Origin of the sequence: Bacteroides muris (ex Afrizal et al. 2022) (genome assembly GCF_004793475.1) — a bacterium.
In the GTDB taxonomy this organism is placed as follows: Bacteria; Bacteroidota; Bacteroidia; order Bacteroidales; family Bacteroidaceae; genus Bacteroides; species Bacteroides muris.
The window spans coordinates 1-228,256 of record NZ_SRYZ01000002.1 but is presented as its reverse complement, the minus strand read 5'-3'; the positions used below and the strand labels follow the sequence as shown (position 1 = coordinate 228,256).

187 protein-coding genes, 4 tRNA genes and 3 pseudogenes are annotated in these 228,256 nt (G+C 47.6%); 106 read left to right on the top strand and 88 right to left on the bottom strand.

Going from position 1 to position 228,256, the window contains the following annotated elements:
• The coding region (locus E5355_RS20205; RefSeq protein ID WP_136008977.1) for an IS66 family transposase at positions 1-365 on the top strand (365 nt) is incomplete at its 5' end.
• Between the two features lie 43 nt (positions 366-408).
• On the opposite strand, the pseudogene E5355_RS19620 reads toward E5355_RS20205, so the two are convergent.
• Positions 409-543 (bottom strand): annotated as a pseudogene (locus tag E5355_RS19620) (AraC family transcriptional regulator); the annotation flags it as partial.
• Positions 544-938: 395 nt separating this feature from the next.
• Here E5355_RS19620 and argR point away from each other — a divergent pair.
• Genes argR through E5355_RS02050 form a run of 5 tightly spaced genes read left to right on the top strand, consistent with a single transcriptional unit; the run spans position 939 to position 5,322 of the window.
• Positions 939-1,412 (top strand): arginine repressor, encoded by a 474-nt coding sequence (gene argR, locus E5355_RS02070; protein WP_136008975.1) that lies wholly within the window; start codon positions 939-941, stop codon positions 1,410-1,412.
• A gap of 35 nt (positions 1,413-1,447) precedes the next feature.
• Positions 1,448-2,005, top strand: coding sequence for a GNAT family N-acetyltransferase (locus E5355_RS02065; RefSeq protein ID WP_005825115.1), 558 nt, complete (start codon positions 1,448-1,450; stop codon positions 2,003-2,005).
• Positions 2,006-2,018: 13 nt separating this feature from the next.
• Complete coding sequence (locus E5355_RS02060) at positions 2,019-3,230, top strand: argininosuccinate synthase (protein WP_136008974.1); 1,212 nt, start codon at positions 2,019-2,021, stop codon at positions 3,228-3,230.
• Positions 3,227-4,195, top strand: coding sequence for an N-acetyl-gamma-glutamyl-phosphate reductase (gene argC / locus E5355_RS02055; protein ID WP_136008973.1), 969 nt, complete (start codon positions 3,227-3,229; stop codon positions 4,193-4,195). Before E5355_RS02060 ends, argC begins: the two co-directional genes overlap by 4 nt.
• Positions 4,196-4,200: 5 nt before the next feature.
• A complete protein-coding gene (locus E5355_RS02050; RefSeq protein ID WP_136008972.1) occupies positions 4,201-5,322 on the top strand; it encodes an aspartate aminotransferase family protein in 1,122 nt (373 codons plus the stop codon).
• Positions 5,323-5,416: 94 nt separating this feature from the next.
• Here the strand turns inward: E5355_RS02050 and E5355_RS20100 are convergent, their stop codons facing one another.
• Both E5355_RS20100 and E5355_RS02045 read right to left on the bottom strand, forming a co-directional pair.
• Positions 5,417-5,551 (bottom strand): hypothetical protein, encoded by a 135-nt coding sequence (locus tag E5355_RS20100; protein WP_256371982.1) that lies wholly within the window; start codon positions 5,549-5,551, stop codon positions 5,417-5,419.
• Positions 5,552-5,566: 15 nt separating this feature from the next.
• Complete coding sequence (locus E5355_RS02045) at positions 5,567-6,007, bottom strand: DUF6078 family protein (protein ID WP_136008971.1); 441 nt, start codon at positions 6,005-6,007, stop codon at positions 5,567-5,569.
• A 140-nt stretch (positions 6,008-6,147) separates the two neighbouring features.
• Here E5355_RS02045 and proC point away from each other — a divergent pair, with 140 nt between their 5' ends.
• The 4 genes from proC (at position 6,148) to E5355_RS02025 (ending at position 10,617) form a co-directional block, all read left to right on the top strand.
• Positions 6,148-6,921 carry a pyrroline-5-carboxylate reductase gene (gene proC / locus E5355_RS02040; protein ID WP_136008970.1) on the top strand — a complete coding sequence of 258 codons (774 nt, stop codon included), beginning with the start codon at positions 6,148-6,150 and terminating at the stop codon, positions 6,919-6,921.
• A 25-nt stretch (positions 6,922-6,946) separates the two neighbouring features.
• A complete protein-coding gene (locus tag E5355_RS02035; RefSeq protein WP_136008969.1) occupies positions 6,947-7,501 on the top strand; it encodes a helix-turn-helix domain-containing protein in 555 nt (184 codons plus the stop codon).
• Between the two features lie 7 nt (positions 7,502-7,508).
• Positions 7,509-9,164 (top strand): AMP-binding protein, encoded by a 1,656-nt coding sequence (locus E5355_RS02030; RefSeq protein ID WP_136008968.1) that lies wholly within the window; start codon positions 7,509-7,511, stop codon positions 9,162-9,164.
• A 202-nt stretch (positions 9,165-9,366) separates the two neighbouring features.
• Entirely contained in the window at positions 9,367-10,617 is a 1,251-nt protein-coding gene (locus E5355_RS02025) for an acyloxyacyl hydrolase (protein WP_136008967.1), read from the top strand.
• A 357-nt stretch (positions 10,618-10,974) separates the two neighbouring features.
• Here the strand turns inward: E5355_RS02025 and E5355_RS02015 are convergent.
• The 7 genes from E5355_RS02015 to prmC all read right to left on the bottom strand — a co-directional run bounded on the left by E5355_RS02015 (position 10,975) and on the right by prmC (position 15,160).
• Positions 10,975-11,058, bottom strand: a tRNA-Leu gene (locus E5355_RS02015).
• Positions 11,059-11,080: 22 nt separating this feature from the next.
• Positions 11,081-11,153: transfer RNA gene (locus tag E5355_RS02010), tRNA-Gly, on the bottom strand.
• Positions 11,154-11,255: 102 nt separating this feature from the next.
• Positions 11,256-12,596, bottom strand: a complete 1,341-nt coding sequence (argH, locus tag E5355_RS02005) for an argininosuccinate lyase (protein ID WP_136008966.1) — start codon at positions 12,594-12,596, stop codon at positions 11,256-11,258.
• A 28-nt stretch (positions 12,597-12,624) separates the two neighbouring features.
• Positions 12,625-13,035: an SRPBCC family protein gene (locus E5355_RS02000; RefSeq protein ID WP_136008965.1), complete on the bottom strand. Its 411-nt coding sequence runs from the start codon at positions 13,033-13,035 to the stop codon at positions 12,625-12,627.
• A 94-nt stretch (positions 13,036-13,129) separates the two neighbouring features.
• On the bottom strand, positions 13,130-13,768 hold the full coding sequence (gene pyrE, locus E5355_RS01995; RefSeq protein ID WP_136008964.1) for an orotate phosphoribosyltransferase: 639 nt from the start codon (positions 13,766-13,768) through the stop codon (positions 13,130-13,132).
• 82 nt (positions 13,769-13,850) lie between these two features.
• A complete protein-coding gene (locus E5355_RS01990) occupies positions 13,851-14,327 on the bottom strand; it encodes a regulatory protein RecX (protein ID WP_136008963.1) in 477 nt (158 codons plus the stop codon).
• Entirely contained in the window at positions 14,318-15,160 is an 843-nt protein-coding gene (gene prmC / locus E5355_RS01985; RefSeq protein ID WP_136008962.1) for a peptide chain release factor N(5)-glutamine methyltransferase, read from the bottom strand. Before prmC ends, E5355_RS01990 begins: the two co-directional genes overlap by 10 nt.
• Positions 15,161-15,234: 74 nt before the next feature.
• Here prmC and ribD point away from each other — a divergent pair, with 74 nt between their 5' ends.
• The 11 genes from ribD to E5355_RS01930 all read left to right on the top strand — a co-directional run bounded on the left by ribD (position 15,235) and on the right by E5355_RS01930 (position 27,375).
• Complete coding sequence (ribD, locus tag E5355_RS01980) at positions 15,235-16,287, top strand: bifunctional diaminohydroxyphosphoribosylaminopyrimidine deaminase/5-amino-6-(5-phosphoribosylamino)uracil reductase RibD (protein ID WP_136008961.1); 1,053 nt, start codon at positions 15,235-15,237, stop codon at positions 16,285-16,287.
• A 375-nt stretch (positions 16,288-16,662) separates the two neighbouring features.
• Positions 16,663-18,027, top strand: a complete 1,365-nt coding sequence (locus E5355_RS01975; protein ID WP_136008960.1) for a DUF6242 domain-containing protein — start codon at positions 16,663-16,665, stop codon at positions 18,025-18,027.
• Positions 18,028-18,032: 5 nt separating this feature from the next.
• Positions 18,033-18,767: an isoprenyl transferase gene (locus E5355_RS01970; RefSeq protein WP_136008984.1), complete on the top strand. Its 735-nt coding sequence runs from the start codon at positions 18,033-18,035 to the stop codon at positions 18,765-18,767.
• Between the two features lie 53 nt (positions 18,768-18,820).
• Positions 18,821-21,460, top strand: a complete 2,640-nt coding sequence (bamA, locus tag E5355_RS01965) for an outer membrane protein assembly factor BamA (protein WP_136008959.1) — start codon at positions 18,821-18,823, stop codon at positions 21,458-21,460.
• A gap of 41 nt (positions 21,461-21,501) precedes the next feature.
• A complete protein-coding gene (locus tag E5355_RS01960; protein WP_136008958.1) occupies positions 21,502-22,017 on the top strand; it encodes an OmpH family outer membrane protein in 516 nt (171 codons plus the stop codon).
• Between the two features lie 126 nt (positions 22,018-22,143).
• Entirely contained in the window at positions 22,144-22,650 is a 507-nt protein-coding gene (locus E5355_RS01955) for an OmpH family outer membrane protein (RefSeq protein ID WP_136008957.1), read from the top strand.
• Positions 22,651-22,759: 109 nt separating this feature from the next.
• Positions 22,760-23,599, top strand: coding sequence for a glutamate racemase (murI, locus tag E5355_RS01950; protein ID WP_136008956.1), 840 nt, complete (start codon positions 22,760-22,762; stop codon positions 23,597-23,599).
• A 75-nt stretch (positions 23,600-23,674) separates the two neighbouring features.
• On the top strand, positions 23,675-23,914 hold the full coding sequence (locus E5355_RS01945) for a DUF2007-related protein (RefSeq protein ID WP_136008955.1): 240 nt from the start codon (positions 23,675-23,677) through the stop codon (positions 23,912-23,914).
• Positions 23,904-25,058 (top strand): glutamate 5-kinase, encoded by a 1,155-nt coding sequence (proB, locus tag E5355_RS01940; RefSeq protein WP_136008954.1) that lies wholly within the window; start codon positions 23,904-23,906, stop codon positions 25,056-25,058. The genes E5355_RS01945 and proB overlap by 11 nt, the downstream gene beginning before the upstream one ends.
• Positions 25,059-25,129: 71 nt before the next feature.
• Positions 25,130-26,377 (top strand): glutamate-5-semialdehyde dehydrogenase, encoded by a 1,248-nt coding sequence (locus E5355_RS01935; RefSeq protein ID WP_136008953.1) that lies wholly within the window; start codon positions 25,130-25,132, stop codon positions 26,375-26,377.
• A gap of 44 nt (positions 26,378-26,421) precedes the next feature.
• Positions 26,422-27,375, top strand: coding sequence for an acetylornithine carbamoyltransferase (locus E5355_RS01930; RefSeq protein WP_136008952.1), 954 nt, complete (start codon positions 26,422-26,424; stop codon positions 27,373-27,375).
• 176 nt (positions 27,376-27,551) lie between these two features.
• On the opposite strand, the gene E5355_RS01925 is transcribed toward E5355_RS01930, so the two are convergent.
• The 7 genes from E5355_RS01925 to rpmH form a co-directional block, all read right to left on the bottom strand.
• Entirely contained in the window at positions 27,552-27,938 is a 387-nt protein-coding gene (locus E5355_RS01925) for a rhodanese-like domain-containing protein (protein WP_136008951.1), read from the bottom strand.
• Positions 27,939-27,951: 13 nt separating this feature from the next.
• Positions 27,952-28,620, bottom strand: a complete 669-nt coding sequence (locus E5355_RS01920) for a hypothetical protein (RefSeq protein WP_136008950.1) — start codon at positions 28,618-28,620, stop codon at positions 27,952-27,954.
• Positions 28,621-28,624: 4 nt separating this feature from the next.
• Entirely contained in the window at positions 28,625-29,782 is a 1,158-nt protein-coding gene (locus E5355_RS01915; RefSeq protein WP_136008949.1) for an acyltransferase, read from the bottom strand.
• Between the two features lie 5 nt (positions 29,783-29,787).
• Complete coding sequence (locus E5355_RS01910) at positions 29,788-30,768, bottom strand: D-alanine--D-alanine ligase (RefSeq protein ID WP_136008948.1); 981 nt, start codon at positions 30,766-30,768, stop codon at positions 29,788-29,790.
• Complete coding sequence (locus tag E5355_RS01905; RefSeq protein WP_136008983.1) at positions 30,765-31,835, bottom strand: RluA family pseudouridine synthase; 1,071 nt, start codon at positions 31,833-31,835, stop codon at positions 30,765-30,767. Before E5355_RS01905 ends, E5355_RS01910 begins: the two co-directional genes overlap by 4 nt.
• Positions 31,836-31,888: 53 nt before the next feature.
• A complete protein-coding gene (locus tag E5355_RS01900; RefSeq protein ID WP_136008947.1) occupies positions 31,889-32,536 on the bottom strand; it encodes a PASTA domain-containing protein in 648 nt (215 codons plus the stop codon).
• 613 nt (positions 32,537-33,149) lie between these two features.
• Entirely contained in the window at positions 33,150-33,311 is a 162-nt protein-coding gene (gene rpmH, locus E5355_RS01895) for a 50S ribosomal protein L34 (RefSeq protein WP_004292199.1), read from the bottom strand.
• Positions 33,312-33,503: 192 nt separating this feature from the next.
• On the opposite strand from rpmH, the gene efp reads away from it, so the two are divergent.
• The 7 genes from efp to E5355_RS01860 all read left to right on the top strand — a co-directional run bounded on the left by efp (position 33,504) and on the right by E5355_RS01860 (position 39,937).
• A complete protein-coding gene (gene efp, locus E5355_RS01890) occupies positions 33,504-34,070 on the top strand; it encodes an elongation factor P (protein WP_136008946.1) in 567 nt (188 codons plus the stop codon).
• A 143-nt stretch (positions 34,071-34,213) separates the two neighbouring features.
• The gene (locus E5355_RS01885; RefSeq protein ID WP_136008945.1) at positions 34,214-35,203 is read left to right on the top strand and encodes a glycosyltransferase; all 990 of its coding nucleotides are present in this window, start codon (positions 34,214-34,216) and stop codon (positions 35,201-35,203) included.
• A 65-nt stretch (positions 35,204-35,268) separates the two neighbouring features.
• On the top strand, positions 35,269-35,955 hold the full coding sequence (gene radC / locus E5355_RS01880; protein ID WP_136008944.1) for a RadC family protein: 687 nt from the start codon (positions 35,269-35,271) through the stop codon (positions 35,953-35,955).
• A 671-nt stretch (positions 35,956-36,626) separates the two neighbouring features.
• Positions 36,627-36,938, top strand: coding sequence for a metal-sulfur cluster assembly factor (locus E5355_RS01875; RefSeq protein WP_136008943.1), 312 nt, complete (start codon positions 36,627-36,629; stop codon positions 36,936-36,938).
• Positions 36,939-36,962: 24 nt separating this feature from the next.
• On the top strand, positions 36,963-37,727 hold the full coding sequence (locus tag E5355_RS01870; RefSeq protein ID WP_136008942.1) for a UDP-2,3-diacylglucosamine diphosphatase: 765 nt from the start codon (positions 36,963-36,965) through the stop codon (positions 37,725-37,727).
• A gap of 41 nt (positions 37,728-37,768) precedes the next feature.
• Positions 37,769-39,625: a ChbG/HpnK family deacetylase gene (locus tag E5355_RS01865; protein WP_136008941.1), complete on the top strand. Its 1,857-nt coding sequence runs from the start codon at positions 37,769-37,771 to the stop codon at positions 39,623-39,625.
• A 99-nt stretch (positions 39,626-39,724) separates the two neighbouring features.
• Entirely contained in the window at positions 39,725-39,937 is a 213-nt protein-coding gene (locus E5355_RS01860) for a hypothetical protein (RefSeq protein ID WP_008662841.1), read from the top strand.
• 105 nt (positions 39,938-40,042) lie between these two features.
• Here the strand turns inward: E5355_RS01860 and E5355_RS01855 are convergent, their stop codons facing one another.
• The 3 genes from E5355_RS01855 to pta all read right to left on the bottom strand — a co-directional run bounded on the left by E5355_RS01855 (position 40,043) and on the right by pta (position 43,861).
• Complete coding sequence (locus tag E5355_RS01855) at positions 40,043-41,443, bottom strand: alkaline phosphatase (RefSeq protein WP_136008940.1); 1,401 nt, start codon at positions 41,441-41,443, stop codon at positions 40,043-40,045.
• 180 nt (positions 41,444-41,623) lie between these two features.
• Positions 41,624-42,820 carry an acetate/propionate family kinase gene (locus E5355_RS01850; protein ID WP_136008939.1) on the bottom strand — a complete coding sequence of 399 codons (1,197 nt, stop codon included), beginning with the start codon at positions 42,818-42,820 and terminating at the stop codon, positions 41,624-41,626.
• Between the two features lie 21 nt (positions 42,821-42,841).
• Positions 42,842-43,861, bottom strand: coding sequence for a phosphate acetyltransferase (pta, locus tag E5355_RS01845; RefSeq protein ID WP_136008938.1), 1,020 nt, complete (start codon positions 43,859-43,861; stop codon positions 42,842-42,844).
• A 314-nt stretch (positions 43,862-44,175) separates the two neighbouring features.
• On the opposite strand from pta, the gene E5355_RS01840 reads away from it, so the two are divergent.
• From E5355_RS01840 to E5355_RS01825, 4 genes are read left to right on the top strand one after another with little or no spacing between them, the layout of a single operon-like run.
• Positions 44,176-44,514 (top strand): CidA/LrgA family protein, encoded by a 339-nt coding sequence (locus E5355_RS01840; RefSeq protein WP_117600260.1) that lies wholly within the window; start codon positions 44,176-44,178, stop codon positions 44,512-44,514.
• A complete protein-coding gene (locus tag E5355_RS01835) occupies positions 44,511-45,206 on the top strand; it encodes an LrgB family protein (RefSeq protein ID WP_136008937.1) in 696 nt (231 codons plus the stop codon). Before E5355_RS01840 ends, E5355_RS01835 begins: the two co-directional genes overlap by 4 nt.
• Before the next feature lie 52 nt (positions 45,207-45,258).
• On the top strand, positions 45,259-46,173 hold the full coding sequence (locus tag E5355_RS01830; protein ID WP_136008936.1) for a DUF2156 domain-containing protein: 915 nt from the start codon (positions 45,259-45,261) through the stop codon (positions 46,171-46,173).
• Positions 46,174-46,208: 35 nt separating this feature from the next.
• Positions 46,209-47,225 carry a GNAT family N-acetyltransferase gene (locus E5355_RS01825; RefSeq protein WP_136008935.1) on the top strand — a complete coding sequence of 339 codons (1,017 nt, stop codon included), beginning with the start codon at positions 46,209-46,211 and terminating at the stop codon, positions 47,223-47,225.
• A gap of 2 nt (positions 47,226-47,227) precedes the next feature.
• On the opposite strand, the gene E5355_RS01820 is transcribed toward E5355_RS01825, so the two are convergent.
• The 4 genes from E5355_RS01820 to folP form a co-directional block, all read right to left on the bottom strand.
• The gene (locus E5355_RS01820) at positions 47,228-48,547 is read right to left on the bottom strand and encodes a TldD/PmbA family protein (RefSeq protein ID WP_136008934.1); all 1,320 of its coding nucleotides are present in this window, start codon (positions 48,545-48,547) and stop codon (positions 47,228-47,230) included.
• Between the two features lie 88 nt (positions 48,548-48,635).
• Positions 48,636-50,174, bottom strand: coding sequence for a TldD/PmbA family protein (locus E5355_RS01815; RefSeq protein WP_136008933.1), 1,539 nt, complete (start codon positions 50,172-50,174; stop codon positions 48,636-48,638).
• An 82-nt stretch (positions 50,175-50,256) separates the two neighbouring features.
• Positions 50,257-51,021, bottom strand: a complete 765-nt coding sequence (gene cdaA, locus E5355_RS01810; protein ID WP_136008932.1) for a diadenylate cyclase CdaA — start codon at positions 51,019-51,021, stop codon at positions 50,257-50,259.
• A gap of 18 nt (positions 51,022-51,039) precedes the next feature.
• Positions 51,040-51,891, bottom strand: coding sequence for a dihydropteroate synthase (folP, locus tag E5355_RS01805; protein WP_136008931.1), 852 nt, complete (start codon positions 51,889-51,891; stop codon positions 51,040-51,042).
• Positions 51,892-52,064: 173 nt separating this feature from the next.
• Between folP and E5355_RS01800 the strand changes: the two genes are divergently transcribed.
• Complete coding sequence (locus E5355_RS01800; protein ID WP_136008930.1) at positions 52,065-53,363, top strand: UDP-N-acetylmuramoyl-tripeptide--D-alanyl-D-alanine ligase; 1,299 nt, start codon at positions 52,065-52,067, stop codon at positions 53,361-53,363.
• A 2-nt stretch (positions 53,364-53,365) separates the two neighbouring features.
• On the opposite strand, the gene E5355_RS01795 is transcribed toward E5355_RS01800, so the two are convergent.
• A complete protein-coding gene (locus E5355_RS01795; RefSeq protein WP_136008929.1) occupies positions 53,366-53,749 on the bottom strand; it encodes a VanZ family protein in 384 nt (127 codons plus the stop codon).
• Positions 53,750-53,852: 103 nt separating this feature from the next.
• Here E5355_RS01795 and E5355_RS01790 point away from each other — a divergent pair, with 103 nt between their 5' ends.
• Together E5355_RS01790 and E5355_RS01785 are read left to right on the top strand one after the other, a co-directional pair.
• Complete coding sequence (locus tag E5355_RS01790; RefSeq protein WP_136008928.1) at positions 53,853-55,220, top strand: sodium-dependent transporter; 1,368 nt, start codon at positions 53,853-53,855, stop codon at positions 55,218-55,220.
• Between the two features lie 6 nt (positions 55,221-55,226).
• Positions 55,227-56,177: a helix-hairpin-helix domain-containing protein gene (locus E5355_RS01785; RefSeq protein ID WP_136008927.1), complete on the top strand. Its 951-nt coding sequence runs from the start codon at positions 55,227-55,229 to the stop codon at positions 56,175-56,177.
• Positions 56,178-56,439: 262 nt separating this feature from the next.
• Here E5355_RS01785 and E5355_RS01780 read toward each other — a convergent pair whose 3' ends face one another.
• Genes E5355_RS01780 through E5355_RS01770 form a run of 3 tightly spaced genes read right to left on the bottom strand, consistent with a single transcriptional unit; the run spans position 56,440 to position 59,952 of the window.
• On the bottom strand, positions 56,440-57,099 hold the full coding sequence (locus E5355_RS01780; protein ID WP_136008926.1) for an ABC transporter ATP-binding protein: 660 nt from the start codon (positions 57,097-57,099) through the stop codon (positions 56,440-56,442).
• An 11-nt stretch (positions 57,100-57,110) separates the two neighbouring features.
• Complete coding sequence (locus E5355_RS01775) at positions 57,111-57,821, bottom strand: tRNA threonylcarbamoyladenosine dehydratase (RefSeq protein ID WP_136008925.1); 711 nt, start codon at positions 57,819-57,821, stop codon at positions 57,111-57,113.
• Between the two features lies 1 nt (position 57,822).
• Entirely contained in the window at positions 57,823-59,952 is a 2,130-nt protein-coding gene (locus E5355_RS01770; RefSeq protein ID WP_136008924.1) for a cation:proton antiporter, read from the bottom strand.
• 154 nt (positions 59,953-60,106) lie between these two features.
• Between E5355_RS01770 and E5355_RS01765 the strand changes: the two genes are divergently transcribed.
• Positions 60,107-61,114: an aspartate-semialdehyde dehydrogenase gene (locus E5355_RS01765; RefSeq protein ID WP_136008923.1), complete on the top strand. Its 1,008-nt coding sequence runs from the start codon at positions 60,107-60,109 to the stop codon at positions 61,112-61,114.
• A gap of 77 nt (positions 61,115-61,191) precedes the next feature.
• On the opposite strand, the gene E5355_RS01760 is transcribed toward E5355_RS01765, so the two are convergent.
• From E5355_RS01760 to E5355_RS01750, 3 genes are all read right to left on the bottom strand, one after another.
• Positions 61,192-63,090 carry a RagB/SusD family nutrient uptake outer membrane protein gene (locus E5355_RS01760; protein ID WP_136008922.1) on the bottom strand — a complete coding sequence of 633 codons (1,899 nt, stop codon included), beginning with the start codon at positions 63,088-63,090 and terminating at the stop codon, positions 61,192-61,194.
• A gap of 19 nt (positions 63,091-63,109) precedes the next feature.
• Positions 63,110-66,451: a SusC/RagA family TonB-linked outer membrane protein gene (locus tag E5355_RS01755; RefSeq protein ID WP_136008921.1), complete on the bottom strand. Its 3,342-nt coding sequence runs from the start codon at positions 66,449-66,451 to the stop codon at positions 63,110-63,112.
• Positions 66,452-66,863: 412 nt separating this feature from the next.
• A complete protein-coding gene (locus E5355_RS01750; RefSeq protein ID WP_136008920.1) occupies positions 66,864-67,712 on the bottom strand; it encodes a hypothetical protein in 849 nt (282 codons plus the stop codon).
• A gap of 403 nt (positions 67,713-68,115) precedes the next feature.
• Between E5355_RS01750 and E5355_RS01745 the strand changes: the two genes are divergently transcribed.
• From E5355_RS01745 to E5355_RS01725, 5 genes are all read left to right on the top strand, one after another.
• On the top strand, positions 68,116-71,511 hold the full coding sequence (locus tag E5355_RS01745; protein ID WP_016272490.1) for a SusC/RagA family TonB-linked outer membrane protein: 3,396 nt from the start codon (positions 68,116-68,118) through the stop codon (positions 71,509-71,511).
• A gap of 22 nt (positions 71,512-71,533) precedes the next feature.
• Positions 71,534-73,219: a RagB/SusD family nutrient uptake outer membrane protein gene (locus E5355_RS01740; RefSeq protein WP_005824940.1), complete on the top strand. Its 1,686-nt coding sequence runs from the start codon at positions 71,534-71,536 to the stop codon at positions 73,217-73,219.
• 208 nt (positions 73,220-73,427) lie between these two features.
• Positions 73,428-74,981 carry a hypothetical protein gene (locus E5355_RS01735; RefSeq protein WP_136008919.1) on the top strand — a complete coding sequence of 518 codons (1,554 nt, stop codon included), beginning with the start codon at positions 73,428-73,430 and terminating at the stop codon, positions 74,979-74,981.
• 90 nt (positions 74,982-75,071) lie between these two features.
• Positions 75,072-75,395 carry an HI0074 family nucleotidyltransferase substrate-binding subunit gene (locus tag E5355_RS01730; RefSeq protein ID WP_136008918.1) on the top strand — a complete coding sequence of 108 codons (324 nt, stop codon included), beginning with the start codon at positions 75,072-75,074 and terminating at the stop codon, positions 75,393-75,395.
• Positions 75,396-75,398: 3 nt separating this feature from the next.
• A complete protein-coding gene (locus E5355_RS01725) occupies positions 75,399-75,707 on the top strand; it encodes a nucleotidyltransferase domain-containing protein (protein ID WP_136008917.1) in 309 nt (102 codons plus the stop codon).
• 148 nt (positions 75,708-75,855) lie between these two features.
• Here E5355_RS01725 and E5355_RS01720 read toward each other — a convergent pair whose 3' ends face one another.
• Positions 75,856-76,479, bottom strand: a complete 624-nt coding sequence (locus E5355_RS01720) for an HU family DNA-binding protein (RefSeq protein WP_136008916.1) — start codon at positions 76,477-76,479, stop codon at positions 75,856-75,858.
• A gap of 371 nt (positions 76,480-76,850) precedes the next feature.
• Here E5355_RS01720 and E5355_RS01715 point away from each other — a divergent pair, with 371 nt between their 5' ends.
• The 15 genes from E5355_RS01715 to E5355_RS01640 all read left to right on the top strand — a co-directional run bounded on the left by E5355_RS01715 (position 76,851) and on the right by E5355_RS01640 (position 101,728).
• Complete coding sequence (locus E5355_RS01715) at positions 76,851-78,944, top strand: BT4734/BF3469 family protein (protein ID WP_136008915.1); 2,094 nt, start codon at positions 76,851-76,853, stop codon at positions 78,942-78,944.
• A gap of 381 nt (positions 78,945-79,325) precedes the next feature.
• The gene (locus tag E5355_RS01705; RefSeq protein ID WP_136008914.1) at positions 79,326-80,492 is read left to right on the top strand and encodes an exo-beta-N-acetylmuramidase NamZ domain-containing protein; all 1,167 of its coding nucleotides are present in this window, start codon (positions 79,326-79,328) and stop codon (positions 80,490-80,492) included.
• Positions 80,493-80,645: 153 nt separating this feature from the next.
• The gene (locus E5355_RS01700; protein WP_136008913.1) at positions 80,646-82,100 is read left to right on the top strand and encodes a sodium:solute symporter; all 1,455 of its coding nucleotides are present in this window, start codon (positions 80,646-80,648) and stop codon (positions 82,098-82,100) included.
• A gap of 15 nt (positions 82,101-82,115) precedes the next feature.
• Positions 82,116-85,223, top strand: coding sequence for a xanthan lyase (locus E5355_RS01695; RefSeq protein ID WP_136008912.1), 3,108 nt, complete (start codon positions 82,116-82,118; stop codon positions 85,221-85,223).
• 19 nt (positions 85,224-85,242) lie between these two features.
• Positions 85,243-87,102 (top strand): PQQ-binding-like beta-propeller repeat protein, encoded by a 1,860-nt coding sequence (locus E5355_RS01690; RefSeq protein WP_136008911.1) that lies wholly within the window; start codon positions 85,243-85,245, stop codon positions 87,100-87,102.
• Between the two features lie 24 nt (positions 87,103-87,126).
• Complete coding sequence (locus tag E5355_RS01685) at positions 87,127-88,599, top strand: glycosyltransferase family 2 protein (protein ID WP_136008910.1); 1,473 nt, start codon at positions 87,127-87,129, stop codon at positions 88,597-88,599.
• A gap of 100 nt (positions 88,600-88,699) precedes the next feature.
• On the top strand, positions 88,700-89,632 hold the full coding sequence (locus E5355_RS01680; protein WP_136008909.1) for a DUF4922 domain-containing protein: 933 nt from the start codon (positions 88,700-88,702) through the stop codon (positions 89,630-89,632).
• A 41-nt stretch (positions 89,633-89,673) separates the two neighbouring features.
• Complete coding sequence (locus E5355_RS01675; protein ID WP_136008908.1) at positions 89,674-90,993, top strand: SpoIID/LytB domain-containing protein; 1,320 nt, start codon at positions 89,674-89,676, stop codon at positions 90,991-90,993.
• A 27-nt stretch (positions 90,994-91,020) separates the two neighbouring features.
• Complete coding sequence (locus E5355_RS01670; RefSeq protein WP_136008907.1) at positions 91,021-92,343, top strand: MFS transporter; 1,323 nt, start codon at positions 91,021-91,023, stop codon at positions 92,341-92,343.
• A gap of 34 nt (positions 92,344-92,377) precedes the next feature.
• Positions 92,378-93,619 carry an exo-beta-N-acetylmuramidase NamZ domain-containing protein gene (locus tag E5355_RS01665; protein ID WP_136008906.1) on the top strand — a complete coding sequence of 414 codons (1,242 nt, stop codon included), beginning with the start codon at positions 92,378-92,380 and terminating at the stop codon, positions 93,617-93,619.
• A 176-nt stretch (positions 93,620-93,795) separates the two neighbouring features.
• The gene (locus tag E5355_RS01660; protein WP_136008905.1) at positions 93,796-96,771 is read left to right on the top strand and encodes an FAD-binding and (Fe-S)-binding domain-containing protein; all 2,976 of its coding nucleotides are present in this window, start codon (positions 93,796-93,798) and stop codon (positions 96,769-96,771) included.
• 33 nt (positions 96,772-96,804) lie between these two features.
• Positions 96,805-97,989, top strand: coding sequence for an acyltransferase family protein (locus tag E5355_RS01655; protein WP_136008904.1), 1,185 nt, complete (start codon positions 96,805-96,807; stop codon positions 97,987-97,989).
• 66 nt (positions 97,990-98,055) lie between these two features.
• Positions 98,056-98,895 (top strand): BadF/BadG/BcrA/BcrD ATPase family protein, encoded by an 840-nt coding sequence (locus E5355_RS01650; protein ID WP_136008903.1) that lies wholly within the window; start codon positions 98,056-98,058, stop codon positions 98,893-98,895.
• A gap of 45 nt (positions 98,896-98,940) precedes the next feature.
• Positions 98,941-99,777 carry an N-acetylmuramic acid 6-phosphate etherase gene (gene murQ, locus E5355_RS01645; RefSeq protein ID WP_136008902.1) on the top strand — a complete coding sequence of 279 codons (837 nt, stop codon included), beginning with the start codon at positions 98,941-98,943 and terminating at the stop codon, positions 99,775-99,777.
• A 94-nt stretch (positions 99,778-99,871) separates the two neighbouring features.
• Positions 99,872-101,728 (top strand): serine hydrolase, encoded by a 1,857-nt coding sequence (locus E5355_RS01640; RefSeq protein ID WP_136008901.1) that lies wholly within the window; start codon positions 99,872-99,874, stop codon positions 101,726-101,728.
• Between the two features lie 72 nt (positions 101,729-101,800).
• Here the strand turns inward: E5355_RS01640 and E5355_RS01635 are convergent, their stop codons facing one another.
• Positions 101,801-102,433: an FKBP-type peptidyl-prolyl cis-trans isomerase gene (locus E5355_RS01635; RefSeq protein WP_136008900.1), complete on the bottom strand. Its 633-nt coding sequence runs from the start codon at positions 102,431-102,433 to the stop codon at positions 101,801-101,803.
• Positions 102,434-102,500: 67 nt separating this feature from the next.
• Positions 102,501-104,042: a glycine--tRNA ligase gene (locus E5355_RS01630; RefSeq protein ID WP_136008899.1), complete on the bottom strand. Its 1,542-nt coding sequence runs from the start codon at positions 104,040-104,042 to the stop codon at positions 102,501-102,503.
• A 596-nt stretch (positions 104,043-104,638) separates the two neighbouring features.
• Between E5355_RS01630 and E5355_RS01625 the strand changes: the two genes are divergently transcribed.
• The 6 genes and pseudogenes from E5355_RS01625 to E5355_RS01600 form a co-directional block, all read left to right on the top strand.
• Complete coding sequence (locus E5355_RS01625; RefSeq protein ID WP_246866868.1) at positions 104,639-104,854, top strand: hypothetical protein; 216 nt, start codon at positions 104,639-104,641, stop codon at positions 104,852-104,854.
• Positions 104,855-104,997: 143 nt separating this feature from the next.
• On the top strand, positions 104,998-107,679 hold the full coding sequence (locus tag E5355_RS01620; RefSeq protein ID WP_136008898.1) for a DNA gyrase/topoisomerase IV subunit A: 2,682 nt from the start codon (positions 104,998-105,000) through the stop codon (positions 107,677-107,679).
• 13 nt (positions 107,680-107,692) lie between these two features.
• Complete coding sequence (locus E5355_RS01615; RefSeq protein WP_136008897.1) at positions 107,693-108,547, top strand: DUF3316 domain-containing protein; 855 nt, start codon at positions 107,693-107,695, stop codon at positions 108,545-108,547.
• A gap of 36 nt (positions 108,548-108,583) precedes the next feature.
• On the top strand, positions 108,584-109,600 hold the full coding sequence (locus E5355_RS01610; RefSeq protein ID WP_136008896.1) for a S41 family peptidase: 1,017 nt from the start codon (positions 108,584-108,586) through the stop codon (positions 109,598-109,600).
• 75 nt (positions 109,601-109,675) lie between these two features.
• Positions 109,676-109,757 (top strand) — tRNA-Leu (locus E5355_RS01605).
• Positions 109,758-109,852: 95 nt separating this feature from the next.
• Positions 109,853-110,119 (top strand): annotated as a pseudogene (locus tag E5355_RS01600) (IS4 family transposase); the annotation flags it as partial.
• A 267-nt stretch (positions 110,120-110,386) separates the two neighbouring features.
• Here E5355_RS01600 and E5355_RS01595 read toward each other — a convergent pair.
• From E5355_RS01595 to E5355_RS01565, 7 genes are all read right to left on the bottom strand, one after another.
• Positions 110,387-112,900 (bottom strand): TonB-dependent receptor domain-containing protein, encoded by a 2,514-nt coding sequence (locus E5355_RS01595; protein ID WP_136008895.1) that lies wholly within the window; start codon positions 112,898-112,900, stop codon positions 110,387-110,389.
• A 149-nt stretch (positions 112,901-113,049) separates the two neighbouring features.
• The gene (locus E5355_RS01590) at positions 113,050-114,345 is read right to left on the bottom strand and encodes an MgtC/SapB family protein (protein ID WP_136008894.1); all 1,296 of its coding nucleotides are present in this window, start codon (positions 114,343-114,345) and stop codon (positions 113,050-113,052) included.
• 34 nt (positions 114,346-114,379) lie between these two features.
• Positions 114,380-114,847, bottom strand: a complete 468-nt coding sequence (locus E5355_RS01585) for a CYTH domain-containing protein (protein WP_136008893.1) — start codon at positions 114,845-114,847, stop codon at positions 114,380-114,382.
• A gap of 19 nt (positions 114,848-114,866) precedes the next feature.
• Positions 114,867-115,001, bottom strand: coding sequence for a hypothetical protein (locus E5355_RS20095; protein WP_255260446.1), 135 nt, complete (start codon positions 114,999-115,001; stop codon positions 114,867-114,869).
• Between the two features lie 1,012 nt (positions 115,002-116,013).
• Entirely contained in the window at positions 116,014-117,129 is a 1,116-nt protein-coding gene (prfB, locus tag E5355_RS01575; protein ID WP_136008892.1) for a peptide chain release factor 2, read from the bottom strand.
• A gap of 213 nt (positions 117,130-117,342) precedes the next feature.
• A complete protein-coding gene (locus tag E5355_RS01570) occupies positions 117,343-117,888 on the bottom strand; it encodes a carboxypeptidase-like regulatory domain-containing protein (RefSeq protein ID WP_256371983.1) in 546 nt (181 codons plus the stop codon).
• Between the two features lie 288 nt (positions 117,889-118,176).
• Positions 118,177-119,982 (bottom strand): AMP-dependent synthetase/ligase, encoded by a 1,806-nt coding sequence (locus E5355_RS01565; RefSeq protein WP_136008891.1) that lies wholly within the window; start codon positions 119,980-119,982, stop codon positions 118,177-118,179.
• A 142-nt stretch (positions 119,983-120,124) separates the two neighbouring features.
• On the opposite strand from E5355_RS01565, the gene E5355_RS01560 reads away from it, so the two are divergent.
• Positions 120,125-121,195, top strand: coding sequence for a M20 family metallo-hydrolase (locus E5355_RS01560; protein ID WP_136008890.1), 1,071 nt, complete (start codon positions 120,125-120,127; stop codon positions 121,193-121,195).
• A gap of 109 nt (positions 121,196-121,304) precedes the next feature.
• On the opposite strand, the gene E5355_RS01555 is transcribed toward E5355_RS01560, so the two are convergent.
• The 4 genes from E5355_RS01555 to dut form a co-directional block, all read right to left on the bottom strand.
• Positions 121,305-122,606: a murein hydrolase activator EnvC family protein gene (locus tag E5355_RS01555; protein WP_136008889.1), complete on the bottom strand. Its 1,302-nt coding sequence runs from the start codon at positions 122,604-122,606 to the stop codon at positions 121,305-121,307.
• 42 nt (positions 122,607-122,648) lie between these two features.
• The gene (locus tag E5355_RS01550; protein ID WP_136008888.1) at positions 122,649-123,242 is read right to left on the bottom strand and encodes a DUF4292 domain-containing protein; all 594 of its coding nucleotides are present in this window, start codon (positions 123,240-123,242) and stop codon (positions 122,649-122,651) included.
• A complete protein-coding gene (locus E5355_RS01545; protein WP_136008887.1) occupies positions 123,217-125,070 on the bottom strand; it encodes a tetratricopeptide repeat protein in 1,854 nt (617 codons plus the stop codon). The genes E5355_RS01550 and E5355_RS01545 overlap by 26 nt, the downstream gene beginning before the upstream one ends.
• A 143-nt stretch (positions 125,071-125,213) precedes the next feature.
• Positions 125,214-125,648, bottom strand: a complete 435-nt coding sequence (gene dut, locus E5355_RS01540) for a dUTP diphosphatase (RefSeq protein WP_136008982.1) — start codon at positions 125,646-125,648, stop codon at positions 125,214-125,216.
• 305 nt (positions 125,649-125,953) lie between these two features.
• Between dut and E5355_RS01535 the strand changes: the two genes are divergently transcribed.
• Positions 125,954-127,282 (top strand): deoxyguanosinetriphosphate triphosphohydrolase, encoded by a 1,329-nt coding sequence (locus tag E5355_RS01535; RefSeq protein ID WP_136008886.1) that lies wholly within the window; start codon positions 125,954-125,956, stop codon positions 127,280-127,282.
• A gap of 18 nt (positions 127,283-127,300) precedes the next feature.
• Here E5355_RS01535 and E5355_RS01530 read toward each other — a convergent pair whose 3' ends face one another.
• From E5355_RS01530 to E5355_RS01510, 5 genes are all read right to left on the bottom strand, one after another.
• Positions 127,301-127,843, bottom strand: a complete 543-nt coding sequence (locus E5355_RS01530) for a hypothetical protein (RefSeq protein WP_136008885.1) — start codon at positions 127,841-127,843, stop codon at positions 127,301-127,303.
• Positions 127,840-128,958, bottom strand: a complete 1,119-nt coding sequence (locus E5355_RS01525; protein WP_136008884.1) for a 6-bladed beta-propeller — start codon at positions 128,956-128,958, stop codon at positions 127,840-127,842. Before E5355_RS01525 ends, E5355_RS01530 begins: the two co-directional genes overlap by 4 nt.
• Positions 128,959-129,037: 79 nt before the next feature.
• Entirely contained in the window at positions 129,038-129,313 is a 276-nt protein-coding gene (locus E5355_RS01520; RefSeq protein ID WP_136008883.1) for a hypothetical protein, read from the bottom strand.
• Between the two features lie 411 nt (positions 129,314-129,724).
• Positions 129,725-130,702 carry a GNAT family N-acetyltransferase gene (locus tag E5355_RS01515; RefSeq protein WP_136008882.1) on the bottom strand — a complete coding sequence of 326 codons (978 nt, stop codon included), beginning with the start codon at positions 130,700-130,702 and terminating at the stop codon, positions 129,725-129,727.
• A 44-nt stretch (positions 130,703-130,746) separates the two neighbouring features.
• On the bottom strand, positions 130,747-131,565 hold the full coding sequence (locus tag E5355_RS01510) for a 1-acyl-sn-glycerol-3-phosphate acyltransferase (protein WP_136008881.1): 819 nt from the start codon (positions 131,563-131,565) through the stop codon (positions 130,747-130,749).
• A gap of 561 nt (positions 131,566-132,126) precedes the next feature.
• On the opposite strand from E5355_RS01510, the gene E5355_RS01505 reads away from it, so the two are divergent.
• Positions 132,127-132,630 carry an RNA polymerase sigma factor gene (locus E5355_RS01505; protein WP_136008880.1) on the top strand — a complete coding sequence of 168 codons (504 nt, stop codon included), beginning with the start codon at positions 132,127-132,129 and terminating at the stop codon, positions 132,628-132,630.
• Positions 132,631-132,761: 131 nt separating this feature from the next.
• On the opposite strand, the gene E5355_RS19300 is transcribed toward E5355_RS01505, so the two are convergent.
• Positions 132,762-132,911 (bottom strand): hypothetical protein, encoded by a 150-nt coding sequence (locus tag E5355_RS19300; protein ID WP_168354254.1) that lies wholly within the window; start codon positions 132,909-132,911, stop codon positions 132,762-132,764.
• Positions 132,912-133,103: 192 nt separating this feature from the next.
• Here E5355_RS19300 and mraZ point away from each other — a divergent pair, with 192 nt between their 5' ends.
• From mraZ to E5355_RS01435, 14 genes are all read left to right on the top strand, one after another.
• On the top strand, positions 133,104-133,580 hold the full coding sequence (mraZ, locus tag E5355_RS01500; protein ID WP_136008879.1) for a division/cell wall cluster transcriptional repressor MraZ: 477 nt from the start codon (positions 133,104-133,106) through the stop codon (positions 133,578-133,580).
• Positions 133,581-133,590: 10 nt separating this feature from the next.
• The gene (rsmH, locus tag E5355_RS01495; protein WP_136008981.1) at positions 133,591-134,514 is read left to right on the top strand and encodes a 16S rRNA (cytosine(1402)-N(4))-methyltransferase RsmH; all 924 of its coding nucleotides are present in this window, start codon (positions 133,591-133,593) and stop codon (positions 134,512-134,514) included.
• A 6-nt stretch (positions 134,515-134,520) separates the two neighbouring features.
• Entirely contained in the window at positions 134,521-134,871 is a 351-nt protein-coding gene (locus tag E5355_RS01490; protein ID WP_136008878.1) for an FtsL-like putative cell division protein, read from the top strand.
• A gap of 86 nt (positions 134,872-134,957) precedes the next feature.
• Positions 134,958-137,096: a penicillin-binding protein gene (locus E5355_RS01485; RefSeq protein WP_136008877.1), complete on the top strand. Its 2,139-nt coding sequence runs from the start codon at positions 134,958-134,960 to the stop codon at positions 137,094-137,096.
• Positions 137,097-137,141: 45 nt separating this feature from the next.
• Positions 137,142-138,590 carry a UDP-N-acetylmuramoyl-L-alanyl-D-glutamate--2,6-diaminopimelate ligase gene (locus E5355_RS01480; protein WP_136008876.1) on the top strand — a complete coding sequence of 483 codons (1,449 nt, stop codon included), beginning with the start codon at positions 137,142-137,144 and terminating at the stop codon, positions 138,588-138,590.
• Positions 138,591-138,686: 96 nt separating this feature from the next.
• A complete protein-coding gene (gene mraY, locus E5355_RS01475; protein WP_136008875.1) occupies positions 138,687-139,955 on the top strand; it encodes a phospho-N-acetylmuramoyl-pentapeptide-transferase in 1,269 nt (422 codons plus the stop codon).
• Between the two features lie 52 nt (positions 139,956-140,007).
• Positions 140,008-141,342 (top strand): UDP-N-acetylmuramoyl-L-alanine--D-glutamate ligase, encoded by a 1,335-nt coding sequence (murD, locus tag E5355_RS01470; protein WP_136008874.1) that lies wholly within the window; start codon positions 140,008-140,010, stop codon positions 141,340-141,342.
• A gap of 68 nt (positions 141,343-141,410) precedes the next feature.
• Complete coding sequence (locus E5355_RS01465) at positions 141,411-142,736, top strand: FtsW/RodA/SpoVE family cell cycle protein (protein ID WP_136008873.1); 1,326 nt, start codon at positions 141,411-141,413, stop codon at positions 142,734-142,736.
• A 100-nt stretch (positions 142,737-142,836) separates the two neighbouring features.
• Positions 142,837-144,057, top strand: a complete 1,221-nt coding sequence (gene murG, locus E5355_RS01460; protein ID WP_136008872.1) for an undecaprenyldiphospho-muramoylpentapeptide beta-N-acetylglucosaminyltransferase — start codon at positions 142,837-142,839, stop codon at positions 144,055-144,057.
• Positions 144,057-145,442: a UDP-N-acetylmuramate--L-alanine ligase gene (gene murC / locus E5355_RS01455; RefSeq protein ID WP_136008871.1), complete on the top strand. Its 1,386-nt coding sequence runs from the start codon at positions 144,057-144,059 to the stop codon at positions 145,440-145,442. Before murG ends, murC begins: the two co-directional genes overlap by 1 nt.
• Positions 145,435-146,175, top strand: coding sequence for a cell division protein FtsQ/DivIB (locus E5355_RS01450; RefSeq protein WP_136008870.1), 741 nt, complete (start codon positions 145,435-145,437; stop codon positions 146,173-146,175). The genes murC and E5355_RS01450 overlap by 8 nt, the downstream gene beginning before the upstream one ends.
• A 120-nt stretch (positions 146,176-146,295) precedes the next feature.
• A complete protein-coding gene (ftsA, locus tag E5355_RS01445) occupies positions 146,296-147,744 on the top strand; it encodes a cell division protein FtsA (RefSeq protein ID WP_136008869.1) in 1,449 nt (482 codons plus the stop codon).
• 33 nt (positions 147,745-147,777) lie between these two features.
• A complete protein-coding gene (ftsZ, locus tag E5355_RS01440; RefSeq protein WP_136008868.1) occupies positions 147,778-149,091 on the top strand; it encodes a cell division protein FtsZ in 1,314 nt (437 codons plus the stop codon).
• Positions 149,092-149,160: 69 nt separating this feature from the next.
• A complete protein-coding gene (locus tag E5355_RS01435; RefSeq protein ID WP_005830410.1) occupies positions 149,161-149,610 on the top strand; it encodes a GatB/YqeY domain-containing protein in 450 nt (149 codons plus the stop codon).
• Positions 149,611-149,923: 313 nt separating this feature from the next.
• Here E5355_RS01435 and recO read toward each other — a convergent pair whose 3' ends face one another.
• Entirely contained in the window at positions 149,924-150,652 is a 729-nt protein-coding gene (gene recO / locus E5355_RS01430; RefSeq protein ID WP_136008867.1) for a DNA repair protein RecO, read from the bottom strand.
• 287 nt (positions 150,653-150,939) lie between these two features.
• Here recO and E5355_RS01425 point away from each other — a divergent pair.
• The 3 genes from E5355_RS01425 to gyrB all read left to right on the top strand — a co-directional run bounded on the left by E5355_RS01425 (position 150,940) and on the right by gyrB (position 153,782).
• Positions 150,940-151,011: transfer RNA gene (locus E5355_RS01425), tRNA-Glu, on the top strand.
• A 38-nt stretch (positions 151,012-151,049) separates the two neighbouring features.
• Complete coding sequence (rpsT, locus tag E5355_RS01420) at positions 151,050-151,304, top strand: 30S ribosomal protein S20 (RefSeq protein WP_005830420.1); 255 nt, start codon at positions 151,050-151,052, stop codon at positions 151,302-151,304.
• Between the two features lie 516 nt (positions 151,305-151,820).
• Positions 151,821-153,782: a DNA topoisomerase (ATP-hydrolyzing) subunit B gene (gyrB, locus tag E5355_RS01415; protein WP_136008866.1), complete on the top strand. Its 1,962-nt coding sequence runs from the start codon at positions 151,821-151,823 to the stop codon at positions 153,780-153,782.
• 170 nt (positions 153,783-153,952) lie between these two features.
• Here gyrB and E5355_RS01410 read toward each other — a convergent pair whose 3' ends face one another.
• The 6 genes from E5355_RS01410 to E5355_RS01385 form a co-directional block, all read right to left on the bottom strand.
• The gene (locus E5355_RS01410; protein ID WP_136008865.1) at positions 153,953-154,534 is read right to left on the bottom strand and encodes a DUF3109 family protein; all 582 of its coding nucleotides are present in this window, start codon (positions 154,532-154,534) and stop codon (positions 153,953-153,955) included.
• A 111-nt stretch (positions 154,535-154,645) separates the two neighbouring features.
• Positions 154,646-156,160, bottom strand: a complete 1,515-nt coding sequence (gene gpmI / locus E5355_RS01405; protein WP_136008864.1) for a 2,3-bisphosphoglycerate-independent phosphoglycerate mutase — start codon at positions 156,158-156,160, stop codon at positions 154,646-154,648.
• A gap of 238 nt (positions 156,161-156,398) precedes the next feature.
• Positions 156,399-157,931 (bottom strand): arylsulfatase, encoded by a 1,533-nt coding sequence (locus E5355_RS01400; RefSeq protein WP_136008863.1) that lies wholly within the window; start codon positions 157,929-157,931, stop codon positions 156,399-156,401.
• 113 nt (positions 157,932-158,044) lie between these two features.
• On the bottom strand, positions 158,045-159,547 hold the full coding sequence (locus E5355_RS01395; protein WP_136008862.1) for a RagB/SusD family nutrient uptake outer membrane protein: 1,503 nt from the start codon (positions 159,545-159,547) through the stop codon (positions 158,045-158,047).
• 36 nt (positions 159,548-159,583) lie between these two features.
• A complete protein-coding gene (locus E5355_RS01390; protein ID WP_136008861.1) occupies positions 159,584-159,892 on the bottom strand; it encodes a carboxypeptidase-like regulatory domain-containing protein in 309 nt (102 codons plus the stop codon).
• A gap of 389 nt (positions 159,893-160,281) precedes the next feature.
• Positions 160,282-160,884, bottom strand: coding sequence for a ribonuclease HII (locus E5355_RS01385; RefSeq protein ID WP_136008860.1), 603 nt, complete (start codon positions 160,882-160,884; stop codon positions 160,282-160,284).
• A 159-nt stretch (positions 160,885-161,043) separates the two neighbouring features.
• On the opposite strand from E5355_RS01385, the gene E5355_RS19295 reads away from it, so the two are divergent.
• From E5355_RS19295 to E5355_RS01375, 3 genes are all read left to right on the top strand, one after another.
• Positions 161,044-161,184: a hypothetical protein gene (locus tag E5355_RS19295; protein ID WP_168354253.1), complete on the top strand. Its 141-nt coding sequence runs from the start codon at positions 161,044-161,046 to the stop codon at positions 161,182-161,184.
• A gap of 165 nt (positions 161,185-161,349) precedes the next feature.
• Entirely contained in the window at positions 161,350-161,628 is a 279-nt protein-coding gene (locus tag E5355_RS01380) for a LysO family transporter (RefSeq protein ID WP_136008859.1), read from the top strand.
• The gene (locus E5355_RS01375; protein WP_136008858.1) at positions 161,625-162,227 is read left to right on the top strand and encodes a lysine exporter LysO family protein; all 603 of its coding nucleotides are present in this window, start codon (positions 161,625-161,627) and stop codon (positions 162,225-162,227) included. Before E5355_RS01380 ends, E5355_RS01375 begins: the two co-directional genes overlap by 4 nt.
• A 137-nt stretch (positions 162,228-162,364) precedes the next feature.
• Here E5355_RS01375 and buk read toward each other — a convergent pair whose 3' ends face one another.
• Positions 162,365-163,447 (bottom strand): butyrate kinase, encoded by a 1,083-nt coding sequence (buk, locus tag E5355_RS01370; protein WP_136008857.1) that lies wholly within the window; start codon positions 163,445-163,447, stop codon positions 162,365-162,367.
• Between the two features lie 71 nt (positions 163,448-163,518).
• Positions 163,519-164,433, bottom strand: a complete 915-nt coding sequence (locus tag E5355_RS01365) for a phosphate acyltransferase (RefSeq protein ID WP_136008856.1) — start codon at positions 164,431-164,433, stop codon at positions 163,519-163,521.
• Between the two features lie 229 nt (positions 164,434-164,662).
• Between E5355_RS01365 and E5355_RS01360 the strand changes: the two genes are divergently transcribed.
• From E5355_RS01360 to E5355_RS01350, 3 genes are read left to right on the top strand one after another with little or no spacing between them, the layout of a single operon-like run.
• Entirely contained in the window at positions 164,663-165,601 is a 939-nt protein-coding gene (locus tag E5355_RS01360) for a S66 peptidase family protein (protein WP_136008855.1), read from the top strand.
• Positions 165,598-166,611, top strand: a complete 1,014-nt coding sequence (locus tag E5355_RS01355; RefSeq protein ID WP_136008854.1) for a M20 family metallopeptidase — start codon at positions 165,598-165,600, stop codon at positions 166,609-166,611. The genes E5355_RS01360 and E5355_RS01355 overlap by 4 nt, the downstream gene beginning before the upstream one ends.
• 45 nt (positions 166,612-166,656) lie before the next feature.
• Positions 166,657-167,079, top strand: a complete 423-nt coding sequence (locus E5355_RS01350) for a SufE family protein (RefSeq protein WP_034523308.1) — start codon at positions 166,657-166,659, stop codon at positions 167,077-167,079.
• A 240-nt stretch (positions 167,080-167,319) separates the two neighbouring features.
• Here the strand turns inward: E5355_RS01350 and E5355_RS01345 are convergent, their stop codons facing one another.
• From E5355_RS01345 to E5355_RS01325, 5 genes are read right to left on the bottom strand one after another with little or no spacing between them, the layout of a single operon-like run.
• Positions 167,320-167,523 (bottom strand): helix-turn-helix domain-containing protein, encoded by a 204-nt coding sequence (locus E5355_RS01345; RefSeq protein ID WP_005830522.1) that lies wholly within the window; start codon positions 167,521-167,523, stop codon positions 167,320-167,322.
• An 18-nt stretch (positions 167,524-167,541) separates the two neighbouring features.
• On the bottom strand, positions 167,542-167,760 hold the full coding sequence (locus E5355_RS01340) for a hypothetical protein (protein WP_005830523.1): 219 nt from the start codon (positions 167,758-167,760) through the stop codon (positions 167,542-167,544).
• Between the two features lie 20 nt (positions 167,761-167,780).
• Positions 167,781-168,245 carry a DUF2975 domain-containing protein gene (locus E5355_RS01335; protein ID WP_034532751.1) on the bottom strand — a complete coding sequence of 155 codons (465 nt, stop codon included), beginning with the start codon at positions 168,243-168,245 and terminating at the stop codon, positions 167,781-167,783.
• 26 nt (positions 168,246-168,271) lie between these two features.
• The gene (locus E5355_RS01330; RefSeq protein WP_136008853.1) at positions 168,272-168,937 is read right to left on the bottom strand and encodes a DUF2975 domain-containing protein; all 666 of its coding nucleotides are present in this window, start codon (positions 168,935-168,937) and stop codon (positions 168,272-168,274) included.
• On the bottom strand, positions 168,934-169,728 hold the full coding sequence (locus E5355_RS01325) for a CPBP family intramembrane glutamic endopeptidase (RefSeq protein ID WP_136008852.1): 795 nt from the start codon (positions 169,726-169,728) through the stop codon (positions 168,934-168,936). Before E5355_RS01325 ends, E5355_RS01330 begins: the two co-directional genes overlap by 4 nt.
• Before the next feature lie 446 nt (positions 169,729-170,174).
• Here E5355_RS01325 and E5355_RS20280 point away from each other — a divergent pair, with 446 nt between their 5' ends.
• Positions 170,175-170,465, top strand: a complete 291-nt coding sequence (locus E5355_RS20280; protein WP_370868435.1) for an NVEALA domain-containing protein — start codon at positions 170,175-170,177, stop codon at positions 170,463-170,465.
• Positions 170,466-170,477: 12 nt separating this feature from the next.
• Entirely contained in the window at positions 170,478-171,464 is a 987-nt protein-coding gene (locus E5355_RS01315) for a hypothetical protein (protein WP_136008850.1), read from the top strand.
• On the opposite strand, the gene E5355_RS01310 is transcribed toward E5355_RS01315, so the two are convergent.
• Genes E5355_RS01310 through E5355_RS01300 form a run of 3 tightly spaced genes read right to left on the bottom strand, consistent with a single transcriptional unit; the run spans position 171,461 to position 175,697 of the window.
• Positions 171,461-172,405 carry a bifunctional riboflavin kinase/FAD synthetase gene (locus E5355_RS01310; RefSeq protein ID WP_136008980.1) on the bottom strand — a complete coding sequence of 315 codons (945 nt, stop codon included), beginning with the start codon at positions 172,403-172,405 and terminating at the stop codon, positions 171,461-171,463. The two genes, E5355_RS01315 and E5355_RS01310, sit on opposite strands and share 4 nt — an antisense overlap.
• Entirely contained in the window at positions 172,389-173,009 is a 621-nt protein-coding gene (locus E5355_RS01305; protein WP_136008849.1) for an HAD family hydrolase, read from the bottom strand. Before E5355_RS01305 ends, E5355_RS01310 begins: the two co-directional genes overlap by 17 nt.
• A gap of 3 nt (positions 173,010-173,012) precedes the next feature.
• Complete coding sequence (locus tag E5355_RS01300) at positions 173,013-175,697, bottom strand: calcium-translocating P-type ATPase, PMCA-type (protein ID WP_136008848.1); 2,685 nt, start codon at positions 175,695-175,697, stop codon at positions 173,013-173,015.
• A gap of 177 nt (positions 175,698-175,874) precedes the next feature.
• On the opposite strand from E5355_RS01300, the gene rd reads away from it, so the two are divergent.
• Positions 175,875-176,036 carry a rubredoxin gene (gene rd / locus E5355_RS01295; protein WP_136008847.1) on the top strand — a complete coding sequence of 54 codons (162 nt, stop codon included), beginning with the start codon at positions 175,875-175,877 and terminating at the stop codon, positions 176,034-176,036.
• Here the strand turns inward: rd and E5355_RS01290 are convergent.
• A complete protein-coding gene (locus tag E5355_RS01290) occupies positions 176,033-177,730 on the bottom strand; it encodes a Na/Pi cotransporter family protein (protein WP_136008846.1) in 1,698 nt (565 codons plus the stop codon). The genes rd and E5355_RS01290 overlap by 4 nt on opposite strands.
• Positions 177,731-177,812: 82 nt before the next feature.
• On the opposite strand from E5355_RS01290, the gene E5355_RS01285 reads away from it, so the two are divergent.
• The 9 genes from E5355_RS01285 to E5355_RS01245 all read left to right on the top strand — a co-directional run bounded on the left by E5355_RS01285 (position 177,813) and on the right by E5355_RS01245 (position 192,554).
• Entirely contained in the window at positions 177,813-179,486 is a 1,674-nt protein-coding gene (locus E5355_RS01285; protein WP_136008845.1) for a nucleoside kinase, read from the top strand.
• Positions 179,487-179,529: 43 nt separating this feature from the next.
• Positions 179,530-181,035 (top strand): sensor histidine kinase, encoded by a 1,506-nt coding sequence (locus E5355_RS01280; protein ID WP_136008844.1) that lies wholly within the window; start codon positions 179,530-179,532, stop codon positions 181,033-181,035.
• A 371-nt stretch (positions 181,036-181,406) separates the two neighbouring features.
• Positions 181,407-183,155, top strand: coding sequence for a hypothetical protein (locus E5355_RS01275; RefSeq protein WP_136008843.1), 1,749 nt, complete (start codon positions 181,407-181,409; stop codon positions 183,153-183,155).
• A 126-nt stretch (positions 183,156-183,281) separates the two neighbouring features.
• Positions 183,282-183,683 (top strand): DUF3244 domain-containing protein, encoded by a 402-nt coding sequence (locus E5355_RS01270; RefSeq protein WP_016272097.1) that lies wholly within the window; start codon positions 183,282-183,284, stop codon positions 183,681-183,683.
• Positions 183,684-183,754: 71 nt separating this feature from the next.
• Entirely contained in the window at positions 183,755-183,955 is a 201-nt protein-coding gene (locus tag E5355_RS01265) for a TIGR04149 family rSAM-modified RiPP (protein ID WP_136008842.1), read from the top strand.
• A 91-nt stretch (positions 183,956-184,046) separates the two neighbouring features.
• Entirely contained in the window at positions 184,047-185,528 is a 1,482-nt protein-coding gene (locus E5355_RS01260; RefSeq protein ID WP_136008841.1) for a TlpA family protein disulfide reductase, read from the top strand.
• Between the two features lie 9 nt (positions 185,529-185,537).
• A complete protein-coding gene (locus E5355_RS01255; RefSeq protein ID WP_016272094.1) occupies positions 185,538-187,139 on the top strand; it encodes a vitamin K epoxide reductase family protein in 1,602 nt (533 codons plus the stop codon).
• A gap of 4 nt (positions 187,140-187,143) precedes the next feature.
• The gene (locus E5355_RS01250) at positions 187,144-188,904 is read left to right on the top strand and encodes a peptidase domain-containing ABC transporter (protein WP_246866866.1); all 1,761 of its coding nucleotides are present in this window, start codon (positions 187,144-187,146) and stop codon (positions 188,902-188,904) included.
• Positions 188,905-189,281: 377 nt separating this feature from the next.
• The gene (locus tag E5355_RS01245) at positions 189,282-192,554 is read left to right on the top strand and encodes a glycoside hydrolase family 2 TIM barrel-domain containing protein (protein WP_246866865.1); all 3,273 of its coding nucleotides are present in this window, start codon (positions 189,282-189,284) and stop codon (positions 192,552-192,554) included.
• 118 nt (positions 192,555-192,672) lie between these two features.
• On the opposite strand, the gene E5355_RS01240 is transcribed toward E5355_RS01245, so the two are convergent.
• Positions 192,673-193,842: a DUF418 domain-containing protein gene (locus tag E5355_RS01240; RefSeq protein WP_136008839.1), complete on the bottom strand. Its 1,170-nt coding sequence runs from the start codon at positions 193,840-193,842 to the stop codon at positions 192,673-192,675.
• Between the two features lie 72 nt (positions 193,843-193,914).
• Positions 193,915-195,288: an aminopeptidase P family protein gene (locus E5355_RS01235; RefSeq protein ID WP_136008838.1), complete on the bottom strand. Its 1,374-nt coding sequence runs from the start codon at positions 195,286-195,288 to the stop codon at positions 193,915-193,917.
• Between the two features lie 178 nt (positions 195,289-195,466).
• On the opposite strand from E5355_RS01235, the gene rpoN reads away from it, so the two are divergent.
• From rpoN to E5355_RS01205, 6 genes are all read left to right on the top strand, one after another.
• Positions 195,467-196,957, top strand: a complete 1,491-nt coding sequence (rpoN, locus tag E5355_RS01230) for an RNA polymerase factor sigma-54 (protein ID WP_136008837.1) — start codon at positions 195,467-195,469, stop codon at positions 196,955-196,957.
• A 74-nt stretch (positions 196,958-197,031) separates the two neighbouring features.
• Entirely contained in the window at positions 197,032-197,694 is a 663-nt protein-coding gene (locus tag E5355_RS01225) for a hypothetical protein (protein WP_136008836.1), read from the top strand.
• Between the two features lie 50 nt (positions 197,695-197,744).
• Positions 197,745-198,125 (top strand): glycine cleavage system protein GcvH, encoded by a 381-nt coding sequence (gcvH, locus tag E5355_RS01220; protein WP_136008835.1) that lies wholly within the window; start codon positions 197,745-197,747, stop codon positions 198,123-198,125.
• Between the two features lie 21 nt (positions 198,126-198,146).
• Complete coding sequence (gene purE / locus E5355_RS01215; protein ID WP_136008834.1) at positions 198,147-198,656, top strand: 5-(carboxyamino)imidazole ribonucleotide mutase; 510 nt, start codon at positions 198,147-198,149, stop codon at positions 198,654-198,656.
• A 70-nt stretch (positions 198,657-198,726) separates the two neighbouring features.
• Positions 198,727-200,592, top strand: a complete 1,866-nt coding sequence (locus E5355_RS01210) for a 4-hydroxy-3-methylbut-2-en-1-yl diphosphate synthase (protein WP_136008833.1) — start codon at positions 198,727-198,729, stop codon at positions 200,590-200,592.
• A 10-nt stretch (positions 200,593-200,602) separates the two neighbouring features.
• Complete coding sequence (locus E5355_RS01205; RefSeq protein WP_136008832.1) at positions 200,603-201,517, top strand: glutaminase; 915 nt, start codon at positions 200,603-200,605, stop codon at positions 201,515-201,517.
• A gap of 4 nt (positions 201,518-201,521) precedes the next feature.
• Here E5355_RS01205 and E5355_RS01200 read toward each other — a convergent pair whose 3' ends face one another.
• From E5355_RS01200 to E5355_RS01120, 17 genes and pseudogenes are all read right to left on the bottom strand, one after another.
• The gene (locus E5355_RS01200; RefSeq protein WP_136008831.1) at positions 201,522-202,523 is read right to left on the bottom strand and encodes a metallophosphoesterase; all 1,002 of its coding nucleotides are present in this window, start codon (positions 202,521-202,523) and stop codon (positions 201,522-201,524) included.
• Positions 202,520-203,263 carry a prolyl oligopeptidase family serine peptidase gene (locus E5355_RS01195; protein WP_370281962.1) on the bottom strand — a complete coding sequence of 248 codons (744 nt, stop codon included), beginning with the start codon at positions 203,261-203,263 and terminating at the stop codon, positions 202,520-202,522. Before E5355_RS01195 ends, E5355_RS01200 begins: the two co-directional genes overlap by 4 nt.
• A 47-nt stretch (positions 203,264-203,310) precedes the next feature.
• On the bottom strand, positions 203,311-203,565 hold the full coding sequence (locus E5355_RS01190) for a hypothetical protein (protein WP_246866864.1): 255 nt from the start codon (positions 203,563-203,565) through the stop codon (positions 203,311-203,313).
• 19 nt (positions 203,566-203,584) lie between these two features.
• Positions 203,585-205,321 (bottom strand): family 43 glycosylhydrolase, encoded by a 1,737-nt coding sequence (locus E5355_RS01185; RefSeq protein WP_136008829.1) that lies wholly within the window; start codon positions 205,319-205,321, stop codon positions 203,585-203,587.
• Between the two features lie 94 nt (positions 205,322-205,415).
• A complete protein-coding gene (locus E5355_RS01180; RefSeq protein WP_136008828.1) occupies positions 205,416-207,149 on the bottom strand; it encodes a family 43 glycosylhydrolase in 1,734 nt (577 codons plus the stop codon).
• A gap of 56 nt (positions 207,150-207,205) precedes the next feature.
• Positions 207,206-208,771 (bottom strand): sulfatase, encoded by a 1,566-nt coding sequence (locus E5355_RS01175; RefSeq protein ID WP_136008979.1) that lies wholly within the window; start codon positions 208,769-208,771, stop codon positions 207,206-207,208.
• A gap of 33 nt (positions 208,772-208,804) precedes the next feature.
• Positions 208,805-211,075 carry a glycoside hydrolase family 3 N-terminal domain-containing protein gene (locus E5355_RS01170; protein ID WP_136008827.1) on the bottom strand — a complete coding sequence of 757 codons (2,271 nt, stop codon included), beginning with the start codon at positions 211,073-211,075 and terminating at the stop codon, positions 208,805-208,807.
• A gap of 11 nt (positions 211,076-211,086) precedes the next feature.
• Positions 211,087-211,938 (bottom strand): endonuclease/exonuclease/phosphatase family protein, encoded by an 852-nt coding sequence (locus E5355_RS01165; RefSeq protein WP_136008826.1) that lies wholly within the window; start codon positions 211,936-211,938, stop codon positions 211,087-211,089.
• A 62-nt stretch (positions 211,939-212,000) separates the two neighbouring features.
• Entirely contained in the window at positions 212,001-213,332 is a 1,332-nt protein-coding gene (locus E5355_RS01160) for a glucoamylase family protein (RefSeq protein WP_136008825.1), read from the bottom strand.
• Between the two features lie 68 nt (positions 213,333-213,400).
• A complete protein-coding gene (locus tag E5355_RS01155) occupies positions 213,401-214,909 on the bottom strand; it encodes a RagB/SusD family nutrient uptake outer membrane protein (protein WP_246866863.1) in 1,509 nt (502 codons plus the stop codon).
• A 25-nt stretch (positions 214,910-214,934) separates the two neighbouring features.
• Positions 214,935-217,940, bottom strand: coding sequence for a SusC/RagA family TonB-linked outer membrane protein (locus E5355_RS01150; protein WP_136008823.1), 3,006 nt, complete (start codon positions 217,938-217,940; stop codon positions 214,935-214,937).
• A gap of 173 nt (positions 217,941-218,113) precedes the next feature.
• Complete coding sequence (locus E5355_RS01145; RefSeq protein WP_229068109.1) at positions 218,114-219,265, bottom strand: glycoside hydrolase family 172 protein; 1,152 nt, start codon at positions 219,263-219,265, stop codon at positions 218,114-218,116.
• An 18-nt stretch (positions 219,266-219,283) separates the two neighbouring features.
• Positions 219,284-220,480 (bottom strand): glycoside hydrolase family 172 protein, encoded by a 1,197-nt coding sequence (locus tag E5355_RS01140; protein WP_098031783.1) that lies wholly within the window; start codon positions 220,478-220,480, stop codon positions 219,284-219,286.
• Between the two features lie 35 nt (positions 220,481-220,515).
• Positions 220,516-222,081, bottom strand: a complete 1,566-nt coding sequence (locus tag E5355_RS01135) for a sulfatase family protein (protein WP_136008822.1) — start codon at positions 222,079-222,081, stop codon at positions 220,516-220,518.
• 47 nt (positions 222,082-222,128) lie between these two features.
• Positions 222,129-224,780 carry a glycoside hydrolase family 2 TIM barrel-domain containing protein gene (locus E5355_RS01130; protein WP_136008821.1) on the bottom strand — a complete coding sequence of 884 codons (2,652 nt, stop codon included), beginning with the start codon at positions 224,778-224,780 and terminating at the stop codon, positions 222,129-222,131.
• 152 nt (positions 224,781-224,932) lie between these two features.
• A complete protein-coding gene (gene bglX, locus E5355_RS01125; protein WP_136008820.1) occupies positions 224,933-227,224 on the bottom strand; it encodes a beta-glucosidase BglX in 2,292 nt (763 codons plus the stop codon).
• Positions 227,225-227,391: 167 nt separating this feature from the next.
• Positions 227,392-228,198 (bottom strand): annotated as a pseudogene (locus E5355_RS01120) (hypothetical protein); the annotation flags it as partial.
• Positions 228,199-228,256 lie beyond the last annotated feature (58 nt).

Here is a 228,256-nt window from a genome sequence, read left to right as displayed (position 1 = left end):
TGCGGGAAGCCATCCATCTGAGGAATCAAAAAACTTATGAGGTAATCCCTAAAGATAGTTGGCTGACGAGGCTTGATGAGTTGCTCAAAAAGAACCTTGACAATATGCGCAATGAGTTCAATGAGATGAAAAGGGGGATAATCAGATGTCGAGATTACATATTCAACTTCCTTGAGAATCCGGCAATACCATCCGACAACAACGGCTCCGAACGCGGAATCCGGAAACTCAAAGTCAAGCAGAAAATATCCGGATGCTTCCGATCTGATACCGGTGCCGATGCCTTCCACGCTTTACATTCTATCGCTGACACGGCCTGGAAAAACGGACAATCCCCTCTTAAAGCTATATTGGCGCTCGTCTAAACTGACGGGCTAATTCTTCGTATCCTTTGTTCTCGCTGAATAGTTACCATTCCTCCTCTCCTCCGGTTTCCCGACCATAAGAGAAATGCTCGGTAGACTTATAGTCGAGCATAAAAGAGATTTCTTTCACCGATAAAGAAGTACCCACCAGCAATTGCTTAGCTTTACGCATTTCCAAACCATTCAAAGTAAAAGTTCCCAAAATTGTGCGCCCACTGGTAGCCCCCAAGTCGACCCCCAAAAAGCATTGTTTCATGATAATTTGTTTTAGTTGCTATTCAACGATACAAAAATAGGGGATTATCCCCCTACTTCTTGTACAGTTTTTGATTGAAAGGGTGTCAGATTTGACATTTGCATATCTATCCCATATTATATCAATACTTATCAAAGGTATACAGAAACTCTCCCAATAACGTAAAAGAACAGACAAACAAGGCTGCAACAAAGAGAACAAGAACAGTATATACAATATACCCGATGTATAAAAAGAATAAAAAAACTCTTGTTTTTGCATATTCTTTCCGAAATAATCCCTAATTTTGCGCTACTCTTAGAATAATTATACAGAAAATGAAGAAAAAAGCCAATCGGTTAGACGCCATCAAGATGATTATCTCAAGCAAAGACGTCAGTTCTCAGGAAGAACTGTTGCAAGCCTTGAGCAAGGAAGGCTTTGAACTGACACAAGCCACCTTGTCACGCGACTTGAAACAGCTGAAAGTAGCGAAAGCAGCAAACATGAACGGCAAATACGTATATGTGCTGCCCAACAACATCATGTATAAACGTTCGAACGATCAAAGTGCAAGTGAAATGTTGATGACAAGCGGATTCGTTTCACTTCAATTTTCAGGCAATATTGCCGTCATCCGTACCCGGCCCGGGTATGCCAGCAGCATGGCCTACGACATCGACAACCGGGAGTGTCCCGCCATTCTGGGTACCATTGCCGGAGATGACACCATCATGCTGGTGGTGCACGAAGCAGCGTCACATGACGAAGTACGCAGCTTCCTAGCGCAAATCATCCCGAACATTAAATGACAGATAACAACAAAAAACAAGAAATTAAATAAGAAATGGATTCGAAACAAATTGATGTGATGGTGGCTGACGCCTCACATGAAGTTTACGTGGACAAGATTTTGGATACCATCCGGGAAGCTGCCAAGGTACGCGGAACAGGCATCGCAGAACGCACGCACGAATACGTAGCTACTAAAATGAAAGAAGGAAAGGCCATCATAGCCTTGTGTGGAGACGATTTTGCCGGTTTCACCTACATAGAGAGCTGGGGCAACAAGCAATATGTAGCAACCTCCGGTTTGATAGTACACCCCAAATACCGGGGACTGGGACTGGCAAAACGTATCAAGACCGCTTCTTTCCGCCTGGCACGCCTACGCTGGCCTAATGCTAAAGTTTTCAGTCTCACCAGCGGAGCTGCCGTCATGAAAATGAATACCGAGCTGGGATATGTGCCCGTCACCTTCAACGAACTGACCGATGACGAATCGTTCTGGAAAGGTTGCGAAGGCTGTATAAACCATGATATATTGGTAGCTAAGAACCGTAAATTCTGCATTTGCACAGCAATGCTTTACGACCCGAAGCTGCACGAAGAGGATAAAATATAAAAATACTAAGGATATGGAAAAGAAGAAAAAAGTAGTAGTCGCATTCAGCGGCGGTTTGGATACCTCATTTACGGTAATGTACCTTGCCAAAGAAAAAGGGTACGAAGTATATGCAGCTTGCGCCAATACGGGTGGCTTCAGTGCTGAGCAGTTGAAGACAAATGAAGAGAATGCCTACAAACTGGGCGCCAAAGAATACGTCACCCTCGACGTGACGCAGGAGTACTACGAGAAAAGCTTGAAATACATGGTATTCGGCAATGTTTTGCGTAATGGTACCTATCCTATCTCTGTTAGTTCCGAACGTATCTTCCAGGCATTGGCCATCGCACGCTATGCCAACGAAATCGGCGCGGATGCCATCGCCCACGGTTCTACAGGTGCGGGTAACGACCAGATTCGTTTCGACATGACTTTCCTCGTCATGGCTCCGGGCGTGGAAATCATCACGCTGACACGCGACATGGCACTGAGCCGTCAGGAAGAGATTGATTATCTGAACAAACACGGCTTTGCCGCCGACTTCACCAAACTAAAATATTCCTATAACGTAGGTTTGTGGGGCACTTCCATTTGTGGTGGCGAGATTCTGGATTCCGCGCAAGGATTGCCTGAAAGCGCTTATCTGAAACACTGCACCAAAGAGGGCAGCGAGCAGTTGCGCCTCACTTTTGAAAAAGGTGAGCTGAAAGCTGTGAACGACGAAACGTTCGACGACCCCATAAAAGCCATCCAGAAGGTGGAAGAGATTGGTGCGGCATACGGCATTGGTCGCGACATGCACGTAGGCGATACGATTATCGGTATCAAAGGTCGCGTAGGTTTCGAAGCTGCCGCACCTATGCTGATTATCGGTGCACACAGGTTTCTGGAGAAATATACCTTGAGCAAATGGCAGCAATACTGGAAAGACCAGGTAGCCAACTGGTACGGCATGTTCCTGCACGAAAGCCAATATCTGGAACCGGTAATGCGTGACATCGAAGCCATGCTGGAATCCTCGCAACGTAACGTGAACGGTACGGCTATCCTCGAACTTCACCCGCTCTGCTTCTCTACCGTAGGTGTAGAAAGCAAAGACGACCTTGTGAAAAACAAGTTCGGCGAATATGGCGAGATGCAGAAAGGATGGACGGCAGAAGATGCCAAAGGTTTCATCAAAGTAACCTCTACGGCACTGCGCGCTTATTATTCAAATCATAAAGACGAGAAGGAGGGCATATGATTAAAGTAGGAATCATCGGCGGAGCCGGATATACGGCAGGCGAACTGATACGTTTGCTGCTCAACCATCCGGAAGCGGAAATCGTTTTCATAAACAGCTCAAGCAACGCCGGCAACAAAATTACCGACGTACACGAAGGCTTGTACGGCGAAACAGACTTAGTATTCACCGACGAACTGCCGTTGGATGAGATTGATGTACTCTTCTTCTGCACCGCACACGGCGACACGAAGAAATTCCTCGAAAGCCACAACGTGCCCGAGGAACTGAGAATCATCGACCTCTCCATGGACTACCGCATAGCCTCTCCCGAACATGATTTCATCTACGGCCTACCGGAGCTGAACCGCCGTGCCACCTGCAAAGCGAAGCACGTAGCCAATCCGGGCTGCTTTGCCACCTGCATACAGCTGGGTTTGCTGCCGCTTGCCAAACATCTGATGCTGAGCGATGTTATCATGGTGAATGCCATTACCGGAAGTACCGGTGCAGGCGTGAAACCGGGTGCCACAAGCCACTTCAGTTGGCGCAACAACAACATGAGCGTCTACAAAGCTTTCGAGCACCAGCATGTGCCCGAAATCAAGCAATCGCTCAAACAGCTGCAGAACAGTTTCGATGCGGATATTGACTTCATCCCCTACCGTGGCGACTTCCCGCGCGGTATCTTCACCACAATAGTGGTGAAGACCAAAGTGGCCCTGGAAGAAATCGTCCGCATGTATGAAGAATACTACGCCAAAGATTCCTTTACACACATCGTGGAGAAGAATATTGACCTGAAGCAAGTGGTAAACACCAACAAGTGCCTCATCCATCTGGAGAAGCATGGCGACAAACTACTTATCATTTCCTGCATCGACAACCTTCTGAAAGGTGCCAGCGGACAAGCTGTCCATAACATGAATTTAATGTTTAACCTGGAAGAGACCGTAGGATTACGGTTGAAACCTTCTGCATTCTAAAAAAAATGAATTTATTCGATGTATATCCCCTCTTTGACATCAACATCGTCAAAGGAAAAGGCTGCCATGTATGGGACGAGAACGGTACCGAATACCTCGACCTCTACGGTGGCCATGCAGTCATCTCAATCGGACATGCACATCCACATTATGTAGAGATGGTGAGCAACCAAGTTGCTACGTTAGGATTCTACTCAAACTCAGTAATTAACAAGCTGCAACAGCAAGTGGCAGAGCGCCTGGGAAAGGCCTGCGGCTATGACGACTACTCGCTGTTCCTCATCAACAGCGGTGCCGAGGCCAATGAAAACGCCTTGAAGCTCGCCTCCTTCCACAATGGCCGCACCCGTGTGATATCCTTCTCGAAAGCATTCCACGGACGTACCTCACTGGCAGTGGAAGCGACGAACAATCCTAAAATCATCGCTCCCATCAATAACTGCGGACACGTCACCTATCTCCCGCTGAACGACACCGAAGCCATGAAGGCCGAATTGTCCAAAGGAGATGTCTGTGCGGTGATCATCGAAGGCATACAAGGCGTAGGAGGCATCCAGTTGCCGACAGACGAATTCATGCAGGCTCTCCGCCAGACCTGTACGGAACACAACACGGTCTTGATTCTTGATGAAATCCAAAGCGGATACGGACGCAGCGGCAAGTTCTTCGCCCATCAATACAACGGCATCAAAGCCGACATCATCACCGTGGCCAAAGGCATCGGCAACGGTTTCCCGATGGCAGGTGTACTCATCAGTCCAATGTTTACACCAGTCTACGGGCAACTTGGAACCACTTTCGGTGGAAACCACCTGGCTTGCAGTGCCGCTCTTGCTGTGCTGGACGTCATAGAACAAGAAAATCTGATAGAAAATGCAGCACAAGTCGGTGACTTCCTGATGACAGAACTGAGAAAGTTCCCGCAAATCAAGGACGTTCGCGGACGAGGACTGATGATAGGACTGGAATTTGAAGCCCCCATCAAAGAACTGCGTACAAAATTGCTGAAAGAGCAGCATGTATTCACCGGCGTAAGCGGCACGAACGTACTCCGCCTGCTGCCTCCTCTTTGCCTCGGCATGGACGAAGCAAGGGAATTCCTGGAACGTTTCAAAAAAGTACTTTAAAATTCCGGCTCTTTCATTCCGGAAGTCAGAAAGAGTTGTCGGTCTTTAACTCCTTCTGACTCCCGGAATGCCCTTCTCTCATCGCTCCGGGTCTTTAGCCTCCCATACCCAGCCCATTTCCCACTACGACTGAAAGCGTTTCCCTTTCTATGGGAAACGCTTTCAGTCGTAGTGGGAAATGGGTTCCACCCCGGACAAAAATGGTGGAACCGATAACCCGTTCATACATAACGAAGTAACAGAATCAGGCTTTCCAATCGTAATTTTCCGTATAGCGGTCGTAAAGGGGAGCCGTCTCCACGCCTTCACGAAGGAAGAGCGCCGCTATCTTCTCCTGCTCTTCCACGGAAAGAGGGCGCTCTTGATGCAGGATGCGGTAGTAAGTAGGCTTGGAAAAGGAGTGGCGGACACGGGTCATCAGGCCCCGCGCAATGCCATAGGGCACTTCGTTGCACAAGCGGGACACGCCCCACGCCAGACGTATCTTGTCCGCCGGACGAAAATGCCTGCAACGGGTGTCGCCCATGGGATAGGCCGCAGGATTGAGACAGGTGACAAACTCCACCCCGGCGGGTGCATGAACCGCCGCCAGCCTGCGCAGGCAATGCTTGCCGTACGGACAGGCCTCATTAAAGCAATGGGCATATTTCGGGGGCACAAGGCCGTAATCAAACCCGTTATCCATAAACGTTTCTTTTATTATTAGGAAGACAAATATAGCCATAATCTTCCATTCGGCTTTACTTTTTGCCATAAACTTGTCACATTCAGTGATAAAATACATATCTTTGCCCTTCGAAAAGTATTCAGAATAAAACCATCGACATGAAAGCAGCCATCATCGGAGCCGGAAACATGGGCAGTGCCATCGCACGCGGCATGGCAAAGGGAAGTATCGTGCCCGCCACAAGCATCACCGTATCGAACCCCTCACAAGGCAAACTGGACAGGCTGAAAGCCGCATTTCCCGCCCTGCAAGTGACCCGCGACAATCGCGCGGCCGCCAAAGGCGCCGACATGGTGATTCTGGCCGTGAAGCCCTGGCTGATAGAACCGGTCGTCAAGGAGCTGGGCATAGAGGCGGACACCCTGGTGGTGTCCGTAGCGGCAGGCATCTCCTGCGGGCAATTGGCGGGCTACACCGGGAACCTCGGCCAGCCCGTATTCCGCCTCATCCCCAACACCGCCATCAGCGAAATGCAGAGCATGACCCTCATCACCGGAAACAACACCACCGACGAACAGCGCAAACTGATGCTGGACATCTTCTGCGAAATGGGAATGGCCCTATGGCTGCCCGAAGAAAAAATGGCAGCCGCCACAGCCATGACCTCCTGTGGCATCGCCTACGCGCTAAAGTACATCCAGGCAGCCATGCAGGCCGGCATCGAGCTGGGCATCTACCCCAAAGACGGCATGCGCATGGTAGCACAGTCCCTGAAGGGAGCAGCCGAGCTGATTCTGAACAATGACACGCACCCCAGCATCGAGATAGACAAGGTCTGCACCCCCGGAGGAATCACCATCAAGGGAATCAACGAACTGGAGCACGAAGGTTTCACCTCTACCGTGATAAAAGCGATAAAAGCAAGCAAATGAAAACCCATTTAAAACAAATATAATTATGGACGAACAGATCAGACAAATAGCCGAACGCCTGCGCGGACTGCGCGACGTATTGGAACTGACTGCCGACGATATCGCCCGCGACTGCGACATCTCCGCAGAAGAGTACCGCCTTGCCGAAACCGGAGAATTCGACATCTCCGTCAGCATGCTGCAGAAGATAGCACGGCACTACGGCATATCACTGGACGCACTGATGTTCGGGCAAGAGCCCAAAATGAATTCCTACTTCCTGACACGTGCCGAAAAAGGAACCAGTATAGAACGTACCAAGGCATATAAATACCAATCGCTGGCAGCCGGTTTCATCAGCCGCACGGCAGACCCGTTCATCGTGACCGTAGAACCTAAACCGGACAGCGAGCCGATACATTACAACAGCCATGCCGGTCAGGAATTCAACCTCGTACTGGAAGGCCGTATGATGGTCAGCATCGACGGCAAAGACTTAATCTTAAACGAAGGAGACAGTCTATACTTCAACTCCAAACTGCCACACGGCATGAAGGCGCTTGACGGAAAGACTGTAAAATTCCTGGCAGTAATCATGTAATAAAGTTATGGTAGAAAGATTTTTATCTCAAACATCCTTCACCTCACAGGAGGACTTCATCAAGAACCTGAAGATAAACGTACCGGAGAATTTCAACTTCGGCTACGACGTAGTGGATGCCTGGGCAGCCGAGCAGCCCGACAAACCCGCACTGTTGTGGACCAATGACCAAGGCGAATGCCGGCAGTTCACCTTTGCCGACATGAAACGGTACACAGACATGACGGCTTCCTATTTCCAAAGCCTCGGCATCAGCCGTGGAGACATGGTGATGCTGATACTGAAACGCCGTTACGAATTCTGGTTCAGCATTGTGGCACTGCACAAACTCGGTGCAGTGGTGATCCCCGCCACCCACCTGCTGACGAAGAAAGACATCGTATACCGTTGCAACGCCGCAGACATCAAAATGATAGTCTGCGCCGGCGAAAGCATCATCACCGACCATATCACGGCAGCCATGCCGGACTCTCCTACCGTGAAACATCTGGTAAGCGTCGGACCGGAAGTTGCCGAAGGATTCGAAGACTTCCACAAAGGTATCGAGGCCGCCGCTCCTTTCGTGAAACCGGAACATCCGAACACGAACGACGACATCTCCCTGATGTACTTCACCAGCGGTACTACCGGAGAACCCAAGATGGTGGCGCACGACTTCACCTATCCGTTGGGACATATCGTCACCGGCAGCTTCTGGCACAACCTGAAAGAGAGCAGCCTACACCTCACCATTGCCGACACCGGTTGGGGAAAAGCTGTGTGGGGAAAGCTATACGGGCAATGGATTGCCGGCGCCAACGTATTTGTATACGACCACGAGAAATTCACTCCCGCAGCCATACTGGAGAAGATACAAGATTATCACGTCACGTCGCTTTGTGCGCCGCCCACCATCTTCCGATTCCTCATTCACGAAGACCTTACTAAGTACGACTTATCCAGCCTGGAATACTGCACCATCGCCGGAGAAGCATTGAACCCCGCCGTATTTGATACCTTCAAGAAGTTGACGGGCATCAAGCTGATGGAGGGCTTCGGACAGACCGAAACGACCCTTACCGTTGCCACCATGCCGTGGATGGAACCGAAACCCGGCAGCATGGGATTGCCAAATCCGCAATACGACGTAGACCTGATAGACAACGACGGCCGTTCTGTGGAAGCCGGTGAGCAGGGACAGATTGTAATCCGTACCGGCAAAGGCAAACCGCTGGGATTGTTTAAGGAATACTACCGCGATGCCAACCGCACCCACGAGGCATGGAACAACGGCATTTACTACACGGGAGACGTAGCCTGGAAAGACGAAGACGGCTACCTCTGGTTCGTGGGCCGCGCCGACGACGTCATCAAAAGTAGCGGCTACCGCATCGGCCCGTTCGAAGTGGAAAGTGCATTAATGACCCACCCAGCCGTAGTGGAATGTGCCATTACCGGTGTGCCCGATGAAATCCGCGGCCAAGTGGTAAAAGCTACGATTGTGTTGGCAAAAGAGTACAAGGCACGCGCCGGAGAAGAGCTTGCCAAGGAGTTGCAGAACTACGTGAAGAAAGTGACGGCTCCCTACAAATATCCGCGTGTCATCGAGTTCGTCGATGAACTCCCCAAAACCATCAGCGGGAAAATCCGCCGTGTGGAAATCCGGGAAAACGACCAGCAATAATACTCATCACCCAGCACCTGAATCATAAGACAACATCCGGGTGAATAAATAAGGAGGGGGGCAAAATTGAAATTTCCGTTTTGACCCTCTCTTTCTACAAATAGTTGTCTCATTATGAATGCCAAAAGGACAAAAAAACTATATTTGCACGAAATTAAACTTCGCTTGAAACATTTATAAACAAGAAAGACCGACACGGCATATGAAAAACAGAATGCAAATATGGAAAATACTGGTTTTCTTAGGAGCGGTACTTTTCTTGTCTGATGCAATATACGCCCAACAATGGACATCCGATAACCATTCGGAATATAAACGGGATACACTCCCTTTCTCACAGCGCTTCATCCATAGATTAGGCGTAGAAGGGCGTGCTGGCTATATTTTTCAGACCAACCCTTTTTTGGAGTACTCCAACCACCAATATAAAGCCATGAAAAACACCTATGCCGGCCATCTGGAATACTCCTTCCAGTTCCGTCCCCACACCGTTGCCGACCAGGCTTATATAGGAGCCTATCAAGGAATTGGAGTCGGCTATTTCAACTTCGGCAATCCGGAAGAGCTGGGCAACCCACTGGCAGTCTATCTGTTTCAAGGGGGACGCATCGCCCGATTCAGCCCCCGCATATCCTTGAACTACGAATGGAACTTCGGCGCATCTTTCGGCTGGAAACCCTACGACGGCCAAGACAACCCGGAGAATCAGATTATCGGCTCGAAAGTGAATGCTTATCTCAATGTGAACCTTTACTTAAAGTGGGCGCTCTCCCCCAAATTCGACCTGATGATAGGAGCTACCGGAAGCCACTTTTCCAACGGAAATACCCAATATCCCAACTCCGGTCTGAACACGGTGGACTGCAAAGTGGGGCTAGCATACAACCTTAACCGCAGAGCAGATGAACTCGCCCAATCATGGCAACGCCCTATTGTTCCTCCATTCCCCCGCCACGTCAGCTACGACCTGACTTTGTTCGGCTCCTGGCGAAAGAAAGCAGTGGCCCATGAGGGCAGTAGTGGCCAGGTACCCGCACCCGGCACTTACAACGTGGTCGGTTTCAGCTTTGCACCCATGTACAACTTCGGCTATAAATTCCGCGCCGGTGTGGCTCTGGACGGCGTATACGACCACAGCGCGAACATGAAGGAATCGTACGATGAAGAGAACGGCTTCCATACTCCGCCCGCCAAGAAGCAGATGGCATTGGGCTTATCCGCCCGCGGAGAACTTGTCATGCCCTACTTCACGGTAGGTATCGGTCTGGGGGCCAACATTCTGCACGGTGGTGGTGACATGAAGTCTTTCTATCAGATTCTTGCCCTGAAAATAGACGTAACACGCAATTCGTATCTCCATATAGGATATAACCTCCGGGAATTTCATGAGCCCAATTATCTGATGTTGGGCATCGGCTATCGGTTCAACAACAAACGCCCCAAGCTGTTCTGAACAATAAAGAGGAAGCTATTCATATAAATTCTTTCTTTCATCGGTAAGCACATGCCAATAAGGAAAAACAAAGTGTTCTCCACAATAAGAACAACTTGTTCCATTAAGGAAAACACTTTGTCCGCTACGGTTTATAAATATTTATCCACTCCATTTGCACAGCGTACCGTCTTCCGTTCATCCAGCATTCTCATATACTGCAAATTCTTAGCTTTATTGTACAATAAAATAGAAAAGCTTGGATACGGATATTTCAGAACCGTAACAAATTCTTTCTTCTAAAGCACTCATATCCAACGAATAACAGAGATAAAAGAAAAGGGACGAACCGTGGAAAACACGATTCGTCCCTTAGAGTACTCGAAGCGGGACTTGAACCCGCACAGCCGCAATGGCCAAAGGATTTTAAGTCCTTCGTGTCTACCATTCCACCATTCGAGCATCCTAAAAAAGGGAAAAAGAGAGCGGAAAACGAGACTCGAACTCGCGACCCTAACCTTGGCAAGGTTATGCTCTACCAACTGAGCTATTTCCGCATTTGGATAACGGGTGCAAAGATAAACAGTTTTCCCGTTTCTGCCAAATTTTTTTTTATAAAAGTACAGTACTCGAACCGGGACTTGAAGCCGTAGAACCTTTTACCTGCCCAGCAACTCTTTCTCTGCAGCTTGCATGGTAGCAAAATCGAAGCCCTCTACCACTTTCTGCATCAAGGCAGAGATATCATCGTTGCAAAGGTTTCCTATACTGCCTTCATGGGTATGGTGTACTTCTTTGCTATGCGAAAAGTTCCCGGCTTCAATATCCAGTCCCACCTTCTTGTAGGCATCGCGAAAAGGCATCCCTTCACGTGCCAAACGGTTGACTTCCTCCACACTGAAAATAAGCAGATACTTGTCATCATCAAGAATATGCTCGTTTACATTGATTTCATTCATAATGTAAGTTGTCATCTGCAGACAGTCTTTCAGTTCCTGAAAAGCAGGCAGAAAGACCTCTTTGATAATCTGCAAGTCACGGAAATAGCCGGAAGGAAGATTGTTGGCTATCATCATAATCTGCTGGGGAAGGGACTGCAATTTGTTGCACTTGGCACGCGTCAACTCAAAGACGTCCGGGTTCTTCTTGTGAGGCATGATGCTGGAACCGGTAGTGCAATCATCCGGCAGCTTCACAAAACCGAAGTTCTGACTGTTGAACATACATGCGTCAAAAGCCAATTTCGATATGGTTCCGGCCACACTGGCAAGGGCAAAAGCTACATTACGCTCCATCTTGCCACGCCCCATCTGGGCATACACTACGTTGTAGTTGAGGGAATCAAATCCCAAAAGACGGGTAGTCATCGTACGGTTCAGCGGGAATGAGGAACCGTATCCCGCAGCAGACCCCAAAGGATTGCGGTTGCACATCTTGAAAGCAGCCTGAAGGAACATCATATCGTCCACCAGGCTCTCGGCGTATGCCCCAAACCAAAGTCCGAAAGAAGACGGCATGGCTATCTGCAAGTGTGTATAGCCCGGCATCAGTACATCCTTGTAGCGTTCGCTCTGCATAACCAGCACATGGAACAATTGTTCCACAGCTTCCGCCACCTCCTTTATCTCTGTACGGGTAAAGAGCTTCAAATCGAGCAACACCTGGTCGTTACGCGAACGTCCGCTGTGTATTTTCTTACCTATATCACCCAAGTTACGCGTCAGCATAAGTTCCACTTGCGAGTGAACGTCTTCCACTCCCTCTTCTATCACAAATTCTCCGCGCTCGGCCATTGCATAGATTTCCTTCAATTCGGCCAGCAATTGCCGCAGTTCTTCTTTCGTCAACAAACCAATGCTTTCAAGCATCGTGATGTGCGCCATGGAACCCAACACATCGTGCTTTGCCAAATAAAGGTCCATTTCACGGTCACGGCCTACCGTGAAGCGTTCGATATCTTTATTTACCTGAATGGATTTTTCCCAAAGTTTCTGAGCCACGTTGTTTCTAATGATTAATAGTTAATAATTAATATTGTATCATCGCCAACATATCTGCCATTTTCTCCAGTCCTTCCTGCAAAGGCTTTTGTACCATAGTCTTCATAAACGGGTTTATATCCATGCCGATGGTAAGCTTCATTTTGCATTCAGTTTCGGTAACGGGTACAATCTGTATCCACAGATTGAAGGGCAACGGTGAAGTGGTTGTTGCAAACTTGATACACTTGCAAGGTTCCTTTTCCACAATTTGTAACGTAATCTTTCCTACAGGAGCCACTTCTATCGTTATGCTTTCTGCATCAAAACTAAAACTCTTCACATTGTTTTCAGGCAAACGGTCTTTCACTTTCTCCAGATTGCTCAGGTCGGAAAGCTTTTCATAAACAGCTTCTTGTGAAGCCGGTACAACTTTCACTCCACTCTCAAATTTCGTCATAATCAGTCGTATTCAAAAAGAAAAAAAGAACTATCCGGACAGAATCTATCCGAATGGCTCTTTTATCCATATCAATATTTTTACAAATAAGTTCTTATTTTCCAGATTCCCAATGTGCAGGGTCTTTACGCCATTCATTCAGAGTCTCCACATCTCCTTCCTCGATATAGCCCGTACGCAGTGCCACTTCCAGTACAGCCTCGTAATTGGTCAGTGTCACCAAAGGTACTTTGGCATCCTTAAATGCCTTTTCAGCAACTGGGAAACCATAAGTATAGGCAGCCACCATACCGATGACCTCACATCCGTCACGACGGATAGCTTCTACAGCCTTTAAGCTACTTCCACCCGTCGAAATCAAATCTTCCACGACTACCACCTTCATACCGGGACGAAGTTCACCTTCAATCAAATTCTCCAGTCCATGGTCTTTCGGAGTGGAGCGTACATATACAAATGGCAGGCTCAATGCATCGGCCACCAAGGCACCTTGCGGAATAGCTCCTGTTGCCACACCGGCAATGGCATCCACCTGTCCGAAACGTTCCAAAATCAGACGCGTAATTTCAATCTTCACGAAATTACGGAGAGAAGGATAAGAAAGGGTTTTGCGGTTATCACAATAAAACGGAGACTTCCATCCGGATGCCCAAGTAAACGGGTTAGCCGGTTGTAGCTTAATCGCTTTTATCTTCAGCAACTTCTCTGCAAACAATCTTTCTAAAGTTTTCATAGCAAAACTAATCTATATATGATAAATATGGCGCAAAAATACGGAAACAGAATGAGAATTAAAAAGAGAAAGCCGATAATTTTCATTCGGAGTAGTCATTTTCCCCTGAAACCTCTATGCAACGACATATATCCTTCACTTCGAACCCCCTGCTCAAGGCAAAACGCATCAATTTACCATTCAGTTCATACTCATTTTCGGCACGGACGCTTTTACGCTTTGCCGCCAGCAGCTTCTGCAGAACAGAGTGGTATTCTTCTTCATCAATCTCGTTCAAATAGGGCCAATAGACAGACGAAGATATCTTTTTCAACTGGAGCGCCTGCCTTATCTTCATCTTGCCCCATTTGGCAAAACGGTATTTGTCGTTGATGAAAGCACGACAGAAGCGCTCTTCATCAATGTACTTTTCTTGCTCCAAACGATTGATGATACGGTCTATGGCATCATAGGCAATGCCCCAGCGTTGCAGTTTTTCTGCAATCTCCGCCCGGCAATGCTCGGCAGTGGAGCAATATGCCGCCACTCTGTTCAAAGCTTCTGTTTCAGTTATTTCCATCGTTCTGCAATTACGTACCGGTCGTTGCCGGAGATATCTTTTCGGATACGGACATTCGCATAGCCTTGCTTGCGAAGCATCGAAGCGACAGCCTCTCCAAATGCCCGGTTGATTTCAAAATAGAGTTGGCCGCCGGCCGTCAGCATTCTCCGTCCCAGTTCACCTATACACCGATAGAAACGGAGCGGGTCGCTGTCCGGAACAAATAAAGCCTCCGAAGGTTCCCAGTTCAAGACATTAGGCTCCATGTCCCGCTTTTCTGTTTCCGTAACATAAGGTGGATTACTGACGATTACATCAAAACAGTCATCCTCAGCAGGTTGATACGTCAGGACATCACGCTGTACAAATTGTACGGAAGCCTGCAGCAAACAGTTATTACCGTCGGCTATGGCAAGAGCTTCTCCGGAAATATCCCAAGCGGTTACTTCCGCCTCCGGCAACTCCTTAGACAAAGTGACGGCAATGCACCCGCTTCCGGTACCAATGTCGAGAATACGGGAAGCCGGAGCGATTTCCTTCAACATCGCCTCCACCAGTTCTTCCGTTTCGGGACGGGGAATAAGTACCCCCGACGCCACCTGAAAAGTACGTCCCAGGAAACGGGCAGCACCCTGCACATACTGTATGGGCTCAAAATTGCACAGACGGGAAAGAATGCTTTCCAATTCCCTTTCATTGTTTGGAGATAAAATCATATCTTTGCCCAGGTAATAGTCAATATTACTCTGACCAAACATTTCACAGCAGACAATACGAGAAAGGTTGGCCGCCTCCCGGGGAGGATAGCACTCCTGCAAAGCGCTGCGGATATGTGAAACGGTTACATTCATTCGGAGTCCGGTTTTATTCGGGCTGCAAAAGTAATCATTAATTTTGATTATTCAACCAAAAGATAAGCAAGGACATGAATTCAGAAGAAGAGAAATACATGCTGCGGTGCATCCAACTGGCACGAAACGGGCAATGCAATGCAGCGCCCAACCCGATGGTAGGAGCAGTAATAGTATGTGACGGGAAAATCATAGGCGAAGGATACCATGTGCGCTGCGGAGAAGCTCACGCCGAGGTCAACGCCATCCGTTCCGTGAAAGACACATCCCTACTGAGGCGGTCCACCATTTACGTCAGCCTGGAACCGTGTTCGCACTATGGCAAAACTCCTCCTTGTGCAGACCTCATCATCGAAAAGCAGATTCCACGCATCGTTATCGGGTGCGGAGATCCTTTCTCCAAGGTTGCGGGCCGAGGCATACAGAAACTGAAGGATGCCGGACGTGAAGTTATTGTCGGAGTGCTGGAAGCAGAATGTCGGCAGCTCATCCGCAGGTTCATCACCTTCCATACTTTGCGACGCCCCTACATCACCTTGAAATGGGCGGAATCTTCAGACAGATACATCGATTACTCCCGCACGGACGGCAAACCAATCATTCTCTCCAGCCCGCTGACCTCAATGATGGTGCACAAAAAACGGACAGAGCACAGTGCCATATTAGTAGGTACCCGTACGGCTGAACTGGACAATCCCGGCCTGAATGTCCGCCATTGGCATGGTCATTCACCGGTACGTATCGTGCTGGACCAGCAACAAAAGCTATCCCCCAACCTTCACCTATTTGACGGTAGCGTGCCGACCCTCGTTTTTACAGAAGCCCCGCACGCTCCGCTACCGAATACAGAGTATCTGCCGGTCAGCGACTACCGGCAGAACATACTCCCCGAAATCATGGAAACGCTGTATACACGCGGATTACAATCCCTTTTGGTAGAGGGTGGCAGCCAAACGCTCCAATCCTTCATTGATGCCGGACTGTGGGACGAAATCTTTGTAGAAGAAGCCCCGTGCCTCCTACGCTCCGGAGTCAAAGCACCCAAAGTCAGCGACAGACATCCTTTTATGAAAGAACATTTCTTTAATAGAGATTTTCGCCATTATACGGCCGTAAACAAAATCTAGAAGCGTGCTTCAATCCTGTTCAGTATTATCCCAAAGATTCCAAGAACGGATTGGCACACACTTTCCAAACAGTCTGCCATCAGCTTTGCGCCGCCCTCTTTCCGCGTCTGTTCCGTATCATCATAGTGTACGGGGGCGGGCAAGGAAAAATGAGGCTACGAGGCCTTGAATGGAATCGTCCCTTCAGACCGGCACATTATGTGCCACATGTTTTTCAAACATCGTAAAAAATCATCAACAGCCTCATTCCAGGACTTTTCTATCGGGAAAAACAATCTTATTATCTATAATTTTATATAAAACTTCTACGTAAAGCTGTTTATAGAAAAAAATGTTCCTATTTTTGCAACTTGTAAATAAACACTAACTTTCAAAATGAGAATAAAGTTTCTATCAGTAATTGCGAGTTTTCTTATTGTGTCATTTGCTCTAAGTTCATGCCTTGACTCTGACGACAATTATGAATTCAGCTCCGATGCTACTATACATGCTTTTGGTATTGATACCATACATGGCAAACATTACAAATTTACAATTGACCAGCTTAAAAGACTCATCTATAACAGGGATTCCTTGCCCGTAGGTTCGGATACCATCATCGACCGTATTTTAATTGATACTATGGACGTTACCGGTTGGATAACTTCAGGCTCGCCTACCGACACGGTATTTGTCATGTCGGACTCCGTAGATTTAAGACCCGCCATGAACAACGATGCCGGCATGCTATTCAAAGCACATGCCGCCGATGGCATTACAATCCGAGAATATAAACTGAAAATTAATGTACATCTGCAAGACCCGGACTCACTCGTCTGGACAGACATGCAGAAAAGAGGGAATGTATTCTCCAATACCATCAATTTAGGCCAGCAAAAAGCGGTTGTACTGGGTGACGAACTGTTTGTCTACACTTCCAACACTACCGCTTACAAGACATCAACTGCGCCCGATAAATACAACTGGAGTGAGATTAATGTCAGCAACCTCCCCTCAGATGTAAAGCTGACATCTGCCGTAGAGTATAACGATGCACTCTATATGGTGACGAAAAGCAAAAAAGTATTCAGCTCCACTGATGGCGCCGCTTGGACAGAAGTCACCACATTGGGAGACAATGTCATAGTCCTCATCAATGGTTTCTCTGACCGGCTTTCGGGCATTGTGGAAATCAACGGAAAGCAATATTTCAATATATGTAAAGACGGAAAGAATTGGGAAGCGGAAAACACGGCTGACAACCTTATCCTTGAGGAAGTACCGGCAGGATTCCCTACCGAAAACATATCCACAACCCAGACCCGAACCGGCAATGGTGTAGAGAAGGTGATTCTGGTAGGAATGCCGCCGGTCAGTGAAAAAGAGACAATACCCTGGTTCTCATTGGACGGCAAAGGTTGGGCTAGTTTGGACAACACAATGTACGACACATATTGTCCCAGCATAGTGAACCCCGCCATCATGTTCTATGGCGGTATGCTCTATTGTTTTGGAGGAGAACTTGACGCCATCTACAGCTCCATCACGGGCATTGCGTGGAGCCAGACAGAAACCAAATTCCTGCTACCTCAGGAATTCAAAGGTAAAGGAGCGTATTCCATCATAGTGGAACCGACGAAAGACAAGACAGTGGCCCCGGCAGACAAACGGGACTTCATCTGGGTAATATTCGGCGGTAACGGAACCAAGAATGAGGTATGGCGCGGACGTCTTAACAGATTGGGCTTCGAAATACAATAATAATGATGTCATACAAGGAAGAAATCGATCTAAACCGGATACCACAGCATGTGGCGATTATCATGGACGGTAACGGACGGTGGGCCAAGCAGCGTGGACACGAACGTAGCTATGGACATCAGGCCGGTGCGGAAACTGTGCATATCATTGCAGAGGAAGCCGCTAAATTAGGAGTCAGATACCTTACTTTATATACGTTCTCTACCGAGAACTGGAATCGTCCGTCGGACGAGGTAGCCGCCCTGATGGGACTGCTCTTCGACTCCATAGAGGAAGAGACGTTCATGAAGAACAATATCAGCTTCCGAGTAATAGGAGATATTGAAAAACTGCCTGCCAACGTACAGCAACGGCTCATCACTTGTGTGGCACACACCTCCCACAACACGGGAATGTGTCTAGTGCTGGCATTGAGTTACTCTTCCCGTTGGGAAATAACGGAAGCTGCCCGACAAATGGCCGGTCTGGTACAGAAAGGTGAGTTAAAGCCCGAGCAAATTGACAGTGAACTCATATCCCGCCATCTGACAACCAGCTTCATGCCCGACCCCGACTTGCTGATACGCACCGGAGGCGAACTCCGCCTCAGCAACTACATGCTATGGCAATGCGCTTATTCGGAACTCTATTTCTGTGATACTTACTGGCCCGACTTCCGCGAAGAAGAACTACGTAAAGCCATATGCGACTATCAGAAACGCGAACGCAGGTTCGGCAAGACCAGCGAGCAAATCAATTAATCAACGGACACCCAATATAGTAAATAGTAAATTGTAAAATAGTAAATAAAAAGATGCACTATCGTATTTTCTCCATACTCGTAACGTTTGTCTGCCTTTTCGGCTGCACTCTGACAACAGCAGCACAGGACATAAACAACACCGATGAAGCCGAAAAGCCGGTTATACTCTATTCGGGAACCCCCAAGAAGTATGAAATAGCCGACATTAAGGTTGAAGGAGCCCAAAACTATGAGGATTATGTAATTGTCGGATTGTCCGGACTGTCCAAAGGGCAGACCATCACCGTGCCGGGTGATGAAATTACACAAGCTTGTAAGCGCTACTGGCGCCATGGTCTGTTCTCGGACGTGGAAATCACAGCAGACAAAATTGAGGGTGACAAAATCTGGCTGACCATTCGTCTGACGATGCGTCCGCGTGTTTCCGACATCCGCTACAACGGTGTGAAAAAGTCGGAGCGTGAAGATTTGGAAAGCAGAATCGGTATGATAAAGGGTGGGCAGATTACACCTAATCTGGTAGACCGTGCCAAGACCCTGATAAAACGATACTTTGACGACAAGGGCTTCAAGAATGCAGATGTAATCATCACTCAACGGGATGATCCGGAAAAGAAAAATGAAGTGATTGTCAACATCGACATCGACAAAAAAGAGAAAGTGAAAGTACATCAAATCACCATCACAGGCAACGAGGTTCTCGCAACCAAGAAGCTGAAGCGTGTAATGAAGAAAACAAACGAAAAGGGCAAACTGATCAATCTGTTCCGCACCAAGAAATTCATTGAGGACAACTACGAAGCGGACAAACAGTTAATCATCGATAAATACAACGAACTGGGTTATCGCGACGCCATTATCGTGACAGACAGCATCAAGCCTTATGATGACCGCACGGTGGACATCTTCATGCAGATTGAGGAAGGACAGAAATACTACCTCCGCAATGTAACTTGGGTAGGTAACACACTTTATCCTTCCGAACAACTGAACTTCCTCCTCCAGATGAAGAAGGGCGACGTCTACAACCAAAAGCTGCTTGAAGAACGTACAATGACCGACGACGATGCCATCGGCAACCTCTACTACAACAACGGTTATCTGTTCTACAGCCTCGAACCGGTGGAAGTAAACATCGTGGGCGACTCCATCGACCTAGAAATGCGTATCTACGAAGGCCGCCAGGCTACCATCAACAAAGTCAGCATCAACGGTAACGACCGTTTATATGAAAACGTGGTACGCCGTGAACTCCGTACCCGTCCGGGCGAACTCTTCAGCCGTGAGGACCTGATGCGTTCCATGCGTGAAATCCAGCAGATGGGACACTTCGACCCCGAACAAATCCAACCCGACATCCAACCGAGACCGGAAGACGGCACGGTAGACATCGGTTACGACCTTGTATCCAAAGCCAATGACCAAGTAGAGTTCTCTGCCGGTTGGGGACAAACGGGTATTATCGGTAAGTTAAGTCTGAAGTTCACCAACTTCTCTCTGTCCAACCTGCTACATCCGGGTGAGAACTACCGTGGTATTCTCCCGCAAGGTGACGGTCAGACGTTGACCATCAGCGGCCAGACCAATGCCAAATACTATCAGTCATACAGCGTTTCATTCTATGACCCGTGGTTTGGCGGTAAACGCCCGAACGCGTTCTCCGTATCAGCTTTCTATTCCCGCCAGACCGACATCAGTAGCCGTTATTACAATTCGGCCTACATGAACAGCTATTACAACAGCTTTTATAGCGGTATGTATGGCTACGGTATGTACAACTACGGCAGCTACAATAACTACGAGAATTATTACGACCCGGACAAATCTATCCAGATGTATGGTCTCGCAGTGATGTTCGGTAAGCGTTTGAAATGGCCGGATGACTACTTCCAGTTCACAGCCGAGTTGTCTTATCAACGTTATGTTCTGAGTGACTGGCAGTACTTCCCGGTTACCAACGGTAAGTGTAACAACCTCAGCCTCAACTTGACCTTGTCCCGTAGCTCTATCGACAATCCGATTTATCCACGCCAAGGTTCCGAATTCTCGTTGTCTGCACAAATCACACCGCCTTTCTCTCTGTTTGACGGTACCGATTACAGCAAGTACAGCACCAGCAGTCAGGAAGACATGAACAAGATGCACAAGTGGATTGAATATCACAAGTGGAAATTCAAATCCAAAATCTATATCCCGTTGATGGACCCGATTACCGTTAAACGTACTCCGGTATTGATGGGACGTGTAGAATTCGGTCTGCTGGGACACTACAACAAATACAAAAAATCTCCGTTCGAAACGTTTGACGTAGGTGGTGACGGTATGACCGGCTACTCCAGCTATGCTACAGAAAGTATTGCCCTCCGCGGTTATGAGAACAGTTCATTGACTCCATACCGTTCTGAAGGTTATGCCTATACACGTCTCGGACTGGAATTAAGATATCCTTTGATGCTCGAAACAAGTACCAGTATTTATGCGTTAACGTTTGTAGAAGCCGGTAATGCATGGCATGATGTCAATAAGTTCAATCCGTTCGAATTGAAGCGTTCAGCCGGTGTCGGTGTCCGCATCTTCCTCCCGATGATTGGTATGATGGGTATTGACTGGGCTTACGGTTTCGACAAGATAATGGGTTCCTCGCAATATGGTGGCAGCCAGTTCCACTTCATCTTGGGACAGGAATTCTAAGTAATGGACGATTGATAATTGACAATTAACGCAGTATCGTTATGAAGAAGAGTTTATTGATTCTTTTTACGCTGTTTGCAGTAAGCACAACAGCCAGTGCACAGAAGTTCGCCTTGATTGATATGGAATATATCCTGGAAAATATTCCTGCCTATGAACGTGCCAACGAACAACTGGAACAAGTTTCCAGACAATGGCAGAGTGAAGTTGAAAAGATTTCCGAAGAAGCCAAGACTTTGTACAAGAACTATCAGTCTCAGATTGCTTCCCTTTCTGAAACACAGAGAGGCAAAAAGGAGGAAGAGATTGTCGCTAAAGAAAAATCGGCAGCCGAACTGCGCCGCAAATATTTCGGTCCGGAAGGCGAGCTATATAAGAAACGTGAAAGTCTGATGCAACCTATTCAAGATGAAATATACAATGCTGTAAAGGAAATTGCTACACAGAACGGATATGCAGTAGTTGTAGACCGTGCTTCCGCATCAAGTATCATTTTTGCCTCACCAAGTATTGACGTCAGCAATGAGGTACTTGCAAGACTGGGATATTCAAATTAATTTCATACATTTGTTTCGGAATATAGACTCTTCAGGATTAAAAATAAGCTTGCTTATTTTGTATTGCGTTCAGTTTGCGCTATATTTGCCCCCGATGAATAATCATTCAAATAAATAATAAACATTATGCTTAAAAAAATCGCACTACTCGTAGTTATGTTCGCCCTCCCGCTGGGAGTTATGGCGCAAGCTAAATTCGCCCACATGAATTCTCAGGAAGTAATCGCTGTTATGCCTGAATTTACCAAAGCTCAAGCTGACTTAGACGCCATGTCTAAAAAATATCAGGATGAAATGCAGCGTACCAACGAAGAATTCCAAAAGAAGTATCAGGAATTCCTGGCACAAGCCGACTCTCTGCCGAAAAACATTGCAGAAAGACGCCAGAAAGAGTTGCAGGATATGGCTCAACGTCAAGAACAGTTCCAGCAAGAAGCTTATCAAAGCATGCAGAAAGCACAGCAAGATGCCATGGCTCCCATCTATCAGAAACTGGACGAAGCCATTCAGGCTGTGGGCAAAGCTGAAAGCGTTGTCTACATTTTCGACTTGGCTCGTACCCCGATACCTTTCGTTGGAGCACAGAGCATCGATGTAACCGCCAAAGTTAAAACGCAATTGGGCATTAAATAATAGAATTATTTATAATAGAGCAAGCGCGGATAGTTTTGTCCGCGCTTATTTTTTATACATTACTGAGAAATTTGAATTATCTTTGCATGACACATAGCCTTTAGAACGCATGAAACAAACATTACCTTCTGCAGCCGGTCCCATCGGAATATTCGATTCCGGATATGGTGGACTGACTATCCTAAGCAAGATACGGGAAGCACTTCCCCAATATGATTACATTTATCTGGGCGACAACGCACGTGCGCCTTACGGAACCCGCTCGTTCGAGATTGTCTATGAATTCACTTTACAGGCAGTCACCAAACTATTCGAGATGGGTTGCCACCTCGTCATCCTGGCATGCAATACAGCTTCGGCAAAAGCCCTGCGCAACATACAAATGAATGATTTGCCTCGTCTCGACCCAATGCGCCGTGTGTTGGGAGTAATCCGTCCGACTGTAGAATGTATAGGGAGCATTACCCAAAGCCGCCATGTGGGAGTGCTTGCCACGGCAGGAACCATCAAGTCGGAATCCTATCCGCTGGAAGTGCATAAACTCTTCCCCGACATAAAAGTGAGCGGTGAAGCTTGCCCCCTATGGGTATCACTCGTAGAAAACAATGAGGCACAAGGTGAGGGTAGCGACTACTTCATACGCAAGAACATCAACAACCTGCTAATCAAAGACACGGAAATAGACACCGTCATCCTGGGCTGCACGCACTTCCCGTTGCTGTTGCCTAAGATACAGCAATACATGCCCGACGGCATCACAACCGTCACCCAAGGGGAACTGGTGGCAGACAGCCTGAAAGACTATCTTCACCGCCATCCGGAAATGGACAGAAAATGCACCAAAGGCGGAAGATGCGTCTACCGCACCACAGAATCGGAGGAGAAATTCACTGAATCGGCTTCCACTTTCCTGAATGAATCGATAAGAGTTGAGAGGATTGAACTATAAATCCGTCAGCATTAAACATTAAAACAAAAACATTTGTTATCTTTGTAAGACAAAAACCTCTAAATTCATACCATCATGAAAGAAGAAGACAAAAGCAAACTTGTTGAGGTGTTCACCGGTTCACCGTGGGAAGCAGAACTAGTAAAGAGCTTGCTGGGAAATAGTGATATTGAAGCTGTAACAAAAGACGGAATGGTAGTAAACGTTGTACTGCCTGCCACTGCGGTAGATGTTTCCGTTCTCGTCAATGAGAAAGACTCCGAAGCTGCCATGGAAGTAGTCTGCGAATACGAAAAGAAACACAATGGGGATTGATTTCAATAGAATTGCCATCAAGATAGGCAGCAATGTTTTGACACGTCGTGACGGTACTCTCGACATTACCCGTATGTCCGCTTTGGTAGACCAGATAGCCGAGCTACACAAAGCCGGCATAGAAATAATACTAGTTTCTTCCGGAGCCGTTGCTTCGGGACGTAGCGAAGTGTGCCCCGCCAAGAAGCTGGATAGTGTAGACCAGCGCCAGCTTTTTTCCGCCGTGGGACAAGCCAAGCTCATCAACCGTTACTACGAGCTGTTCCGGGAGCATGGCATTTCCGTAGGACAAGTACTCACAATGAAAGAGAACTTCTCCACCCGCCGCCATTACCTCAACCAAAAAAACTGTATGACCGTAATGTTGGAGAACGGCGTTATTCCCATTGTCAACGAAAACGACACCATTTCTGTAAGCGAACTGATGTTTACCGACAACGACGAGCTGTCCGGTCTGATAGCTTCCATGATGGATGCTCAGGCACTAATCATTCTCAGCAATATAGATGGTATCTACGACGGTTCACCCACCGACCCGGGTTCTCGGGTTATCCGTGAAATAGGACAAGACAAAGACCTCTCCTCCTACATACAAACTTCCAAGTCCAGCTTCGGGCGCGGTGGCATGCTGACCAAAACCAACATTGCCCGTAAAGTGGCAGATGAAGGCATCACAGTTATCATAGCTAACGGGAAGCGGGACAACATCCTCGTGGAAATAATGAAGAATGAAAGATTAAGGATGAAGGATAAAGGATGGGACTGCCCCATCACTCCGGACGACAATCCCTCATCCTTAATCCCTAATCCTTTAAACTATACCCGCTTCATTCCGTCTCCGGAACCGGTATCAAGTATCAAGAAATGGATTGCGCACAGTGAAGGGTTTGCCAAAGGTGAGCTGCACATCAATCATCGTGCCACCGAACTGCTTTTCTCGGACAAAGCAGTAAGCATCCTCCCAGTAGGTATCACTGACATTATAGGTGAGTTCGAGAAGGATGACATCGTACGGATTATCGACTTCAACGGTAAACCCATCGGTGTGGGAAAAGCCAACTGCGACTCCAGTCAGGCGCGGGAAACAATGGGAAAACATGGAAAGAAATCCGTAGTGCACTACGACTACCTATATATAGAATAAACCACAGACGAATATTATCCCACGATATATATTTATACTTGCATATTTATCACCCTATATTCAATGAGGAAATGAACTTAAACAAAACTTTTGTCGCCGTACAAGATGCCAGCCGTAATATGTTAGCATTGAGCGACAAAAAAATCAACCAGATATTACTGTCTGTCGCAGACGCTGCCATAAATAAAACAGACTTCATTCTGAGTGAAAACCAGAAGGATTTGGAGCATATGCCTTCTACCGACCCTAAATACGACCGCCTGAGACTGACAAAAAGCCGTTTGCAGGACATTGCTGCGGATATCCGCAACGTAGCTGCCCTCCCTTCTCCTTTGGGAAAGGTGCTTAAAGAAAGTATATTGCCCAACGGATTGAAGATAAAAAGGGTCAGTGTGCCTTTTGGTGTCATAGGCATTATCTACGAAGCTCGTCCCAACGTCAGTTTCGATGTATTCTCACTCTGCCTTAAAAGCGGAAATGCCTGTATTCTGAAAGGCGGGAGCGATGCAGATTATTCCAACCGTGCCATAATCAGCGTGATACACGAAGTACTGGAACATTTCAATGTAGATACACACATCGTGGAACTGCTTCCTGCCGACAGAGAGGCGACTGCCGAACTACTGCACGCCAACGATTATGTAGATTTGATAATTCCGCGCGGCAGCAGCAGCCTGATAAACTTCGTACGTCAGAATGCCACAGTACCGGTTATAGAGACTGGCGCCGGCGTATGCCATACGCTCTTCGACCGCTATGGCGATATAAGCATAGGTCCATCCATCATTGCCAATGCCAAGACACGCCGCGTCAGTGTATGCAATGCTTTAGATTGCCTGATTATTGAAGCCGACAGCCTGGCCAATTTGCCCGACCTATGCCTGCCGCTGCAATCAAGCAATGTAGAGATATTTGCCGATGAACCTGCCTACCACAGCCTGCTTGGCAAATATCCCGCCGATTTGTTGAGACTCGCCTCTGAAAAGTGCTACGGCAGAGAGTTCCTGGACTACAAGATGGCCATTAAAACCGTGAATTCTTTTCAGGAAGCATTGGCACATATCCGAAAACACGGTTCCAAGCATAGCGAATGCATCATTACGGACGATAAGACACGGGCCGAATGGTTTTGCCGGGAAGTGGACGCCGCTTGTGTGTACGTCAATGCACCGACCTCCTTCACCGACGGCGCACAATTCGGACTTGGTGCCGAAATCGGCATCAGCACCCAAAAGCTACACGCCCGCGGTCCGATGGCCCTGGAAGAAATCACTACATACAAATGGATTGTCGAAGGTTCCGGACAGACCAGACCTTGACAGCTGATATAGCGAAGATATAGATACACTAAAAAGACTGTAATATGAAGAACTTTACTTGTGTGCAGGACATAGGTAACCTAAAGTCTGCACTGAACGAAGCATTCGAGATTAAGAAAGACCGTTTCAAATATGTGGAACTGGGACGTAACAAAACGCTGATGATGATTTTCTTCAACTCCAGCCTGCGTACCCGCCTCAGTACACAGAAGGCCGCATTGAATCTGGGCATGAACGTGATTGTACTGGATATCAACCAAGGAGCCTGGAAACTGGAAACGGAACGTGGCGTCATCATGGACGGTGACAAACCGGAACACTTGCTGGAAGCCATTCCCGTGATGGGCTGCTATTGCGACATCATCGGCGTACGTTCTTTCGCACGTTTCGAAAGCAAGGAAGACGATTACAACGAAGTGATACTGGAGCAGTTCATCAAGCATTCGGGCCGACCGGTATTCTCCATGGAAGCTGCCACACGCCATCCGTTACAGAGTTTTGCCGACTTGATAACCATTGAGGAGTATAAGAAGACGACACGCCCCAAAGTAGTGATGACATGGGCTCCACATCCGCGTCCATTGCCCCAGGCTGTCCCCAACTCCTTTGCCGAATGGATGAATGCAACAGATTATGACTTTGTGATTACGCATCCCGAAGGTTATGAACTCGACCCCAAATTTGTAGGAAATGCCCACGTAGAATATGACCAGATGAAGGCTTTTGAAGGAGCTGATTTTGTCTATGCCAAGAACTGGGCTGCCTATACTGGCGACAACTATGGACAAATATTGAGCAAAGACCGCGCCTGGACAGTAGGCGAGCGCCAGATGGCTGTTACCAACAATGCCTACTTCATGCACTGCCTGCCGGTTCGACGCAACATGATTGTGACAGATGATGTGATAGAAAGTCCGCAGTCCATCGTAATCCCCGAAGCGGCCAATCGGGAGATTTCAGCAACAGTGGTGCTGAAAAGACTACTTGAAGGTATCTAATAATCACTCACAGTTCTTTCACCTAAGGGAGTTAGAAGGAGTTATCGCCCTTCGGGCTCAGGAGTTAAAAACCGATAATTCTGTTAATGTATGGCGATACTATCGCCTCCGGCTCTCTTCCATTCCTTCTAACTCCCTTAAATGAATGAAAGAACCGTGTTTCTGCACAACCGTTATTACCTTTCCACTTCCCTCCCCGCTTCTTCCCAACCGATGAAACCTTTGTCAAGATCATAGATTATATATCCTTTTTTGCTCAGTATGGCGGCGGCCTTTTTACTGCGCTTACCACTGCGACAATATACCGCAATCGGTTTGTCTTTCTGCAGAGTGGAGTCGGCCATCGTTTCAAACGACTCATCCAGCACATTGATATTGATACTGTGGGGCACATGTCCTTCCGAGTATTCGGCAACAGTGCGCACGTCCAGAAGCTGCACCTCCGGATTGGCTATCAATGTGGAAAAGTCATCCACTGAAACAGACTTGAACTGTCCTTCCTTCTGCCCGCAGGAAAATAGGATGGCAAAAACGAGGCAAAGGCCAGCGAACAATGTCTTCATCGAATATTTCATTTTAGTCAGGGTTATAAACAAAATCGTAAGCCTTGATGTCACCAGAATAAGTGTGCACACTAAAATGAACCATAACCTTCCGTATACCCTCTGCCGCATACTGCCTCAAAGGTACGGAAACGTAGGCACGCCTGGTATACGATACCACCTCCTCCTTTGCATCATGATACAGCGTCAGGTATACCTCACTGCACCCGGCAGTGGTATCCACGGTTATTTCATCCTCTACGAAATGAAACTTATGCTCACCATTCTCCTTGACTGTCAATACCATGTTGAGATAGTCAAGTCCCATCCAGATGCCCAGCACATCAGCAGGCTCCGTCTTGACGCCCTCCTCAAACTTGTCGGCTGTCTGGGGAGCAACAGAGAGAACACCGCTCAAAGCATACAGTACCGCACCGGCAGTTCCGTCGGGAGTAACCTCCGAAGCATAATTACTGATGACACGTACCGAGGCGTTCGACTCTATGTTCGTCTTTGTCTTGTCCTCCACTACCGGCAAGGTTTCCCCTTCATCCGTCACAACAGACCGCAGATAGCCGTCAGCCCCCGAAAAGGCAGTCAAGAATTCCAACCTCACGGAAGGATAATGATAATCATCATCGCCACAACCAGCCAACAGACAGGCCAACAAAGGCAAAAGCCACCAATCACAGTACTTCTTCATGTATTCATTCTTTTATAGCCGCCAGATAATTCTTCAACGGGTTGGCATACATCGACAACATCTTTCCACGCAGGAAATCCACATCCTTATCGGGAATGGAAATGCGTTCCAGCTGTTGTTCCATGTAGTCTGTGAAGCGCTGTTTATCCTCGGCAGTGTAATGGTCGGAAAAATCCTCATTCCCCTCGAGAAGGTCGTGCGCCACATAATTATTGGGATACATCCGGTAACTGGCATGAATACGCTTGTCTATCAGCGCAGACATACGTGCAAAGAGTTCGGGCTTCGAAAGCGAACGGTCCATTTTCGCCAATTCGTCATTTATGCAAGCACTCGTCTGGAAATGTACCCGCCCTTTATAGCCGAACAGTCCGGTCTGCATATTCAGCAAATCATCAGCCTTCGTTTTCTTATAGCCTTCAATGTCCCGTTTCAGTTGGAATTCCTGCGCTTTCAGAAAGTCGCAAGGGTCATATTCATAAGAAATGGCAAGCGGAGCTATATTCATCTCCATTAAACGGTCAATGATGTCACCTTCACCGCCTATTGCCAGCATCTTCAGCACACTATCCTGCGTACGGTCGTTGGAGTCCTTGGCACGCCCTTCGCGCTGTGCAATCCAGATGGACTGTTTCTTCTCGCCAATGGTATAGTGCATATAGCGGGACATGCGTGCGGAAGCCTCCAGCATCTGGCGCATGGTCAACGCACGCTGCACGATGAAGGACTTGTTGACACGCACAAATTTCTTAATCCACGGATAAATCAACAGGTTGTCACCAATGGCAATCTCTACCGTATCCATGCCCTGGTCTACCAAGAGAATGGACAAGAAACCGGAGTCAAGAATAATGTCGCGATGGTTGGAAATATAGGTATACGCCACCGACTTGTCAACCGGCAACGCTGTATGCTCCAGAGTCAATCCGTCCGTAGCCTCCTTTGCCAACTTCCACAAAAGTCGATAACAGAAAGTCTTCTGAAACTCCAGTTTGGTTTTACATGCGCGCATTTTCTGCGACCACACTTCAACAGGTACACCAGGCATCACAGTCTCCACTGCCTGCCGGAATGCCTCATCGGCAATCAGCTCCTCATAAACCTGAGGAAGTTCCTCATCATGATAAGGACGGATTTCATCAAATTCTACGCTCGCATTCATAATGATTAATGATTAAACCTATTTTCTATAATATCTGTCATTACATCCTTCATATCCATCCCGGCAGCGCGAACCTGCTGGGGAATGAAGCTGGTGGCAGTCATTCCGGGAGTGGTATTTACCTCCAGCAGATTGATCTTTTCACCTTTGGTAATAATATAGTCCACGCGGATAATGCCGTAGGCCCCGAGTATATCATAAATGGCAGAAGTGAGCGCCTGCACCCTGCGGGTCAAATCGTCCGAGATGCGGGCAGGAGTAATCTCGTCAGACGCACCATTATACTTAGCTTCATAATCGAAGTACTCGTTGTGGCTCACCACCTCCGTAATGGGGAACACTACGGACTTGTCTTTTGTTTTGTAACAGCCGCAGGTAATCTCGGTTCCGTCCATAAAGGCCTCCACCAGTACTTCCTGCGCTTCCGCAAATGCCTTGGCTATGGCAGGTTGTATCTGCTCTTTCGCCGTCACCTTGGTCACGCCGAAACTGGAACCTCCCAAGCTGGGCTTAATGAAGCAAGGCAGACCGATTTTCTCCATCACGTCTTCATCCGTCACCGACTGTCCGCCACGTAGCAGCAACGATTCGGCAATGCGTACGCCGAAACCTTTCAGGTACTGGTTGCAGGCAAACTTATCGTAAGTGAGCGACGCCGCCAGCACTCCGCAACACGAATAAGGGATGTGGAGCATATCGAAATAGCCCTGCAAACGGCCGTCCTCACCCGGAGTCCCGTGGATGGTGATGTAGGCAAAGTCGAATGTCACTTTCGCGCCATCCAGCACGAAGCTGAAGTCGTTACGGTCTACCGGAGCCTTGGTGCCGTCGGGCAGCTGTACATGCCAGTCCAGTCCGCGCATTTCTATAATATATAAGGTATACTTCTCCTTGTCGATGAAGGAGTAAATCCCCTGTGCACTACGCAGGGAGACGTGGAATTCGGAGGTATCTCCTCCAGCTACAATAGCAATCGTGCGTTTCATTCTAATTCTCTGTTACTGATATAGCCTCTCCATTTATCTATCAGCCGGGTCATGTCATCGGGCAATTCCGAAGTGAAGTCCATTTCTTCTCCGGTGACGGGATGTACAAACCCCAGCGTCATGGCATGCAATGCCTGCCGCGGACAAGCGTCGAAGCAGTTGTTTACAAATTGTTTGTATTTGGCGAAGTGGGTTCCTTTCAGGATTTCATGTCCGCCGTAACGTTCGTCATTGAAAAGTATGTGTCCGATGTGCTTCATGTGCACACGGATTTGATGGGTGCGTCCCGTTTCGAGGATACATTCCACCAGAGTGACGTATCCCAGACGCTCGAGTACCCGGTAATGAGTGACGGCATGTTTTCCCTGGTCGTCGGGAAGAACAGTCATCTGCATACGGTCTTTGGGATTACGGCCGATGTTGCCGACAACGGTACCTTCGTCCAGCTCCACATTTCCCCAGACCAGCGCACGGTAGCGGCGCTTTGTTGTCTTGTTGAAAAACTGATTACCGAGATTTGTCTTGGCATCCGGCGTCTTGGCTATCACCAGCAGGCCGGAAGTATCCTTGTCGATACGATGCACCAGTCCCACATGCGGGTCATTGGCATCATAATCGGGATTATCCTTCATGTGCCAAGCTATGGCGTTGACAAGCGTACCATGATAATTGCCATGACCGGGATGCACCACCAGGCCGGCAGGTTTGTTCACTACCATCAGATACTTGTCCTCATATACTATCTCAAGCGGAATATCTTCGGGAATAACCTCATTCTCATAGCGTGGACGGTCCATCATCATGGTAATGACATCCAGCGGCTTCACTTTATAGCTGCTTTTCACAGCCTTGCCGTTGGCCATCACGAAGCCTGCATCGGCAGCCTTCTGAATACGGTTGCGGGAAGCGTTTGTCAGTCGGTCGAACAGATACTTGTCCACACGCATCATCTCCTGCCCCTTGTCCACCACTATACGGAAGTGTTCATAGAGTTGCGCCTCGTCGCCAACCGGCTCTACGTCGTCCAGTTCATCGTTATCTATATCATCCGGCAATTCTTCTATCATCACAGCATTTACAATTTGACGATTTACAATTTACGATTGAAGTCAGATGTTTATCAAAACCAGGACTCATCTGCTGCAGAGTCTTCGGACGACACGGGTTGAGCGGCATCCCCCACAGGCTCCGTTCCCAGAGAGTCGGTCTGCAAGACACCTCCATCTCCTACTATCAGCGTCAGCACCGCGCCGACCGGCACTTTTTCACCGATGGACAGCTGACGGCCCTTATACTTCACGCCATACACCCAGTCCTTCTCGCCCGAAATATACTGTATCTCGGCCAGTTTGAAGCCCGAAGCCAGAATACGCGCTTCCGCTTGCCGCAACGAACTGTTGTCCGCCACATCGGGCACTACGTGCAGGGGAATTTCAATTTTATTGATTGTAAGATAGATGGTACGTCCTTCCTTTACTTTTTGCCCGGCTGCCGGATTATACTCGAGAATGCAGCCGGCAGGAAGAGCCTTGACATAACTGGAATCTGAAACGATGCAGACCAGACCGTGGTTACGGAATATTTTTCCGGCTTCCTCCACTCCCATGCCCTTCACATCGGGCACTATCACAGCCTCGCCGTGGCGGGTATATATATCCAGTCCTTTCAGCACCCCAAACAGCAATCCTACTACCACGATAACCATCGCAAGGATATTTGCCCAAAAGAGCCTGTTCTGCCGGAAAGAGAAAAAATCTTTTATTGTCATAGTGATAATGCATTATTCGGGACAAAGATACGTAAAAAGAATCGTCTGCCTATAGGTTTTACATTTATTTTCTGGATGCAATCAATGCAAACGGCATAGTCCTTTCTATTCATGGCTCTTACCAGAGAATTCCCTCACCGCAGCACTTACCACTACCAGCACAAAAACAATAGCAGCAATCAAAAAACACGTTCCGTGGAAAGATGTCAGAGTACCCCATAATAAACAAGTTCAACCACTTAAACAATTATACGAAACTCCACGAGCACAATATACGTAAAAAAATGCGATAAGCAATTTTTATCAAAAAAACGACACAAGCTACAGATAAGCCGTATTCTCTTATCACATATTCACACAAACATCTGGTAAGCCACGAACGAATTCCCGACAACCCGGAAACATTACGGCAGTCTGATACTCAACTAAAGGAACCAAGGAACAACAGTAAAAGAACAGAAACTATCAATCAAGGAAGCCAGCCCCAAAACACTCACTATCCAGCATATCTACAAGATTCCGGCTGATTCCCGTTTAAGAGCCCCCTATTACACAGGAAGCTGCAAATATCGCTATTTGCAGCTTCCTCATTTCTTTTGGAAAAAGGTGGCAATTATGCCTTTACTCCGTTGTATTCGTCAGAAACAGTCAGTTTCTTTCTGCCTTTAGCACGACGTGCTGCCAATACTCTGCGGCCGTTTGCTGTAGCCATTCTCTCACGGAAACCGTGTTTGTTCTTTCTCTTTCTGTTAGAAGGTTGAAATGTTCTTTTCATTACTGTATCTTGTTTTATGTTATTATTCTCACGAATTCGGGCTGCAAAAATAGGTACTTTTTTCAAATAAACCAAGAGATAACTCATTTTCTCTCAAAAGTTTTTGTGTTTTTTACCGATTTCCATTACTTTTGTACCCGCAAACCAGCACGAGAAGCATATACTAATATAATAATATTAAAGACTATAAGTATGATTAATGCCCAAGACATTAAAATCGGAACTTGCATCCGCATGGACGGCAAGCTGTATTTCTGTATCGACTTCCTGCATGTAAAGCCGGGAAAAGGTAACACCTTCATGCGTACCAAACTGAAAGACGTGGTGAACGGCTACGTTTTGGAACGTCGTTTCAACATCGGTGAGAAACTGGAAGATGTACGTGTAGAGCGTCGTCCCCACCAGTTCCTCTACAAAGAAGGAGATGACTTCCTGTTCATGAACCAGGAAACTTTTGACCAAATTCCTATCGCCCACGACCTGATTAACGGCGTAGACTTCCTGCTCGAAGGTATGGTAGTAGACGTAGTTTCCGATGCCTCTACCGAAACTGTTCTTTATGCCGATATGCCTATCAAGGTTCAGATGAAGATTACATATACCGAACCGGGTCTGAAAGGCGACACCGCAACCAACACCCTGAAGCCCGCTACCGTGGAATCGGGTGCAACGGTTCGCGTTCCCTTGTTCATCAACGAAGGCGAGACTATCGAAATCGACACGCGCGACGGTTCTTACGTAAGCCGAGTAAAAGCATAATCCCTTTTGGAAATTAGGCAAATGTCCTTTTCATATCATCCCCGGTGCCGCTCGGCATCCGGGGATTTTTCTTTCCATTTATTCATCTGCAAAGTTTAAATGATATATCTTTGCGGAGACAACCAAAACATAGAGCCATACCAATGAGATACTCCGTCATCATCCCCGTATACAACCGCCCCGATGAGGTGGACGAACTGCTGCAAAGCTTGACGCGACAAAGTTTCAAGGATTTTGAAGTGATTGTAGTGGAGGACGGCTCCTCCATCCCCTGCAAGCCAGTCATAGAGAAGCATCAGGAACTATTGGACGTGCATTACTATGACAAGCCCAACTCCGGCCCCGGGCAGACCCGCAACTACGGGGCGGAACGAAGCAAGGGCGAATACCTGATAATACTGGATTCAGACTGCATCCTGCCCGAAGGCTATTTCCATGCAGTGGAAAAGGAACTGCAGCATGAAGCCGCCGATGCCTTCGGAGGCCCCGACCGGGCACACGAGTCATTCACAGACATACAGAAAGCCATCAACTACTCCATGACCTCCTTCTTCACCACCGGCGGCATCCGCGGGGGAAAGAAGAAGATGGACAAGTTCTACCCGCGCAGCTTCAACATGGGTGTGCGGCGGGAAGTGTACCAAGCCCTAGGCGGATTCTCGCGGATGCGTTTCGGGGAAGACATCGACTTCAGCATCCGAATCTTCAAGGGAGGACATACATGCCGGCTGTTTCCAGGCGCCTGGGTGTACCACAAGCGCCGGACAGACTTCCGGAAGTTCTTCAAGCAGGTACACAATTCCGGAATTGCCCGCATCAATCTATACAAGAAGTATCCGGAATCACTGAAGCCCGTCCATCTGCTACCTGCCGCATTCACCCTGGGAGTGGCCATATTCCTGCTGGGAACGCCCTTCTGTCCGTACAGTCTGCTGCCCATCGCTCTTTATGCGCTTCTGGTATGCACCGACTCCACTATCCGGAACCGTAGCCTCAGCATCGGGCTCCACTCCGTTGCCGCCTCCTTCATCCAGCTCATCGGATACGGGACAGGGTTCCTGCGCGCCTGGTGGAACCGTTGCATACTTGGCAAAGACGAGTTCGAGGCGTTCAAAAAGAACTTTTACAAGTGACAAGGAGAGATTAGGAATCGGCGAAGACGGACAAATTTGAAAAATCGGAAAAAGAAAGGTAAGGAATGGAGAAACTGAATATCAACCAGTGGGCTGCAGAAGACCGCCCGCGGGAAAAGATGATGCAAAAAGGAGCGGAAGCCTTGAGCGACGCTGAACTGCTAGCCATCCTCATCGGCTCCGGCAATACGGAGGAAAGCGCCGTGGCCCTGATGCAGCGAGTGCTTGCCGCCTGCAACAACGACCTCAGCCAACTGGGCAAATGGGAAGTACGCGACTTTTCCCGCTTCAAAGGCTTCGGCCCCGCCAAGAGCATCACCATCATGGCAGCCTTGGAACTGGGCAAACGCCGCAAACTGCAGGAACGCTCCGAACGTACCACCATCCGCTCCTCTGCCGACATCTACGAGCTGTTCCATCCCCTGCTTTGCGACCTCCCCACCGAAGAGTTCTGGGTGCTGCTCCTGAACCAAGCCGCCAAAGTCATCGACAAAGTACGCATCAGCCGCGGCGGCATCGACCAGACCACCGCCGACGTCCGAACCATTCTACGCGAAGCCCTGCTACAGCGTGCCGTACAAATAGTTCTTATCCACAACCACCCATCGGGGAATCCCTCCCCCAGCCATGCCGACCGCAGCCTTACGGAGCTTGTAAGAAAAGCCGCCCAGACCATGAACATACGCCTGACCGACCACATCATCGTCACGGACGGAAAGTATTACAGCTTTAATGACGAAGGGATTATCTGACCTCAACCCTTTCCGTTTTTCCGTACCATCCCGCCACAGACTACATCGCTTTTTCACCTTTCACATCCTTCATCTTCTTCTCCCGTCTGCCTATCCATCGGGTTTTCCGGTGAAACTTCTCTCCCCCCCTTCACTGCACATGCGGATTTTCAGTTTCCCGCATGCCGGAAACCAAAAAACCGAGAAGCCATTCTACCGCCAACCAAGATGGTTCCACAGCCCCGACATACTTTCGCATTCAGCACATGATATATATTTTTATAAGTGAACAACCCTAGTCGTTCAATCGAACGACCTGAGTTGTTCAATCGAACGACTAGGGTTGTTCAATCAGACGACCCGGGTCGTTCACTTTCAAAGACACTAGTCCGAGGGCAGATGAAGAAGATGGAGACCGCTTCCCCGGCATGCACATGCAGTAAAGAAACAGCCGGATGTCATTCTGTCGGATGCCGACGTTGCGGTGGAAAGATAGTATCGCTATACATCAACAGAACCATCGGCCTTCAATTCCTAAGGCCGAAGGGCGATACCCCCTTCTAACTCCCGAGAACTCCTTTAAATGAAAAAGCCGTGGCCCCGAAGCAATGAAAAGAAGGGCGTTACTTGGCATTTTCAATTAAATTCCATAGCTTTGTTCTTTGAAAACCTACATATAAGACCTTACAAATATGACCAGATTTGAAATAGAAGAGAAAATAGTCTCCATGCTCAAGACCGTATTCGACCCGGAAATACCGGTCAACGTATACGACCTTGGACTGATTTACAAAATAGACGTCTCCGACCTGGGAGAAACAACCATCGACATGACGCTGACTGCCCCCAACTGTCCGGCAGCCGACTTCATCATGGAAGATGTACGCCAGAAAGTGGAATCCATCGACGGGGTGACCTCCGCCACCATCAATCTCGTCTTCGAGCCCGAGTGGGACAAGGACATGATGAGCGAAGAAGCGAAACTGGAGCTGGGATTTCTTTAACTAATTGATAATGGATAGTTGATAATGAAAAATGTATATTTCCTCTCGGATGCTCACTTGGGCTCACGAGCCATCGAACATGGGCGAACCCAAGAACGGCGGCTGGTCAATTTCCTGGACAGCATCAAACACAAGGCATCGGCCGTATATCTGCTGGGAGACATGTTCGACTTCTGGTACGAATTCCGTACCGTAGTGCCCAAAGGCTACACCCGCTTTCTGGGCAAACTGTCCGAACTGACCGACCTGGGAGTGGAAGTCCACTTTTTCACGGGAAACCATGACCTTTGGTGTGGCGACTATCTGACCAAGGAGTGCGGCGTCATTATACACCGCGAACCGCTGACCGCCGAAATCTTCGGGAAAGAGTTCTACCTTGCCCACGGTGACGGGCTAGGCGACCCGGACAAGAAGTTCAAGATGCTGCGCGCCATGTTCCGCAGCCGTACCCTACAGACGCTGTTCTCTGCCCTGCACCCCCGCTGGAGCATGGAGCTGGGACTGAACTGGGCCAAGCACAGCCGCTTGAAACGCATAGACGGGAAAGAACCCGCATACATGGGAGAAAACAACGAATACCTGGTGCTCTACACCAAGGAATACCTGAAAAGCCATCCCAACATCAACTACTTCATCTACGGCCACCGCCACATCGAGCTGGACCTGATGCTGAGCAGTACCGCCCGTATACTCATCCTCGGCGACTGGATAAACTATTTCTCGTATGCCGTCTTTGACGGCGAGAACCTCTTCCTCGAAGATTATGTGGAGGGAGAGACAAAGCTATAATACGTATATTCAAATCGTCGACCATCATACCACTACCACCCATGAAACCTTTAAGACTGAAAAACATGATTGCCGGATGCCTGCTCGCAGCAGGAGCATTGCCGGTATGGGGACAATCCGGCGCCCCGACACTTGTCATCCGCATTGACGATCTCGGTGCCCTGCATTCCGTCAACGAAGCCTGCATCCAGACCTACCGCTCGGGTATTGCCCGCAGCGTGGAAGTGATGCCCGTAGCAGCCTGGTATCCAGAAGCCATCAAGATGCTGAAAGAAAATCCGGGACTGGACGTCGGCCTGCACCTCGTCATCACCAGCGAGTGGGAGAACGTGAAGTGGCGTCCGCTGACCCACTGCCCCAGCCTGACGGACGAGAACGGCTATTTCTACCCGATGATGTTCCCTAACCCCGCCTATCCGGGACAGTCCATCATGGAGCAGAAATGGGACATCAAGGAGATAGAGCAGGAGTTCCGCGCGCAGATAGAGACGACGCTGAAAAGCATTCCGCAACTCAGCCATCTGTCCGGACACATGCTCTCCACCGGTTTCAGCAAGGAAGTGAACGAGCTGGTGCAACGGCTCGCCAAAGAATACAACCTGCCGTCCATCGACCGCATGGACTCCTCTAAGGACTACCGGTTTACCTACATCGGGTACGACGGCCCCAAAAGAACCGCCGAAGAAAAGGAGGCCAGCTTCATCAAGGCATTGGAGAAGTTGCAACCGGGTCAGCGCTACCTTTTCTTAGACCACCCGGCACTGGACAACGATGAAATGAAAACCGTCTTCCACATCGGATATGAGGACGTGGCGCTGGACCGCCAGGGAGTGACCGACCTGCTGACAAGCCCCCGCGTCCGGAAAGCCATTGAAGACAAAGGCATAAAGCTGATTTCCATCAACCAACTGACCAAGGGCCTGCCCCGCGCCGCTGCTGCTCCGAAGCTGGACAAGGCCATGAACAGATATCTGGATGCCGTAAAGAAAGCCGGACAAGACCTGCACAGTATCATGATTGTGCAACACGGCAATGTCATTGCCGAAGAATGGATGGGCGAAGGGAAAGAGGATAAGCCTCACATCCTGAACTCCGTCAGCAAGACATTCACCGCCACCGCCGTGGGACTTGCCGCCTCCGAAGGCAGGCTGAAGCTGACGGACAAGGTCATCTCCTTCTTCCCCGACAAGCTTCCGGCAACCGTCAGCGAAAATCTGGCAGCCATGACCGTACGCGACCTGCTGACCATGAACTGCGGGCACGACACCGACCCCACCGGAACGGTACGCAAAAAGGCGGACGCCGATTGGGTGCAGGAGTTCCTTGCCTTCCCCGTGGAGCACAAGCCCGGTACCTTCTACACCTACAACAGCCTGGGAACCTACATGCTCTCAGCCATCGTACAGAAAGTGACGGGCGAGAAAGTGGTGGATTATCTCTATCCCCGTCTGTTCCGCCCGCTTGGCATCGTCAACGCCCGGTGGCAGGAAAGCCCGCAAGGCATCAATACCGGAGGCTGGGGGTTGTACCTCAAAACGGAAGACCTTGCCAAGATGGGACAACTGTTCCTGCAGAAAGGAAACTGGAACGGACAGCAGATTCTGCCCGAAGAATGGGTAAAGGAGGCATCTGCCTGCCAAGTGCCCTCACTGCCCGCCGGCATGAAACCGGAGATGCTGAAGAAAGCGAAGATGAGCGCCAAGACAAGCGACTGGCTGCAGGGCTACGGCTACCAGATGTGGCGCTGCCGCCACAACGCCTACCGTGCCGATGGTGCCAACGGACAATACATACTGGTGTTGCCGGACAAGGATGCCGTCATTGCCGTCACCGCCAACATCCCCGACATGCAGGCAGAGCTGAATCTAATATGGAAGTACCTGCTGCCCGCGCTATAAAACGTTTATTCTTATAAATGATTACGAAAAAGTGAAGATTACCGGAACTTTTTCCCGGCATGGTTGCAATAACATCATAACATTAAAAACATTAGCGTCATGGATGATATGATTTACAGAAACGACCCGATTGCCGAAGAGAACATAGACCCGCACGGACGTCCGGCAACGGATGAATTCGAGGAATGGAGCGAAGAGGTCTCCGAACGGACAGATACCGGATACAAGGACCAGAAAATAAAATCCGCCAAGGAACGGGAGAAACGTATCCGGGAGATGGATGAAATTATAAAGAAGGACCTTAAGGAATAAATTGACAGCCACCACAGATTACACGGATTCTCACAGATTAGTCTCTTATACTTGATATCAGAGCGTCCAATCTGTGAGAATCCGCGTAACCTGAGTGAATTTATATTATTTGTATCCGCCAGCCTTGGCTATGCGTTTCGGGATTTCCGTGTTGTCCATCTTACCCACGAACAGCTTGGAGCCTGCACCTACTGCGAATACCGGCACATATCCGGCTGTATGGCCGCCGCCGGTCCAGCCTACCATGGCAATCTGGCTCATTACCTTCTTGGCGGCAACGGCCAGGGGCTCAGTCTTGGCATAAAGACTTTCCTCAAACACTACATGCTTGTTCACGAATGATTCTTCGTAAGCATCACGCAGCATCTTCTCCTGCTCCCAGCTCACCGGCAGTTCTTTCCAGAAACCCATCTTTTCTGCCAGGAATTCCTTCATTTCCGGCCAGTTGATAACCTTGCGCATCTTGCGTAAGTCCGTGATGGAACGTGAAAGGATATCCTGAGACTGCTTCTGCTTGGCAAGGGCTTTCAGTTGAAGCTCGTATTTACCGGTACCCAGACCCAGACCGCCGGTTTCATGGTCGGCAGTTACCACAATCAGCGTTTCTTTGGGATGCTTCTTATAGAACTCGTAAGCCACCTTGATGGCGTTGTCCATATCCACCACTTCCTCAAAGACTGTGGCGGGGTCGTTACCGTGACAGGCCCAGTCAATCTTTCCACCTTCCACCATCAGGAAGAAACCCTTATTACTGCCTTTGGTCAGGAAAGCGATGGCACTTTCGGTAATTTCGGCCAGCGTCAAGTCACCTTCCTGGCGGTCGATGGCATAAGGCAGGCAAGAAGGCTCTGCACCTTCTTTCTGGATAAGGATCATCTTATCTGCGTAGGCAGACTTCGCCTTGTATTCGTCAAGGCCTCTTGCAACGGTATAACCGGCTTCTTCAAAGATAGGGAAAATGCTTGGAGCCTCTTTCTTGTCGGCAGTAGTGGTCGGTTTCAAGAAACCGCCGCCTGCATAGAAGTCGAAACCGGCTTTCGGCAAGTCGAGGGCTATTTCGTAATACATGCTACGGTTCGGCTGGTGGGCATAGAATGCAGCGGGAGTAGCATGGTCTACGCTGACGCTGGTAGTTACTCCAACTTTCTTACCGGACTTCTTGGCTCTATCGGCCACACTCTGTAGAACACTTTTGTTATCGTCCATGCCGATGGCACCATTGTAAGTTTTCGCACCGGTAGCCAGGGCTGTTCCGGCAGCAGAAGAGTCGGTCACCGAGTTGGTGGCAGAAAAAGTAGTCGCCATGCTGGCAACCGGGAATGTAGTAAACAGCAAAGGCTTTACACCGATACGCCCTTCTTGTTCGGCCAGATACATCTCCGTACCGTTCACCTGGTTCACACCCATTCCATCACCGATGAAATAAAACACGTACTTCGCCTGCTGGGCATAGGCCATGCCGCTGGTCAGCAGTACAAAGAACAACACATACATTAATCGTTTCATAAGCAGTTCTTATTTAAAGTTATTCGGAAAATTGCCTTTATTGTTTTTAACCAAGTAACAAAGATAAGGATTTTAAAGGATTCGGAAAACATTTCGCCCCTACAAATACATTACATATTTGCAGGGGCGAAACCACATCCGGACTCCGGGAAGCCGGAACCGGGAAATATTACAGCGATATTACTTCTTCAGAATATCCATCGTGTCCGAAGCAATCATCAGCTCCTCGTCAGTGGGGATTACCACTACCTTCACCTTGGAATCATCGGCAGAGATGACCATCTCTTCACCGCGGACATTGTTCTTCTCGGCATCCAGTTTCACACCCATGAATTCCAGACCCTCGCAGGCACCCCAACGGGCACTTGCCTGATTTTCTCCGACACCGCCCGTAAATACGATGATATCCACACCACCCAATGCAGCAGCGTATGCACCGATATATTTCTTGATGCGATAGAAGTACATTTGTTCAGCCAAGATGCCTCTCGGATTACCGGCAGCTACCGCATTTTCCAGGTCACGCATATCACTGGACTCACCAAAAATACCTAACACACCGCTCTTCTTATTCAGCAGATTAGAGATACCGTTAGCATCCAGACCTTCTTTCTCCATGATGAACGATACAGCACCTGCATCAATGTCACCGCTACGGGTACCCATCATTAAACCTTCCAATGGCGTCAATCCCATACTGGTGTCCATGCACTTACCATCTTTGATAGCAGTAATAGAGCCACCGTTACCGATGTGACAAGTGATGATTTTCTTTCCCTCCGGCTGCACGCCAAGGAATTCGCAAACACGTTGCGAAACATAACGGTGGGAAGTTCCGTGGAAACCATAACGGCGTACACCATACTTCTCATAAAGTTCATAAGGAACAGCATACATGTAGGCATGCTTCGGCATAGTCTGGTGGAAAGCTGTATCGAATACACCAATCTGCGGAACATTGGGCAGAATGGCAGCAATTGCATTTACACCTTTCAAGTTGGCAGGATTATGAAGCGGAGCCAAGTCATTGCAAGCAGTAAAAGCAGCCAGCACTTCCGGAGTCAGCCGTACAGACTCGCTGAACTTTTCGCCTCCATGCACCATACGGTGACCCACAGCGTTAATTTCATCCAAAGACTTGATGGCTCCATATTCAGGGCTTGTCAAAGTGTTCAGGATAAATTCCACACCTACGGTATGCTCTGGGATGTCCTTTTCAAGCACTTTCTTCTCGCCACCGGGCAAAGTGAACTTCAGAAAAGAGTCCTTCAAACCAATTTTTTCGATACCACCCTGAGCGATAACTTCTTTCCGGTCCATATCAAACAATTTGTATTTGATGGACGAGCTACCGCAGTTCAATACTAAGATTTTCATATAACCTATCAGATTTTTAAATTATTCAGCAAGTTTTTTGGCAGCAATGGCCTGGTTGGCAGTGATGGCAATCATACGATAGACATCCTCGATGGAGCAACCGCGAGAGAGGTCGTTCACCGGACGGGCGATACCTTGCAGGATGGGACCTACGGCATCGGCATGTCCCAGACGTTGCACCAGCTTGTAGGAAATATTGCCCACCTCAAGGCTGGGAACAACCAGTACATTGGCATGTCCGGCAATGGAAGAACCCGGAGCCTTGCTTGCACCTACTTCCGGCACCAAGGCGGCATCGGCCTGCAATTCGCCATCGATGGCAATGTCAGGAGCCATTTCTTTGGCTATCTTCAAAGCCTCAGTCACTTTGTCCACTACTTCATGCTTGGCAGAGCCCTTGGTAGAGAAACTCAGCATGGCCACTTTGGGGTCGAGACCGGCAACAGCCTGAGCAGTGCGAGCCGTACATACGGCAATCTGTGCCAATTGCGAAGCATCGGGCACCGGAGTCACAGCCACGTCACCCATCACAAGAACACCGTTCTTGCCATACTCGGGAGCATGAGTCAGTAGCAACATAGCACCCGAGACACATGTGATACCGGGAGAGGTCTTGATAATCTGCAAAGCAGGGCGAAGTACATTACCCGTAGTGTTACGTGCACCTGCCAACTGGCCATCAGCATCTCCATTCTTTATAATCAGGCAGCCCAGATAAAGCGGGTCGACAACCAGTTTACGGGCCTCTTCGATGGTCATGCCTTTCTTCTTGCGGAGCTCGCAAAGCAACTGGGCATATTCTTCTTTCTTAGGATGGTCTTCCGGGTCGATAATAGTAGCCTTATTTATGTTTCCCAGCCCCCACTCTTTGGCACAAGCCTCTATCTCGGCAGGGTTTCCAAGGATAATCAAGTCAGCTACTCCGTCAGTCAGGATTTGATTGGCAGCTTTCAATGTACGTTCTTCCGTACCCTCGGGAAGAACAATTCGTTGGCGGTTTGCTTTGGCACGCTCAACAATTTCGTTAATTAATCTTTGCATGATATTTTAATTGTCTATTAAGAATCGGCAGTATGTGCTATTCACACCGCAAAAGTACACAATTTTGCAATATCTACATTGCAAACACCACTCTTTTTACTGCCTAAACCACAATTATTATAATATTTAACATTAGGTACTCCCGGCATTCATGTGTGCGTACACATATCGCTCTACAATAAACAATTACCCGTCCCGCAGGGACAACTCGCCCGACTCTACCAACGACATGAAAAAAATCAGGATACAACGGTAACAAACAATACATAGAATACCTACCTTTGCAGCGTTTTCAACGTATAACAATAGGTATTATGATTCGTCAATGCGCCATCCTCTTCGGATGTTTAGCCCTGGGGGAACTAATAGTTTTCTTAACGGGCATCAAACTGCCTTCCAGCATCATCGGTATGCTGTTGCTCACCCTGTTCTTGAAATTGGGTTGGATTAAACTGCACTGGGTGCAGGGCATGTCCGACTTTCTGGTTGCCAACCTGGGGTTCTTCTTTGTTCCGCCCGGTGTAGCCCTCATGCTTTACTTCGATGTTATCGCCTCCGAGTTCTGGCCGATAGTGACCGCTTCCATAATCAGCACCCTGCTGGTGATTGTAGTCACCGGATGGGTTCATCAACTAACACGTAAAATCAAATGAACTTTTTAGAAAACGAGTTTTTCCTATTGGCCGTCACCTTCGGGATTTTCTTTCTGGCCAAACTTCTGCAGAAAAAGACCGGCATCATGCTGCTAAATCCTATCCTGCTGACAATTGCCATCCTTATTGTCTTCCTGAAGATGACGCATATCAGTTATGAGACCTACAATGAAGGAGGGCGTCTGATAGAATTCTGGCTGAAACCCGCTGTTGTAGCCTTGGGAGTACCCCTATACCTCCAATTGGAAACGATTAAGAAACAGTTGCTCCCCATCATGCTGTCACAACTTGCCGGCTGCATTGTAGGAGTTGTCTCGGTTGTGCTGATAGCTAAACTGATGGGGGCTTCCGACGAAATTATCTACTCTCTGGCACCCAAGTCTGTCACTACACCGATAGCCATGGAAGTAACCAAGTCGCTGGGTGGCATTCCCTCACTCACCGCCGCCGTAGTGGTCTGTGTAGGCTTGCTGGGTGGAATACTGGGCTTCAAGACCATGAAACTGACCCACATTGGCAGCCCTATGGCACAAGGCCTTTCCTTGGGAGCTGCCGCCCATGCGGTAGGAACTTCCACAGCTATGGACATCAGCCGCAAATACGGCGCATTCGCCAGTCTTGGCCTGACCCTGAACGGTATCTTCACAGCATTGTTGACTCCAACTATTCTGCGATTATTAGGGCTACTCTAACAAAATCTTCTTATTTTTGTTATTTATAATCATAACCAACTAAAAATAACGCATGATTGCATTTAAAGATATCGAATTACAAGACAAAGAACTTATCACTTCCTATACACAGAACAGTCCGCGAAGGAATTGCGACCTCTCATTCTCCAACCTATGCAGCTGGCGCTTTCTATACAATACAAAGTTTGCCATCATAGAAGGCTTCCTCTTACTGAAATTCTGGGCAAACGGCAAACCGGTGTACATGATGCCGATAGGCAACGGGAATTTGAAAAAAGTACTAGATGCACTGGTTGAAGACGCACACCGGGAAGGGGAACCTTTCTGCCTGCTGGGGATATGCTCGAGCATGTGCTCGGAACTGGAAGCCTTCATGCCCGGAAAATTCCAATTCACAGCAGACCGGGACTATGCCGACTACCTATATCTGCGTACAGATCTCGCCGCGCTTGCCGGAAAGAAATTCCAGTCCAAACGAAATCATGTCAACAAATTCAAGCGCACCTATAACTACGAATATACCCCCATCACTCCCGACCGCATCCAAGAATGTATGGACTTGGAAACCGAATGGTGCAAGGCCAACAACTGCGACCAGCATGAAGGAACGGGCAACGAACGTCGCGCACTGGTCTACGCCCTCCACAATTTTGAGGAACTGGGACTGACCGGAGGCATCCTGCATGTAGACGGCAAGATTGCCGCCTTCACTTTCGGAATGCCCATCAACCAAGATACTTTTGGGATACATGTGGAAAAGGCCGATACCAGCATAGACGGAGCGTACGCAATGATTAACTATGAATTTGCCAACCATATCTCTGAACAGTATGTCTACCTCAACCGTGAAGAAGATTTGGGTATTGAAGGATTGCGCAAAGCCAAACTTTCGTACCAGCCTGCCATTATTCTGGAAAAATACGTGGCATGCTTGAGAGATGAACCGGTAGAAGCAATCAAGTGGTGAAAGTAAGGGGTAGGGATTAAAAAGACAAGGGGTTGATGACACAAGAAAAGGTAAAGAATTTATGGAAGCTCTGTTTCAATGATAGCGAGGAGTTTACTGAAATGTATTTTCAACTCCGCTATAACAATGATGTCAATATTGCCATCCAGAGCGGTGAAGAAGTGATTGCCGCCCTACAGATGTTGCCTTATCCTATGACGTTCGAAGGAGAAGATATTCATACAGCCTATATATCAGGCGCCTGCACACATCCTGACTACCGTAATCGGGGCGTAATGCAAGAGCTGTTATCGCAAGCCTTTGCACGGATGTTGCACAATAATGCCTCCTTGTCTACCCTGATACCGGCAGAACCGTGGCTGTTCGACTACTATGCTCGGAGCGGTTATGCCCCCGTATTCCGTTATACCGAAGAGACATTCATCGCTTCCGACACACCGGCAGCCGACACGGGCTTTACCCTGGAAATGTCTGCCGAATATACTGAAAAAAAATATGAATATTTCAATCGGAAATTACGGGAGTGCCCTTGCTGCATCCAGCATACGGAGGAGGATTTCCGGGTTATCATTGCCGATTTGCAACTGGAGAAGGGCTCCGTTTGCACTTTGAACAAAGGAGAGAAAATCACAGCTTTGGCCATTACCTATCCTATAAGGAAAGACTACTGGCGCATTGGAGAAATCGTGTCAGATACTCCTGCAACAAAAACCTTACTGCTTCAACTTATCTGCCAAAGCCTGAATCTCCCGTCCGTCCGGGTTCTCACTCCTCCCGCTACCGATGAAAGCCAACTTTTGGGCATGGCACGCATCATCAATGCCAAAACCATGTTGCAAATCTATGCCGCAGCCCATCCGGAACTGAAACTCAACATTCATCTTACCGATGAACAGGTCAGTGCCAATAACGGCTACTACTACCTGAACAATGGTAAATGTATGAATAGTGCCAAGCGTCTGCCGGGCAGCCACTTGGCACTTACAATCGGCGAACTCACCGAAAAGATATTTACAACATCAAGCCCATATATGAGCCTGATGCTGAACTAGCATTACAATCCGCTGAAGTTAACCCCATCGAATACCAGCGAAGGAATCTGCCATGAGCGGTTCGGCTGCGGGTCATTACCCACGGCTGCCAGAGAATTCCACAACGTAATCATATTACCCGTCACATTCATCTCGTTGACGGGCTGTGTCAGCTGTCCGTTTTCAATTAAGAAACCCTCTATACCGTAAGAGAAATCTCCGGTGCTGCTGTTGCTGTTTCCTCCATTGAAACCGGTAACCAAGATTCCTTGCTGCACATCGGCCACCAACCCCTTCAGGTCTTTGTCGCCCGGTGTCAGAATCAGGCGCGAAGGCGAACTGATGGTAGGAGCCACACCCATTTTTTTGGCATTGTAAGTATCAATGAAATAAGTTTTCAATACTCCTCCGTCAAAGATAGCACGCGGCTGTGTGGCCACCCCTTCGTTGTCAAAATAGCGTGAACCGTTTGCACCGATAGCATGCGGCTCGTCACGCAACGTGAAGAGACTGGAAGCCACTTTCGCATCCAGCTTATCCATCAGGAAGGAGTTCTTTTGCTGCAGAGCACTACCGTACAATGCACTTAGCATCGGGCTGAGCAGATTTCCCACATTCATAGGATCAACCACCATTGTATATTTACCCGACTTTGCTTTCTTCTGTCCCAACTTGCGCAATACGCGTTCCAATGCCTTGGCACCGATTCCCGTTTTGGTCAGTTTATCATAGAACAAGGATGAACCATACCAATAATCCTGCGGACGCGCCTCTCCTTCTCCCTTTATGGAAACGCTGGCCGACACAGAGAACCAAGTGCTTTTCGATTCTCCTTCAAAGCCATTGCTTATCAAGCGGTAAGAAGAACTTTCACCGTCGCTGTAGGAAGAATCTACCGAAATAACACGTTCGTCTTTGCCCATCACTTCTCCGGCCGCAACCTTGGCCAGTTCCACTTTGTCATCGGGGTTGAGATTGTAGAGCGTCTTGTCAAAAAGTTGCAAATCGGGTTTTCCCCCTTTATAGTAACGTGCCGGATCGGCCAAGATACGCGACTCATCCACTGCCAGATAACGGGTAGAATCGATACCGTTCTTAATCAGTGTTTCCAATTCTTTTTTGTTCAAGCGATTGGTAGAGAACGAGCCGAAACGTCCGTCCACATAAAGATTCAGTCCCAATCCGTTTTCCGTAGCCTGCTGCAAACGGTCCATCTTGCCGTCACGCAGTTCGAAAGAAGAATTAGAGTTCGTATACAGCACCAGTTTGGCTGCTTGGCAGCCGTTCTTCAAGGCATACTCCATAGCCCATTGTGCCAATTTTTTATTGTCGTCTGTAATCATATCCTTAATTGATAGTGATAGTTGACAGTTGATAGTTGACAATGAAAGAAACATTATCAATCATCAGCTATCAATTCTCCATTAATATTTAACTTTCACCTCCCACAGTCAGTTTGCTGACCAGTGCCGACGGCATACCACAGGTAACGGGACAAGACTGACCATCTTTGCCACACGTCCATGTACCGTTGTCAATCTTATCATTGCTTGCCACCATCGTAATGTCTGCCAATGCCTTCGGACCGTTTCCGATGATGTTGATATCCTTGACAGGTTGCGTCAGTTTGCCGTCTTCAATCAAGTAACCCGATTTAACGAAGAAGGTAAAGTCTCCGGCACCGATTTGTACCTGGCCGTTAGTGAACTGGTCGCAATAGATACCATTCTTCACGGTGGAGATAATGTCTTCCTCTTTCACGTTGCCTGCTTCCATGTAAGTGGCACGCATACGAGGAATAGGAGTATTGCGGAAAGTATCGCGACGTCCGTTTCCGGTAGGAGCCACACCATAGTGCTTGGCACTAATACGGTCATGCAGGTAACTGGTCAGTATTCCCTCTTTCACGATATAGGTCTTTTGTCCTTCCACTCCTTCATCATCAAAGTTTACAGAGCCGCGATTGAAGGCGATGGTACCGTCGTCCACCACATTGATATGTTCGTTGCAAATCTTCTTTCCAAGGAGGTCGCAGAAGATGGAAGTACGTTTCCGGTTGAAATCGGCTTCAAAAGCATGTCCTATGGCTTCGTGCAACAAGATACCCGAACCGCCTGCCCCCATCACGACAGGCATTTCGCCACCTTTGGGTTTCACAGCCTTGAACAAGATAGCAGTCTTATCCACCGCCTCACGTGCAAGAATATCCACGATGTCGTCCGTCAGGAATTCAAACCCCTTACGGTAAGAACGAGCAGCATAACCGTTCTCCATCTTTCCATTTTCTTCCATGATACAGACAGCCGCAAAAGAGACCATCGGGCGATAATCATAGTAGCTCACACCCTCGGAATTGCAGAAAAGCACGTGCGAGGTAGTATCTGAAAGTGATGCCTGCACCTTGCGCACCCGATTATCCAAAGAGAAAATCTTTTCGTTCAGTTTTTCCAGATAGGGGATTTTAGTCTTGATACTTACGTCCTCCCAAGGTTCGGCGACGGCATAGCGGCTTTTGGCAATTGTCTTTTCCGTCAGCCCCACCGGCTTGCCTGCCTTGCCCGAAGAAGCAATACGTGCTGCTGTCCGGGCAGCACGCAACATTTCTTCCAAAGTTACTCCCTCTACGTAAGCATAGCCTGTCTGGTCGCCCGCCAATACGCGCACGCCCATACCGAAGTCTATGTTAGAACCGCATCTGTTTACTTTGCCGTCCATCAGAACCACACTGTTGTTGAATGTGTGTTCAAAATAAAGGTCGGCATAATTACCGCCTTTTTCCAGAGCGGCAACCATCACTTTCTTCAAGTCAGCCTCTGTTACGCCAAAATGAGCCATTGCCGAAGCTACGGCAGACTGATTATCTGCTCCTCCTAAAGCTCCGCGTACTGACGCAGGCATAGCCAACGAGGGTACCGCCAGCGAACCTAACATCGCCAGACTTCCCGTCCGTAAGAAATTTCGTCTATCCATCCTTTTCAGTTATTAGTTATAAGATATTTTTTGTTTTATATCATATGTTATATGACGTAAAAGCAGAAGATTTTGTCACACCTCAGCTTTCCTTTGTTAACAAACTTTCCAATTCCTCAGCATTCAGGCGCAGATAGAATTGTCCTTTGTAAGCCACTGAAATACCTCCGGTTTCCTCCGACACAATGATGGCATGAGCATCAGACACCTGGGAAATTCCCATGGCGGCACGATGCCTCAACCCCAATTCCTTGGGAATGTCCAAATTATGGGAAACAGGCAGGATACATCCCGCCGCCTTGATACGTTTCTTACTGATAACCATCGCTCCATCGTGCAACGGACTGTTCTTAAAGAAAATATTCTCAATCAAGCGCTGGTTTATATCAGCATTGATAATTTCTCCCGTACGCACCACATCATCCAAAGGCAGATTATGCTCAACAACAATCAAGGCACCAACCTTCTGTTTTCCCATACTGATACATGCCATTACCACCGGCATAATATCGTCATGCTCCAACTTCTCTTTCTTATTGCCAGTGAAGAAGCGCACCAGCGCACTGGCATGCTGATGCGAGCCGAGTGTCAGCAGGAAGCGCCGTATCTCGTCCTGAAACAAAATGATAAGCGCCAACACGCCCACACTGACCAGCTTGTCGAAGATGGAGCCAAGCAATTTCATCTCCAACACCTGTGACACCACCAGCCATATCAGGATAAACACCAAGATACCCGTAAACACATTTATAGAGCCGGAGGCTTTCATCAGCTTATACGTATAATATAGCAAGAAAGCCACTAACAGAATATCTATAAAATCTTTTATTCCAAATTCAAAAAACACAGCGAATTGAGTTATAAGTTATGAATTATTTTGCATGGCTTGCACAATCCGTACGGTTTCCACGGCTTCTTTCACGTCGTGTACGCGAAGGATGTCAGCACCTTTCAGCAGACAGATGGTATCGAGCACCGTGGTACCATTCAGCGCCTCCTGAGGAGTAATGTCCAACAAGCGGTATATCATCGATTTACGTGAAACACCTACCAGCAAGGGCAACTCAAAAATGCGGAACTCTTCCAGATGGGACAGCAATTCATAATTATGTTCCATTGTCTTTCCAAAGCCGAAACCGGGGTCCAGAATGATGTCTTTCACACCTAAGTCACGTAATTGCTGCACCTTGCGTGCAAAATACAGGAAAACCTCTTTCAGAAGATTGTCGTAATGAGGATGCTGTTGCATACTTTGCGGAGTACCTTGCATGTGCATCATAATATAAGGTACGTTCAACGCCGCAACGGTATGGAACATATCCGCATCCATCTCACCGGCCGCAATATCATTGATGATGGCAACACCATACTCCTCCACACACATTCTTGCCACATCCGCCCTGAAAGTGTCTACCGACACCACAGCATCCGGCTGTATCTCAAAAAGTATTTTCAAGCCCATACGCAACCGTTCCATCTCCTCCCAAGCAGAGACATTGTCGGCATTGGGACGGGAGGAGTAAGCACCTATGTCAATAATGGCCGCTCCCTCCGAAACTATTTGTTTTACCCGACGTGCAATTTCCACCTCTGTCTGTGTACGGCTACCGGCATAAAAGGAATCAGGAGTAACGTTCAGTACGCCCATGACACGAGACTTGGAGAGGTCTAGCAACGAACCGTTGACATTTATATATTTGGTAGTTGGAATTTCCATAGGCTCTCTATTCTATATAGTACCTGCAAATGTAAACAAAAAAGTGGTTTCAAAATACATAAACTCATAAAACTGATAAGTTTTTTGCTTGTGTCCAAGAAGAGAGAAGATTAAAACTATATCTTTGCACAATGGTTCACTACAAATTACCAGATTGATTTAATTATAAAGTCATGGATATAACAGCTATACATCAAATATTCCTAGCATGCGCCAGTGTCACTACTGACAGCCGTAACTGCCCCCAAGGCTCTTTATTCATTGCGCTGAAAGGCGAGTCGTTCAACGGAAATGCCTTTGCCTCCCGGGCGCTGGAAAGCGGAAGCGCTTATGCCATAGTGGACGAAGAAGCCTATGCCCCCGAAGGCGATACACGATACATCGTGGTGGAAAACAGCTTGAAAACCTTGCAACAACTTGCCAATTACCACCGTCGGCAAATGCGTACCCCTATCATCGGCATTACGGGTACAAACGGAAAGACTACTACCAAGGAGCTGATGTCCACCGTACTTTCGCAAACTCACAACGTGCTCTATACCTTGGGAAATTTGAACAATCACATCGGTGTTCCCCTCACTTTGCTCCGCCTGCGCCCTGAACACGACCTTGCCGTGGTGGAAATGGGTGCCAGCCACCCGGGAGACATCAAGGAGCTGGTAGAGATAGCCGAACCTGACTACGGAATAATTACCAACGTAGGAAAAGCACATCTGGAAGGATTCGGCTCTTTTGAAGGAGTCATCAAAACCAAAGGAGAGATGTACGACTATCTGCGGATGCGGAAAGAAGCTACCATCTTCATCCATAACGACAATCCCTGCTTAAAAAAGATAGCCTACGGACTCCGTCAGATTGCCTACGGCAATGAGGACGGACTGTACATCAACGGACACGTCACCGGCAATTCTCCTTACCTCACCTTCGAGTGGAAAACGGGCAATGAAAGCAAATATCACGAAGTACAAACCCAGCTTATCGGTGAATATAACTTCCCCAATGCTCTGGCAGCTGTCACCATCGGACATTTTTTTGGTGTGGAACCGGAGAAAATAAACAAGGCACTGGCCGGATATACCCCGCAAAACAACCGTTCACAACTAAAAAAAACAGCGGACAACACTCTGATTATCGATGCCTATAATGCCAATCCCACCAGCATGATGGCTTCCATCAGTAACTTCCGGAACATGCAGGCCGAAAACAAAATGCTGATATTAGGAGATATGCGGGAGTTGGGCAAAGACAGTGCCGACGAGCACCAGAAGATTACAGACTATCTGGAAGAATGCGGATTCAAGAACGTAGCTCTTGTAGGGGAATTGTTTGCCGCCACACGCCACTCTTATCAGAGTTATCCCGATGTAACCGCACTCATCGCAGAGCTGCAAAGAGAGAAACCTTGTGGGAAAACAATTCTGATAAAAGGATCGAACGGAATCAAGCTAAGTTCCGTAGTTGAATACTTATAATCCTATTTCATCCTCGGCCTTAAAATGAAATAGCCGACCATTGATGCAAGCACCGCTCCCATGGTATTGGCCGCAAAATCCAGCCAGTCTCCGCCACGGTATGTCGTGCAGTATTCTTGCAGCAACTCCACCATTCCGCTGAACAAAACGGGACAGACAAACGCCCCTGCCCATGCATGCCATAAAGGGGCGTTGTCTCTCCGGTGAGCGCGAAAAAACTCCAGCCACAGCATTCCTGACATACCGAAATACATACAGATATGCACCACCTTGTCTATATTGGGAATCTTGCTTATTTCTGTAGAAGGCGGTTTAAAGAATGAAAGATAAATCACCGTCAGAATAATAAAAAGCGACACCGGATATTTCTTAATATAATATAGCATATACCAAATTATCAACGAACTGTGCGCAAAAGTACAGAACATTTTCTATATTTGCATGTTTTAGGTGGTATTAATAACGAATTGAAAGAAAAATCTACGTTTTATGACAAAAAGTGACAGAGCTAACTTCGGAAGCAAATTAGGCGTCATACTTGCCTCGGCAGGCTCCGCAGTAGGTTTAGGTAACATCTGGCGTTTCCCGTTTGAGACCGGGAATCACGGAGGTGCGGCATTTATCCTTGTATACCTGGTTTGTGTGCTCATTCTCGGCATCCCCATCATGATTGCAGAATTCCTCATCGGCAGGCACTCGCGTGCCAATACGGCAAGGGCTTATCAGAAATTAGCACCCGGCACGCATTGGCGCTGGGTAGGACGTATGGGCGTACTGGCCGGATTCCTTATTCTGGGATATTACTCCGTTGTGGCAGGATGGACGCTTGAGTTTATCGGCGAAGCGGCTACCAACAGTTTTGCCGGGAAGTCGGCAGCCGATTTCATCGCATCCTTCAACAGCTTTGTCAGCAACCCCTGGCGTCCGGTCATCTGGCTGGTGCTATTCCTGCTGGCCACCCATCTCATCATTGTCAAAGGAGTGGAAAAAGGCATTGAAAAATCAGCCAAAATCATGATGCCGATGCTGTTTGTACTATTGATAATCCTTGCCATCTGCTCCATATCCCTGCCCGGTGCAGGAGCAGGCATTGAATTCCTGCTGAAACCGGACTTCAGCAAAGTGGACGGCAATGTGTTCCTTGGAGCTATGGGGCAGGCATTTTTCTCCCTGAGTCTTGGGATGGGATGTCTCTGTACGTATGCTTCCTATTTCCGTAACGATACAAACTTGTCCAAAACGGCACTCAACGTGGCCGCTATCGACACCATGGTAGCCATCCTAGCAGGATTCATCATCTTCCCTGCCGCCTTCTCTGTGGGTATCCAACCGGATGCAGGTCCCAGTCTATTGTTCATCACCCTACCCAATGTCTTTCAGCAAGCATTCGGCAATATTCCCTGGCTGGCAGTCCTGCTATCTCTGATGTTCTATATCCTACTGGCATTGGCAGCACTTACTTCCACTATTTCCCTGCACGAAGTGGTAACCGCCTATCTGCATGAAGAATTCAAGCTTTCACGCAGCAAGGCAGCCAGATACGTAACAGCCGGCTGCATTTTCTTGGGAGTTTTCTGCTCACTGTCTCTCGGCATCGGCAAGAGCTATACCGTATTCGGGCTAAACCTGTTCGATTTGTTCGACTTTGTAACAGCCAAGCTAATGTTGCCGTTAGGCGGTTTCTTCATTTCCATTTTCATAGGATGGCATCTGGACAAAAAAATCGTATGGGAAGAAGTCAGCAACAACGGAACTCTGAAAGTATCCGTCTACAAGCTGCTGATATTCATTCTGAGATACATCGCCCCAACAGGAATTGCACTGATTTTTATCAATGAACTGGGTTTTCTAAAATAAGCTATCATGCAGAATCCTTTTAAAGAATTCCTTTATTTCTCCCGAGGAGAAAGACGCGGAATACTGGTTTTGATTACCGGCATCATTCTCGTCTTTCTCTCCGGGTATATTTATATATACCAAAGAGAAAACCGCCCCCTCTCCGATGAAGCAATCCGGCGGCAGGCCACTGCCATGGCAGAATACGAATCGTTCATCGCATCCATACAAGAAAAGGAACAAAAATGGGACAACAGATTTAATTCTTCTCTCCCAAAGCACCCTCCAACTGTCTCCCTGGCCCGTTTTAATCCCAATACCGCCGACTCCGTCACTTTTTGTCGACTGGGACTGCCCGGATGGATGGTGCGAAACATACTCCGCTACCGTAGCAAAGGGGGGAAGTTCCGTAAGGCGGAAGATTTCCGGAAAATATATGGAATGACAGAAAAACAATATCAGACACTCCTGCCCTATATCCACATCACTCCGGAAGACACAGAAACAAGAACCGCCCGGTTGTACAGCTCTCCTGGAAGCAATGACAGCGCTGCCACTTCCCGAATTGCACCGGAAAAATATCCGGCCGGAACCCTTGTCGACCTGAACCGCGCCGACACCACAGAGCTGAAGAAAATACCAGGCATCGGTAGCGGCATTGCCCGTCTAATCATCAGTTACCGACAACGCCTGGGAGGATTCTACGACATCACACAACTACAAGAAATCCATTTGGACACCAGCCAATTGCAGTCTTGGTTTTCCATCGACACCCGGGCCATCCGCCTCATCAACCTGAACCGTAGTAGCCTAGAGAGGCTACGCAACCATCCTTACATCAACTTCTACCAAGCAAAGGCCATTGTAGAATACCGAAAGAAGAAAGGCAACCTTCATAGTCTGAAACCTTTTGCACTTTACGAGGAATTCTCCGATACCGATTTGGAGAAAATCAGTCACTACGTTTGCTTTGAATAACAGCATCATGCAACATTCTTCAATGTCTGATGTAACCTTTTCACCACTCATTTCGTTTAACAAGCAGAAACGCCTTGAAAGCAGGAAGGTCTACTGCAATAAGGATTAGAACCATCATATCAATATGAAGAAATGAGAACTCCCGCATGTTCCTGGTAAACTTTCCCCGCTACTTCTCGTTCAGCCGTAGTTTCAAGACGGCACAGCGAAAGGTGAACAACAGTGACAATGACTCGGGAGTAATGGGCACAGGGAAATAGGCTCAGACCATTTTATTGATTTCCCCGTCAATCAGATGTATCGTCCGGTCGGTGAGCTGCGCCAGTCCTTCATCATGGGTTACGATAACAAACGTTTGTCCGAAACGGTTACGTAAATCAAAAAAGAGCTGGTGCAGTTCTTCCTTATTATGGGTATCCAAGCTACCGGAAGGTTCATCTGCCAGCACCACTGCCGGATGATTGATGAGAGCACGGGCCACCGCCACACGCTGCTTCTCACCTCCCGACAACTCATTCGGTTTGTGGGAAGCCCGTTCGGCAAGCCCCATGAATTCAAGAATTTCCGCAGCCGCTTCCTTGGCTTCCTGCTGTCCTCTTCCGGCAATAAAGGCCGGTATCATTACATTCTCCAAAGCCGTAAACTCCGGCAGAAGCTGGTGGAACTGGAACACAAAACCGATATGCCGGTTGCGAAATGCAGAAAGTTCCCTCTCCCTCATACGGTTGACTTGTGTGCCGTCAATAACCACCGAACCGCCATCCGGCATATCCAACGTACCCATGATTTGCAGCAAGGTAGTTTTACCTGCTCCACTGGGTCCTACAATACTGGCAATCTCCCCTTTCTCTATCTCCAAGTCAATACCCCGCAACACTTGCAGATTACCGAAACTCTTCGTTATATTCTCTAAATGGATCATAATTAGTAATTTTACAGCCTTTTAATGACATATTCTGCCAAGTAGCAGCCAAACACTGCCGGCAGATAACTTATCGTGCCGCAAGTGGATTTCTTGTTCATCTCATCATCCGTCAGCAACACCGCCTTCAAGTCCGCTTGCTCCGTACTGAAAACTACGGGAAGCTTGCGCTTTATGCCCATCTTTTGCAGACGCTTACGCACAGCCTTGCTCAATCCACAATGATAGGTATCCCATATATCGGCAAAGCGCACTTGCGTAATGTCACTCTTTGCTCCCGCCCCCATGCTGGACACAATCTTGATATGCCGCCTCATGGTTTCCGCTATCAAATGGCATTTTGGAGCAAGCGTATCAATGGCATCCACCACAAAGTCATAAGCCGCTGCATCCAGCAGTTCCGGTATGTTCTCATCTTTCAGGAATATGGGAAACACTTTCAATTCCAGAGCCGGATTAATGTCCCTGAAACGTGATGCCAATATCTCTGCCTTCTTCTGCCCCAAGGTAGAATGCAGAGCCGGCAACTGACGGTTTATGTTCGTAGACTGCACGGTATCAGCATCGACAATCGTCATCCGCCCCACTCCGGCACGGCATATCATCTCGGCCGCATAAGCACCTACACCACCCAGTCCTACGACAAGTACATGCGCTTTACGTAGCCGTTCCATCTTTTCATCTCCCAGCAGGAGTTGCGTTCGTTGTTTCCAATCTTCCATTTCAGCTTTTTTTAAACCACTTATAAAACCATTTGCCGACCTTCTCGTAATGTTGCGACTCATTGTTGCCACGCGGATTTGAGAAGGATACCGCATCCTGCGGTTCACCTAGTTGATCCGGATACAATACAATCAGACTATTATTTGCAAAATATTTACTGATTTGTGCCGGCAACTTCTCGAAGGAGCTGTCATAGGAGATGGAGCCCCGACGGGCACTGATAATCACTAACAGATGGTCAAAATTCACTTGCCCGGTCAATATCAGCAAGTCCCCCCAATCGTCCAGGCGGGAAAAGTCTGTCAATGTCTGTCCATATTTGGCTTTCACCAGCCCTTGAAGATGGGCGGTAGTCTCTTCATTGGCATAAAAATGCACCCGGCAACCCAAAGTACTCCCCAACCGGCAAAAATGTTCCACCCATTTCAGGAATCCCGCCTCATACTCGGCTTTCGGAGGTACCGCCACAATCACCCGCCTGATTGTGTTAATGGGCATCAGGAACTTGGAAACCATCACCTCGCGATGCAAGCCTTTCAGCAGATTCTCCGTCAGCATACCGAAGAAGGAGTCCACGATATTGACTTTACGGTGCAGACCTATAATGACATCGGTCGCTGCATATTCTTTTGCCGCATGGATAATTCCGGAAGCGATATTCAAGTCATAACGTGTAATTTGCCTCAACGGTACATCTGCCGAGGCCGTTATCATGGCAGCCTTTTCCAGATAGCGTTTCCCGCGCAGTTCAGCACTTTCAGAACTGCTATCGTCGTTGATGACATTCAGTGCCAACAGATTATCCCGTTGCTTCGGGTCGCGTATCACCAAAGAAAGATTTATCAAGTCTTCAATCGTATCGGGGTTGGCTATCGGAATCAGAATCTTCTCCGGCTCCACGGAACGACTTGCTTCCAGATGGGCTTCCTCCATGGCAATCTTCCGTGCGGCACGTTCCGTAATAAACGAACTGACGATGCAAGTTACAAGAATCAGCAGAACGGTACCGTTTAATACATCATCATTCAGCAAGCGTTCCCCACCAGGCAGAATGATGTTGTATCCCACCAACACAGCCGCCAGCGTTGCCGCTGCCTGTGCATTGCTCAATCCGTACATCAACTCCCGTTCAATCCCTTCCATCTTATATATTTTCTGCGTCAGCCAGCAGGCAATCCATTTACCAGCCAATGCCACCACAATCATTACAGCCGCTACTTTCAGAGCATCGCCATGACCGAAAATCACGTGCACATCAATCAGCATGCCCACACCTATCAGGAAATAGGGAATAAACAAGGCGTTGCCCACAAACTCCAGATGGTTCATCAGCGGAGAGACATGCGGAATCAGCCGGTTCAATACCAAACCTGCCAGGAAAGCACCCAGGATACCCTCCATCCCCACAAACTCCATCAATCCGGCTCCGAGAAAAACCATGGCAAGCACGAATATGAACTGCATTACGTTGTCATCGTACCTCCGAAAGAACCAACGACCTATGCGTGGAAACAGATATACAATCAAAATACCCAGGAAGATAACCTTTATGACAAGCCATACCCAGAAGAAGCCGTCCGACTCTCCCTTGAACATACCACCCACAACGGCCAGAACCAGCAAAGTGAGTGTATCCGTAACCGCCGTTCCTCCCACCGCAATGCTCACACTACGATGCCGCGACACACCGTAACGAATCACGATGGGATAAGCCACCAGCGTATGCGACGCATACATACTTGCCAGCAGGACAGAGGTCAGCACCCCGTACTTCAACAAAGCTATATTCGTTACCAAACCTATGCCTATGGGCACAATAAAAGCCAAGAGCCCCAAAACAAGAGCTTTGCCCCGGTTCTGTTTGAAGTCTCCCATATTCATTTCCAGACCGGCAAGGAACATGATGTAATACAAGCCTACTTTGCCGAAAAGTTCAAAACTGCTGTCACGCACCAAAATATTGAAACCATGCTCCCCGATGACAAGCCCCGCCAGTATCATTCCGATAATGTGCGGAATACGAAGCTTATTCAACAATATGGGAGCAAACAATATAATGAGGAGTACAAGGAGGAATATCCATGTAGGGTCGGTGATGGGAAGTTTCAAGCTGAAGTCAAACCAGTTCATAGGCTGTAAGTTTTAGGTTTTGCATGCAAAATAACGAAAAACTTTTCACTTTATGCGGTGTTATACAGCATTTTGTTATAAATTTGCGACCAATTCTATCTTTTTAGAGATAGTATTTCACTTTTTTATAAACTTAATTTAAAACAAAAGAAAAATGAAAGTAGCTATTGTTGGAGCAAGCGGAGCCGTGGGACAAGAGTTCCTGCGAGTGCTCGATGAAAGAAATTTCCCGTTGGACGAGTTAGTATTGTTCGGTTCTAAACGCAGTGCCGGAACCAAATATACCTTCCGCGGTAAACAGATCGAGGTGAAACTCTTGCAACACAATGATGACTTCAAAGGGGTTGATATCGCTTTCACTTCCGCAGGCGCAGGCACCTCCAAAGAGTTTGCCGAAACCATTACCAAGTACGGAGCAGTGATGATTGACAATTCCAGCGCTTATCGTATGGATGCCGATGTGCCTTTGGTAGTACCCGAAGTAAATGCTGCTGACGCCAAAGACCGTCCGCGCGGCATCATCGCCAACCCTAACTGTACTACTATCCAAATGGTAGTGGCACTGAAAGCCATCGAACAGCTTTCCCATATAAAGACCGTGCATGTTTCTACCTATCAGGCTGCCAGTGGTGCCGGCGCTGCTGCCATGGACGAGTTGTACGAGCAATACCGCCAGGTATTGGCAGGCGAACCCGTAACCGTTGAGAAATTCGCTTACCAGCTGGCATTCAACCTCATTCCGCAAATCGACGTATTCACCGAAAACGGCTATACCAAAGAGGAAATGAAGATGTACAACGAGACACGCAAGATTATGCACTCTGACGTAAAAGTCAGTGCTACTTGTGTACGTGTTCCTGCCCTCCGTTCCCACTCCGAAAGTATCTGGGTAGAGACCGAGCGCCCCATCTCCATAGAAGAAGCCCGCGAAGCATTTGCCAACGGCGAAGGCTTGATTCTGATGGACAATCCGGCAGAAAAGGAATACCCCATGCCGTTGTTCCTCGCCGGCAAAGACCCGGTTTACGTAGGCCGTATCCGCAAGGACCTCAGCAACGAGAACGGATTGACATTCTGGATTGTAGGTGACCAAATCAAAAAAGGCGCTGCACTGAATGCGGTACAGATTGCAGAATACCTGATTAAGGAAAAGGCACTGTAAGAGAACAATGAATAAAAAATAAGGGATGTCCTCGTTTTGTGAGGACATCCCTTATTTTTATAATCTACTTCATAATATTACCAACCTGGGTTCTGAGTCAACACCTGACCTTTATTCTCATAAATAGTCAACTGTGCAGCCGGTATGGCACGCAAATAGTAGCGTTCCGAATTCAATTCACCAGCCTTGAATATACGAAGTTCTTTTTCACGAAGATAATAAATATACCCTTTTTCAGTTTCTACATTACCGGGATTCTCCGGGTCGAACAGATAGAGCACTCTCTTGCCGGAATCATCTTTTGAAGATATTTCCGGATAATCGGCCATATTGACATAAGCACCCAGGAAAGACATGGTAGGATAACCATTTGCATCTTCTGAGTTTAAGTATTCAAACTTGGCCCAACGACGGAGGTCCTCACCACGACGGCCTTCCATAATCAACTCAATACGACGCTCACGACGGATTTCCCACAAAACCGGATTGACATCAGGGTCACGGGCAGGGTCATTGATAACAACTCCATTCACACTCAAGTTACCGCCATTCAGTTGAACTTTCGGCATTGTCTTGGCTTCAGTATCTCCCCACTTCGTCAGCTGACGGTCACGGAGTTCATTGATAGATTTGTCAAGGTCGCTCTGCGAGAAACCGTTACCCCCCACTTGAGCAATCTCATAACGTGCTTCTACATAGTTCAGCAACACTTCCGCATAGCGGATACACGGAGCATCAGCCGGACTTAATCTACCGGTACAGTAATCCAGACCAGCCACCCACCACTCGTCGTTCAGGAACTTTTTGGTAGGATATCCCGTTGGTGATGTACCTTCGGTATAATTTGTACCCATGGCGCTCATGATACGGAGACTATCGGCAATAGTTTGATACAAACGCGGGTCACGATCTTGAAATGACTTCTGAATACTCGGATCTTCCTTACCTTGATACAGCGGAGACTGACCTATCGGCAAACCGTCACTGCAAAGATAAGTGTTGATTACATCTTGCGTAACACCACCCTGAGTCTGATCTTCCGGGCCATTGTAGGACATCAAAGCATTACACTGCAAACCGCTTGTATATTCACGATACCAGATAACTTCCGGATTGTTAGCCAAATCGTCCGTAGTAAACAAAGCATTATAGGTATTGCCTATTGAATAGATACCAGAGTTCATCACTACCTCCGCACCATTAATGGCTCCTTGCAGTAAATTCTTAATATCACCATCCGCCACTTTCTCTGAAGTAGGACCTACAGTAGTACCGTGATACTTCAGCCATGTGGCATGATACAGCATTTCGCGTGACATATACGCACCAACCACATATTTGTTGACTTGGCGCTTCGTATCATCCGTACGTACATTATCCAATGCATACTGAAAATCCTCTTGTATCTTCTGCGCTACATACAAATAAGAATCACGGTCTTTATAAAGGGCCGGGTCTGCCGGGTCTGTCACCTTATCGTAGTAAGGAACACCGCCATAATACTTTGCCAGCGTACTATAAGCCATTGCACGGAAATAGCGTGCAACACCTTCCCAGTGTTTCTTGGCTTCGTCCGAAATATTCATTCCGGGAATCTTCTCAAGCATGACATTGGCTTTATAAATAACACTATAATTGCCCGACCAAGTTCCTGTCTGGCTATTCCAGTCCGTAGTGGCAGAAGTGGAGAAATAAATATATCCTGAACCGTTTGTATTTGCATTATTCAGATTGATAAAATCATCCGTATAGTCATCTCCAGAGAAATAACCGGCAAAAACAGTATAGTCGGTACCATATCCTGTAAAGTAGGAAGAATAGAAGTCTTGCGCATAAGTACGCAAAGAAGTTTCAGTCTGCCAATAAGTGTCATTGGTCTGCTTGTCCTGCGGGTCTTTATTCAAAAAATCGTCGCAACCGCAGAGCGAGCCCATTGCCAACGCACAAACGATATATAATAAATTTTTCTTTTTCATAACTGCAATTACTATTAGATTATAAACTAAGCTGAATACCGAACGACACTGTCTTCTGGTATGGATAGCTACGGCCAAAGTTACGCTGGTCACTCTTACCACTGGCCGTACGTATTCCTATTTCCGGATCGATAGCAGGTTTCACACCGTCGATGGTGAAAAGGTTTTCACCGGTGAAATAAACACGCAAACCTTGCACCTTGAATTTGCTCAACCAAACCTTAGGAAGAGAATATCCCACAGTAAACGTCTTCAGACGCAGATAAGCCATATTCAGCAAATAGCGGTCATTCACGCTATAGTTACCCGAAGCAGACTGCTTGTAATCCATCGGACGGGGATAGAAAGCATCTGTGTTTTCGGGAGTCCAATAATCCTCAGCACCTTTGTAGAAGGGTTCACCGGTAGTAAAGCCTGGCAATACCTGGTTACCTGCCGCCCAAAGTTTTCTCTTGGCTACCCCCTGGAAGAACATGCTTATATCAAAGCCTTTCCAAGCAGCATCCAAATTCAAACCAAACTGTAAACGCGGCAGGGCGTTACCTATAACACTAAGGTCACCCCTGTCATTTGTATTGGTCTGTTTTACGATTTCACCGTTGTTGTCGAGGTCTTTATAAAGCACATCACCGGGAGCAAATTGATAACCGGCAGGGAATACTTTAGTCTGGTCGGGCAAACCGGCTTTCAAAGAACCGTCAGCATTAAAGTCATCTTCCGTCAGGAAACGGTCGAACTGCAAGCCCCAGATATCTCCCAAAACCATACCTTCTTTATAAGCACTCTTATCCCACCATCCGGTAGCTCCATAAGAAGGAATCTTTGTATTATACGTCCACTTGGTTACTTCAGTCTTGTCATCGGCAACAGAAGCCGTCACGCCAAAGTGCAGACCATTCTTGAAGGTATGGCGATAGTCAATGGCAAGTTCCCATCCTTTGGTCTGAATAGTACCCATATTTTCATATGGAGCGTCAGCACCCAATGTGGCAGGCAGGTTGGCAGTAGTCAAAATATCACTGGTAGTACGGTTATACCAATCAAACGTTACTCCCAACGCATCATTGAAGAAACGGGCATCCAAGCCAAGGTCAAGTGTAGTAACCTTCTCCCAAGTAAGGGTTGAAGACACAATAGTCGGTTTTTGTGTTGACTGTACTTTCTTTCCATCGATAATCCAACTGTCTACAGAAGTGGACAGAGTGGAGATATAACGGTCGGTACCTACATCCTGGTTACCAATCATACCCCAAGAGCCGCGAATCTTCAACGTACTCAGATAAGGCTTCAGTGACTGCATGAACGGTTCTTCAGAAATACGGTAACCGGCAGACATGGATGGGAAGAAACCGAAACGATTCCCAGAGGGGAAACGGGAGGAACCGTCATAACGGCCGTTCAGTTCCAACATATATCGGTCTTTATAAGAATAATTAAGACGTCCGAAGAAGCCTGCTACAGACCACCAAGTATGCGAGGAGCTTGTAGTCTGGTCACCTGTAGCCAGATTCAATTCCGGTTTTGCGGGGTCGAGCAGACCTTTGCGTTGCGCCCAGTAATATTCATATTCGCTCTTTTCAAGGCTGGAACCTGCCATCGCCTTAAAATCATGATCTCCCCAGCGTTTGGCATAAGTTGCCACGAAGTTGGCTGTCAGATTCTCCGTGCGTCCGGTTTCCTGATATACATAATCATAAGTAGCAGCAGATAGATAACTGCCATAAGAATCACGTAATGCCTCAACAGACGGACGGGCAGTGAAGATTTCATAACCACTGGTCAAGCTCGGTGTACCATACTTCTTATAGCGATTTTCCACGCTGCTATAAGCAACATCTATATCCAGTGTTAAATCTTTGATAGGCTTGATAGTTGCACCACCTGTCAAACGCAGATACTCACGTTCTTTTGTGGTAATAGGAGCACTTTTCTGTTCGGTCAAGGCGTTACGGAACTCCTTGCCTTCAAAAGTACCGTAAGGCATCATCGGTTGCCAACGATACAGATAGTACATCGGGTCGTAAAGATCACTGTTATAGTTGAATGGCTTATCGTAGTCAGAACGGGTGAACATGACACCTGTACGGATAGACACATATTTGTTCAATTCAGAGTTCAAAGAGATATTGGCATTGTAACGCTTATAGTTGTCCGAATTGACTTTCATCATACCATCCTGGCTCAGATATCCCAAAGCGATATTGTAATTAGTCTTTCCATTGCCACCGTTGATAGAAAGGCTATGGTTCTGCTGCGGAGCCCAGTCCTTAATGTATTCATCATACCAGTCCCAAGTACGGATAAAGAACATACCGCCATCGCGGAACTCAAAGTCACGACCCAATTCCATCTCACGGCCAAACTGGTCACCATAGCCATATTTGTCCCAGTAATCCTTCATTTTCTGCACATGTGTAGCATCCACACGCATATTACCCACTACGTTATAAAATGCGGTAGACCCCTTAGTCTGATTGATTACACCTTGCAAGTTAATATCAGCCTGCTGCCATCCCGGAAGTTGTTCGGGTGTCTTGGTCGGCGTACGCCATGCAAAGTTATTGGTATATTTTACAGAGAGACGTTCATGTTTACTTCTTGATTTTGTGGTAATCAGCAATACGCCAAATGCACCACGGGCACCGTAAATAGAAGCAGAAGCAGCATCCTTCAATACAGATATACTTTCAATATCGTCCGGATTCACCATAGAAATATCCGTTACTTCCACATTATCTACCAGAATCAACGGTTTGGAGTCACCATTCGGAGAACCGATACTACCACGAATCTTGATAGTAGGCGCACCACCTATCTCACCGGAGTTGGTAGTAATGGTCAATCCCGGCACAGCCCCCTGCAAGGCACGGCCTATATCCGTGATAGGACGGCTATCGATTGTTTTGTTCACATCTACATTAGCCACCGCACCAGTCAGGTTCACCTTTTTCTGTGCACCATAACCTACTACGACAACTTCATCCAACAATTCCGTATCATCTTTCAAAACAACCTTCATTACCGAAGTTGCCTTGACTTCTTGAGTAGTATATCCCACAAATGATACTTGCAGAATAGCACCGGGCTTTACATTTAATTTGGAAACTCCATCCAAATCCGTAATACCACCATTGGTCGTACCTTTCTCAATGACATTGGCACCAATAACAGGTTCACCTTTTGTATCTACCACTGTGACAGTCACAGAGATAGATTGCATCTGTTCTTGTACTCCTTGCGAGTCGCCGGATGCAGTTTGTGTAGCCATCACGTTGCCACTGCCTAAAAACAGAGCACAGATTGCCACCGCCGTAAGGAACTTACCATTAGCAAGTCCTCGTCTTTTACGATCTTCATTCATAAGTGATTGATGATTTTGTTAATTAAACAAGTTTTTCAAAATTAGGGTAAGGGAATCATATGGTTCGGAATAGTGAGACTATTTCCAAAGGTTTCTTTAATCTCTCATAGGCATCTTCTTTATTTAAAGGTTCATAACTTTATATTATCTCTCTTCTTTTCTATTTATTTACCAAGTTCAGACGGAACTTAGTTATATATATGCAAGGCTAAAATCTTGTTAATTACTTAGCTCTATTGGTTGTTTTAAGAGATAAAAAACTCGTTATTAACAAAGGTGAGAAATGATTCATTCATTTCGTCCTAACAAAGGTACATTATTATTTGGTATCAAGAACATTCATTTGCATTTATTTAGATTTATATTTATACATTTGCAAAAAGGAAGTTATATACCTTATCATATATAAAATTTAAGGTTCTTCTATATTTAAAGAATGGAATTCAATCAGGCCATTCATTGGTGTTTCTTCAATGATTTCCAGTTCGATGTCAAATTCACGGGCAACTTCCCGCAAAATGGCCGCGTAGCTGTAAGCCAGTGAGCCCACAAAACGAATAGGATAATTTTTGTAGTCATATTGGCAGACATTACGAGTAAAGAAATTTCTTAGATTACCGGTAATCAGCTCAAATACATAGTCATCATTGGTATAATCTGCCAGAAAATAAGATATGGTAGACAAAAAGCGATTGGGGAACGGGCGGTTATACACAGATTCCATAACCTCATTCGGGCTTATACGGAACTTCTCAAAGAAATCCGCCGTTACATCTTTAGGAGCCAAACCTTTCAGTACATCAGACAAAAACATTTTGCCCAATACAGCGCCACTGCCTTCATCTCCTAAGATATAGCCTCCCGCTTTGACATTCTTTACAATGATTTTCCCGTCATAAAAGCATGAGTTCGAGCCGGTTCCCAAGATACAGGCGATGCCTGCCTCGCATTTGAACAAGCCACGTGCAGCTGCCAGCAAATCACTCTCTACCTGAATTGGAGTTTTGAATTGTGCTACCAATGAAGCTCCCAATATATTTTTCTTTTCATAAGAAGTACATCCGGCACCATAATAATAGACTTGTTCCAATTTCCTTTTGAAAAAATGCTCGGGTAATCCTAACCGCACACTTCGGCTAATCTCTCTTCTCGTTTGAAAGAAAGGATTTAAGCCCTCCGTGAAGGATCGCTGTATCAGACGATTATCTTCAACCAGCGCCCATTCTGTTCTCGTAGAACCACTTTCTGCAATTAGTTTCATAGGTAGTTAGTTTTAGAATTGAATACAAATATATAGCTTTTTTTAATCTTTCCAAGGCTATTTCAAGAAAAAATCATTTTACTGGCCATACATCCCCCTTTTGCTCATATCCTCAATCATCCAACAAAGTATTCCTACTTTTCCAACGCAACCGCGTTTCAGTCAAAACAAGACGATAACAGACTAACAATAAGATACTATCTGACTGAATTCCAAGTTCCGTCTGAACTTAGCAAACAAATAGGAAAACAAGAGATAATATAAAGTTATGAACCTTTAAAAAGAGAAAATGCCTATGGAAAAAGAAACAATCCTGCAAGTTGAATAGTCTCACTATTCGGCCCTTATTACCCTTACCCTAAATTTAAGAAGTATTTAATTAACAACAAATCATCAATCATTTATGAATGAAGATCACAAAAAACGAGGACTAACACATAGCAAACTCCTCACAGCAGTGGCAATCAGCTCACTGTTATTAAGCAGCGGCAACGTGATGGCTGCACAAGCCAATCCTGATAATTCGCTTGGCGTAACAGAACAATTACAAGCTATCACTATCAGCGGTTTAGTTGTCGATGCAGCCGGCGAACCGATTATCGGTGCCAGCGTAGTAGAAAAAGGGACTACCAACGGCGGAATTACCGACTTAGATGGTAAGTTTACATTGACCATAACACCGGGAGCAACACTAAAAATATCATTTGTGGGCTATCAGACACAAGAAGTGAAGGCAGCCAAAACGATGAGAATAACTCTGAAAGAAGATACCGAGATGCTGGATGAAGTAGTAGTAGTAGGCTACGGTGTACAAAAGAAGGCTAACTTGACAGGAGCAGTTTCTACAGTGGACTTAAACAAGACAATGGCAGGTCGTCCACAACAAGATGTAGCCAAAGCATTGCAAGGGGCTGTTCCGGGACTAAGCATTCTCACCACAAGTGGTGCCATCGACGAGACAGCCTCCATGCGTATACGTGGTTTGGGGACATTGAGTAATGGAGAAGTCAGCAATCCACTCATTGTAGTGGACGGCGTTCCGATGGATGACATTTCTTTCCTCGATACGCAAGACATCGAAAATATTTCCGTACTGAAGGACGCTTCCGCTTCCTCCATTTATGGAACGCGCGCCGCTTTCGGTGTGATTCTAATCAATACCAAGAGCGCAAAGCCTAGCGAAAAGGTTACCATCAATTACAGCAACAATTTTGCATGGGATCAAGCTACTTACCTGCCGGACTATCCCGATGTACCCACACAATTAAAGATGGGTATCGAAGCCAGTATGAACGGTGGTGCCGGTATGCCTGAATTGTTCGGTATGTATTTCGACAAATTGTTACCTTACGCCGAAAAGTGGCAGCAACAGAACGGCGGCAAGACCGGCTACCGTCCTATGAACCTCTACCAAAGCGATAGTAACGTGGGTGACTATATCGTATTGGACGGCACTCCTTTTTATTATGCTGACTGGGATGTACAGGACATCTACTTCAACAAAGCTGCTCCTTCCATGAGCCACAATGTTTCTATACAAGGAACATCTGGTAAGACCAATTACTACCTATCTTTCGGCTACAACGAAAAGCAAGGACAGATGAAGATTCACCCGGACGAACTAAAAAAGTACAATGCCTCAGTCAATGTCACCACTAATGTTTACGACTGGCTACAGGTGGGTGCACGCATCAACTATAGTCGTAAGAACTATAAACGCCCGGACACATGGGCCAACACCTACCAATATTTGTGGCGTTGGGGTTCTTATTTCATTCCTTCGGGCACAATCGACGGCTATGACACACGCGTCATGGCCATGCAGAAGCAAGCTGCCGATCGTGAAGTGACAACAGACCTGACCCGTATGAACACCTTCTTGAAAGCTGAAATCGTTAAAGGACTGACCCTTAATGCAGACTTTACATATGCCATTCAGAATATGAACAGCGGTTCGCAGGACAACTCCGTTTACGGCATCAATTGGAGCGGGAAACCGGTACCCTCTTACATCGTCACTAAAGGCAATAGCGGCATCTGGAGAGACTTTTCCAAACAGAACACATGGACGGCCAACGCATACGTAAACTATACCAAAACATTTGCCAAAAAACACAACCTGAATGTAATGGCAGGTGTCAACGCAGAAGAAGAGGAATACAAATATCTGTATGGTACCCGCAATGTGATGTACGATCAAGAGGGATACCCCGAACTGAATATGGCTGGCAAGGATGGACAAGATTTGAGTTGGAATCATACATCCCGCGCTTCTGCCGGTTATTTCGGCCGTATCAATTATGACTACAAAGGCATTTATTTATTGGAACTGAACGGACGTTACGACGGTTCTTCCCGTTTCCCCCATACCGACCAGTGGGCCTTCTTCCCTTCTGCATCCATCGGCTACCGCTTCTCCGAAGAAGCCTACTTCGCCCCACTGAAACATATTGTCAGCAATGGTAAGTTGCGTGCTTCTTTTGGCGAAATCGGCAACGAGGCTGTGGGCGACTACATGTTCGAACAATTAATAAGCCAACGGTTGAACAATAAAAGTACCGGCTATATCTATTGGATTGAAAACAATAATGCCAACGCTAATCTCCTGACCATGTATAACATGCCGGATTTGGTATCAAGTACTTTGACCTGGGAGCGTATCCGCACCCTCAATATAGGTCTTGACCTGGGTCTCTTGAATGACGAACTGACTATAGGTTTCGACTGGTTCCAACGTGAGAATCGTGACATGCTGGCACCGGCACAAGTATTGCCGAACACTCTGGGTGCTTCTGCTCCTTATGAAAATGCCGGTACCTTACGTACACGTGGATGGGAGTTGAACTTGAACTGGCGCCATACCTTCGGCGACTTCGACGTATATGCCAACTTCAACATCGGTGACTCCAAGACTAAAGTAACAAAGTGGGACAATGATTCCAAACTGCTCAGCACCTATTACACCGGTAAAACCTACGGTGACATTTTCGGTTTTGAAACCGACCGTTACTTCGAGGAAAAAGACTTCACCAGCCAAAATGCAGACGGCTCATGGAATTATGCAAACGGCATTGCAAGCCAGGCAGGACTGGAATCCGGTAATTTCCATTACGGCCCGGGAGACGTCAAGTTCAAGGATTTAGACGGCAATGGCAAGATTGACGGTGGAAAAGGCACAGCAGACGACCACGGCGATTTGAAAGTCATCGGAAACTCTATGCCACGCTACGAATACAGCTTCCATTTAGGCGGAGCGTGGAAAGGTATCGACCTTGACCTCTACTTCCAAGGTGTAGGCAAACGTGAGGACTGGACGACTTCTTCCCTAAACCTTCCCGCCATGGTACATGCCGACGTAGCCATCTATTCCCACCAAACAAGCTATAACAAAGTGCTTTGGAATTCAGACTATACCGCCATTACCGGTTATGAGGTAAATCAAGGCAACCGTTATCCACGTCTTTATCGTGGTACAAATAATAGTGGAGGTACCGTATCCGGTATAGCTAACGGCTGCAACAACTACTATCCCCAATCCCGCTATTTGACAGACATGTCCTATCTTCGTCTGAAGAACGTAACTGTGGGATATACCCTTCCGAAAGAGTGGACACGCAAAGCCTACATTGAGAAAGCACGTATCTACTTCAGTGGCAGCAACCTCTTTCTGCTCCACAAAGGGAATGACCTTCCAGTCGACCCCGAAATCAGTACAGGCAATGGACTTACAGCTGGTGGATGGGGACGTATAGCTCCTATTACACGCACATTCTCATTTGGAGTCCAGGTAACATTATAACAACCTCAAAAACTTAAGAACAATGAAGAAATTATTTATATATGGGGTCACAGCGCTGGCGATGTTAACCGGTTGCAACGATTTGCTGGACAAATCCCCCTTGGATACCTTCACGAATACTCCGGCATACTGGAGCAACACCGATAATTTGGATAATCAGTGCAATACTTTTTATAACAACTTTACCGGCTTTGGCAACGGAGCCAGTGGAGGATGGTTCTACTTCAAAACAATAAGCGATGACCAGGTAGATGCAGAAAGCCATAACTGGACTTACACTAACGTGGTCGCATCTTCCACAAACTGGTCAGCCCCTTTCACAGAAATCCGACGCGCCAACTATATCATTGCCGGTGTACAGTCTTCCTCTCTTGATGAAGCAACAAAGGCCCACTATGAAGGTCTTGCACGCATGAACCGTGCGTGGGAATACTATCAGTTGGTCCGTATGTACGGCGATGTTCAATGGATAGACAAAGTTATCGACCCAGCCGACAACGAAGCCCTCTACGGACCACGCACCGACCGGGATGAAGTGATGGACCATGTGCTGGCAGACATCAATTATGCGTGCGAACACATTACCGCAAACAGCAATCGGCAACGTTTCAGCACCGACATGGCATATGCCATGAAAGCAGACATCACCTTATATGAAGGTACATACTGCAAATATCGCACTCAAGCAGAGAATGGCAAAGCCGCTGATGAGAGCCGCGCCAACAAATACTTGCAAGAATGTGTATCAGCCTGCGAATATCTTATGGCCAAAAACTACTCTCTAAGTAACAGTTACAAAGCCAACTATAATTCTGTCAGCCTGGCAAGCAATCCGGAAATGATTTTCTACAAGCCTTATGCACAAAGTTCGTTAAGGCACTCCACCATTGACTACACAATCAATACAAGTGGTACGCACGGCATTTCAAAGGACGCATTCGACAGTTTCCTTTTCCTTGATGGAAAACCGTTGGCAACAACCTCGAAAAACAAGGACGATGCAGCCGTATTGGATGCAGACAAAAATTACTCTATAAGAGAGGTTTTGGCCGTACGCGACAAGCGCCTGTCCGAAATTCTTGACCCGGTACTTTCTTTCAGAGGCCACGCCTACAGCCGTGCCGGTGTAGCAGCCTTCACCACATCGACCGGTTATGGCATCGCCAAGTATGATAACCCCGAAGAATTGAGTGTTAGCGACCGAAACAACATCGGCTACCAATACACCGACTGCCCGCTCTATTGGATTTCAGTTATTTATCTGAACTTTGCAGAAGCCAAAGCCGAAATGGGTTCTCTCACACAAGACGATCTCAACAACTCCATAAACAAGCTTCAGGCTCGTGCCGGCCTGCCGGCTATGACAACTACTCCAGATGCCGATCCTGCCAATAATATGGGAGTAAGCAATCTGATTTGGGAGATACGCCGCTGTCGCCGTTGCGAACTGATTATGGATAACTGGTACCGATATTGGGATTTAATCCGTTGGCACCAGCTCGACAAATTGGATTCAACCAAGTACCCGAACACCATGTTGGGCGCCAACGTAAGCAATGTGCCTGACTGTGAAGAAGCGACCAAGAACGGATATATAGATGCCTCCGATGCACAAATCCGTACTTATGAAGCCAAACATTATTTCTACCCGATTCCAACTACACAGTTGACCCTGAATAAAAACATGAAGCAGAATCCGGGTTGGTAATCAACTAAAAACAGCATATCGCGCTGTACCTCGTTTGGATTTAATTAAAGCGTTCATACATTCCATGTATCTAAATACAAATGTATGGACGCTTTTGTTATTCCCTTTAAAAGGTGTATAGAAACACGAATAGCACCTTCTAAAAGGAACCATAAATCAATATCATATACTTTCCCTTCGTTCATAACATACTAACAAGAAACATATCATGAAAAAGAAGAACATATTTTTCGTACTACTAATCTGCTTCATCAATAGTAGTTGCAACAAAGAAGAACAAACAGACGAGTTACAAGATAAGGATTTCTATTCTGATGTCACAACACGTGCTTCCTACATAAGCGGTACTATTACGGGCGAAATGAGCCCCTATGTTAGTGATGGTTACTACACTTATGATTTAAGTATTCCTATACAAAAACAATCTGTAGGTATAAGAATTTCAGCAGTCGGTGGAGAAGCACGATTCAAAACAAACTACCAAGAACGATTCGAGAGCACATGGGTAACCCAAATTCCAGCAGGAAAAAACCATTTTCCAATAAATGTATTATGGACTAAAGCAGGTAGTAATTCTACCCTGATGGTACGTCCTGAAAAAAGTACAATCGAACTTACCGCAGATCTAAGAAACATCAATGTCAAAATGAAACCTATGCCAATCAATGCCCCTTCAACATTTGAATTGGGAGATACGATAACACTTTGGTGCAATTATTCCATAAACAAAGATACGGGCATAAAGTGGACTTACGATAAAAATCTATTCGCTGAAGTCTCTCAAAGTGCATCTGTCACACAAAGTAGATTCCAAATAAATTTGAAATCAAAGCAAGCCTTCAAGAACAGCGATGTCGGAGTAGAAGTCCATGATTTCTACATAAATTCTATCGGAGCAAAAGAGTATTTCATGGCTCGGAAAAGCAATATCAGTTTTCCCAATATGGGTCCTCAAATAGATGGCTACAGAAATATTGAACAATATAAAGAATACATATATTCCATCAATGACAGCAAGGCACATACATTTTATTGGACCGGGAAGAATATTAAGATAGTAAGTGGTCAGAACAGCTCTACGGTAACAATCGTACCGACACAACCCGGTAACGCAAGTGTCAAAGTGAGCTACAAATATAAAAATCAAACCGATAATTTTACCAATGAGCTACCTTTGAGTGTATCTAAGACATCAATGCAACTGATTGGCCCTGACGTAATCTGTGACAACGGGACATTCAGTATCAAGAATTTTCCCACAAAAGCAACAGTGGATTGGATTGTTGGCAACGATTTATATTCGCAATTAAATCAGGCATCACCTGCTATCACCCTGAATAATTTAGGGACACCCGGAGGCAGTTCCATTTATACGACCTTAACCGCAATAGTACACACAAAGGAATACACTGTTCAGTTTTCCAAACCAATTACTTTCAATGTATCAGGAATACAAGAAAATGACCATGACATTATATATGGCTATCTGTCACAAAGCGGAGGTGAATGCGGATTGAATCCTATTCCTGAAGGTGCGCATGATTTTCATTGGAGTGTTGACTGCGATTGGGAGGTAGACATGCAAGGATATTATTTCACTACTTTCAGCAGTCGGAACAGTCATGAAATTGAACGAGTTTGCGTAACGGTTGATTTCATAAATGCATGTGGAACCAGAACATACATATATAACTATTTCGACATCGGCTCAACAAATTCAGGAACTTATTCCACACCTAAAAACAGCCTTTCTCCAAAATAGCCCCAGACAGCTTTCACGAAAAAGCCCCCATCCATTTGCTCGTTACACAAAAGAAGCTTATATTTGCTTACTTAAAAACAGACAGCTATCATGGTACAGCAAGACATACGATGGATACAGCGTTTTGAATATACCCACGAACTGGCCTGGAAAGTGATGAAGGACTATGCCGAGTATCAGGGGTATACCGACATCCGCGGCTCCCGTGATGCCATACGCAAAGCCCTTGAAATGGGATTGATTGATGACAAGCAATGGATGGAGACTATAGAAGCCCGAAATCTGACATCGCACAATTATGACAACGATGTAGTCTCTGAAATCTATGAAAACATCACAAACTTCTATTTCCCCCTATTCTGCAGATTTGAAGAGAAAATGCAATCCTTGAATACACCATCCTTATTCGATTGAGCTATGTACGGATTGACTGACAATGAACTGGAAAAGCTATGCAATCTCTTCCGGAAACATGAAGAAATAGAGCAGGCTGTTTTGTACGGCTCACGAGCCAAAGGAAATTTCAAGCCTTTTTCCGACATAGACATCACGCTGATGGGAGACAGACTTACGTATAATATTTTAAGCAGCCTTTCCGATGAAATAGACGACCTGCTTTTGCCTTACAGCGTAGACCTTTCCATCTATGGCAAATTAAAGAATGCCGACCTTTTGGAACATATACACCGTATGGGAATACCCATATTCAGCCGCCCATCAAACTAACCTAAATTTTACACATCCACCCTCACCACCCTCACCTTTCGCACGCATCGCCCTATTCATCGGCATTCAAGAGGTGGGTGAGAGCAAATTTAAAAGGTGAGGGCAAAATTTGCCCTCACCACAAGATTTCTTCGTTCAAAATTCTAAGTCACTCATTCCTACCATAATATCCAGGAGCAGGCACATAAATCGGCTGCTGTATTGTCCCTTCATTTTTCAACTTTCCTTCGGTGCGCAACCGACGAATATGCCGCATGGCGGTAGTACGCATCATGCCGCAAACGCTCTGAAAGTCATTCCGTGTCATAAAAGGGCGAGTGGCGAAATAGTTGGTCAGGCGACGGTCTATCTCCTCATCCGACAGTTTCGCCGAATGCTCGTCGGCCTTCAGAGCCTTTACCTTGACGGCACCGATTTCATTTTTCAGCTTCTGGTCGGCACGGAACTTCACGCCTGCCAGCTTCACCTTCGTCAGCTTGCGTTTGGTGGCTGCCACTACCGGCTCGGTGGTGGTGAGCGACACGCGGAAGTAGCCGATGCCGTCGAGATGCACCTGCCTTCCTTCGGCAAGTTCCCTGCCCATGACGTGCGACACAGCATCGAGCACAGCCGTCACATCGGTTTCTGTCAATGAGCAACGTGCCTGGATGTCCCGCCGCAATTCATCGGTAGACCTGCTCCCATTCAGGCGGAGACGGGGATGAAGGATTTTATCTTCCGGAGATTTGTCGTACGAGTCCGGATTCTCGTACCAATCAAACAAAATAGCCATAGTTCAAACTGCATTAAAGGGTTACATTATACGATAAAGCACTGCACGGAACACGTGCGAAGTACGTACGCAGTCTGTTGAAGTACCAAGGTTATATCACAGCCCAGCCCGTGAGCAGAACCGTTCACTGTAGTGAGCTGCTCCGTTCACTAATATGAACAAGAAAGACCACTTTAGTGGACTGTTCATAAACTCTGGTGTAAAAGTAGACAAAACTATGGGGATAAGCAAAGAAACGAACACCTTTTATAAAAGAAACATATAGACATTCCACCTCAAAAAAGAAGCCAATCGGAAAATAATCCTTGAAAAGCTTGTATCCACCCCTTTCCCGGCGTATCTTTACAAGAATATTACATACACGATAAAGAATGAAAATCACACTGATCAGAGAGGAACGCGAAAGCGGAAAAGAGGCCGTCAGCACACAAGAAACGGACATGTTGATGGAAAAGCTGAAAACCGAGAACAAGACCGGATACATTACGGAGCTGCGTAGCATCATCCCGCATTTGAAAGGGACCAACGCCCGATATGAGCATATCGACAGACTGCCGCGTCTCTATCCCGCCGTAGAAATGACCCGCACCAAAGCAGGAGAACACCGGATAAAGACCTACAACGGGCTGGTACTACTGGAAGTAAACAACCTTGCCGGGGCTGCCGAGGCCGAACTGGTGAAACAACAAGCCGCCCTACTGCCGCAAACCTTTGCCGCCTTCTGTGGCTCCAGCGGACGAAGCGCCAAAATATGGGTACGCTTCACCCTGCCCGACGGAGGGCTTCCAAAGAATGAAGACGATATCGCCTTATTCCACGCCCACGCCTACCGCCTGGCAGTGAAGTGCTACCAACCCCTTCTCCCTTTCCCCATCACCCTCCAGGCTCCTTCACTCCTACAAAGCTGCCGGATGACCGTGGACGAACAGCCCTATTATAGCCCCACTGCCGTGGCCTTCTGCCTGGAACAGCCCTGCGCCCTGCCCTCGGAAGACAACTACCGCCAACGGAAACAGCAGGAAAGCAATCCGTTGCTGAGAATGACTCCCGGCTACGAAGTGGCGGACACATGCAACCTGCTCTTCGAGGCCGCCCTCGACCGCGCCTTCCGCGATTTGGACAACTGGCGACGGGGCGACGACCTGCGCCCGTTGCTGTCCCGCCTTGCCGAACATTGCTTCAAAGCCGGCATTCCTGAAGAAGAAGCGGTGCGCCAGACACTGATGCACTACTACCGGGAGGCAGACGAACCCCTTGTACGCCTGACGCTGCACAACCTCTACGGAGAGCTGAAAGGCTTCGGCACCCGCAGCAGCCTGAACAAAGACCAGGAAACGGCTTTCCGGCTGGAGGAGTTCATGAACCGCCGCTACGAGTTCCGCTACAACACCGTGCTGGGCGACCTGGAATACCGGCAGCGCGACTCCATTCATTTCTACTTCAAGCCTGCCGACCAGCGCGTACGCAGCAGCATTGCCATGAATGCGCTGAAAGAGGGGATACGCGTGTGGGACCGCGACATCACCCGCTTCCTGTCTTCGGACTACGTGCCGCTATACAACCCCATCGAAGAATATCTCTATAACACCGGACGCTGGGACGGCAAAGACCGCATCCGCGCATTGGCCGACCTCGTGCCCTGCCACAATCCTCACTGGAGGGAACTGTTCTACCGGTGGTTTCTTGGCATGGTGGCACATTGGCGGGGAATCGACAAACAGCACGGCAACAATACCTCGCCCCTGCTCGTAGGTCCGCAAGGTTACCGCAAAAGTACTTTCTGCCGTATCCTATTGCCACCGGAACTGCGTTTCGGCTACACCGACAGTATCGACTTCAAGAGCAAGCAGGAAGCGGAGCGCAGCCTTGGCCGCTTTTTTCTGATTAACATCGACGAATTCGACCAGATAAACGCCAATCAGCAAGGCTTCTTGAAGCACCTCCTGCAAAAACCGGTTGCCAACCTGCGAAAGCCCTACGGTAGCACTATTCAGGAAATGCGCCGCTATGCCTCCTTCATCGGAACCAGCAACCAGAAAGACCTGCTGACCGACCCGTCGGGAAGTCGCCGTTTCATTTGCATCGAAGTGACCGGCCCTATCCAGACAAACGTCACTATCAATTATCGCCAGCTCTATGCCCAAGCCATGCACGACATCATGAAGGGTGAACGCTACTGGCTGGACGACACTGACGAAGCAATCGTAAAGGAGTACAACCGGGAATTCGAGCGGGTAGACCCATTGGAAGAACTTTTCCTTTGCCATTTCCGTGGCGCGGAGGAGAGCGAAGAAGGCGAATGGCTCACAGCCATGCAGATTTTCAACGACCTGCAACAGAAAACGAGGGATAAGTTGGCCATCAACCGGATAGCAGCTTTCGGGCGCACGCTCCGCAAGCTGGACATCCTCAACAAGAAATCGAACCGGGGAACACTTTATCATCTGGTAAGAATAGAAGAATGAACCGGCACTCCCGCCGATTGTACCAAAGTGAGGGCAAATTTTGCCCTCACTCTTTCTATTTGCCCTCACTCACCGCTCAAACACCGATGAATAAAGGGACAGAAGGGAAAAGTGAGGGCAGTGAGGGCTACATCAAGAAAATCGTATTAGTTTTGTCACTACCCTGACTGTTAAGGCGGCAACACGCTTTCTTCGCAAAAAGACAGTTCCATACAGAGTTTGGCAGGGAGCAGATGCAGTTCAGCCACTATTTAAATAAGGTGAGCCGTCGTTTATTTGCAAATTATGATTGATAATACTAAAAATACTCAAATAAGTGTTTTTGATATTAAAATAAAACGTATCTTTGTTGCAGACAACATCTTCCTTAACAATACTATTATGAAGAAACTGCTGCTTTTAGCCTTTGTGCTATGTAGTTCTTTACTGTGCCGGGCACAAGAAGAACGAGTTATTTTAGGTGATGAACAGACTTCCGAGTATTTTCCAATCCTAAAAGATAAACGGATTGCAATATTCTCCAATCATACAGGAATGATAGGAGACAAGCATCTGCTGGACATCCTGCTGGAAAACAAGTTCAACGTAGTAGCCATTTTCTCCCCTGAACACGGTTTCAGAGGAGATGCCGACGCAGGCGAACACGTGTCCAGCTCGGTAGACAAGAAGACCGGAGTACCTATCCTCTCGCTGTACGACGGGAAATCCGGGAAACCAAGCGAAGCATCCATGCGCAAGTTCGATATCCTTGTGGTAGACATCCAGGATGTAGGCCTGAGATTCTATACTTATTATGCCTCCATGTGCCGGCTGATGGACGCTTGTGCAGAATACAACCGCAAGGTGCTGATACTGGACCGCCCCAATCCGAACGGACACTACGTGGACGGCCCGATACTGGACATGAAATATAAATCCGGTGTAGGTTGGCTGCCGATTCCCGTGGTGCACGGCATGACGCTGGGCGAACTGGGCCTGATGGTAAACGGCGAACGCTGGTTGCCGGCGTCACGCACTTGCGACCTGACCGTCATTCCCTGCAAGAACTATACACACCAGACCCTATACAAACTGCCGATTCCCCCGTCTCCCAATCTGCCGAACATGAAGTCCATCTATCTGTACCCCTCGACCTGCTACTTCGAGGCCACTCCGGTCAGCCTGGGAAGAGGAACCGACCTCCCCTTCCAGGTCTACGGGCATCCCAACATGACGGGCTACAGCTACAGCTTCACCCCGCGCAGTGTTCCCGGAGCCAAGAATCCGCCCCAGCTGGGCAAGCTTTGCCACGGTGTGAACCTGAGCAATATGAGCGACGAGGAAATCCGTAAACGCGGCATCGACCTGAGCTACGTGATAGACGCTTACCGCAATCTGAACATGGACGACCACTTCTTCCGTTCCTTCTTCGAGCTGTTGATAGGCACCGACTACGTGCGCAAAATGATAAAGGAAGGAAAGAGCGCCGAAGAAATCAAGGCAAGATGGAAAGACGACGTGGAGAAATTCAAGGTACAGCGCAAGCCCTATCTGCTCTACGAAGAATAAAGGGATGTACGATTTGACGATTTACGATTTACGATTAAAAAATGAACGTGAATCGGAGGAGAACGTCAGAGCGTACATTAGGATAATCAAAGTCGTACAATATCATCAAGAGAAGTAATTTCAATCGTAAATCATTAAATCGTAAATACCCTTATGACTCCACTTTCTGTAATCATCACCATAGCCGCCTACTTCGCGATACTGTTCACGGTATCCTATATTGCAGGAAGGAAGGCAGACAATGCCGGCTTCTTTGTGGGTAACCGTAAGTCATCCTGGTATGTCGTGGCGTTTGCCATGGTCGGTTCCGCCATTTCGGGTGTGACCTATGTATCCGTACCCGGCATGGTTGCCGCCAGCAACTTCGGCTATCTGCAAATGGTGCTGGGCTTCATTGCCGGACAGCTCATCATAGCCTATCTGCTGGTACCGCTGTTTTACAAAATGAACCTGGTATCCATCTACGAATATCTGGAAAACCGTTTCGGCATCTCTTCCTACCGCACGGGTGCCTGGTTCTTCTTCATCTCCAAAATGCTCGGTGCTGCCGTCCGCCTGTTCCTGGTATGCCTGACGTTGCAACTGCTGGTATTCGAACCTTTCGGACTGCCTTTCCTGCTGAACGTGGCTATCACGGTGGCACTGGTCTGGTTGTACACTTTCCAAGGTGGCGTGAAGTCCCTTATCTGGACAGACTCTCTGAAGACGTTCTGCTTGGTAGTGTCGGTCGTACTCTGCATCTGGTATATCGCTTCCGACCTCAATCTGTCATTTACCGGTATGGTAAGCACCATTGCCGACAGTGACATGTCCCGCATCTTCTTCTTCGACGATGTGAACAGCAAGCAGTACTTTTTCAAGCAGTTCCTCGCCGGTGCCTTCACCATGATTGCCATGACCGGGCTAGACCAGGACATGATGCAGCGCAACCTGAGCTGCAAGAACTTCAAGGACTCGCAGAAGAACATGATTACCAGTGCCATTTCGCAGTTCTTCGTCATCCTGCTCTTCCTGATGCTGGGCGTGCTGCTCTACATCTTTGCCGCCAACCAGCAGATTGCGGTGGAGAAGAGTGACGAACTGTTCCCGCTGATTGCCACCGGCAACTATTTCCCCGCCATCGTGGGCATACTGTTCATCATCGGCCTGATTTCTTCTGCCTATTCGGCCGCAGGCTCGGCACTCACCGCGCTGACCACTTCCTTCACCGTAGACATTCTGGGAACGAAAGGCAAGTCGGAAGAGACGGTCGTGAAGATGCGCAAGAAAGTGCACATCGGCATGGCGGTTGTCATGGGAATCACCATTTTCGTATTCAATCTTCTGAACAACACCAGTGTCATCGACGCTGTATATATTCTGGCAAGCTATACCTACGGTCCTATCCTGGGTCTGTTTGCTTTCGGCATTTTCATGAAACAACAAGTGCGTGACAAGTACATCCCGCTGGTTGCCATCGCCTCCCCGGTTCTCTGCTTCATTCTGCAGAAGAATTCCGAAGCCTGGTTCGGAGGTTATCAATTCAGCTACGAATTGCTGATTTTCAATGCACTGTTCACTTTCATCGGTCTCTGTCTATTGATTAAGAAAGATAAAAAGAACAATTAACTTAATACATCATCTATGAATGTAAGACGTCAGTTTTTACTTAGTCTGCTTGCCGCCTCCCTCTTCCCCCAATTGGGAGGTGCGCAAGGACTTCCGACAAATGTCTGCCAAGCAATCGAGAGATTCTTGGATGCCACTGCACGGAAAGAAATCTCAGTAGGTCGTATCAGCATCGACTCAGTAGTCGTGGAAGGAAATACGCTGCAACTGTTTGCCAACATGAACTGTGCCTATATTCCTTTCCGTGAGGACAATGTGGCCGAAATCTACCAAGGCGTAAGCGCCCTGCTGCCGGCGGAGTTTGCCAAATACAAGCTGCAAATCCGTACCAACAAGCGCAGCATCGAAGAACTGGTTCCCCAAGTCCTGCGTAGTAAAAAAGACAAAAAGACGAAGACATTCAATCCCGTCGCTTCCAAGCCTCTGGTTACCGACGTTTCCGCCCCCTACACCCCCACCAACGGCTTGCAGAACCGGCACATCGCCCTATGGCAAAGCCACGGCTGGTACTACGAACAAAAACTCGACCGCTGGGAATGGCAGCGTGCACGTATCTTCCAGACCGTGGAAGACCTCTACACCCAAAGCTACGTATTGCCTTTCCTCGTGCCGATGCTGGAAAATGCCGGTGCCAACGTGCTGCTTCCCCGCGAACGCGATTGCCAGACGGCAGAAGTCATCGTAGACAATGACGGTTGCCTGACCGGCCGTTCCGTCTATACAGAAAATTCCGGTGACAAGCTCTGGAGTCAGGGAGAAGGACAAGGCTTCGCCCACCTGCGCCCCCAATACATAGACTTTGAGAATCCTTTCAAGGAAGGCACCTACCGCGCCATAGAAACCATCAAGAAAGGAAACGCAAGCACCGCCGAATGGATTCCCGAAATCCCTTCGACCGGACAATACGCCGTATACGTCTCTTACCAAACCTTGCCAAACAGCGCGGACGATGCCCTTTACACCGTCTATCACAAAGGCGGCACCACGCAGTTCAAGGTAAACCAGCAAATGGGAGGCGGCACCTGGATTTACCTCGGCACCTTCGGCTTCAATGCCGGTCGGAACAATGAATGCAAAGTCGTTCTGAGCAACCTTTCCTCCAAAGTAGGAAGAATCATCACTGCCGACGCCGTGAAGATTGGCGGCGGTATGGGGAACATAGCCCGCTGCATCTCCAATGAGGGCGCTACGGAAAACCTGAAAAGCTCCGACAACCGTAACCTGCAAAATACCCATGCAGGCAACATCCAAGACCGTACAACCTCTACATTGTCCACTATCAACTATCAACCATCCAGCTATCCCCGCTTCTGCGAAGCCGCCCGCTACTGGTTGCAATGGGCAGGAATACCGGACAGTGTATATTCAGAAAGCAACGGCAGGAATGACTACACCGACGACTATAAATGCCGCGGCATCTGGGTGAACTACCTTTCCGGAGGTTCTGCCGTGAACCCTACGGAAAAAGGGCTGAACATCCCCGTCAACATGGCCTTTGCCTTCCACTCCGATGCAGGAACCACACTGAACGATTCCATCATCGGAACACTCGGCATCTACTATACCAACGCCTACAATGAGAAATTCGCCAACGGAGCATCACGCTATCTGAGCCACGACCTGACAGACTTGATTCAGTCCAACATCGTGCGCGACGTACGTACCCTCTACGAACCCCAATGGACACGCCGGGGCAAATGGAACCAATCCTACTACGAAGCCCGTGTGCCCCGCGTACCGACCATGCTGCTCGAACTGCTTTCCCATCAGAACTTTGCAGACATGCGCTACGGACTGGACCCGCGTTTCCGTTTCACCGTAAGCCGCGCCATCTACAAAGGCATGCTTCAGTTCCTCTGCTCACAATACCACATGGATTACGTAGTGCAACCGCTACCGGTAGACCACATGGCCCTGCGCATGACCGGTGAAAATGAAGTGGAACTGACCTGGCAACCCGTGGCAGATGCGTTGGAACCGACTGCCGTAGCAGAGAAATACATTGTCTACACCCGCATCGGCGACGGAGATTTCGACAACGGAGTATTGGTGGACGGCAACAGTTACCGAACCACGCTCCCCGCCGGCATGGTGTGCAGCTACAAGGTAACTGCTGTCAACAAGGGCGGTGAAAGTTTCCCTTCCGAAATTCTTTCTGCCGGACGGGCGTTCAATTCCAAAGGTACCGTATTGGTGATAAACGGATTCGACCGTATCAGTGCCCCTGCCGACTTTACGGCCCCCGCCCCCGCCGACACCCGCCTTGCCGGATTTCTGGATGAGCAGGACCACGGAGTCCCCTATATCCGGGACATCAGCTACATTGGCAAGATGAAGGAATATCGCCGTTCCATTCCCTGGATGGACGACGATGCCTCCGGTTTTGGCGACAGCTATGGGAACTACGAAACTCAAGTGATTGCAGGAAATACGTTCGATTATCCTGCCATACATGGCACCGCTATCCTAAAAGCGGGATATTCGTTTGTATCGGTTAGTAATGAAAGTCTTTCCCTTGTAGGAAAGGGAGAGAGGAATACTCCGGTGAATATGAGGGAGTATAGGTATGTGGACTTGATACTTGGGAAGCAATGCCAGACCAAGATGGGACGGGGAGGCGTAAAACCGTTGGAGTTCAAGACTTTCAGCAAACCGATGCAGGAGGCTATTGCGGCTTATTGTAAGCAAGGTGGAAATATCTTTGTTTCGGGCGCTTTTGTAGGAACGGATTTATGGGACAACCGCCTTGCAACCGCCGACGAAGCCGACAAGAAATTTGCGATGGAAGTACTGAAATATAAGTGGCGTGTGGGACAAGCGGCTACAATGGGTAAGGTGAAAAGCGTAGCTTCTCCGTTCCCCGCCCTTTCAGGAAACTATACCTATCACAATGAGCTGAATGCCGATTCGTATGTGGTGGAATCACCGGACGCCATTGAACCGGCAACCAAAGATGCACACACCGTGATGCGGTATTCTGAAAACAACCTGAGTGCCGGTGTGGCCTACCAAGGCGACTACAAGACTTGTGTATTGGGATTCCCTTTTGAATCCATACGTACTGATTCTGAAAGAGAGGCACTCATGAATGCTGTGCTGACATTCTTCAACGACAACAAATAATATCAACCAATCATCATCTATGAACAGAAGACTGTTAATAATCGTCCTGATGGCTTGCCTGCTCCCCCTGGGGATGCAGGCACAGCAAGGGACATTCCGTTTTGCCCAACTGACGGACATTCATCTGACCCCGAACAATCCGAACCCCACTGAGGACCTGCTACGTTCCATCGCACAGATCAATGCCACCGACAGTATCGACTTTGTCCTGGTGACAGGCGACCTGACCGAAGAAGGCGACCGTGCCACCATGGAAAAAGTGAAGTCGTGCCTTGACTTGCTGAGAGTTCCCTACCATGTAGCCCTGGGCAACCATGAAACAAAATGGAGCGACTCCGGCTGCACCGCTTTCGGAGAGATTTTTGGTGGCGAACGCTTCAAGTTCGAGCACAAGGGATTCCTTTTTCTCGGTTTCAACTCCGGTCCGCTGATGCGCATGGCCTACGGGCATGTAGTGCCGCAAGACATCCGTTGGATGACGGAAGAAATGGATAAAAACGGCAAAGACAAACCGGTGATACTTGTCACCCACTACCCACTGATGGAGGGGGATGTGGACAACTGGTATGAGGTGACGGATGCCGTCCGCCCCTACAACGTGCGTCTGTTTATCGGCGGGCATTATCACAGCAACCGGGATTTACGCTATGACGGCATTCCGGGCGTACTGATGCGCAGCAACCTGCGCGACAAAGAAGGGAAACCGGGATACGGCATCTATGAAGTAACCGGGGATTCCATCCGGGTATACACGCAACGTATCGGTGAACCCAAGAAGCAGTGGACAACATTCTCGCTGACCGGACAGTATTACGACCGCAACGGAAAGGCAGAGAAATATCCCGACTTCTCGGTCAACAAAGAATATCCGCAAGTAAAGGAGCAATGGATGGTGCAGACGGGCGCAGGCATTTACTGCTCTCCCGCCGTAGAAAAAGATAAAGTGTTCGTAGGGGACGATATGGGACGGCTGACGGCCTACACCCTGAAAAACGGCAAAAAGCTATGGAGCTTTGAATCCGGCAAGCGCATTGTCGGTACTCCGGCCGTAAGCGAAGGTGTCGTTGTATTCGGATCTGCCGACCGCTGCATCTACGGATTGAACGCCAAAGACGGCAAGCTGCTTTGGACGGTAGAAGTTGCCGAGCCGGTACTCGGAGCCGTGACCATTGCAGACGGCAGAGCCTACATCGGTGCCAGCGACGCCACTTTCCGTGCCATAGACATCCATACGGGAAAAGTAATCTGGGTCTATACCGGCGTGAAGGGCTACATCGAAACCAAGCCGCTGGTGACGGAAGACAAAGTCATCTTCGGCGCATGGGACAATACACTGTATGCCCTGAACAAGGCAGACGGACGTGAACTATGGAAATGGACGGGCGGACTGACCCGCATGCACTTCTCTCCTGCCGCCGTATGGCCGGTGGCCGCCGACGGCAAAGTATTCATTACCGACCCGCAGCGCGCCATGACCGCCATAGACATCCATACGGGCAATACCGTGTGGCGCACCTTTCAGTCCATGGTGCGCGAGACCATCGGACTTTCCGAAGACGGTGAACGTGTCTACAGCAAGACGATGAACGACAGCATTGTTTGCTATGCAGCCCGAGGAGATGCTCCGCGGGAGTTGTGGGCAACCCATGTAGGCTTCGGTTATGAGCATGCCCCCTCCATGCAAGTAGAAAAAGAGGGGATAATGTTTGGCAGTACCAAAGAAGGACTTATCTTCGCACTGGAAGGAAAAACAGGCAAAGTACTGTGGAAACATAAAATAGGGAATTCACTCATCAGTACCGTAGTTCCGTTGAACGGTCACGAAGTTCTGTTCACGGCAACCAGCGGGGAAACGGGACTTCTGAGAATTAAAAATTGAGAATTAAAAATTAAAAGATATATCATGAATAAAATCAGTTGCTTTCTTCCCTACGCAGGAAAAGAACAAGTAGAAAAAACAGTAAACAGCCTACAGGCGACAGGACTTATAGAAGAAATCCGGTTAATCACGACCGATACCACTCTGGAATCGCTCCCGGGCTGCGAAATATTGTTTGTAGACATGCCCTACAGCAGTGCAACCCTCAAAGCTATTGCTAATGCAGCCAAGGGAGAATACACATTGCTTTATACCAAAGAAACCACGCTCGAAATGGGTGTGTTTGCCCTGGAGCGTATGATACATATTCTTGAAGATTCAAATGCCGGCATGGTGTATGCCGACCACTATCAGATTGCAGACGGCAAGCAGACCAACGCTCCGGTGATTGACTACCAGTTCGGTTCATTAAGGGATGATTTCAACTTCGGGTCTGTATTGTTGTTCGACACCAGAAGGCTGAAGCAAGCTGCCGAACGCATGAAGTCCGACTATAAATTTGCCGGCCTTTACGACCTGCGCTTGAAATTGAGCCAACATTCAGACTTAGTACATATCAACGAATACTTATACAGCGAGGTGGAAAACGATACCCGCAAGAGCGGTGAAAAGATTTTCGACTATGTAGACCCTAAAAACCGTGACCGCCAGATTGAGATGGAGCAGGCATGCACCGAACATCTGAAAGAAATCGGGGGATATCTGGCACCGGAATTCAAGAAGATTGAGTTCTCTGCCGGTAACTTCGAGTATGAAGCTTCGGTCATCATTCCGGTACGCAACCGCATCCGTACCATCCGTGACGCCATCAAGTCGGTACTGATGCAGAAGGCAGACTTTAAATATAATCTTATCATCATTGACAACCATTCCACAGACGGCACAACGGAAGCCATCGACGATTTCAAGGACGACGAACGCGTCATCCATATCATCCCCGAACGCAGCGACCTCGGCATCGGCGGTTGCTGGAATATGGGTGTACACCACCCAAAGTGCGGCAAGTTTGCCGTGCAGCTGGACAGCGACGACGTATACAAAGACGAAAACACACTTGCCATCATGGTCCGCGCCTTCTACGAACAGAATTGCGCCATGGTGGTAGGCACCTATATGATGACGGACTTCAACATGAACATGATTGCTCCGGGCATCATCGACCACAAGGAATGGACTCCGGCAAACGGACGCAACAACGCCCTCCGCATCAACGGTCTGGGTGCCCCGCGCGCCTTCTACACTCCGGTGCTGCGCGAAGTGAAAGTACCCAATACCAGCTATGGCGAAGACTATGCGCTGGGACTGAACTTCTCTCGCCAGTACCAGATAGGACGCGTGTACGACGTGGTCTACCTCTGCCGCCGCTGGGACGACAATTCCGATGCGTCGCTGGATATTGTAAAGATGAACGGACACAACCTTTACAAAGACCGTATCCGTACTTGGGAACTCCAGGCACGCATAGAAATGAACAAAAAGAATGAAACAAAGCATTAAATGTCAACAGCTTGCACTCGCGCTTTTCAGGCATTGGTGTTTGACGTGACAGACACCAGTGTTTGACAGAACGCTTATAATCACTAATTTAAAAAATCAAATGAATCAAACGATACACAATCTTCTGACTGAACAACTGGCATCCTGGGAGACGGCACGCAACAACTATGCCGCCCTCTCCGGAGTGCGGGTGAAAGAGCTGAATGTAAACGGCATACCTTATAAGGTACAGTTCAACCCCGCACGCATCGTTTCCTCCGGTGCCAAGGTGGATGCCAAGTCCATCCAGGCACGGAAATGCTTTCTGTGCCCGGCAAACCTGCCATCGGTACAGAAAGGCATCTCGTTTGGTGGACACTACCATATCCTGGTGAATCCGTTCCCCATCTTCCCCCGTCACCTGACGGTACCGGAACTGGCACATACCCCACAACGCATAGCCACCCGCTTCACCGACATGCTGGAGCTGGCCGAGGCGCTGACGGATTACACCATCTTCTACAACGGTCCCAAATGTGGCGCTTCCGCCCCCGACCATGCCCATTTCCAAGCAGGAAACAAAGGCTTCATGCCCATTGAAAAGGACTGGCGCGGACAGACCGCCGGGAAAATAGCCGATTATAGGAAGGCAGTACTGTGGTATCTTGACGATGCCCCCAGAGCCACGCTTGTGATTGAGTCCGCCTCCAAGGAGGATGCGGCAGACCTGTTCGACATCGTTTACCGCTCTCTGGACACGAAACCCGAAGAAGACGAGCCGATGATGAACGTACTGGCCATGTACGAGGCCGACCGTTGGGTGGTCTTTGTCTTCCCGCGCGAGAAGCACCGTCCCGCCTGCTACACCGCCGAGGGAGAAGCCAATCTGCTGAGCAGTCCGGCATCCGTCGACTTGGGAGGTGTCTTTATCACCCCCGTAGAAAAGGATTTCTTGAAAATCACTGCGGAAGATGTGGCACAGATATTAAGTGAGGTATGCCTCTCTGCCACAGACTTCCACAAAATACGGCAGCGTATCAGGGAAAAAATGTGACTTCTGAAATCCAAGAACTCTAATTTTAAAGAAATACCATTATGAAAGAGCCCAAAGTACAAGTAGGCATCCTGTTTGAACCGCAGATAGAATTCGTTTTGCTGAACCCGTATCGCATGGACGGAACGGAAGTCAGCGGCAAGCAGGTAGTGACCTATGACGAAGGAAAGATTCTTTGGAACGGACGCCGGTATGACGAACTGCTGTTCGAACCGCAACACGAGCAGACCGATGCCTTCGAACTATTGGACGTTACCATCGGCATCAATTTCCATTGGGAGCGCAAGGAAGACCAGCGTTTTCCGGGTGCCCTCAAAATCATCGTTGAGAATGGAAAGCTCACCGGCATCAACGTCATCCATGTAGAAGATTATCTGACCAGCGTCATCTCTTCTGAAATGAGTGCCACCGCTTCTCTGGAACTGCTCAAGGCACATGCTGTCATCTCCCGGAGCTGGCTACTGGCACAAATACAGAAGAATAAGGAAATCACCGAAGCCCAAGCCAACTACTCGGCCTTTACGCAGACCGACGAAGAGCTGATTCGCTGGTACGACCGAGAAGACCACACACGTTTCGATGTATGCGCTGACGACCATTGTCAGCGCTACCAAGGCATTACGCGTGCATCCACTGATATTGTGAAACAAGCCATCTCCGCTACCCGCGGCCAAGTGCTGACGTCCGACGGAAAGATTTGCGACGCCCGTTTTTCCAAATGCTGCGGCGGTGCTTTCGAGGAGTTCCAATACTGCTGGGAAGACATCAAATACCCCTATCTCACCCGACAGCAAGACAGCAAAACGCCCACCACGCTACCCGATCTGACGCAGGAAGCCGAAGCGAACCGCTGGATTCGCACCTCCCCCGAAGCATTCTGCAACACCACCGACAAGAAAATCCTCTCGCAGGTACTCAACAACTACGACCAGGAGACTACGGACTTCTATCGCTGGAAGGTGGAATACACCCAGGAAGAACTTTCAGCCCTCATTCTGAAACGTTCGGGCATTGACTACGGACAAATCATCGACCTTATCCCCATAGCCCGTGGAACCAGCGGACGCCTCTGGAAACTGAAAATTGTGGGAACCAAGCGCACGCTCACCATCGGCAAGGAGCTGGAAATTCGCCGTACGCTCTCTACTTCACACCTCTACAGCTCTGCCTTCGTGGTGGACAAGGAGGAGTTGTCTGCCGAAGGCATTCCCGGACGCTTCATCCTCACCGGTGCCGGTTGGGGACATGGCGTGGGGCTTTGCCAGATAGGTGCAGCCGTGATGGGTGAGCAAGGATATAAGTATGACGAAATACTGCTGCACTACTATATAGGTGCAAGCATTGACAAGCTGTATGAATAATCGAATAGAACACAATAAATCAATATCATGAACCATACAAAAAACATATCGCCATGGGCATGGGTACCCACCTTGTACTTTGCACAAGGCATTCCATATTTTATCGTAAACAACATCTCCGTGATGATGTTTACCAAAATGGGCGTACCGAACGGAGAAATGGCCTTGTTTACAAGCCTGCTCTATCTGCCCTGGACTATCAAACCCTTCTGGAGCCCGTTTGTCGACATCATCAAGACCAAAAGATGGTGGACTCTTTCCATGCAGATTCTGATGTCTGTGGCATTCATCCTGCTGACGCTCTCCATTCCACGACCGGACGAGGCTACTATGGCAGCCGGAACAACTCCCATCAGCATGTTCAGCATCACGCTGATGCTGTTCATTATTACGGCTTTTGCCTCTGCCACACACGACATCGCTGCCGACGGCTTCTACATGCTGGCACTGAAACAGAGTGACCAGGCAGCCTTCGTCGGCATCCGAAGTACGTTTTATCGGCTTGCCTCTATCTTCGGACAAGGCGTGCTCGTGGCCATTGCCGGTGCCATCGAACTGAAGACCGAGAACATTCCGCTGTCATGGACCATCACGATGCTGGTTACAGCCGTTCTGTTCAGCCTGGTGACGTTCTATCACCTCTTTGCAGTCCCTAAACCCGCCTCTGACAAGTCTACACTGGCAGCCGATGCCGCCACTGCAGGAGCCATATTCAGGGAATTCGGACGAACATTCGCCACCTACTTCACCAAACCGGGTGCATTGCTGGCCATCGTATTCATGTTGCTGTACCGCCTGCCTGAGGCATTCCTCATCAAAATGTGCATGCCCTTCCTGGTGGCCTCCAAAGAATCGGGAGGCCTGGAACTCTCGACTGCAGAAGTAGGTATCGTATACGGCACCATCGGAGTCATATTCCTCACCCTGGGCGGTATCCTGGGAGGGTTATTCGCGTCACGCATCGGATTGAAGAAATCCATCTGGTGGATGGCAGGATGCATGACTCTGCCATGCCTGACGTTTGTCTATCTTGCCATTGCCCAGCCCGACAATCTGTTTACCATCTCAACCGCCATCGCCATCGAGCAATTTGGCTACGGCTTTGGCTTCACGGCCTACATGCTCTACATGATGTACTTCTCCGAAGGCGAATTCAAAACTTCCCACTATGCCATCTGCACCGCATTCATGGCACTGAGCATGATGATTCCGGGTATGTTTGCGGGGTATATTCAGGAGGCTATCGGATATACCGACTTCTTCTGGTTGGTAATGATATGCTGTTTCGCCACGGTTGTGGTCACCCTCTTTGCAGACAGAAGAATAGACCCGGAATATGGGAAAAAATGATGAATGATGAATGTTTAATTATCAGTGATCAGTGATGAAAAAGATTATTGTAATATCCTTACTCTGCCTCCTCTGCGGAGGTGCGATGCAAGCACAGAAGATAAGAATAAAGACCGGTATCGAGGTACTGAAAGAACAGAATTTCCGATGCCTGGAAGGTAAGCGTGTAGGGTTGATTACCAACCCGACGGGAGTGGACAACCGGATGAAGTCCACCATCGACATACTGCACGAGGCGCCGAACGTAAATCTTGTGGCACTCTACGGCCCCGAACACGGCGTGCGCGGCGATGTGCACGCAGGCGACCATGTGACGGACATCAAAGACGCAACTACCGGACTGCCCGTCTACTCGCTTTATGGAAAGACCCGCAAAGCCACACCGGACATGCTGAAAGACGTGGATGTATTGGTATATGACATCCAAGACATCGGTTGCCGTTCCTTTACCTACATCAGTACCATGGGACTGGCTATGGAAGCCGCCGCCGAAAACGGCAAGGAATTCATCGTGCTAGACCGGCCCAATCCCGTAGGCGGACTGAAAATTGAAGGCAATCTGGTTGAAGATGATTGCATTTCTTTTGTAAGCCAGTTTAAAATTCCGTACCTTTACGCCCTCACTTGCGGTGAGCTGGCACTGATGCTCAATGGCGAGAAGATGTTGAAGGATGGGGAACAATGCAATCTCCACATAGTGGAGATGAAAGGCTGGAAACGCAAGATGGATTATACCCAAACCGGACTGCAATGGGTTCCTTCCTCTCCACACATTCCACATCCACATTCTGCATTCTTCTATCCCGTCAGTGGCATCTTGGGCGAGCTGGGATATATGTCCATTGGTGTGGGCTATACCATTCCGTTCCAGATGTTTGCCGCGCCGTGGGTGGAAGCAGAGAAGCTGGCCGGAAGCCTGAACCGTCTGAACGTACCGGGGGTTATCTTCAGACCGATGTACCTGAAACCGTTCTACAGTGTAGGCAAAGGCGAGTTGCTGCAAGGCGTGCAAGTGCACATTATGGATTTCGGCAAAGCACCGTTGAGCGACCTGCAATTCCTGGTCATGCAGGAAGTCGCCGCCCTCTATCCGGACCGTGCCGTGTTTGACCATGCCGACAAGGGACGTTTCTCGATGTTCGACAAGGTAAGCGGTTCGCGGCAGATACGCGAGCGCTTCTCAAAGCGGAACCGTTGGGAAGATATACGCGACTACTGGTATAAAGATGCCGAAGACTTCCGTAAGTTGTCGAAAAAGTATTATTTATATAAATAAATTTACAGATAAATAAGGAAGGGAAAAGAACCTGATACGAAGACTATTTCAGTCGTATACAGAACCACATTCAGTCGTATACTTAAATATACTCAGTATACGACTGAATGTACCCCCTCGTAAGACACGTTTACAGAGCACTTTGAAGCGAAGTGATGCAATAAAAAAAAGTGAACATGAAAGAGCATAGTTACATGGCTTTCCTGCAGGAAGCAAGCCAAATCATTCCGCAGGAAAGAATTTATACCGACGAACTTCGCCGACTGGCTTGGGGTACGGATGCCGGTTTCTACCGCCTGATTCCCCAGATTGTAATCCGTTCGAAAGACGAGGACGAAGTTTCACAACTGTTGAAACTGGCGAGCCGCCACAAACTGCCCGTCACCTTCCGAGCGGCAGGAACCAGTTTGTCGGGCCAAGCCATTAGTGACTCCATCCTCATCGTAGCCGGCAAGAATTGGGAAAAATACAGCATATCTGCCGACCATGAACAGATAACCCTCCAACCGGGCATCATCGGACAGCGTGTAAACGAGTTGCTGGCCCCCTACGGTCGCAAGTTTGCCCCCGATCCCGCCTCGGTGAAAAGCGCCATGGTGGGCGGCATCGTCATGAACAATGCTTCCGGCATGAATTGCGGCACGCATGCCAACAGCGACAAAGTGCTTGTTTCCGCCCGCATCATCCTGATGGACGGCACCCTGCTGGATACCGGAAATCCCGTCAGCCGCGCTTCCTTCGAAGTGACCCATCGCGACTTCATCCGCCGCATCTGCATACTGCGCGACGAAATACGCGCCAACGAAAAACTGGCCGAACGCATCCGTTACAAATACTCCATCAAAAACGTAACCGGACTCAATCTGCTGCCTTTTGTCCGTTTCGACGACCCGTTCGAAATCATCGCCCACCTCATGGTAGGTTCCGAAGGTACTCTGGCGTTCCTTTCGGAAGTGACGATGAAGACCGAATATGACTATCCCTACAAGGCCAGCGCCATGCTCTACTTCAAGAGCATCAAAGAAGCGAGCCGCGCCGTGGTAGCCATGAAGAAGCTGGTCGACGAAACCGGCGAATGGACAGTAAAAGGGGCTGAAATGCTGGACTACAAGAGCCTTTCCTCCGTCAGCGACCCCGTATTCCTGAAATACAAAGGTGAAGTTGCCTCCTCTGCCCTCCCCGGCGTAGAGCCGGGTGACGAAACCGGACTGACCGCAGTGCTGACCGAAACCAAAGCCCGCACCCCGGAAGAACTACAACAGAACATATCTGCCATCGAAGCATGCCTGCAAGCCTTCACTACTTATATTCCGGTACGCTTCACCGACCGGCCGGAAGAATATTCCAAATACTGGGCCATCCGTTCCGGCATCTTCCCTTCGGTAGGAGGTACCCGCCGGCCGGGAACCACTTGCCTCATCGAGGACATAGCCTTCCACATTGAAGACCTTCCGGAAGCAACGGCAGAGTTGCAACAACTCATAGCCCGCCACGGATATGACGACGCCTGCATCTATGGCCATGCTCTTGAAGGAAACTACCACTTCATCATCAACCAATCCTTCAGTACCCAAGCTGAAGTGCGACGTTACGAAAACTTGATGAATGACATCAAGACCTTGGTAGTAGACAAATATGACGGTTCCCTGAAAGCCGAGCATGGTACGGGTCGGAATATGACTCCCTTCGTCCGCCATGAATGGGGAGATGACGCCTACAAAGTCATGAAAGCCGTCAAAGAGCTGTTTGACCCGCAAGGATTGCTGAACCCCGGTGTCATATTCAATGATGACCCGCAATGCCATATCAAGAACTTCAAGCCGCTGCCCTTATTGATGGAAAATGGAAAAGGAAGAAATGACACAGTATCCCATTCCCAGCTATCCACTATCCACTCTCGGTTAAACAAGTGTATCGAGTGCGGTTTCTGCGAAGTCAACTGTCTCTCCTGCGGCTTTACCCTTTCCTCGCGCCAGCGCATCGTGTTGCAGCGCGAAATATCCCGGTTGAGACAAAGCGGTGAAGACCCGACACGCCTTGCACTGCTCGAAAAGCAATACCGCTATCCCGGCAACCAGACTTGCGCCGGAGACGGCCTCTGCTCCATGTCGTGTCCGATGGGTATCAATACGGGCGACCTTACCCATATAATCCGCCGGGAAGCATTGCCCAAAGGCAGCCTGGGATACAAAGCCGGAGACTTTGCCGCCAATCATTTCGCCGGTGTCAAGAATGCACTGCGTCCCACATTGTCCTTGGCCAACTTCAGCCACTCCCTATTAGGGACAAAGGCCATGAGTAGTATTACCAAAGGCCTGCACAATGCATTAGGCATACCTCTATGGACGCCGGCTATGCCAAAGCCCTTCCAGCCTCTCCCCCTTTATGATAAAGCAAAAGCATCTACTCACCCTCCCTACGGAGAAGGAGGCAAGGAGAGAGAGGCCGTAGTTTATTTCCCCAGCTGCATCAACCAGACCATGGGCCTGGCCAAGAAGTCTCCCGTAGAGCAGCCATTGGTAAATAAAATGGTGTCTTTGTTGCAAAAAGCCGGTTACGAAATCATCTTCCCGAAAGATATGGACAAGCTTTGCTGTGGCACCATTTGGGAAAGCAAAGGGATGCTGGACATCGCCGACCGCAAGACAGCCGAATTGGAGGCCGCACTTTGGGAAGCCAGCGAACAAGGCAAATACCCCATCCTCTGTGACCAAAGCCCTTGTCTGCACCGCATGCGCGAATGTATCAAGAAAATGAAACTGTATGAACCTGCAGAATTCATCTATGTCTTCTTACGTGACAAGCTGATTTTCACACCCATCAATCGCCCCGTAACAGTCCACATCACCTGCTCCATGCGGAAAATGGGACTGGCAGATACCATTATAGCCCTTGCACGCCTCTGTTCCAGCAAAGTCATCGTGCCGGAAGAAGTAGGCTGCTGCGGTTTTGCCGGAGACCGGGGATTCACCTATCCCGAGCTGAACTCGTACGCCCTACGCAAACTCCGTCCGCAAATAGAAGCGTCCGGAGTGAATATAGGCTACTCCAACAGCCGTACTTGTGAAATCGGATTGACAACAAACTCGGGTATCCCCTACGTCTCCATAGCCTATCTGGTAGACGAATGTACAAAGGCAGCTGATAGTTAGGATTAATAATTAACTTAACACACAAATATTACAATGAACAGTACCAAAGTAAGTAAACGCATCCTTGCACTCGACATTCTCCGTGGTATCACCATCGCAGGTATGATTATGGTAAACAACCCCGGTTCGTGGGGACATATCTATGCCCCCTTGCGGCATGCAGAGTGGAACGGCCTGACCCCCACCGACCTCGTCTTTCCCTTCTTCATGTTTATCATGGGAATTTCCACATACATTTCCCTGAAGAAATACAACTTCGAGTTCAGCTATGCCGCCGGTATGAAAATACTGAAACGTACCATCGTCATTTTCCTCATCGGCATGGCCATCGGCTGGTTCTCGCGTTTCTGCTATTATTGGGCTTCAGCTCCGGACGATCTCAGTTTCGGAGAAAAGCTATGGGCTTCCGTCTGGACATTCGAACGTACCCGTATCTTGGGTGTCATGCAACGGCTGGCGCTTTGCTACGGTGCAACCTCCATCATTGCGCTAACCATGAAGCATAAGCATATACCTTATCTGATAGCCGGCCTATTGGCAGGCTACTTCATCCTGTTGATGTGTGGCAACGGTTTCGCCTATGATGAGACGAACATTCTTTCCGTGGTAGACCGTGCCATCCTAACCCCTGCACACATGTACAAGGATAACGGCATAGACCCCGAAGGGCTGTTAAGCACAATCCCTGCCATTGCACACGTGTTGCTGGGCTTCTGTGTAGGACGGCTGATGCTGGATGGCAACAAGTCGGAAGACCGTGCTTCATTTCTCAATTCGCAGCTTATCACCTTGTTTCTGGCAGGTGTCATCCTTACTTTCTCCGGTTTCCTGCTGAGCTACGGTTGTCCTATCAACAAGAAAATATGGTCTCCTACCTACGTACTCGTCACTTGCGGACTGGCATCCAGTTTTCTGGCATTGCTTATCTGGATTATTGATGTGAAAGGCAATAAGAAGTGGAGCATGTTTTTCGAGGCATTCGGTGTGAATCCGCTGTTCATGTATGTATTGGGCGGCGTACTTAGCATACTTTTCGGCAGCATCAGTTTCTCGTGGGGAGACGGCAGCATCAGTGTACACAGATTCTTATATAATATAGTCCTCATGCCCGTTTTCGGTGAAACCGCCGGTTCCCTTGCCTTTGCCCTGCTGTTTATCGCCATTAACTGGTGTATCGGCTACCAGTTGTACAAACGAAAAATATATATCAAAATATAATGATTGAACATCCCCGTTAATCATTGAACATTAAACATCAATCATTGAACATTAAACATTATTTATATGATTCTAATAGCAGACAGTGGCTCTACAAAGACCGATTGGTGTGTTGTAGAGAATGGAGTACTTCTCCAACAGATATTCACGAAAGGGACGAACCCTTTCTTTCAGTCGGAAGAGGAAATCAGTAATGAAATAGCAACAGCGCTATTACCTCAGCTGAAGACAAGCGAACTGGATGCCGTATACTTTTATGGTGCAGGATGCGGATTTCCCGACAAGATAAGTATGGTGCACCGTGCCATTACCAAACACCTCAATGTGAAAAATGAAGTGGAAGTCAATACCGATATGCTGGCTGCCGCACGTGGCCTCTGCGGACATGACTCAGGCATTGCCTGCATCATGGGAACCGGCTCCAACTCATGTTGTTATGACGGGAAAAGCATTGTCACCAATGTATCTCCTCTGGGATTCATCTTGGGAGACGAAGGCAGCGGAGCCTGTTTGGGCAAACTGTTGGTAGGCGATATCTTGAAAAATCAGATGACACCCGAGCTTAAAGAGAAATTCCTCAAACAGTTCGACCTGACACCTGCCGATATCATCGACCGCGTCTACCGTAAACCTTTCCCCAACCGTTTCCTGGCAAGCTTGTCACCATTTCTTGCACAGAACCTGGGCGAACCTTGTGTACGCGCTCTGGTGCTGAACAGCTTTAAGGCATTCCTTAAACGCAACGTCATGCAATATGAAGACTATCAACATCAAAAAGTACATTTCATCGGTTCAGTAGCCTTCTATTACAAGGAAATTCTGGCAGAAGCTGCCCAAGAAATGGGTATCCAACTGGGTGCAATCATCAAGAGCCCCATGGAAGGACTCATCAAATATCACAACTGAAAGTGACAAATCGTAAATAGTAAATCGTCAAATAGCAAATAGACTATGTTCGTAAAAATCTCTGAGCAACCATCGCTCTACAATGACTTGGAAAAAAAATCAGTCCGTGAAATTCTGGAAGACATCAATACCGAAGACCAGAAAGTGGCGCTTGCCGTACAGAAGGCAATCCCTCAGATAGAGAAACTGGTAACCCAGATTGTGCCTCGCATGAAACAAGGCGGACGCATCTTCTACATGGGTGCGGGTACCAGTGGACGTCTTGGCGTACTCGACGCTTCGGAAATTCCACCGACTTTCGGTATGCCCCCCACACTGGTTATCGGCTTGATTGCCGGTGGCGACACTGCATTGAGAAATCCGGTAGAGAATGCCGAAGATGACATTCACCGCGGTTGGGAAGAGCTGACGGAACGCAATATTACAGACAAGGACACTGTCATCGGTATTGCTGCATCCGGCACCACCCCCTACGTAATCGGCGCCATGCACCAGGCACGTGAACACGGCATACTGACCGGCTGTATCACCAGTAACCCGGACTCGCCAATGGCGGCAGAAGCGGATGTAGCCATCGAAATGATTGTAGGACCTGAATATGTGACGGGAAGCTCGCGCATGAAATCGGGAACAGGACAGAAAATGATACTGAATATGATTACTACTTCCGTCATGATACAGTTGGGACGCGTGAAAGGCAACAAGATGGTGAATATGCAGCTCAGTAACAAAAAGCTTGTAGACCGTGGTACCCGTATGATTGTAGAGGAACTCGGACTGGACTATGGCAAAGCCAAGGCACTGCTGCTGATGCACGGTTCGGTGAAGAAGGCAGTGGATGCGTACAGAGCCCCTCGTGCCACTAAAGAGGAAGAAGAATAGTTTCAAGAACAATTAACCCGATTAATTATCCCCTTCCCCTTTCAAGAGTGTGTCAAAACCCCTTTCATAGGGGGGCGGGGCAAATCTTTTTATTATGAAAGCAATCTGTTTTTTTCTCTTTTCTCTTTGTCTGCAAGCTGCCACCGCGCAGCCTTTACAACGCGTAGCCCCCGAACAAGTGGGAATGGACTCCCGCAAGTTGATGTATGCCGACGAAGCGATTGAAACAGCCATCTCCAACAAGGACATTCCCGGTGCCGTACTTGCCGTAGTGCGCAATGGCAAGATGGCCTATCTGAAAGCATACGGCAACAAGCGTGTTTATCCCGATGCGGAGCCTATGACTGTCAATACGATTTTTGATATGGCATCTTGTAGCAAATCCATGTCGACTGCCGTATGCACGATGATTCTGGCAGAACGTGGCAAGCTACGCATGCTAGACCCCGTCAGCCTCTACATACCCCATTTCAAGAATTGGGAAAGCGAAGACGGCAAAGAGAAGAAGGTAATCCGCATTGCCGACCTGATGACACACACTTCCGGACTGCCCCCCTATGCACCGGTAGCCGAGCTAGAAAAGCAATACGGTTCTCCCAATGCCGATGGCCTCATGGAGTATATCGCTACTTGCAAACGTGACTTCAAGCCACAGACAGATTTCCAATACAGCTGCCTCAACTTCATCACTCTGCAACATATCATCGAGACCATAAGCGGTCAGAGCCTGCGTGACTTTGCCCGTGAAAACATATTCGATGTACTCGGCATGGAGCATACCGACTATCTGCCCTGCCGACGTGACAAGAATGGCAAATGGATAAATACAACGGACACAAACTGGACAAGTATCACCGAAGGAGACTGGCACAATGCCATTGCGCCTACCGAAAAACAACCTGACGGGCAAGTCCTCTGCGGACAAGTGCACGACCCGCTGGCCCGTATCATGAACGGAGGCATCAGCGGCAATGCCGGAGTATTCTCCTGTGCCGAAGACATTGCCGTGCTCTGCGCAGCCCTGCAAAACGGAGGTGAATGGAACGGACACCGTATCCTGAGTCCGCTGGGTGTAAAAGCCATGCGTACCGTGCCACGCGCCACTGCCAGCTTGGGACGCACTCTCGGCTGGGACTGCTTTACAGCCTATGCTTCTAATAACGGAGACTTGTTCGGCCCAGGCACCTATAGCCATACCGGATATACGGGTACTTCCATCGTTATCGACCCGGACAATGACACTTCCGTCATATTGCTTATCAATGCCGTGCATCCGGAAGACGGGCATAGTGTGGTTCGTCTGCGTTCGTTGGTTGCCAACGCTGTGGCGGCTTCCATCTGCCCTATTCCGCGTGTTTATACAGACCATTACTACAAACGCTTCCTACAGTTTATGGACGAGCCTGCCATTACAAGCAAGGACATCGTCATGCTTGGCAACAGCCTGACTGAAGGCGGCGGTGATTGGTCGGCACGCCTCGGTAAGAAGAACGTACGCAATCGCGGCATCATCGGTGATGAAGTGATGGGTATTTATGACCGTCTGCACCAGATACTTCCCGGACACCCCGCCAAGCTGTTTCTGCTTATCGGAGTCAACGACATTTCCCACAATCTGACGCCGGACAGCATTGTAAGTATGATTCGCATGACGGTGGAACGCATCCGGAAAGAATCTCCCGACACAAAACTCTACCTGCAAAGCCTGCTTCCTTTCAATGAAAGTTTCGGACGGTACAAAAGTCTGACCGGAAAGACAGATATGGTTCCTGAAGTCAATCTTCGTCTGGAAGCACTTGCCAAAGAAAAAAATATTGCCTATATCAACCTCTTCCCCTTGTTTACAGAGAAGGGAACGAATGTACTGCGCAGCGAACTGACCGGTGACGGGCTGCATTTGAATGAGGATGGATATAAAATCTGGGTAAAGGCCATCAAGAAGAAAATATAGGCTCCTCTATTATAAAAGCATAAAAAAAGTGGCGAAGAAGAATCTTCACCACTTTTTTATTATCCATACCGGCTATTCAACGATGCGCTCCAGCAACAAATCGAACGTCAATGCAGTATATCCACGAATAGTTCCATCATTGCTACCACTGGATCTATAGGCGCTCTGCCACGGTATATACAGCATCCAGCGTTCGCCTACCCGCATTAACTGCAAGGCTGCTGTCCATCCGGAAATTACATCTGCAACACCAAAAGTGGTTGGAGAATCAAAGGCTGTTGGTTTTTTCACCAAATCCAATGGGATATTAGTATCCAAAGCGCTATACCCATCAAAATTTCCGTCAAATTGATCACCCGTTATTAAAGTTCCGTAATAAAAAGCACTGACAGTAGAATGGTATCCCGTGTATAACGGACGTTCCCCTGTTTCATTCCTCACAAGCTTCTTGCAATAGACATACTGGGCACCTCCAGTGGTACTTGCAGCCGTCTGTATGGCATACAGTTTCCCGAGTTCCATAGCATCAGCCTGCTCTGCCGTGGCAACATAGTTCTCACCCGTCAGCCTTTTTATCGAGTCGGCAAATGCCTCATTGCGTTCTCTCCAGTTATCATACTTTCCAGCCTCTTCCACTTCTTCACAAGAGACAAAGGCACCCGCCAGCCACAGCAGGAAAGGCAAAAACAAAAGGGACTTTTTCATTTACTATTTTACTATTTACTATTTACTATTTCAGTTTGTTCACGCAGCGGTCTATTTCGCAACCGCTTTATTGCAGCGTCTTCAGCAGTGATGTGATGCTTACGCGGTCTGCAATGATATTGTTCAGCTCGGAGATAGCCACGCGCTCTTGCTGCATGGTGTCACGGTTACGCAAAGTCACGCAGTTGTCCTCCAAAGTCTGATGATCCACGGTGACACAGTACGGAGTACCAATGGCATCCTGGCGGCGGTAACGCTTACCGATAGAATCTTTCTCATCATACTGGCAATGGAAGTGGAACTTCAGGCTGTCGATAATCTCGCGTGCCTTTTCGGGCAGTCCGTCTTTCTTTACCAACGGCATCACAGCCAGCTTCACCGGAGCCAGGGCAGCGGGAAGTTTCAACACAACGCGCGTTTCGCCGTTCTCCAGCTTCTCTTCACAGTAGGAAGCAGACATGATGCTGAGGAACATACGGTCTACGCCTATCGAGGTCTCGATGACATACGGGGTATAGCTTTCGTTGGTTTCGGGATCGAAATACTTGATGTTCTTGCCTGAGAATTTCTCATGCTGTGACAAGTCGAAATTTGTACGGCTGTGAATACCCTCTACTTCCTTGAAGCCGAAAGGCATCAGGAACTCGATGTCCGTAGCGGCATTGGCGTAGTGGGCCAGTTTGTCGTGGTCGTGATAACGGTAATGGTCGTCGCCGAAGCCCAGCGCCTTGTGCCATTTCAGGCGGGTAGCCTTCCAGGTCTTGAACCAGTCAAGCTCCGTACCCGGCTTTACGAAGAACTGCATTTCCATCTGCTCGAACTCGCGCATGCGGAAGATGAACTGGCGTGCCACGATTTCGTTACGGAAAGCCTTACCTATCTGGGCGATACCGAAAGGAATCTTCATGCGGCCGGTCTTCTGTACATTGAGGTAATTTACGAAGATGCCCTGTGCCGTTTCCGGACGGAGATATATCTTCATGGCACCGTCGGCAGTAGAACCCATTTCCGTAGAGAACATCAGATTGAACTGGCGTACCTCTGTCCAGTTCTTTGTGCCACTGATGGGACAAACGATTTCTTCGTCGAGGATAATCTGACGGAGTTCGTCCAGATTATTATCGTTCAAAGCCTTGGAAAAGCGTTCGTGCAAGGCATCACGCTTGGCCTGGTGTTCCAGCACACGTCCGTTGGTGCTACGGAACTGGGCCTCATCGAAAGCATCGCCAAAACGCTTGGCCGCCTTTGCCACTTCCTTGTTTATCTTGTCATCGTATTTGGCAAGCTGGTCCTCTATCAACACATCGGCACGATAGCGTTTCTTGGAATCGCGGTTGTCAATCAGAGGGTCATTGAAAGCGTCCACGTGTCCGCTGGCTTTCCAGATGGTGGGGTGCATAAAGATAGCCGAGTCGATACCGACAATATTTTCGTGCAGCAGCACCATACTCTGCCACCAGTATTGTTTAATGTTATTCTTGAGTTCCACACCCATCTGACCGTAGTCATATACGGCTCCCAGTCCATCGTAAATATCGCTGGAAGGGAACACAAAACCATATTCCTTACAGTGTGAAACGAGTTTCTTAAAAACGTCTTCTTGTGCCATTTTCTGTTGTATCTAAATTAATTTGAATCTTATTTTCAGCTAAAAAGCGCCACAAAGATAGGGATTTATATCGTAAGTAGGACAAGGAGGGTATTAATTTATCTTATTACCAACAATAGAAACGGCACATATGCCTGTCGGATGAATTGAATCAGGGAATATTTATCCGCCCAATCGGACGATGATTAACGAAACTGGCATGTTGCACGAAGGTCATAACTGCGATTCTGCCAGCCACGCGGGAGAAAGAGCCCCGGCCTAGCGCCCACTCATATTATATTACAAATACGAGTATAATCCGCTTGCATTCACACATCTTCCCATCTCACTCGCTGAACGAACGTGATTCAGTCAGGGACTGAAAGCCTTTCACTCAGGGACTGAATGCCATTCAGTCCCTGACTCATTGTACCCCCTCTCAGAAGGTATCAGGAAGGGGGGTATAGCAAGCCACCCGACCCGCAAGAACCGACAATAAAATTATAGGACATCGTCATCTAAAAGCCGGCATACTTCCCTGATTACTTCCTGCGGACAACCGCACTGCAAGCGGCCTATTCAAAGAAGCCATCCATAGTAAGGCCGCCAACAATCCGGTGCTGCAAAAGAACACAGAGCAAGGCGGCATCGTGACCGGAACCGGGCATTGCATGCTCATCAATATTCGCAACCGGCTCTACTGTGTCTATCATGGACGTACCGAAGCCACCGGCGACGAACGAATGGCATTCATCGACCCCGCAGACATCCAACCGGACGGGAAACTGGTGGTCTGCGGACCGAATACCGGCTCACAGCAAATTGAGCATTGAATGCAGCCAGGCAAACACCGGTGCGTCGAGGCATACTGCTAAAAAACTATCGCACCGGTTTCCTATATATAGAATTAAATTAGTATTTTTGCCTGCAACTGGAAAACCAGCAATATCATAGAATAGACAATTCCCGAACAAATATGAGCGAAGATTTTGAAGCACCGAAAGATGATTTGGACAAAGAACTCCCGACCGGAAGAGAAGAACATTCGGATTACAAACCTGCAGACGCAAAGGATGCCAACGTAAAGCACCAACTGAGCGGCATGTACCAGAATTGGTTTCTGGACTATGCCTCATACGTCATATTGGAACGTGCCGTCCCCCATATCATGGACGGTCTGAAGCCCGTGCAACGGCGTATCCTCCACTCCATGCGCCGCATGGAAGACGGACGCTACAACAAAGTGGCGAACATCGTAGGGCATACCATGCAGTTCCATCCGCATGGCGATGCTTCCATCGGCGATGCGCTGGTGCAGCTGGGACAAAAGGACTTGCTCGTAGATTGCCAAGGAAACTGGGGCAACATTCTGACGGGAGACAGCGCCGCTGCCCCCCGTTATATCGAAGCACGCCTCTCCAAGTTTGCATTGGACGTAGTATTCAATCCCAAAACCACCGAATGGAAACTCTCTTACGACGGACGAAACAAAGAGCCGGTGACACTACCGGTAAAATTTCCACTGCTGCTTGCGCAAGGCGTGGAGGGCATCGCCGTAGGCCTGTCGTCCAAGATATTGCCGCACAACTTCAATGAACTGTGCGACGCTTCCATCAGTTACCTGCACAACGAGGAATTCAAGCTCTACCCCGACTTCCAGACCGGGGGCAGTATCGATGTTTCCAAATACAACGACGGCGAACGCGGCGGTGCGGTACGCGTACGTTCCAAAATAGAGAAGATAGACAACAAGACACTTGCCATCAAGGAAATCCCCTACGGGAAAACGGTGGCCAGCGTATGCGACTCCATCGTAAAGGCCAGCGAGAAAGGAAAAATCAAGATACGTAAGGTAGAGGACCTGACATCCGACAACGTGGAAATACTGGTGCATCTGGCTCCGGGCGTATCGTCGGACAAGACCATCGATGCCCTCTATGCCTTCACCGACTGTGAAGTGAGCATCTCTCCCAACTGCTGCGTCATCGACGAGCAAAAGCCGCACTTCCTCACCGTAAGCGACGTGTTGCGCAAATCAGTCGACAATACGTTGGCACTGCTGCGCCAGGAATTGGAAATCCGCAAGGGCGAAATACTGGAAAGCCTGCACTTCGCTTCGCTCGAAAAGATATTCATCGAAGAACGTATCTACAAGGACAAGGAGTTTGAACAAGCCAAAAACATGGATGCCGCCTGCGAACATATCGATGAGCGCCTGACTCCCTACTACCCGACTTTTATCCGCGAAGTGAGCAAGGAAGACATCCTCCGGCTGATGGAAATAAAGATGGCACGCATCCTCAAGTTCAACTCCGACAAGGCAGAGGAGCTGATAGCACGCATGCGAAAGGACGTAGAGGAGATAGACCGCCATCTGGCAAACATCGTGGAATATACCGTCGACTGGTTCCGTATGCTGAAGGACAAGTACGGCAAAGCCTTCCCCCGCCGCACGGAACTGCGTAACTTCGACACCATCGAAGCAACCAAAGTCATCGAAGCCAACGAAAAACTGTACATCAACCGCGAAGAGGGTTTCATTGGAACTGGATTGAAGAAAGACGAATTCATAGGCAACTGCTCGCCCATAGACGACGTTATCATCTTCTTCCGCGACGGGAAATACATCATCACACCGGTGGCCGACAAGAAATTCGTGGGCAAGAACATACTCTATGCCAACATCTTCAAGAAGAACGACAAACGTACCATCTACAACGTCTGCTACCGCGACGGCAAGGAAGGAACAAGCTATATCAAGCGCTTTGCCGTCACTTCCGTGGTGCGCGACCGCGAATACGATGTGACACAAGGTACCCCCGATTCCCGCATCACCTACTTCACCGCCAATCCCAACGGTGAAGCCGAAATCATCAAGGTGACCCTGAAACCCAATCCCCGCGTACGCCGCATCATCTTCGAGGAGGATTTCAGCGCTATCAATATCAAGGGACGGCAGGCCATGGGCAACATCCTCACGAAACTCCCCGTACACAAAATATCCCTGAAACAGCGCGGCGGCTCCACACTGGGCGGACGGAAAGTGTGGTTCGACCGCGACGTGCTGCGCCTCAACTACGATGGCCGCGGAGAATACCTCGGAGAGTTCCAGAGCGAAGATACCATTCTCGTCGTACAGAACAGCGGAGAGTTCTATGTAACCAACTTCGACCTGAACAACCACTACGACGATGGCATACGCGTATTGGAAAAATACGACCCGAACAAGGTATGGACTGCCGTACTTTACGATGCCGACCAGCAGAACTACCCTTATATCAAGCGTTTCTGCTTCGAGGCAACCGCCCGTAAACAGAACTATCTGGGAGAAAACAAGAACAGCAGCCTTATTCTGCTGACAGACGAATACTACCCGCGTTTAGAAGTCATGTTTGGTGGTCACGACAGTTTCCGGGAACCGATGATAGTGGAAGCCGACGAATTCATCGCCGTGAAAGGCTTCAAGGCAAAAGGCAAGCGACTGACCACCTATACCGTAGAAACCATCAACGAACTGGAGCCTACCCGCCAACCGGAACCCTCGCAGGCAACCGAAGAGCAGGAAGCGGATGAAGAACCGGAAATTCTGGACCCCGACCACGGTAAAAGCGAAGGGGACATACTGGACGAGATGACAGGACAGATGAAACTGTTTTGATGGAGGACCGGATATGTACGTATACAAGATAATAATTTTATGCGGCCTGCTCTTGGGAAGTGCCGGACTGAAAGCACAAGAAGCACGATGCGGCATCGACCGGGAGCTACGGGCTGACTCCACCAACCGCAACCGTATCATCACCCGTGCCACCATGTATGGTGTCGGCCTCACCAACGTGTTCGACACTTATCTTTCGCCTCAGGAGTACAAGGGAATCGATTTCCGTATCTCCCGCGAAAGCATGCGGATGACGCGGCTGATGGGAGGCAACGTCTCTCTGCAAACTTTCTTCCAGGCAGACTTGGGGTACACACACAACAAAGTAGACAACAACAATACATTCTCCGGACTGGCAAACTGGAACTACGGCCTGCACTACAACTTCCCCATCACAAGCAACTTCAAGCTGCTTGCCGGAGGAGTCGGCGACTTCAACGGCGGTTTTGTCTATAATCTGCGCAACGGCAACAACCCCGCCCAAGCACGTGCCTATATCAACCTTGCGGCATCGGGAATGGCCATTTGGAACTTGCGTATCAAGAACCGTCCCATCACATTACGCTATCAGATGAATCTTCCCTTGGCAGGCATCATGTTCATGCCCAACTATGGACAGTCCTATTACGAGATATTTACGTTGGGACATTGGGACGGAGTAGTGAACTTCACCTCCCTGCACAACCAGCCCTCTCTGAGACAAATGCTGACCGCCGACTTTCCGGTGGGGCATGCCCGGATGCGTTTTGCCTACATCTGGGATGCACAGCAGTCCAATGTGAACGAAATAAAGACACATACTTACTCGCACGTATTCATGGTGGGGTTCGTAAAGGAACTCTATCTGTTTCCCAACAAGAGAAAGTAAAAAGTGACAAGATGATAAATGATAAGGATAATGTGCATGAAAAGAAGATATCTCTTAAGAATTTGGAGCATCCTGCTCACGTTGCTGCCCCTATCGAGCGGATGTATTCGTGAGGAAGAGTTCAGCAATACCCCACAAGGCAATTTCGAAGCTTTGTGGAAGATAATAGACGAACAGTACTGCTTCTTGGACTACAAGCAAATAGACTGGGATGCCATCCACGACAAGTACCAGCCGCTCATTACCCCGGGAATGAGCTACGACGGTCTATTTGAAATATTGGGCAACATGCTCGCCGAACTGAAAGACGGACATGTCAACCTGTACTCTTCTTCCAACACGGCACGCTACTGGGACTGGTATCTGGATTATCCTCGTAACTTCAACGAAAGTATCATTGAAAAATACCTGGGAAGAGACTACCGCATTGCCGGAGGCGCCAAATATACCATCTTGGAAGACAACATAGGATATATCTATTACGGTGATTTCTCCAGTGGCATCGGAAACGGCAACCTGGATGAGATTCTGTTATACCTTTCCGCTTGCAACGGCCTGATTATCGACGTGCGCAACAATGGTGGCGGCAACCTGACAAACGCCACCCGAATGGCACAACGCTTCACGAATGAAAAAGTACTGACGGGATATATTCAGCACAAGACCGGCAAAGGCCATAGCGATTTTTCAGATCCGACTCCCATTCATGTGGAACCCTCCAACAGTATCCGCTGGCAAAAAAAAGTAATTGTCCTGACCAACCGTCATTCCTATAGCGCAACCAATGATTTTGTCAATTCCATGCGCTGTTTTCCCAATGTCACCCTGGTTGGCGATAAAACCGGCGGAGGGTCGGGCCTGCCATTCTCTTCGGAACTGCCCAACGGATGGGGAGTGCGATTTTCTGCCAGCCCGCATCTCGATGCCCAAAAGCAGCATATCGAGTTCGGCATCGACCCGGACAAGAAAGTGGATATGAGTAAAGAAGATGAGAACAATGGCTTGGACACCATCATTGAGGAGGCAAGAAAGCTACTGAAAGTAAACCCATAAAAGACTTTATTCTTCAAACTGTTTGCCAAAATGAAAATTTTTCCTACCTTTGCCACCGCTAAATGGAATTACCCCGCGGGTGTGGCGTAATTGGCAGCCGCGCCAGACTTAGGATCTGGTGCCGTGAGGCGTGTAGGTTCGAGTCCTATCACCCGCACAAGTTTACTTTAGAGGATTTTTCTTCGGGGAAATCCTCTTTTTTATTTTCATAACTACTTGAAGCTCTCGCTATTACAGCGAGAGCTTCAAATAGTTAAACAACACCTCAGGATTAAGAAGTTTTGGGGTACATCAGAAAACGCTGTACGCATACAAATCTATTGTGCGATAATCACTTACTGCTTAGTAGCAATAATCCAACGCGATATGAAATTAGAACGCAGCGTCTATGAAGTTCTCTAAATTCTCGGAATCTCTCTGACTGACAAAACACATCTCAGCAACTTGTTCGACAAATCGAATTTCAGAAATGTCAAAAACCGATATGATTCAAGTGAACCGAATTTATTCAATTTTTAACCTTGTCCATTTTTAGTGGACAGTAGTAAAAACCACGAGTTTCGTTGAAACAGGTATCGTTTTGCTCTGAGGGAATATAACTCACAAACACCTAGTTCAATCCGAAAAGACCTTTCAAGCGAACAACCCTATTGCTTGCGACCGCTTCAATAGGCGTAAAAAGAATTCCCCTTCCGGAATTCGCACTTCTTTCTTCTTTATGAAGGAAGGGTGATGCCGGAAGGGGAATTTTTCTTTTATGTCCGAAACAGAGGGCGTACCTGCAATTTACTCTCCGCCGCCCGAATTGCCGCCGCCACCTTTCACATCGTCATTGCTGATGGAACGGGCAGCTTTTTTCACACTGGCCTTCAACTCACCGAGGCGGTAGCTGACACTCATGCCGAACGAGCGGTTGGCATAACGGCTTTTACTGGCAGAATAGAAGTTTTCGCCAAAAGTCGTATTGTCGAAAGTCCTATACTTGGAGAAGAGATTCGAACCGTATACGCTGACTGTCAGACGGTCTTTCAGGAACGAACGATTCACGTTCAAACTGTAGTAAGAATAGCCGCTTCCTTTGCCCTGCAAAGAAATGTAAGGCGTGCTTCCGCCACCATTCAGACTCGCACGCAATTTCCACGGGAAAGTGTGCTGGATTCCTCCGTATATGGAGCCCTGCCAACCGTAATTATGCAATTCCTGTGCCGGACTCTTTATATCTGAATAATTTCCTCGTCCGTTGATATAAATACGCGTCTTCGGAGATGCATTCCAATTGAAGTAAAGACTCATATTCGTATTACGGCTCTTGCCTATATTGGCATAAGTGCTATAAAGAGCACCCTCAGGAGCAAAGTGGTCGCCGAAAGACTCACCCTCCGGACCTATCAGACGGCTCACACGTTCGATTCCATTGTTGTTGAACGAATGGCGCAAGGCCACGTTGATGTTGAACTTGGAAGAGAAACTGCTGTAGCTCAGGTTGAACGCATGGCTCTTCTCGCTCTCCAGTTCAGAGTTACCTTGGCTGATGAACATCGGATTGCGGTCATCGAAGTAAGGATTCAGATACCAGATTCCGGGACGGTAGATACGCATGTCATAACCTCCGCGCAGCGTCTGCGTGGGTCCCAGCTTGATGCCCAAAGAAACAGAAGGCACCACATCGTTGAAATTCACCTTGAAATCCTCTCCCGCCCCTACAAGATATCGTACATCCTGTGCCGTATGCTCATAGCGCACACCGGGCTTGAAAGTGAAATCTTTGTAGCGCAGCGTATACCCGAAGTAAGCTGCCAAGATGTCGTTCAGATGCTTGTAGTGGCTGCTACGGCCCTCGTTGTACTGATACTCTCCGTTGCCATCCTCACTCTTGTCTTCCGAAAAGTCGTTCTCGCTGACATTGTTGCGGATGATATATTTCACGCCCGCTTCCACGGTATGCAGTTTGCCGATAGGAGTCGTATAGTCTGCCTGAAAGGTATGTTCCGTCGTATTGGTTTTGCCGAATGTGTGCGAATTGTAGAGTTGGAAAACCTCAGGCACCTGATAACGGTCCAAGTATCGGTTGTAATAATCACTCTTGTCGGGCTGTGTGTTGATTTTATAGGAAAGCGTGAACATACGGTTCTTGTTCTTCTTGGAAATGCGTTGGTAGTCCACATTTCCACGGATGGAATACCACGATCCGTCACCTTCTGAGAGTGTGCGGTAGCTGTATGCCTTCTCGTCACGCGCCTCGTTCCACATTATGGTATTGCCGTTGGACTCACTGTCGCTGCCTCCCCCATACATGCCTACAGACATGGTGAGAAGCCGCAAAGTATCTATCTCATAACTGGCTTCCAGATTGCCATGCTGGAACTGCCCACTGTTATCCGAGGAGTTGGCAGATTCCAGATACTTCTGTTCGATAGACTGATAATCTTCACGATAGCTCTCCGAATAGCTGGTAGGCTGGCTATTGTAGCTATAGTTGTAGTTGCCCGTCAATGTCAGCTTGCCCTGCTTGATGGTGGCATAGGCGCCGCCACCCATTCCCATATTGCTGACCCGTGCACTGAAAGTAGCGGTATATCCCTCGAAGCCACTGCCCACGGTCACGATGTTGAGGATGCCTCCCACTCCTTCGGCATCGTATTTTGCTCCCGGAGAAGTAATCACTTCTATATATTTGATTGTATTGGCAGGCATACTTTTAAGCACCTCTTTGGGATTGTTGCTCATCATGTTGTTGGGTTTTCCGTTGACGTGTACCTTGAAGCTGCTACTGCCATTTACTTGAATGTTGTCTTCGCCATCCACCGTCACAAGAGGCACTTTGCGAAGCATCTCTATCACGGAGTTCGTCTTGGAGTCGGGATCATCTTCAATGTTATACTCTATCTTGTCCACATCTACTTTCACCAAAGGCTTTTGGGCCACCACTTCCACCTGTCCCAATTCATTGGAGGCATCCACGACATAGAGCGTGCCGAAGTCCACCACTTTCTCTCCTGCCTTCACAGAGAAGTTCTTCACGATAGGAGTACGTCCCACGGAAGTGATGGTTATCACAAAGTTGCCAGTACCGGATACTTTTTCCTGAAACCGACCTTTCATGTCTGTTACCAGCATTTTCAAGGCTCGTGCAGGAGCCTCTTTCTTCACGATTTTAATGGTAGCATAAGGTTCACCTTCCTGAGTAAGCGAGTCGAGCAAAATACCTTTAACCTGGAAAGAAGTATTTGCTGTGTTTTGTGCCAGAGCCAGCCCGGATATCATCAACAGGTATAGCAGCACAGTCCATTTAATTCTCATTACATTTTTTGTTTTAGTGACTATTCTTGTTTATTATCTTGATATTAGACGTTTCTAATTCCGATTTTGTCACAATAGGTTTGGCAAAAATAACCTCTTTCCATACATTTACGAGATTCTCGGAGTTAAAAAAGCAAAAAGACAGCAATTTAGAGAAAATAGAAAAACAGCAACAGAGAGATGTTTGCGGCAATAACACAGCCGATTCCCCTCAATATCCACGGGCGCAAAGGGCTTTTCCCACCGGCAAAGAACAATGCGTAGCACATGTTTACCGCTATATTGCTGACAATAGCCTGCATGGTGCAAGCCGTAATCACCGGCACTGCCACGCTGCCCGTTCCTTGAAGCAGGTTCAGGATGAAAGGAGTGATGTCGCTGAAGCCCGAAACGAAGGAGAGCAGGTTCAGTCCGCCCGTGCCGGCATACACCAACGTATAGTGGGTCAGGATAGTGAACACCACAAACAGTATGGCAAAAATCAGCGCCACCTTAAACTCCAACGGGTTACTGCCCTCCTCTTCTTCCTCAGCCTGCGTGCCGTCGTCCGTCCGTTTCCGCTTGGAATGCAGATAGCATGCCACGGTGGCCGTCACCAGCGACATAATCAGCAGATAGGGATAGACAGCCAGCAACGTGTCCCAACTGAAAATGCCTATCAATATCAGGAAACGTAGGAACATCATGCTGACCGCCAGCAACATAGCTGCCACATATTCGGGAGCATCCTGCGCAGAGGCCTTGCGGCTCTTTCGCGCCAATACGGAAATAGTGGCCGTACTGCTGTACAAGCCTCCCACAATGCCCGAAACCAGAATACCCGATTCACGGAAGACGTAGCGCTTCAACAAATAGGAAAGATAGGAAATGCCCGACACGACCACCGTGGCCAGCCAAATGCTGTAGGGCGTCAGGTTGATGCCGGGAATGAGGTTCTTGTCGGGCAGCATCGGAAGGATAATGCCGCTGATGGCAAGGAACTTGGCAAGCGTTGTCATCTCATCGTTCTTCATGCGCTGGGCCAGTTCCGTGAAGGTGTGCTTCAGCTCGGTGAAGAGCAGGACGGTCACTATGACCATGACGTAGAACCACGACGGCTGCGTGGCCACAATGGGGGCTATGCAATAGGTGATGAGCGCAATAATGATGGTAGTTACTCCGAACACATGGTACTGTGACTGCTTCACGTAATAATTCAGCCCGAGCAACAGTCCCAGCACGGCTCCCCCTCCCATGAACAGACGATAATCCGCAGGGTCGAGCATATAGAGCAGATAGCCCAGAATGCCTATGAAGGTGAAGGTACGGTCGGTGCCGAAAAGCGTAGTCTCCCCTTCGCGCTTCAAGCTGATTTTCCGCTGTGAAAGCCCGATGAGTAAAGAGAATACGGTGACCAGAAGGAAAGTGACCAATTCTCTCGGCAGGTAGTCGTAAAGTTTCTCCATGACGATTAAACAAGTACGGCGTACAATTGGTTTGCTACCATGTGGTGAAAGGGTGCTTCATCAGTTGCGAGTTATAGTAACGGGCGTCTCCCGTCACCTCCCTTCCGACGAAAGCGGGTTTCACGAAAGGCTCGTCCTCCGAGGAGAGTTCCACCTCGGCCACGGTCAGCCCCTCGTTCTCGCCATAGAACTCGTCCACCTCAAAAGTATGCTGTCCGCTACGAACCAGGTAGCGGGTCTTGTCGATGATGCCCGGTTCGCACAGTTTCAGCAGTTCCCGCGCTTCGTCCAATGGGATTTCCTTTTCCCACTCGTAGCGGCTGGTTCCCGATTCGTTGGACGCACCCTTGATGGTGAGGAATCCCCGTCCGTCACGGATGCGCACCCGCACCGTCCGTCCACGCGCACTACTGATGTATCCCTGCACGATGCGGCTCTGTGCATAGGCTTGCGACTTGTATTCTCCCGTTACGAGGAATTTCCGTTCTATCTCCTGCGGCATGTTGTTTCCGATGGTTTTATCAGCCCCAGTAAGAATAGGCCACAAACATGGCGATGACCAGCACAATGGCTATCACTCCCATCGTCAGCATCACTTCCTTGGCCTGCTGCTCTTCCTTCTGGCTGTGCATTGCTTTCTTTTTACTTTTTCCCATGGCGTGTTTTTTAGTTTAAAGTTCAACGATGAACAAAGTAAAGGCAAATTCGGGAAGAATGCAAATGAAAGGGGAAGAATTTTCCGCAATTCTGCACGGCTTTTTCATTCAGAGGAGTTATCGGGAGTTGGAAGGAGTTATCGCCCTTCGGGCTTAGGAGTTAGAAGCCGGTACTCCGGCTGATGGGCTATACTATCGGCCTTTAACTCCCCGCTATGAATAATGCAGGTGTGAAAGCAGGCAAGCGTCCGGGAAAAAGTTTTCGTTTTGTGGAACGCCTTGCCCCGAAAAGCCCCATCGGAGAAAAAAATTGCCGTATCTTTGCAATGTCGTTAAGCTTAATACACAGAACACGAAATTATTCAAATCAAACACATTTAGAATTATGCCAGTACTTTACAAAACTATTCAATCCACGAAAGAGAACAAGGACGGAGCCAAGCTCTTCCATCCGCGCGTTGTACACACCGCCATATAAGAACAAACTTACAGCTAAATCCTGTTTCCATTTACACAAAATTTTGGACAGTGTCATAATTTTGGATTGGGGACTATAATAATGACTTTATTACTTATATGTATATCATGTCTCCTACTATCAAAGTCTTATAAAATAAGAACTGTATCATATTTGATATTATCTATATATTCCATTTTTTCATATTGGGCATGTCTGTTTTATGCTTGTTTACTATAAATATAGAACACCAAGTTTGGTATTATATCTCTATTATTATGATGACGGGAGTAAACGTTTTGATTTCTTTTAGGGGTTTGGGGATTAGTTAGAAGAAATGCCTTCCTTTGCCGTAAAAGGGATTTTGTTCCTATTGTTAACAGATTTGTTCTCTGTTGTAGCGGATGTTCTTCATCCGCTGCTTCCGAACATCAGAACCTCCGGATTCAATAACTGACTGATTAAAGTGTTTCCCATCTTTATTAAGAATGGGGAACTTTAATCAGTCAGTTTATCGGAAATACTCAGTGTAATAGCATTCAGGAGGGGAACATGCTATTCTCCGCTTCCCGCGAATTCCATCAGGTAAGCTTTGATGAAGCCGTCTATCTTTCCGTCCATCACACCGTTCACGTCGCTGGTCTGGAAATTGGTGCGGTGGTCTTTCACGCGGCGGTCGTCGAAGACGTAGCTACGAATCTGGCTACCCCATTCGATTTTCTTCTTGCCGGCTTCCACCTTGGCCTGCTCGGCCATGCGGTGCTGGAGTTCCTTATCGTAGAGCATGGAACGGAGAAGGCGGAGAGCATTCTCGCGGTTCTTAGGCTGGTCGCGTGTTTCGGTATTTTCAATCAGGATTTCTTCTTCCTCACCCGTATAGGGGTCTTTGTACTGATAGCGCAGACGGACACCGGATTCTACCTTGTTGACGTTCTGTCCACCGGCGCCACCGCTTCGGAAGGTATCCCATGACATGCGAGCAGGTTCGATATTCACCTCGATGGTATCATCTACCAAAGGAGTGACAAACACGGATGCAAAAGAAGTCATACGCTTACCCTGGGCATTGTAGGGCGAAACACGCACCAGGCGGTGCACACCGTTCTCACCTTTCAGATAACCATAGGCATAATCACCGGAAATCTCGATGGTACAAGTCTTGATACCTGCCTCGTCTCCTTCCTGAAGGTTGGCAATGGTAGCCTTGTAGCCGTGAGTCTCGGCATAGTGCAGGTACATACGCATCAGCATGCTTGCCCAGTCCTGGCTTTCCGTACCACCGGCACCGGAGTTGATTTTCAGCACACAGTCCATTTGGTCGGCTTCCTCGCGAAGCATGTTCTTGAGCTCGAGGGCTTCGACGGCAGCGATTGCCTTGGCATAGGCATCATCCACTTCCTCCTCAGTCACCAGTTCGTCCTTGTAAAAGTCGAAGGCCAACTGCACTTCATCGGCCAAAGTCTTCACCTCATTGTAGCCGGAAATCCATTGTTGCAGGCCTTTCACCTTCTTCATCTGAGCCTCGGCAGCCTTCTGATTGTCCCAAAAACCGGGAGCTTGGGTGCGAAGCTGCTCTTCTTCCACTTGTATCTTCTTTCCTTCAATGTCCAGATAGCGGTTCAACGCTTCGGTACGTTCTTTGATATCTTTCAGTTGTTCTGCGGTAATCATGAGTCTATTTACGATTTGACAATTTACGATTTGACGATTGAAGTTGGTATTATCAATCCGACTTCGGACGGCAAAGGTATGAAAAAAACGCATAATTTCGCAGCTATCAGTTCAATAAGTCGTGGTATAGAAGATGAATCCGTGCCCAGACCATTCAAAAGACAAGGTACCGAAAAAGCTTTCATTTCTTAGAAAAATCCTTGTCTACCATTGTCACATCCCATCCAGAAACGACATCGCCGTAAAGATAGTTGCCGTACTTTCATCGGTGGAGGAACCGAACGATACACCGTCTATCACATACAACGGCTGGCCACTTCCGCTTACAGAACAGTTACCACGGATAATCTCTGAAGAACCGCCCAAACCGGATGAACTCTTATTGATCTGCACACCTGCCATCTTACAGGCCAACGCGTTCATCATGTTGAGGTCTTTCACGCGTGCCAATTCGTCACCGTTCACCACTTGAGTAGAGCAAGTCAGTGATTTTTCTTTCTTTGCAATACCCAATGCCATTACCACCACTTCATCCAGCAGCTTGGCATCATTCTTTAATATGACTCTTATCGTTCCCGGAGTGATGGGAACTTCTTGTGTTATCATACCTACGAAAGACACTTGCAGTGTCGTGGCACCTGCGGGCGCATCTGTAACAGTGAATTTGCCGTCTAAATCTGTTACGCCTCCGGTAGTGCTTCCTTTTACCAATACGGAAGTTCCGATAATCGGTTCATTGCCTTCAGCTGAAATAACGATACCGGTAATGGGGGAGGAGAGAATTTTGGGCTGCTGGCAGAACCGGTGCTTTATTGCATGGTTTTAAGCAGATTACGGCATCCCCCTTCTCTCCCTCGCCTAAGAGTGAGACTTTCATTATCTACAAGAGAACTCCTCCCCGGCAACGCGACAAAAGATGATTAGTTTCTTGCGTGCAGGGAGGGGAGTTTCTTTCTGTTCAGAAGAAGGAGATAAAAAACAGACCGTCGGCCTGGAATGAAAAAGCTTCATCCCAGGTCGGACGGTTATAAACAAAAAAACAAAGTTCTATTCTTCGTACATCCTATCAATCAGTCCTTTGTAGTTCTTTGCCACAACAGAACGTTTCAGCTTCAGCGTGTTCGTCAGCTCACCGCGTTCCATACTGAATGGTTCGGGCAGAAGCGTGAAACGCTTCACTTGCTCATAATGGGCAAATTGCTGCTGCAAGGTATCGATACGGGCACGGAACAACGCCTGTATCTTGGGATGTTGCAACAACTCATCCATATTGCCGTATGCAATGCCTTTCTCTTTGGCATAATCCTCCACAAAGCCATAAACGGGAACTATCAAAGCTGAAACAAACTTACGCTCATCGGCAATGACAGCAATCTGATCGATGTAGCGGTCTATGGCCAGCTTCGTTTCCAATGCCTGCGGCGAAATGTATTTTCCGTTGGAGGTCTTGAACAAGTCCTTGATGCGTTCCGTCAGATACAGTTGTCCGTCCTTCAGATAACCGGCATCACCCGTGTGAAACCATCCGTCACCGTCAATGGCAGCAGCCGTTGCCTCCGGTTTCTTGTAGTAGCCGGTAGTGATGGTCTTACCACGAAGAAGTATCTCGTTGTTCTCGCCGATCTTCACCTCCACATCGGGCATTACCGTACCTACGGAACCAATCTCATACCCTTCGTTGAGGAAGCAGGATACGGTAGCCATAGACTCCGTCAGGCCATAACCTACCACCATGTTGATGCCTACCGAATGTACGAACTCGCAGATTTCATCGGGCACGGCAGCACCGGCTGTAGGGAAGAAGTTTCCGTTCTCGATGCCTATCGTCCTCTTCAGCAGGGCATAAATGGTCTTTTCGTAGAACTTATACTTCAAATGGAGCATCATAGGCGGTTTTTTGCCTAAACGCAAATAGCCTATGTTGTGCGCCTTGCCCACCTTGATGGCATCCAGCATCATAGCCTTACGCAAGCCGGTTTCCCGGGCAATCTTCTCCTGCACGCCGGCATAGACCTTCTCCCAGAAACGGGGCACACTGCACATCAGCGTGGGACGTATCTCTTTAATAGTAGTCTGGATATCCTGCGGACGCAGATTGACACAGACCTGCACACCCCGGTGGATACAGAGGTAGGTCCATGCTTTCTCGAACACATGCGTCAACGGGAGGAAGTTCATGGAAACATCCCGGTCTGTCATGAAAGGCAGACGGATATCATGGATGCGGAAAGCTTCCCGATAATTGAAATGATGGAGCATGACACCTTTCGGTTCACCGGTAGTGCCGGAAGTATAAAGGATATTGGCGAGGTCGTCGTCCGAAGCGGCTGAGGTACGTTGCCCTACAACGGCATCGTGCGGCAATCCTTCACCCATTGCCATAAATTCATCGAAATAGACGGAAGTCATGTCGCGCGGGTCTTTCACCACAGCACGGTCGAAGATAATGAGCTGCTGCAGGGAGTGGCAGAAGCCGAACACACTGAAAGCGGCATCATACTGAAACTGCTCGCCCACAAACAGATAGCGTATCTGTGCATCGTTGATAATATATTGTGCCTGTGCCGGTGAACTGGTGGCATACAAAGGTATGGTCACCGCCCGGTTGGCAAATGCACCGAAATCGGTAAAGAGACATTCGGGTTTATTCTGCGAGAAGATACCTATGTTCTCTTGTGGCTCTATTCCCAAAGCTACCATGGCATTGGCAGTCTGGCGTACAGTCAGCGAGAACTCCTTCCATGAGACGGGTATCCATTGCGCAGTTTCATAGTCCCTATATTTCAGGGCTATTTTGTCTCCATACTTCTCTGCCTGGCGATGCACCAGAACAGACAAATGATGATAAGTCATAACTTTTGATATTGATAAATACGGCACAAAGGTAGTGGTTTCATTTGAAACTAATTCGATATTAACGGGTAATTATTCAATATGGGTGCTCCTTTCCGTTTTTTATTCGTAAGTTTGCAGCTGGATTATTTATTTACTGAATATGATTTACGATATACCGACTTTAACTTCCGAAGCAACCGGATTGCTCAAATCACTGATAACCATTCCTTCCCTGAGCCGCGACGAGGAGAAAGCGGCGGATTATCTGCAAGACTATATCGAGATGCAAGGCATGGCAACAGGACGTAAAGGCAACAATGTGTGGTGCCTCAGCCCGATGTTTGACCTAAAGAAACCGACCTTGCTGCTGAATTCGCATATCGACACCGTAAAACCCGTCAACGGGTGGCGGAAAGCCCCCTTTACCCCCACGCTGGAAAGTAACGGAAAGCTCTACGGGCTGGGCAGCAATGATGCCGGAGCAAGTGTTGTCAGCCTGCTGCAAGTGTTCCTCACGCTGTGCCGCACCACCCAGGCCTACAATCTGATATATCTTGCCTCGTGCGAGGAAGAAGTTTCGGGCAAAGGTGGAATAGAGTGCGTGCTACCGGAACTGCCCCCCATACAGTTTGCCATTGTAGGCGAGCCGACGGAGATGCAACCTGCCATTGCAGAAAAAGGCTTGATGGTGCTGGATGTAACTGCTACCGGAAAATCGGGACATGCTGCCCGAAACGAAGGGGACAATGCCATATATAAGGTATTGGACGATATTGCCTGGTTTCGTGATTACCATTTCCCCAAAGAATCTTCCCTGCTGGGCCCCGTGAAAATGAGTGTAACTATGGTAAATGCCGGCACACAGCATAACGTCATTCCCGACCGTTGTACTTTTGTCGTAGACATCCGCAGCAACGAGTGTTATACTAATCAAGAGCTATTTGATGAAATACGGAAACACATCACGTGTGAAGCCAAAGCCCGCTCCTTCCGGTTAAGCTCCTCGCACGTAGCCCCGGAGCATCCGGTAGTGCAAAAAGCTATTGCCATGGGGTGTACTCCCTTCGGATCACCCACCTTGTCCGACCAGGCACTGATGCCCTTCCCTTCTCTGAAGATGGGACCGGGAAAAAGCGCCCGTTCACACACTGCCGACGAATTCATCTTTATCAAAGAGATTGAAGAAGCGATAGAGATGTATCTGAAGCTATTGGAAGGGACAAAAATATAAGAGGAAAGGGGTGAGCATTGTCACTTTTTATCCACACTGGGTCTCCATTTATAAACCATTGTTATCAAGCATACTGCAACAGAGGTATCTCAGTATACAATTGAGACTATCATCTGTTCAGCCACGGCTCCGGATTCAGTTTCTCCTTCTCTTTCCTCAATTGGAAGTGCAGCACCGTACGGCCATTGTCGGCCCCATCCGAGAAGATTTGTCCGAGAATCTGTTTGGTAGTCACATCATCACCCTGCTTCACTGAAGCCGATGACAAATTGCAATAAACAGATATATAATCTCCATGGCGGATAAGAACATTGAACAGCCCGTTCAGTTTAAAGACTGCTGCCACCTTGCCGTCGAAGATGGCGCGGGCTTGGGCACCCAGCTTTCCTTGTATATCGATGCCCTTATTGTCCAGCTTGACATTGCGCAAACCTTCCACAGAATACTGGCCGTAATGGCTGGTGATGATATACGCTCCGGTGATGGGCATCGGCAACTTACCGCGATTATTAGTAAAGTTCCCGGACAATTCATGGTCTGCCTTACTCATGGAGTAGGTTTCCAAAGGCTGTGCCTTCGACTTTGCGGGCGTAGAGGCAGTTGCTGGTTTTTCAGTTTTCTCACCAACCTTTTTACGTGCGGCAGCCTCACGGCGCGCTTCTTCTGCCGCACGCTTACGCGCTTTCTCTATCTCTTCCGCTATCAGGCGGTCAATACGTGCATTGAGCTGATTGGCTTCGCGGCGTTGCTTGTTCAGTTCGTTCTGCAATCCCCGCTGTTTCTTTTTCAGGTTGGCTACCAGCAACTTCTGTTCCTTCTCCTGTGCTTCCAGCTTGACTTTTTCCTCTTCACGTTCTTTCAGCAATCCCTCCTTGACAGCCTTCACCTGCTGAAGTTCAGTCTTCTTGCGGTTCACCTGTTCCTGCTTTTTCAACACCTCCTCGCCTTGCAGGCGTTGATAAGTAGCATATTCGCGTACGTAGCGCATGCGGCGGTAGGTCTGCGCCAGGCTCTTGGCAGAGAAGATGAACATGAGCTTCTCTTCAATGGAACGGTTCTTATACAAATATTGAACGGACGATTCATACCTCTGCTTCTTATCCTTCAAATCACGTTGCAAACGGGTCAGTTGGCGCTCCAATGAAGACAACTCGCGCTCTATGGACTCCACATCATTATTGATAGTCAGAATATAACGTTTACGTTCTTCTATCTGTCCGGTTAGTGCAGCAAGGCCTTTCAACTGGCTTCCCACATCCTTTTGGGTGGTTATCAACAGGGTCTCCGACTCCGCTATCTGTTGCTGCAAGGCACCACGCTTGCTTTCCAGTTCCTTAATCAACTTGTTGGACTGGGCAAGGAGCGGAGAAACCGGCAAAAGGAAGAGAAAGAAGAACAGGAGAAGCTTCATAAGTTATGAGGGATTATCCAACAACTGTCAATTATCAACTAATCAAAGGTCCATCAGCATTTCCAGCAGTTCCTCCAGCTCCACCTCTTTATATTTCTGTGAGAGCTGGGTAGGAGTCAGTACAAAAGGCTTATCCGAGAAGTTGGAAAGTTCAATCTTTCCCTTTTCCAGAGAGGGTATACCGAGTTCCTTGCCGGTAAGCACCTTCTTGCCATTGGGCTTGGAAGCGGCATAAAGCAGTTTTTCCAGATGGGCAAAATCTGCCTTCTTGGGCAGTACATTCTTCAGTTCCTTACGTGTTGCACGGACATAACGCTTTCCCATACGATCGACCAGCAGAATCTCATCCGGGGTGACTTCCATACGTGCCACCTCCGTACGAAGTATCGGCATCAGGAAGGAGATCTGCATGCATTCTTTCTTCTTCAGCTTCATCGTACCGTTCACGGTAAGAGTGGCATCTTTATGAGGTACCGTCAGCTGCACTTTGGAGGAAAGGCAGGCCGACTCTCCGGACAGAGCACCCGAGTGGCTCGAAGTCTTGCAACCGGCAAGCCCCACAGCCAGCAACATCAGCAAAGACAAAAGGCGGCATGCCCTTGCTGCATCATTATTGTTCAGTAGGTTTAGTTTCATCTGATATATATTTCTTTTTTTGTATTTTCTGTTTCAACGTATCAGAGCGATTGCCCTTATCCCAGGCTTGCTTCCAATACTTCAAGGCACCTTCGGCATCGCCCGTCATGTAATAAATGTCTCCGCAATGCTCCAAGACCACGTCGCTGCTATCCTTGTCGTTCTTTATCGCCTCGTCTATGTAGAGACGCGCCTCGGCGTAATTGCCTTTGACAAACAATATCCATGCGTATGTATCGAGATAGGTGGAATTGGCAGGTTCGGCTTTCACTGTCTTGTAGCTCATCTCTTCCGCCTTGTCCAAGTCGCGGCGTTCTACGGAAAGGTAATATGCGTAATTGTTCAAGGCACCGATGTTCGAGGGATTGTACACCAAAGCGGAATCATAAGCCGCATACGCTTCTGCATGCAGGTTCTTGCTGTGACAGGCATCACCGATAATGGCATAGAAATCTGATACGACCTCTTTCCTGCTGTCGTCCTTGACGTGCGACAAGGCCTTCTGGCAGACAGCAAGGGCATCATCCGTCCGTTCCGCCTGGTTATAGGCAATGGCCAGATAGAAATAAAACTCCAGCATATCGGGATTGGATTCGACACCGGCTTCACACAAGTTCATTATTTCCTTGTAGTCTTCCTGACGCACAGCCTCACCCAGCAGAGTCATACGCGCTGCCGTATTGGTAGGGTCTATGGCAAGTACCTGGCGCAAAACCGGCCAGGCCTCCTTGTTCATTCCCTTGGAAAGAAGATATTGGGCATACAGCAAGGGCAATTGTGCTTCATCGGGGTCTTGCTCCATGATGCGGTCGAAAAGGGTAATGACACGGGTGCTGTCCTTGCCGGCCTGCTCATTCTGCACGATGAACTGCCGCATCACGTTCAGTTTGGTGTCCGACGCCACTTTCTTGTTCAGCAACAGCGTGTCCAGTTGCTGTTCATGCAGCTCCTTCTGCCCGGTTTCTTCGTAATAAGAAGCCAATGAGTACATGGCCATTGCATTGTCCGGCTCTTCTGCCAGCACCTTCTTGTAAATCTCATAAGCTTCCTGCTTTTTCCCGTTCTGCATATAGACATCCCCCAGCACCACTTGATAGCGCCTGTCGTTGGGATACTCTTCTACCAGACTTTCTATTTCACGGAAGGCGCTCTTGTCGTCCTTCTTTTGCAGATAAATGCGGAACTTCTCCATGCTGAGCTGTTCATTCTTACCCATCCGCTCTTCGAGCTTGTTCAGTATGCCGATAACTTTGTCATACTCCTCCTGCCGGTTATAAATCTCGAGCAGGTTGTACAGCGGCTCCATCTTGTCCGAAAAACGTACCGCCATATCCTCCAGCAAGGTAGAGGCTTTCTCCGTTTCGTTTTGCTGCATATACAGATTGGCCAGTCCCTGGGCATACCAGTAATTGTCGGGAGCATTCTCCACCGCCTTTTCCAACGCGGCCAGCCCCAACGGCACCTGCTTGAGAAACATGTAGTATTGGGCCATCTCATACAAGGCCGATGAAGCGTTCGGATTTATTGCCAGGCAATGCTGCAGGATGTCGAAAGCCGCGTCATAGTCTTTCTGTACTTTCAGGCGGGCTGCTTCGAGAAAGAAGTAGTCGTAACGGCGCTGCTGTTCAGGGGTGAGTTGCGGTGGAAGCTGTTCCGGTTTCCTGCCCGCCGCCTTCTTCTTTTCCTTCTTGGCAGCGGCATGGGATGCGACAACGGGAGCCACACCGGCCGTCATACCGCCAACGATTCCCCCAATCAATGCCCCGCAAGAGGTGAGCCAGGGAAAGGCCGCCAATAGGAGCATGAATATTTTCAGTCTGATTCTCATCTATTTAGCTACAAATTCTTAACTTATAAAATCCCGTTTGACAAGCACTTGTGTCTGACGTGACAGATACAAGCCTTTGTTGCGACAGACACCCGTGTCTGAGCCGACAAGCACAAGTGTCTGTCAAACGAGACAATATCCATTCATTTTTTACCTGTGTGTCCGAAGCCTCCGGCACCACGTTCCGTTTCATCCAGCACTTCCACTTCCTGCCAGACTGCCTGCTCATGACGCGCTATCACCATCTGGGCAATTCTTTCCCCATCTTCAATAACAAAGGTTTCCGCGGAAAGGTTGACGAGAATCACACAGACTTCTCCCCGGTAATCGGCATCGATTGTTCCGGGAGAGTTCAGCACGGTAATCCCTTTCTTGATGGCCAGTCCGCTGCGCGGACGCACCTGCGCCTCATATCCTTCCGGAAGAGCGATGTAAAGGCCCGTAGGCACCAGGCAGCGCTGCATCGAAGCCAGCGAGATAGGTTCATTAAGGTTTGCACGGATATCCATTCCCGCAGACAACTCAGTGGCATAAGCCGGAAGCGGATGCTTTGATTTATTGATGATTTGTACGTTCAGCATGATGTTATTTACGATTTGACGATTTACAATTGGAGCTACTTCTATTCTTACGGTTCGAGTAATTCAAGTTTCGCGATTCACTTGTGTTTCACTACGGTTCTTTCATTCAAAGAAGTTAGGGAGCTAACAGAAGCAACTCAATTGAGTTACCCCCTAATGACTCCTTTAAATGAAAGAGCCGTGGCATTTCACTACAAACTTGGGCGAAAATACGACTTTTTACACAAAATAGTGATACATTTGCAGTTAAATAATAGTAACTTCAATCGTAAACATCAAATCGTCAAATAGTAAATAGCCTCATGATGAATTGGAATACGCTCATATCTGCCAAACGTTTCGGACTGGAAGAGTTCCATCAGGAACGTCGTGAAAACCGCTCGGAGTTCCAACGGGACTATGACCGCCTCGTCTTCTCCGCACCCTTCCGCCGACTACAAAACAAGACACAGGTATTCCCTCTTCCCGGTAGTGTATTCGTTCACAACCGATTGACACACAGCCTGGAAGTATCATGCGTAGGGCGCTCATTAGGCAACGATATATCGAAAGCCCTCATTGCCCGCCACCCGGAACTGCAAGGCAGCTACCTCACCGAAATAGGCTCCATCGTTTCGGCCGCCTGTCTGGCACACGACTTGGGAAATCCCCCTTTCGGACATTCGGGAGAACGAGCCATCTCCACCTTTTTCTCCGAAGGAAAAGGAATGCCCCTGAAAGAACAACTGACACCCGCGCAATGGGAAGACCTTACCCACTTTGAAGGAAATGCAAATGCGTTCCGCCTGCTCACCCACCAGTTCGCGGGAAGGCGGAAAGGAGGGTTCGTACTTACCTACTCCACCCTGGCAAGCATCGTGAAATATCCCTTTTCATCAAGTCTTGCAGGCAAAAAGTCCAAATTCGGCTTCTTCATCACAGAGGAAGAAAGTTTTCGCCGTATAGCAGAAGAACTGGGCATAAAGAAACTGAACGACAACCCGCTAAAGTATGCCCGCCACCCGCTAGTCTATCTGGTGGAAGCCGCCGATGACATCTGCTACCAGATGATGGACATCGAAGATGCCCACAAACTGAAAATCCTGACTACACAGGAGACCAAAGAACTACTTCTCTCCTACTTCTCGGAAGAACGCCAGGCGCACCGGCTGAAAACGATGGAGATAGTGAGCGATACCAATGAACAGATAGCCTATCTGCGTTCCAGCGTCATCGGGCTGCTTATCGGGGAGTGCGTGCAAGCCTTTATCGACAATGAAGAAAAGATTCTGGAAGGAGAATTTGAAGGAAGCCTCATCAACCATATATCCGAAGTGCCCGCCAATGCCTACAAGCATTGTGCAGACATCTCGATGAAGAGGATTTACCGCTCACGCGACGTACTGGACATCGAGCTTGCAGGTTTCCGCATCATCAGCACCCTGCTCGAGCTGATGATAGATGCCGTATGTTCTCCGGAAAAGGCCTATTCGCAACTGCTCATCAACCGCGTATCGGGCCAGTACAATATAAAAGCGCCTGTACTCTACGAAAGAATACAGGCGGTATTGGATTACATCTCCGGAATGACGGATGTATTTGCACTCGACCTTTACAGAAAAATAAACGGGAATAGCTTGCCGGCGGTATAGGAGACTACACCCGACAAGCTAAAACTTTCTATAATGTTCAAATTCATCCATATATAATCGTTCCAAAGACTTATTGCCAACCGGGCTACCAACAAGCAGAACTTCCTTGTTCGCATTCAACAGGAAAGTTCCAAAGGCCTCATCAGAAGGCAATTGGTTCATTTTATTAAAATCTCCGTTTTTATCAATACAAACCGGATAACTGAAATCATCTCCCCTCAAAATCCATATCAATTCTTTCATATTTTTTGGCTGAATATAAAAAAGCAGTGATACCATTCCAGGATATTTCATTTCCAATCTATTCATAAAATCCTTCCATTCCAATGCCCGAAGCCTACACTCGACACAACCAGCAGAATCAATATAATTGACTATCGTATAAGGAAGCTTTGGGAAACAGAACACAGTGTCTCTTCCCATACGAGTAAAAACTCCATCTGTTGGAAATTGAATCTCTTTTCCAATCCAACTTTCCACATCGGCAATTTTGCTTTCTTTTTCAACGTCCCGACAAGAGGTTAAGAGCATCATGCAAAACAACAAACCACAAATTCTCATTCTCTATTCTTAAATTTAAAGAGTAAAAGAACCGGATTGGCATCTTCTGGCAAAGCACGCAACTTTTCCACTTTCTTCGTATCAGAAATTGCATGAAGCACTTTTTCCGCTTTTTTATCTGCCGGATTAAAATAAGAAACAAAAGATTGTTCTGCTATCGCACAAACGCCCATAGCCGGAATGCTTGCCACATCTTTGGAACTCACATAATATTTCATTCCACTTTTCTTATCAATCATACCATAGCTGGCAGGAATTGATTGGAAAACAATAAAGATACAGTCATCAGTCTCATAGCAAGCAGACACATCCGCTATATATTGAAAACTTTTCTGAATCTGTTCTTCCGGATCGCTTTGCGCCCACAATTTCACCTCTTCTTCCGTTGGAATCTTCTTGGAAGAGAAACTGATACAGGAATCAGCCTTACCTTCCTCCAACCGATAAATATACGAATTAAAACGCTCATAATAATACACTTTATCATCTGAACGAAAAATATAATGTTTGGCTCTATAAGGCAATTTATTACCTTCCAGCAAAAGATTGTTCTTCAACACCATAGTCTTTTCTTTTTCCTTACTCCAAACTACCAAATTCTGGCGAGCCTCTCCTTCTTGATAGACAAGCCCCAGATAGACTGAATTTCCTACTACCGCAAAATCAAGGAAATATGCTCCTATCCGATTGACCTCATAATTATTTTCATCACCACTTCTATACATAATGATACTTTGGGTAGCCCAATCCGCCAAATAAATATTTCCTTCCCCGTCAACATCCATATCACACGGTTCGCTATATTCACCAGGTCCTTGCCCTATCTTATGAATGGATTTTAAGAAATTCCCCTGTCTATCGAACAATAGAACCTTTTTCCCTACTTTATCAAAGACATAAAACGTTTTATTGCAATACAACACCTTGTCTATATCAGCAATCAGCGATGCATCGTTCGTCTCCAAAGGAATACATTCCACATCTGTTATTTCCGGCAATAGCTGCAAGGCAGTATCCAAATTCATCGAATAAGCTGTTTGTAAGTCTTTATGTCCCTTATTACCACAAGATAAGCACATAAAAGGTGCTAACATTAAAAAAAGTAGATGCTTCATAAATATACAAATTTAAAAATGAAGGGTATGCCTTAATATCACAAGCAGCATACCCTCTATCTTTTCAACCACAACAAAGTCAATTACGGGGATTAGAAACTATAACATGAACCGTACCTGCATTACAAATCTGCGATGTTCCAGACATACAAGTTGTAATTTCATCAAAAGTCGTCACTGTTTCTGATACTTCAAAATTCACTCGGCGAACAATAGGAGTTCCCGTTTTAGCACTGGCAACAGACAAGCTCTCTATATTTTGCTCAGCAACATTACCTCTTTGTAAAGAATAAACATTTGCTCCTACCAATATTAGCCCAAACAATGCAAACAAAACCTTCATAATGCTTTTCATAATACCTCCTTTTTAAAAGATTAGTAATATAAACATAAACAAAATAAACAAAATAAACAAAATAAACAAAATAAACAAGATATGCAAATATTCAGACTATATTTTAAGATTGGCAATCCCATTACAAGCATTGGGAACACAATAAATAGAACATTCAGGTATAGGCGGATGATGCGCCCAGATTAATCGTCTGAGCCAGCCATTGATATTCATGATGTCTATCTGCTTGTGATAAATCATACTTGAAACCATACGGCACCTCTTTAAAACCTATTGAATCTCATCCCAACAACTTCTTAGGAAAAGTCACTTACCAAAACCGGTCGAGTCTGACTTTAAAACAGGAAAAGCGTAGCAAACGGCCTTTCAGCCGGTTTGCTACGCTTCACACTATTCTCTCTGATATTTCTTTCAAGAAACTACCTTATTCGCTCCCGACGTAAACTTGCACGCCTCCGGTTCGTTCGCTATGAATGACTCGATGTGACGGATACGCTTATCTGCCAGAATCTCGTCCACAGCAATCAAGATGCCCGTTTCCTCCACATCACCGAAACCGTAATTGATGGCTGTACCGAACATGCGCATGGTAGGGCTAAGACTCATATAGGCATTCACCAACGGAGGAATATTGTAACCCACCTTACGGATTTCACAATTCAAAATCTTATAGTCTTCCTTAAAAGATTCTTTACAGAAGAGAGCATCCAATTCATTCTCGTCCGATTCCAGAATCAACGGTTTCATCGGAGTAATCAAATTGTCCTTATCGGCAAAATGCTTCCGAAGGAAATAAAGAATCTTATCACGGCTCTGACGGTGATAGCTGGGATACATGGTCACCTTTCCGAAGAAATATTTCACATTGGGCATGACTACCGTCAGTGCGCCCAAGCCATCCCACAGATTATCCAATGCAAACAGTCCCTTACTGTCGGTACGCGTAGACTGATACTCCAACGTAACAAAAGACCGCCCCAGCTCGATAGTCATAGGAAGATAATCCTTCAGGAACTTGTCCGAGAAGTTGAACATGTGGGCAGTGGCCAGAATAGGAGCTCCCTGCGCGTCGAAACGCACATCCGTACCCAAGATATAACGGTATCCTCCCAAGATTTCTTCGGCTTCCGGATTCCATACAATGAGCTGCTTGTACGGGTTGTCCATGATGTCATATTCGTCAATATCCATTGACTTGCCCGTTCCTCCTCCCGCAGCGCGGAATGCAATCTCGCGCAAACGGCCGATTTCCTTCATGGTATTCGGAGAGTCTTGGGCAGTAATGATATATATCTGGTTATGACTTCTATTAGTCATACGCAGGCGCTTCTCCTCAGTCAACTCCGCTTTCAGCAGTTCCTTGCTTATCGGTGCAATTACATCTTCCATATTTCTTTGTTAGTAGTTCTTCTTTAAATACAAATACAGTCTCTCTACAATTTATATACAATATCCTTCACATATTGCGCCCATCCGGCCGGAGTTTTCGATTTGTCGAAAGTTTGCCAGGGGATAGGTTTCCCTATGGTGATGGTAAATGTCTTATGACGGTTCTTCAGCATTTCATCTGCCAAGTAGAGCATGGCTATATTGAACTTGATGCCCAACATCTTACAAAAATTGGCAAGATTATAAAAGAAGTTGGAGTTCCGCCCCTCGAAGTGGATGGGAACTACATCACGGTGGGCTTCGACACTCTTCACGATAAAGGTCTTTTTCCAATCCAAGTCACGGATGACCCCATTCTGCCTACGCGAACAGAGCCCTGCGGGAAACATGATGAGCTGATTATCCGAAGCAAATCCCGCCTCCACCATCCTCGGGAAGTCCTTGGCCTGCTTTCCCGTCTTGTTAATGGGGATGCAGAGCGGTGCCAGTCCGTGCAGGTTCATCAGCAAGTCGTTGACCATATATTTCACCTTGCCACCATAAAAGGTGCCCAGGACATAACCCAACGCCACTCCGTCCTGCCCACCCAAAGGATGGTTGGATACAAAAGTATAAAGTCCTTCTTTAGGCAGATTCTCCTCCCCCTTTACCACAATATTGGCATCAAGGAACTCCAGACAAGCCTTCAGAAAATCTACACCGACTTTATCTTTCGACTCCCGCAAAAAGACATTCAATTCCTTTTGATGAACGATATGCTTCAAATAAGAAACCACGAACTTGGGGATATACTTAGACTGCTTCGGAGCCTTTTCCCGAAGTATTTTGTCTATGTCAATCAAAAATAAAGAGTCGTCAGCCATTCTTCTTTTGATGAAATGAATGCGCAAAATTAACTTATCTTTTTAATTAATCGCAAAAAAATGACAGAAAACTGCACCCAAAATCTATCAAATAGCACCTAAAAACTATCAATCGACAGTTTCTCCCCCCGAAAGTGTGTTCGAAATCCATCTGCCCGGAATTCAAGATTCCCTTCTCCATCATCGCCTCATCTCTTATATTTCGCGCATAAACTCATTCAAGCCGTTACGCTTCCACGATAATATCATATACAAAATCAGGATAGCTATTCTTGGTCGCACACCGGATTAAGTTCTATTTAAATTCCTTCATAACCAGCCGGCTGCAACTTACCCCCAATACAACAAGAAACCACAACAAACTGATAGATTTCATTTATAGGAATCAAATTGAAAGAAACGCATAAAAACAATGCACTGAAAACTAACTAAAACCACCCGAAAACTGCCAATTGTTAGATTTTAGCTCAAAAGAAGTTTGATTTCCACCTGCCAGAAAGAAGAATCACCCGTAGTTTTGCATCATCAATAAAACGAACGATAATTTTAAAAATATCCATTATGAATAACAGAACATTTACCCAAGACCTGCTCGGAGTTCAAAACGACTTATTACGCTTTGCATACAAATTAACCTCCAACCGCGAAGAGGCCAACGACCTGCTTCAAGAGACATCATTAAAAGCTCTGGACAATGAAGAGAAATATACACCTGATACCAACTTTAAAGGATGGATATATACCATCATGCGCAATATTTTCATCAACAATTACCGCAAAGTGGTACGCGACCAGACGTTTGTAGATACCACAGACAACCTCTATCACCTGAACACGCCACATGACCTCGCACTCGACAGCACAGAGAGCGCCTACGACCTGAAAGAAATGCACCGCATTGTCAATGCCCTGCCACGTGAGTACAAGATTCCTTTCTCCATGCACGTTTCCGGTTTCAAGTATCGTGAAATCGCAGAAAAGCTGGGACTCCCACTTGGAACAGTAAAAAGCCGCATCTTCTTTACCCGCCAGAAACTGCAACAAGAACTGAAAGATTTCAGATAAAAGAGTAGGACCAACAAAGAATTGTTTATCGATTGGCCGAATAAAAAGTAAACACGTTTATCTTGGGCAATCATAAGACACCAATCAAGATACCTAAAGAGAAACATATGCCTACACCGGGGATATCCATGCTATGTGGCTCCGGTGCACAGGTGCGACCCTACGTACAGTCTCAGCCAATGTGCGGTGCGGCAGCATCCAAATGCCCGTGTGACCGCCTTTCCACCCGACACATCTCCTGCCTGCTTACTCAGCCTGATTTTCATCCTGAAAGCCATCATCTCCTCACTGTTTTTTTAGAGAAACCGCACAAATCCCCCACCAGCAAAGCATTTCAAAAGTAGCTTCATTATCAAACGAATAAACTATCAACAAGGTGTTGAAAACTTCTTCTTAAGATTTTAGTCAAAAGATTGTGGGGAATTGTGGGGAAATGCGTACTTTTACCGTCGCTTATTATAATAAGGTAAAAAATGATACAATTCTTAGGCAACATCGAGGCTAAGGCAGATGCAAAAGGAAGAGTTTTCATCCCTGCTACTTTCCGGAAACAGCTGCAGGCCGCTTCTGAAGAAAGACTCGTATTGCGCAAGGACGTGTATCAGGATTGCCTGGTGCTCTACCCGGAAAGTGTATGGTTTGCCACTCAAAACCAACTTCGCCACCGGCTGAATAAATGGAACGCCAAGCAACAAATGATTTTCCGCCAGTTCGTAAGTGACGCGGAAGTCGTGACCCCTGACGGGAACGGACGCATCCTGCTCCCCAAACGTTACCTGCAAATGGCGGGTATACAAAGTGATGTCCGCTTCATTGGCGTGGACAACACTATAGAGATTTGGGCCAAGGAACGTGCCGACCAACCATTCATGACCCCCGACGAGTTCGGCGAGGCTCTTGAAGAACTGTTGGGAGACGAAAATATTTGTTGTGACGAAAACAAGCTATAAACAACAGATGATGAAAGAAGAAATAACATATCATACCCCCGTATTGCTGATGCCAAGCGTAGATGCAATGAACATCCGCCCGGACGGCACGTATGTAGACGTGACGTTTGGCGGAGGAGGGCATTCGCGCGAGATACTGTCACGTCTGGAAGACGGCGGCCGGCTGTTAAGCTTCGACCAGGACGAGGATGCGGAACGCAACATTGTGAACAACCCGCATTTTACATTCGTACGCAGCAACTTCCGCTACCTGCACAACTTCCTACGCTATCACGGCATTGAAAAAGTGGATGCCATACTTGCCGACCTCGGCGTATCTTCCCATCATTTTGATGACAGCGAACGGGGATTCTCCTTCCGTTTCGACGGGGCACTGGATATGCGTATGAACAAGCGTGCCGGCCTGACTGCTGCCGACATTGTAAATACTTGCGAAGAAGGAAAGCTGGCCGATATCTTTTATTTGTATGGCGAGCTGAAAAACAGCCGGAAACTGGCATCTGTCATTGTCAAGGCACGGGCAACGCAGAGAATTGCCACCATCGGTGAATTCTTGGAAATCGTTAAGCCACTCTTCGACCGCGAACGTGAGAAGAAAGAACTGGCAAAGGTATTTCAAGCATTGCGCATTGAAGTAAACCAAGAAATGGAGGCACTGAAGGAAATGCTATATGCAGCAACAAAAGCACTAAAGCCGGGAGGTCGCCTAGTGGTGATAACCTATCACTCCTTGGAAGACCGTATAGTGAAGAATATCATGAAAACCGGCAATGTGGAAGGCAAAGCCGAAAAAGATTTCTTCGGGAATGTGCTGACCCCGTTCCGGCTGGTCAACAACAAAGTAATCGTACCGGACAAGGAAGAGATAGAACGCAATCCGCGTTCGCGAAGTGCCAAACTGAGAATTGCAGAAAAAGTAATGAACAATCAGTGACTAGCAATGGAAAAGAAGCAAGAAGAAAAGAATACGGAGAAGGTGAAAAAACGCACCTCACTGAAGAACATCATCGGAGGCGACATACTGGCCACAGACTTCTTTCGCCGCCAAGCCGGATTGCTGTTCCTTATCATAGTGCTTATCATTATTTACATCAACAACCGTTACGAATGCCAACTGCAGCTGATTGAGATAGACAATCTTAAAAAAGAGCTGATAGACATCAAGTACGACGCCTTGACACGTAGTTCAGAATTGATGGAACGGAGCCGCCAATCGCGCATCGAGGAATATATCGCCACCAAAGAAAGCGATTTGCAGACTTCCACTAATCCGCCGTACTTACTAAAATAATGGAGAATTGAGAATAAAGTAATTTCAATAGTACATCGTAAATCGTTAAATCGTAAATAACATTGGCTGTAAATCAAAAAAACATAATGAACCGTTACTTCTTCGTCGTCCTACTCATAGGGCTGACGGGGATAGCTATTGTCGTGAAAGGCGCCATGATTATGTTTGCCGAGCGACAGTACTGGCACGATGTAGCCGACCGCTTCGTAAAAGAGAATGTAACGGTAAAGCCCAACCGGGGAAATATTCTGTCCTCGGATGGCAAACTGATGGCAAGTTCTCTGCCGGAATACAAAATCTTCATGGATTTTATGTCGAGCGAAAGAGATGAGAAGCGCCGCAAAAAAGACCAACAGCGTAAGGATTCTATCTGGAAAGCCAATTTCGATTCTATCTGTATCGGGCTTCATCAAATTTTTCCGGACATCAGTACTGCCACCTTCAAAAACCATCTGCGCAAGGGGCGGGAAATGAAGAGCCGGAACTACAACATTCTTCCCAACCGCAACCGGCGCATCTCTTACATTCAGTATAAGGAAGCCAAGCGGTTACCCGTATTCAAAATGAACAAATATAAAGGCGGTTTTCACGAACAGACATATAACCAGCGTAAAAAACCATTCGGTTCTTTGGCTGCCCAAACCTTGGGCCGTCTTTATGCCGATACGGCCATGGGAGCCCGCAACGGCATTGAGTTGGCCTTCGATACCCTACTGAAAGGACGGAACGGTATTACCCACCGCCAGAAGGTGATGAACAAATACCTGGACATCGTAGACATTCCCCCGATAGACGGTTGTGACATCATATCCACCCTCGACGTAGGCATGCAGGACATCTGCGAAAAAGCTCTGGTGGACAAGCTGAAGGAAATCAATGCCAACGTCGGAGTAGCCGTACTGATGGAAGTGGCTACCGGAGAAATAAAGGCCATTGTCAACATGATGAAAGCCGGGGACGGCAATTACTATGAAATGAACAGTAATGCCATCAGCGATATGTTGGAACCGGGCTCCACCTTTAAGACAGCCTCCATTATGGTGGCACTGGAAGACGGGAAAATAACCCCGGATACCGAAGTAGACACGGGCAACGGCATTATGAATATGTACGGCAGTAAGATGAGAGATCACAACTGGCGCCGGGGAGGTTACGGAAAGATAGATGTGACACGTATTCTGGAAGTTTCTTCCAATGTGGGTGTCTCCTACCTCATCGACAAGTACTACAAGGATAATCCGCAGAAGTTCGTGGACGGTTTGAAGCGTATGAGCCTCAACCAGCCGCTTCATCTGCAAATACCCGGCGAAGGGAAGCCCAACATCAAAGGACCTAAAGAACGTTATTTTGCCAAAACGACTTTGCCATGGATGAGTATCGGTTACGAGACCCAGATACCTCCCATAAACATACTGACCTTCTACAATGCCATAGCCAACAACGGAACCATGGTACGCCCCAAGTTTGTGAAAGCAGCGGTAAAGGACGGTGAGGTAGTGAAAGAATATCCTACGGAAGTAATCAATTCCAAGATATGTTCCGACCGTACCCTGACACAAATCCGTGAAATCCTTCAGAAAGTGGTGTCACAAGGACTGGCAAAACCTGCCGGCAGCAAACAGTTCTCCGTATCAGGCAAGACGGGTACGGCACAGATTTCACAAGGAGCAGCCGGATATAAAGCGGGACGCGTGAACTATCTGGTAAGTTTCTGCGGCTATTTCCCTTCGGAAGCACCCAAATACAGTTGTATAGTTTCCATCCAGAAGCCCGGGTTGCCGGCTTCGGGCGGCTTGATGGCAGGTAGTGTCTTTGGGAAAATAGCGGAAAGAGTTTATGCCAAAAACCTGCGTTTTGACATACGCAATGCTATAGACAGTACCACCAATGTGATTCCTCCTGTGAAAGCCGGAGAGATGAACGAAGCACTCCTAGTATTGAACGATTTGAAAGTACCCGTTCAGAAACAGTTCTCCGGAGAAAGAAAAAAGGAACAATGGGGGCATACACAAGCTGCCCCGGCAGCAGTCATCCTGCAAGACCGGGAACCGGCCTCAGGCACCGTGCCCAGCGTGGTCGGTATGGGAGCGAAAGATGCTGTCTACCTTTTAGAGAGCAAAGGACTGAAAGTAAGACTAAGCGGAGTGGGACGGGTGAGGAACCAATCCATAGCAAGCGGCAGCCGGATAGTGAAAGGACAGACCATAGCCCTGACTCTACGTTAACATGAGAATAAACAAGATTTGGATATACATTATATATAATAAGGTATGAAATTAAGTGATTTGTTGAAAACAATACAACCGGTTCAGGTTATCGGAAATACAAGCATGGAAATAACAGGAGTGAATATAGACTCCCGCCTGATAGGAACCGGACATCTGTTCATGGCCATGCGTGGTACACAGACCGACGGACATGCCTATATCCCGGCTGCTATCGACAAAGGGGCTGTTGCAGTATTGTGTGAGGAATTGCCGGAAGAGCTCAGAACCGGCATCACCTACATTCAGGTGAAAGACAGTGAAGATGCTGTAGGAAAAGTAGCCACCACTTTCTATGGTGACCCTACATCCAAGATGGAACTTGTCGGTGTGACCGGAACCAATGGAAAAACGACCACCGCTACCTTATTATATAATACTTTCCGCTACTTCGGCTACAAGGTCGGACTGGTTTCCACCGTATGCAATTACATCGACGACCAGCCCGTACCGACCGAACATACCACTCCAGACCCTATCACCCTGAATCGTCTGCTTGGCAAAATGGCCGATTCCGGCTGTAAATACGCCTTCATGGAAGTCAGCTCCCACTCCATTGCCCAGAAGCGCATCAGCGGTCTGAAGTTTGCCGGTGGTGTTTTCACTAATCTGACCCGCGACCACCTAGATTATCATAAGACAGTGGAAAATTACCTCAAGGCCAAGAAGAAATTCTTCGACGAACTGCCAAAAGGAGCTTTCAGCTTGACCAATCTGGATGACAAGAACGGACTTGTGATGACACAAAATAGCCGTTCAAAAATATACACCTACTCCTTGCGTAGTCTCAGCGACTTCAAAGGCAAAATCCTGGAATCCCATTTCGAGGGAATGTTACTTGACTTCAACAACCATGAATTGGCAGTGCGTTTCATCGGAAAGTTCAATGCCTATAACTTATTGGCAGTATTCGGTACCGCCATATTGCTAGGCAAGAAAGAAGAAGATGTACTGGTTGCCCTCAGCACGCTACATCCGGTAACCGGCCGCTTCGACACCATCCGTTCACCGAAAGGCTTCACCGCCATTGTGGACTATGCACATACTCCGGACGCACTGGTCAATGTATTGAACGCCATTCACGGAGTGCTGGAAGGAAAAGGGAAAGTTATTACCGTTGTGGGCGCCGGTGGCAACCGCGACAAGGGAAAGCGCCCCATCATGGCCAAAGAATCTGCCCGTTTGAGCGACCGGGTCATCATCACCTCCGATAACCCGCGCTTTGAAGAGCCGCAGGACATCATCAATGACATGCTGGCAGGTCTGGATAAAGACGACATGCAGAAAACCATCAGCATCACCGACCGCCGCGAAGCCATCAAAACAGCCTGCATGCTGGCACAACCGGGAGACGTAATTCTCGTTGCAGGCAAGGGGCATGAGAATTATCAAGAGATTAAAGGTGTCAAACACCATTTTGACGATAAAGAAATATTAAATGAGATCATGTGCTAATATACCAATGTGCCAATAGCCATGTGGTATTGTAGAAAACCGCATTCCTTATTAATTAGCATATCGGCACATTAAAACAATTAAATAATTAGAATCATGTTATACTACATATTTCAATGGTTAGACAAATATGACTTCCCCGGTGCGGGCATGTTCGGCTATACATCCTTCCGTTCGTTGATGGCAATCATTCTGGCATTGCTCATTTCGAGCATTTGGGGAGACAAGTTCATCAACCTGCTGAAACGCAAGCAAATTACCGAGACGCAACGTGATGCCAACATCGACCCATTCGGTGTGAACAAAGTGGGAGTACCCAGCATGGGCGGTGTCATCATCATTTTTGCCATACTCATTCCTTGCTTGTTACTGGGTAAATTGAGCAATATTTATATGATATTGATGCTGATTACCACAATCTGGTTAGGGTCGCTTGGCTTTGCCGACGACTACATCAAGATATTCAAAAAAGACAAGGAAGGGCTGCACGGCAAGTTCAAAATCATCGGTCAAGTAGGTTTAGGACTTATCGTCGGACTGACTCTTTACCTCAGTCCGCAGGTGGTTATCCGCGAGAACATAGAAATGGAGAAGTCGGACGGACAGATAGAAGTGGTGCATGCCGCCAAAGAAATCAAGGCAACCCAAACCACCATCCCATTCTTCAAAAGCAATAACTTCGATTATGCCGATTTAGTGAGTTTCATGGGTGAACATGCCCAGACAGTAGGTTGGATACTGTTTGTGATTATCACGATTTTCGTAGTTACCGCCGTCAGCAACGGTGCCAATCTGAATGATGGAATGGACGGAATGGCAGCAGGAAACTCCGCCATTATCGGACTGACCTTGGGAATACTCGCCTACGTGTCGAGCCACATTGAATATGCCGGTTACTTGAATATCATGTACATTCCCGGCTCAGAAGAGTTGGTAATCTTTATCTGCGCCTTTATCGGTGCGCTTATCGGCTTCTTGTGGTACAATGCCTATCCGGCCCAAGTATTCATGGGTGATACGGGCAGCCTGACCATTGGAGGAATCATCGCAGTATATGCCATCATTATTCACAAGGAACTGCTGATACCCATCCTTTGCGGTATCTTCCTCGTGGAGAACCTCTCGGTCATCCTGCAACGCTTCTACTACAAGGCAGGCAAGCGGAAAGGCGTGAAGCAACGCCTCTTCAAGCGAACGCCAATACACGACCACTTCCGCACCTCCATGAACCAGATAGAGCCAGGATGCAGCGTGGTATTCACCAAACCAGACAAGTTGTTCCATGAATCCAAAATCACCATCCGCTTCTGGATTGTGACGATTGTATTGGCAGCGATAACGATTATAACATTAAAAATCAGATAATGCGGGGTGCATCCGCACATTTCCCACATTGACATATTAGTATATAAAGATTATGAGTAGAATTGTAGTATTAGGAGCTGGCGAAAGCGGCGCAGGTGCTGCCATACTGGCCAAAGTGAAAGGTTTCGACACGTTCGTCTCCGACATGTCCGCCATCAAAGACAAATACAAGGAACTGCTGGATAAATACGGCATTGCCTGGGAAGAGGAACACCACACAGAAGAGCTGATTCTGAATGCTGACGAAGTAGTGAAAAGCCCCGGTATCCCCAACGACGCTCCGCTCATTATGAAATTAAAGGAAAAAGGTACGCCCGTCATCTCTGAGATAGAGTTTGCGGGACGATACACTAATGCAAAGATGGTCTGTATCACCGGCTCGAACGGAAAGACAACAACCACCTCGCTCATTTATCACATCTTCAAAAGTGCAGGCCTGAACGTCGGCCTCGCCGGCAACATCGGCAACAGTCTGGCTTTGCAGGTGGCCACAGAGCAGCATGATTACTACGTCATTGAGTTGAGTTCCTTCCAGCTGGACAATATGTATAACTTCCGTGCCAACATTGCCGTACTGATGAACATCACTCCGGACCACTTGGACCGCTACGACCACTGCATGCAAAAATATGTGGACGCCAAATTCCGCATCACTCAAAATCAGACACCGGAAGATGCTTTTATCTTCTGGAACGACGACCCCATCATCAAACGCGAACTGGACAAGCATGGCCTTCGCGCCCATCTCTACCCGTTTGCTGCCGTAAAGGAAGACGGGGCCATCGCATACGTGGAAGACGGTGAAGTGGAAATCAACGAACCGATAGCTTTCAACATGGAGCAGGAGGAATTGGCGCTTCACGGTACACACAACCTATACAATTCGTTAGCCGCCGGCATCTCGGCCAATTTAGCCGGCATCCGGAAAGAATATATCCGCAAGGCCTTGTCCGACTTCAAGGGAGTGGAACACCGGCTGGAGAAAGTAGCCACCATACGTGGCGTGAACTTCATCAACGATTCCAAGGCAACGAACGTAAACTCCTGCTGGTATGCCCTGCAAAGCATGGCTGGCAAAACCGTACTTATCCTTGGTGGTAAGGACAAAGGAAACAATTATACGGAAATCGAAGACCTTGTACGCGAAAAGTGTTCCGCCCTGGTATATTTGGGATTGCACAACGAAAAGTTACACGACTTCTTCGACCGCCTGGGATTGCCCGTAGCTGATGTTCAGACCGGCATGAAGGATGCCGTAGAAGCAGCCTTCAAACTGGCAAAGAAAGGTGAAACTGTGTTGCTTAGCCCTTGCTGTGCCTCCTTCGATCTCTTCAAGAGCTATGAGGACCGCGGCGACCAATTCAAAGCATGTGTCAGGGCTCTATAAGTTACGGATGCCGTAACAAGAACGGCAACTTTTAATACTTTAATTATTAATTTTTAATTTGCGAAGCATTGGATTTATTAAAGAGCATATTCAAAGGGGACAAAGTGATTTGGATGATTTTCCTCTTTCTTTGCCTCATCTCCATAATAGAGGTGTTCAGTGCATCGAGCACGCTAGTCTATCAAAGTGGCAACCACTGGGGGCCCATCACGCGCCACACCATCTTCCTAATGATAGGCACCTTGTTCGTGGTGCTGTTCCACAACATCCCCTACAAATGGTTTCAAGGCATTCCTTACTTGCTGTTCATACCTACACTTATTTTCCTAATCATGCTGTTGGTGTGCAACGACCTAAGCATAGCCGGAGTGCTGGTTATCGAAAAGACCAATGATGCAGGACGATGGATAAAATTGCTTGGCATACAGTTCCAGCCATCTGAATTTGCCAAGATGACTGTGATGATAGCCACCGCCTACAACCTTTCAAGGGGACAAACCGAAGAGGGAGCAAATCCCAAAGCCTTCAAATACATCATGGGAATTACCGGTTTGTTCTGTCTGCTCATCTTCCCGGAGAACTTCTCCACTGCAGCGCTACTCTTCGGAGTGGTGTATCTGATGATGTTCATCGGACGCATTGCCGCCAAGAAGATAACGATACTGACAAGCATCCTCTTGGGTATCGCCGTGGCAGGTGTGCTTTTCCTGGAACTGACCAAGGACGTGGACAGCCGTTTCCTACACCGTTTCGACACTTGGCGCACACGCATCGAGAAATTTGTTAGCTCCGAAGAGGTGCCCGCAGCCAAATTCGACATTGACCGCGACGCACAAGTGGGACACGCACGCATAGCCATGGCAACCAGCCACATTCTGGGCAAGGGACCGGGGAACTCCGTTCAACGGGACTTCCTGAGCCAAGCCTACTCCGACTTTATCTTCGCCATCATTGTAGAAGAATTGGGGTTACTTCCCGCTGCCATCGTAGTACTGCTCTACATCATTCTGCTGATAAGGGCGGGACGTATCGCAAAAAAATGCAACCGTACCTTCCCGGCTTTCCTTGTCATAGGCATTGCCTTGCTACTGGTGACACAAGCCATGTTCAATATGATGGTGGCTGTTGGTCTGGCACCCGTTACGGGACAGCCCTTACCGCTTATCAGCCGCGGAGGAACCTCCACCATCATCAACTGTATATATATCGGCATGATACTGAGTGTCAGCCGATATACAGCCAAGCTGGAAGAACAACGGATGCACGATGCACAAGTATCGATGCTGGTGGATGCCGGAAATACAGTCCCCCTGGAGCAACCGGCCGACAGCGAAGCACAGACTGCCGCCGAACCGACGGCAAAGGCACTGAACAATGATACGGAGTTTGAATGACGGCCTCTCCCTCCAACCCCTCTCCCGTAGGGAGAAGAGGAAAGCATGATTTAGTAATGGAGAGTATGCCAATAATACAAAAATAACGAAAAACAAGAATATGAGTAAAGACGTAAACAACTATACCACCCAAAGCAACTCTACCCCCCTCCCTACGGAGAAGAGGTCGAAGGTGAGGCTTATCATCAGCGGCGGCGGCACCGGAGGACATATCTTTCCGGCAATCTCCATCGCTAATGCCATAAAAGAGCTGTGCCCCGACGCCGAAATCCTCTTCGTAGGTGCCGAAGGAAGAATGGAAATGCAGCGTGTTCCGGATGCAGGTTACCGGATTATAGGATTGCCCGTTGCCGGATTCGACCGCAAACATCTGTGGAAGAACTTCTCCGTACTGCTGAAACTGATACGGAGCCAGTGGAAAGCACGGAGCATCATCAAGGAGTTCCGCCCGCAAGTGGCCGTGGGTGTAGGTGGCTATGCCAGTGGTCCTACGCTGAAAACGGCAGGAATAATGGGTATTCCCACTCTGATACAGGAACAGAATTCCTACGCCGGTGTCACCAATAAGTTGCTAGCACAGAAAGCCTGCAAAATTTGTGTAGCCTACGAAGGCATGGAAAAGTTTTTTCCGGCAGAAAAAATAATCATGACTGGTAATCCGGTACGCCAGAACCTGCTCGGACATTCCATCCTGCACGCAGACGCCGTAAAGTACTTCGGACTGAATCCGGAAAGGAAGACTATCCTCATCCTGGGCGGAAGCCTGGGAGCCCGCACCATCAACCAGACACTGACCGCCAGTCTGGACGTTGTCCGTGCCCACCCCGACGTACAATTCATCTGGCAGACGGGCAAAATATACATTGACCAAGTCAGAGAAACCATTACGACCGCCACGGGAGAAGTCGTACGCAATCCGCACATCAGCACCATTCCGAATCTGTACGTAACGGACTTTATCAAGGATATGGCAAACGCCTATGCCGCTGCCGACTTGGTGATTTCACGTGCCGGAGCCGGCTCCATCTCCGAGTTCTGCCTGCTGCACAAACCGGTCATCTTGGTTCCTTCGCCTAATGTAGCCGAAGACCATCAGACCAAGAATGCACTGGCACTGGCGGATAAAGATGCAGCCATCTATGTGAAAGACGTAGAAGCGAAAGACAAACTATTGCCGATAGCTTTAGAGACCATTAGCAATCCCCAAAAGCTGAAAGACTTAAGTGAAAACATTGCCAGGTTGGCATTGCCCAATTCGGCCACTGTCATAGCCAAAGAGGTATTGAAGTTAATTACCAACCCTAATCATCAATTAAAATAATGAATATCGAAACAATCAAATCCGTTTATTTCGTCGGTGCGGGCGGCATCGGTATGAGCGCTCTGATACGCTATTTCCTTTCCAAAGGAAAGCAGGTGGCCGGATATGACCGTACGCCGAGCGACCTGACCGAACGTCTGATTACGGAGGGTGCACAAATACATTACGAGGAAGACATCGACCTTATCCCTACATCGTGCAAAGACAAGACAAGCACGCTGGTAGTCTACACCCCTGCCGTACCGCAAGAACATGCCGAACTGACCTACTTCCGCGAAAATGGTTTCGAGATACATAAACGTTCCCAAGTATTGGGTATCATCACCCGCAGCAGTAAAGGCCTGTGCGTGGCAGGTACACACGGCAAGACCACAACCAGCACCATGGCTGCCCATCTGCTGCACCAGTCGCATGTAGGCTGTACTGCCTTCCTCGGAGGAATTGCCAAGAACTACGGCACTAACCTGTTGCTTTCCCCCACCAGTCCCTATACCGTCATCGAAGCCGACGAGTTCGACCGTTCTTTCCACTGGTTGTCACCCTGGATGAGTGTCATTACTGCCACCGACCCCGACCACCTGGATATATATGGAACCAAAGAAGCCTATCTTGAAAGCTTCCGCCACTACACAACGCTTATCCAGCCAGGCGGTGCTCTGATTCTGCACAAAGGACTGGAGATGCAGCCCGACGTACAGCCGGGGGTAACCACCTACACCTACTCACGCAACGAGGGTGACTTCCATGCCGAAAATATCCGTATCGGAAACGGTGAAATCTTCATCGACTTCGTAGCACCGGACACTCGCATCAACAATATTCAGTTGGGCGTTCCCGTCAGCATCAACATCGAAAACGGTGTGGCAGCCATGGCACTCGCCCACTTGAGCGGCGCCACTGACGAGGAAATCAAGCAGGGTATGGCGAGCTTCCGCGGAGTAGACCGCCGCTTCGACTTCAAACTGAAGAATGACAAGATTGTATTTCTCAGCGACTACGCCCACCACCCGGAGGAAATAGCCCAAAGCGTGAAGTCCGTCCGTGAACTGTATCGGGACAAGAAGATAACCGTCATCTTCCAGCCTCACTTGTACACCCGTACCCGCGACTTCTACCGGGATTTTGCAGACAGCCTCTCCCTATCCGACGAGGTGATTCTGACAGAGATATACCCTGCCCGCGAGCAACCGATTCCCGGCGTGACGAGCCAGTTGATTTACGACAATCTCCACCCCGACATCGAAAAATGCATCTGCAGGAAAGAAGATGTCCTAAGCCTTCTCTCTCAAAAGTACACCGAAGTAGTGGTAGTGCTGGGAGCCGGAGACTTGGATAACTATGTGCCCCAAATCAGCAAACTATTATCAGAGAAGTATCATGATTAAAAGGATTCTACTTTCTATCGTTCTGTTGCTTGTTATTGCCTATCTGGTGGTGGCTGTCACTACCTTAAACCGCAAACCGGCCTCCCAAGTGTGCCATGACATGGAGCTGGTGATAGAGGACACGATATATGCGGGCTTCATCACGAAGAAGGAAGTAGCTACCCTGCTGGAAAAGAAAGGCATCAGCCCCATTGGGAAAGATTTGAAGCGCGTGCGCACCAAGACTTTAGAACGCGAACTCGCCAAACATCCCCTCATCGACCAGGCGGAATGTTACAAAACTCCAAGCGGCAAGCTTTGCATCGAAGTGACCCAGCGCATCCCTATCCTGCGCGTGATGAGCGCCAATGGCGAGAACTACTATCTGGACAACAAAGGCACTGTAATGCCTCCCGATGCAAAGTGCATTGCACACCTTGCCATAGTGACCGGAAACGTAGAAAAGTCGTTTGCCATGAGGGATTTATATAAGTTTGGTGTATTTTTGCAGAAGAATTCTTTTTGGAATGCACAAATTGAACAGATTCATGTGCTGCCGGGCAAAAACATAGAATTAGTGCCACGCGTCGGCGACCATCTCATCTACTTGGGTAAAATGGCCGATTTTGAAAAGAAACTGAAACGTGTAAAAGCATTCTACGAAAGAGGATTAAACCAGGTAGGCTGGAACAAATACTCCCGCATTAACGTTGAATTCGATAATCAGATTATCTGCACGAAAAGAGAGAAGTAATGTAACATTTACAATGTATAAAGTACAATTCAGCCATGCGGCATAATAGTGCAACCCAATTGTACATTGTAAATGGTAAATGGTAAATTGTAAATGAAGATATATAATTAAATAAAAGATATGGCAACAACAGATTTCATCGCCGCTATCGAGTTGAGTTCTTCCAAGATTTCCGGTATCGCAGGAAAGAAGAGCAGTGACGGAAGTATCCAGGTGTTGGCTTATGCACGCGAAGAGGCATCCCCGTTTATACACAAAGGAGCCATCTACAACATTGACAAGGCTGCACAAGCACTGACTTCCATCATCAACAAGCTGGAAGGCCAGCTGAACAACTCCATCGCCAAAGTATATGTAGGCATCGGTGGACAATCATTACGCACGGTGAGGAATGCGGTAAGCCGTATGCTGGAGGAAGAGAGCATCATTTCGCAAGAGCTGGTAGACGAGATTTGCGACGAGAACCGTGATGTACCCCTGACAGACATGAGTGTGCTGGATGTAGCCCCGCAAGAATACAAGATAGACCATACACTGCAGGTGGAACCGGTAGGAGTTACCGGACGGCACATCACGGGTCAGTTCCTCAACATTGTGGCCCGCGCCTCACTGAAAAAGAACCTCGAGCATAGCTTCGAGCAAGCCAAAGTGGAAATTGCCGACGACCTGCTCGTGGCTCCCACTGCGTTGGCCAAAGCCGTGCTGACCGAAAACGAAATGCGTTCGGGCTGCGCACTTGTCGACTTCGGTGCCGACACCACCACCGTGCTGGTCTATAAGAACAATATCCTGCGCTACCTCAGCGTACTGCCGCTGGGCGGAAACAACATTACCCACGACATCACTTCCCTGCAAATGGAGGAGGAAGATGCCGAGAAGCTGAAACTGCAATACGGCGACGCCCTCTACGAGGAGGAAGAAGGCACCGAGACCCCTGCCGTATGTACGTCGGAAGACGGCCGGACTCTCGAAGTGGCCCTGCTGAACAATATCATCGGAGCCCGTGCGGAAGAAATCCTTGCCAACGTATGGAACCAGTTACAACTTTCCGGTTACGAAGACAAACTTTTCTCCGGTGTCGTATTCACCGGTGGAGGAGCCAATCTGAAAAATCTTGAGAAAGCTTTCCATAAAGTGAGCAAGATTGAAAAGGTAAAGACCGCCAAGTTCGTACAGGCCACCGTCCACACACACAGCGACGAGCCCAAGAAGGACGGCATGCACAACACTCTGCTGGGGTTGCTGGCTGCCGGCAACGAGAATTGCTGCCTGCAAGAGGTGAAGCCGGTACAGCAGCAGCCTGCCGCCAACATTCCCCCAAAACCAATCGACATATTCGTGGACGACGAAGCGCTGAAAGAGCAGGAAGCTGCCGCACGAGCCGCCAAGGCACAGCGCGAAAAAGAGGAGAAAGAACGCAAGGAGCGTGATCGCAAGAGAGAGCAGCGCGAAAAGGAAGAAAAGAAGAAGAAAAAGAAAGAAGGCACCAAGTGGTCTTTCGGAAAGGCTTTCGAAAAGACTTTCAGCAAAATCTCCAACGAAATCTTCTCGGACGACGATATGAAGTAACAATGTGATAATGTGCCAGAAAATTAAATTATTATGGAAGATATAGTACAATTCGATTTCCCGACCGATTCGCCGAAAATCATTAAAGTAATCGGTGTAGGCGGAGGTGGCGGAAATGCCGTGAACCATATGTACCGGGAAGGTATACACGACGTGACGTTCGTACTGTGCAACACAGACAACCAAGCGTTAAAGGACTCTCCCGTACCCGTGAAGTTACAGCTTGGAAAAGAAGGCCTAGGAGCCGGAAATCGCCCTGCCCGTGCCCGCAAGGCAGCAGAAGAGAGCATCGAAGACATCAAGAGTATGCTGAACGACGGCACCAAGATGGTATTCATCACTGCCGGAATGGGCGGTGGTACCGGTACAGGTGCCGCACCCATCATTGCACAAACCGCCAAGGAAATGAACATCCTGACCATCGGCATCGTCACCATCCCTTTCCGCTGGGAGGGCGACAAGAAGATAGACCAGGCACTGGATGGCGTAGAGGAAATCAGCAAGCACGTAGACGCCCTGCTGGTCATCAATAATGAAAAGCTGAGCGAGATATACAGCGAGCTGTCCGTAGACGACGCGTTTGACAAGGCCGACGACACCCTTTCGGTAGCAGCCAAGAGCATTGCCGAAATCATCACCCTGCATGGAAAAGTGAATCTCGACTTCAACGACGTGAAAACGGTGCTGAAAGACGGCGGCGTAGCCATCATGAGTACCGGCTACGGCGAAGGTGACAACCGTGTCAGCGAAGCCATCAAGAACGCGCAACACTCGCCGTTGCTGAACAACAACGACATTTTCAACTCCAAGAAGGTGCTCCTCAACATCTCTTACAGTTCACAATACAAGCTGATGATGAGTGAAATGGACGAGGTGAAGGAGTTCATGAACCGTTTCAGCCGCGACTTCGAAACCAAATTCGGTATGGCCATCGACGACAAGCTGGAACAGAAAGTGAAAATCACCCTGCTTGCCACCGGTTTCGGTATCCAGGACATCCACATGAAGGAAATGGACGACCGCATCACCCTGCGCACCGCCGAAGAACAACAACGCCTTGCCGAGCTGGAGGAGGAAGAGGAACAGAGACGCAACCGCCGCGAAGTGTACTACGGCAAGGATGCCAACGCCCGTTCCCAACGCAGCCGCCGTCATCATATCTATCTCTTCAATCCCGAAGACATGGACAACGCCGACATCATCAGCATGGTGGAGAATTCTCCGACCTATCTGCGTGACAAAATCACGCTGACCAACATCAAGATGAAGGCAGAGCAGGAAGGACAGCTCGCCACCGAAGCCGCGCAAGAAGCAGAAGGCGACACGGGGGGAATCATCACCTTCTGATCCTCCCGTTCCCGATATGTAAAACCCTCCTCCTCCCCTTCGGGGGAATAGGAGTAAACTCATAACAATATGGATTTATTTGAAAAAGTCAGCGAAGACATTAAAACAGCCATGAAAGCCAAAGACAAAGTGGCTCTCGAAACATTGAGAAACGTAAAGAAAGTATTCCTCGAAGCCAAAACCGCTCCCGGAGCCAACGATACCCTGAGCGATGCAGATGCCTTGAAGATTATCCAGAAACTGACCAAACAAGGCAAAGACGCTGCTGAAATCTATGTACAGCAAGGTCGTCAGGACTTGGCAGACGACGAGCTGGCACAAGTAAAGGTGCTTGAGACCTATCTGCCCAAGCAGATGAGCGCCGAAGAGCTGGAAGCAGCCTTGAAGGAAATCATAGCCGAAGTCGGCGCCACCAGCGGCAAGGACATGGGCAAGGTGATGGGCGTAGCCAGCAAGAAACTTGCCGGACTGGCCGAAGGCCGCGCCATCTCAGCCAAAGTAAAGGAACTGCTGGGATAAAGAAACACTCTTTACCTATCATATCAGCCGTGCTTCAACAGAGGGACTCAGCACCTAAAATCTGTTGAGACACGGCTTTCTAGATGCCCTCTCCTATCTCCTCATAAGAGATTAGCATATTAACTATCAACACATTACATTTACCCTCCTTTAGCATAGCATGTAAAAGGCGTTACTCCATATTGTAACGGCCTTTACCACATAATGTAACGACCTTTACCACAGTATGTAACAATCTTTACCACAGCATGTAAAACACCTTAATCCGTGGGGCAAACAGAACTAACCTATGGAGTAGTCATAGCGGCAGTGGCTAATCAAAAAGTTCCTTCAATACCTCAAGTGATTTCAATGCCGGGAAATCCGGCAAGTGCAAACGATAATATTCATTCATAATGTTCAGGCACCGGGTACGCTCCAACCTGTTCATGGTGAAAAGATGCATCGTTTCATAATTCATGCGCATCAACTGTGTCAGGCGGGCCGCCTCTTCGGGAGCGATGTAATGGGAATGAAGTTGCGGACGTAAGGGAGTGAAGCAAGCATTCTGCAAATCGAAATAATCGCCTGCATGATAATCCTCCAAGTTGGGATACAAACCGAGAAAACGGGAAAGGCGCATCAGGAAGACCAGATGAAAGTTGGCAAATCCCTCCCTGCATTCATCCAGCCAGATGACGGAATGATACAGATAAGCAAACAACGGACGGTTCTCCGCCTCCTCGCGGACAGCGCGATAAAGGAATTCCGAAAGAAACAAGGCGATGGCAGATTTGTAGGGATCGTACGGAAGCGTAGCGAAAGGATAAAGGGACTTTGCCTCCTTCACCTTATATATAGTAGCATTAGGACGGAAATCGGCTTCAAGTTCCACCAATGCCAGCGGCTGGAAGAGCACCGACTTCACCGCCGCCTTGCGTGAACGGGGTATAGACACCATGAAGGAAGCCCGGCCGGCCACCTCCGTATAGATATCTGCAATGAGAGACGTATCCTTATATTTCAGAGTATGCAGTACAATTCCCTGTGTTTTCTGTAACATTCCCGATTTCTTTATCTGGTTTCAATCCGATAACAAAGCTACAAAAAAAGCCCGAAAGAAGAGATACAAAAGGAAAAGAATAAAAAAATCAGGTAAGGGCTGAAAAAAACAAAAGTCAATATCACGCTGATTTTCAACAGACAAAGCATTCAAGCAACATAAAAGGCAACAAAAAAGACGCATTTTTTCTTGCAAATGTTTTGGTAATTCAAAAATAGTTTCTACCTTTGCAACCGCAAACGAGAGATAAAGACTCTCTGCAAGAGCGGAAACGCTCACTAAAGGATGGCCCGTTCGTCTATCGGTTAGGACGCAAGATTTTCATTCTTGAAAGGGGGGTTCGATTCCCCCACGGGCTACAAATAAAAAATAAACGAATTAAAAAAGATTAGTCGAGATGGCAAATCATAAATCATCACTGAAAAGAATCAGACAAGAAGAAACAAGAAGACTTCACAACAGATATTATGGTAAAACCATGAGAAATGCTGTTCGTAAGCTTCGTGCTACTACAGACAAGGCTGCAGCAACAGCTATGTATCCTGGTATCACAAAACTGTTGGATAAATTGGCTAAGACAAACGTTATCCACAAGAACAAAGCTAATAATCTGAAGTCAAAATTGGCTATCTACATTAACAAGTTGGCTTAAACTGTTTCTACAAAAAATATAAGTAGGTAATGAATATTACCTACTTTTTTTGTTTTATATCTAATGCTATTGACATGAAAAAGAAATTGTTCCCCACAGTTTTGTAGAGCAGCTTATGAAACAAAAGGCGATAATCATACTGCTACTAATGTCAATCGGTAGCTATTGCAATAATCCAATAATCTGCAAGGCAACAAAGGACTGTGCGAGATATTCTCTGCACACCCTAAAGCCATAGAAGATAATTCACTCTACATCAGCATTCCAGTGGAGCAAGCAGCCTATGTGCTTCCCCTGTTGCCAACTGGAAACAAACTTAGATTTTTTTTCGAGAACACTAATGAAAACGACAATCCATACATCATCTCCTACCAGTTGAACACCAAGCTGTTTTCCAACTAACTCCGATACCCCATTCCTCCCAAAACGCTTTTCATTTTTTTAGTCTTCAGGGAAACACCTATCTCATTTTTTTTTTGTAATTTTGAAACTTCAAATAGATAATGTGCATTAAAAATGACTGAAGAACAAATTCACTCCAATAACGGGGAATATTCCGCCAGCAATATCCAAGTGCTGGAAGGCTTAGAAGCAGTGAGAAAACGCCCCGCGATGTATATTGGCGACATTAGTAACAAAGGACTTCACCATCTGGTCTACGAGGTTGTGGACAACTCCATTGACGAAGCACTCGCCGGCTATTGCGATCACATCGAAGTCACCATCAACGAAGACAATTCCATCAGCGTGCAAGACAACGGACGTGGTATCCCGGTGGATTATCACGAGAAAGAAAAGAAATCCGCATTGGAAGTCGTAATGACCGTACTGCATGCCGGAGGCAAGTTCGACAAAGGTTCTTACAAAGTGTCGGGAGGTCTGCACGGCGTAGGTGTATCTTGTGTAAACGCCTTGTCTACACACATGACTACCCAGGTATTCCGCAATGGAAAAATCTATCAGCAGGAATATGCCTGCGGACATCCGCTCTACTCCGTCAAGGAAGTGGGCACAACAGACATTACCGGTACGCGCCAGCAGTTCTGGCCGGACGGCACCATCTTTACGGAAACAGTCTACAACTATGATATCCTTGCCACCCGCATGCGCGAGCTGGCTTACCTGAACGCAGGCATCAAGATTTCACTGACCGACCTCCGCGTAAAGGACGAAGAAGGAAATGCAAAGAAGGAAATTTTCTACTCGGAAGAAGGACTTAAGGAGTTTGTACGCTACGTAGATTCCTCACGTGAGCACTTCATGAACGATGTAATCTACATCAATACCGAGAAACAAGGTATACCGGTGGAAGTAGCCATCATGTACAACACTTCTTATAACGAAAATGTGCACTCTTACGTAAACAACATCAATACCATTGAAGGAGGTACCCACTTGGCCGGTTTCCGCCGTGCACTGACCCGTACATTGAAAAAATACGCCGAAGACAACAAGATGCTGGAAAAAGCCAAGGTAGAGATTGCAGGAGACGACTTCCGTGAAGGATTGACTGCCGTCATCTCCATCAAGGTGGCCGAACCGCAGTTTGAAGGGCAGACCAAGACAAAGCTGGGTAACAACGAAGTAATGGGTGCCGTAGACCAGGCTGTGGGCGAGGCTCTCTCCTACTATCTGGAAGAGCATCCAAAGGAGGCGAAACTGATTGTGGACAAGGTGATATTGGCTGCCCAGGCACGTATCGCCGCACGCAAGGCACGCGAATCCGTACAACGTAAATCGCCAATGTCAGGTGGCGGCATGCCCGGTAAGTTGGCCGACTGTTCCAGCAAAGACCCGGAAGAATGCGAATTGTTTCTCGTTGAGGGTGACTCGGCAGGCGGTTCCGCAAAACAAGGTCGTAACCGTGTGTTCCAGGCTATCCTACCGCTTCGCGGTAAGATTCTGAATGTAGAAAAGGCCATGTGGCACAAGGCATTCGAAAGCGACGAAGTAAACAATATCATCCAAGCACTAGGCATCCGTTTCGGTGTAGACGGTGAAGACAGTAAAGAAGCGAACATTGACAAGTTGCGTTACAAGAAGATTATCATCATGACCGATGCCGACGTCGATGGTTCTCACATCGACACGCTGATTATGACTCTTTTCTTCCGCTACTTCCCGCAAGTCATCCAGCAGGGTTACTTGTACATCGCCACTCCTCCCCTCTACCTTTGCACCAAAGGCAAGGCGAAAGAGTATTGCTGGACAGACCAGCAGCGCCAGAAGTTCATCGACACCTACGGCGGCGGTTCGGAAAACGCAGTACACACCCAGCGCTACAAAGGTTTGGGTGAGATGAACCCGGAACAGTTGTGGGAAACCACCATGAATCCGGACAACCGTATGTTGAAGCAGGTGCATCTTGAAAATGCAGCCGAAGCCGACTACATCTTCTCCATGCTGATGGGCGAAGACGTGGGCCCTCGCCGCGATTTCATCGAAAAAAATGCAACGTATGCAAATATTGACGCTTAATTAATTTAATAACCGACCTCACATCTTACAATGAAAAAGCCCCGGACGGGCAGGATAATCCTGCTGACCGGGGCTTTTCCTTTATCCCTCGTCTCATACCTAGAAAGTCAGGAAATGAGGGGTCGGTCTGAAAGCACAGTGGGTATGTCAAATCGTCTCATACGGGAAAACTACAAGATTCCTTGTTTTTTCATTTCTTCCACTACCAATTCCAGCTCTGCATACCAGTCCTCACCAAACTTACGGATAAGAGGCTCTTTCAGGAACTTGTACACGGGCAGATTTTCCTTTTGCCCCAACAGCATAGCGGCTTTGCAAACATCCCAACGATGATAGTTCACTGCCTTATAGAATCCGTAGTTCCCCACCCTTATCGGATAGAGATGGCAGGATATAGGTTTGTAGAAGTTGGTCCTACCCTCACGGTAAGCCTTTTCGATGGCACAATAACAGCAGCCCTTATCATCATAGCAGGTAAAGACACAATCCTTGTTGTTGACAATGGAAGTCACCAAGTCACCTTCACAATCGGTATAGACCACGCCTTGCTCCTCTATCACGGCGCGGGCTTCGGGAGAAAGCTCGTCCCAAATCAGCGGAAGCACCTCTTCCAGTTTCTCCACCTCGTCCAGCTCTACGGGGGCACCGGCATCACCCTCAATGCAACAAATCCCCTGGCAGGCACCCAAGTCACACAAGAACTTCTCGCGCAAGACATCAAAAGACACTACAACATCACCAATCTGTATCATATTGTTCTATTGAAAAAAGATGCGGATTATTCGGATTGCACAGACTCAACTTTAAGAGCATCCGTGGAATCCGTATAATCCGCATCTAAATATTGTTACGGCCTCGACGGCTTACTTAATCAAATCCTTACCGGTCATTTCGGCCGGCTGCTCCATACCCAAGATGTGCAGGATAGAAGGAGCCACGTCAGCCAATACGCCATTCTCAACCTTGGCGTCCTTGTTTGCAGTGACGTAAACGAAAGGAACAGGGTTCAGAGAGTGGGCAGTGTTAGGCGTACCGTCTTCATTCAAAGCGTGGTCGGCATTACCGTGGTCAGCGATGATGATTACCTCATAATCGTTTGCCTTGGCAGCCTCAACGGTGTCTTTCACACATTCGTCAATGGCTTTCACGGCCTTTTCGATAGCTTCGTAAATACCGGTGTGTCCCACCATATCGCCGTTGGCATAGTTCACCACGATGAAATCGAACTTCCGGGTCTTGATAGCTTCCACCAACTTATCCTTTACTTCGTAAGCGCTCATTTCAGGCTTCAAGTCGTAAGTGGCAACCTTCGGAGACGGAACCAGAATACGCTCTTCGGCATCGTACGGAGTCTCACGGCCACCGTTGAAGAAGAAAGTCACGTGTGCATACTTCTCTGTCTCGGCAATGTGCAGCTGAGTCTTGCCATTGGCAGCAAGGTATTCGCCCAACGTGTTCTGTACATTCTCCTTGTCGAAAAGGATATGTACCCCCTTGAAGCTGGCGTCATACGGAGTCATGCAGTAGAACTGCAAGCCCGGAATGGTATGCATGCCTTGTTCGGACATATCCTGCTGGGTGAGGACAACGGTCAGTTCCTTGGCACGGTCGTTGCGGTAGTTGAAGAAGATAACTACATCGCCTTCCTTGATGGTACCGTCGAAACCACCGTTCACAATCGGCTTGATGAATTCATCCGTAACGCCTTCGTCGTAGGACTCCTGCATAGCCTGGGCCATATCCGTAGCAACCTTGCCTTCACCGTTCACCAGCAGGTCATAAGCCACCTTCACGCGTTCCCAACGCTTGTCGCGGTCCATTGCATAAAAGCGTCCTATAATGGAAGCAATCTTGCCTGCCGACTTCTCGCAGTGGGCCGTCAGCTGTTCTATAAAACCTTTACCGCTCTTCGGGTCGGTGTCGCGGCCATCCATAAAGCAGTGGATGAAAGTATTCTCGATGCCATATTCCTTGGAGATATCGCAGAGTTTGAACAAATGCTCAAAAGAGCTGTGCACGCCACCGTTGCTGGTCAGTCCCATAAAGTGGATATTCTTGCCGTTTTCCTTCGCATATGAGAAAGCAGAAACAATTTCCTTGTTCTTCAGGATGCTGCCATCGGCACAAGCACGGTTAATCTTCACCAAATCCTGGTAAACGATACGTCCGGCACCGATATTGAGATGACCTACTTCAGAATTACCCATCTGTCCGTCGGGCAAACCAACGTTTTCACCGCTTGCTTGAAGCTCGGAGTGCGGATAAGTTGCCAACAGACTGTCCCAATACGGAGTAGGTGTATTGAAAATCACATCATCTTTGCCTTGATCGCCGATGCCCCAGCCATCAAGAATCATTAAAAGGGCTTTCTTACTCATAATATCAATCGAATTTAATTGTATAATCTTTTCACGCGTCGAAAAGGGAAACCCATCTTTACAGGAAACCTTTCTCGCGCTGCAAAGTTACAAAAAACAGCGGTTAAAACGTACTGTTTCAAATGATTTATACTTTTTTGGGCTAGAACAGAGGTTTTGCACTGCCAAACCTCTACTTTACGGTCGCCAAGTAGAGGTTTAGCAGTGCAAAGTGCAAGACGCTTTCAAGAACAGCTTCTCAATCGAAATCAGGTAAGGTAACGAAGAAATACGGATTCGGGGTGTGCTGTGCACGGATAATTTCTTTCATCTGCGCCACGATGTCCGGATGCCCGGCAGCTACGTCATTATCTTCATGGATATCGGTTGCCAGATTATAGAGAAACGGCTTTCCTTTCTTTACCACCATCTTCCAGTCGCCCATGCGGACGCCTATCTGATCGGTCTCGTTGAACTCCCAATAGAGAAAGTCGTGCTTCACCTGATTGTCACGCCCCAGCAACGTAGGAACAAAAGAGATGCCGTCAAAGTAATCAGTCTCTTTTTTCTTTTTGTTACGATATTTCTTGACATAGTCCTTCACTCCCGCCAGTTCGCAGAAGGTCGGCATCAAGTCGTAGAACGCACACTGATGGTCACTGACGCTTCCGGCAACCACCTTGCCCGGCCAACGCACAATGAAAGGCACACGGATACCGCCTTCGTAGCATTGCCGCTTCAGCCCGCGCAGTTTCCCGTCTCGCCCGAAGAACGTGGGATCGGCTCCTCCTTCTTCATGAGGTCCGTTGTCGCTGGTGAAAATCACGATGGTATTCTCATCCAGCCCCTTCTCTTTCAGCTTGGCGAGCACCTCGCCCACATAGTGGTCCAGACGGGTAATCATACCTGCAAACTGTGCATGCGTATGTACGGAAGGGTTGTAGCGCGACCCCTCTTGTCCACCCCATGTCTTATCTACGAAGAACTTCTGCTTGTAACCTTCCAGTATGGAGTCTTCCGGCTGCGCCAGTTCGGCATGCGGCAGCGTGTAAGTAAAGATGCCGAAGAAAGGCTGTTTTCCATCCTGGGCGTCCAGCCACTTTAAAGCCTCCTGATGAATCATGTCGGCAGAATATTGCGGACGCTTGAAGTAGTCTTTCCCATACATGGGGTACTTGATGTTCTCTTCCAAAATGACACGCGTCACCGCCGTATCGCCCGCCGAACGACTGTAACGGTTCAGAAAGTTGGGGTAATAGAGATGTGCCTGAAACTGGCAGATATATCCGTAGTACTCGTCAATGCCCCGCTTGTCGGGGGTAGACACGGAACCTTCATAACCACCCGCCCACTTGCCGAACATGCCCGTGGTATATCCATAGTCCTTCATGATTTCGGGCAAGACGACATGCTCCGGGTCGTAAGGATGCTGTCCCACGAGGGAGAATTCTTGATTTTCACCATAAGCCACTTTCGGCGCATTCCTCCAATACTCCTTGTTGCCGCGCACTTCGCAATGTCCCGAGTGTTGTCCGGTCATGAACGAAGCCCGCGACGGTGCACTGACAGGACTGCCTGCATAGGCCTGCGTAAAGAGCATGCCCTCACTTGCCATCCGGTCCAGATGGGGAGTCCGGATGTATTTCTGCCCATAACAACCCAAGTCGCCATATCCCATGTCATCACACATGATATAGATAATGTTGGGCTTCTCATTCACTTTCTGCGCATAAATCCCTAAGGTAGAAAGCGCCACCCCGCCGGTCAACAACCAAAAACGTTTATTTTCCATTGCATATTCTATTTTAATGTAACAATACAGTTCTTCTTCGCGTAAGCAAAAAGGCCCGCCCTTGAACCTTGATTTGTCAACGACGGACCTTCTTCATTCGGATTGTCAGGCTATTATTTCCATGCTTCCTGCTGTTCCAGATTGTCGTTCAGCAACAATTCATCCGAAGGGATAGGACGCAAGTAATATTTGTCAAGCCATCCCTTGCCTGCCGATACGGGGTCGAGATAGTAGTAAAGGTGGCCGCAATTGCCCATGGCAGCCAATTCCGCATCCGATGCTTCCTTTTTGGTATCGGGATTCAGGATACCGGTACCTCCCGTGGTAGCTTTATTGTTATTGAATGTGCCTGTAACGTTGTCCAGATAAACTCCATAGTGTTGCTTATTGACAAAATAATCGGCTTTCTTCCAACGGCGTACGTCTTCCCAGGAGAAGCTTTCACCCATCAATTCAATCAGACGTTCACGACGGATCTCCCACAATACGGGTTCTACCGACGGGTCACGGTCCGGATCGAAGTCAGAACCGATTTCACTGACGCGCATCAAGCCTACTTCCGCACGGTCGCGCAGCTTGTTGATTGTAAGGTCGGCCACCGACTGGTCAAATTTTCCCAATTCAAACATCACCTCCGCATAGTTGAGCATCACTTCCTCTATTTTGAAAACCGGCTTGTCCGACACCTCCATCGGATGGTTCTGATCCTGCTTGTCCCAAGAAGCATGATGTTTCCATACGAAGTAGCCGCTCTTTCCACGTTGGAAACCACTTCCGGAATATATCAACTGAATGCCTGCAGCGGCAGACTCATTATTCTGGAAATTGCTCGTCTGCACAGTAGGCACATTCCTCAAATAGTTGCCCGCCCAGTTGCTGGAAGGCAGTGCTTTGTGATACGGAGTCAGATGGTAGCCGCTTGCCCAATTCGGAATCCGGTATGTGCCCTCTGCCGCATTATAGATGCCGCGCGGAGCAAATTGGTTGAGGTATTCCATCCAGGAATCAATATTCTGGTTGTTTCCACCGGCAAACGTATTGCCCAATGTCTCTTTATAGATAGGAAGAAACGTTTCCAGTCCCACTTGCTTGGGGGTATTGACAGCATTTACAAAACCGAAATTATTGTTGTAAGTCACAGACACTTTCTCTTCCTTGTTGGGACGCTTCGTGGTGATAAGTACCACACCTGCCGCCGCACGGGCACCGTAAATGGCCGACGATGACGCATCTTTCAATACCGTAACCGACTCAATGTCCTCAGGATTCAGCGTATCAATATCACCGGGAACGTTGTCAATCAAAACCAATGGCGCAAGTCCGGTAGTTCCGTCATTCTTTCCGGAGAAAGTAGCCGTATCGCGAATCTGGATACTCTTTCCTGTTTGTCCGGGTGTATTGCTGCCACTGGTGATGGTCAAACCGGGAATGGCTCCCTGAAGGGCGGCTGCCGTATTAGGCTGCGGACGGCTACCCAACACTTCATCCATTTTCACCGTAGAGACAGAACCGGAAAGATTCGCTTTCTTCTGAGTACCATAACCCACTACGACAACCTCTTCCAGCTGCTTGGAATCTTCCTCCATCACTACCCTTACCAGGTTTCCGTCTGCCACCTTCACAGTAATGGTCTTATATCCTATATATGTAATCTACAATGTAACAGGCAATTGGTCAACCTCCAATGCAAATTCCCCGTCAATATTTGTAATACATCCTATCGTAGTATTGGGTACAACGACAGAAGCGCCAATAACAGTTTCTTGCATTTTGTCCACTACAACACCTTTTACAATATGCTTTCCCGATTGTTGAAGGACATGTGCAACAGGATTCCCTGCCTTGTCCTCATCATGAACATTACCTTTCTGCGTGGGCAAGGCCGCTGAAGCCGCATTTCCCATCAACAAAAAGAGAGCCATCAAAGCAAATGAAGCACAATATTGCCCCGGCTTACTCATTTTTTTCTCATACCTTAGATTTTTTAATTAAACAATCCTCATCCGTTAGAATACAATTTTCCTATTTTTAGCATTAGTTATATATTTATATCATAACGGTGTGCAGATATAGTTAATTATATTAAGTATCTAAGACATGTTCTAATATTTTTTTAATAATCCACATTCCTCTAGCGTCTCTGTCAACATCATCCTCATAGTGATATGTCATTAAAAGCCTTTCAATATCATACTATAAGCCTTTTAATATCACATTATAAGGCTTTCTATCCGATTCTGCCCGCACTGCCTTCCCGACAGATTTATACACGTATCCTGCTTCCCTGCAGCACTGATATGCCGTGATGTGGAGAAGCACATATCTCCAGCTAAAGCTGCCGGAGCCTTATTCAGAAATTCAGCGACAACTGCCCGTCACCCAGCAGATTGAACGTCATACGGTGGTAAGGGGTTGTTCCGTGTTCGGCAATGGCGGCGCGATGCTTCCTGGTGGGATAGCCCTTGTTATGATTCCAGTCATAATACGGATACTCTTCGTGGAGACGATTCATGTAGTCATCACGATAGGTCTTTGCCAAGATGGAAGCCGCAGCGATGGAAAGGTACTTCCCGTCTCCTTTGACTACGGTAGTATGCGGCAAGTCCCGATATTTTTTAAAGCGGTTGCCGTCTATCAGCAGATGTTGCGGACGGACATTCAGTTGGTCAACAGCACGGTGCATAGCAAGAAAGGAGGCATTGAGAATATTGATTTTGTCAATCTCTTCAGGAGAGACGACGCCCACCGCCCATGCCAGAGCCTCTTTCTCAATCACTTCACGCAAGGCATAGCGTTGCTTTTCAGTCAGTTGTTTGGAGTCATTCAGAAGTTCATTCTTAAAATCCTTTGGCAGAATAACTGCGGCGGCATAGACCGCTCCTGCCAGGCAGCCGCGACCGGCCTCATCGCATCCCACCTCAATCAAGTCTTTATTCAAATAAGGTAATAACATATATATCGCTATCTTTGAGGCACAAAGATAAATCTTTTTGGAGGGAAATAAGGCTTCCGGAAAGAATTAATTAAATTTGCAGAAACAAGCCTCCTACTATGCAGCCCAAGCCTCCGCCTTGTCTTCCGAAGACAAACCGAACGCCCCCGTGCAAAAGCCATGATTCTCTACTGTCAGGCCGAACAATGGCCGGGTAACTTCAATCTGTGCCGTTGGGGCAGGCCGGCCGAAGCATCGGGCAAGCGGAGATTTGTAGAAGGAAAGCATAACTGCTTCTCCATTCCGTTGTGGGAAACGTGAATGCCAACCCTGCTCTGAACGGTGTAGTAGAAGAATCGGCAGAATAATTCTTTCTCTCTGCTATAAACGCCCAAGGCAAATGCCGCCTTGTTCACTTTGAAAGCTTTATCTTTGCATAAACAAAAATAGTTTGTACTATCTTTGCCCCTAAAAAACGGCATAGATATGTTTACAATCATCGGACTAATGCTCACGGGAATGCTGCTGGGCTACCTCTTACGGAACCGTAACTTAAAGAAAATCCATCAGATCATCACGCTGTTCATCTGGCTGCTGCTCTTCATCCTCGGCATAGAGGTGGGAAGCAACGAACAGATTATCAAGGGGCTGCACACCATAGGCTACGAAGCCGTGGCACTCACCCTGGGGGGGACTCTGGGAAGTGTCATTGCTGCGTGGGCGCTGTGGAGGGTGTTGTATAAAAGGAAAGGAGGCCAGGCATGAAAGGGAGTCTTATCATAGTGGGGTTCTTCGTGCTGGGCACGCTTTGCGGAGTCAGCCATCTGATACCTTTTGATATTGCCGAGACCAATATCAGTTATTATGCACTGTGTGCACTGATGTTCAGCGTAGGGCTGAGCGTGGGCAACGACCCGCAGACGCTGAAGAACTTCCGCTCGCTCAATCCGCGACTGGTGTTTCTGCCTGTCATGACGATATTGGGCACGCTGGCAGGTTCTGCCGCCGTCAGCCTCATCCTGACGCACCGTTCCGTGACGGATTGCTTGGCCGTGGGCTCGGGCTTTGCCTACTATTCGCTCTCCAGTATCTTCATCACCGAGTATAAGGGAGCCGAACTGGGAACCATCGCCTTGCTGGCCAACATCGGCCGCGAAATACTGACACTGCTTGCCGCACCGCTGCTGGTGCGCTGGTTCGGAAACCTCGCCCCTATCTCTGCCGGAGGAGCCACGACAATGGACACTACGCTGCCCATCATCACACGGACAGCCGGAGAGAAGTTTGTCGTAGTCTCCATCTTCCACGGGTTTGTGGTGGATTTCAGCGTTCCGTTCCTAGTCACACTGTTCTGCTCGATATAGTTTTTTTTGCCCTCTTTTGACAGAGACCGGACTCTGACAAGTCAGACACCAGTCTCCGGCAAGAGCCATTTTTATATCACTAAATCCTGCCAATAATGCAAACTGTTCCGCTAAAAATCACAAAAGCAATATGGCTATCACCGGTAAACTTGTATCGGAAGCTCTCCGCGCAAAGCGCCCAGCGCATTCAGTACCAATGCTTCCAATTCGTCTTCTCCGGGATAGACATGGACGGGAGCAAGGAAAGACACGCGCTCCTGCAACCGCGAAGTGATGTACTCGGAATGTGCCATACCTCCCGTAAGCAGAATGGCGTCCACCTTGCCATAAAGCACAACAGCAGCACCGCCTATCTCCTTGGCAATGCGGTAAATCATGGCATCAAGCACCAAAGCGGCATGGGTGTCTCCCTCAGCGATGCGCCTCTCTATGGCGGGAATGTCGGTAGTACCCAAATGGGCGGCAAGTCCCGCCTTGCCGGAAATACGTTTCTTCAGTTCTTCGGTAGTGTAACGCCCCGAGTGACAAAGGTCTATCAGTTGCCCGGCGGGCAGGGTACCTGCACGTTCGGGCGAAAAAGGACCGAAACCGTCGAGGGCATTGGGCACGTCCACCGCACGGCCGTGGCGGTGGACTCCTACGGAAACGCCTCCACCCAAGTGACAGACAATCAGATTGAGGTCTTCGTAATGCACGGGAGCTTCGGGCTGCAGGGCACTACGCTCGGCAGCATAGCGCCGGGCGATGGCTCGCTGGTTCAAGGCGTGCCAGATGGTGATGCTGGGCATCAGAGGCGAACCGGTGATGCGTGCCACATCGTCCAGTTCGTCCACCACGCCGGGATCGGCTATGAAAGAGGGGCAGCCGGGCAGCATGGCGGCAAGTTCGTGGGCTATCAGACAACCTAAGTTGCAGGCGTGGGTACGCATGGCGTGGAGCATATCGTCCAACATGGCATCGTTCACGGCATACACACCGCCGGGAATGGGTTTCAACAATCCCCCACGGCCGACGATGGCATCGAACTTAAAGGGAATGTCATTGGCCTCCAGCGCTTCCAGCACCAAGTTCTTGCGAAATTCGAACTGGTCGATGATGCGGGGAAATCGGGAAAGCTCCTCCACCGAATGCCGGATGTTGAGTACCAAACGGGAAGTTTCATCCTCATAGACAGCAATTTTTGTCGAGGTGGAACCGGGATTTACTGCCAGTATCTTCATTGATTACGATTTACGAGTTACGAGTTACGAGTTACAATTTACAAACTACAAATTACGAGTTACAATCAAGGCTATTCCGTCCCGCTGGTCAGGCAGGCCATGGCAATGCTGTAATACTTGGACAAACCGGAATCGCTGCGCGACGGTAATACCACCGGGCATGAGGGGCCTTGCAGCAACCCGGCCATATCGGCATGAGAAAACAGAGATACGGCCTTATAAAAAGCATTTCCCGATTCGATGTTTGGAAAAATCAGCACATCCGCCTCCCCGTCAATCGGTGATACAATGCCTTTGATGTTACCGCTCGTCTTTTCACATGACGTCTTTACATCCAGCGGACCGTCGATAATGACATTGCCGAACTCGCCGGCTTCTGCCAGTTCCACAATGTTGACATAGTCCAATGAATGGGGGAATTTGGCACTGACCTTCTCCGTGCAATGAATCAGCGCGATGCGTGGTTGCTCTATCCCGAAATGGCGGCAGGCATGGATGGCATACCAAATCATTTCAATGCGCTGTTGAAGCGTAGGGCGGGGAATAACCGCTGCATCGGAGAAAAAGAGCAGTTTATCGTACGTGGGTATCTGCATCACGGCCAGATGGGTCAGAATCTTTCCTTTAGGCAACAAGCCATGCTCCTTGTCCAAAATGGCACGCAGCAGATTGTCGGTATTGATGATGCCTTTCATCAGGATGTCCGCTCCACCCTCGCGTACGATACGCACCGCCTCACGTGCCGCCTCATCGGGATCTTCTATATGCAAAGTGCTGACATATTGAGGATATTTCTTCAGGGTGGGATATTTTTCCAATATGGCAGAATCGCCAATCATCAGAAATTCCGCAATCCCCTCCTCCAGGGCACGAGATATGGCATACTCTGTATTAGGGTCATTGGCACAGACTACTGCAATGCGTTTCCTCTTATTCAAGGTTTTCAGGTGGGCTGTTAACTGGGCAAAGTTCCGTATCGGTTCCATAACGTTAGATTTTTAGCAAATATCTAAAAAAATGTCGAGAAATACAGCATTTGCCCCGTTGAAATTTCATATGTTTAATATCATTTTGATATGTCCACCGCAGATTACACGGATTTGAGCAGCACACATCCCCCTCTCCTCTCCCTCTCTTCTGTTAAAAAATCCGTGTTAATCTGTGATATCTGTGGTGAATTGTGTACTTTTGCCCCAAATAGATTGATAATATAATATGGGTAGTCTTATTTTCCCTCCGTTTCTGCAGGAAGGTGACCGTGCCATTATTCTCTCCCCTTCCAGCAAGATTGACAAATCTTTCCTGAAAGGCGCCTGCAAACGTTTGAAGTTCTGGGGGCTGGAAGTCGTATTCGCAAAGCATGCGGGAAGTTCCAACGGAACATATGCAGGAAGCATCCGGCAACGCCTTGAAGACCTGCAGGAAGCCATGGACGATGAAGAAGCCAAAGTCATATTCTGCAGCCGGGGCGGCTACGGAGCCGTGCATCTGGTAGGCAAACTGGATTTTACCAAGTTCAGGCAGCATCCCAAATGGCTCGTCGGATTCAGTGACATCACCGCCCTGCATAATCTGTTCCAGCAGAATGGCTTCGCGTCGTTGCACGCCCCCATGGCGCGTCATCTCACAGTAGAACCCGAAAACGACTTCTGCACGCTGGCGCTGAAGGATATGCTGTTCGGTCGGTCGTTTGGAGGAATAAGAACATTCAGCTACGTCTGCCCGAGGCATAAGCTGAACCGTAAGGGAGAGGCAAAAGGTGTGTTGCGCGGCGGCAATCTGTCGGTGTTCTACGGGCTGCGCGGCACCCCCTACGATATTCCGGCCGAAGGCACCATCCTCTTTATCGAGGATGTGGGAGAACGCCCGCATGCGGTGGAACGCATGATGTACAATCTCAAACTGGGCGGTGTCCTCGACAAGCTTTCAGGCCTCATCATCGGGCAATTCACCGAATACAGAGAAGACAAATCGCTGGGAAAAGACCTGTATGGCGCATTGGCCGATTTGATGAAGGAATACGATTATCCGGTGTCTTTCGGTTTTCCCGTCGGTCATGTCAGCAGAAACCTGCCGCTGATAAACGGTGCTGCAGTGACATTGGAAGTTGGAAAGAAAGAAGTGAAACTAAGTTTTAATACAGAAAGAGAATGAAACGGAATTATACATTTATCCCGTTGCTGCCGTTGCTGATTATAGCAATAGTGGCATGCAGCAACAAGAGCAGCAAGCCTGCAGCCGATAATGACAGTGAGGACGATGCGACCAAAGCGACTGTCCAGGCGCCCCAGTTCAGTGCAGACAGTGCATACCAATACATACAGACCCAAGCGGATTTTGGTCCGCGCGTGCCCAACACCGCCGCCCACAAAGCCTGCGGAGAATTCCTTGCCAAGAAACTGGAGGAATTCGGCGCCAAGGTATACAACCAGCATGCCGACCTGGTGGCTTACGACAACACCATCCTGAAGGCGCGTAATGTTATCGGCGCCTATAATCCGGAAAGCAAAAAACGTGTACTGCTCTGTGCCCATTGGGACAGCCGCCCTTATGCCGACCAGGATGCCGACAAGACGAAGCATCACAGCCCCATCCTGGGTGTGAACGATGGCGCCAGCGGTGCAGGCGTATTGCTCGAAGTAGCCCGCCAACTGCAACAGCAGGCTCCAGCCATCGGCATCGACATCATCTTCTTTGACGCCGAAGACTATGGCATCCCCTACTTCTATCAAGGTGCATACAAGAACGACACTTGGTGCCTGGGCTCGCAGTATTGGGGACGAGTACCCCATGTAGACGGTTATAATGCCCGCTATGGCATCCTGCTCGACATGGTGGGCGGACAGAACGCCACCTTCTACAAGGAACAGTTCTCTCAAAGAACCGCCGGCAAGTACGTGAACAAGATATGGAACACAGCCCACCGCCTGGGCTTCGGCAATTTCTTCCCCAAAGAAAAAGGCACCGAAGTGACGGACGACCACATGTATGTATACAACCTGCGGCAGATTCCCTGCGTGGACATCATTAACTATGACCCGAACTGCGACACCGGCTTCGGTGACTTCTGGCACACAACGGACGACAATATGGACATCATCGACAAGGGCACTCTCAACGCCGTGGGACAGACCTTGCTGGAAGTCATCTACAATGAGAAATAAACCAGTAAAACAGTAATTGCAAACAGTAAAACAGTGAATCTTATGATAAGTATCAATGAAGTACAAGATGAAGTAATTGCCGAATTCAATGATTTCGACGATTGGATGGACCGGTACCAACTTCTTATTGATTTAGGAAACGAGCAGGAACCGCTCGACGAAAAATACAAGACGGAACAAAACCTGATTGAAGGTTGCCAGAGCCGCGTATGGCTGCAGGCAGACGAAGTGGACGGAAAAATTATTTTCCAGGCCGAAAGCGACGCACTGATTGTGAAAGGAATCATTTCACTGCTTATCAAAGTACTCTCCGGGCACACACCGGATGAGATACTGAACGCCGACCTCTATTTCATTGATAAAATAGGACTGAAGGAACACTTGTCGCCCACCCGTAGCAACGGACTGCTGTCTATGGTAAAGCAGATGCGAATGTATGCGCTGGCCTTCAAAGCGAAAGGCATCTAAAGGTTACGACCGACAATATATAAACTAATAATCAGCAGATTATATTTACCGGATGTTTACCCTATAATGTAAAAGCCGTTACTCCAGAATGTAACGGCTTTTACATTATGAAGTAACGACGTTTACCATAGTATGTAAAGGCGTTTACCGTAGTATGTAAAGGTGTTTACTGTAGTACGTAAACGGAGTTTCTTAAGGCGGTAAGCATTTCAACCTCTACTTGCGCCTTCTTCTCCCTATTTATCCCTCCTTAAACTCCAGTATATCCCCCGGCTGGCAATCGAGTTCCTTGCAGATTGCTTCCAGTGTAGAGAAACGGATGGCCTTCGCCTTTCCGGTTTTGAGAATAGAGAGATTGGCAGGCGTAATATCAATCTTCTCCGCCAGTTCGCCCAAAGATATCTTTCTTCGGGCCATCATTATGTCAAGGTTTACTATAATCATATAATTGTGTTCGATTTATCAATTATTCTTTTCCCACTCACACCACCAGTCAGTGTACCGTTTCGTCAACCGGTAATAACCATATATGCACAGATACATCCACGGCATTACAATATAGACTTTCCACTTCCCGTCAAAGGCCGGAAACAAGAGGAGAAAATAGACAATACTTGCCAACAATAAAACCGCCACAAGTCCGACAACGAAATACAGACCATATTTCACACTTTTCTTCATATCGCGCTCTTCACTTTTATTTAAATCGTCAACTCTTGTTCCTCACGCATACGAACTCCCATCTTAAAAAGATAGCCCATAAAGATGATGAAAACTCCCAATAACACGAATATCCGATAAGAAGTATCAGTCGGTACTCCTTCGGGAGTAAACCAGGAGAGAGTTACCTGAAAAAGCCCATTCAATGCTATCAGCACCCCAATGGTTTGTATCAAAGATGAATTCTGATAAACAAACACTTCCTCTTTCTTCACATTGCGGAGAATGAGAAAAATACACAAGCCACATATTGTCATCACCAGCATTGTTACTGATTCGGGTAATATGTGCCAGATAAAATTAGCAGTATCATCCTTTCCCAACTCATAGCACAATGTCAGATTACGAACAATGCCGCCACCAATACATAGTCCACAGAAATAAAACAGCACATTCATAATAAGCGCTATCCGTCTCTTTGGTTCCTTTGGTTCCTTTTGTTTCATAAGTGTCATAATCCCTCCTCTCACTTTTAAATAGTCAAGTCCTGCTCTTCCTTCATTTTCAATCCGATGGCGAATACTTCGCCTACAATCAGCGAACACAATCCCAGCACCAGCATAGTTCCACCGAGGATGCCCGAGAGCTCCAATGTATATCCACGCAGCGAGAACACCTCACCGACATTGTAGAGGGTGATATAAGCAACCGAAAAAGAGCAGCAGAAACTGATAATCAAAGCCAGCCCCAAACGGCGCAGACGGCGTACATTCTTCCAATTGAAGATATCTGATTTATTTATGGAAATAATCAGCCGGACAAACAGTACAATGGCCCAGATATAGACACCTATCTGCAAAAAGGTCAGCAACTTACTTGCAATCTGTTCCCAAAGGGCAGGATGGTCGTCAATGCTCACCACCATGGAAGAGTAGCTGGCAGGCACATACTTTCCGGTCTTCTCATTGTATACAGAATCCGAAAAAAGTTCGCCTCCCTTCATTGTAAAGCTATGTGATTCCAAGCTTATATACTTCATATGCATCAGCTTCTGCCGCAACGCATGGGTATCTTCCTTTTCCGCCACAGATTCCACACCCAGTTTGGCCCCTATAAAGAAGAAATAGCCCGCTTCCAATACCGAGTAACTCAGTACAAATATTACCATCAGGCAGAGGATATTCAATCTTCTTTTCATAATTCAGTTGTTGTTGTATTAGTATCAGATATATTATATTTATTCAGTTGTTTCAAGGAGAGTAGAAGCAACAATATGAAAACCACTGCCCCAACCAGTACATACGGGTTACTCAGCAGATGTGTCATATCCTCCATTTCAGGATGTTTCAGGCTCAGATAGACAGACAAGCCATTGTTCATGATGTGTATCAGAATACATGCTATCAGACTCCGTGTCTTATAATAAAGCCAGGCAAGCAAGAAACCGATGAGGCAAGCACCTATTATCTGAGCCGGATTCAGATGGAAAATACCGAATATCAATCCGGAAAACAAGATAGCCTTTGCCGGACTGTATCTGCGAAGCAGCTCCTTGGTAATGGCACCACGGAAAAGAAGTTCTTCCAGCACGGGCCCCAGAACAGAAATACAGAGAATACCCAACCAACCGGATTGTAGCATGTCAAATGTCTGGTCCAACAAATTGGGCAAGAAAGTGAGTTCGGACATCAGAACAGCTATTATATACATGGAAGCCATTCCGGCAAGCAGGCTCCATGCCAGATAAGGAACCGGCACCGGAGAGTACAGATGCTTGTCCCCCGTCAGGTAGTTCTTGCGCCACAAGTACAACCCCATGAAAACGAAACCCAGCAGCATGGTAGGTGACACAGCAATCTGACCAGCTTTGTCCATGTCGAAAGTTCCATCAGCAAAATACGTATATAGCAGACAGAAAGGTCCTGCAAACAGTGCTCCTACAATCTGCATCAAAAAGTAAATCAATACTAGTTTTATTGCCGTTTTCATTGTTCTATTCGTCTAAAAGTTCGCAAAGATACACATTTTCTCTGTCAATCCGTCAAGCTGTGGCAACAAGTCCCGTCAGCAACGCCATCACCACAGAAAGTGACAATACCAACAGAGTAATACTCATGAATGCTCTTCTCATAACCTAATCCCCTCCCTTGTCTTTATAAAGTTCATTATTTTGTTTTTCGATAATCATTTATCGTTTTTCGATATGCAAATAAAAGACGTTTTCTTGATATGACAAAGAAAAGCAGAAAATATTTATCGAAAAACAATAAAAAAGGCATGTTTTACGATAAACATACAGAAAACAAGAGGATATAAAAAGAAAGCGCAACAAGAAATCTGTTATATAGCACAAACAAATTATTTGTAATACAAACTAAAATCACTATTTTTAAGAAAATTATTAATATTAAATTGTACTATGATGAAAAAAATCAATCTGCAGACTAACAATTGCCTCAATCATGTTGTCAGTACTACTTTGCAACATGTCTATCCCCCATGATTCAAGCCACGAATTAACAAATCTTGCACTTCTCAACATAGAGGCTTTAGCTTCAGGCGAAGCCGAACCTATCAGGTTTAAAAGTTGCTATATGTATACCAGTACTACATTACTACCGGACGAACCGGCAACGTATGTCACAAAATGCGATGGCTGTTGCACCACAAAGGCAACCATGTGCATGTACACCGCCACATGCGCCGGCTCACAAATAATATATTAATAAACATCCATCATGAAAAAACATCTTTATTTACTATCAATCTATACATTGCTCACTGCATGTGCAACGCAAACCAGCATACAAGAGCAGACATTCATACAAAAAATAGAACCATTTCACGAGCAGAAGGTACTTCAAGCAGAAAAAATAAATGTAAATGAAGTGTTTGCCATTGATGGAATAGAAGTCAAGAAGAACAATATATTTGCAACAGATTCAAGAAATAATAATCAGATGTTGTATCAATATTCACTTCCGGAATTCCAGTGTATTTACACAGGAGGAAGCAGGGGAGGAGCAGAAAACGAATTTCAGCTCCCCCCTTCCTTCTGCAAGAGCACTTCGGAAAAGGTCTATATTTTCGGATACAATCCATTTGTTATCAAAAGTTTTACATTAGACGGCAACAACCGACTAACCCTTGAAAAGGAGTTCATATTACCTACCTCTACCCCGACAGCAAACTTTATGAATATAGTCAATGACTCATTATTAATATACAGCACGTTTCCTGACAAGCTCAACATTAAAAAAATCAATCTAATATCCCGGCAACCCACAGGAGAAATTATTATCGGACAAGAGGAACACAAAGAGATATTTTTTGATGAGAACAAGGGATATTTGGCAGCCAATGACTCTCTGATTATTTATGCCTATACCTATAAAAAGCAAATTGACATCTATGGTATAAACGACATGAAGCTCCGCAAAAGACTTATTGGAAACGAAATCCGCCCTCATATCATAATAGGAGATATCAAAGAAACAATATTTCACCAACGAGAAATAGTCGCACGTAAAAATTACTTTTATATACGATGTCCCAGAGAAAAAGAAGGCTGCTTCATAGAAGTATACGACTATTCCGGACGCTCCATCGCCAAATACGAATTGGACATCCTACTATATGCTTTCAGTATTGACGAAGAGCACAGAACCATATACGGCTATAATAATGACATATTTGAAGAAGGCTTCTTAAAGTATACTTATTAAAAGCCGGAAAGTACTTCTTTTATTTCTTCTTCATCCCTACGGATACGGGCCACCAGTTGTTCAACCGTACCAAACTTCAGCTCCGGACGCATGTAGCGAACGAAGGATACCCGTATCGGACTATTATAAATGTCTGCATTGAAATTGAAAATATGGACTTCAATGCTACGGTCTGCCCCATTGGCTAAAGTTGGCCGATAGCCTATACTCAACATTCCTCCGTACCGGACTCCCTCTAAATGCACATGAACAGCATACACTCCATCGGCAGGAATCAGCTTGTCCGAATCGGAAACACGGAGATTAGCCGTAGGGAAACCGATCTTACGCCCCACCTGATAGCCGCCGACAACCGTACCGTCCAAAAAGAAGTCGTATCCCAGATACTCGGCAGCATCCGAAACATTCCCCTTCTGCAACAAACTACGGATAACCGAAGAGCTGACAGTACCCTCCGTCTCAGATGCCTCCTTCCTATAAGAATACGCGCGAGCAAGAAGCACCTCCATACCCAGTTCGCAGCCATAACGCACATAATCCTCAAAACCGTCACTACGGTTATGCCCGAAACGATGGTCGTACCCCACTACCAAAGCTTGTATCTGATAACGCTCCTTCAGTATGGACATAAATTCCCGTGCCGAAAGCCGGGCTATTTCAGGAGTAAAATCAAGCATCATGCAATAATCCACCCCAGTCTTGGCAAGCAGGGAAACTTTCTCATCACAAGTGGTCAATAACTTCGGATGATAATCGGCCTGCATCACTTTACGCGGATGCACCGGGAAAGTCACGACCGATGAAGCAAGGCCACGCCCGGCAGCTACCGCACGCACCTGTTCTATCAGGTAGCGGTGCCCCCGATGTACTCCGTCAAAGAAACCGATAGTGGCTACGTTCGGACGAATGTCAAAGCCCGGAGTCTCACAAAACAACTGCATGTCTCCAGTCCTCATGGGCCTTTGGCGTATAGGTAGAAATACCCAACGCCTCCGCTGTCCGGCAATTGGCCTCAGAATCGTCAATAAAAAGAGTCTCGTTAGGAAGAATACCGGTCTCATCCAGTACTTTCCGGAATATATCGGCATCCGGTTTTGCCATCTTCATCTCATAAGAGAGATAGATATGCTCAAAAAAGTCCTCCGCACAGAAAGCCTTGTAGCGAAACGCGTGCAGGCACGACCATTGCCAATGGATTTCATTGGTGTTGCTCAGCAGATAGACCACATATTTTTTGCGCAGTTCCAACAGTAAATCCAATTTAAAGGTAGGAATACCCACCAAGAAACTGTTCCAGGCGTCATCTATCCGGGTATCAGTCACCGGTTTCCCAATCTTTCCACGAATCACTTCCCGGAACTCCGCACTGGTAATCAATCCTTTTTCATATTTCTGGAAGAAATCCTGTTGGTGGCAGAGGTCCAGCATGACTTCCACGTCCGGCAATCCCAGCTTTCTGAAATTCTCTAAACAGCGCTGGCGGTCCAAATCAATCAGAACTCCGCCAAAATCAATAATGAGGTTCTTGATTCCTTTTCTTTTCATCACCTATTTCTGTGTTAAACGTCGGACAAAACGAACAAGTTCACCTATCCACAAGACAAATGAGGTAGAAACGGCAATCGCCATCCAAGTCATAAAATCGAGCGGCACTGTGCGGAACACAGCTCCACCAAACTGTACAATCAGTATCTGTCCACCCAAAATGGCGAGTATAATCAGTTCCATGCCGTAAGATTTGGAAATGCCCTTGAACGCCGAGTCCGAAGTGCCGAACACACGTGCATTGAACAAATTCCAGAACTGAAGCATAACAAAGAACGTGAAAAACACGGTCAGCCGATAGGTAGTCATACCCCCCTCTTCATTGTTAAACCAGAAGAGCATTCCCATAAGCAATACCAGGAAGGCAAAGCCCATTCCCAGAATGTAATACCTCATGGACTTGGTTATAATGAAATCCGTACTCTTACGTGGCTTTTCCTTCATCACGCTCTCACTGGGCGGAATGGACGCCAGAGCCAGGGCCGCAAACGTATCCATAATCAGGTTTACCCACAACATCTGCGTGACAGTCAAAGGAAGCGTCGTACCCACCAATGAGCCTAGAAGAACGATAAACAAAGCCACAAAATTGATAGTCAGCTGAAAAACAATGAAACGCTGTATATTCTTGTATAAAGAACGTCCCCACATCACAGCCGTACCTATACTGTTGAAGGAGTCATCCAGCAGCGTGATGTCGCTGGCCTCCTTGGCAACGGAAGTTCCGGTACCCATCGAAAGTCCCACTTGCGCATGGTTCAGCGCAGGAGCATCATTCGTACCGTCACCCGTCACAGCCACTACCGCACCTTTCTGCTGCAACAGTTGTACCAGACGCTGCTTGTCTGTGGGGCGTGCACGCGACATTATCTTCAAATCCATCACACGGTCCAATGCCTCCTCATCCGTCAATTCGGCAAATGCAGCTCCCGTAATGCGGTTCTTTTCCGTATCCTCCGGTTTCCACAGACCAATCTGACGTGCTATCTCGGTAGCTGTACCCGGTGTATCTCCCGTCACAATCTTCACTCCGATACCCGCCGACTGGCATTTGGCAACGGCCGCAGGCACATCCGGACGGATAGGATCACTGATGGCAACCACACCGAGGAACGACAAGTCATTTTCAGCAACCAATGACACACAATCAGACGCTTCCGCATCATCCACAATCTTGAATGCAAAGCCAAGTGTACGCATAGCCATATTCTGGTAGTTGAGCAACTGAGCCTCCACTGTAGAACGGTATTCCACCGCATCCACACGCTTGCCATCCAACATGACATCCTTGCATTTGCCCAAAACAATCTCGGGAGCTCCCTTCACATACAGCACCTTCTTCCCAATCAGGGGGGATTGCACCAGGGTAGCCATGAATTTCCTTTCCGTAGAGAAAGTCAGCTGGTCGATAACCGTAGCTTTCTCACGCAGCGCCAGATAGTCGCATCCTTGGCTGTTCAGCCAAAGCAGCAGTGCCACCTCCGTGGGGTTACCCACCCCTTTCGGCTTCTCGCCAGTCACTTCTTCTTCCAGGAAAGCAGTGGAGTTAGCACTGATACCTTCCATCACCAGCTTACTGAGGTCATCATTCCTCAGCTGCCCGTTATTCTTCAAACCATAGAAATTGGGTTCATGCACCTGCATCAGATTTTGGGTCAATGTACCGGTCTTGTCGGTACAAATCACTGTAATGGCTCCCATCGTCTCGCATGCATGCATCTTGCGCACCAGGTTGTTGGTGGAGAGCATGCGGCGCATATTCAACGCCAGACTGAGTGTCACGCTCATCGGCAAGCCTTCGGGCACAGCCACCACAATCAGGGTAACTGCCATCATAAAGTATTGCAAAGTAGCCTGCAAGGCCGGCAGCCAATCACGGAAAGTATAGAATGAAGAAAAGTCATAGACCAGTAACACATCTTTTACAAAGGAAATGAGAAAAGCCAGACCAGCCACGGAAAAACCTATCTTTCCAATCAAGTTAGCCAATTTGGACAACTGGATATTCAACGGAGTAGGCTCCGTATTCTGTTCGGTACTTTGACGTGCCACTTTACCGATTTCCGTAGCATCACCCACAGCCTCCACACGCATGGTGCCATGTCCGTCCACCACCGTTGTACCGCGCAAAATGCGGTTGGAAGCATACGTAGCCTCTTCGTCAAAGTCAGCTTCTACGGTAGTTTTCGTCACTACCGGTTCACCGGTCAGATTCGATTCATTCACTTGCAGGGAAATAGCTTCCAGCAATTCACCGTCTGCCGGAACCTCTTCACCGGTTTCCAGCACCACTATATCACCCACCACTACATCTTTACGGGGAATCTCCTGCACATGTCCGTTACGAATTACTTTCACCAAAGTTTCTTCGTTCACTGCGTTCAGCAGATCAAACTTCTTTCCGGCATCATACTCAAAGAAGAAACCGATACTGGTAGCCAGCAGAATGGCCACTATAATGCCGATAGTCTCGGCATATTCATTCTCTACAATGGAAATAATCAAAGAAAACAGAGCGGCAACCAGCAATACCCTTACTACGGGGTCCTCAAACTTCTCCAGATACAATTTCCATAAGGAAGGCCGTTTAGGAGGCGTCAATAAATTTACTCCATGTTCGTCGCGGCTCTTCCGCACTTGTTCGTCGGTCAGTCCGACATGATAATAATCATCCTTTATTGCAGTCATGCAAGTCTTTTCAGGTTTTAATTTCAAAACGCAAAAGTACAACAATAATCCGGGAAAACAATACCGAAATAATTCTTTCAGAACAGAATCACATGGCCCTTTCATTTTATTGCTCAACAACAAAACAAATAAACCGCGGAAATGTTATTATAAAAGAATCAATAAAAAAGGAAAGTTATGGAAAAGTACATTTGCACCGTATGCGATTACGTCTATGATCCCGAACCGGGAAATCCTGAAAATGGAATAGAACCGGGAACATCTTTCGAAGACCTTCCCGAAGATTGGGTTTGCCCTCTGTGTGGAGTAGGTAAAGAAGAATTTGAGAAAGCGTCCTAAGACGCTTTCTTTTCTTTTATATCGCTGCTGGCTTCCACTACATTCACCACATAGTCGCCCAGCTTTTCGCATTCCGCAATGATGTCCATATAATAGACGCCCATCTGATAATCATATTCCTTGTTGTTCACATCCAGAATATTCTGGTTCTTCAGCTGGTTGCGGTAATTATTGATTTCGTTTTCTACGTTGAAGGATTTATTCACATCAACAATTTGGTTCTCGGGACGTTCCACAACCTTAATCATCTGCGACAAGGCGTCATCCGTCAGTTTCATCATGAAGTGGACATGGCCGTATTGTTTCTCCGTAAAGTCCTTATTGGTCTGCCGCTTCCGGCTGATGGTACGGGCAAGGTTGTAACAACTGTCACCGATACTCTCTATCTCAGTCACCTCGCGCAGCATGGCACGTATCTGCAACTTACTTTCCGAACTCAAGCGTCCTTCCGACACTTGATTCAGGTAGTTGGCTATTTCCAGTTCCATGCTGTCACTGATATTCTCATATTTCTCGATGCGGCTGAACAGTTTGTTGAAGTCATCGTCCTTCTCCGTGTGCAACAAGTCCTTCACCATTCCGAACATGCGGTGTGTACGTTCGGCAAACAAATGGATTTCCTTTCGCGCTTCCAGAATAGAAAGTTCGGCAGTAGAAAGCAACCCTCGGGAGATGAAGCGCAAACGATATTCCTCGTCCGAATCTTTCAGCGGCAACAGCATGCAGACAATCCGCTCGATGGCCTTCACAAACCAGATGAGCAACAACACATTGAACACATTGAACGCCGTATGGAAAGCAGACAGTTCAAAAGCCACACGGGTAGCAGGGTCTGTCTGGTGCATCACATCCGCCACAAACCATGAAACGCAACGGGTGAAGGGGTGGAAAACAACGAGCACCATAATGACACCGAACACATTGAACAGCAAATGGGCCAATGCTGCCCGCCTCGCCTGCGTATTACCGGTCAATGCCGCCAGATTGGCGGTAATCGTCGTACCGATGTTCTGCCCCATGGCAAGTGCCGCACCCAGCTCAAAGCTAATCCATCCGTTAGCACACATGATAAGGGTAATGGCCATGGTGGCTGCCGAAGCCTGTACAATCATTGTGATGACCGCCCCCACCAGCACAAATATCAATATAGAAAGAAAACCAAGGTCAGTCCACTCCTGCACAAAAGCCAGCATCTCCGGATTCTTGCCCAGATCCGGAGAATAGACCTGCAAGTAGGAAAGTCCCATAAAAAGGAATGAAAAACCAAAAATGAATTCACCGATGGACTTCCGGGTACTCTTCTGAGAAAAGAGAAGCGGGATACCTATCGCCAACAGCGGAAGAGCAAAAGCAGCGATATCGACTTTAAACCCGAAAACCGAAATAAGCCATGCAGTGACCGTAGTACCCACGTTAGCTCCCATAATCACACCGATGGACTGGGAGAGAGTAAGCAAACCTGCATTAACGAAACTCACCACCATGACCGTGGTTGCCGAAGAGGATTGGATGAGCGCGGTAATCAAAATACCAGTCAGCACGCCGGTCACCCTATTGGTTGTCATTGCGGTCAGAATCGTCCGCAATCTGTCACCGGCAAATTTTTGCAGCCCCTCACTCATGATTTTCATTCCGTAGAGAAACAATGCCAATGAGCCGAGTAGCTTTAAAAAATCATAAAAAGAATATTCCATCTTTAATTATTTAAGGTGTTTCATTCTTTCATGTGTTATAATGTCCTATATTTAACGTATTAATTCACAAAAACAGAACAATATGGAGCACATGTTACAAATTTGTTGCAAAAATAACAATATTTCCCAGAAGTTCCCTATCGGGAGCTCACTTTTGGATATTTATTCCGGTTTTAATCTTGATTCCCCCTATCAGGTGGTCAGTGCAAAAGTAAACAACCGTTCCGAAGGACTGAGCTTCCGGGTATACAACAATAAGGACGTAGAATTTCTCGACATACGCGATTCCTCAGGCATGCGCACATACGTCCGTTCCCTCTGCTTCATTCTTTATAAAGCAGTCAGCGAACTGTTCCCGGAAGGGAAACTGTTCGTCGAGCATCCGGTATCCAAAGGATATTTCTGCAACTTGCGCATCAGCCGTCCTATCGAGTTGGAAGATGTTACAGCAATCAAGAAACGGATGCAGGAAATCATCGCCGAGGACATCCCCTACCACCGTATCGAATGCCACACCGCTGAAGCTGTGCGCATCTTCAGCGAACGGGGCATGGACGACAAGGTAAAACTGCTGGAAACCTCCGGCTCCCTCTACACCTACTATTACACACTGGGCGATACCATAGACTACTATTACGGCAACCTGCTGCCAAGTACCGGATATGTCTGGCTGTTTGACATCGTGAAATATTACGACGGCCTGCTGCTGCGCATCCCCGACAAGGCAAATCCAAACGTTCTGGAAGAGGTGGTGAAGCAAGAGAAAATGCTCGACGTATTCAAGGAACATCTGCACTGGAACTACATCATGGGACTGAGCAACGTAGGCGATTTCAACATGGCTTGCGAAGAAGGTCATGCCACCGACCTCATTAATGTGGCCGAAGCCCTGCAAGAAAAGAAGATAGCCCAAATAGCCGATGATATTTACCACCGCAGCGAAAACGGGAACCGCGTGAAACTCGTGCTCATCTCCGGTCCCTCATCCTCCGGAAAGACCACCTTCAGCAAGCGCCTCAGCGTACAGTTGATGACCAATGGCCTGCGTCCCTATCCCATCTCGCTGGACAACTACTTCGTGGACCGAGAAAACACCCCCCGCGACGCAAACGGCAATTACGACTACGAATCACTCCACGCCCTCGACCTCGAGCTCTTCAACGCCCAGCTACAGGCACTGCTCCGCGGCGAGGAAGTAGAACTGCCCCGTTTCAATTTCACTCTTGGGAAGAAAGAGTATAAAGGAGATAAACTGCGCATCGACGAACATACCATCCTCATTCTGGAAGGCATCCATGCCCTGAATCCCGAACTAACCCCACAGATTCCCGCCGCCAGCAAATACAAGATTTATGTATCTGCCCTGACCACTATCTCACTGGACGACCACAACTGGATTCCTACTACGGACAACCGTCTGCTACGCCGCATCATCCGCGACTTCAATTACCGCGGCTATTCGGCACAAGAAACCATCTCACGCTGGCCCAGTGTACGTGCCGGCGAAGACAAATGGATATTTCCCTATCAGGAAAACGCCGATGTCATGTTCAACTCTGCCCTATTGTTCGAATTTGCCGTGCTCCGTTGCCATGCCGAACCTATTCTGAGCAGCGTTCCCCGCAACTGTCCGGAATATGCAGAAGCGTACCGGTTACTGAAATTCATCAAATACTTCACTCCCGTACAGGACAAAGAAATTCCACCTACATCCTTATTGAGAGAATTTTTAGGAGGCAGCAGTTTTAAATACTGAGTTTTTATCCTACCTTTGTAGGCCAATAAAAACAAACTTACACATGAAAAAAATAATTTCGATATTTCTGCTGGTTGCCTTATGTATTTGCAGCCAGACTCATGCACAGAGCCGTGCAGACGAACTCATGAAGCAGGCGCAAGAAAGCTTGGAAAAAAAAGAGTATATCAGGGCGCGCTATCTTTTCCTGCAAGCCTACAACTCCTTTTCCACCCACGACAAGTACGAAAAAGCCGTGGAATGCGGCATCAATGCCAGTGCCCTCTATCATCGGGAAAATTATTACAAAGAGGCCTTCGAACTGCTGCGCGGTGCCGAGCAAATGGTGAACAACGGTGAACAGAAGAGCGAAAAGACCATGCCCGACCTACACTTCCGCATCAGCAAAGAACGCCTGCAGATGTACATCAACCTGAAGAATCCGGCACGTGCCAAAGAGCAACTGAGCCGACTGGAGGAAACCGCCAAGGCTTCACGCAACGATTCCCTGAACAACGACCTGCTTTATACGCAGGCCAATTATTATTATACCTTCGGCATGAATGCGCAAGGCGACGCCGCCATCAACCGGTTGATAGGACAATACAAGGAACTGAAAAGCTATGACAAAGTGAACGAGTGCTACAAGACGCTCATCGGCATAGCCCGAAAGGCTAACAACGCCGGACTGGTGGCACGCACCTACGACAAGTATATCCTATGGACCGACTCCGTAAAGGCACTTACGGCACAAGACGAACTGAACGTCCTGAAGCGGAAGTATGACGAAAGCCTAGCCACCATTCAGGAGAAAGACGACTCTCTGAGCGCCAAGCAATACATCATCATCGGTCTCTGCGTATTGGCTGCCATCCTTGCCGCAGTCCTGATATTCGGCACCATCGTATTGTTGCGCTTCATCGTACTTACCCGCAAGCAGAAGAAAACCATCAGCATCGCCAACGAGCACAACGAACTGAAAACAAAATTCATTCAGAACATCTCTGCCCAGATGGAGCCGACACTGGATACACTCGACGCTTCGCTGCCCGGAGTAAAAGCCCTGCATACATTCTCCAACCACATTCAGGAACTGTCCGAACTGGAAAGCACCTTGTCCGAACCTTACGAAATGCAGGAAAAGAACATTTCCACCTTCTGCGAGAGCATCATGGACAAAATTAAGGGAAAGACACAGGAAGACGTCACCCTTGCCGTCAATGCTCCCAAGCTGAATGTTAAAATCAATCCCGAACAATTGGAACGTATCTTGCTCCACCTGTTGGAGAACGCCGCCCAATATACTCCCGCCGGTGGTAAGATATGGCTGGACTTCAAAAAACGCGGTGCGCGCACCCACCAGTTCATCGTCAGTGATACCGGTTGCGGCATTCCCGAAGAGCAACACGAAAATATCTTCAAACCCTTCACCGAAGTGAAGGACCTGACGCAAGGCGACGGCCTGGGACTGCCCATCTGCTCACTGATAGCCACCAAGATGAACGGCAGCCTGACACTGGACAGCGGATACAGCAAGGGAGCACGGTTTATACTGGAGCTACACGCATAAACCATCATTCTCCTATCCATCGGCATTGCAGCCGCAGTGGTAGTAACTTAAAAGGGGTGGAAGCAAGTTTTGTTTCCACCCCTTTTAAGTTACTACCACTGCAATATTGCCACTACAATAAATTAATTCCCTGTTATACTAACTATTAACAACAAGTAGCACTTCTTATTAATTACATGCGAACACGCAACAAATATCTTGCAGACACGTTGTTAATTTCTTCTTTCCACTCCGCAATAATTTGTTGCAAGGGGGCCTCCAAATGCCATACCCGACATCAGCCAGGCAAAGATAATATCGTGTCACCGGCAGGCTGATAAGGACAAGCTAAATAAAAAACATTATTTTTGCATTTCTAAATTGCAAAAGTAATGAGAGCACGGACAGTAGTCCTTATAGCCACACTGACCGCACTATTGGCGGCCTGCACTGAAAGGACAAACTACAATACACTGTTGATACAAGCAGATTCGCTGATGAATTTGCAACCGGACAGCGCACTGCATGCGCTGGAAAGCATACCGACCGGGAGGCTGAATACGGAAACAGACCGCGCCTACCATGCCCTGCTGCTGACACAAGCACGGGACAAGAACTACATCCGGCAGACGGATGATTCGCTGATACAAGTGGCTGTACGATACTATGATTCCATGGGTGATGCAACCATGAAGGCACGGGCATACTATTATTGGGGAAGTGTTTGCAGAGATATGAATAAAATAAAAAAATCCATCTCTAATTTTTTAATAGCCAATATCTTGGCAAAAGAAATAAAAGACATCAGTTTGCAAAGCCGTATCTGCAATAATATAGGTTACTTGTATTATGCGCAAGACTTGAACGAGCAAGCCGACTCCATATATCGGGAAGCGGAACAGATAGCTATCTTATTGGGAGATTCATTGCTCCAAATAGAAGCTTTGTCACAGCAGGGAATGATTCAGATGGAAAAAGGAAAGCCATTCTATCCGAAAGCTGAGAAATTGATGCTGCAAGCACAGTATATGGCTAAAATGACAAACAACAAAACTCTGAACAGAACCATACTGTCTGCACTAAGCACATTGTACTACAGAATGGAGAATGGAAAGAAAGCAGTGGAGTTTGCCAAGCAAAACTTTGCCCTGCAGGAAGATACAACTTTCTGCTACAATGCTTTCTATATATTAGGAAATGCCTATTACGAGAACCGGCAATATGACTCTGCCTCCTTCTATCTAAACAAAGCTCTTCCTGATAAGAGTCATGCCATAAAAGCAGGAGTTTACAAGTTATTATCAGATATAGCAAAAGCTTCCGGAGATTTTAAAACATCATTGGACTTGGAACGAACCGGCTCCATCTACACGGATAGTTTGCGGAACAACCGTAACAGACAAGCCTATTCCGTGATTGATGCCGAAAAGAGTGCCCAGATAGCCCATCAACAGAAGAAACACGATTCAGTCATCAGTAAATATAACGGTCTCCTGCTGTCTGTTGTAGCGGCAGCGTTCTTGGCCTTGTACATGCTGAAAAGATACCGGAGAAGAACCTTCCTTTTGGAGGAAGAAAAGGACAGACTGAAAGAGGTACAAACCGCAATGCAGCAACAAAATGCCAAACTTGAAGAAGAGCAACGGCAGAAAGAAAACAGAATCGCATATTTAGAAAGAGAGTTGGAACAACTGCATTATGATGCAGCGCAGAAAAAGCAATTGTGTAATGAGCTGGAAGCCCTGAACCACGAACGAGTTCTGCTCTTGACAAGCACACAAAAATATTCGGATGTAAAAACCAAGATGAAGCAAATCATCCAAGACTACAAAGACCATGACAGCTCGGAGCTGCACATGGAAAAGGAGGACTGGTTGCAACTGATTGCCGAAACAGACCGACGTTGGAACCAAATCACCTTAAGGCTATGTGCGGATTGCAAACTGCTGCAAGAAGAAATTCACCTCTGCTGTCTATACCTGACCGATTTGCCGGTCAGCTATTTCGGATGTCTGTTGGGCTGCAAACGAGACACCGTCTACAAAAAAGCGAATCGCATTGTTGAGAAGCGGATGGGCTTTCCTCACGGTTCAACTTCTCTGCAAAAGGTGTTGAAGGAACTGTGCGTTAAGACAAATTAACTATTTATACATATATAAGCACCGTTATACAGCACTTTATACATCACTTTATACATGTTTTATACATATCCATAAGCTAAAATAGTCCTATATTTGTGACAACGAAAACAAATAAAACGTATAAATATGAGAAGACTATTATTTATCCTGCTAACAATTTTCTCTCTTGGCAATATAGCAGTACATGCGGAGAAAGTGAATGATTGTATAAAGATTGTTCTCCAACAAACAGTTCCTGGCGACTATATACCACCTATTAATAAAGAAGGAGGTCCTGTAGTCCGTAGCATATATATGCCGATAGTAGATGCTTACCTATATAATAATGTGGTAAATGTCAGCTTCAATGAAAACATTGAGTCTGCCACTATCACTATCACCAACGAAACTACCGGTGAAACGGTCTATTCAGAGACATGTAGTAATCCTGTTACTCTTAATATAGACCTTAACGGTGAGAAGAGCGGAGAATACTCCATTGAAATAGAAACAGATGACATATTCTTGGAAGGCTACTTCAATTTATGATATTTTGTGCACTAAATATAAGCGGAATCGAAAAGCTTTAATAGAGTAGAACTAAATTAATCTTGAACACTATGAATTTTAATGACTTAAAAGCGAAAGCCCTCAATAAAAAACAAATGAGAGCTATCAAAGGTGGTTCTGGTACTTGTGGCTACAAATCTCCAAGTGGTGATGTAGATTGCGGTGTAACCAAAGCTCAAGCTATGCACATGGCTACCGCCGAGGGAAATTGGTGCTGTGATAGCTGCGCTTCAAGTAGCTACTGCGGATAATCCGCAGGTTACAGAATAGGAAAATTGTTATTCAAACTAATAATTTTCCTATTCATTATTTAATATCATCATAAATTAAAAGCCTATACTTATGAAGTATATATGTATCGTCTTTTTTCTGGTAATAAGCATTTCATCTTGCCGGCAACAAGCCATCAATGAGAAATGTGGAAAGAATATTGTAGTATGTTTCAATCATTACCATCCTAAGCCCCACAGGACACCGGGAGGAATGAGACACGTGCCGATGCCTAAAGTCCTCTATACCGACAGTATAGGAACTCTTATGGAATACATGCCGGACAAAGATTTCGATACCATAACCCTCTATTCCACTGAGCATTTCAAGGAGTTGGGGCTCAACTATGGGGATTTTGAGTTCAACTACTACCCTTTAATGCAAGGGGATACCATTACTATTTCAATGGATAGCCTTAACTACCCCATTTTAAGCAGCAAGCATCATCCCGAATATAACAGATTCTATAACATGAACTATGAATTGCGCAAAGGAAAGACCCATGTAGGAGTGGAGGCTAAAACTTGTCTTGGAGGAAGTTTGGCACATATTGCCAAAACTATTGATATAATACGAGCCAACAATTGGACTTCATTAATAATAGATTATTGTCCTTTGGATTCATTACAATCCATGTTCGACAGTTACAAAAAGAACTACACAGATACTATCAATTCTTTTAAAGAACAGCAACTTATCTCAAGCGAGATACACGACCGTTATCAATACCTGCTCAAGCTGAAAGACTATGAATCCCGGAGAATGCTGAATGAAGACACCGCCTTCTACCGCCAAATGGAGCCCGAAATAGCCGACAAATATATCCGTTATCCCTCCTACCGTGAATTTCTGGACTACTACCTCTGGTTTTTGAATCAGCACATCCCGACGATACGCAAATCGCAGGGAGGAAGCAAAGACTGGCGTCAAACCTTCGATGAGCTATCTCCGAAAACATTTCAGCCAAAATCAAAACAAATCCTGCTTGAACGCTGCATCAAAGAAATCGGCGAAAACTTTTCGGCACAAGACGTAAACAGCTATCTTGACAAATATATCCATATCACCCAAGACACACTGCTGCCCAACAAGATAAGAGACCAATATAACTTGTCTGCCGATGCCAACCAGTTATTGCTGAAGGACATCCACGGAAAGCCTACCAACTTGAACATATTGTTGAAAAAAAACAGGGGAAAGGTCATTTATGTGGACTTCTGGGCAAGCTGGTGTGTACCCTGCCGGGAAGAAATGCCTCCATCGGCAAAGCTAAGAGAGCTGTACAAGGGAAAAGATGTGGTATTCGTCTATCTCGCCTTCAAGGACCAGGAAAGCAGCTGGAAAAAGGCAGTAGAGCAGGAAGGCTTGTCGGAAGTACCCGACAATTTCCTCATCACAAACCCAAAGAACAGTAAAATACTGGAAAAGCTAAAGCTGGAATTAATTCCCCGATACATCATTTTCGACAAACAGGGCAATATTGTTGAAGTGAATGCTCCAAGACCAAGTGACCAACAAGCGGCAACAACGATAGACAAATATTTAAAACAGTAAAGCAACAGAATGAATGCACATCAAAAAATAATAAAAGACAATGCAAGAACCATTTTGAAGATTATCACAAAATATTATGGCTGCAAATATTCTGCTGCATTATATGTAATATTGAAGGAACATCCGGATTTTCCCAGTTTCCTATCTTTCCAGTATATATTACATAGGATGGGCAAAGATAGTTTTGCCATACATACCAGTTATGAAGAACTGACAAATATACCCTCTCCTTTCATTGCTCATGTTATTACAAATGTGGATTTGTTCCTGTTTATAACAAAAGTTACTGCCGAATCTATTCAGACTATTGATGAGAAAGGAAAGATAGAAAGTATATCGAGAAAGGATTTTGAAGATATGTGGGACGGTAACATCCTTATTATGGATAACCGACCAGGTAAAATCAGTATTCCACTAAAAATGAAATTCAGCACAATCATTAAGCAAATAAAATATCCTATGCTTATATTGTGTGTAGCCATATTATTCGCATATTTACTTATTTTAAAGCACGAAGGAGGCATTCTTTTTTATCTATATCTTACAGGCGTTTTAGGAGGACTGACTGCATCCATACTTTTGTTTGTAGACCAAATAGACAAGTACAATGTACACATTAAAAAATTATGTTCAGCCACCGGAAATAAGAATAATATAGATTGTTCTTCTATCTTGGATTTCAAAGACGCATATTTCCTCGGACTTGTTTCTTGGAGCGATATAGGTTTTGTGTATTTTTTATCTCTTTTAATTGTATTACTATTCCTACCATTTGGTACAGCACAGGCACTTATAAACTTCCTGTCTGTTTGCAGTATCGGATATGTATGCTATTCTCTTTTTTATCAGAAATTCATAGCAAGAAAATGGTGTACCCTTTGCCTTTCTGTACAAGTGGTATTCGTTTTTCTGTTTATGCTAAGTATATGTACTTTAAAGATGAATTATATATACGAATTGCTACATTTGAAATCAATAATAGAAATAACGACGATCTTCGTTACTGTTACATCTATCTATATAGTCATCAAGCCGATAATTGCCACTCAAAAAGAACACACCACCTTGAAAAGAAAATACAACGAATTAATATATGACGAAAACATTTCCCAATATCTTTTTCAACAAGAACTTTGTCTTACAGATGTTGACAAAGTGAATAAAATATCAATAGGAAATCCAGATGCCGAAATATGCCTTACTCTTATTTTCAGTCCTATTTGTGTTTCATGCATAAAAGAGCTACAAAAACTAATGCCCATCCTTCAAAGAAAAGCCAATACCAAATTGGATTTAATATTTTTGTTAGACCAAAAGAAACATCCAGAATCGATAGTAATAGCTTCCCATATTCTCTCTGGCTATCAAAAGAATCCCCAATTATTTGCCATGATACTAAAAAAATATGTTGATAACTATCCTATCAGTAAAAATAAAATCCTACATAACATTAAGTTCTTGGATGAAATCCCTAAATACGAGCCTTTCATCAATGCACAAGAAAAATGGTGTATAACACATAAGTTTTACACTACACCCATTCTATTTATTAATGGGAGGAAATTTCCAAGCTATTATAACATCAAAGATATTGACTTTTTATATAGTTAATCAAATGAAATCCTTTCCTCACTACTCCCAGCACGACGTGATGGACTGCGGCCCCACCTGCCTGCGCATGGTCTCCGCTTTCTATGGCAAGCGCTATTCATTGGAAGGGTTGAGGGAGAAATCATTCATCACCCGCGAAGGGGTTTCCATGCTGGGCATCAGCGAAGCCGCAGAAAAGATTGGATTTCGGAGCATCTGTGTACAAGTGAGCTACGAGATGCTGACGGAAGCTCCTCTGCCTTGCATCGTCCACTGGAACCAGCAGCATTTTGTCGTAGTTTATAAGCTGGACAACAAGCATGTTTGGGTGGCAGACCCCGGAGCGGGAAAGCTGAAGTACACTCGTGAGGAGTTCTGCCGTTGCTGGCTCAGTGCAAAGAAGGACGGAGAAGATACGGGAGTGGCACTGTTGCTGGAACCTACACCGGAATTCTATGCACAAGAGGATGAGGGGGAAAAGACAGACTATAAAGGCTTCGGTTTCCTCTATTCTTACTTGCGCCCCTACAAGCAACTGGTGGGGCAGCTGCTGCTGGGGTTGCTATTAGGCAGCATGATACAACTGATGCTCCCCTTCCTCACGCAGAGCATCGTGGATTTCGGCATCAACAACCGGAACCTCGGATTCATCTATCTGGTACTCATCGCCCAACTGATGCTATCCTTCAGCAGCAGCGCCGTGGAGTTCATACGCGGATGGATATTGCTGCATCTGGGCACACGCATCAACATCGCCCTGATTTCGGACTTCCTCGTCAAGCTGATGAAGCTCCCCATGGGCTACTTCGACACCAAAATGACGGGCGACATACTGCAGCGCATCAACGACCACACGCGCATACAGAACTTCCTGACCGGAAGCAGCCTCAGTGTAGTGTTCTCCATGTTCAACCTGCTTATTTTCAGTATCGTGCTGTTGCTGTACAACGCCATGATATTCCTTATCTTCATGGGAGGAAGTGCCCTCTACGTGGCTTACGTCTGGCTCTTCGTGAAGAAGCGGGCGGAACTGGACCACAAACGCTTTGCCCAGCAGAGCGCCAACCAAAGCTCGGTGGTGCAACTGGTGAACGGCATGCAGGAAATAAAACTGAGTGCCTGCGAACAGCAGAAACGGTGGGAATGGGAACGCATACAGGCAAGGCTGTTCAAAGTAAACATCAAGAGCCTTGCGCTGCGGCAGTATCAGGACTCAGGAGCGGTACTGATAAACCAGACCAAGAACATCGTAATCACGGGACTGGTGGCATCGCTCGTGGTGAAAGGGGAAATGACGCTGGGAATGATGCTCTCCGTGCAGTACATCATCGGGCAACTGAACAGCCCCGTAAACGACCTCATCGCCTTTGCTCGCGACATGCAGGACGGCTTCATCTTCTCGGACAGCATCGCGGGAAACATCGCCCCGGGCGTGGAGCATATCGACAAGGAACGCCTGCGCCATGCGGCGGAGGTGGCGAACATACATGGCTTCATCGAGGGGTTGCCGCTGGGCTACAACACCCGGATAGGACAGGAGGGGAACGGGCTGAGCCAGGGGCAGAAGCAGCGCATCCTCATCGCCCGCGCCGTGTACAAAGACCCGGAGTTCATCTTCTTCGACGAGAGCCTGACCGCCCAGTCGGAATACGAGGAAGCCAAACAAGCATTCTTGAACAAGCAGCGGGGGACGGGAACAGCTGATGACCTAGCTCTCCCCGGCCCGGATACAGGAAGCGCAGTTGCAACAGAGTATCATCGAAACGCACCTACACCGTCACCGTAAGCCTGCCGCAAGATTTATGCACTTCCTATGGCAGGCGGCTGGAATTCAAAGGGGAACTGACCGGGACGGCGGAAGTGATGACCGACGAACGAAGCGTGACTGAAAGACTGCCCAGCCCGCTGAGATATTTATGGGAGAAGTATCTGTAAAGGTCAACTCCTTACAACTATTCACCCATTTTCCTCAACGTAAAGCATTAGATACATCTTTTCTTAAAAACATGACTCTTAATAAATAATCTTAATATTCAATAGGAGAATCGCTATTTTTTCTTATTTTTACAGCATCAAATATTAACTATGTGAATAAAAAGAAATTATTTCACCATGAGCAAACTAACCCAATTATTTGCATGCTTTTCCTTAATGGGAAGCAGTATGCTGGCTCAAAGTAGCCCTGACCTTAAATTACCTTATTGGCAAGACGTACAGACAACGAGTGTAAACAAAGAAGCACCACGTACCTCTTTCATGACCTACGCAGACCGTACACAAGCCATGAGTGGACAATTTGAAAAAAGTCCATACTACCAATTACTCAACGGGACATGGAAGTTCTTTTATGTCGATGCCTACAAAGACCTTCCCGCCGACATCACCTCTCCTACTGCAAGCACAGAGGGCTGGCACGACATTCAAGTGCCGGGCAACTGGGAAGTACAAGGCTTCGGAACGGCCATTTATACTAATCACGGCTACGAGTTCAAACCTTATAAACCTCAGCCGCCCCTATTGCCCGAACAGAATCCCGTAGGCGTCTACCGACGAAATTTCACGATTCCGGACGACTGGAACGGACGAGATGTATATTTGCATGTGGCCGGTGCCAAATCGGGATGCTATGTATATGTCAACGGTAAAGAAGTCGGTTACAACGAAGATTCCAAAAATCCTGCGGAATATTTGATTAACCCATATTTGCAACCGGGAGAAAACACACTGACATTCAAGATTTTCCGTTGGAGCACCGGGTCTTATTTAGAGTGCCAGGACTTTTGGCGCATGAGCGGAATCGAACGTGATGTATTCTTGTATGCGCAGCCCAAGGCTTCCATCAACGACTTCCGCATTACCTCTACACTGGACGACAGCTACAAAAACGGTATCTTCCGGCTGAATGTAGACCTGAAAAACAATGGAAGCAGTAATGCCTCCCTGACCATCGACTACGAACTGACAAACGATTCGGGCAAGCCGGTCGCCACGGGAAAGAAAACAGTTTCCATCTTGGCAGGAAAGAAAGCAACGGCCTTTTTCGAACAACAATTGCCTAATATAAAGACCTGGACGTCTGAAAATCCCAACCTCTACAAATTACTGATGACCGTCAGCGAAGAGGGCAAGGTGAATGAAGTCGTACCCTTCAACGTGGGTTTCCGACGCATCGAGATAAAGGAAATTGACCAAAAGTCAGCAAACGGACAAAACTACGTAGTCCTCCTTATTAACGGGCAACCACTGAAGCTAAAAGGTGTGAATATCCATGAACACAATCCCGAAACCGGTCACTACATGACCGAAGAGCTGATGCGCAAGGATTTTGAACTGATGAAACGCGCCAATATCAACACGGTTCGTCTGTGCCATTATCCGCAAGACCGCCGTTTCTATGAATTGTGCGACGAATATGGCTTGTATGTATATGACGAAGCCAACATCGAGAGCCACGGCATGTACTACGACCTGCGCAAAGGTGGTACACTGGGCAATAACCCCGAATGGCTGAAAGCTCATATGCACCGCACCATCAACATGTTCGAACGCAATAAGAACTATCCTTCAGTCACCTTCTGGTCACTGGGTAACGAAGCCGGAAACGGTTATAATTTCTATCAGACTTACCTGTGGGTGAAGAATGCGGACAAAGACATCATGAACCGTCCGGTGAATTATGAACGCGCCCAATGGGAATGGAATTCCGACATGTATGTTCCGCAATATCCATCAGCAAGATGGCTGGAGAACATCGGTAAGATGGGCAGCGACCGCCCGGTAGTCCCGTCCGAATATGCACATGCCATGGGCAACTCTACCGGCAGTCTTTGGGAACAATGGAAAGCTATCTACAAATATCCCAACCTACAAGGCGGATATATTTGGGACTGGGTAGACCAAGGTATTGCCGTGAAAGACGAGAACAACCGCCTCTATTGGGCCTACGGAGGCGACTTCGGAAAAAACATGCCGAGTGACGGAAACTTCCTCTGCAATGGTATCATCAATCCCGACCGTAATCCCCATCCCGGATACAGCGAAGTGAAATACGCGCATCAGAACATCGCTTTTGAAGCTGAAGACTTGGCAAACGGCAAGTTCACCGTAAAGAACCGCTTCTACTTCACAAACCTGAAGAAGTATCTGATTCATTACGAAGTAAAGGAAAACTCCAAGACCATCCGGGGCGGCAAAGTATCTCTGGATATCGAGCCGCAAGGAAACAAACCTCTGAACGTAAATGTAGGCGGACTGAAACCCAAGGCTGGAACCGAATATTTCGTTGAGTTCAGAGTGACGACTACCGAACCGGAAGCATTGATTCCCGTCGGTTATGAAATTGCGAAAGAACAGTTCCTTCTGCCCATCGCCCCCTTGGCACGTACCTACAAAACAGAAGGTAGCATGCTGAATTGCAACGACAAGGATAACCTTTTGGAAGTAGCTTCTTCTAAAGTACAGTTTGTCTTCAACAAGGCTACCGGACTGGTTACTTCTTACAAAGTGAACGGTACGGAGTACTTTAAGGACGGCTTCGGGCTTCAACCTAACTTCTGGCGTGCACCGACAGACAACGATTATGGCAACCAAGGCCCCAAACGCCTGCAAATCTGGAAAGAAGCAAGCAAAGACTTCCGGATAGCCGAGGCAAGTGTCCGGAAGGAAGGCAAAGATGCCGTGCTGACAGCCAAATACCTCCTGCCTGCCGGCAACCATTACATCGTAACCTATCGTATTCACCCCTCCGGTGTGGTAAAAGCCGATTTCACATTTACTCCCACCGGAATCAAGGCTGCCAAGACAGAAGTTTCGGAAGCAACCGTAACGGCTACTTATACACCGGGAAATGAGAATATGCACAAGGTTTCTTCCGACTTGGTTGTTCCGCGCATCGGCATCCGTTTCCACCTGCCGGCAGAGATGAACCAAGTGACTTATTTCGGACGTGGTCCTGAAGAGAACTATATCGACCGCAACACAGGTGTCACCGTAGACCTTTACAAAAGCACGGCAGAACAGATGTACTACCCATACGTACGTCCGCAAGAGAACGGTCATCATACCGATACCCGTTGGCTATCCGTAGGCAAGAAGAATGGCAAAGGGCTGACTATCTATGCCGATCAAACTATCGGTTTCAATGCGTTGCGCAATGCGATTGAAGACTTTGACAGCGAAAACAACGTAAACAGAGATTATCAATGGAACAACCGCAATGCGGCAGAGCTGAAACATGACGTCTCGACTGCCAGAAACATCAAGCCTCGCCAGACACATATCAACGATATCACGCCCAAGAATTTCGTAGAAGTTTGTATAGACATGAAGCAGATGGGAGTAGGCGGATATGACAGCTGGGGCTCCAAGCCCGAACCTCAATATCTTATTCCTGCCAATCGGGAATATAAATGGGGATTCACAATAGTACCAATGTAATTGGAGAACAGTTTGAGTAAGGAGGAAAACATCAGGAGAAACACTCCTTATCCATAGATATAGAAAGAACCGTATCATTTAAATGATGCGGTTCTTTCTATTTTCAGGCATGAGTCACTCACTTCAGCCACGTAGCCCGTTTCCACAGATATTCCATTGGGCCATGCCCGTAGCGATGTAACCACCACCGGCAGAAGGCCAATTGCAGCACGAAAATCAAGGCACCCACCAGCACACTGGCTGTAATGCCCAGTTTATCGTGCAGACCGAATCCCCAGTTATAGAACAACATAGAACCTATAACACTCTGCATGATGTAATTGGTCAGGCTCATACGGCCGTAAGGGATAAGATAGTTCAGGCATTTCTGCAAATCAGTGCGGTAATAAGCATTCAGCACAGCCGATACAAGCAACAGCATAAAAGCGAACTTATACAACGAAGACACCACCAGCAGTAGCGGTATACGCACCGAAGCATTTTCTACAAAATCAGGCAACATGTTGCCTAACCCATAGAGTGGGAAAAAGGCTACCAGAGAACCACACAACACCTTGTTCCAGAATTTCAGATTGTCCTCTCGGAACAACTCCCGGCGGCCTATCAAATAGCCGAAAAGGAAAAGAGCCGCAGTCTGGAATACACGCCCGTTGTCCCACGCCCACGCCAGACTGGCCAATTGTCCTTCCCACAGATTGACACACAAGGTTTCAAGGAAGGTGCCATGGCTCTGTGCCTGAAATGTGGCGGCCCACAGACTACCCGTCGGCAGGGCAGGTGTCATGAAAGTTGAATCAAGGGCGGCACGTACAACATAATAAAGCGGCAACGGCTGAACGAGTAACACGCAAGCCAAGACAAATATCCACCTGTCACGCAGACGGCACACCAGCGGCAAGATGAACCCCACCAGTGAATAGAGCACCAGCACCTCGGCAGTAAAGAACGATGCGTTCAAGTTGCCGATAAAAAACAGCAACACCAACCGCCAACAGAAACGCAGACGGAAATCTCGTCCACGCAACCGCTGGTTGTCGTACTGAATAAAGTAACTGAAGCCGAAAAGCAGGGCAAACACGGCATACGCCTTTCCCCCGAAAAGAAAGAAAAGTCCGTCCCACACAGTACGGTCGGTAAAGGCCAGCCATGCACTCCGTCCCGCCTCGTCAGGGAAGGAGTAGAAATTAAAATGCTCAATCGAATGCAGCAGGATGATACCCATCACCGCCAGTCCACGCAACACATCGGCCACATCGACCCGTGCGTGCTTCTGTATCTGTTGTTCCATCTGTTTATATCCGTTAATTTTCATTCTTCCTGTCTACTTACGTTCATCATAAAGCCTGCCATGCGCTTTGGTTCAGCGCAACGCCTCCACCTCTTCCGGTGTCAACGGAATTTTCTTACCCAAACGGCGTGCCCCCGTTTCAGTAACCAGATAATCTTCCTCATTACGGATGCCACCGAAATCACGGTATTCCTCTACCTTATCATAATTGATAAAATCAGCGAATTTCTTCTCCCCCTTCCAAAGGTCAATCAGTTCGGGAATGAAATAGATGCCCGGCTCAACCGTAAAGACAAAGCCCGGTTCCAGAGGAATGGCAAGGCGCTGACTCTTGCGACCGAACTGCGTACTCTTGGGCTGACCGTCATAGCCGACCCAAAGTTCACCTAAATTTTCCATATCGTGCACGTCCAGTCCCATCATGTGTCCCAGTCCGTGAGGATAGAACAGTGCATGAGCACCTTCGCGTACGGCATCTTCGGCATTGCCCTTCATCAATCCCAGCTCTTTCAGCCCCTCCACCATCACTTGGGCAGAAAGTTCGTATACCTTCATATAAGGAATGCCCGGGCAAAGCGCTTTAACAGCCTCCAGGTGCATGGCGTTCTGAATCTCGTAAACGGCACGCTGCCGGGAAGTAAAAGTCTTGTCGGCAGGCACGGTGGACGACATGTCTCCACAGTAACCCGAAGGAAGTTCGGCACCGGCATCAATCAGGAATAAATCTCCCGGCTTCACTTCGTTTCCATGATAGTGGTTGTGTAAAGTCTGACCGTTAATAGTAGCAATCGTTGCAAAAGACAGCTCACAGTTGTTCATCTCGGCAATTCGGCTCATTTCGGCCACCACTTCATACTCGTACATTCCCGGACGAAGCACCTTCATGGCCGTGATGTGCATATCGGCAGTCACATCGCATGCCTTTTCTATTTCCACTATCTCTTCTGCCGATTTGTAGTTGCGCTGTGCCACCACCGCACGGATAAACGGCACGGAGCCTTCCTGACGTGCCGGAGGAACACCCAGCCAGTCCATCAGCTTCAATTTGTGCTCGGCACGATAAGGAGGCAGATAATGAATGGTCTGCCCCATCTGTACAGCCTTATGCAAATAGCTGACGATATCGGCAAAAGGACGGGTTTCGGAAATGCCCACAGCGGAAGCCTTTTCGTGAAGGGTGGGCTGGGTACCCATCCATACGATATGGTCGATAGTCAACTCATCACCGAAAATGATTTCCTTATCTTCATCTATGTCAATGATTGCCGACAATCCGGCAAACGACAAGCCAAAATAGTAGAGAAAAGTGGAATCCTGACGGTAACGGAAAGTATTGTCCTCATAGTTCAACCCTTGTTCATCGTTACCCAAAAACAGTAATACTCCGGAGCCGATTGTTTTTTTCAGCTGGGCTCTGCGCTGCACATACGTTTCTTTAGTAAACATAACGTTCCATATTTTAGTAGTTATGGAACAAAGATAGTGACAAAAAAGCAACCAAGCTCCCGCTTTCTTGTTAAATATCATAAGAGAAGATTTCGCGTTCCCGAACTATTCACTATTTTTGCGGTAGAAATTTTCCCATATTTGTAATTTGTAACTCGTAATTCGTAATTTATAAAGTATGGCACAAGGTTCCCGACAAGTACAGACTCAAGCGCAACAGCAGATACAGACGCTGTCTCCGCAACAGATTCTGGTAGTAAAACTGCTGGAACTCCCTGCTGTGGAACTGGAAGACCGCGTACGTGCCGAACTTCTGGAAAATCCGGCACTGGAGGAGGGCAAAGAAGATACTCCCGGTGATGAATATTCCGACATGCCCGATACGGAAACTGGTTCAGAAGATGGTGAAGACACCAGTTATGACTCTTTAAGCGACTATCTGAACGAAGACGATATCCCCGACTACAAACTGCAGGAAAACAACCGCAGCAAAGGAGAGCAGGCAGAAGAAATTCCTTTCTCCGACACCACCTCTTTTTATGAGACCCTGCGCCAGCAGCTTGGCGAGCAGGATTTGCCCCCGCACCAGCGCGAACTGGCCGAATATCTCATCGGCTCACTGGATGACGATGGTCTGCTGCGCAAATCGCTGGACAGCATCAGCGACGAACTCGCCATCTACGCCGGCATCGACGCTTCTCCCGAAGAACTGGAAGAAGTATTGAAGATTATACAAGACTTCGACCCCGCCGGTCTGGGTGCCCGCACCCTGCAAGAGTGCCTGCTCCTCCAGATTCGACGCAAGGAGGCCCAGCGGCCCATGCCTTCGCCTCCACAATACTATATGGAAGAAGATATTCTTACCCAGTGCTACGAAGAGTTCACCCGCAAGCATTGGGACAAGATTATGCAAAAATTAGGTATCAGCGAAGAGACTCTGCAACAAGCCGTTAAGGAAATATGCAGACTGAATCCCCGTCCCGGTGCCTCGCTTGGCGAAACCATCGGAAAGAACATGCAGCAGATTGTTCCCGACTTCCTTGTAGACACCTATGATGACGGTACTATCAACGTGACACTGAACAACCGCAACGTGCCGGAACTGCGCATGAGCCGCGACTTCACCGAAATGGTGGAAGAACATACCAAGAACCGTGCCAACCAGTCCAAGGAATCTCGCGAGGCCATGATGTTCCTTAAACAGAAAATGGATGCCGCACAAGGTTTCATAGATGCCGTGAAGCAACGCCAAAATACACTGATGACCACCATGCAGGCCATCATAGACCTGCAACGCTCTTTCTTCCTCGAAGGAGATGAGTCGCTACTTCGCCCCATGATTCTGAAAGATGTTGCCGAACGCACCGGGTTGGACATCTCGACTATCTCCCGTGTGAGCAACAGCAAATATGTACAGACCAACTACGGCATCTACCCACTGAAGTTCTTCTTTAACGACGGCTATACAACCGAAGATGGTGAAGAGATGTCCGTACGCGAGATACGTAAGATACTCAAAGAGTGCATTGACAACGAGGACAAGAAAAAGCCTCTGACCGACGACGAACTGACCGAGCTGCTGAAGGAGAAAGGTTATCCCATAGCCCGCCGCACGGTGGCAAAGTATCGCCAACAGATGAATATCCCGGTGGCACGACTGAGAAAGTGAGAAATAATAACCCGTAATTAATCAAGAGTGTAAACAAAAACATTCAAAACAGTAAATCGTAAATAAATTAGGTTGTGGAAGAGCATATTATAGAAGATAAGACTTTAATCAGAACAGCGAAAGTGATTTCGGTCGTATTCACACCGTTCTCTATCCCTTTCTTGGCTTTTCTGGCTCTATTCATTTTCTCGTACCTGCGCATCATGCCGTTGCAGTACAAGTTGATAGTGCTGGGTGTGGTGTATTGCTTCACCATCCTTATGCCTACCCTAACCATCTTCATCTTCCGCAAAGTCAACGGTTTCAGTCCGGGAGAACTAGTGGAACGGAAAAAGAGATATGTTCCCTTTATCTTGACCATCACTTCCTACATATTCTGCCTGCTCATGATGCATCGGCTCAATATCCCATGGTACATGACCGGCATTATTCTCTCTGTTCTAGTAATGATGATTATCTGTGTGATAGTCAACCTGAAATGGAAACTGAGCGAACACATGGCAGGCGCCGGAGCTGTAATCGGCGGGTTGGTGGCTTTCAGTGCCTTGTTCAGCTACAATCCCGTATGGTGGTTATGCCTCTTTATACTGGTGGCAGGCATATTGGGCACCGCTCGCATCATCCTGCAGCACCACACTTTGGGCGAAGTAATGGGAGGCTTTGCCGTAGGACTTATCTGCTCGCTGTTGGTGCTCCATCCGTTGAGCAACATACTGTTCCGAATCTTTCTCTTTTAAAATTTTGATTTATCAATTAAATAAGTATCAACCTTTAAAAACTAATGATCATGAACTTCCCGACTAATGTAAAGTACACCAAAGAACACGAATGGATTCGCCAGGAAGGCGATGTAGCTTATGTAGGTATTACTGATTATGCACAAGACCAATTGGGTGACATCGTGTTTGTCGATATTCCGACAGTAGGTGAAACATTGGCTGCCGATGAAGTGTTCGGCACCATTGAAGTAGTAAAAACCATTTCAGATCTCTTTCTGCCCGTAAATGGAGAAATTCTGGAACAGAACGAAACGCTTGCCGATCAACCGGAATTGGTAAACCAAGACCCGTATGGTGAAGGCTGGCTCATTAAAATCAAACCCGCTGCAGATGCCGATTTCGACAGCCTGCTGGATGCAGAAGCCTACAAAGCTCTGATAAACGAATAACTTATAACCCATAATTTAATTATGTCCCCAATCGTTAGTATCATCATGGGCAGTACTTCCGACCTCCCCGTTATGGAGAAGGCCGCGCAATTGCTCAATGACCTGCATGTACCGTTCGAAATGAACGCCCTCTCTGCTCACCGTACCCCGGAAGCAGTGGAGGAATTTGCCAAGAATGCCCGCCAACGCGGCATTAAAGTGATTATTGCCGCTGCCGGCATGGCTGCCGCCCTGCCCGGTGTCATTGCCGCCAATACCACACTGCCGGTAATCGGTGTTCCCATAAAGGGCTCTGTACTCGATGGCGTAGATGCCCTTTACTCCATTATCCAAATGCCTCCGGGCATACCGGTAGCTACCGTTGCCATCAATGGTGCCATGAACGCTGCCATCCTTGCCGTACAAATGCTGGCACTGAGCGATTCCTCATTAGCTGAAACATTCGCTGCCTACAAAGAGGGGTTGAAAAGGAAAATAGTCAAGGCAAATGAAGACTTGAAGGATGTGAAGTACGAATATAAGACAAATTGACAATGAGTAATTGACAATGAGGCAATCCAACCAACGGTCAATTATAAATTATCAACTATCAATTAAAGAAATGGATTTATTCAACTATTCCCGACGGGAAACATCAGAAGTAAACATCGGAGCCACCCCCATGGGCGGCTCCAATCCTATCCGCATACAAAGTATGACAAATACCGCCACGCAGGACACAGAAGCCTGCGTGGCACAAGCCAAACGTATCGTCGATGCCGGAGGAGAGTATGTACGCCTCACAGCCCAAGGCGTCAAAGAGGCTGAGAATCTGATGAATATTAACATTAGGCTACGTCAGGACGGTTATATGGTGCCACTCGTGGCCGACATTCACTTCAATCCGAAGGTAGCGGATGTGGCAGCACAATATGTAGAGAAAGTACGTATCAATCCGGGAAACTATGTGGATGCGGCACGTACTTTCAAGCATCTGGAGTATACCGACGAGGAGTACGCTCAGGAGTTGCAGAAGATACACGACCGCTTTGTCCCCTTCCTCAATATCTGCAAGGAGAACCATACTGCCATCCGCATCGGCGTGAACCACGGTTCATTGTCCGACCGCATCATGTCCCGCTATGGCGATACCCCCGAAGGTATGGTGGAATCTTGTATGGAATTTCTGCGTATCTGCGTGCAAGAGCATTTTACGGATGTAGTTATTTCCATCAAAGCATCCAATACAGTGGTCATGGTAAAGACAGTACGCTTGCTGGTAGCCGTCATGGAGCAGGAGGGCATGCAATTCCCGTTGCACCTTGGTGTAACGGAAGCCGGAGACGGAGAAGACGGACGCATCAAGTCGGCTCTGGGCATCGGGGCCTTGTTAGCAGACGGTTTGGGTGACACCATTCGCGTTTCCTTGAGCGAAGCCCCGGAGGCAGAAATTCCCGTAGCCCGCAAACTAGTGGACTATATCGTGCAGCGCCGCGACCATCCTTACATCCCCGGAGCAGATGTACCGGAATTCAATTATCTCTCTCCCACCCTCCGCGAGACTACTGCCGTACACAATATCGGCGGAGGCAATCTACCCGTGGTCATTGCCGCACGCCTGAACGGGGACATGAACTTTAATCCGCAATTCATTCCGGATTATATCTATACGGGACGTTCCATTCCCGAACAACTGCCGAAAGGTGTGCAATGTATTATCGACGCCGACATCTGGATGGAACGGCACATCCACGAAGCAGTGCCGGTCAATGCCTGGCCTGTCTTCAAAGGAGACCAGCTACCTTTCCTAAGCAGCTGCAACGCCTCATTGAAGTTCCTCTTCATCACTTATATGGGATTGAACGACGAAGCCATCGCCTGCCTGAAGTATCATCCGGAAGTCGTGCTGATTTCGCAAAGCAACCATCCCAACCGATTGGGCGAACAACGCGCCCTGGTACACCAGATGATGAAGGAAGGCCTGAAAAATCCAGTAGTCTTCTTTGAGCACTATGCAGAGAATGAAGTGGAGAACCTGCAAATTAAAGCAGCAGCCGATATGGGAGCACTTATCTTCGACGGACTGTGCAACGGTATACTTCTTTTCAACCAAGGAGAAACCATAAATGGCAAAATGGTGGATGCCACTGCTTTCGGCATCCTGCAAGCCGGACGTGTACGTACCAGCAAGACCGAATACATCTCCTGCCCCGGCTGCGGACGCACACTCTACGACCTGGAAAGCACCATTGCCCGCATCAAGACAGCTACCGGTCATCTGAAAGGGCTCAAGATAGGCATCATGGGATGCATTGTCAACGGTCCCGGAGAAATGGCAGATGCTGACTATGGCTATGTAGGTGCCGGACGAGGTAAAATCAGCCTTTACAAGAAGAAAGAATGCGTCGAAAAGAACATTCCCGAAGAAGAAGCGGTAGAAAAACTGATAAAACTTATCAGAGACAATGGCGACTATATAGAAAAATAAAAATTATAGTATGGATTATCAGAAGATACTGAAAGACATTCATCAGGAGATACAGCCCTATGCCACCATTGGCAAACAAGCTGATTACATTCCGGCACTTGCCAAAATCAACCCGAATCAGTTCGGGATGTGCATTCGCACAATCCAAGACGAAACCTTTATACATGGAGAAGCTGCCACAGGCTTCTCCATACAAAGTATTTCGAAAGTATTCTCACTTGCCATGTGTCTGAGCCTCGAAGGAGACAATCTATGGAAAAGAGTGGGCAAAGAGCCCTCGGGTACTGCCTTCAACTCGCTGGTGCAGCTAGAGGTAGAAAAAGGTATTCCCCGGAATCCGTTTATCAATGCCGGAGCCATTGTGATGACCGATATCCTGCTGAATCATCTGAAGCATCCCGAAGAAGAATATCTACGTTTTGTCCGTTCCATCAGCGGAAACGACGGAATTGGCTATAACGAAGAGGTGGCCCTGTCCGAGCGCAAGAACGGTTATCTGAATGCCGCCATCGCCAACCTGTTGAAATATCATCATAACATAGACAATGACATAGAACGCGTGCTCCGTTTCTATTTCCTGCAATGCTCCATAGAAATGAGCTGTTACGATTTGTCTAAAGCTTTCTTACCTTTCGCCAACCATAAACAAGCCTTTGCATTCGAGAACATCACGCTGACCTCCTCCCAGGTAAAAAGAATAAATGCCATCATGCAGACATGCGGCTTTTATGACGAAGCCGGGGAATTCTCTTATCTGGTGGGTCTTCCGGGGAAAAGTGGTGTAGGAGGCGGCATAGCCGCCGTTTATCCGTTGCGCTATTCGGTGGCCGTATGGAGCCCGAGACTGAACCGAAAAGGGAACTCAGTGATGGGCATCAAGGCATTGGAATTGCTGACTACACAGACGCAGGAGTCTATTTTCTGAAAAATCAGCGTAAATATTTATCAAAGTCCACCTCTCTGAACTTAAAGTTATGATGCTCGGAGGGGTGGTAGGCTTTATTCCAAGTAGAATAGGTTTTCACATCTATCTCCCTTGTCTTCCGGTTAAAAGTTACAATGCGTAAGTAGCCCTCACCTCCCAATCTACTACCTTCCACACCACGCTGATAGTTTGCCAGCATCTGATACACTTTATTTCCCTCTTTCCCTATAGAGACCAGCGTGCCGACTCCGCTTTTCAAGACATGCCCACAAAAAACAGCTATCATATTGCGATGTCTGAGAAGCAATTTCTTCCAAATTCCAGCACCATCGTTCACTGTGCGTCCGAGTTCTTTGCCGATGCCATATCCTTGAGGACGCCACCAGTCTTTCCCGTCATGCAACGTACTGTCACAATACAAATAGGCGTGTGTATTCAATATGACAAACTTATCCGGATGAATACCCACTATGGAATCGGCCCATTGCAGAGCCTCATCAGAAGGTCCGAATTCCAGATTCAAGACCAGCCAATCGGTATCGCCCGACCTAAGGTTTATGTAATAGTTATCCAATGTCTTTCCATCCGCACTGCCTCCCCAATAGCTCTTCTGCATATAATCGGAAAGAGGAAAATACTTGTTGGCCATTGCAGTGTTATGCACGTCCGAAAACTTACCGGGCTTACTGCCAATATCATGATTTCCCCACACGACAGAATAAGGTATTCCCGCTTGGCTAATACGATGAAAAGCTTTCTGCATATACGCCCATTCCACCGGAGAATTATCTTGTGTCAAATCTCCCACTTGGAATACGGCATCTATTTTCTTACGGTTGGCAACCAACCAGTCCACTTGCGACTCGAAGACCTCCGGACATTGTTCCAGATAAGTCTGCGTATCCGGCAATACCACAAAAGTACTTACCCGACCAGAAGTGGTGCAAGAAGTAAAAAAAGCGCCCCCTAAAAAGAGCGCTCCGATAACAGACAATATTCTCATCATTTTTTCTTCTGATTAAACAGCCAACCCATAAACTCAGAATCATTGAACGCCGGTGTCCAGCTGCCATGATTGACTCCGGGGAATTCGATATACTCAACATCGGCACCAGCAGCCTTCAAGGCCTTGTAAGCCTGACGCGAACCTTCTACCGGAACAATGTTATCGGCATCTCCGTGATAAATACGGAACTTCACGTCTTTGGCGGCAGAAAGCCTTGCCGGATTCACAATACCACAGATGGGAACGGCTGCGGCAAAAACTTCGGGATAACGTATCGCCAAATCAAACGTCCCCATACCGCCCATGGAAAGTCCCATCACATAAATCCGGTCTTTATCCACCTGGGGCATAGCCAAATAGGTATCCAGCAACTCCTTCAATGTGCGGAATATACGCGTAAGCTCCTGTACCTCGGGCATTTCTCCAGGTACAAACGACTTGGGACGACCCACATAAGCCCAATAATCTTCCTTAGGACACTGGGGAGCCAATACAAAAGCCGGATATTCCTCTCTGTTCACCGGATTGAGCCACATCTGCCCACCATGCACCAATTGCTTCTGATTATCATCTCCTCGTTCGCCCGCACCATGCAGAAAAAGCACCAACGGATATTTCTTCCCTGCCTTTTCTGCTTCGGGACGCAGCAAACGGTACTTCAACGAATCTCCCTGCGAAGAGACATACACTTTCTTTTCATACTCTCCATACAACTCCTGCGCATACATACACACAGACATCAACAGCATCAAGGCTGTACAAACTGTATTCTTCATATCCTACAAGATTAATGTTCAATTAAAAAGTCTACTATCTCACTCTTCTTATATCCCACCCAGAAAGCCTGCACTGCCACACTGTCACCGAAACAGTGCAGCCAAGGACCGATGTCTTCACATACCACACAAACAATGTTTGGGCTAACAGCATCTCCATCCTCTGTGGTAGAGACAGGGATTCCACCGGCCTTGACCTCCTGCGATACAGTACAAGCAGCCCAAACGGCACTACCATATAAAAAAGAGTGTATTATCTGTTTCATTACTGTTCATTTTATACAATCAGTGCGCCTCTCGAAGAAAGACACGTTGCGAAATACCATTTTCATTGAATGCCTCGATGGCAAAATAATATTTTTGTCCCACCGTGAGGGCACGTAAGTCTAATGAATTATCGCCATATACCATCCACGAACTATACAATTTATCAAGAGCAACACCCCACAATACATTATAGCCTTGCGCACCCTTCACCGCTTTCCAAGAAATGCGGGCATTACGTTCGTCCGCTTCACGCACTACCGTAAAACCTTTTACCGTAGCCGGTTTTTTCCCACGTCCCAAACCGAACACGCGAATATCCCCCATTGCCAGATTCTTGCCCGGCACGTAATGGTGGCGATAACGAATATAGCGTGCTTCTATCGGTTGATCCAGTTCTATGTAATTATGAGGGGCATCACGGAAACTGTTGCGATAGTCCACCAATACCCGCCAACGGGCACCATCCACCGAAGCTTCTACAAGATAGCGTTGCCGGAGGTTTGGCATACGTCCCCAAAATCCGGTTTCCTCATAGTCAAAGAAATTCAGTTGCAAGGCATACACGTCACTCACTTCTTCAAGGTCTATCTCCACCCATTGCTTATCGTCATTTTTTTCGGCCACCCAGAAGGTTTTCAAGTTCTCGTCCGTCACATTTTCCACCGGATAACTTTCTAATTGCGAAGAAGCCTTCACGGGTTTGCCATAAGAAAGCAACATCCAGCCCCGGAAACCACCGCTTGTCGTCTGTCGCGAAACCTGGTCGGGAGAATAATGAGGATAATCGCCAAAGTAAGTGTCGGAGTACATCGCACCGTCTTCGTCAAAAAATGTAGGAAACATACAAAGCCTACGCTCAAACTTATAATTAATGGACAGATGAATCGTACCGAAATGCCAGTAAATTCCTCCGGGACTACAAACCGTACTTCCATGCCCGGCACCGGTAGCAAATCCTCCCGGCTTGTAACAAAACGGATTATGAGCCGCATACTCGAAAGGCCCCAAAGGAGATTTTCCTACATAAACACCGTCACCATACACATTGAACTGAGTGCCCGGAGCGGCATATTGCAAATAATATTTCCCATTGTGTTTCGTCATCCACGCACCCTCGATGAATGGTTTGATGTCACTGGTATGATTTTCGCCAAAACGTTCCCACCCATGAATGTCAGGACGGAGAAAGAGCAGTGAATCCGGCTTTTTCGCTATCGGCAGGAATTTATTCTTCATATCAAGTTCCTTACCACGGATAGGCCAACGGTTGGAAGACCCCCAATACATATAAGCACGTTCATCATCATCAATGAAAAGGGCAGGATCCTGAAGGTCGTGGAGCACCGATGGCACTGCCTTCCAGTCCCCCCGTTTGGGATTATCGGTATACAGTATGCTCATGGCTCCGGATGGATTCCCACAAACATAGAGTACGGAATCTTTATAATTATGGGCAGCAGGAGCATTGCAACCTTCGAAATACCATTTTTCGGGAGTAATAAAGTCCCAATTCAGCAAGTCCTTGGAATGCCAATAACCCCAGGAACGGGTAACGAACATATAATACTCCCCCCGAAACTCCACTACGGCAGGGTCGGCACCCGAACGATAGGACTTGCCCAAATGGGAATTGTGAAAAGGATAAGTATAGTCCAGATTAAGAGGGTTACAGTAGGTAGTAGTACGATATTGTGCATGTAATGAACCGACGAACAACAACATCAACCAAGCGATGCAATACGACTTTTTATCCATAGTTTTATTAAGCTGACAATAAACAAAATACACATAAAACGACAAATGAGGGTGTGTCAAAACGGTTGATGGCACACCCTCATTTTACAACACATTATTTCACTTCTTTAACGACAGAAATTTGAGATACACCGTTTTCATTGAAAGATTCGATAGCAAAATAATATTTCTGGTCGGTAGAAAGACATTTCATCAGATGCCTACACTCGTCACCATACACCATCCAAGAACTGTAAAGCTTGTCCGGCGCAATACCCCAAAGGATGTTGTATCCTTGTGCACCTTTCACCGGTTTCCAAGTCAGCGTGATGTCACGGCGATCTTCGTGACGGCGAGGGTCAAATGTCTTCACTTGAGCAGGCGCCTTACCTTCGCCCAGACCGAAAATACGGATGGCAGAAATGGAAAGGTGCGGTGTGGGAACATGGATGTTTTTGTAACGTACATAACGTACCCGGGCAGGGATTTCCAGTTCCACATAATCGTGCGGAGTGTCTTTGAAACTGTTGCTACGGTTGACAAGACGTATCCAGTTGACGCCATCTACGGAACCTTCGATAGTGTAACGGTGGCGCAAATCGGGATAACGACCATACATATCACTCTTATAATCGTTGTAATTCACCTGAATAGCGTTTACAGTGGCAGGTGCCTGAAGGTCTATCTCCACCCACTGCGTTTCATCGTTGGAAGAAGCCAGCCAATAGGTCTTGCAATTCTCGTCCGTCAATCCGGCAGCAGTATGACCTTCTACAGCCGAAGAACCTCTGGCAGGCTTGTTGTAAGAAAGAAGCATCCAGCCGCGGAACTCCCCTTTCTTTCCCGGCACAGTAGGTGCATAACGGGGATAATCTCCAAAACGGGTGTCACAATACATGATGCCGTCTTCGTCAAAATAAGTAGGGAACATGCAGAGACGGCGTTCCCAGTGCATATTAATGGGCAGAGCCATAGAACCGAAATGCCAATATTGCCTACCTGGTCCGAGCACCGTACTTCCATGACCGGCACCGTTGATATAACCGCCAGGCTTATAGGAAATGGGGTTATGTTTCTGATAGGTATAAGGTCCCATCGGATGGTCGGCCACATATACACCATCGGCATATACATTGAACTGAGTGCCCGGAGCGGCATATTGCATGTAATACCTCCCGTTGTGCTTTGTCAACCACGGTCCTTCGATATAGCCGCCCAGCACGGTATCGGCATGATTTTCTCCAAAACGTTCCCAACCATGTTTCTCTGGGTCGAGATTGAAAAGTTCCAGCTTCTCGCCTTCTTGTATGAAACGATGGTTCTTGTTGAGCTTCATGCCGCGAATGGGCCACTTGTTGGAAGAGCCCCAGAACATGTAAGCACTGCCGTCATCATCAAGAAAAAGGTCAGGGTCTTGCAAGTTGGTGATGATGGCAGGAGTGGCTTTCCAGTTACCCGACTTGGGGTTGTCGGTATAAAGCACACTCATCACACCCGAAGGATCGCCACAAACATAAAGTACTGAATCCTTGTAGTTATGTGCCGCCGGAGCGTTACAACCTTGTGGATACCAGTTTTCCCCCGGATTGATAAAATTCCAGTTTTGCAAATCCGTAGAATGCCAGTAGCCGTGCGTACGGGTAACGAACATATAATATTCTCCACGAAACTCTACTACGGCAGGGTCGGCCCCCGAGCGGTAAGAGATGTCTTTCGAAGAATTGTATATCATATAGGTATAGTCTACATTCAGCGGATTACAATAAGTATCCATGCGCATGTCCTGCGCCAAAAGGGGAGACACCAAGCATAATAATGCCAGCAGCAGATCAGTAATCAGTCTTCTCATTATCTTTTATCTTTATTATCAGGTTATTAATGTTCAACATGTCTTCCGGTAGCTTTTCAGCGGCATAACTCCTGCGGCACATCGTATTCTTTTTGCAAGCGTGCCAGTTCAGCCTTCAGTTCGGTGGTAATCTTCTCCATTCCCTTCTTCCCATAAAGATTGTGCATCTCTTCAGGGTCTGTCTTGAGATCATAAAGTTCCCAATTGTCATCCACGTAGAAGTGCATCAGCTTGTAGCGTTCCATCTTCACACCGTAATGGGCACGCACACTGTGGAAGCCGGGAAACTCATAATAGTGATAGTACAAGGACTTACGCCAGTCGCGCGGCGTCTTGCCTTTTTCCACCAGTTCCTTGAACGAAATGCCCTGCATGTCCTGCGGAATGGAGATGCCGCACATATCAAGGAAAGTAGGAGCAAAGTCGATGTTCTGGGTCAGACCTGTAACTTGCGTACCCGGTTTGATATGTCCCGGCCAGCGCATCACCATCGGCATGCCAAAAGACTCTTCGTACATGAAACGCTTATCAAACCAGCCATGTTCGCCCAAGTAGAAGCCTTGATCGGTGGTATAGACTACAATCGTATTCTTGTCCAACCCCGTACGTTTGAGATAGTCCAGTATCTCGCCCACACTCTCGTCCACACTTGCTACACAAGCCATGTAGTCTTGCAGGTAACGTTGGTATTTCCATTCAGCCACTTCCTTAAATGAACGTGGCTTGGAATAGAACTCATTATTTCGATCGCGGTAAGCATCAAGGAAACGGCGGCGTTCTTCTGGTGTCATTGTTCCCATGAAAGCGTGCGGCCAAGGGTCAAAGAGCAGGCTGTCGCTATCGATACCCGCAACCATCTTCAAATCGTGACCTTCGTACATGTCACGGTATATATTCATCTTCTGCATCTGTGCTGCGTAACGTCCCTCATAGGCATCGTAATAATTATCGGGAAGTGGGAACTTGGCGTGTTCATACAAACGATAATGCCGTTCGGCAGGTACCCAATTGCGGTGAATGGCTTTGTGGTGCATCATCAGGAAGAACGGTTTGTTCTTGTCACGACCGTTGTCCATCCATTCCTCACAATATTGAGTGATGAGGTCGGTCACATATCCTTTATGAATAGTAGTGTCCCCCTCGGTAATGAACTGTGGGTTACAGTATTCGCCTTGGTCATTGAGAATCATCCAATGGTCAAATCCCGTCGGCTTGGAAATAAGATGCCATTTGCCGATGGCGGCAGTCTCATAGCCGCCTTGTTGCAACAGTTTAGGCAACGTCTGCTGAGAGCCGTCGAAACCTAGTGCCCAATTCTTCATGAAGCCGTTCTTATGGCTATGCTTGCCAGTAAGTATCGCGGCGCGACTGGGGCCTGAAATAGAATTGCAGCAATAATTATTCCAGAACACAGCTCCTTCCTGCCCGATACGGTCAATATTAGGAGTAGGTGCCACTTTACCTATAGGATGACCATAGATACTCATAGCCTGCTGTGCATGGTCATCACTCATGATAAAAATAATGTTAGGACGTTCACCGTCTTGCCGGCCTTGTTCCTGAGCCTGAACAGCAGGAACCAATGGAAGCATGGCAAGTCCTAAAGATAGTTTATGATTCATCATCTTCAATGATTTATAAGATTTTTCAATTTATCATATCAACGTAAAAATAGATTCATTCCGCTCATCTGCCGACGATGTTCCTACCCAGAGCCGGAATTCTCCCGGTTCCACCAGCATCTTCATATCAGCACCACAAAAGGCAAGGTCTTCTTCAGTCAGCACAAATGTCAGCGACTTCTTCTCGCCAGCCTTGAGATACAGCTTTTGAAAACCCTTCAATTCTTTCACCGGACGAGTCACACTTCCCACAAGGTCGCGAATATAAAGCTGTACCACCTCTTCACCACCGACTTTACCGATATTGGCTACATCCACTGTAACGGTAAGTGTTTCCCCCTTTTTCAGCTCCTCCTTGTCCAACTTCAAGTTATCCACCTCAAAACTAGTATAACTTAAGCCATATCCAAAAGGATAAAGCGGAGAATTGGGACAGTCAATATAAGAAGACTTGTAGTCCATCTTCGGATTGTCCGGAGGAAGCGGTCGTCCGGTGTTCTTGTGGTTATAGTAAAGCGGGAGCTGCCCCACCGAACGTGGAAAACTCATTGTCAGCTTTCCGGCAGGATTATAGTCGCCTGCGATGACATCGGCAATGGCATGACCACCCATCGTGCCCGGATACCAGGCTTCGAGAATAGCATCCATATTCTCGTCCTCCCAAGTAAGTTCCAGCGGACGACCGTTCATCAATACCAATCCGATGGGCTTACCCGTTTTCTTAAGTTCCTTCAGCAAGTCTCGCTGCGAAGCAGGCAGGGTGATGTCCGTGCGGCAAGCAGCCTCGGCACTCCAGTTCTGGTCTTCACCGGCAGCAACCAGAATGACATCTGCCTGACGAGCCACGGACACAGCTTGTGCAAATCCTGCAGTTCCAGGCTTGCGAAGATCGCAGCCTTCGGCATAAAGAAAACGTACGTTCGAGTTTCCGTACTTTTTTTCCAACCCTTCAAAAAGAGTGACACTCCGTTGACGGTCTCCCCGTCCACCCCAACCACCGTTCACACTGTTACGTTCTTTCACCATAGGGCCTATCAAAGCTACAGTCTTACGTTCGGAGGGTTGTATCGGGAAAAAGTTATTCTCATTCTTCAACAATACTACCGACTTACGAGCAGCATCGCGCGCTGCTTCCAAGAACTCGGGTTTCATGATAGTAGCCTTCTCACGCTCCTCATTCAGATAGCGGTAAGGATCGTCCATAATGCCTAAAAGGAATTTCATCTCCAGAATGCGGCGTACGGCATTATCAATGGTTTCTTCGTTCACCTTGCCCTCTTTCACGGCTTGCAGCAGATGTGCATGAAACACACCTCCGGTCATATCCATCTCGATGCCCGCATTGGCAGCCAACTCGGCGGCATGAGCCTCGTCGCGTGCCACGCCATGGGGAACAAGCTCATTGATAGCCGTATAATCCGTCACTACAAAACCGTTGAACCCCCACTCATCACGAAGCACATCCTGATAAAGGAATTTACTGGAAGTGCAAGGCACACCGGAAATCTCATTGAAGGCAGTCATGAAAGTAGCCACACCCGCATCTTTGGCAGCCTTGAAAGGCGGGAAATAAATATCGCGCAAAGAGCGCTCGGACACATCAGTCGTATTATAATCACGACCTGCTTCAGCAGCACCATATGCACAGAAGTGTTTGGCGCAAGCCAGCATCTTGTCCAGCCGCATCAAGTCTTCGGGCTTCTTACCCTGGAAACCGCGTACACGTGCGGCAGAGAGCAATGAACCCAGATAAGGATCCTCACCAGAGCCTTCCATTACCCGTCCCCAACGTGCATCACGTGAAATGTCCACCATGGGGGCAAAAGTCCAGTTAACACCCACTGCCGAAGCTTCGGCAGCGGCAATGGACGCACTTCTTTCTGCCAGTTCGGCGTCCCAGGCACACGACTCGGCCAAAGGAATAGGGAATATCGTTTTAAAACCGTGTATCACATCGAAAGCAAAGAGCACTGGAATCTTCAACCGGGATTCCGCTAGCGCCGTCTCTTGTGTCTTGCGGATGGCGGCAGAAGAAGTGGCATGGAAAAGACTACCTATGTATCCTTTCTTCAATAGAGGTTCAATGTCCGTATTTACTTGCGGACCGGTCACAATATCGCTCTTAGCAGAATATTGGGTCATCTGACCTATTTTCTCTTCAAGTGTCATCAAGGCAAGTACAGAATCGACACGCTCTTCTATCCGTTTGTCACCGCTGTAACTCTGCCAATCACCAGCTCCTGAAGTACATGCCGTACCCACAGAAAGTATCAAGGCAGCTCCAATCAATAAATTCTTTTTCATAGTAAATGCTTTTATAGTTTTAAGATAGACATTACGGGAGCATGATCGGAGAGATAGCCGTTGTCCGGCTTATCATCAATGGTTCGGTAACGCTCCACCTCTACAGCACCTTTTATAAAAATAAAATCTATCAACCTACGTTTCTCTACCGGGATGCGCCCGAAGTCATGGAAACTCCACGTCGGTCCGTAAGCGACTTTCGCCGTAACGCAAGCATTCTTCATTCCACCTTCCGTCAATACAGTGACCGGCTCGGAATCTACCGTTCCATTAAAGTCTCCGGTAACAATTACCGGAAGGTCACCCGCCATTTGTTTTATCTTCTCAAGTATCAGCACGGCACTTTCGCGACGTGCCACTTTACCTACATGATCGAAATGAGTATTGAAAGCTGCTATTTCCCTACCACTCACCTTGTCTTTCAGTACAGCCCAAGTCACAATACGCTCGCAAGCCGCATCCCAGCCTTTCTTTCCGATGGAATCAGGAGTTTCACTCAGCCCAAAATTTCCACTCTTCAATAGTTCGAAACGGTCTGTCTTATAGAAAAGAGAGCAATACTCACCTTTCTCTTTTCCATCTGCACGACCTACACCGAGAGCGGTATATTGCGGAAGACGCTCCTTCAAGTCATCGAGTTGGTTCTTCACCACCTCTTGCATGCCTATAATGTCCGGAGCATAATAAGCAATCATTTGTGCCGCATGGTCCTTGCGGTATTTCCAATTGTTCATACTGTCCGCCACATGATCCAGACGGATGTTGAACGACATCACCTCTACTTTGACTTCCGGTTGCCTGCCGCACGAGGCGACAAGCAATGCGAAAACAACCAATACACTATTGATAAATACGTTTTTCATGGTTACAAACCTTTTTAATCTATGTAAAACCTAATCAAAATCAAAGAATCCTATCAAACAACCTAATCGACCTTGTTCAAATAAGGAGAAGTAAAGCCTAATCTCCTCAAACCCTTCTGCACATCGGGATGACTCATGAAAAGTTTCCAAATCAAACCGGTACGATAGTTCTCTATCATCACAATAATCGGCCCTTGGTCAATGGCAAGATACGAAGGTGCAAACCAATTCTCCGTCAAATTGAACGCATCCTTGAAACCATATTCACCCCAAAGACGGTCACCCAACTCTTCATAGAAATAACGCATGGCTTCCAAAGAATATTCAGGTGCATATGGAATAGAGGAAAGAGCAGCGGTAGGCGTAATCACACCACGGTCATTACCGGGACTATGGGCAGAATAACCTTTGTCACCGTCACTGGCAGTCAATCCCCAACATTTTTCGCCGTAACCCTTGTAACCCTTCGGATTGTCAATGCAGTAGGCACGGTTAATCAAGGTATGAGCCTTCATCTGTTCCTCGTAATCGGCATAACGATCTTTCAAGCCACGTGGGTCAAGCCCCATGTAAGAATAATGAGTGAAGAAGAGAGGACCTCCCTTTCCGTGGTTGTTTCCAAGAGGAAGCCTGATGCCGTAATACTCCCGACCGTTCAGAAAAGTATTCGCATTGGCCCAGCCTTTATGATAAACGCTCTCGGCAATCGGATAAGTAGGGGAAGACGCGCCCAAAATGTAAACAATGTGACACTCGTTATGACCTTTAATCTGATGATTCATCGCCCATCCGTTGTTTGGCGACCAATGCCAATACATCACATCTTGTCCCTGAGTAAAAAAGTTCCACTCTGCTTGACGCCACAGATTATTGATTATCCCGCGGATACGGTTTTCCGTCGGATTATCCTGTATAAAATACTGATGGGCAGCCAACAAGCCTTCGAACATGAAAGCGGATTCTACAATATCCGCTCCATCGTCCTTACGGCTGAAAGGAATGGTCTTACCGGTTTTACCGTTCATCCAATGCGCCCACATACCGTGATAGCTGTCGGTATTCTTGTCGCTCAAGAAACGAACAATCTTCAGTATACGTTCGGCACCTTGTTCGCGGGTGATAAACCCACGTTCCACGCCGACAATGACAGCCATCACTCCGAACCCCGACCCGCCAATGGTAACAACCTCGGCACCGCCGTTGCTCCGCTCACGCGCCAATCCGGATTCGGGATGGGCAAAGTCCCAAAAGTAACGGAAAGTTTGCTTCTGGACGAGGGTCATGAGTTCGTCATCGGAGAGTTGCTTTTCTGTCACATCAGATGGTGGATTTATGGCATTTACCGAGCACGAACAAACCCCCAAAAACAAGAAAAAAAGAAATATATTTTTCATAATACCTATTTTTAAACATTTTAACCACATAAGAAGTAGGAGTAGCCTAAGGCTACTCCTCACACACCTTATTTATTTTGCTTCAATATTCCTTGAGAAATATCAATCTGCTTCTGTGGAATGTAGAATGTAGAATGCTGGCTCATATTGAAGTTTGTCTTTCCATGGGCCTTCAGCATCTTTTCCGCATATCCGGGAACAACTTTATCAGCACGAATCAAATCAAAGAAACGGTGTCCTTCCATTGCTAATTCAATGCGGCGCTCATTCCATATGATTTCACGCAACTTAGCTTTATTCCTCTCTGTTATTTTAGGTAATACAGTGGGATCATCACCGGACTTACGAGCACGGTCTCTGACCAATTCCAATTTAGCCAGGGCGTCATCTACTAATGGATCGCTTTCACCATTTGCCAACTCATTGCAGGCCTCAGCATACATTAACAGTACATCCGCATAACGCAGAAAATACAAGTGGCAATTTTGTTTAGCAAAATTATTGGCATTCCAATAAGTTGTAGGCCACATTGTCTTTTTATTGGCGCGCGGTTGTACTCCCGGTTCGTCCTTGAAGTTTATAACCCCAACTCCTTCCATATTTTCGCCATCGTAAATGATAGTAGCCTCCCGTCTCGGATCACCTGATTCATAAGCCTTATCCAAAGACTCTGACGGAGAACTGAATCCCCAACCTTTGAAACCTCTGACACCTTGCCACTTCACATATTCGGAAGCCTTATCTCTCGTCTTGTCTGATCCCCACAAATACTGGTCGGCCAACATCACTTCATCAGAATAATAAGAATCCGGGCTAAACAAATCACGGTAATTGTGATGCAGGTTATATTCTCCCCTACTTATTACCTGCCCTGCATATTGTTTTACACTTACATAATCTTGACGGAACAAATAAACTTTAGCCAACAAGCCTTCTGCAGTTCCTTTCGTAACTCTTCCTCGCTCAGCAATCCCCCATTCATCACGGGTTGGCAAATTCATTGCCGCATAAGACAAGTCATCAATAATCTGCTGATAAATAGCTTCTTCAGAAGCGCATGGCTGATCGTATTCATCGGGATTCTGAACTTTAGTAACCAAAGGTACGCCACCGTAAGTTCTCACCAAGTTAAAGTAAAAGAAACCACGGAAAAAACGCGCCTGTGCAATGCTTCTAATCTTTAACTGCTCATCTTTCAACACATCCAAATTATCCAATGCTACGTTACAGAATCCGATTCCTTTATAATTGCCAGTCCACCAGCCGTTCAATTCAGAAGTATAAACATCATAAGTAAAATCATTCAATGAATTCACGCGAGCATAACTACCGTCTGCCGGTGAACTTCCTGTATCAGAATTGTCACTCGGCACCTCCATAATGCCAAACCAAGAAAACCCGATCAAGTCCCAACTTTTCATTTGAGAATATATAGCATTAATTCCCATCAAAGCACCTTCTTCTTCCCCGAAGAAAATATCTTGCGTCAATTTCCCTTGCGGCTTTGTATCCAAAAAATCAGAACAAGAGGTAAAGACCAATGCTGAAGCTAATAAAAGTGAATATATCTTTTTCATAATCATTTCCTATTTTTATTTTCCATTAGAATGTAAGATTCAAGCCAAAACGGCAGGTAGCGGTAATCGGATAAATATCACGGTCAAGCCCCCCTAAGATTTCAGGAGTAAATCCGTTATAATTCGTAAAATAAAGCAGGTTATTACCTGAGAAGTACAATCTCAAATTCTGGATATGCACTTTTTGCATCAAGTTTTTTGGGAATGTATATCCCAATTCCACAGTCTGTAACTTCACATAGTTACCACTCTCAACATAACGGTCGGAAACAAAATAATTGTTACCCTCAAATGTCATGCGCGGAATGGAAGTATTCCTATTGTTTTCAGTCCATCTATCCAAGAACGAACGATCCCAGTTATCAACACCAGCATTTCTTTCAGCTTGTTTGGCATTATAAATCTTATTGCCAAAATTACCCTGCAAATCAATTGACAAATCAAAGCCTTTCCAAGCGGCAGTTATACCCAAACCACCGATAAACTTCGGAGTAGGAGAGCCTAAATCCGTACGGTCTTCAGCTGTTATATATCCATTGCCATCCGTATCTGCATAAATCAGATCACCCGGAGCTACATTTGCCTGATACTTCTTCTTCGCATCACCGGAAGCAGCCGCAGCCATCGCATTATACTGCTCAATCTCCTCATTACTTTGGAAAATACCAATAGTCTTGTAACCATAAAAATACTTGATTGGCATTCCTTCTTCTGTCATATGAACACTTTTTCCGGAACCTATATCCCCACTGGTGATACGTTTACCTCCCAAATTAGTCACCTCATTCTTAATTGTAGTTCCGGTCAAGCGGATGCCATAACGAAAATCCTTAAACGAGTCTTCCCATTTCACCGTAAAATCAAGTCCAGAGTTACGTACTGATCCCACGTTTGTTTCTACAGAGGCAAGTCCTACAGAAGCAGGAACATCCACATTTACCAACATTTCTTTTGTATCTCTTCTGTAATAGTCAAACTCTAAAGAAAAGCGATTATTGAACAAGCCTAAATCAAAACCAAGATCCAACTGCTCTGAACGTTCCCAATGGATTTGTGTATTATAAAGAGAAGTTACAGTACCACCAGAATAATAATCACCACCAAATACAGCATCATAAGTAGGGTCTACATTAGCCAATGCATAATATTTGTCATTACCAATCTTATCATTACCAATTTGCCCCCAGCTACCTCTAATCTTCAAGTTACTCAACCATTCAACATTATCTTTAATAAAAGCTTCTTCAGAAATCCTCCATCCGGCAGCTACTGACGGAAAATATCCCCAACGGTTATCCGGTCCAAACTTCGAAGAGCCATCGGCACGTATAGAAGCCGTCAACAAATATCTGTCCATTAAAGCATAGTTGGCACGGAACAAGTAAGACATCATGGCTTCATGTTTTCCATTATTCTCAAGTCCACGTGTATCGCTTGAAGACTGATCCAAATACCAATAGTCTTCCACTTCTGAGAAGAAATTACGTCCTGACCCACCTAACTTTTCATTAGTGTATTTTTGAGCAGTAATACCACCCAAAAGATTCAGACGATTTTTATCATTGATTTGCCAATCATAAGTCAAGATATTCTCCCACAGCCAAGTAAAATCTCTAGTCCATGTTTTAGACAAGCTGTTCTCATCTACCTTTTGATACTCCGAGATATAATACTTAGGAGTAAAATTACGACTTCTGCCATTAATATAATCAATGCCCAAGCTGGTCTTAAAATTCAACCCTTTAATAACTTCCCAATTCAAGAATGCACTACCCACAATTCTATCTTTCCAATTATCACTATTCATATAATGGAGGGTAGCAAGCGGATTAGCAGTAGATGCTACCTGAGGATCGGAGAAATTACCATTCTCATCATAAGGAGCAATGATAGGGCTCAGTTTATAAGCGGATTTTACAACTCCCTTATTTTCATTTTTTGTATGACTGAAAGAAGCCGATAAGTTATGCCCGATAGTCAAATGTTTGTTTATTTTATATGAATTATTGGCACGCAAAGTAAAACGGTCATAAGAATTTTCCTTTATGATACCATCCTGTTGGAAATATCCGGCACTCAAATTATAATGTACCTTTTCTGTTCCGCCACTAACAGCAACTTGATAGTCACGGACAGACGCTACTCGGAAAATCTCATCGAACCAATTGGTCCCTTTTCCGAAAGAAGCCGGGTCATCATAAACAAGACCGCCATCCGGATTAATATTCAAGTTAGCTTCATTTTGCAGCATAGCATATTCAGAAGCCGTACACATCTCAAACTTACCGCTATTTTGGAACTGAAATCCTTCACTGGCAGTAATGTTCACCTGTACTTTACCTTCAGCACCTTGCTTGGTGGTAACAATGATTACACCGTTAGCACCGCGAGAACCATACATGGCAGTAGCAGAAGCATCCTTCAATACCTCCATGGACTCAATATCATGGTTACTCAGGAATGATATATCGTCCATAAACATTCCATCAACCACATAGAGCGGATTGCTATTATTAGTAGTACCGATACCACGAATGCGCACTTCAGGAGAGCTACCCGGAGCACCGCTTGCAGAGATAAATACACCGGACACACGACCTTGCAATGCGTTAGCCACATTAGGTGTAGAAATCTTTTTCAAATCATCGCTCTTGATAGAACCAACAGCACCGGTCAAGTCTGATTTACGCTGTACACCATAGCCTACAACTACAACTTCATCAATCAACATATTGTCTTCTTGCATTACTACATTAATAGTAGTACGACCATTCACTGCTATTTCTTGGTCTTTCATACCAATATAGCTATAAAGCAAGACAGCGTTACTGGGAACATTGGTAATCTTATAATCACCATCAAGTCCAGTAACGACTCCTTGTTGAGGAGCCCCCTTTACCGAAACTGTAGCACCAATAACAGTCATTCCCGTCTTGTCGGAAACGACACCCGAAACCGTAATTTTGTTCTGCGCCATCGAAACAACGGCAAACAACAACATCACACATGTAATTAATAAATTTTTCTTCATTTTGTATTGATTTAAAATTCTTTTGCAAAAGTATAGGAGCAATTGATGTATGTCAAAAAACAAACTACCACAAGATTACCACAACCTGCTCAAGCACTACAACGTAACTACTACAGCATTGTATAAAACACTAATTCCCAACAATATACACTAGGAAGTTATTTAAAGATTATTCAGACTGCAGGCCTATCCAAATAGAAATATGCTGTTGAAGTTACATGATCTTGGCGGTAGAAATTAACAAATCCTGGCGGAAAGTCTTTATCCGTGATATGTAGGTCTGAATCTTCATCTAATAAACGATAGAATTTCAGTTTACCGCTTCTATCTATAGTAACCGGTACAAGAGGAACCTTCGCCTTGTACAGTTCGAGTACCTTTTGATATGGAGCACCTCCAATCTGCTGCAATGTAACTCTTATATCATGATGAAAATAAATCGGGTCCTGCACGTGGAAACGATACATACTCCACCAACAACTGTCCGCATTTGCAATCGGACAACCTTGATAACGGTGGGAATACTCGCCCTGCCCCCAAGCCGTACCAATATAGTCTTCAACTCCCGTACCACTCAATGTGGGAAATTCCTTATCTCCGTCAATGTAGAACTTGATTTCACCTTCTCCCCACCAAGTAGTTTCATACGCCTTATTGGCAAAGATACCCAAGCTTACCCCCAAAAAGCGCCCCTTGCCCGATAGTTGGGGAAGAACAGTATAATCCACTCCCAACTTGGTGGATTTGTCTTCACGCCAGACAGCATGAAAATAGCTCATCTCCGAATCCCATTCCGGCAATTTAGTAAAGTTGATATCATAAAACAAGTGTGTCAGGTCCTCATCCGAGGTATTCACAAACACCACTTTGGCACCGGTGCGGTAAGGCATCGGAATAGAACAGTTAAAAGAACGCTTCTCCGGATTAGAAAAGAAACAGTTCTCAAAACGAGATGTACGTGACAGCGGATTCCCAAAAAAATCTCCCAATGGGACATCCACTGCCGGAACAACAGAATTATCCCAATAAAACTTGATACGCAACGCACGAAGCATCTTAGGGTTACGTTTGCTGACTGTCAGCCAAATACGGTTAATGATCCCGGGTCCTTGCTGAGACAACAAAACACAGCTGTCTCCCGCCATGATTCTGCCGAAAGCACTTCCTTTTGCACCTTTATTGACTTGAGCTGCCGTTCCCTTGGCACCGGTAGGATTTTCAAAACTTGTCCACCGCGTTTCATGACCTTCAGGCACTTTCCATATTTGGGCATGCCCCAAAAGAGTAAATGCTAATAAAACAGATATAACTAATAATGTCTTCATTTCATATCCTCCAGCAATTTATTCATTTCCCCAAAGGTCAGCCTTATTCCCTTTATTCTTTCTCCACTCATGACGCCATTTGTGCATCATCACATTGTTTACCATCGGCTTCAGCTTACGGCCCGCCTTGTCGGGTATGGTGGGAACAGCCGTCGCCTTGTCCTGATACCAGTAGGCAACGGTGGCCAGGTCGAGGGTCAGGCAATTGTTGTGCCCATGCTCAATGGTGGCTTTCAGCCCTTTCTCAAAGAAGACGGGATCTTGAATAAAGAACCGATAGACATGTGTACGCCCCAAGAATCCGACATCATTATTCACACGTGGATAGCCGAAGTAGATATGCTGGTAGGGCTCTTTCGGGCACCAGGCGGTGTTGAACAAATCTTCCGTACCGGTTCCTATCAAGGAAGACTGTTTTTCACCGTCGATGAACCACATGTCATCGCCTTCACCATACCACATGGGGGTAGGGCACTGTACATAATAGTTCAATCCCACAAAATGGCCCTTTCCCTTGATATCGGCAAACACATAATTGTCGGCTCCGTCCTTATTCTCCGTCTGCTTACCCACGGAACCCCACTCGGTCTCCCCCTCGGGAAGCGCTTCGGTAATCTCACGGTTGAACCACGCATGGAAACGCCCCATGTCCTTGGGCAGTTCCTTCATCTCCACATAGTCTATGTAGTAGTAGAAGGCGCCGATGTTGACATCCGTCTGATTCTCTATCTCAATGCGCGCACCTTTGGCAAAAGGCATGGCGAAATAGCTGCACAAACCCGTACCACCGTTGGGACCGGAAGAAAGGGCAAAAGAAGCATAGTTATACTGTTCGTTCCATCCCTGGCCGAAAAAGGGACCGATGGGGGACACGACAGAAGGTTCGTCGCTGCCGTCCCAGTACATCCGAAGGATGATGTCGTTACGGGAAAGCTGGCGCGGTCCCGGAGACATCGTTATCCAGATATGGTTGATTACGCCTGCCCCCTTGATGTCGGCCAAGACAGCCGTTTCGCCCGGCTTGATGGCCTTCAGGTGGTCACGGTTGTTGCCCGTACGGTCATAACTGCTGACACGGCGGTTGCGCAAGCCTTCCTTCATCTTGGCAAGGTCATACATTTCACTAGACATATTGGTCTGCGCAAAAGCGCTGCCTACTCCCATCAAAAGGGAGAATAAACCTACAAAAAACTTTTTCATCACGGTATTCTTCATTTTTCAAATTATGTTTTTCATCAATCTATCGGTTGTCACTTTCTTGTGGCATCCGACTTCCTTATCTTCTCCTCCAGTATCCGCGCCAGCCTGCGTGCCACTTTGGGATGCTGTTCATACACATTTGTGGTCTGGTATGGGTCTTCCTCCAGATTGTAAAGCTGCACAGAGGGTGCATCCGGCTTTATCCGGGCATTTTCTATATCGCTGTTCACCCGATGGGTGAGCTGGAAAGCGGATGCCCCGCCCAAGTCATGGTCACCGACATTCTTTCCGGTAAATCCGCCGCTGTTTTGCGCCGGAATATAGACCCACTTCCCTTTGCGAATGGAAAGATGGCTCTTTTGGGAAGGACAGATTATAATATGGTCCCGAATCATTTTCCCGGGATTTCCGACAAGGGCAGGAAGCATGTTGAAACTGTCCGGCCCGTCCTGCTCCTGCAATTCATATCCTGTGAGGGCAGCCAAAGTGGCAAGCATGTCAACATTGGACATCAACTGGTTGGATACGCTGCCCGCAGGAATCCTGCCCGGCCAGCGGACAATCATAGGAATGCGATGCCCGCCTTCCCAAGCTCCGAACTTGAAACCAAGAAGCTTGCCGTTGATATGGTGTCCTGCCTTCCAAGCTCTCTGCCCTCCATGATTCAGCATTCCCCCGTTGTCACTGGTGAAGATGAGCAGAGTATTTCCCGCCAGCCCTTCCTCATCGAGGGTACGCATAATCTCGCCTACCACCCAGTCCAATTCATGGATTGAATCACCGTAAGGTCCTGCCTCACTGGTACCTACAAAGCGTTCGGCCGGTGTAAAAGGATGATGGATGTTGGTGGTAGCATAATACAAGAAGAAAGGTGAATCCTTATGTTCCTTTATCCACTGCACGGCCCGGTCTTTCAAAGTAGTGGCTACAGCCCGGTCTTTGTACAAACGGTGCGCAGCCGTGGCTCCACCAATAGAGTTGATACCGAATTTTTCATCGAACTCCTCCGTTTCTGCCCTCTTGCCTCTTACAAACGGGTCGTTGGAATCATAACCCACCACATGATGGTTCTCCACATAAACAAAAGGTGGATGACTGTTGAGAATAGGCACACCGAAGTAATAATCGAATCCCAATTCAAGTGGTCCGGGAGCCAGTTCCTTGTTCCAGTCCATCTTTTCGTCCGTACGGAATCCAAGATGCCACTTCCCCACGATGGCAGTGGAATAGCCGGAACGTTTCATCACATCCGCAATTGTGGTGCGTGCCGTATCAATTTGCAGAGTCTGATTCAGGAAGATTGCCCCCCAAATATCCTCACGGCAAGGATATTGACCAGTCATCAGTCCATAACGTGAAGGCGTAGAAACAGCCGAGGATGAATGAGCGTCCGTAAAGCTACGGCCCTGCGATGCCAGACGGTCTATATTGGGAGTCTTGACCTTGGTGGCACCGTAACAACCAATGTCGCCATAGCCCAAGTCATCAACGTTGATAATGATTACATTGGGCTTGACCTCAGTGGAAGCCGGAGATTGCTGCGCGACGGCAGGCAAAACGCTGAATCCCATCCCTACTGTGAAGGAGAGAGACCCGGTGAGAAGTTTGTGTTTCATGTTTCACTCAATTTATCGGTTAATACAACATCCTTGCAAATAGAAGGTCAATGAATCCTGAATATCTTTATCCCATTCAAGAACGTCATTCCCTTCACCGCCTCAAAGTCCACTGTAAGGTTTCCACCGGTTACGGCAATACGCAATTTCTTGGATATGCAACGGTTCCCGCCTACTTCTATCGCCAGAGAGAAATGGCTCAACCAAGGCCGACCGTTGACAGAAACATTGAAGACACTGCCGCGGAAATCGGCATTGTCTAGGGTAGCGACAGCTCCCAAATCGTAAGTCACCCGTTCGGAACGTGCGTTCAGGTCAGCAAAAAGAAGTTCCACTTCATAGTCGCCGTCGGGCAAGTCGAAGCGATAGGCTTTGATGCCCTTGCGTTTGGTCTGGAGCAAAGGAACGTTACGGGTGTCTTTCACTTCGGCAGTGGTTCCGATACGTCCCGGAGAACGGTGGAAAATCTCTCCACCTATGTAGCCCCAACTTCCAGGAGTATAAGCTTGGTCGGGAAGCCAGCAAAGACCACTCTTGTCATCCGTAAAGAAACAGTTGCTGCCCACGTTCACTGCAAGTTCCAGCTGTCCGGAGCCGACTGCCGCGATATGGCGAGGCTGCATCTTCACAAAAATGTCCGAAACCTGCTCCACCTTCTTCCCATGGCAGATACCTGAAGCCACAAGCGTGTTTCGCCCCACAACGAGAGGCACTTGCCACACTGCATGGCAATTCTCGATGCCTTGCACGGAGAGCTTCGTGCCGTTGACAGACAACTCCACCTTATCCAGATTGGAATACACTTTCACCGGATGTTCCACCGCTTCACCGTCCGAAACCACAGTCCGATGCTTCCAGTCATCCACAGCAATGTGCAGCACCGGAATATCCTTGCGCAGGAATGCCTGGAAATAATAGAACACATCTTTAGGACGGCGATCATTGTACATCAAGCCTTTATTATTGATATGCAACGTAGCCTCCCGGCGACTGGCAGAACTGAAATCAATGAAGTTCCACTCCGTGGCGCCCACTATGAACGGTCGCTTCATGATAGCGGGCAGATAGTATTCGAGGTACAACTGCTGCCATTGCATGGAGAAATCGAATATCTGCGGATCGAGCGACTGCAAGCGCGGGTCGGAACCGGCACCGAACTCACTGATTATTAACGGACGGTGCGGGTATTTACGATGCTCTTCGTCCACAAAGCGGTCGAAAGACTTGAAGTCGTTCTCATACCAGCCCTGATAAAGGTTCCAACCGGAAATGTCGGTGATATTGCTGAGACCGATTTTATTGTAAATCTGATTGCCGTGGTAGGCCATCGTACTCAGACGGTAGGGGTCTTCCCTCTTCAGAGTTTCCTCCAGATGCCGGGCAAGCGCCAAGGTATTCTCGTAGAAACCGTTGAGCCATTGTTTCTTCACCCGATACTGCAGCTGGATAACAGCCTCGTTCATATACCCCCACATAATGACGGACGGATGGTTGTAATGCTGGCGAATCATTTCGCGCAAGGCGCTTGTGGCATTCGCGCGGAACTCGTCACCCAAAGCTATCAAATCTACTACCGGAATCTCCTCCCATACCAGCATGCCGAGTTCGTCGCAAGCACGCAACACAGCATCGTCCTGTGGGTAATGTGCCAGACGGACAAAGTTCACACCCATGTCTTTCAGCAACTGCATATCCCTGCGGTGCATCTCATCCGAAAGCGCTATGCCCATCGGCATCTGGTCCTGATGACGGCAAGCTCCCATAAGTTTCAGGGGTTCCCCATTCAACTTGAAGCCTTCCTGCGCATCCACGCTGAACCAGCGGACCCCCAAAGAGACACGTGTCTCATCTTTCAACACCTTGCCACGCACATCTTTCAAAGAAACTTTCACGCTGTACAGATAAGGGGAATCGGGCGACCACAACTGTGGCCTTTCCAACTGTAACCGTTCCTCGAAGGCGAACGCCCCGTCGGCATCTATCCGGACGCTGCGCAAAGATTGGGCTACGGTCTTCCCATCGGTATCCAGCACCTCGACGTCCAACTTCAACACCGCACGCCGCACATCACGGTTCACCAAAGTCCCACGCACACTGATTTCCGCCCTATCCTCACTCACGGAAGGCAAATCGACATAAATGCCCGTAGAGGCATAGTCGGTAAGGCTGATGTGCTGCTTTGCAGCACTGATGAGCCACACATTGCGGTAGATGCCGCCAAAGATGGTGAAGTCGCCGGACAAAGGAGGTATCCGGTCGTTCTGATTATTGACGTGCACCATCAGCAGATTCGGGGCATCAGTCCTTACTTTATCCGTAATGTCTACGGTAAAGGCAGAGTAACCTCCTTTGTGGGTAGTGAGCAGCTCGCCGTTGAGGTACACATCTGCCAGAGAATTGACAGCATCAAATTTCAGGTAAAGCTGTTTATCCCGCATCTGCGCGGCATCCGTACGGAACTCTTTCTTATACCAGGAAGAAGCCCTGCGGTAGTTACGGGTAGAATAGGCATCCGCATTCCAGGTATGCGGCAGATGTACCCGCTGCCAACCTTCTTCATGGCGTTGCACTTCCTGCAACCGATTGTCATCACATGCGGCATAATACCAGCCGTCATTAAAACTCTGAACCACCCGCCCGGCATTGACAACCAGATACATGGTGGACAGACACAATATTAATAAAAATATTTTCTTCATGTTTTTCAATAGATTATATTATCTCACACAAGTCAGGCAAATACTGCAAGAATACTGCATATAGTTTGTAGTGAAAATGCAGACAATATGCAGCAACAATGCCATCTCAACGCAGTGGATCGAATGCTGCATATTGCCGCCTCGGGAATCAGTTAGAGTAACTTGAACGCTGCTTTCTTTATGTCCCGGCTACTTCTGCCAATCATCACCTCAAAGCCACCCGGCTCGCATACAAAATCAAGATTGTAGTTGTAGAACTTCAGCAATTCGGGGGTAATCTTGAAAGATACTTTTTTAGATTCTCCGGCTTTCAGGAAAATCTTCTCAAAGCCTTTCAACTCTTTCACCGGACGGGTTACACTTCCCACAAGGTCACGAATATAAAGTTGAACCACTTCTGCACCGTCTCTCTTGCCGGTATTGGTCACAGTCACGGTAGCAGTCAGTTCACCCTTATCCGTCATGCTAGTCTTGTCCAAAGCCACGTCGCTATAAGAGAATGTGGTATAGCTCAAGCCGAAACCGAAGGGATAAAGCGGTTCATTGTCTATGTCTATATAGTTGCTGCGGAATTTCTGGAACCATGCACCGTCGGCAAGAGGGCGGCCCGTATTCTTGTGGTTATAGAACAAAGGAATCTGTCCCACGCTCTTCGGGAAAGTCGTAGTCAGCTTCCCACTCGGATTCACATCACCAAACAGTACATCACCGATGGCAAAACCTGCCTCACTGCCCGCAAACCATACATTCAGAATGGCCGGCACGTTTGCCTGCTCCCAGTTCAGTACCAGCGGACGACCGGTAAACAGCACCAGTACCACAGGTTTTCCCGTTTTCAATAATTCCTGTAACAGCATGCGTTGGGTGTCCGTCATTTCAAGATTCGTGCGGCAACTGCTCTCTCCACTCATTTCCGAAGACTCACCGAGCGCAGCCACAATAACATCCGATTTGGCAGCCACGGCAAGAGCCTCGTCCAGCAACTCCTTGTCCGAACGATTGTCACGGTGTAAAGAACGTCCGAACATAGTGGCACGTTTCTCATATTCGGCATCACTCATCAAATTACAGCCTTTCGCAGTCAGTATTTCGGCTTTACCACCTGCTACCGCCTTCAAACCTTCAGCCAAAGAAGTTGCATTCTTCAATACGGCAGCCACACTCCAAGTACCCGGCATATTACTGCGGCTGTCTGCCAACGGACCTACCACAGCAATAGTGCCTTTTTTGGTCAGCGGAAGCACATTACCCTCGTTCTTCAGCAACACCAAACTCTCCGAAGCAATCTTACGCGCAACGGCACGATGCTCTTTGGTAAAGATTTGCTTCTTAGCACGCTTCACATCACAGTATTTATAAGGATTATCGAACAAGCCCAACTTGTACTTAGCTTCCAAAACACGGCGACAAGCCGCATTAATTGCTTCTTCTGTCACTTTTCCTTCTGTCAATGACTTTTTGAGCGTACCTACAAATGCATCGCTCACCATATCCATATCGACACCAGCATTCAGCGCCAACGCGGCAACAGTCCGCATATCGCCCATGCCATGGTCGGTCATTTCTGTAATTCCGGTATAATCTGTCACTACAAAACCGTCAAACCCCCACTGCTTACGCAGTACATCCGTCATCAACCACTTGTTTCCGGTAGCGGGAATGCCATCGACCTCATTGAAAGAGGCCATCGCACTGCCCACACCGGCATCAACCGCCGCTTGATAGGGCAACATGTATTCATTGAACATGCGCTGATGACTCATATCTACTGTATTATAATCACGTCCCGCCTCACCGGCACCATACAAGGCAAAATGCTTTACACAAGCCATGATTTCATCCTCGCGGCTCATGTCCTTTCCCTGATAACCACGTACCATGGCCTGCGCAATGGCTGCTCCCAGAAATGGGTCTTCACCGTTGCCCTCGGACACACGCCCCCAACGGGCATCACGGCAAATATCCACCATCGGACTGAATGTCCAGCAAATACCGTCGGCACTGGACTCAATGGCTGCAATACGTGCCGATTCTTCAACCGCCTTCATATCCCATGTACACGACAATCCCAAAGGAATGGGAAACACCGTTTCATATCCATGAATAACATCCATACCGAATAAGAGAGGAATACCCAAACGACTTTCTTCAACCGCCTGCTTCTGTACATCACGGATACGTTCCACACCTTTCAGATTGAAAAGCCCGCCCACTTCACCGGCACGAATACGTTTGGCCACATTACTACTTTTAGCCTGACCGGTCGTAATCTCACCGGTAACCGGCAGATTCAACTGACCTATTTTCTCTTCCAGGGTCATCTTCTTCATCAAATCGTCGATGAAACGATTCATATCGACCGAGGATTTCTGTGCATACGCACTAACGGCAGTAAACACCAACAAGACTAAGAATGATTGTAACTTGAAAAATAAATGCTTCATGTCTTTCATGCTTTTAATTTATAGAAATATTATCTTGCTGCAAATAAAAGGAAAGCATGCGACAACCTCCACATCCCGCACTACAATAAAAGTACATCCATCACTAAAAAACAAAATAGGAAGTACAATATTAGTACTTCCCCCATTAATATTTCGCTGTAAAACAGTTATTTAAAATTTATAAGAAAATCTGTCAGACTTTCTTCCGGAAGCAGATTGAATTTCTTGCGCAACCGGTATCTTGCAGCATCAACCCCACGCGTGGAAATGTTGAGCAACTTCGCTATCTCCTTTGTCGGCATATTCAAGCGAAGCAATGCACAAAAGCGCAAATCTCCTGAAGTCAAATCTGTATATTGAAGTTTCAGATTACGGAAGAAGTTTTCGTGTATACGGTCAAAATTAGCCTGAAACATAGTCCAATTCTCTTCATCGGACACTATATTGCTATTAACTAAAGTGAGCAGCTTATCCAAGTTCTTACGGCCATACTGCCCCGACAACTTTTGCCGCTGTATCTCTTCTTTCAAGGAATTCAGAAATTCCTGATGGGCGATATTTGTCATTACCACACTGGACAACTCCTTGCTTTTAAAACGCAAATCGGCCTCAAGCTGCTCCTTTTCCAACTCAACAATCTTCTTCTCTTGCCGCTCGAGTTCTGCCTGATGGGCTACGCGCTGCCGTTCAATCACACGGTCTTTCTTCTTCTTCACGAAACGGTAGACCAGATATTGCAACAAAGCCAACAGACACAATCCTGCCAAGATATAACTTCCCACAGCCCAATAAGACAAGTACCACGGAGATAATATCTCAAAAGGAAGCTCTACCGATGCCAAAACCCTATCAGTATTATATATCTCAGCTTGGAAAATATAATTTCCATAAGGAAGACGGGCATACATTTTCTGCAAACTGCGTCCACTGGGCACCCATTGTTCGGAATAGCCATCCAACTTATATCTTACCTTATATAATAGTCCGTTAAAAATTCACCATATCGGCTAAGCGGCTTCTGCCACTATGCCA

What these genes read in the sequence shown, in the direction of transcription:
- argR (WP_136008975.1), top strand. Translation starts at nt 939, where the DNA reads ATGAAGAAAAAAGCCAATCGGTTAGACGCCATCAAGATGATTATCTCA.
- E5355_RS02065 (WP_005825115.1), top strand. Translation starts at nt 1,448, where the DNA reads ATGGATTCGAAACAAATTGATGTGATGGTGGCTGACGCCTCACATGAA.
- E5355_RS02060 (WP_136008974.1), top strand. Translation starts at nt 2,019, where the DNA reads ATGGAAAAGAAGAAAAAAGTAGTAGTCGCATTCAGCGGCGGTTTGGAT.
- argC (WP_136008973.1), top strand. Translation starts at nt 3,227, where the DNA reads ATGATTAAAGTAGGAATCATCGGCGGAGCCGGATATACGGCAGGCGAA.
- E5355_RS02050 (WP_136008972.1), top strand. Translation starts at nt 4,201, where the DNA reads ATGAATTTATTCGATGTATATCCCCTCTTTGACATCAACATCGTCAAA.
- E5355_RS20100 (WP_256371982.1), bottom strand. Translation starts at nt 5,551, where the DNA reads ATGTATGAACGGGTTATCGGTTCCACCATTTTTGTCCGGGGTGGAACC.
- E5355_RS02045 (WP_136008971.1), bottom strand. Translation starts at nt 6,007, where the DNA reads ATGGATAACGGGTTTGATTACGGCCTTGTGCCCCCGAAATATGCCCAT.
- proC (WP_136008970.1), top strand. Translation starts at nt 6,148, where the DNA reads ATGAAAGCAGCCATCATCGGAGCCGGAAACATGGGCAGTGCCATCGCA.
- E5355_RS02035 (WP_136008969.1), top strand. Translation starts at nt 6,947, where the DNA reads ATGGACGAACAGATCAGACAAATAGCCGAACGCCTGCGCGGACTGCGC.
- E5355_RS02030 (WP_136008968.1), top strand. Translation starts at nt 7,509, where the DNA reads ATGGTAGAAAGATTTTTATCTCAAACATCCTTCACCTCACAGGAGGAC.
- E5355_RS02025 (WP_136008967.1), top strand. Translation starts at nt 9,367, where the DNA reads ATGAAAAACAGAATGCAAATATGGAAAATACTGGTTTTCTTAGGAGCG.
- E5355_RS02000 (WP_136008965.1), bottom strand. Translation starts at nt 13,035, where the DNA reads ATGACGAAATTTGAGAGTGGAGTGAAAGTTGTACCGGCTTCACAAGAA.
- pyrE (WP_136008964.1), bottom strand. Translation starts at nt 13,768, where the DNA reads ATGAAAACTTTAGAAAGATTGTTTGCAGAGAAGTTGCTGAAGATAAAA.
- E5355_RS01990 (WP_136008963.1), bottom strand. Translation starts at nt 14,327, where the DNA reads ATGGAAATAACTGAAACAGAAGCTTTGAACAGAGTGGCGGCATATTGC.
- prmC (WP_136008962.1), bottom strand. Translation starts at nt 15,160, where the DNA reads ATGAATGTAACCGTTTCACATATCCGCAGCGCTTTGCAGGAGTGCTAT.
- ribD (WP_136008961.1), top strand. Translation starts at nt 15,235, where the DNA reads ATGAATTCAGAAGAAGAGAAATACATGCTGCGGTGCATCCAACTGGCA.
- E5355_RS01975 (WP_136008960.1), top strand. Translation starts at nt 16,663, where the DNA reads ATGAGAATAAAGTTTCTATCAGTAATTGCGAGTTTTCTTATTGTGTCA.
- E5355_RS01970 (WP_136008984.1), top strand. Translation starts at nt 18,033, where the DNA reads ATGTCATACAAGGAAGAAATCGATCTAAACCGGATACCACAGCATGTG.
- bamA (WP_136008959.1), top strand. Translation starts at nt 18,821, where the DNA reads ATGCACTATCGTATTTTCTCCATACTCGTAACGTTTGTCTGCCTTTTC.
- E5355_RS01960 (WP_136008958.1), top strand. Translation starts at nt 21,502, where the DNA reads ATGAAGAAGAGTTTATTGATTCTTTTTACGCTGTTTGCAGTAAGCACA.
- E5355_RS01955 (WP_136008957.1), top strand. Translation starts at nt 22,144, where the DNA reads ATGCTTAAAAAAATCGCACTACTCGTAGTTATGTTCGCCCTCCCGCTG.
- murI (WP_136008956.1), top strand. Translation starts at nt 22,760, where the DNA reads ATGAAACAAACATTACCTTCTGCAGCCGGTCCCATCGGAATATTCGAT.
- E5355_RS01945 (WP_136008955.1), top strand. Translation starts at nt 23,675, where the DNA reads ATGAAAGAAGAAGACAAAAGCAAACTTGTTGAGGTGTTCACCGGTTCA.
- proB (WP_136008954.1), top strand. Translation starts at nt 23,904, where the DNA reads ATGGGGATTGATTTCAATAGAATTGCCATCAAGATAGGCAGCAATGTT.
- E5355_RS01935 (WP_136008953.1), top strand. Translation starts at nt 25,130, where the DNA reads ATGAACTTAAACAAAACTTTTGTCGCCGTACAAGATGCCAGCCGTAAT.
- E5355_RS01930 (WP_136008952.1), top strand. Translation starts at nt 26,422, where the DNA reads ATGAAGAACTTTACTTGTGTGCAGGACATAGGTAACCTAAAGTCTGCA.
- E5355_RS01925 (WP_136008951.1), bottom strand. Translation starts at nt 27,938, where the DNA reads ATGAAGACATTGTTCGCTGGCCTTTGCCTCGTTTTTGCCATCCTATTT.
- E5355_RS01920 (WP_136008950.1), bottom strand. Translation starts at nt 28,620, where the DNA reads ATGAAGAAGTACTGTGATTGGTGGCTTTTGCCTTTGTTGGCCTGTCTG.
- E5355_RS01915 (WP_136008949.1), bottom strand. Translation starts at nt 29,782, where the DNA reads ATGAATGCGAGCGTAGAATTTGATGAAATCCGTCCTTATCATGATGAG.
- E5355_RS01910 (WP_136008948.1), bottom strand. Translation starts at nt 30,768, where the DNA reads ATGAAACGCACGATTGCTATTGTAGCTGGAGGAGATACCTCCGAATTC.
- E5355_RS01905 (WP_136008983.1), bottom strand. Translation starts at nt 31,835, where the DNA reads ATGATAGAAGAATTGCCGGATGATATAGATAACGATGAACTGGACGAC.
- E5355_RS01900 (WP_136008947.1), bottom strand. Translation starts at nt 32,536, where the DNA reads ATGACAATAAAAGATTTTTTCTCTTTCCGGCAGAACAGGCTCTTTTGG.
- rpmH (WP_004292199.1), bottom strand. Translation starts at nt 33,311, where the DNA reads ATGAAAAGAACATTTCAACCTTCTAACAGAAAGAGAAAGAACAAACAC.
- efp (WP_136008946.1), top strand. Translation starts at nt 33,504, where the DNA reads ATGATTAATGCCCAAGACATTAAAATCGGAACTTGCATCCGCATGGAC.
- E5355_RS01885 (WP_136008945.1), top strand. Translation starts at nt 34,214, where the DNA reads ATGAGATACTCCGTCATCATCCCCGTATACAACCGCCCCGATGAGGTG.
- radC (WP_136008944.1), top strand. Translation starts at nt 35,269, where the DNA reads ATGGAGAAACTGAATATCAACCAGTGGGCTGCAGAAGACCGCCCGCGG.
- E5355_RS01875 (WP_136008943.1), top strand. Translation starts at nt 36,627, where the DNA reads ATGACCAGATTTGAAATAGAAGAGAAAATAGTCTCCATGCTCAAGACC.
- E5355_RS01870 (WP_136008942.1), top strand. Translation starts at nt 36,963, where the DNA reads ATGAAAAATGTATATTTCCTCTCGGATGCTCACTTGGGCTCACGAGCC.
- E5355_RS01865 (WP_136008941.1), top strand. Translation starts at nt 37,769, where the DNA reads ATGAAACCTTTAAGACTGAAAAACATGATTGCCGGATGCCTGCTCGCA.
- E5355_RS01860 (WP_008662841.1), top strand. Translation starts at nt 39,725, where the DNA reads ATGGATGATATGATTTACAGAAACGACCCGATTGCCGAAGAGAACATA.
- E5355_RS01855 (WP_136008940.1), bottom strand. Translation starts at nt 41,443, where the DNA reads ATGAAACGATTAATGTATGTGTTGTTCTTTGTACTGCTGACCAGCGGC.
- E5355_RS01850 (WP_136008939.1), bottom strand. Translation starts at nt 42,820, where the DNA reads ATGAAAATCTTAGTATTGAACTGCGGTAGCTCGTCCATCAAATACAAA.
- pta (WP_136008938.1), bottom strand. Translation starts at nt 43,861, where the DNA reads ATGCAAAGATTAATTAACGAAATTGTTGAGCGTGCCAAAGCAAACCGC.
- E5355_RS01840 (WP_117600260.1), top strand. Translation starts at nt 44,176, where the DNA reads ATGATTCGTCAATGCGCCATCCTCTTCGGATGTTTAGCCCTGGGGGAA.
- E5355_RS01835 (WP_136008937.1), top strand. Translation starts at nt 44,511, where the DNA reads ATGAACTTTTTAGAAAACGAGTTTTTCCTATTGGCCGTCACCTTCGGG.
- E5355_RS01830 (WP_136008936.1), top strand. Translation starts at nt 45,259, where the DNA reads ATGATTGCATTTAAAGATATCGAATTACAAGACAAAGAACTTATCACT.
- E5355_RS01825 (WP_136008935.1), top strand. Translation starts at nt 46,209, where the DNA reads ATGACACAAGAAAAGGTAAAGAATTTATGGAAGCTCTGTTTCAATGAT.
- E5355_RS01820 (WP_136008934.1), bottom strand. Translation starts at nt 48,547, where the DNA reads ATGATTACAGACGACAATAAAAAATTGGCACAATGGGCTATGGAGTAT.
- E5355_RS01815 (WP_136008933.1), bottom strand. Translation starts at nt 50,174, where the DNA reads ATGGATAGACGAAATTTCTTACGGACGGGAAGTCTGGCGATGTTAGGT.
- folP (WP_136008931.1), bottom strand. Translation starts at nt 51,891, where the DNA reads ATGGAAATTCCAACTACCAAATATATAAATGTCAACGGTTCGTTGCTA.
- E5355_RS01800 (WP_136008930.1), top strand. Translation starts at nt 52,065, where the DNA reads ATGGATATAACAGCTATACATCAAATATTCCTAGCATGCGCCAGTGTC.
- E5355_RS01795 (WP_136008929.1), bottom strand. Translation starts at nt 53,749, where the DNA reads ATGCTATATTATATTAAGAAATATCCGGTGTCGCTTTTTATTATTCTG.
- E5355_RS01790 (WP_136008928.1), top strand. Translation starts at nt 53,853, where the DNA reads ATGACAAAAAGTGACAGAGCTAACTTCGGAAGCAAATTAGGCGTCATA.
- E5355_RS01785 (WP_136008927.1), top strand. Translation starts at nt 55,227, where the DNA reads ATGCAGAATCCTTTTAAAGAATTCCTTTATTTCTCCCGAGGAGAAAGA.
- E5355_RS01780 (WP_136008926.1), bottom strand. Translation starts at nt 57,099, where the DNA reads ATGATCCATTTAGAGAATATAACGAAGAGTTTCGGTAATCTGCAAGTG.
- E5355_RS01775 (WP_136008925.1), bottom strand. Translation starts at nt 57,821, where the DNA reads ATGGAAGATTGGAAACAACGAACGCAACTCCTGCTGGGAGATGAAAAG.
- E5355_RS01770 (WP_136008924.1), bottom strand. Translation starts at nt 59,952, where the DNA reads ATGAACTGGTTTGACTTCAGCTTGAAACTTCCCATCACCGACCCTACA.
- E5355_RS01765 (WP_136008923.1), top strand. Translation starts at nt 60,107, where the DNA reads ATGAAAGTAGCTATTGTTGGAGCAAGCGGAGCCGTGGGACAAGAGTTC.
- E5355_RS01760 (WP_136008922.1), bottom strand. Translation starts at nt 63,090, where the DNA reads ATGAAAAAGAAAAATTTATTATATATCGTTTGTGCGTTGGCAATGGGC.
- E5355_RS01755 (WP_136008921.1), bottom strand. Translation starts at nt 66,451, where the DNA reads ATGAATGAAGATCGTAAAAGACGAGGACTTGCTAATGGTAAGTTCCTT.
- E5355_RS01750 (WP_136008920.1), bottom strand. Translation starts at nt 67,712, where the DNA reads ATGAAACTAATTGCAGAAAGTGGTTCTACGAGAACAGAATGGGCGCTG.
- E5355_RS01745 (WP_016272490.1), top strand. Translation starts at nt 68,116, where the DNA reads ATGAATGAAGATCACAAAAAACGAGGACTAACACATAGCAAACTCCTC.
- E5355_RS01740 (WP_005824940.1), top strand. Translation starts at nt 71,534, where the DNA reads ATGAAGAAATTATTTATATATGGGGTCACAGCGCTGGCGATGTTAACC.
- E5355_RS01735 (WP_136008919.1), top strand. Translation starts at nt 73,428, where the DNA reads ATGAAAAAGAAGAACATATTTTTCGTACTACTAATCTGCTTCATCAAT.
- E5355_RS01730 (WP_136008918.1), top strand. Translation starts at nt 75,072, where the DNA reads ATGGTACAGCAAGACATACGATGGATACAGCGTTTTGAATATACCCAC.
- E5355_RS01725 (WP_136008917.1), top strand. Translation starts at nt 75,399, where the DNA reads ATGTACGGATTGACTGACAATGAACTGGAAAAGCTATGCAATCTCTTC.
- E5355_RS01720 (WP_136008916.1), bottom strand. Translation starts at nt 76,479, where the DNA reads ATGGCTATTTTGTTTGATTGGTACGAGAATCCGGACTCGTACGACAAA.
- E5355_RS01715 (WP_136008915.1), top strand. Translation starts at nt 76,851, where the DNA reads ATGAAAATCACACTGATCAGAGAGGAACGCGAAAGCGGAAAAGAGGCC.
- E5355_RS01705 (WP_136008914.1), top strand. Translation starts at nt 79,326, where the DNA reads ATGAAGAAACTGCTGCTTTTAGCCTTTGTGCTATGTAGTTCTTTACTG.
- E5355_RS01700 (WP_136008913.1), top strand. Translation starts at nt 80,646, where the DNA reads ATGACTCCACTTTCTGTAATCATCACCATAGCCGCCTACTTCGCGATA.
- E5355_RS01695 (WP_136008912.1), top strand. Translation starts at nt 82,116, where the DNA reads ATGAATGTAAGACGTCAGTTTTTACTTAGTCTGCTTGCCGCCTCCCTC.
- E5355_RS01690 (WP_136008911.1), top strand. Translation starts at nt 85,243, where the DNA reads ATGAACAGAAGACTGTTAATAATCGTCCTGATGGCTTGCCTGCTCCCC.
- E5355_RS01685 (WP_136008910.1), top strand. Translation starts at nt 87,127, where the DNA reads ATGAATAAAATCAGTTGCTTTCTTCCCTACGCAGGAAAAGAACAAGTA.
- E5355_RS01680 (WP_136008909.1), top strand. Translation starts at nt 88,700, where the DNA reads ATGAATCAAACGATACACAATCTTCTGACTGAACAACTGGCATCCTGG.
- E5355_RS01675 (WP_136008908.1), top strand. Translation starts at nt 89,674, where the DNA reads ATGAAAGAGCCCAAAGTACAAGTAGGCATCCTGTTTGAACCGCAGATA.
- E5355_RS01670 (WP_136008907.1), top strand. Translation starts at nt 91,021, where the DNA reads ATGAACCATACAAAAAACATATCGCCATGGGCATGGGTACCCACCTTG.
- E5355_RS01665 (WP_136008906.1), top strand. Translation starts at nt 92,378, where the DNA reads ATGAAAAAGATTATTGTAATATCCTTACTCTGCCTCCTCTGCGGAGGT.
- E5355_RS01660 (WP_136008905.1), top strand. Translation starts at nt 93,796, where the DNA reads ATGAAAGAGCATAGTTACATGGCTTTCCTGCAGGAAGCAAGCCAAATC.
- E5355_RS01655 (WP_136008904.1), top strand. Translation starts at nt 96,805, where the DNA reads ATGAACAGTACCAAAGTAAGTAAACGCATCCTTGCACTCGACATTCTC.
- E5355_RS01650 (WP_136008903.1), top strand. Translation starts at nt 98,056, where the DNA reads ATGATTCTAATAGCAGACAGTGGCTCTACAAAGACCGATTGGTGTGTT.
- murQ (WP_136008902.1), top strand. Translation starts at nt 98,941, where the DNA reads ATGTTCGTAAAAATCTCTGAGCAACCATCGCTCTACAATGACTTGGAA.
- E5355_RS01640 (WP_136008901.1), top strand. Translation starts at nt 99,872, where the DNA reads ATGAAAGCAATCTGTTTTTTTCTCTTTTCTCTTTGTCTGCAAGCTGCC.
- E5355_RS01635 (WP_136008900.1), bottom strand. Translation starts at nt 102,433, where the DNA reads ATGAAAAAGTCCCTTTTGTTTTTGCCTTTCCTGCTGTGGCTGGCGGGT.
- E5355_RS01630 (WP_136008899.1), bottom strand. Translation starts at nt 104,042, where the DNA reads ATGGCACAAGAAGACGTTTTTAAGAAACTCGTTTCACACTGTAAGGAA.
- E5355_RS01620 (WP_136008898.1), top strand. Translation starts at nt 104,998, where the DNA reads ATGAGCGAAGATTTTGAAGCACCGAAAGATGATTTGGACAAAGAACTC.
- E5355_RS01615 (WP_136008897.1), top strand. Translation starts at nt 107,693, where the DNA reads ATGTACGTATACAAGATAATAATTTTATGCGGCCTGCTCTTGGGAAGT.
- E5355_RS01610 (WP_136008896.1), top strand. Translation starts at nt 108,584, where the DNA reads ATGAAAAGAAGATATCTCTTAAGAATTTGGAGCATCCTGCTCACGTTG.
- E5355_RS01595 (WP_136008895.1), bottom strand. Translation starts at nt 112,900, where the DNA reads ATGAGAATTAAATGGACTGTGCTGCTATACCTGTTGATGATATCCGGG.
- E5355_RS01590 (WP_136008894.1), bottom strand. Translation starts at nt 114,345, where the DNA reads ATGGAGAAACTTTACGACTACCTGCCGAGAGAATTGGTCACTTTCCTT.
- E5355_RS01585 (WP_136008893.1), bottom strand. Translation starts at nt 114,847, where the DNA reads ATGCCGCAGGAGATAGAACGGAAATTCCTCGTAACGGGAGAATACAAG.
- E5355_RS20095 (WP_255260446.1), bottom strand. Translation starts at nt 115,001, where the DNA reads ATGGGAAAAAGTAAAAAGAAAGCAATGCACAGCCAGAAGGAAGAGCAG.
- prfB (WP_136008892.1), bottom strand. Translation starts at nt 117,129, where the DNA reads ATGATTACCGCAGAACAACTGAAAGATATCAAAGAACGTACCGAAGCG.
- E5355_RS01565 (WP_136008891.1), bottom strand. Translation starts at nt 119,982, where the DNA reads ATGACTTATCATCATTTGTCTGTTCTGGTGCATCGCCAGGCAGAGAAG.
- E5355_RS01560 (WP_136008890.1), top strand. Translation starts at nt 120,125, where the DNA reads ATGATTTACGATATACCGACTTTAACTTCCGAAGCAACCGGATTGCTC.
- E5355_RS01555 (WP_136008889.1), bottom strand. Translation starts at nt 122,606, where the DNA reads ATGAAGCTTCTCCTGTTCTTCTTTCTCTTCCTTTTGCCGGTTTCTCCG.
- E5355_RS01550 (WP_136008888.1), bottom strand. Translation starts at nt 123,242, where the DNA reads ATGAAACTAAACCTACTGAACAATAATGATGCAGCAAGGGCATGCCGC.
- E5355_RS01545 (WP_136008887.1), bottom strand. Translation starts at nt 125,070, where the DNA reads ATGAGAATCAGACTGAAAATATTCATGCTCCTATTGGCGGCCTTTCCC.
- E5355_RS01535 (WP_136008886.1), top strand. Translation starts at nt 125,954, where the DNA reads ATGATGAATTGGAATACGCTCATATCTGCCAAACGTTTCGGACTGGAA.
- E5355_RS01530 (WP_136008885.1), bottom strand. Translation starts at nt 127,843, where the DNA reads ATGAGAATTTGTGGTTTGTTGTTTTGCATGATGCTCTTAACCTCTTGT.
- E5355_RS01525 (WP_136008884.1), bottom strand. Translation starts at nt 128,958, where the DNA reads ATGAAGCATCTACTTTTTTTAATGTTAGCACCTTTTATGTGCTTATCT.
- E5355_RS01520 (WP_136008883.1), bottom strand. Translation starts at nt 129,313, where the DNA reads ATGAAAAGCATTATGAAGGTTTTGTTTGCATTGTTTGGGCTAATATTG.
- E5355_RS01515 (WP_136008882.1), bottom strand. Translation starts at nt 130,702, where the DNA reads ATGGAAGATGTAATTGCACCGATAAGCAAGGAACTGCTGAAAGCGGAG.
- E5355_RS01510 (WP_136008881.1), bottom strand. Translation starts at nt 131,565, where the DNA reads ATGGCTGACGACTCTTTATTTTTGATTGACATAGACAAAATACTTCGG.
- E5355_RS01505 (WP_136008880.1), top strand. Translation starts at nt 132,127, where the DNA reads ATGAATAACAGAACATTTACCCAAGACCTGCTCGGAGTTCAAAACGAC.
- E5355_RS19300 (WP_168354254.1), bottom strand. Translation starts at nt 132,911, where the DNA reads ATGATGGCTTTCAGGATGAAAATCAGGCTGAGTAAGCAGGCAGGAGAT.
- mraZ (WP_136008879.1), top strand. Translation starts at nt 133,104, where the DNA reads ATGATACAATTCTTAGGCAACATCGAGGCTAAGGCAGATGCAAAAGGA.
- rsmH (WP_136008981.1), top strand. Translation starts at nt 133,591, where the DNA reads ATGAAAGAAGAAATAACATATCATACCCCCGTATTGCTGATGCCAAGC.
- E5355_RS01490 (WP_136008878.1), top strand. Translation starts at nt 134,521, where the DNA reads ATGGAAAAGAAGCAAGAAGAAAAGAATACGGAGAAGGTGAAAAAACGC.
- E5355_RS01485 (WP_136008877.1), top strand. Translation starts at nt 134,958, where the DNA reads ATGAACCGTTACTTCTTCGTCGTCCTACTCATAGGGCTGACGGGGATA.
- E5355_RS01480 (WP_136008876.1), top strand. Translation starts at nt 137,142, where the DNA reads ATGAAATTAAGTGATTTGTTGAAAACAATACAACCGGTTCAGGTTATC.
- mraY (WP_136008875.1), top strand. Translation starts at nt 138,687, where the DNA reads ATGTTATACTACATATTTCAATGGTTAGACAAATATGACTTCCCCGGT.
- murD (WP_136008874.1), top strand. Translation starts at nt 140,008, where the DNA reads ATGAGTAGAATTGTAGTATTAGGAGCTGGCGAAAGCGGCGCAGGTGCT.
- murG (WP_136008872.1), top strand. Translation starts at nt 142,837, where the DNA reads ATGAGTAAAGACGTAAACAACTATACCACCCAAAGCAACTCTACCCCC.
- murC (WP_136008871.1), top strand. Translation starts at nt 144,057, where the DNA reads ATGAATATCGAAACAATCAAATCCGTTTATTTCGTCGGTGCGGGCGGC.
- E5355_RS01450 (WP_136008870.1), top strand. Translation starts at nt 145,435, where the DNA reads ATGATTAAAAGGATTCTACTTTCTATCGTTCTGTTGCTTGTTATTGCC.
- ftsA (WP_136008869.1), top strand. Translation starts at nt 146,296, where the DNA reads ATGGCAACAACAGATTTCATCGCCGCTATCGAGTTGAGTTCTTCCAAG.
- ftsZ (WP_136008868.1), top strand. Translation starts at nt 147,778, where the DNA reads ATGGAAGATATAGTACAATTCGATTTCCCGACCGATTCGCCGAAAATC.
- E5355_RS01435 (WP_005830410.1), top strand. Translation starts at nt 149,161, where the DNA reads ATGGATTTATTTGAAAAAGTCAGCGAAGACATTAAAACAGCCATGAAA.
- recO (WP_136008867.1), bottom strand. Translation starts at nt 150,652, where the DNA reads ATGTTACAGAAAACACAGGGAATTGTACTGCATACTCTGAAATATAAG.
- rpsT (WP_005830420.1), top strand. Translation starts at nt 151,050, where the DNA reads ATGGCAAATCATAAATCATCACTGAAAAGAATCAGACAAGAAGAAACA.
- gyrB (WP_136008866.1), top strand. Translation starts at nt 151,821, where the DNA reads ATGACTGAAGAACAAATTCACTCCAATAACGGGGAATATTCCGCCAGC.
- E5355_RS01410 (WP_136008865.1), bottom strand. Translation starts at nt 154,534, where the DNA reads ATGATACAGATTGGTGATGTTGTAGTGTCTTTTGATGTCTTGCGCGAG.
- gpmI (WP_136008864.1), bottom strand. Translation starts at nt 156,160, where the DNA reads ATGAGTAAGAAAGCCCTTTTAATGATTCTTGATGGCTGGGGCATCGGC.
- E5355_RS01400 (WP_136008863.1), bottom strand. Translation starts at nt 157,931, where the DNA reads ATGGAAAATAAACGTTTTTGGTTGTTGACCGGCGGGGTGGCGCTTTCT.
- E5355_RS01390 (WP_136008861.1), bottom strand. Translation starts at nt 159,892, where the DNA reads ATGAGTAAGCCGGGGCAATATTGTGCTTCATTTGCTTTGATGGCTCTC.
- E5355_RS01385 (WP_136008860.1), bottom strand. Translation starts at nt 160,884, where the DNA reads ATGTTATTACCTTATTTGAATAAAGACTTGATTGAGGTGGGATGCGAT.
- E5355_RS19295 (WP_168354253.1), top strand. Translation starts at nt 161,044, where the DNA reads ATGATTCTCTACTGTCAGGCCGAACAATGGCCGGGTAACTTCAATCTG.
- E5355_RS01380 (WP_136008859.1), top strand. Translation starts at nt 161,350, where the DNA reads ATGTTTACAATCATCGGACTAATGCTCACGGGAATGCTGCTGGGCTAC.
- E5355_RS01375 (WP_136008858.1), top strand. Translation starts at nt 161,625, where the DNA reads ATGAAAGGGAGTCTTATCATAGTGGGGTTCTTCGTGCTGGGCACGCTT.
- buk (WP_136008857.1), bottom strand. Translation starts at nt 163,447, where the DNA reads ATGAAGATACTGGCAGTAAATCCCGGTTCCACCTCGACAAAAATTGCT.
- E5355_RS01365 (WP_136008856.1), bottom strand. Translation starts at nt 164,433, where the DNA reads ATGGAACCGATACGGAACTTTGCCCAGTTAACAGCCCACCTGAAAACC.
- E5355_RS01360 (WP_136008855.1), top strand. Translation starts at nt 164,663, where the DNA reads ATGGGTAGTCTTATTTTCCCTCCGTTTCTGCAGGAAGGTGACCGTGCC.
- E5355_RS01355 (WP_136008854.1), top strand. Translation starts at nt 165,598, where the DNA reads ATGAAACGGAATTATACATTTATCCCGTTGCTGCCGTTGCTGATTATA.
- E5355_RS01345 (WP_005830522.1), bottom strand. Translation starts at nt 167,523, where the DNA reads ATGATTATAGTAAACCTTGACATAATGATGGCCCGAAGAAAGATATCT.
- E5355_RS01340 (WP_005830523.1), bottom strand. Translation starts at nt 167,760, where the DNA reads ATGAAGAAAAGTGTGAAATATGGTCTGTATTTCGTTGTCGGACTTGTG.
- E5355_RS01335 (WP_034532751.1), bottom strand. Translation starts at nt 168,245, where the DNA reads ATGAAACAAAAGGAACCAAAGGAACCAAAGAGACGGATAGCGCTTATT.
- E5355_RS01330 (WP_136008853.1), bottom strand. Translation starts at nt 168,937, where the DNA reads ATGAAAAGAAGATTGAATATCCTCTGCCTGATGGTAATATTTGTACTG.
- E5355_RS01325 (WP_136008852.1), bottom strand. Translation starts at nt 169,728, where the DNA reads ATGAAAACGGCAATAAAACTAGTATTGATTTACTTTTTGATGCAGATT.
- E5355_RS01315 (WP_136008850.1), top strand. Translation starts at nt 170,478, where the DNA reads ATGAAAAAACATCTTTATTTACTATCAATCTATACATTGCTCACTGCA.
- E5355_RS01310 (WP_136008980.1), bottom strand. Translation starts at nt 172,405, where the DNA reads ATGCAGTTGTTTTGTGAGACTCCGGGCTTTGACATTCGTCCGAACGTA.
- E5355_RS01305 (WP_136008849.1), bottom strand. Translation starts at nt 173,009, where the DNA reads ATGAAAAGAAAAGGAATCAAGAACCTCATTATTGATTTTGGCGGAGTT.
- E5355_RS01300 (WP_136008848.1), bottom strand. Translation starts at nt 175,697, where the DNA reads ATGACTGCAATAAAGGATGATTATTATCATGTCGGACTGACCGACGAA.
- rd (WP_136008847.1), top strand. Translation starts at nt 175,875, where the DNA reads ATGGAAAAGTACATTTGCACCGTATGCGATTACGTCTATGATCCCGAA.
- E5355_RS01290 (WP_136008846.1), bottom strand. Translation starts at nt 177,730, where the DNA reads ATGGAATATTCTTTTTATGATTTTTTAAAGCTACTCGGCTCATTGGCA.
- E5355_RS01285 (WP_136008845.1), top strand. Translation starts at nt 177,813, where the DNA reads ATGGAGCACATGTTACAAATTTGTTGCAAAAATAACAATATTTCCCAG.
- E5355_RS01280 (WP_136008844.1), top strand. Translation starts at nt 179,530, where the DNA reads ATGAAAAAAATAATTTCGATATTTCTGCTGGTTGCCTTATGTATTTGC.
- E5355_RS01275 (WP_136008843.1), top strand. Translation starts at nt 181,407, where the DNA reads ATGAGAGCACGGACAGTAGTCCTTATAGCCACACTGACCGCACTATTG.
- E5355_RS01270 (WP_016272097.1), top strand. Translation starts at nt 183,282, where the DNA reads ATGAGAAGACTATTATTTATCCTGCTAACAATTTTCTCTCTTGGCAAT.
- E5355_RS01265 (WP_136008842.1), top strand. Translation starts at nt 183,755, where the DNA reads ATGAATTTTAATGACTTAAAAGCGAAAGCCCTCAATAAAAAACAAATG.
- E5355_RS01260 (WP_136008841.1), top strand. Translation starts at nt 184,047, where the DNA reads ATGAAGTATATATGTATCGTCTTTTTTCTGGTAATAAGCATTTCATCT.
- E5355_RS01255 (WP_016272094.1), top strand. Translation starts at nt 185,538, where the DNA reads ATGAATGCACATCAAAAAATAATAAAAGACAATGCAAGAACCATTTTG.
- E5355_RS01250 (WP_246866866.1), top strand. Translation starts at nt 187,144, where the DNA reads ATGAAATCCTTTCCTCACTACTCCCAGCACGACGTGATGGACTGCGGC.
- E5355_RS01245 (WP_246866865.1), top strand. Translation starts at nt 189,282, where the DNA reads ATGCTGGCTCAAAGTAGCCCTGACCTTAAATTACCTTATTGGCAAGAC.
- E5355_RS01240 (WP_136008839.1), bottom strand. Translation starts at nt 193,842, where the DNA reads ATGGAACAACAGATACAGAAGCACGCACGGGTCGATGTGGCCGATGTG.
- E5355_RS01235 (WP_136008838.1), bottom strand. Translation starts at nt 195,288, where the DNA reads ATGTTTACTAAAGAAACGTATGTGCAGCGCAGAGCCCAGCTGAAAAAA.
- rpoN (WP_136008837.1), top strand. Translation starts at nt 195,467, where the DNA reads ATGGCACAAGGTTCCCGACAAGTACAGACTCAAGCGCAACAGCAGATA.
- gcvH (WP_136008835.1), top strand. Translation starts at nt 197,745, where the DNA reads ATGAACTTCCCGACTAATGTAAAGTACACCAAAGAACACGAATGGATT.
- purE (WP_136008834.1), top strand. Translation starts at nt 198,147, where the DNA reads ATGTCCCCAATCGTTAGTATCATCATGGGCAGTACTTCCGACCTCCCC.
- E5355_RS01210 (WP_136008833.1), top strand. Translation starts at nt 198,727, where the DNA reads ATGGATTTATTCAACTATTCCCGACGGGAAACATCAGAAGTAAACATC.
- E5355_RS01205 (WP_136008832.1), top strand. Translation starts at nt 200,603, where the DNA reads ATGGATTATCAGAAGATACTGAAAGACATTCATCAGGAGATACAGCCC.
- E5355_RS01200 (WP_136008831.1), bottom strand. Translation starts at nt 202,523, where the DNA reads ATGATGAGAATATTGTCTGTTATCGGAGCGCTCTTTTTAGGGGGCGCT.
- E5355_RS01195 (WP_370281962.1), bottom strand. Translation starts at nt 203,263, where the DNA reads ATGTCTGTGTGTATGTATGCGCAGGAGTTGTATGGAGAGTATGAAAAG.
- E5355_RS01190 (WP_246866864.1), bottom strand. Translation starts at nt 203,565, where the DNA reads ATGAAACAGATAATACACTCTTTTTTATATGGTAGTGCCGTTTGGGCT.
- E5355_RS01185 (WP_136008829.1), bottom strand. Translation starts at nt 205,321, where the DNA reads ATGGATAAAAAGTCGTATTGCATCGCTTGGTTGATGTTGTTGTTCGTC.
- E5355_RS01180 (WP_136008828.1), bottom strand. Translation starts at nt 207,149, where the DNA reads ATGAGAAGACTGATTACTGATCTGCTGCTGGCATTATTATGCTTGGTG.
- E5355_RS01175 (WP_136008979.1), bottom strand. Translation starts at nt 208,771, where the DNA reads ATGAATCATAAACTATCTTTAGGACTTGCCATGCTTCCATTGGTTCCT.
- E5355_RS01170 (WP_136008827.1), bottom strand. Translation starts at nt 211,075, where the DNA reads ATGAAAAAGAATTTATTGATTGGAGCTGCCTTGATACTTTCTGTGGGT.
- E5355_RS01165 (WP_136008826.1), bottom strand. Translation starts at nt 211,938, where the DNA reads ATGAAAAACGTATTTATCAATAGTGTATTGGTTGTTTTCGCATTGCTT.
- E5355_RS01160 (WP_136008825.1), bottom strand. Translation starts at nt 213,332, where the DNA reads ATGAAAAATATATTTCTTTTTTTCTTGTTTTTGGGGGTTTGTTCGTGC.
- E5355_RS01155 (WP_246866863.1), bottom strand. Translation starts at nt 214,909, where the DNA reads ATGAAAAAGATATATTCACTTTTATTAGCTTCAGCATTGGTCTTTACC.
- E5355_RS01150 (WP_136008823.1), bottom strand. Translation starts at nt 217,940, where the DNA reads ATGAAGAAAAATTTATTAATTACATGTGTGATGTTGTTGTTTGCCGTT.
- E5355_RS01145 (WP_229068109.1), bottom strand. Translation starts at nt 219,265, where the DNA reads ATGAAGACATTATTAGTTATATCTGTTTTATTAGCATTTACTCTTTTG.
- E5355_RS01140 (WP_098031783.1), bottom strand. Translation starts at nt 220,480, where the DNA reads ATGAAGAATACCGTGATGAAAAAGTTTTTTGTAGGTTTATTCTCCCTT.
- E5355_RS01135 (WP_136008822.1), bottom strand. Translation starts at nt 222,081, where the DNA reads ATGAAACACAAACTTCTCACCGGGTCTCTCTCCTTCACAGTAGGGATG.
- E5355_RS01130 (WP_136008821.1), bottom strand. Translation starts at nt 224,780, where the DNA reads ATGAAGAAAATATTTTTATTAATATTGTGTCTGTCCACCATGTATCTG.
- bglX (WP_136008820.1), bottom strand. Translation starts at nt 227,224, where the DNA reads ATGAAGCATTTATTTTTCAAGTTACAATCATTCTTAGTCTTGTTGGTG.